Source organism: Cupriavidus sp. H18C1 (assembly GCF_049311595.1).
Classification (GTDB): domain Bacteria; phylum Pseudomonadota; class Gammaproteobacteria; order Burkholderiales; family Burkholderiaceae; genus Cupriavidus; species Cupriavidus cauae.
Window position 1 is genome coordinate 872,463 of the sequence record NZ_CP186008.1, and the last position, 226,626, is coordinate 1,099,088.

A 226,626-nucleotide genomic window follows, 5' to 3' on the forward strand; every position below is an offset into this window, starting at 1 on the left:
CGCCGTCCGCGATGGTGTCGGGCGTGCGGATCTCGACGATGCGTCCGGCGCGCAGGCTCTGCTGGCCGTCGTTGCCCGCTTCCGGCTCGACGCCGATGATCTTGCAGCCGGGATGCATCGCCCGCGCGGCCACCGCGCTGCCCGACAGCAGGCCGCCGCCGCCCAGCGGCACCAGCAGCACGTCGAGCGGCCCGGCCTGCTCGAACAATTCCTTGGCCGCGGTGCCCTGCCCGGCCATCACGTGCGGATGGTCGAACGGCGGAATCAGCGTCAGGCCCTGCTCGCGGGCCAGCCGCTGGCTGATCTCCTGGCGGTCTTCGGTATAGCGGTCGTACAGCACGACTTCGCCGCCATAGCCGCGCGTCGCGGCGATCTTGGCCGCCGGCGCGTCCTTGGGCATCACGATCACCGCGCGGGTGCCGAACAGCCGCGCCGACAGCGCGATCGCCTGCGCGTGGTTGCCCGACGAAAACGCCGCGACACCGGCGGCGCGCTGCTCGGGGGACAGCTGCGCGATCGCGTTGTAGCCGCCGCGAAACTTGAAGGCGCCCATGCGCTGCAGGTTCTCGCACTTGAAGAACAGCCGCGCGCCGGTCTGCGCGTCGGCGGTGGCCGAAGTCAGCACCGGCGTATGGTGCGCGACGCCGCTGATGCGGCGATGCGCCTCCACGACATCGGTGAACGAGATGGCCAATTGCGTCATGGGACAGCACTCCTTGCAGGGAAAGTCGTACGGGCTTCGAAGGAAAAGGGGGTCGGCTCGGCTTCAATGCGCGAGGCGCCGGCGGCGCCAGCCGGAAAGTATGCGCGCGATACGGGACCGCGAGAATACCCGGGCACGCTGGCGCAGCCGCACGGTGGTATCGCGCTGGGCGCGCAGCGCGAACCAGCCCGAGCGGGGCAGCGCGGTCACGCTGCCCGCCGGCAGGTGCCGTCGCGGCCAGTGCAGCGTCTCGGCCAGCAGCAGCGGCGGTTCGATCAGCTCCACGTCGCCAGCGGCGACATGCAGTTCGGCACCGGCTTTCGCATGGAAGCCGACCGATTGGCCGGCCCGCAGCGCCAGCGCGCGGTGCAGGTAGATGGGGTGTGGCAGAAGGGGAGAGGATGGACATGATGGCCTCGGCGGGTTCGGCTGCGTCTGCGTGCCACTGACACAGCGGGGAAAGACCGGCCGGTTTCGTCAGTGCCGCGATTCAGTGCCGCGGATCAGTGCCGCGGACCAGTGCCGCGGATCGATTCCGCGATTCCGTGCCGCGAATCGGTGCAGCAATCGATTGAACGCAGCGTACCGGCCGCCGTCGCGGCGCGGCAGGCACACCGCACCGGAACGGACAGCAGAACAGAGCCCCATCCTTCGCTCTGTTACGATACGGCCGAAACTTTTCTGTATCTGTTGCGCATCGGCCGGATGCGCCACCATGCCGCATGGACTCCGCCCCGCTGTACCGCCAACTCGCCGGCCACTATCGGCAGGCCATCGCCGCGGGCACGCTGCTGCCGGGCGAGCGGATGCCCTCGATACGGGCCCTGATGGAGCGCCACGGCGTCAGCCTGTCGACCGCGCTGCAGGCGTGCCGCGAGATGGAGGCGCAAGGGCTGCTCGAAGCGCGCCCGCGCTCCGGCTACTTCGTGCGGCCCCCGGCGCCGCAGGGCACGCCGATCGCCGAGCCATCGGCATCCCTGCCCGATCCCGCCCAATACGTCGGCATCCACGCCCGCATCTCGGCCATCATCGCGCGCGGCCGCCGGTATCCCGACGCGGTCAATCTGGCCGGCGCCTGCGCGCCGCCCGAGCTCTATCCGGTCGAAGCGCTGCGCCAGGCCACCGGCCGCGCGCTGCGCCGCCATCCCAGCCTGCTGGGCAGCGCGGTCGAGCCCGACGGGCATCCGGCACTGCGCGCCGCGCTGGCGCGCCAGGCGCTGCAGGCGCGCATGACGCTGGCCCCCGAGCAGATCGCCATCACGCACGGCTGCACCGAGGCGCTGAACCTGGCCTTGCGCGCGGTCGCCGGCCCGGGCGATGTCATCGCGGTCGAGTCGCCGACCTATTACGGGCTGCTGCAGATCCTCGAAAGCCTCGGCATGCGCGCGCTCGAGGTCCCGTGCAGTCCGCAGACCGGCCTGTCGCTGGAAGCGCTGGAACTGGCGGCGCAGACCTACGACAACATTCGGGCGGTCGTAGTGGTGCCGAACCTGCAGAATCCGCAGGGCAGCATCATGCCGGACGCGAACAAGGCCCGGCTGGTGCAATGGTGCGAGGCGCGCGGCATCGCGCTGATCGAGGACGACTGCTTCTCGACGCTGGCCGACGACGATGCGCCGCTGGCCGCCGCCAAGGCGTGGGACCGCAGCGGCAACGTGATCTACTGCGCGTCGCTGCACAAGAACCTGGCGCCCGGCATGCGGCTGGGCTGGATTTCCGCCGGCAAATGGCAGGCCCGCGTCGAGATGCTGAAGTTCAGCCAGTCGCGGCCGAACGAACTGCTGTCGCAGATCGCCGTGGCCGAGCTGATGGCATCCGGCGATGTCGACCGGCACCTGCGGCGGCTGCGCGCGCGGCTGCGCCACCAGCGGCATTGGGCGGCCGAGACGATCGCGGCCCTGTTTCCGACTGGCACGCGGCTGTCGGCGCCGCAGGGCGGCATGCATCTATGGGTGGAATTGCCGGACCGGCTGTCGTCGGAGGCGGTATTCGAGCAGGCGCTCGAGGCCGGCGTGCGGGTGATGCCGGGCGTGGTCTTTTCGAACTCCAGCCGCTTCGACCATTGCCTGCGGATCAATATCGGCGCGCCGCGTTCGACCGCGCTGGAACAGGCGTATCGGAAACTGGCTGGCGTGGTGGCGCGGGTGGTGGCGCGCGGGGTGGCGCGACCAGAGCCGCGCTAGCGGGAGGGGCGGAACGCGGTGCCGGGGCACCGCGTCCGTGCAGTCCATGCAGTCCTGCAGTCCGTGCTGCGATGGCTCGCAGGCTTCTGGCAGGCTTCCCGCAGGCTGCTTCTTGCGAGCTTTCCTGCGGCCTTTCTTGCAGGATTGTGCAGGCTTGAGACCTGCAACCCCGCCGGCTTACAGGAACACGATCAGCGCAACACCGGCGGCGATCAGGCCGAACTTGACCACGTAGTAGACCTGGCGGTTCCACGCCTTCAGGCGGCGGCGATACTGCCCGCCCAGCCAGACGATGCGGAACAGCTTGTTGATCATGCCGGTCTGGTCGTTCTCGTCGTTCGGCGAACTGGCCGCGCTCATCACCTTGCGGCCCAGCCAGCGGTTGACCTTGCCGGCCCAGCCATAGCGCATCGGCCGCTCGATGTCGCAGAACAGGATCAGCCGGTTCTGGTCGCTGCGGTTTTCGGCCCAGTGCAGATAGGTCTCGTCGAACACCACGCCCTGCCCGTCGCGCCAGCTGTGCCGCTCGCCGTCGACCTCGATGAAGCAGCGATCGTCGTTCGGCGTCGCCAGGCCGAGGTGGTAGCGCAGCGAACCGGCAAAGGGATCGCGGTGCGGATTGAGCTTGCCGCCCGGCGGCAGCTCGGCGAACATCGCGGCCTTGACGAACGGCAGCTCGCGCAGCAGCGCGACCGTGCGCGGGCACAGTTGCTCGGCCGACGGGTGATGCGCCTCGTACCACTTCAGGTAGAAGCGCTTCCAGCCGTATTTGAAGAAGGAATTGAAGCCGGCGTCGTCGTTCTTCTCGGCGGCCTTGATCTTGCGCATCGCCGCCAGCGCCAGCCCCTCGTCACGGATCTCGGGCCAGGCGGCGCGCAGCTTCTCCAGTTCCGGAAAGCGCTCCACCGGGATGTACGGCGTGCGCGGGACGCCCGAGAAGGCGTACATGAAGCAATTGACCGGCGCGACCAGCGCCGAATGATCCAGCAGTTGCCGCCAGATGCGCAGGCGCACCTTGCCGCGAAAATGCACATACAGAATCGCGCCGAGATAGGCCGCGACAATGATCCACTTGACCACCTCGAACTCTCCCTGAACTGCCTCGTGCCTGCCTGCCGCCGTGCGGGCGAAGGCACACGACGAGGAATGAAGGACCGTAGTTTTACCCAAACGGCAGGCCCGGCGCAGGAGAGGCGAAATCAGCGGTTGCCGCGGGACTGCCGGGCGATGCGCTCAATCAGCGCGCGGGCATCGTCGGGCGCGCCCTGCAGGGTCAGCAGGCGCGCGTTCAGCACCATGTTCTCGAGGACCAGCTTGGCGGTCGACGCCCACATCGTGGCCAGCACCGCGTCGACCGGCATGCCGGCCGCTTCCATCGCCTGCGATCGCTCGGCGACCAGGCGGCAGACCAGGGAGCGCAGCGCGCCGTCGTCGAACGGCAGATTGGCATAGTCGATCGGATCTTCCTTCTCGACCTCCACCATCAGTTGCATCAGCATGTCCTCGGTCATCGGCAGCTCCTTGCGGGGATGATGACGATCGCCCCCCTTCGGGGACCCGGCGGCGACGGCCGTGGGCGCGCCGCCCATGCGACCGAAGCTACGGCAAACGGCGCCGGGCTGTCAATTCCGGGGCGGGCGGACGGCGACGACAAAGCCGTTCGCATCGGGTCTCGCCCAGCGCGATGAATCGATCCCGGCCGGCGATAGAAAACGGCCCGACATTCGGCCTGAACGAAGCGCGGGCGGCACAGTCAGACACGTGGTTCTCATTCTCATTTCCAACGGAGACGCACAGACAATGACAAAGCGTTTGTTGTCCGCCATGCGGCAGTACGCATGGTTCCAGGGAGTCAAGCACCACGTCGTCCAGGGCGTCGAGGCGCTGGCCGAACTGCTGAAGTCCCCTTCCGTCGCCGCGCGCGCGGTGGCCGCGATCATCGCCGAGACCGAACATGGCGTGCAGGTGTGGGTGTCGTACTTCGGCAAGCCGCTCGACCCGCATACCAACTACGTGCTGTGGCCCACCCGCGCGCTGAAGGCCGCGCGCCGGCGCGTCGCGCTGCCGGGCTTTCCGGCCCGCGACCGACCCGAGGGCTGACGACGCTCAAGGACCTTCGGACTGGCCTTCGGACAGGCGCGCTGTAGGCCACGTCCCGACAGCAGCCTGCCGGGGGGCGCCACTAGAATGGACATCACACCGCCAACCCACAGCACGGAGGCCGAGATGGACATGCCCGAACCGGTACACGACGAAGCGCTGGTCAACCTTTACCTCGAGCGCATCTCGGCGCTGTCGGTCAGCGCGTTCGACGGCGCCGATGTCGGTGAGGAACTGCAGCAACTGATGACCGAGGCGGTCAGCGAATGCGACGCCAGCAAGACGGCGCCGGTCGGCAACAACCTGCAGGTGCTGGTCGCCCGGCTGCGCGAACGCGCCGAAGCCGCGGAGCGCGAAGATCAGCCGGCGATACGCGAAACCTTCGAACAGGCGCTGGCGCTGGCGGGCGGTTCCGCGGGGTAGGCACGGAGCACAGGCACCGTAAAACGCGAGCGGATCGAAAGCGGGGACAACCGGGATAACGGAAGACGGTACTGCGGAGAGAGGTACTGCCGGAGAGGATGCTGCGTGCCGCTGAGATGTCCGCACGGTACCTGGCTCAACGGCCAGGCATCGTGCGTTTTACCGTGGGTCACGGCGACATCTAGGGAATTTGGTTGCGGGGGCAGGATTTGAACCTGCGACCTTCGGGTTATGAGCCCGACGAGCTGCCAGACTGCTCCACCCCGCGTCTGGAAGAACAACATTATGCAGCAATCGCGTCGCCATTGCAAGCATTATTGGTGACGTCAATCCCGGGCGCCAGGCGTCAATCCATCACAACGTGACAGGATTAGCCGCCGCGCCCGCGCTACGGCCACGAGGCTCAGGACTCCGGCCCGAGGATACGATCCACGCGCGCATAGCCCGCGCTGAATGCCGCGACCTCCGCGGCATGGCGGGTCGCAAAGACCTGCTCGCCGCTGGAGATCATTTCGACATCGCCGGCATCGCTCGGGTCGCCGCCCTCCTGGCCGATGCGGACCTCATAGGCCCAGCCTGGGGGCCCGCCGCCCTCGCGCTCGGACACCAGCACATAGACGTCCATGCCGCGATAGTCCTCGACTCGCCAGTCGTCGTCATGCATCGCGCCTCCTGCATTGCTCGTGTACACACGATCAGGCTAGGTCCGCCCTGGCCGGCGCGCAATGCGAGGGAGACTGACGTGGCTGTCGGAGAATGGCCGAGCCGAAGCATCAACCCGGGCACCAGAGCGCCAGGACACCGAGACGAAGCGCCAACGCCGAGACGAAGCGCCAACGCCGAGACGAAGCGCCAACGCCGAGACGAAGCGCCAACGCCGAGACGAAGCGCCAACGCCGAGACGAAGCGCCAACGCCGAGACGAAGAACCAACGCCGAGACGAAGAACCAACGCCGAGACGAGGACGAACGCCGAGACGAAGAACCAACGCCGAAGCGAAGCGCCAAAACAGAAGCGCCAAAACAAAAACGGCTTGGAGAGAGAACTCTCCAAGCCGTTCGTACTGCATGTAGGTGGCGCGGCTGGCAGGATTCGAACCCACGACCCCTTGGTTCGTAGCCAAGTACTCTATCCAACTGAGCTACAGCCGCACGCGAGAAAGAGATTATATCGCGTTTTTTGTTTTTGGGAAGCCCCCTGCACCATCTTTTTCCGCGTCACCCTCGCCGGCCGCTGTTCCTATAATGTCTGCCCACCTGGAAGTGATCCGTACCATGAGCAAGGCTTTTGTCAAAGAACCGTCGGACGACGAGGACGACGACCTCCCGGAAGGCGCGACCCCGCTGCCGGCCGGCACCAAGAACTACATCACCGCGCAGGGCTACCAGCGGCTGCGCGACGAGCTGATGCACCTGATCGATGTCGAGCGCCCCGAGATCGTGCAGATCGTCTCGTGGGCCGCGTCGAACGGCGATCGTTCCGAGAACGGCGACTACCTCTACGGCAAGAAGCGCCTGCGCGAGATCGATCGCCGCATCCGCTTCCTGACGCGCCGGCTCGACAAGGCCGAGGTGGTCGACCCCTCGCTGCAGGGCGACAACGACCAGATCTTCTTCGGCGCGACGGTGACCTACGCCAACCAGTCCGGCGAGGAAAACACCATCACCATCGTCGGCATGGACGAGGTCGATCTGGACGCGCACCGGGTCAGCTGGATCTCGCCGATCGCCAAGGCGCTGATCAAGGCCCGCGAAGGCGATACCGTGCCGCTGCGCACGCCCAACGGTATCGAACAGATCGATATTCTGGAAGTCCGCTATCCGAAGCGCGGCGAGGCCTGAGGCCTGCCGCCTGGCGCCTCGCCGCTGCCGGCGGCGCGTCAGCCGTCGTTGCGGTCGCGGAAGATGCGGATGACGTCGGTGTTGCGGCGCAGGGCCCGCATCACGTTGGCCAGGTGCAGGCGGTCGTGGACCTGGATCACGAACTGCATGTAGGTCGCTTCCTGCCGCCCGTTGTCCTGGTGCTCCATCGCGACGTGCGCGACGTTGGCGTCCGCGGCGGTCAGGTCCGCGGCCACCCGCGCGACGATGCCCTTGACGTTGCGCACCAGCACCTTGATCGAGACATCGAAGGCGCGCGTGGTCTTGTTGGCCCACATGACCTCGATCCAGTGCTCGGGGTCCTTGCTGTGCAGCCGCTTGGCCACCTTGCAATCCTGCACATGGATCTGCAGCCCTTCGCCCTTGCCGAGATAGCCGACGATCGAATCGCCGGGAATCGGCCGGCAGCACGCCGAGAAGATCATCGACATGCCCTCGTCGCCGGTGATCGGCACCGCGGGTGCCTCCTCGCCGGCAAAGGTCTGCACCGCCGCCATCAGCGCGGTATCGAAGTCGCCCGACAACTCCTGCAGCAGGATCTCCATGCGCTTGGCGACCACCGCCGGCACGCGCCGGCCCAGCGCCAGGTCGGCGAAGATGTCGTCGCGCTGCTTGTTGCCGGTCCACTGGATCATCCGTTCCCACACCGGCTGCGGCACCGCCTTCAGGTCGATGCCGAGCTGGCGCGCGGCCTGCTCCAGCAGGCGCTCGCCGAGCTGGATCGCCTCGTCGAGCTTGGTGGTCTTCAGATAATGGCGGATCGCCGCGCGCGCCTTGCCGGTGCGCACGAACGACAGCCAGGCGGGATTGGGCTTGGAATACGGCGCGGTGATGACCTCGACGATATCGCCGCTCTTGAGCTCCGTGCGCAGCGGCAGCAGCTCGTTGTTGATCTTGACCGCGACGCACTGGTTGCCCAGGTCGCTGTGCACCGCGTAGGCGAAGTCCAGCGCCGTGGCCCCGCGCGGCAGCGCGCGGATATGACCCTTCGGCGTGAACACATAGACCGCGTCCGGGAACAGGTCGATCTTGACGTGTTCCAGGAACTCCTGCGAATCGCCGGTCTGGCTCTGGATATCCAGCAGCGACTGCAGCCACTGGTGCGCCTGCTGCTGGATGTCGTTGATCTGGTCGGCGTGGTGCTTGTACATCCAGTGCGCCGCGACGCCCGCCTCGGCGATCTGGTGCATCTCGCGCGTGCGGATCTGGAATTCGACCGGCGTGCCGAAGGGACCCACCAGCGTCGTATGCAGCGACTGGTAGCCGTTGATCTTCGGGATCGCGATGTAGTCCTTGAACTTGCCCGGCATCGGCTTGTACAGCCCATGCAGCGCGCCGAGCGCCATGTAGCAGTGCATCTGCGTCTCGACCACGACGCGGAAGCCGTACACGTCGAGCACCTGCGAGAACGACAGCTGCTTGTCGTGCATCTTGCGGTAGATGCTGTACAGCGTCTTCTCGCGCCCGGACAGTTCGGCGACGATGCCCGAATTGGCCAGCGCGCTCTGCGCGGCCTCGAGGATGCGCGAGACCACCTCGCGGCGATTGCCGCGCGCGGCCCTGACGGCCTTCTCCAGCGTGGCGTAGCGGAACGGCGAGCCGACCTTGAACGACAGTTCCTGCAGCTCCCGATAGGTGCTGTTCAGACCGAGCCGATGCGCGATCGGCGCATAGATCTCCATCGTCTCCAGCGCGATGCGCCGGCGCTTCTCCGGCGGCACGAAGTCCAGCGTCCGCATGTTGTGCGTGCGGTCCGCCAGCTTGACGAGGATCACGCGCACGTCGCGCGCCATCGCCAGCAGCATCTTGCGGAAGCTCTCCGCCTGCGCCTGCTCGCGGCTCTGGAATTCGAGCTTGTCCAGCTTGGTCAGGCCATCGACCAGTTCGGCGACCTTGGGACCGAACTTCTCGGCCAGCTCGCTCTTGGTGATGCCCTGGTCCTCGATCACGTCGTGCAGCAGCGCCGCCATGATCGATTGCGCATCGAGCTTCCACTCGGCGCACAGCTCGGCGACCGCCACCGGATGCGTGATGTACGGCTCGCCGCTCTGCCGGTACTGGCCCAGGTGGGCTTCGTCGGAAAACTGGAAGGCCTCTCGGACGAGGGCCTGGTCGGCCGGCTTCAGGTAATTGAGCTTCTCCATCAGGGCGGCGATGGAGATCACCTGCTGCCGCGGCGGCACCGCGGGCTGCGAGGTCGGACCGAAGAAATGCCGGTACGTCTGCGCGAGGACCGCGTCGATGAAGAGGCTGTCGGCGGCCGGTGCGGCCACCGCGACGCCGCTGTCGGCCTCGCGCGGCTGCGTGGCCGGGACGCTGGCGCCCCGGCTCTTGGCGGGCGCCATCGCCGGCGCTACGGCGCGCTCGCCCACCACGTCGTCGCCCAATGGATCGGGCAGGTTCGGCGCGCCGGTACGCGCCGCGGCGCGCGCCTCCCCCCGTGCTGCCCGGTTTGGGCGACGATCGCGAGGAAGAGCGCGGCGACGAGGGCATGATGGCGGCCTGTGGTTCAGACGTGGGCAACGAGTGCGATCAGGACAATCCGGTCGACCAAAGCGACGATCGGGCGGGATTCCAGGATAGCTCGCAATGCCGTTGAAAAACCGGGCCGCCGGACAATCAGGTCGGAACCTTCTTCAGCATTTCGATGCCGACCTGGCCCGACGCGATCTCGCGCAGTGCCACCACGGTCGGCTTGTCCTTGGCCTCGACCTTCGGCGTGTGCCCCTGCACCAGCTGGCGCGCGCGGTAGGTCGCCGCGAGCGCGAGCTCGAAGCGGTTCGGGATGTGTTTCAGACAATCTTCGACGGTAATACGCGCCATATCAAATCTACCTTGAGACAGAACCTATGCGATGGCCGCCATTTTACCGCAGGTGGCCCGCGGCCCCGCGGCCTCGCGTTTCAGTGGATGCCGAGTTCGATGAACAGATCGGCGTGCCGGGCCTTCTGCGACGAGAAACGCAGGCGCGTGGCACGCACCACGCAGCGCAGTTTTTCCAGCGCTTCGTCGAACACGTCGTTGATGATCACGTAGTCGGCTTCGGAGGCATGCGCCATCTCGCTGCCGGCCGCCAGCAGGCGCCGCACGATCACGTTGGGCTCGTCCTGCCCGCGCTTGCGCAGGCGCTCCTCGAGCGCGGTCAGCGAAGGCGGCAGGATGAAGACCTCGACCGCGTTGGAGAAGCGCTTGTGCACCTGCTGCGCGCCCTGCCAGTCGATCTCGAGCAGCACGTCGTGGCCGTGCGCCATCTGCTGTTCGATCCAGACGCGCGAGGTCGCGTAGTAGTTGCCGTGGACCTCGGCCCATTCGAGGAACTCGCCGCGATCGCGCGCCTCGCGGAAGGCCTCGATCGTGGTGAAGTGGTACTCGCGTCCATCCTGCTCGCCCGGACGCGGCGGCCGCGTGGTGTGCGAAATCGACAGGCGGATCGACGGGTCCTGCGCCAGCAGCGCGTTGACCAGCGTGGACTTGCCCGCGCCGGACGGGGCCACCACCATGAACAGGTTGCCGGGGTAGACGGTGTCGATCGCGGTATGCGCTTGCGCCACCGGTTGCGCGGACGCGTGCGCGGACGATTGCCCCGGCGCGCTGGACTGCGCGTTGGGCGAAGACTGGGACGAAGGATGGGACTGAGTCGGGTCGCTCATGTTGGTCATTCGAGATTTTGAATCTGTTCGCGCATCTGCTCGATCAGCAGCTTGAGCTCCATCGAGGCATCGGCGAGCTCCTTGGCCGCGGCCTTCGAGCCCAGCGTGTTGGCCTCGCGGTTCAGCTCCTGCATCATGAAGTCGAGCCGCTTGCCGACCTGGCCGCCCTTGTCGAGGATATGCCGGGTCTCGTTCAGGTGCGCCTCGAGCCGGGACAGCTCCTCGGCGATATCGATGCGGATGCCGTAGACAGTCGCCTCCTGGCGAATGCGCTCGCCGATCTCGTCGCGCGACATCGACGGCATGCCGTTCGGCGCGACCAGGTTGAAGGCCTCCTGCAGGCGCTCGGTCAGTTTTTCCTGATGCTGCGCGATCAGGTCCGGCACCGCGGGCGCCAGGCGCTGCACGATCGCCAGCATCGCGTCGATGCGGTCCACCAGCGTGGCCTTGAGCGCATCGCCCTCGCGGCGGCGCGCTTCCAGCAGCTGCGCCAGCGCGTCCTTGGCGGCGCCGAGCACCGCTTCGCGCAGCGCGTCCTGCGACAGCTCGGGCTCGATCAGCACGCCGGGCCAGCGCAGGATCTCGCCCATGCGCAGCGTGCCGGCCTGGTCGAAGGTCTGGGCGACCGTGGCCTCGAGCTCGCGCAGCTGCGCCAGCAGGCCGGTATTGAGCGCCAGCGCCGCGCCGCCCGCGTCGGTGCGCTGCAGGTTGATGCGGCACTCGAGCTTGCCGCGCGACAACTTGGCCATCAGCATCTCGCGCAGGGCCGGCTCGAAGGCGCGGCATTCTTCCGGCGCGCGGAACAGCAGATCGAGGAAGCGCGAATTGACGGTGCGGAATTCGACCGACACGGCGGCGGTCCTGCCGCTGGGCGCGCCATGCGCGTCGGTCAGCGGTGCCTGGCGCGTCGCCAGGCCATATCCGGTCATGCTATGGATCATGGATTCGTCTCTTGAAGGGGCTGGCGGCGAGGACCGCACGGCGCGGCGATCGCGGCCGGCCCGGCAGGTGGGCTGACCAACACTGTAATGAACACTGTATTGTAAAGAACTTTGCCCCGCGGGCCCTGCGGGGCCCTGCGGGGGCACGGCGGGGGGCACGGCGGGGGGCACGGCGGGGGGCGCGGCCGGGGCGATGACCGCGCGCGGCCGGGCTCATTCCTCGGTCCGCCGCGGGCCCCATCGCCGGCGCCCCGCCCCCCGGCGCGCGGGCGCTCCCCGCCAGCGCCCCTCGCCGCCCGGCGTTAAAATCGCGCCTGTTCCCGATTTCCCTTCCAAGAGAGCCTCCATGCGACCCAGTGGACGCGCGGCCGATGCGCTGCGCCCGATCACCCTGACCCGCCATTACACCCGGCACGCCGAAGGTGCGGTGCTGACCGCCTTCGGCGACACCAAGGTGCTGTGCACCGCCAGCGTGCTGGCCAAGGTGCCGCCCCACAAGAAGGGCAGCGGCGAAGGCTGGGTGACCGCCGAATACGGCATGCTGCCGCGCGCCACCCATACCCGCTCGGACCGCGAGGCCGCGCGCGGCAAGCAGTCGGGCCGCACGCAGGAAATCCAGCGCCTGATCGGCCGCGCGCTGCGCTCGGTGTTCGATCTGTCCAAGCTCGGCGAATACACGCTGCAGCTCGATTGCGACGTGCTGCAGGCCGATGGCGGCACCCGTACCGCCGCGATCACCGGTGCCTTCGTCGCCGCGCATGACGCCATCTCGGTGATGCTGCGCGACGGCCTGATCGCCGACAGCCCGATCCGTGACTTCGTCGCCGCGGTGTCGGTCGGCATGGTCGACGGCGTGCCGGTGCTCGACCTCGACTACGCCGAGGACAGCGCCTGCGACACCGACATGAATGTCGTGATGACAGGCAGCGGCGGCTTCGTCGAGGTCCAGGGCACCGCCGAGGGCGTGCCGTTCTCGCGCGCCCAGCTCGACGCGATGACGCAGCTGGCCGAGCGCGGCATCGCCCAGCTGGTCACGATGCAGCGCCAGGCGCTGGATCTGGCATGACGGCGGACATGAACGCGGACACGAACGCGAGCATGACGGCAGGCATCGCCTTGCGCGCGCCGCAACGCCTGGTGCTGGCCTCGAACAACGCCGGCAAGCTGCGCGAATTCGGCGCGCTGCTGGCGCCGCTGGGCTTCGACGTGGTGCCGCAGCGCGAGCTGGGCATCCCCGAGGCGGAGGAACCGCACGTGACCTTCGTCGAGAACGCGCTGGCCAAGGCGCGCCATGCGAGCCGCCTGTCGGGCCTGCCGGCGCTGGCCGACGACTCCGGCATCAGCGTCGACGCGCTGGGCGGCGCGCCCGGCGTCCATTCGGCGCGCTACGCGCAGCTGGCCGGCAAGGAGAAGAGCGACGCCGCCAACAACGCGCATCTGATAGCCGAACTGGCGGGCCAGGCCAATCGCCGCGCGCACTACTACTGCGTGCTGGTGCTGGTGCGCCATGCCGACGATCCGTGCCCGATCATCGCGGAAGGCCGCTGGGACGGCGAGGTCGTCGACACCCCGCGCGGCGACGGCGGCTTCGGCTACGACCCCTACTTCCTGCTGCCGGCGCTGGGCAAGACCGCCGCCGAGCTGTCGTCCGACGAGAAGAACCGCGTCAGCCATCGTGCGCTGGCACTGCAGGCGCTGTGCGAGCGGCTGCGCCGGGATGCAACCACCCCAACCGCCCCCACCGGCCCAACCGCCGCCCACGGCCAGCCATGATTCCGATCGTCCCCGTCCCGGCTTCCGGCGCCGCCGCGCCCGCCCCTGCTGCAGCGGGCGGCGACAGCGTCGGCCTGTGGCTCAAGCCCGGGCAGATTTCGCTGCCGGCCTCGCCGCCGCTGTCGCTGTACGTGCATGTGCCCTGGTGCGTGCGCAAATGCCCGTACTGCGACTTCAACTCGCATGCGGCCCCCGACGGCAGCGAGATTCCCGAGACTGCTTACCTGGACGCGCTGCGCGCGGACCTGGAGCAGTCGCTGCCGCTGGTATGGGGACGCCCGGTGCATACCGTCTTCATCGGCGGCGGCACGCCGAGCCTGCTGTCGGCCGCCGGCATGGACCGGCTGCTGTCGGACATCCGCGCGCTGCTGCCGCTGGACGCCGATGCCGAGATCACGATGGAGGCCAACCCCGGCACCTTCGAGGCCGAGCGCTTCGCCAGCTATCGCGCCAGCGGCATCAACCGGCTGTCGATCGGCATCCAGAGCTTCCACGACGAACACCTGCACGCGCTGGGCCGCATTCACGGCGGCGCCGAGGCCCGCGCCGCGATCGACATCGCGCTGCGCCACTTCGACAACGTCAATCTCGACCTGATGTATGCGCTGCCCCAACAGACGCTGGCGCAGTGCCGGCAGGACGTCGAGACGGCGCTGTCGTACCGCACCTCGCACCTGTCTCTGTACCACCTGACGCTGGAGCCGAACACGCTGTTCGCGCGCTTTCCGCCGGCGCTGCCCGACGACGACACCGCCTACGAGATGCAGGACTGGATCGAGGCGCGCACCGCCGAGGCCGGGTATCGCCATTACGAGACCTCGGCCTATGCGCAGCCGCATCGCGAGGCGCGCCACAACCTGAACTACTGGCGCTTCGGCGACTATCTCGGCATCGGCGCGGGCGCGCACGGCAAGCTGTCGTTCCCGCATCGCGTGCTGCGCCAGATGCGCTACAAGCATCCGGCCACCATATGGCGCAGGCGATGGCGGGCAACGCGGTGCAGGAAGCGCGCGACGTCGATGCCGCCGAGCTGCCGTTCGAGTTCATGCTGAACGCGCTGCGGCTGACCGACGGCGTGCCGGCGAGTCTGTTCCACGACCATACCGGCCTGCCGCTGCACGCGATCCGGCGCGAACTGGCGCTGGCGACCGACAAGGGACTGCTGGACCCGGACCCGACCGTGATCCGTCCGACCGAGCTGGGCCGGCGCTTCCTGAACGACCTGCAGGAGATCTTCCTGAAGTCGTGAGGCACAGCAGGACGAACCGCCGCCCCAAAGAAAAAGGCCGCAATTCAGACTTGCGGCCTTTTTCCCATCTCACGCTGCCATCGCAGCGACGGACATCGCGTCGGCGTCAGATCGGCGACGCCATGTCGTTGGCGACCTGCACGCGCTGGCCGACCTGCAGATTGTTGGCCTGGCGCTGCGTCACGGTGGCCATGCGGCCATCGTCCAGGCGCACGTGCACGCGATAGACGGTTTCCATGCCGCCGGTGGCGCGCTGTTCGATCTGGTTGCCGGCCACGCCGCCCGCCACCGCACCGCCGATGGTCGCGATGGTCTGGCCGCGGCCGCCACCGATCTGGTGGCCGAGCAGGCCGCCGGCGAGGCCGCCGATCACCGTGCCGAGCAGACCCGAGCTGGCACCGCGCGGCTGCTGGATCGGCTCGATCGCTTCGACGCGGCCGTAGAACACCGAGCCAGCCGGCGCCTGGTAGGCCCCCTGGCCGGTCTGGTAGCCGGCATTGGAGGCACCGTAGCCATAACCGCCACCGGGCGCCGCGCAGCCCGCGGTGCCGATTGCCGCGGCCAGCGCAGCGGTGCCCAACAAAGTCTTGCCATTCATTTAATGTTCTCCTGACTGGGACGAGAAGAGACGGGATGCGGCGCGGCGCCGCTCCCTCCTGCCCTAGGAGGTATACATCCAGACAAGGTTCCGCGATGTCGGACGGACGCCGACAGCCCGCGTTTCTTGTCTTCCCGCGGTGCAAGATGTGTAACGGGGCGTTTCCCTGCCTGGTTTTTCGGCCCGCTTCCCTCGCCGCTTCTCCTCCCCGCTTCTCCTCCCCGCTCCTCCTCCCCGCTCCTCCTGCCCGCTCCTCCTCCCCGCTCCTCCTGCCCGCTTCTCCTGCCCGTTTCCCGGGCCCAACCCGCCTTGCTATAATGCGCGGCCGGTCGCAAGGCCGGCCATCCATGGGACTGGAGACGTGGCCGAGTGGTTTAAGGCAGCAGTCTTGAAAACTGCCGATGGGGTGACCCATCCGTGAGTTCGAATCTCACCGTCTCCGCCATCCGCGGCACCAGATTCCCGACCCTTGGCTTCCGGCTCTTGGCTTCCGGCTCTTGGCTTCCGGCTCTTGGCTTCCGGCCTTGGCTCCCAGCCCTTATTCCGAGCGCTTGTCCCGGGCCCCTATCCCCGACCCGCATCCCCCCACGCCACGTCCCCACGGCCTCATCCCCACGACCATAAAAAAGCCCCGCACTGAGGCGGGGCAACGACATGTCGTGGAGAGAATCGCCGATCGTCGATCGTGAATCTCAATCGATGGTGATCTTGCCGGTCTCGATCACGTTCTTCCAGCGCTGCAGTTCCTGGTTCTCGAACTGCGCGAACTGCTCCGGCGTATTGGCGACGACCTCGAAGCCGGTCTCGGCCAGCTTGGCGCGCATCTTCGGATCGGTCAGCGAGCTGACCAGCGCACCGTGCAGGCGCGACTTGACGTTGGCCGGCAGTCCGCGCGGCGCGGCGACGGCCTGCCACGAATAGACCTCGACATCCTTGACGCCCGCTTCGGCCAGCGTCGGCACGTCCGGCAGCAGCGGCGAGCGCTTCTCCGAGGTAATCGCCAGCGCCTTCAGCTTGCCGGCCTTGATGTGCTGGATCACCGCGTTGATGTTCTGGAACGAGACCTCGACCTGGCCGGCCAGCAGATCCTGGATCGCCGGGCCGCCGCCCTTGTACGGCACGTGCAGGCCCGTGGTGCCCGTCTTCTGCCAGAACAGCGCCGCGGTCAGGTGGTCGGACGAACCGGCGCCCGACGAGGCGAAGCTGACCTTGCCCGGGTTCTTCTTCATATGGGCCACCAGGTCCTGCACGCTGCGCGCCGCGACCGACGGATTGGCGACCAGCACGTTGGGCGCGCGCACCGCGACCGTCAGCAGGTCGAAGTCCTTGGCCGGATCGTACGGCAGGTTCTTCTGCAGGAAGGGGTTGACCGCATAGACGCCGATCGACGCGATCATGATCGTGTAGCCGTCGGGCGGCGCGCGCTTGACCATCGCCGCGCCGATCGCGCCGGTCGCGCCCGGGCGGTTCTCGATCACGAAGGGCTGGCCCAGCTTTTCGTTCAGCGGCTGCGCCAGCATGCGGGCGATGGTATCGGTCGAGCCGCCCGGCGGGAACGGCACCACCACGGTCACCGGCTTCTGCGGCCAGTCCTGCGCGGCGGCGGTGCCGGTGGCCAGCAGGCCGCCGGCGAACGCGCCGGCCAGCACGCCCGCCGTCAGCATCAGCCGCGGCAGGCGGCGCACACAGGTTTGCACGGTCGCGGCGGCGCCGCGCAAGAAGTGGGTGTTGCTCATGTTGTCTCCTGAATCACTGCTCGTGGTCGAGCTGCGGTCGTTAGATGATGTCGTTTCGATGTCGTCGCTTCGATGTCGTCGCTTCGATGTCGTCGCTTCGATGTCGTCGCTTCGATGTCGTCGTTTCGATGTCGTCGCTTCGATGTCGTCGCTTCGATGTCGTCGCTTCGATGTCGTCGCTTCGATGATGGCGTTTCGGATGCCGGCGGCCATGCCGCCGAATCCCGCTACCGCACCATGCACGGCGCCTTGTTGTCGAATTTCCAGCCCGGGATCAGGAACTGCATCGCGACCGCGTCGTCGCGCGCGCCCAGTCCCATGTTGCGATAGGTCTGATGGGCCTTCTCCAGCTCGACCATGTCGATCTCGACGCCGAGACCGGGGCGCTTGGGCACCTGCACCATGCCGCCCTCGATCTTCAGCGGTTCGCGTGTCAGGCGCTGGCCGTCCTGCCAGATCCAGTGCGTGTCGATCGCGGTGACACGCCCCGGCGCGGCCGCGGCCACATGGGTGAACATCGCCAGCGAGATGTCGAAGTGGTTGTTCGAATGCGAGCCCCATGTGAGCCCCCACTCCGCGCACATCTGCGCGACGCGCACCGAGCCCTGCATGGTCCAGAAGTGCGGATCGGCCAGCGGAATGTCGACCGACTGCAGCCGCACCGCGTGGCCCATCTGCCGCCAGTCGGTGGCGATCATGTTGGTCGCGGTCGGCAGCCCGGTGGCGGTGCGGAATTCGGCCATGATCTCGCGGCCCGAATAGCCGTCCTCGGCACCGCACGGGTCCTCGGCGTAGGCGAGCACGCCATGCTTGTCGCGGCACAGCCGGACCGCCTCGGCCAGCGACCAGGCGCCGTTCGGATCGAGCGTGATGCGGGCCTTGGGGAAGCGCTCGGCCAGCGCGACGATCGCTTCCATCTCCTCGTCGCCGCGCAGCACGCCGCCCTTGAGCTTGAAGTCGTTGAAGCCATAACGCTGGTAGGCGGCCTCGGCCAGGCGCACCACCGCCTCGGGCGTCATCGCCTCCTCGTTGCGCAGCCGGAACCAGGCATCGTCGGCATCGGCCTCCTGGCGATACGGCAGCGTGGTGCGCGTGCGGTCGCCGATATAGAACAGATAGCCCAGCATCTCGACGGCATCGCGCTGCTGCCCTTCGCCGAGCAGCGCGGCGACCGGCACGTCCAGGTGCTTGCCCAGCAGGTCGAGCAGCGCCGCTTCCAGTGCGGTGACCGCATGGATCGTGATGCGCAGGTCGAACGTCTGCAGGCCGCGCCCGCCGGCATCGCGGCTGGCGAAGGCCTGGCGCACGCGGTTCAGCACCGCCTGGTAGGCGCCGATCGGCTGGCCGACCACCAGCGGGCGGGCGTCCTCCAGCGTCTGCCGGATGCCCTCGCCGCCCGGCACCTCGCCGACGCCGGTACGGCCGGCGCTGTCCTTGAGCAGCACGACATTGCGCGTGAAGAAGGGACCGTGGGCGCCCGACAGGTTCATCAGCATGCTGTCGTGGCCGGCGACCGGGATCACGGTCAGTTCGGTGACGACGGGCGTGGCGCCCGGCGCGGAGATCGATTGGTCTGTCATGAGGCGTCTCGGAATGCTGTCTCGGATGGCTTTGTCACCCGTCCCGTCACGCATCGGATGGCACACCGGATGGCCGAACGAGGCAGGATGGGGTAAAGTCGGTTATCAGTCGTCGTATAACTTACGACGCAGTATAATGAGCCGTTCCAGAACCGGTCAAGCACCGTACTTACCCTATGAAAGCCTCGACCTTGGCCCCCACTCCGCTTCGCCGCCGCGGCCGCACGCTGGCCGAAGAAGCGGTCGCCAGCCTGACCGACAGCATTCGCCAGGGCACGCTGCGCCCCGGCGACAAGCTTCCCACCGAATCGGAAATCATGGCCACGCTCGGCGTCAGCCGCACGGTGGTGCGCGAGGCGCTGTCGCGCCTGCAGGCGAGCGGCCTGGTCGAGACCCGCCACGGCATCGGCACCTTCGTGCTGACCCCGCCCCCGGCCGAATCGGCCTCCCCCTTCCGCATCGATCCGTCGGCCATGGTCACGGCGATGGACGTGCTGGCGATGCTGGAATTCCGCGTCAGCATCGAGGCCGAAGCCGCCGGCCTGGCGGCCGTGCGGCGCAGCGACGCCGATCTGGCCGAGATGCGGCGCGCGCTGGACGAACTGAAGCGCACCGCCGCTTCCGGGGGGCGATTCGGTCGCATCGGACTTCGCCTTCCACCTGGCCGTCGCGCGCGCCACCGGCAACCGCTACTTCAGCGAGATGCTGGGCCATCTGGGCGCCTCGGTGATTCCGCGCGGCCGGCTGCACGTGACGCCCGGCGACCGCGAGCAATATCTGGAACGGGTCAACTTCGAGCACGACAGCATCTATGACGCGATCGAGCGCCGCGACCCCGACGGCGCCAAGGCGGCGATGCGCATGCACCTGACCAACAGCCGCGAACGCCTGCGCAAGGCCTCGGCCGCGGCCGCCAGCACCCCAGCCTGATCCCGATACACGGCGCCGAGGGTTAACCCCCGGCGCCAGCCCCCTTGCGCCGTAGTTGTACGATGTCTTATGATGGCGGCCATCGAATGGCGCTTCCCTACCGCGGCGCCGTCACCGACCCACGTTGCGCATTCGGGCACGCCGCCCGGCCTTTTCATCGGAAACCACCATGTCCCTGAACCCCCAAGACCTCAAACAGATCATCAGCGCCGGCCTGCTGTCGTTCCCGGTGACCGATTTCGACGCCAATGGCGACTTCGCCGCGGCCTCCTACGCCAAGCGCCTCGAATGGCTGGCCCCGTACGGCGCCAGCGCGCTGTTCGCCGCGGGCGGCACCGGCGAGTTCTTCTCGCTGGCTCCCAACGAGTACAGCGACATCATCCGCACCGCGGTCGATACCTGCCGCGGCAAGGTGCCGATCATCGCCGGCGCCGGCGGCCCGACCCGCGTGGCGATCGCCTATGCGCAGGAGGCCGAGCGCCTGGGCGCCCACGGCGTGCTGCTGCTGCCCCACTACCTGACCGAGGCAAGCCCGGAAGGCATCGCCAACCACGTCGAGGCGGTCTGCCGCTCGGTGTCCTGCGGCGTGATCGTCTACAACCGCGCGGTGTGCCGCCTGAACGCGGTGCAGCTGGAACGGCTGGCCGAGCGCTGCCCGAACCTGATCGGCTACAAGGACGGCCTGGGCGACATCGAACTGATGGTGTCGATTCGTCGCCGGCTGGGCGAGCGCTTCGCCTACCTGGGCGGGCTGCCGACGGCCGAGGTCTACGCCGCCGCCTATCGCGCGCTGGGCGTGCCGGTCTACTCGTCGGCGGTGTTCAACTTCATCCCGAAGACCGCGATGGACTTCTATCGCGCCATCGCCGCCGAGGATCACGAGACCGTCGGCCGCCTGATCGATACCTTCTTCCTGCCCTACCTCGACATCCGCAACCGCAAGCAGGGCTACGCGGTCAGCATCATCAAGGCGGGCGCCCGCCTGGTCGGCCATGACGCCGGCCCGGTGCGCGCGCCGCTGACCGATCTGAGCGAAGAGGAATGCGCGATGCTGCAGCGCCTGATCGACAAGGTCGGCGGCCAGTAACGCTGTTCGAGCGCGCCCGCGGCCGGCCATGCCGGCACGGCGCGCGCCATCCAGCCCCCGGCGCAACGGCTGCCCAGGTGTTCAACCACGGCGGCCGCTGCGCCATCGACGTTTTCAGGAGAAGCCAATGAAGATCACCGGAGAGATGCTGATCGGCGCCAGCGCCGTGCGCGGCCAGGACGCCGTGCTGCAGGCGATCGACCCCGCCACCGGCGCGACGCTGGGCCCCGACTTCCATGGCGGCGGCGCGGCCGAGGTCGACCGTGCCTGCGTGCTGGCCGAACAGGCCTTCGACGCCTTCCGCAACACGCTGCCGGAACAGCGCGCCGCCTTTCTGGAGCGCATCGCCGACGGCATCGAGGCGCTCGGCGACACGCTGATCGAACGCGCCCATCGCGAGAGCGGCCTGCCGCTCGCGCGGCTGCAGGGCGAACGCGGCCGCACCGCCAATCAGCTGCGTCTGTTCGCCCACGTACTACGCGACGGCCGCTGGCAGCAGGCCACCTGGGACAGCGCGCTGCCCGAGCGCACGCCGCCGCGTCCCGACCTGCGCATGCAGAACATCGCGCTGGGCCCGGTGGCGGTGTTCGGCGCCAGCAACTTCCCGCTTGCGTTCTCGGTGGCCGGCGGCGATACCGCGTCGGCGCTGGCCGCGGGTTGCCCGGTCGTCGCCAAATCGCACCCCGCCCATCTGGGCACCTCCGAGCTGGTCGGCCGCGTGATTCAGCAGGCGGTGGCCGACGCCGGCCTGCCCGAAGGCGTGTTCTCGCTGGTGCTGGGCGCCGGCAACGAGATCGGCACCGCGCTGGTCGCGCATCCGGCGATCCAGGCGGTCGGCTTCACCGGCTCGCGCGGCGGCGGCCTGGCGCTGACGCGCGTGGCGCAGCAGCGGCCGCAGCCGATCCCGGTCTATGCCGAGATGAGCAGCATCAATCCGGTGTTCCTGATGCCCGAGGCGCTGGCCGCGCGCGGCGAACGCATCGCCGCCGAGCTGATCGATTCGCTGGTGATGGGGGTCGGCCAGTTCTGCACCAATCCCGGCCTGGTGATCGCGATCGACAGCCCGGCGCTGGCCACCTTCCGCGCGGCCGCGGTGCAGGCGCTGGGCGGCAAGCCCGCCGGCACGATGCTGACGCCGGGCATCCATCAGGCCTATCAGCAAGGCGTGGAGAAGCTCGGCGAGATCAACGGCCTGCAGCGCATCGGCACGGGCCTGGCCGGCAACGGCCCGAACCAGGCCTGCGCCGCGATGTTCGAGACCAGCGCCGCGCAGTTCATCGCCGACCATCGGATGCAGGCCGAGGTGTTCGGTCCGTCTTCGGTGCTGGTGACCTGCCGGGATATCGACGAGATGACCGCGCTGACGCGCAGCCTGGAAGGCCAGTTGACCGCGACCGTGCACGCCGACGCCGGCGACCACGCCGCCGCGCGGCAACTGCTGCCGGTGCTGGAGCGCAAGGCCGGACGGGTGCTGTTCAACGGCTACCCGACCGGCGTTGAAGTTTCGTACGCGATGGTGCATGGCGGCCCGTTCCCGGCCACCTCGGACGCGCGCACGACGTCGGTCGGCGCCGCGGCGATCGCGCGCTTCCTGCGTCCGGTCTGCTATCAGAACGTGCCCGGCGAACTGCTGCCGCCGGCGCTGCGCGACGACAATCCGCTGGGACTCTGGCGCCTGCGCGACGGCGAGCTGACGCGCGGTTGATGCACGGCTGATGCGCGCCTCAAGCGCGCGTCTCAAGCGCCGCCGACGCGCGTTTCCAGCGCGTCTCGACCGCATCAGAAGCGCGTCTCAATCGCGTCTGAAGCGGGTCCGAAACGAGCCTTGCCGCAGAGGGCACCACCGTGGCGCCCTCTGCCACGCAGGCCTGCCCACGGCTATCCCCTGGCCCGGCGCGCGGCTGTGCGAGCCACCCCACAGTCGCCGGCGAGAAGCCTACGTACAGTGACGTCGTCACCGTCACGCGTCTTCCGCCCACGACCGAGGATCGCCACCATGAACGCTCCGCCGCGCGCCGAACGCATCCCCTCCTGCCGCCGCCCATGTGGTGGTGGTCGGACCGGTGCGCAACTGCAGCGCGACCATCGCGGCGGAAGTGGCCCGCTTTCGCAGCGTGCTGTCCGGCTTCGCCTCGCTCAGCTTCCTGGTGGTCGAAAGCGATTCGACGGACGACTCGGTGCAGCAGCTGCGGCAGCTCGCCGCGCAGGTGCCCGGCTTTGCCTTCGAATCGATGGGCGTGCTGCGCGATCGCCATCCGATCCGATGCGACCGCATCGCGGTCTGCCGCAACGTCTATGTCGAGCGCCTGGCCAGCGACCCGCGCTATCGCCATATCGATTACGTGATGGGCGCCGACCTCGACAACGTCAATCACCAGCTGAGCGCCGAGGCGGTGCTCAGCTGCTGGCGCAGCGATGTCGACTGGAGCGGGATGACGGCCAACCAGCGGCTGGCCTACTACGATATCTGGGCGCTGCGGCATCCGGTCTGGGCGCCGGTGGATTGCTGGGCGGCGTATCGCGAGATGGCCGCGGTGGTCGGCCATCGCCAGGCGATCGAAATGTGCGTCGCGTCCAAGCAGGTCCGGGTGCCCGTCGATGCCGCGCCGATCGAGGTCGAGTCGGCGTTCGGCGGCTTCGCGGTCTACCGGCGCGAGGCCTTCGTGACCGGGCGCTATGTCGGCGTCGATGCCAACGGCGGGGAAGTCAACGAGCACATCGGCTTCCACGCCGATCTGCGCGCGCGGGGCCATCGCCTCTACATCAACCCGGCGATGATCAACGCCGATTTCACCGAGCACACCTATTACAAGACGCCGCTGGGGCATCTGCGCAAGGAACTGATGTGGCGGGTGCGCGAGACCGCCGATTCCCTGCATTGCCGCGAGCAGCTCGAAGCGGCTATCGACGCGGTCAAGAAGATGCTGGCCGGGTCGTCGATGGAACGCCCCGGCAAGCTGCGCTGACGCGCGGCGCCGTGCCGCGGGCGCTCAGGTCCCTGCCATTCGCCCTGCCCTTCGCCCTGCCCTTCACCCTGCCCTTCACCCTGCCCTTCACCGTGCCCTTCAAGCGGCCGCGCGCAGCGGCGCCCCGGCGCTGGCCGCGGAAGCCGAAGCCGGCGGGGCGATGGCCGTGCCGGGCGCGGCCATGCCGCTGCTGCGCGAGCGACCCGAGCTCAGGTAGCCCGCGATCGATTCCTGCGTGACCTCGCCCAGATAGACGCCCTCGGCATCGACCACCGGCAGCCAGCTGGTGTTGTGCTGGTACATGCGCGACAGCACGATGCGCAGGTGCTCGTCGAAGGCCGCGGTCGCGGCGAACGGACGCAGCACGTCGCCGCAGGCGTGCTTGCCCGCGGCCGGATTGCGCGCGTCGCGGCGCGCCACATAGCCCAGCGCGCGCTGGCCCCCCATCGAGCACCGGCAGGTAGCGCACGTCGGCGTCGTCCATCAGCGCCAGCGCCTGCGCCAGCGGCATCTCGGGCGTGGCGGTCGCGCCCATGGTGGCGGCATCGCCGGCGCGCACCAGCAGCAGCCGCTTGAGCGTGTTGTCGTGGCCGACGAAGGCCTGCACGAACTCATCGGCCGGATGCGCCAGCAGCGCGTCGGGATGATCGAACTGGACCAGCTTGCCGGCGCGGAACACCGCGACCTTGTCGGCCAGCTTGATCGCCTCGTCGATGTCGTGCGAGACCATGATCACGGTCTTGCCCAGCTGCCGCTGCATCTGCAGGAATTCGTTCTGGATGCTCTCGCGGTTGATCGGATCGACGGCGCCGAACGGCTCGTCCATCAGCAGCACCGGCGCGTCGGCGGCGAGCGCGCGGATCACGCCGATGCGCTGCTGCTGGCCGCCCGACAGCTCGCGCGGATAGCGCGACAGCATCCGGTTCGGATCGAGCTGCACCATCGCCATCAGCTCGCGCGCGCGTTCGCGGCAGCGCTGCTTGTCCCAGCCCAGCAGGCGCGGCACCACGGTGATGTTCTGCTCGATCGTCATGTTGGGGAACAGGCCGATCTGCTGGATCACGTAGCCGATCTTGCGGCGCAGCGCGACCTCGTCGATGCCGGCGGTGTCCTCGCCCTCGATCAGCACGCGGCCCGAGGTCGGCGGGATCAGCCGGTTGATCATCTTCAGCGTGGTCGTCTTGCCGCAGCCCGACGGGCCGAGGAACACGCAGATCTCGCCGCGCGGCACCGTCAGCGACACCGAGTCGACCGCGCGCACCAGCGCGCCGTCCTTCTGCGTGAACGATTTGCTCAGTTGGTCCAGTTCGATCATGTGCGGATTCCTTTGGGCGTCAGCACGCGCTGCAACCATTGCAGGCACGCGTCCGCCACGATGGCGAGCAGGCTGACCAGGACGGCGCCCACCGCGAGTTTGCTCATATTGCTCTGGCTGATCGCTTGCAGGATCAGCACGCCGAGGCCGCCGGCGCCGATCAGCGCGGCGATGGTCGCCACGCCGATGTTCATCACCACCGCGGTGCGCACACCGCCGAGGATCACCGGCACCGCCAGCGGCAGGTCGACCAGCCGCATGCGCTGCCAGGTGGTCATGCCGATGCCGCGCCCGGCCTCCTGGATGCCGCTGTCGATGCCGGCCAGCGCCACATAGGTGTTGCGCAGGATCGGCAGCAGCGAATACAGGAACACCGCGGTGACGGCCGGCAGGTAGCCGAGCGCGTGGCCGAAGCGCGCGAACACCGGGATCATCAGCCCGAACAGCGCGATCGACGGGATCGTCAGCACCACCGTGGCCAGCGTCATCATCGGCGTGGCCAGCCAGCGCCAGCGCGTGGCCAGGATGCCGAGCGGCACCCCGATCAGGATCGCCAGCCCAACCGCCGCGCCGACCAGCGCGAGATGCTCGCCGGTCATCTTCAGCAGCGTCGGCCAGCTGTGTTGCAGATAGGAAATCAGGTCCATGGATTGTTCGTGTTTGTCCGTGCTTTGTCCGTGGGCGTCCCGGCCGGGGCGTCAGATCAGCCCGTGCTGGCGCAGGAAGTCGGCCGCGACGGCATCGACCGGTTTCTGTTCGATGTCGACGCGGTAGTTCATCTCCGTCATCGACGCGTTGTCGAGCGCCGCGGCCAGCGCGTTCAGCAGCTCGGCCAGCTGCGGATGCGCGTCGAGCACCGCCTTGCGCACCACCGGCACCGCCTGGTAGGCCGGGAAAAAGCCCTTGTCGTCGCGCAGCAGCACCAGGTCGAAGCCCTTGACGCGGCCGTCGGTGGCGTACACCAGGCCGGTCTGGACCTGGTCGTTGCGCAGCGCGGTGTAGACCAGGCCCGGATCGAGCTGGATCACGTCGCGCCGCGTCCACGGCAGCCCGTAGGCGGCCTTCAGCGGCTCCAGGCCGTCGGGCCGCGCGGCGAACTCCATGTCGACCGCGAAGGCATGGCGCTTGTCCTCGCCGTCGGCGCGGATCTTGTCCGCGAGCTCGGACAGCGAGCTCACGCCGGCGGCTTCGGCGCGGTGGCGCGGCATCGCCAGCGCATAGGTGTTGTTGATCGTCGAAGGCTGCAGCCAGACCAGGCCCTTGGCCGCATCGAGCGACTTGACGCGGGCGTAGCTCTGCTCGGCGTCGAGCTTTTCCTCGACGCGGTTGAACACGATCAGCGCGGTACCGGTGTAGTCCCACACCACGTCGAGCTGGCCGCTCTCCATCGCCTGGCGCATCAGCGTGCTGCCCAGTCCGGCGGTCAGCTCGGTGGTCAGGCCCTTGGCGCGCAGGTACTGCGAGGTCATCGACGACAGGATCAGCTGCTCGGTGAAATTCTTGCCGCCCACGCGCACCGGATCGGCGGCCGCCGCGGGGGCGTTCGCCAGCAGCGCGGCGATGCTCAGCAGCGCGGCCAGCCACGTGCGCGGACGAAGCGATCGAATCAGCGTCATGGTGTTCTCCTTGAGGTTCCCCTTCATGCCGCCAGCCCTCGCCGGCGCAGGTAGAAGCGTCCGCCCGCGGCGAACAGCGCGTCGAGCGCCAGCGCCAGCAGCGCGGTGGCCGCGGCGCCCAGCAGCAGCAGCGACGGCTTGTTCAGGTAGATGCCGGGGAAGATCAGTTCGCCGAGGCTGTTGGCGCCGATCAGGAACGACAGCGGCACGGTGCCGACGTTGATCACCAGGCTGGTACGCACGCCGGCCAGGATCACCGGCATCGCGTTGGGCAGCTCGACGCGCAGCAGCCGCTGGCGCGGCGTCATGCCGATGCCCTTGGCCGCTTCGAGCAGCGCGGGCGGCAGGCCGCGCAGCCCCTCGCAGGTGTTGCGCACGATCGGCAGCAGCGAGGCCAGCCACAGCGCCAGCACCGCGGGCCGCTCGCCGATGCCGAGCACGGCCAGCGACAGCGCCAGCACCGCCAGCGACGGCACGGTATTGCCGATATTGAAGACCTGCATCAGCCGGTCGGCCCAGCGCCGCAGCGCCGGGCGCGACAGCAGGATGCCGGCGGGCACGCCGGTGGCGAGCGCCAGGGCCATCGACCACGCCACCAGGCGCAGGTGATCGGCCACGTCGTAGAGCAGGCGTTCGCGGTGCTCGGCGATCGTGTCGACGCCGACCCAGGCCAGCAGGCCCGCCAGTGCCAACACGATGAAACCGGCCCAGCCGAGTCCACGCCAGATTCGCAGAGACATCTTTCCTCCCGTAAGCCGGCCGGCGTCGTCGATCGGCGGATCGGCCGGTCGACGACGGACGGCGGCAAAAGCGCGGCGCGGCAAGGCGCGACGGCCGCGACGGCGGTCCATGAAGGGACGACGGCAACGGACCAGCGCAATGGCGGGACCCGATGGGGACATGCGCCATGGCGGCGGACCCGGCCGGGTCCAGGCTAGATTGGTGCTGTCCGCCATGACCGGCGGGATGCCGGCGGACGGACGGGGGGCGCCCATTGCCGCAAAGGGTGCGACGCGACGGGAGCCCGGTGACGGACCGCGGGGCCACCCGGAACGGGCGGGCGCCAGCGGCCCTGGCGCGGCGCTGCGGGTCGGCGCGACGGTCGGCGGATGGTCGGCAACAAGCCGGGCAACTCGCGGACGGTCGCGGATGGTCGGTTACGACCTCGCAGGCCAGTGGCAGCGCAAAATTGAAGGTTCCGACGCGCCGCCGGATCAATCGGCCGTGGTCACGAATCGGCCGCGGCGAGCGCGAAGCTCAAGCGGCTAATTTGCAACAACGGATGGCAAAGAGGTCGCTATTCTAACCAACTTCAGCGATCTTGTCACCCCGGTCGGTAACGGGCGGCTTTCGGGCGTCATTTTGGCGCATCCCGGGCCGCCGAAAACGGCCGTCACGGCCACCCTTCCCGATCCCTTCGCGTTCCATTCCCGTTCACAAACAAACATCGATCGTCCTGCACACGGAACGCTCTTTTGCCCTTCGCCCGGCTACCGCTTTTCCGCCAAACCCTTACATTGACTGGGTAACGCGGCGCGAGGCGCCGCTCGCCAAGACACAGGAGATCCGACATGGACGACATCCGCAACCCGAACGACGTCACCACCGTCCCGGCCACCGCCGAGGAATCGGTGCAGCGCACCCGCACCATCGACCGCGTGGTGCGCGGCATCGCCACCTCCGACGGCGCCGGCGTCAAGCTGACCCGCGTGCTGACGCAGAACCTGCAGCGCCGGCTGGACCCGTTCCTGATGCTCGACGCCTTCGGCACCGACCGGGCCGACGACTACATCGGCGGCTTTCCGGCCCACCCGCATCGCGGCTTCGAGACCATCACCTACATGCTGGCCGGCCGCATGCGCCATCGCGACAGCGCCGGCAACGAGGGCCTGCTGGAGAACGGCGGCGCGCAATGGATGGTGGCCGGTGCCGGCGTGGTGCATTCGGAGATGCCGGAGCAGCAGGACGGCCGCATGGAGGGCTTCCAGCTGTGGCTGAACCTGCCGGCCAGCGACAAGATGATGGCACCGTGGTACCGCGACCTGCCGGCCGCGGCGATCCCGACCGTCGCGCTGCCGGGCGGCGCGGTGGTGCGCGTGCTGGCCGGGGCTTCGCACGGCGTGCAGGGCGCGATGACGCGGCCCGTCACCGAACCGCTGTACCTGGACGTCGCGCTGCCGGCCGGGCAATCGTTCGCGCAGGCCCTGCCGGCCGGGCATAACGCCTTCGTCTATGTGTATCGGGGCGAGGTCAGCGTCGGCGAGGGCGATGCGCTGGCCGCGCTCGACGCGCAGCGGATGGGCGTGCTGGCCAACGAGGCCGATGCCGACGGCGTGATCGTCAAGGCCACGCAGGATGCGCACTTCCTGCTGATCGCCGGCAAGCCGCTGGGCGAGCCGATCGTGCAGTACGGGCCGTTCGTGATGAACAGCGAGGCGCAGATCCACCAGGCGCTGAGCGACTTCCGCGACGGCCGGTTCGAGGGGAAGGTGCAGAGCGCGGGGTAAGGCCGGCCCTCTCCCGCAAGCGGGAGAGGGGAGAAGCTCCACCGACCCCTGACATGCCGCGGTTTTGCTCCCCTCTCCCGCTTGCGGGAGAGGGGCCGGGGGAGAGGGCAGACTTACACCGGCCCTTACCCGTTCCCCTCCACCGCCGCCACGCCCTTGCCCTTGCGCAGCCGCGCGCGCAGGTCGCCGATCATCGGCCAGATCAGCACCAGGATGGCCAGCGTCATGATGGTGCCCACCAGCCCGTTGGACCAGAAGATGTCGAGCGAGCCCGACGAGACCAGCATCGTTTGCCGGAACGCGTCCTCGGCGCGGTCGCCGAGCACCAGCGCGAGCACCAGCGGCGCCAGCGGATAGTCGAGCTTCTTCAGCACATAGCCGATCACGCCGAAGCCCAGCATCAGCCAGACATCGAACAGCGCGTTGTTGACCGTATAGGCGCCGATCGCGCAGACCACCAGGATCAGCGGCGCGATGATCGAGAACGGGATGCGCAGGATCGCGGCGAACAGCGGCACCGTCGACAGCACCACCAGCAGCCCGACGATATTGCCCAGGTACATGCTGGCGATCAGCCCCCAGACGAACGGTCCCTGCTCCTGGAACAGCAGCGGCCCCGGCTGCAGGCCCCAGATCATCAGCCCGCCCAGCAGCACCGCGGCGGTCGCCGAGCCGGGAATGCCCAGCGCCAGCATCGGCAGCAGCGCGCTGGTGCCGGCCGCGTGCGCGGCGGTCTCGGGCGCGACCACGCCCTCGATATTGCCCTTGCCGAACGAGTCCGGATCGCGCGCCATCCGCTTGGCCACGCCATAGCCCATGAACGACGCCGCGGTGGCGCCGCCCGGCGTGATGCCGAGCCAGCAGCCGATCGCCGACGAGCGCAGCACCGTCATCCAGTAGCGCGGCAGCTCGGCCCAGGTGCGCAGCACCACCTTCAGGTCGATGCGCGCCTGCTTGCCGCGGAACGCCACGCCCTCCTCCATCGTCATCAGGATCTCGCTGATGCCGAACAGCCCGATCACCGCCACCAGGAAGTCGAAGCCGCGCAGCAGCTCCGTCGAGCCGAAGGTCATGCGCAGCGTGCCGGAGACCGTGTCCATGCCGACCGCCGCCAGCAGGAAGCCGACGCACATCGCGATCAGGATCTTGGGCTTGGACTCCTTGCCCATGCCGACGAAGCTGCAGAACGTCAGCAGATAGACCGCGAAATACTCGGGCGGCCCGAAGCGCAGCGCGAACTTCGCCACCAGCGGCGCCAGGCAGGTGATCAACAGCACGCCGGCCATCGCGCCCAGGCACGAACCGGTGAAGGCCGAGGTCAGCGCCCGTCCCGCTTCGCCGCGCTGCGCCAGCGGATAGCCGTCGAAGGTGGTCGCCACCGACCACGCCTCGCCCGGGATGTTGAACAGGATCGACGTGATCGCGCCGCCGAACAGCGCGCCCCAGTAGATGCAAGACAGCATGATGATGGCCGAGGTCGGATCCATCGAGAACGTCAGCGGCAGCAGGATCGCGACGCCGTTGGGGCCGCCCAGCCCGGGCAGCACGCCGACCACGATGCCGAGCAGGATGCCGACGAACATCAGGCCGATGTTCTGCCACGACAGCGCGACCGAGAAGCCGTGCATCAGCGCATTGAATTCCTCCATGGTGCCCTCCTAGAAGCCGAGCGCCGCTTCCAGCGGGCCCTTCGGCAGCGGCACCCGGAACTGGATCTCGAAGATCCAGAACAGCACCAGATTGATCCCCGCGCCCAGCAGCACCGCGCGCCACCATTCGGCCTTGCCCACCGCCATCATGAAGCCGGCGATGAAGATCGCCGACGCGACATAGATGCCGAGCCAGCCGATCAGCGCGACGTAGACCGACAGCGGCAGCAGGATCACGCAGACCTGCCGCAGTTGCTGCCAGCTGGCGAAGATCGCGTCGGCCGGCGTGCGCCAGGCCTGCCATGCCACGGCCAGGCTGCACACCAGCACGATCGCGCCGACGCGCAGCGGAAAGTAGCCGGCCTCCGGGCCGTCGGCGGCCCAGCCCGCGCCGATGCGGTGGTTGCTCCAGATCACCACCGCGGCGCCCGCCAGCAGCAGCGCGGCCACCACCAGCTCGACCGCGCGCAGCGACACGCCGCGCGCGTCGGCGTCCGCGTCCTGGTCGACGCCGGCGGCGGCCGCATGCTCTTGCTGTGTTTCCATCGAAAACTCTCCCAGTCGGTGCGCGCGGCGGCCCGCGTCGAGCCGGCCGCGCGTCGTTGGCGGTGCCGGATCAGCGCGCGGCCATGAAGCCGGCTTCCTTCAGGATGTCGCGGTGCGCGTTCTCGTCCCGGGCGAGGAAGTCCTCGAGCGGCTTGCCGGCGAGGAATTCGCTCTTGAGCGCATTGCGCTCCAGATACTCCTTCCACTCCGGCGTGGCGACGATTTTGCGCATCAGCTCGACGTAGTACTTCTGCTGATCGGGCGTGATGCCGCCGGGCATCATGAACACGCGCAGCATCTGGTACTGGACGTCCAGCCCCTGCTCCTTGCAGGTCGGCACGTCGCGCCAGCTCTGCGACTGGGTGACCTTGGTGGTGTAGCCCATCCGCTCGGGCGCGAACACGCACAGCGCGCGGTGCTCGCCGGCGCGCCACTGGCCGATCGATTCGGAGGGTTGTTGACGTTGGCGTCGATGTGCTTGCCCGACAGCTGCGTGGCCGCCTCGCCGCCGCCCTTGTACGGCACGTAGATGAACTTGGCACCGGTCTTCTTCTGGATCAGCGTGGTGATGATCTGGTCCTCGCGCTTGGAACTGGTGCCGCCCATCTTGACCTTGCCGGCGCCGGCCTTGGCGCCCTCGACGAATTCGGCGACGGTCTTGTACGGCGCCTCGGCGTTGGTCCACAGCACGAACTCGTCCTGCGCCACCATCGCGATCGGCGTCAGGTCGCGCCAGCTGAATGGCAGGTGGCTGACCATCGGCACCGTGTACAGCGCCGACGAGGTCACCAGCAGCTTGTGCGGATTGCCCTGCGACGCCTTGGTGTCCATCAGGCCCTCGGCACCGCTGGCGCCGGCCTTGTTGACCACGATCACCGGCTGGCTCATCAGCTTGTGCTTGGCGATGATGCTCTGGATCGAGCGCGCCATCTGGTCGGACGCGCCGCCGGCGCTGAACGGCACGACGATCTCGACCGGCTTGGTCGGCTCCCATGCCCATGCCGCGGCCGGCGCGCCGCCGATCGCGAGCGCGACGGCGCCGAACGCCAGCATCGAACGCTTGCCCTGCTTGCTGTGCTTGCTTTGCATTGCCTGTCTCCTCGTTGGAATGTCACATCGGTCCGCCGCGTGCCGGCCGTCCAGCGGCCTTGTCGCGGTCTGTGCGGCGGACGGGTCTGGCGCCGGCACGGCAACGGTGCCGGCCTGTCCTCCCTGTGCTGCTGCTCTCTCCCTGCTGTCCCGCTGCTGCTGTTCCGCTCCTTGCTGTGCCATCCGTCTGCACGATCGGTCTGCGCTATCTGTCCTTCCCCGCGCCCGCCGCTGCACCGTCCGTCCGCTGCGCCAGCGCGGCCGCCAGCACCCGCGCCACGTGCCACGCCTTGCGCGTGGGCGCCATCGGCGATCTGATGCCGGCAGCTGGTGCCGTCGGCGACCACGATCGCGTCGTCCGCGCGCGCCCGCACCGCCGGCAGCAGCGACAGCTCGGCCATCGCCATCGAGGCCTCGTAGTGCTCGGCCTCGTAGCCGAAGCTGCCCGCCATGCCGCAGCACGACGAATTGACCGGCGACACCTTCAGCTCGGGAATCCAGCCCAGCACGGTCTGCACCGGCGTGAAGGCGTCGAAGGCCTTCTGGTGGCAGTGCCCGTGCACCAGCGCCTCGCGCTGCGGCAGCGGCTGCAGTGCCAGTGCTTTCAGGCTCAGGCGCCCCGCCTGGCGCTCGCGCACCAGGAATTCCTCGAACAGGAAGGCGCTCGCCGCCAGGCGCGCCGCCTCGTCGCCATAGCCGTAGCCGAGGAATTCGTCGCGCAGCGACAGCAGGCACGAGGGCTCGAGCCCGACGATGGGCACGCCGCGCGCAACGAAGGGCTGCACCGCGTCGAGCAGGCGCCGCGCCTCTCGGCGCGCCTGCTCGACCAGCCCCGCCGCGAGAAACGTGCGGCCGCAGCAGAGCGGACGCTCGCCCGGCCGCATCAGCGGATGCACGGTGTAGCCGGCCGCTTCGAGCACGGCCTGCGCGGCGCGCGCGTTCTCGGGCTCCATGTGGTTGTTAAAGGTGTCGACGAACAGCACCACCTCCCGGTTTCCCCCCGGCGGCCGGGTCGTGCAACCGACCGTGCAACGGATCGTGCATCGAAGCGGCCAGGGAAGCGGTGTCCGTCGCAGCACCGGCGCCGGCAGTGGCCGGGGTGGCATCGCCGCGGCCGGCACGCGCAATCGTCGACAGAAACGAACGCTGCCAGCGCGGCAGGCTGCGCTGCGGCGCGAAGCCGAGCGCGCGCCTGGCCCACGCCGACAGCAGCGGAATCCGGTCGGCCAGTGTCATCAGCGCGGGCATCCGGCTCGCCAGCGGCGCATAGCGCGGCATGAAGGCCACCAGCCGATCGCGCAGCGTCAGCCCGTGGCGCTGCGCCCACGCGTGTCGCGCCTCGATCTTGAACCGCGCCATGTCGACGCCGGTCGGGCAGTCGCGCTTGCAGCCCTTGCACGACACGCACAGGTCGAGCACCGCCTTGACGTCCTCGCTGGCCAGTCCTTCCTCGCCGAGCTGGCCCGACACCGCGAGCCGCAGCGTGTTGGCGCGGCCGCGCGTGACATGCTGCTCGTCGCGCGTGACGCGGTAGCTCGGGCACATGGTGCCGGCGTCGAACTTGCGGCAGTGGCCGTTGTTGTTGCACATCTCGACCGCGGCGGCGAGCCCGCCGGTGCGGTCGTCGCCGCTGCCCGGCGGCGTTTCCTCGCCGCTCAGCGGATCGCGCCTGACGTTCCAGGCCGACCAGTCCAGCGCCGGCTGCAGCGGCAGCCGCTGGTAGCCCGGCGGAAAGCGGAACAGCTCGCGCGTGTCCATCTTCGGCGGCCGCACGATCTTGTCGGGGTTGAAGCGGTTGTCCGGATCGAACAGCGCCTTGATCTCGCCGAAGGCGGCATGGATGCGCGGGCCGTATTGCCAGGCCACCCACTCGCCGCGGCACAGGCCGTCGCCGTGCTCGCCCGAATAGGCGCCCTTGTACTCGCGCACCAGCGCCGCCGCCTCCTCGGCGATCGCGCGCATCTTCCCGGCGCCGTCGCGGCGCATGTCCAGGATCGGCCGCACGTGCAGCGTGCCGACGCTGGCGTGCGCATACCAGGTGCCCTCGGTGCCGTGGCGATGGAACACCTCGGTCAGCCGGCGCGTGTACTCGGCCAGGTGCGGCAGCGGCACCGCGCAGTCCTCGATGAAGGAGACCGGCTTGCCGTCCCCCCTTCATGCTCATCATGATGTTCAGGCCCGCCTTGCGCACTTCCCACAGCGCCTTCTGCGCGCCGGCGTCCGGCATCTTGACCACCGAGCCCGGCAGGCCGAGATCGCCCATCAGCTCGTCGAGCGCATCGAGGTCGGCGCGCAGGGCGGCGGCATCCTCGCCGGCGAACTCGACCAGCAGGATCGCCTGCGGCTCACCGCGCAGCGCCGACGCGATCACCGGGCGGAAGGCCGGGTTGGCCATCGACAGGTCGATCATCGTGCGGTCGACCAGCTCGACCGCGACCGGCGAGAGCCCGACGATATGCTGGGTCATTTCCATCGCCTGGTAGAAGGTCGGGAAATTGACCACGCCCAGCACCTTGTGCGTCGGCAGCGGCGCGAGCTTCAGCGTGATTTGCCGGCTGTAGGCCAGCGTGCCTTCGGAGCCGACCAGCAGGTGCGACAGGTTGGCGTGGCCGTCGTCGGTATAGGCGCGCGGATTCTGGCAGTCGAACAGATCGATGTTGTAGCCGGCGACGCGGCGCAGCACCTTGGGCATGCGCTCGGCGATCTCGTCGCGCTCGCGCGTGGCGATCGCGCGCAGCTGCTGCAGCATGGCCTGCACGCGCGGATCGGTGGGTGCCTGCGCCAGCGAACCGAAATGGCATTGCGCGCCGTCGGCCAGCACCGCGTCGATCGCCAGCACGTTGTGCACCATGTTGCCGTAGGCGAGCGAGCGCGAACCGCAGGAGTTGTTGCCCGCCATGCCGCCGATCGTGCATTGCGCGCCGGTGGAGACGTCGACCGGGAACCATAGCCCGTGCGGCTTGAGCCAGGCGTTCAGGTGATCGAGCACGATGCCGGGCTCGACCGTGACGGTGGCCGCGACCGGATCGAAGTCGATCACCTGGTTCAGCCACTTGCTGTTGTCGATCACCAGCGCTTCGCCGACGGTCTGGCCGCACTGGCTGGTGCCGGCGCCGCGCGCCAGCACCGGCGCATGCGCGTCGCGTGCGATCTCCAGCGCCAGCAGCAGGTCGCGCTGGTCGCGCGGCACCACCACGCCGACCGGCATGATCTGGTAGATCGACGCGTCGATGGCATAGCGGCCGCGGCTGGCGCGGTCGAACAGCACGTCGCCGCGCAGTTCGCGCTTGAGCCGCGCCGCCAGCGGCGAGCCGGGGCCGCCCTCCGAGCGGACGAAGTGCAGCGGCTTGACGAGCGGCGTGGCGGGCAACGACGACGCCAACGAAGGGGCCGACGTGGAGGCCAGACGCGTGGACGGATCCGTCATCGCAGCTCCATCCGCTCAGGCGGCGGCCTTCAGCGCCGGCGTGTCGGCATGCGAGGTCAGGTACTCCATCGCCGCGGCGACGCCGCTGCCCTGCAGCGGCACGCCCGACAGCTTCAGCCCCATCTCGCAGCCCGACAGCGTCGCCATCAGCGTCAGGTCGTTGCAGTCGCCGAGATGGCCGATGCGGAACATCTTGCCGCGCATCTTGCCCAGCGCCTGGCCCAGCGACATGTTGAAGCGTTCGTAGATGCGCTTGCGCACCGCGTCGGCGTCGACGCCCTCGGGCATCATCACGCCGGTCAGCACCGGGCTGTAGACGGCCGGATCGGCGCACTGGATCTCCAGGCCCCAGGCGCGCACCGCGCGGCGGGTCGCCTCGCCCAGGCGCTGGTGGCGCGCGAACACGTTGTCCAGCCCCTCCTCCAGGATCATGTCGAGCGCCTCGGACAGGCCATACAGCAGGTTGGTGTTCGGCGTGTACGGCCAGTAGCCGTTCTTGTTGGCCTCGATGATCTCGTCCCAGCGCCAGAAGCTGCGCGGCATGCGCGCTGCCTTGCTGGCGGCGATGGCCTTCGGCGACAGCGCGTTGAAGCTGATGCCCGGCGGCAGCATCAGGCCCTTCTGCGAGCCCGACACCGTCACGTCCACGCCCCACTCGTCGTGCCGATAGTCGGCCGAGGCCAGGCCCGAGATCGTATCGACCATCAGCAGCGCCGGATGGCCGGCCGCATCGATCGCGCGGCGCACCGCGGCGATGTCGGAGGTCACGCCGGTCGAGGTCTCGTTGTGGACCACGCAGACCGCGCGGATCCGATGGCCGCTGTCCTCGCGCAGCCGCGCCTCGATCATGTCGGGCTGCACGCCGCGCCGCCATCCCTCGATGCCGGGCAGGCCGAGGAATTCCGGCTGCAGGCCCAGCGACTCGGCCATCGACTTCCACAGCGTGGCGAAATGCCCCGTCTCGTACATCAGCACGGTATCGCCGGGGCTGGTCGTGTTCGACAGCGCGGCCTCCCAGGCGCCGGTGCCCGAGGCCGGATAGATGATCACCGGGTGCTCGGTTTTGAAGATCTTGCGGATGTCGGCCAGCACCTTGCGCCCGAGCGCCCCGAATTCCGGCCCGCGATGGTCGATGGTCGGATAGCTGATTGCACGCAGGATGCGATCCGGTACCGGGCTCGGTCCGGGAATCTGCAGGAAGTGGCGGCCGGCGGGGTGGAAATCGAGCGAAATCATGGGCGGGTGCCTCCTTGTTGAATTTTGAATTCAAAATACTCTAGCAGCCGGCCCCGGCGATCCCAAGCGGAAATTGCCCCGCAAGCGCGCTCGTTTACCCGGATTGCCGGCACCATGCGGGCTGCGGGACAGTTCCACGCGACTGTGCGCTAGAATGGCCGGGACATCACGGATAAGGACTTTGAATGCAAAATTCCGCCGAAGGGGAACCGCTGCCCGACAGCGGCGCGACCCCGTTGCTGCCCCGGCTGGAGCGCCAGCGCCTGCACGACACCGTGGTCGAGCACCTGCGCAAGTTCATCACCGAGGGCGTGCTCAAGCCCGGCATGAAGCTCAACGAGCGCGAGCTGTGCGAGACGCTGGGGATTTCGCGCACGCCGCTGCGCGAGGCGTTCAAGGTGCTGGCCGCCGAGAACCTGATCGAGATCTCGCCGAACCGCGGCGCCAGCGTGTCGCGCATGACCGAGGCCGAGATCTGGGAGACCTTCGAGCTGATGGCCGGGCTGGAAGCGTTTGCCGGCGAACTAGCCTGCGAGCGCATCACGCCGGCCGAGCTGGCGCAGATCAAGGCGCTGCATTACGCGATGCTGGCCTGCCGCGCGCAGAACGACCTGTCGGGCTACTACAGCCGCAACCAGGAGATCCACGACCGCATCAACGCGGCCGCGCGCAATGGCGTGCTGCGCCAGACCTACCTGTCTATCAACCGCCGGCTCAAGGCGCTGCGCTTCCGCTCCAACCAGCAGACCCAGAAATGGGACCGCGCGGTGCAGGACCACGAGGCCATGATCCAGGCGCTGGAAGCGCGCGACGGCAAGCGCCTCGCGGCGATCCTGCGCCAGCATCTGCTGGAGAAGCGCGAGGCGGTGATGCAGGGCTCGCTGGCGACCGCCTCGCCCGGCGAGGGCACGGACGCCCCGGCTTCGGCGGCCTGAGCGCGCCGTCCTGCCATTGGAGGCCCGCGCTCGCCGGGCCTGCCTTCACGCTGACCAGGCCTGCACTTGCCGGGCCTGCCTCGCCCGGCCCGTCCTCGCTCGCCGGACCTGCTGTCGCTCGCCGGGCCTGCGCTCGCGCGGCGGCACACGGGCGCTGCCTCGACCTTCCCCCTCACATCCCACCCGGCATGCGACTTGCAACCGTCCGCCAGCCGTTGCGGGGCCTGCATCGGCGGCCAGATCGGCCGTTCCGGGACCCGCGCACTTATATAATCCCGACCTGATAACAGGCATTACGCTTCCGTGATGACGCCGCCAGGCGCGCCGGCCATGCTGGCCGACGCCTTGCCGCTGTTCACTGCTGATCGCTGCCGCCGTGCCGTGGCGCCGCTCCGCTGCGGTTTGCCCGGTGCCGCGCAGTGCCGACGGACGAAGCCGCCCTTATAACCAGAGCCGCCTCAGTGACATCCAACTTCCCCACCAGGCTGACGCTTGCCCATATCGTCAAGCGCTATCCCGGCGTGACCGCCAACGACGACGTCTCGCTGACCGTCGCCCCCGGCGAAATCCATGCCGTGCTCGGCGAGAACGGCGCCGGCAAGTCGACCCTGATGAAGATCATCTTCGGCGCGGTCAAGCCCGATGCCGGCCAGATGCACTTCAACGGCGCGCCGGTCGTCATCGACAGCCCGCACGACGCCCGCGACCTGGGCATCGCGATGGTGTTCCAGCATTTCTCGCTGTTCGACACGCTGACCGTGACCGAGAACATCGCGCTCGGCCTGCCGGCCGCGCAGCGCGGCGGCACCTCGATGAAGGCGCTGGCCGCGCGCATCCGCGAGACGGCCGCGCGCTACGGCCTGCCGCTCGAGCCCGAGCGCCATGTGCATACGCTGTCGGTAGGCGAGCGCCAGCGCGTCGAGATCGTGCGCGCGCTGCTGGCGCGGCCGCAATTGCTGATCCTCGACGAGCCCACCTCGGTGCTGACGCCGCAGGCGGTGCAGACGCTGTTCGTCACGCTGCGCCAGCTCGCCGACGAAGGCACCAGCATTCTCTACATCAGCCACAAGCTCGACGAGATCCGCGCGCTGTGCCATCGCGCCACCGTGATGCGGATGGGCCGGGTCACCGGCGTCTGCGATCCGCGCCAGGAAAGCGCGGCCTCGCTGTCGCGCATGATGATCGGCGGCGAGCCGCCGCGCGAGGCGCGCGTGGCCACGCCGCGCGGCGCGCTGCGGCTGGCGGTGCGCGAGCTGTCGCTGCCGCGCGCGCACGCCTTCGCCACCGCGCTCGACGGCATCGCGCTGGACCTGCATGCCGGCGAGATCGTCGGCATCGCCGGCGTGTCGGGCAACGGCCAGCAGGAACTGCTGGCGGCGCTGTCCGGCGAGGACACGCGCGCCGCGCGCGACGCGATCGCGCTCGACGGCAAGCCGGTCGGCAGGCTCGATGCACGCGCCCGCCGGCGCGCGGGCCTGGCCTTCGTGCCCGAGGAGCGGCTCGGCCGCGGCGCGGTGCCCGGCATGAGCCTGGCCGACAATACGCTGCTGTCGCACCAGGACCCGCCCTATGTCCGGCGCGGCCTGGTTTCGCCGAAGGCGGCGGCCGGGCTCGCGGCCGCGATCATCCAGCGCTTTCGCGTCAAGGCCGGCGGCCCGGACGCGCTGGCGCGCAGCCTGTCGGGCGGCAACCTGCAGAAGTTCATCGTCGGCCGCGAGGTCGAGAGCGGCCCCGGCGTGCTGATCGTCGCGCAGCCGACCTGGGGCGTCGACGTCGGCGCCGCCGCGCAGATCCACAACGAGCTGCTGGCGCTGAAGGCGACCGGCTGCGCGATCCTGGTCGTCTCGGAAGAGCTCGACGAGCTGTTCGCGATCTGCGACCGGCTGCACGTGATCGCCAAGGGCCGGCTGTCGCCGTCGATTCCGGTGGAAGACGCCACGCGCGAACAGATCGGCCTGTGGATGAGCGGGCTGTGGCAAGGCGGACCGGGCGGCCAGGACGAAGGCCGGCAAGACGTCGCGGAGGCGCGCGTCCATGGCTAAATCGCTTGGCTTCGCCTTTCCCCTGTCGCTGGCCCCGCGCGGCCTGCCCTCGCGCCCGATGGCCTATGCCTCGCCGGTGATCGCACTGGCGCTGACGCTCGCCTTCGGCGCGCTGCTGTTCGTGCTGCTCGGCAAGGACCCGATGGCCGCGCTGAAGGTCTTCCTGGTCGATCCGGTCAAGGACAAGCGCGCGCTCGGCGAGGTGCTGCTGAAAACCGTGCCGTTGGTGCTGTGCGCGCTCGGGCTGTCCGTTTGCTACCGGGCCAACGTCTGGAACATCGGCGCCGAAGGGCAGCTGATCCTCGGCGGCATCTTCGCCGCGGCGACGGTGCTGTGGTTCGATGTGCCGGGCCAGCAGGCGAGCGCCACGACCGGCACGGCGGTGCTGGTGCTGGCCTCGCTCGCCGGCATCGCCGGCGGCATGCTGTGGGCCGGCATCACCGCGCTGCTGCGCGACCGCTTCAACGCCAACGAGATCCTGGTCTCGCTGATGCTGACCTATATCGCGCAGCAGCTGATCCTCTACGTGGTCAACGGCCCGCTGAAGGATCCGCAGGGCATGAATTTCCCGCAGTCCAAGGTGTTCTCGGCGGAGTTCCTGCTGCCCAACCTGATGTCGGGCTCGCGGCTGCATGCGGGCTTCGTGGTGATGCTGGTGCTGGTGGCCGTGATGACGGTGTTCCTGTTCCGCAGCTTCGCGGGCTACCGGCTGCAGGTCGGCGGCACCGCGCCGTCGGCCGCGCGCTACGCCGGCTTCTCGGCGCGCGCCTCGCTGTGGATGGCGCTGCTGATCTCGGGCGGCTTCGCCGGGCTGGCCGGCGCCTTCGAGGTGGTGGGACCGATCGGCCAGCTGCTGCCGTCGATCTCGCCGGGCTACGGCTTCACCGCGATCATCGTCGCCTTCGTCGGCCGGCTGCATCCGGTCGGCGCGGTGTTCGGCGGCATCGTGATGTCGCTGTTCTATATCGGCGGCGAGATGGCGCAATCGCGCCTGGGCCTGCCGTCGGCCATCGGCTGGGTGTTCCAGGGGATGCTGCTGTTCTTCCTGCTCGCCTGCGACAGCCTGATCGACCACCGCCTGCGCTGGCGCGCGGCGGCCGCCCGATAGTCCCCCGGCCCCACCGATATCCCCATGGAACAATTCGCTCCCCCTCATCGCCACCGCGATCAATGCCGGCACGCCGCTGCTGCTGGCCGCGCTCGGCCTCTTGATCAACGAACGCGCCGGCGTGCTGAACCTCGGCGCCGAAGGCATGATGCTGGTCGCCGCGGTGTTCGGCTTCATGGTCGGCTACCAGACCCAGTCACCGCTGCTCGGCTTCGTCGCCGGCGCGCTCGCCGGCATGGCGATGGCCACGCTGTTCGCCTGGCTGGCGCTGGTGCTGGCCACCAACCAGGTTGCCACGGGCCTGGCGCTGTCGATCTTCGGCACCGGCCTGTCGGCCTTCATGGGCCAGCGCTTCGTCGGCCATGCGATGCCCGCGCAGGGCAGCAAGGTCCCGGGCCTGGCCGACCTGCCCTTCGTCGGCCCGGCCTTCTTTCAGCATCACTGGATGGTCTATGTCAGCGTGCTGCTGTGCCTGGCGATCATGTGGTTCCTGTTCCGCACGCGCGCCGGCCTGACGCTGCGCGCGATCGGCGAATCGCCCGAGTCGGCGCACGCGCTGGGCTATCCGGTGCGCTGGATCCGTTTCGCCGCGCTGCTGTTCGGCGGCGGCTGCTGCGGGCTGGCGGGCGCCTACCTGTCGCTGGTCTATACGCCGATGTGGGTCGAGAACCTGGTCGCCGGACGCGGCTGGATCGCGCTGGCGCTGACCACCTTCGCCACCTGGCGGCCCGGCCGCGTGCTGGTCGGCGCCTGGCTGTTCGGCGGCGTGACGATCCTGCAGTTCTACCTGCAGGGCATCGGCGTCTCGGTGCCGTCGCAGATCCTGTCGATGCTGCCGTACGCGGCCACCATCGTCGTGCTGGCGCTGATCTCGCGCAATCCGGCGTGGATCCGCCTGAATATGCCGGCGTCGCTGGGACGGCCGTTCCGCCCGGGCAACGCCTGAACCGTTTCGATCGGCGGCGCGGCGAACAGGGGTCGCCGCGGGGCCGCGCCCGCCGTCTGCAAGCAGAGCCAACCCGCCTGGCATCCCGCATGCTTCCGCATATATCCCGCATGCATTCGCACATTCAACACAAGGAGAAATCGATGAACGTCACGCGCAGGAAGTCCCTCGCGACGCTGGCCGCCACCACGCTGCTGGCGGCCGTCACGCTGGCCGGCTGCGGCAAGAAGGAGGCCGAGCAGCCCGCGCCGGGCGCCGCCTCTGCCCCGGCCGCCGCGGGCCAGCCGGGCGAGCCGCTGAAGGTCGCCTTCGTCTATATCGGACCAGTCGGCGACGCCGGCTGGACCTATGCGCACGACCGCGGTCGCAAGGCGGTCGAGGAGAAGTTCGGCGACAAGGTCAAGACCACCTATGTCGAGAACGTGCCCGAGTCGGCCGCCGACGCCGAGCGCGTGTTCCGCGACCTGGCCAGCCAGGGCAACAAGCTGATCTTCGGCACGACCTTCGGCTACATGGAGTCGATGCTGAAGGTCGCCCGCGAATTCCCGGACGTCCGCTTCGAGCACGCGACCGGCTTCAAGACCGCCGAGAACCTGGCCCAGTACGACGTGCGCACCTACGAGGGCGCGTACCTCGCCGGCGTGGTCGCGGGCAAGATGAGCAAGACCGGCAAGATGGGCGTGGTCGCCTCGGTGCCGATCCCCGAGGTGATCCGCAACATCGACTCGTTCGCGCTCGGCGCGCGCAGCGTCAATCCGAACGCCACCGTCAAGGTGGTCTGGGTCAACAAGTGGTTCGATCCGGGCAAGGAGCGCGAGGCCGCGACCACGCTGATCGGCCAGGGCGTCGACATGCTGATGCAGAACACCGACTCGGCCGCCGTGGTGCAGACCGCGCAGGAAAAGGGCGTGCACGCGTTCGGCTGGGATAGCGACATGAGCAAGTTCGGTCCGAAGGCCCACCTGGCGGCGTCGGTGATCTCGTGGGGCGTCTACTACAACAAGGTGGTCGGCGACGTGCTCAGCGGCCAGTGGACCAATGGCACCACCTGGTGGGGGCCTGAAGGAAAACATGATCGACCTGACCGGCTTCAACGCCGACGTGCCCGAGGACGTCAAGGCGCTGGTCGCCGAGCGCCGCCGCGGCATCATCGAGGGCAGCTCGCCGATCTGGAAGGGTCCGATCAAGGACAACACCGGCAAGCAGCAGCTCGCCGAAGGCCAGGTCGCCGACGACAAGTTCCTGCACGGCATCAAGTTCTATGTCGAGGGTGTGGAGGGGCAGATTCCGGGTTGATGGCGATCGACAGCGCTCGCCGTCGTAGTTCTCTCTCGTAGCTCCCCCTCGTAGTTCTCCCTCGTAGTTTTCCCTAGTAGTCCTCCCCTCTCCCGCCGCGCGGGAGAGGGCAGCAAACCCCTCCCTACCCTTCACCACATATCCCCCGGGAACTTGAACCCGGCCCGATCGGCCCAAGCTATCCTGTTGTCGTGCCGCGCATTTCTAGCCGCGGGTGCACAGTGTGAAGGAGGCCTCTCATGTGGAAACGATTCTCGGCGCTTTGGACGCTCGCGCGGCGCGATGGGCGCCTGCTCTGGCATGCGCTGCGGCACCCGGACGCGCCCGGCTGGCTCAAGCCGGCGGTGATCGGCGTGGTGCTGTACGCGCTGTCGCCGATCGACCTGATCCCCGACGTGGTCGCCGGTCTGGGCATCGTCGATGACCTGGTGCTGATCCCGCTGGCGGTGCACCTGATCCTCAAGCGCCTGCCGCCGCACATCCTGCGGCAAGCGCAGATGCGGTCGGCAGCGACCACGGTCCGGCCGCGCTGAGCGCAGTAAGGGCAAACCAAACAGCAAACGAAAAGGGCGCCACTGGCGCCCTTCTCATTGCGGCTTGATGGGGTTGCAGCCCCATGGCAGCCCCATGGCAGCCCCATGGCAGCCCGATTGCGGGCCGACTGCGGCCCGATTGCAACCTGGCGCCGCCCGCCCCGTACTTACGGAATCAGCACGGTCGACCCGGTGGTCTTGCGCGCCTCCAGTTCGCGATGCGCCTGCGCGACCTCGGACAGCGGATAGCGCTGCCGCACCTCGATCCTGACCTTGCCGCTGCGCACGATGTCGAACAGCTCGGCCGCCATCGGCTCGAGCAGGTCGCGCTGCGTGACATACGTCATGATGGTCGGCCGCGTCAGCTTCAGCGAGCCCTTGGCCCCCAGCACCGAGATATCGACCGGCGGCACCGGACCCGAGGCATTGCCGAAGCTGACCATGGTGCCGCGCGGCGCCAGGCAGTCCAGCGAATCGTTGAAGGTGTCTTTGCCGATCGAGTCGTAGACCACCGCGACGCCCTTGCCGCCGGTGATCTCCTTGACGCGGGCCAGGAAGGACTCGCGCGTGTAGACGATGGTGTGGTCGCAGCCATGCGCCCGCGCCAGCGCGGCCTTGTCGTCGTTGCCGACCGTGCCGATCACGGTGGCGCCCAGCGCCTTGAGCCATTGCGACGCGATCAGGCCGATGCCGCCGGCCGCGGCGTGCAGCAGCACGGTGTCGCCCGGCTGCACGCGGTAGGTGTCGCGCACCAGGTATTGCACCGTCATGCCCTGCAGCATCATCGCCGCGGCCTGCTCGAACGAGATGTCGTCCGGCAGCTTGACCACGATGTCGGCCGGCATCACGCGCACCTGCGCATAGGCGCCGGTCGGACGGCCGGCATAGGCGACGCGATCGCCCACGCTCAAGTGCGTCACGCCCTGTCCGACCGCCTCGACCACGCCGGCGCCCTCCATGCCGATCCCCCCGGGCAGCGGCTGCTTGTACAGCCCGGTGCGGAAATAGACGTCGATGTAGTTCAGGCCGACCGCCTCCTGCCGGATGCGGATCTCGCCCGGGCCGGGCTCGCCGACCTCGACGTCGACCCACTGCATCACTTCAGGACCGCCGTTCTCGAAGATGCGGATGGCTTTGCTCATGGTTCGGTTCTCCTTGGGGATGATCGGATGGAAGCGCCACGGCGTCGCAGCGACGCCGTGCCCGGCTCAGCCGGCCGGCGCCTCGGCGCGGCGCCGCATTTCGGCGATCAGCATGTCGGCGGTCGCCACATTGGTCGCGCACGGCACGTCGTGCACGTCGCAGGCGCGCACCAGCGCGTTGATATCGGGCTCGTGCGGCTGCGGCGTCATCGGGTCGCGCAGGAAGATCACCGCGGCGACGCGACCCTCGGCCAGCTGCGCGCCGATCTGCAGGTCGCCGCCCCATGGGCCGGACAGCATGCGCGTGACCTGCAGTCCCACCTCGTCGATCAGCCGGCCGCCGGTGGTGCCGGTGGCCAGCAGCTCGCAGTGCACGAGGAAGTCGCGGTGGCGGCGGGCGAAGGTGACGATGTCGTCCTTCTTGCGGTCGTGCGCGATCAGCGCGATGCGCGGGGGAACCGCGGCGACAGGGGTGGTCGTCATGCGCGCGCTCAGAAGGTGCCGGGGTAGGCGCCACCGTCCAGCAGGATGTTCTGCGCGGTGATGTACGCGGCCTGCTTGCTGCACAGGAAGGCGCAGGTGGCGCCGAACTCGGCCGGATCGCCGAAGCGGCGCGACGGGTTCTGCGCGGCGCGGCGCTGGGCGACCTCGTCGACCGTCAGGTTGGCCTTCTTCGCCGCGCCTTCCATGGTCTTGTACAGGCGGTCGGTATTGAACGGCCCCGGCAGCAGGTTGTTGATGGTCACGCCATGCTGCGCGACCTCGCGCGCCACGCCGGCGACGAAGCCGGTCAGGCCCGAGCGCGCGCCGTTGGACAGGCCCAGCACGTCGATCGGCGCCTTGACCGCGCCGCTGGTGATATTGATGATGCGGCCCCACTTGCGCGCGATCATGCCGTCGACGGTGGCCTTGATCAGCTCGATCGGCGTCAGCATGTTGGCGTCGAGCGCGGCGATCCAGTCCTCGCGGTTCCAGTCGCGGAAGTTGCCCGGGGGCGGGCCGCCGGCGTTGTTGACCAGGATGTCGAGGTCGCCGAGCTTGGCCGCGGCCTCGAGCGCCTGCTGGCGGCCTTCCGGCGTGGTGATGTCGGTCGCCACCGCGATCACGCGGCGGCCGTGGCGCGCGCGCAGATCGGCGGCGGCCTTGTCCAGCGCCTCGGCGCCGCGCGCCACGATCACCACGTCGACGCCCTCGGCGGCCAGCGCATCGGCGCACGCAAAGCCCAGTCCCTTGCTGGCGCCGCACACCAGCGCATGCTTGCCCCGCAGTCCGAAATCCATGCTCCTTTCTCCTTGATTCGCTAGTTGTCCAAGCTTGTTCGAGCGCGCGCTCCCATGCAGCTCAGGCGCCCGCCATCACGTCGATTCAGCTGCGCGCGGCCTTGCCGCGCGACAGCAGATAGATGCCGCCCATCACCAGCGCGCTGCCGGCCAGCTGCACCACGGTGATCGGCTCGCCCAGCAGCCAGAAGCCGAGGAACAGCGTCGACACCGGGCCGATCATGCCGGCCTGCGAGGCCATCGGCGCGCCGATGCGCGCCACCGCCATCATCGTCAGCGACACCGGCAACACGGTGCAGAACACCGCGTTGATCACCGACAGCCACATCACCGGCGCCGGCTGCAGCAGTTCGGCCCAGGGGGCGTCCCAGCACCAGATATTGCACCACGCAGCAGGCGGTGGACACGCACATCGCATAGGCGACCAGCCGCAGCGAGCCGATGCGCGCCACCAGCTCGCCGCTGGCGATCAGATAGACCGCGTAGCTGAGCGCGCTGCCCAGCACCAGCGCGGCGCCGAGCCACACCTGGCTGCCGCTGACGTCGAGGTCGTGGGCCAGCACCAGCACGATGCCGGCATAGGCCAGCAGCAGCGAGATCCATTGCTGGCGGCTGATATGGCGCTTGAAGCCGAAGGCGGTGGCCAGCACGACGAAGGACGGCGTCAGGAACAGGATCAGCCGCTCCAGCCCGGCGGTGATGTATTGCAGGCCGAGGAAATCGAGAAAGCTCGACAGGTAGTAGCCGATGAAGCCGAGCATCAGCACGCGGCCGCGGTCGGCCCACGACAGCGGCGGCAGCCGCATCGACTGCCACCAGCCGATCGCCATGAACAGCGGCACCGCGAACAGCATGCGCAGCGTGATCACCATCACCGCGTCGACGTTGTAGCGGTACATCAGCTTGGCGACGATGGCCTTGCCGGAGAACAGCACCGCGCCGATGGCGGCGACGGCAAGCCCGGTGCGCTGCCGCGCGCCGGCGGAGGCGCCGGCGGGGCTGGCGAGGGATTTCTGGGATGCGGGCACGGGTATGGTGCAAACGGCCTGTCCGCGCGCGGTCGCCGACAGGCGGGCGCGGCAAGGCATGACGTCGGGAAATTTTGTTTGGCACTGCCGCCCGACAATGCCGCCGGACAGACGCGAGGATTGTATGTCAAAAGGCGCAAAGGCATCGGACGGGGCATCGTCGCCGCCGCGCAGGCGGGCCCCGGCGCTCGATGGTTCGACCGCAGCGATTGTGGCGTTGCCAGTCACTGTGTCCCCGCTTCCGCGCGGACCGCGGGGACGACCCGGAGTCCATCCATTACAATCCGGCACCACCGGGGCGATCCCCCGGATTCCGCCCTGCCCTCACCGCCAGCCGCTACCCGCCATGAAGCAAGATCCGCGTTTCCCCAATCTGTTCATCCTCGACCACCCGCTGATCCAGCACAAGCTGTCGCACATGCGCGACCGCGACACGTCGACGCGGACCTTTCGCGAGCTGCTGCGCGAAATCACGCTGCTGATGGGTTACGAGATCACGCGCAGCCTGCCGCTGACCACGCGCCATATCGACACGCCGCTGGTCAGCATGGACGCGCCGGTGATCGCCGGCAAGAAGCTGACCATCGTGCCGGTGCTGCGCGCCGGCGTCGGCATGAGCGACGGCCTGGTCGAGCTGATCCCGTCGGCGCGGATCGGCCATATCGGCGTCTATCGCGACGAGCATCATCGTCCGGTCGAATACCTGGTGCGGCTGCCCGACCTGGAGGACCGCAGCTTCATCCTGTGCGATCCGATGGTCGCCACCGGCTATTCGGCGGCGCATGCGGTCGATGTGCTCAAGCGCCGCGGCGTCAAGGACGAGGCAATCACCTTCGTCGCGCTGGTGGCGGCGCCCGAGGGCGTCGAGGTCTTCCAGAAGGCCCACCCGAACGTGAAGCTGTACGTGGCCTCGCTCGACAGCCATCTGGACGAGCACGCCTACATCGTGCCGGGCCTCGGGGATGCGGGCGACCGGCTGTTCGGCACCAAGAACTGAGGTCGATACCGGGGGCCCGCCGCAGCGCCTTAGCGGCGTTTGCGCCCCGACCCCAGCAGGCTGCCCAGCACGCCGCGGATCAGCTCGCGGCCGACCTGCGAGCCCACCGTGCGGGCGGCCGACTTGGCCATCGATTCGAGGATCGAATCGCCGCGGCCGCTCTTGCCGGTGCCGCGCGTCAGGCCGCCGAACAGATCGCCGGCCTCGTCGAGCCAGCCGCGCTCGCCGGCCTGCGGCTGCGCGGGCTGTCCACCGCCCTGCCCGCCGTTCTGCGCACCGCCCTGCTGCGCATCCGCGTCCTGCGCGGCCCTGCCCTTCAGGCGCTCGTAGGCCGATTCCCGGTCGACGGCTTTCTCATAGGTACCCGCCACCAGCGACGAGGCCAGCAGCTGCTTGCGCTCGGCCTCGTCGATCGGGCCGATGCGGCTGCCCGGCGCCAGCACCCAGGCGCGCTGGGTGATGCCGGGCGTGCCCTTGGCATCGAGCAGCGAGATCAGCGCCTCGCCCACCGCCAGCTCGCCGATCGCCTTCTCGACGTCCAGCTCGGGATTGGCGCGCATCGTGGTGGCGGCCACCTTGACCGCCTTCTGGTCGCGCGGCGTGAACGCGCGCAGCGCGTGCTGGACGCGGTTGCCCAGCTGCCCCAGCACGGTGTCGGGAATATCGATCGGGTTCTGCGTGACGAAGTACACGCCGACGCCCTTCGAACGGATCAGCCGCACCACCTGCTCGATCTTCTCCAGCAGCGCCTTGGGCGTGTCGTTGAACAGCAGGTGGGCCTCGTCGAAGAAGAACACCAGCTTGGGCTTGTCGAGGTCGCCCGCCTCGGGCAGCTTCTCGAACAGCTCGGACAGCAGCCACAGCAGGAAGGTCGCGTACAGCCGCGGCGCGTGCAGCAGCTTGTCGGCGGCCAGGATATTGACCATGCCCAGACCCTTGTCGGTCTGCATGAAGTCGTCCAGGTTCAGCATCGGCTCGCCGAAGAACACGTCGGCGCCCTGCGATTCGAGCGCGACCAGGCCGCGCTGAATCGCGCCGATCGAGGCGGCCGAGATATTGCCGTACTCGGTGGTGAACTGCGAGGCGTTGTCGCCGACGTGCTGCAGCATCGCGCGCAGGTCCTTGGCATCGAGCAGCAGCAGGCCGTTGGCATCGGCGATGCGGAACACCAGGTTCAGCACGCCCTGCTGGGTGTCGTTGAGCTCGAGCATGCGCGACAGCAGCAGCGGGCCCATGTCGGACACGGTGGCGCGCACCGGGTGGCCCTTCTCGCCGAACACGTCCCACAGCGTGGTCGGGCAGGCGCCCCAGACCGGCTCGGGCAGGCCGAGGTCGGCCAGCCGCTTGCCGAGCTTGTCGGACAGCTGGCCCGGCTGCGAGATGCCGGTCAGGTCGCCCTTGACGTCGGCCATGAAGACCGGCACGCCGAGCCGCGAGAAGCCCTGCGCCAGCGTTTGCAGCGTCACGGTCTTGCCGGTGCCGGTGGCGCCGGTGATCAGCCCGTGGCGATTGCCCATCTGCGGCAGCAGGGCCAGTTCATGCTGGGCGTTCTTGGCGATAACGATGGGGTCGGCCATGCTGGGGCTCCGGTGAATAAGGACGCAATGACGAGGCGATGATGAAACGATGGTGCGGGGATAGTGCGGCGATGGTGCGGCGCAATCCAGCCCGCCCGGCCCGGCGCGGCAAGGGCCGGGCCGGCGGTCTGGCGCGCAGGGCCGCGTGATAAAATCCCGGGCTGATTATATCCAGCAGTGATTGCCAGCAGTCGTGGCCTGCCGCTGATGATTCCATCACCGGCGCGTGCATCGCAACAGGCCGCGTGGGCGCTTCCAGCGCCCGCCGGCCCGGCCGCCCACCTTCGGCCATGCTGCCCTTGCCGCGCTGCACGCGCATCGCGTACCTGTTCCGCCTCGGAGAGAAACATGGCCGGTCATTCCAAATGGGCCAATATCAAGCATAAGAAAGCCGCAGCCGACGCCAAGCGCGGCAAGATCTGGACCCGCCTGATCAAGGAAATCACCGTTGCCGCCAAGCTCGGCGGCGCCGATGCCGATTCGAATCCGCGCCTGCGGCTGGCCGTGGACAAGGCCATGGACGCCAACATGCCCAAGGACAACATCCAGCGCGCGATCCAGCGCGGCGTGGGCGGTCTGGAAGGCGCCAGCTACGAGGAAATCCGCTACGAGGGCTACGGCCTGTCGGGCGCCGCGATCATCGTCGATTGCCTGACCGACAACCGCACCCGTACCGTGGCCGAAGTGCGCCACGCCTTCTCGAAGCACGGCGGCAACATGGGCACCGAGGGCTCGGTGGCCTTCATGTTCACGCACTGCGGCCAGTTCCTGTTCGCCCCGGGCACGCCCGAGGACAAGCTGATGGAGGCCGCGCTCGAGGCCGGTGCCGACGACGTCGTCACCCACGAGGACGGCTCGATCGAGGTCACCTGCCCGCCCAACGATTTCGGCACCGTCAAGACGGCGCTGGAAGCGGCCGGCTTCAAGGCCGAGGTCGCCGACGTCGTGATGAAGCCGCAGAACGAGGTCAGCTTCACCGGCGACGACGCCGTCAAGATGCAGAAGCTGCTCGACGCGCTGGAAAACCTCGACGACGTGCAGGAAGTCTTCACCAACGCAGTGATCGAGGACTGAGCCGGCGCTTCCGCCCCCTCCCCCTCTCCCCGGCGGCCGTCGCGACATCGATGCAGCGGCCGCCCTCCCCAAAGCTTTATCTTCTGGCAGTGGATCATGAAAGTATTGGTTGTCGGCTCGGGCGGACGTGAACACGCGCTGGCCTGGAAACTGGCCCAGTCGCCCAAGGTGCAGGTCGTCTACGTGGCCCCAGGCAACGGCGGCACGGCGCTGGACAAGCGGCTGCAGAACGTCCCGGTGACCGACCCGGCGGCGCTGGCGGACTTTGCCCGCCAGGAGAGCGTGCATTTCACCGTGGTCGGTCCCGAGGCGCCGCTGGCGGCCGGCATCGTCGACGTGTTCCGCGCGCAGGGCCTGCGCATCTTCGGCCCGAGCAAGGCGGCCGCGCAGCTGGAGTCGTCGAAGGACTTCGCCAAGGCCTTCATGCACCGGCACCAGATTCCGACCGCCGCCTACCAGACCTTCGCCGACGCTGCCGAGGCGCACGCCTATATCGACGCGCAGGGCGCGCCGATCGTGATCAAGGCCGACGGCCTGGCCGCGGGCAAGGGCGTGGTGGTCGCCGCCACGCTGGAAGAGGCGCACGCCGCGGTCGACATGATGCTGGCCGACAACAAGCTCGGCGATGCCGGCGCGCGCGTCGTCATCGAGGAATTCCTGGAAGGCGAGGAAGCGAGCTTCATCGTGATGGTCGACGGCGCCAACGTGCTGGCGCTGGCCACCAGCCAGGACCACAAGCGCCTGCTGGACGGCGACGCCGGCCCCAATACCGGCGGCATGGGCGCCTATTCGCCGGCGCCGGTGGTCACGCCCGCGCTGCATGCGCGCGTGCTGCGCGAGATCATCATGCCGACCGTGCGCGGCATGGAGAAGGACGGCATTCCGTACACCGGCTTCCTGTACGCCGGCCTGATGATCGACCGCGACGGCAATCCGAAGACGCTCGAATTCAACTGCCGCATGGGCGATCCCGAGACGCAGCCGATCATGGCGCGGCTCAAGACGGACCTGTTCGACGTGATGGAGCACGCGGTCAACGGCCGCCTCGACGCGGTCGAGCTCGACTGGGACCGCCGCACCGCGCTGGGCGTGGTGATGGCCGCGCACGGCTATCCGGATGCGCCGCGCAAGGGCGACCTGATCACCGGCATTCCGGCCGAGACCGACGACAGCGTGACCTTCCACGCCGGCACCACGCTGGCCGACGGCAAGCTGCTGACCACCGGCGGCCGCGTGCTGTGCGTGGTGGGCCTGGCCGATACCGTCAAGGCGGCGCAGCGCGCGGCCTATGCCGCGGCCCAGCAGATCCACTTCGACGGCATGCAGTACCGCTCGGATATCGGCTACCGCGCGATCAAGCGCTGAGGTCTTCTCCCCCTCTCCCCGGCCCTCTCCGCGGGGAGAGGGGGAATGCCCTCGCGGCACAAGCCACCCCGCGTGCCGGCCTCGCCGCACCATGACGGGGCAGCGGCTACAATCCTGACCATGCACATGATCGATTCCCAGGCAGTCCGCGCCTATCTGCTGGATCTGCAAGACCGCATCACGGATGCCGTCGCCGCCATCGACGGACAGCCGTTCGCCACCGATGCCTGGGAAAAGCCGCCCACCGAGCGCCTGCGCGGCAGCGGCCGCACCCGCATCCTCGAAGGCGGCGCGGTGATGGAGCGGGCCGGCGTCGGCTTCTCGCACGTGCGCGGCGACGCGCTGCCGCCCTCGGCCAGCGCCAGCCGGCCCGAACTGGCCGGGCGCGGCTTCGAGGCGATGGGGGTCTCGCTGGTGTTCCATCCGCGCAATCCCTACGTGCCCACGGTCCATATGAACGTGCGCTGCTTCCTGGCGGTCAAGGAAGGCGCCGAGCCCGTCTGGTGGTTCGGCGGCGGCATGGACCTGACGCCCTACTACGGCAATGCCGACGACTGCCGGCATTTCCACACCACCTGCAAGCGAGCGATCGATCCGTTCGGCGCCGAGCTGTATCCGCGCTTCAAGCGCTGGTGCGACGAGTATTTCTTCCTGAAGCATCGCGGCGAGGCGCGCGGCGTCGGCGGCGTGTTCTTCGACGACTTCTCCGCGCTCGGCTTCGACGACAGCTTCGCGATGATGCGCGCGGTCGGCGACGGCTTCCTCGACGCCTACCTGCCGATCCTGCAGGCGCGCAAGGACACCCCTTACGGCCCGCGCGAGCGCGACTTCCAGGCCTATCGCCGCGGCCGCTATGTCGAATTCAACCTGGTGTTCGACCGCGGCACGCTGTTCGGCCTGCAATCGGGCGGCCGCACCGAATCGATCCTGATGTCGATGCCGCCGCAGGCCGCCCGGCGCTACGACTGGCAGCCCGAGCCGGGCAGCGCCGAAGCGGCGCTGTACACCGACTTCCTGCCGGCGCGCGACTGGGTCTGAACCGCAACGATGAACACCATCGCCCCCGCCGCCAGCGCGCCGATCCGGCCTGCCCAGGCCGACGACCCGCATCCCGCCCGGCACGGCCGCCCCTGGCGCCTCGGCATCCTCGGCGGCACCTTTGATCCGCCCCATGTCGGCCACCTCGCGCTGGCGCGGCTGTGCATCGACCACCTGCAGCTGGACGAGCTGCTGTGGATCCCTACCGGCCAGTCGTGGCAGAAAGGCAACGACGTGACGCCGGCCGCGGACCGGCTGGCGATGACCGAGCTGGCCGCCGCGGCCCTCGCCGACGCGCCGGCGCGGGTCCACGCCAGCCGCATGGAGGTCGATCGCGCCGGCCCGAGCTACACCATCGACACGGTGCGCCAGCTGCGCGAGCAATACGGCCCCGAGGCCTCGCTGGCCTGGCTGATGGGCGCCGACCAATTGCTGCGCCTGCACACCTGGCATGGCTGGGAGGATCTGCTCGACTACGTCCATCTGTGCGTGGCGACCCGGCCCGGCTTCGCGCTGGACCGGCTCGACGGCCCGGTGCGCGACGCGCTGGCCCAACGCCGCGCCGACGCGCACCTGATACAATCCACGCCCTCCGGCCGGATGTGGATCGACCAGACGCTCGCCGTCGACCTCTCCTCCACCGCCCTGCGCCAGCGCCTCGCCGCCGGCCAGCGCGCGGATGACCAACTCCCCCCGGGCGTGGCACACTACATCGCCACCCACGGACTCTATCGCCAGGACTGAGCAGGACCGTGGAACCGGGCCGGCCGTTGGCAATGGCCCGGGACGCGGCCACGGCCACCGATCCCTCGCTGACAAAATACAAGGGCACCACCAAGGCACCATGGATATTCGCAAACTGCAACGCGCCATCGTCGATGGCCTCGAGGACGTCAAGGCACAGGACATCAAGGTGTTCGACACCACGCACCTGACCGAACTGTTCGACCGCGTGGTGATCGCCAGCGGCACCTCGAACCGGCAGACCAAGGCGCTGGCCGCCTCGGTACGCGACACCGTCAAGGAAGCCGGCGGCCACATCGTCGCGGTGGAAGGCATGGAGACCGGCGAATGGGTGCTGGTCGACTGCGGCGACGCGGTGGTGCATATCCTGCAGCCGCAGCTGCGCCAGTACTACAACCTGGAAGAGATCTGGGGCGACAAGCCGGTGCGGATGAAGCTGGGCAGCACCGCCAGGGGGCTGATCAAGGCCAGCGAGCCGATGGACGACGAGGACGACGAGGACGCAGGCCAGAAGGCGCCGCGCGCCCGCGCCACGCGCCGCGCCGTCGGCGAACGCCCGGCACTGGCCCGCCTGCCCGAAGGCATGAAGGAGCCGTCGCCGCCGATGGGCCACGAGGACACCGATCCGGACGCGATCGCCACGCAGCGCAAGCCGGTCGCCCGCCCCCGCACCACCAGCAGCAGCGGCGCCGCGCCGGCGCGCAAGGCCCCGGCCCGCACGGGTACCGGCAGCGGTACCGGCGCCGCCCGCAAGGCCGCGACCAAGACGGCCACCAAGACGGCCGCCAAGACCGGCACCAAGACCGCCACCAAGACGGCGGCCAGGACGGGAACCGGCACCGGCACCCGTACCGCGGCCAGGACCACCGCCACGCGCAGCGCCGCCGCCAAGACCGCGGCACCGCGCAAGCGCGCCACCCGCTCGGCCTGAGCCGGGCCCCATCCCGCAGCAGCGCGTCGCCGTGCAGTTGCTGATCGTCGCGGTCGGACACAAGATGCCGGCCTGGATCGAGGCGGGCTTCGCCGAGATACCAAGCGCATGCCGCCGGAGCTGCGCATCGTGCTGCGCGAGATCAAGCCCGAGGCGCGCACCGCCAGCAATAACGCGGCGACCGTGATGCAGCGCGAGGCCGCGCGCATCGAGGCCGCGCTGCCGCGCCAGTGCCGCATCGTCGCGCTGGACGAACGCGGCCGCGACCTGACCACGATGCAGCTGGCCGAGCAGCTGACCGGCTGGCAACGCGAGGGTGGCGACGTCGCCTTCCTGATCGGCGGCGCCGACGGGCTCGACCCCGCGCTGAAGGCGCGCGCGCAGACGCTGCTGCGGCTCTCCAGCCTGACCCTGCCGCACGGCATGGTGCGCGTGCTGCTGGCCGAGCAGCTGTACCGCGCCTGGACCGTCACGCAGAACCACCCTTACCATCGGGTCTGATCCCTGCTCGCCCGGTCTGAACCGTCGTCCCACCCTTGTCCCTGAGCGCGCCCGCCGCGCCCGTGCCACCGTGCTCCACGACGTCCTCTACCTCGCCTCCCAAAGCCCCCGCCGCCGCGAACTGCTGACCCAGCTCGGCGTGTCCTACCAGTTGCTGCTGCCCGACGACGACGAAGACGCCGAGGCGCTTGAAGCGGTGCTGCCCGGCGAGACGCCCGACGACTACGTGCAGCGCGTCTGCGCGCTGAAGGCAGAGGCCGCGCTGCGCCGGCGCGAGCACCGCGCGCTGCCCGACGCGCCGATCCTGACCTCCGACACCACGGTCTGCCTGGACGGCCGCATCCTCGGCAAGCCGGAGCATGCCGACGACGCCGCGGCGATGCTGGCGGCGCTGTCCGGCACCACGCATCGGGTACTGACCGCGGTGACCGTCGTCTCGACGCTCGGCGCGCACCATGCGCTGTCGATCTCCGAGGTCAGCTTCCGCGCGATGCGCGAGGACGAGATCGCGCGCTACGTGGCCAGCGGCGAACCGCTCGGCAAGGCCGGCGCGTATGGCATCCAGGGCCGCGCCGCCGAGTTCGTGCAGCGGATCGCGGGGAGCTATTCGGGTATCATGGGCCTGCCCCTGTTCGAGACGGCAGCACTGTTGCGACAGGCCGGCCTGCGCTTCTGAGGCGCAGCGCCGCAACACCGCAACGCCCGCCGGGCAAGCCGAACATGGCGCCGGTCACCCGCCGACCGCGCCGCCCGGCATCCAGGGGACCAACCTGCTCCGCCGCGACACGCATTTGGCGACGGAGCCAGCCAGCCGGCGACGGATCGCACACAACATGACCGAAGACATCCTCGTCAATATCACCCCGCAGGAAACGCGCGTGGCCATCGTGCAGCAGGCCGCGGTGCAGGAGCTTCATGTCGAACGCACGCTGACGCGCGGACTGGTCGGCAATATCTATCTGGGCAAGGTGGTGCGCGTGCTGCCCGGCATGCAATCGGCCTTCATCGACATCGGGCTGGAACGGGCCGCCTTCCTGCACGTCGCCGATATCTGGCACCGGCGCGAGCCGGACCGCAACGGCAGCACGCAGCTGGCGATCGAAAAGACGCTGTTCGAAGGCCAGGCGCTGATGGTGCAGGTGATCAAGGACCCGATCGGCACCAAGGGCGCGCGGCTGTCGACCCAGGTCAGCATCGCCGGCCGCACGCTGGTCTATCTGCCGCAGGACCCGCATATCGGCATCTCGCAGCGGATCGAGGGCGAAGTCGATCGCGAGGCGCTGCGCGCCCGCGTGCAGGGGCTGGTGCCCGAGGAAGAGCGCGGCGGCTTCATCGTGCGCACCATCGCCGAGGAGGCGACCGACGAGGAGCTGGGCAACGACATCGCCTACCTGCGCAAGATCTGGGGCGCGATCCGGCTCAATGCGACCACGCTGCCGGCGCCCAGCCTGCTGTACCAGGACCTGAGCCTCGCCCAGCGCGTGCTGCGCGATTTCGTCAACGACGCCACAGGCGTGATCCAGGTCGACTCGCGAGAGAACTACCAGAAGCTGGTCGAGTTCGCGCAGGAATACACCCCCGCGGTACTGCCGCGGCTGTCGCACTACACCGGCGAGCGGCCGATCTTCGACCTGTTCAATATCGACGCGGAAATCGAGCGCGCGCTGTCACGGCGCGTCGACCTGAAGTCCGGCGGGTATCTGATGATCGACCAGACCGAGGCGATGACGACGATCGACGTCAACACCGGCGGCTATGTCGGCGCGCGCAATTTCGACGACACGATCTTCAAGACCAATCTCGAGGCGGCGCACACGATCGCGCGCCAGCTGCGCCTGCGCAATCTCGGCGGCATCATCATCATCGACTTCATCGACATGGAGAACGCCGAGCACCGCGACGCGGTGCTGTCGGAACTGAAGCGCGCGCTGTCGCGCGACCGCACCCGCATCACCGTCAACGGCTTCTCGCAGCTGGGCCTGGTCGAGATGACGCGCAAGCGCACGCGTGAATCGCTGGCGCACGTGCTGTGCGAGCAGTGCCCCGTCTGCCAGGGCAAGGGCCAGGTCAAGACGCCGCGCACGGTGTGCTACGAGATCCTGCGCGAGATCATGCGCGAGTCGCGCCAGTTCAATCCGCGCGAGTTCCGCATCCTGGCCTCGCAGGAAGTGATCGACCTCTTCCTCGAAGAGGAGAGCCAGCATATGGCGATGCTCGGCGACTTCATCGGCAAGCCGATTTCGCTGCAGGTCGAATCGACCTTCCATCAGGAGCAGTACGACATCATCCTGATGTAGGCGTCGATGTAGGCGTTGATGTCGGCGCTGATGTCGGCGCTGACGTAGGCGTTGATGTCGGCGCTGATGTCGGCGCTGACGTAGGCGTTGATGTCGGCGCGGCCCGCCCGCGTTCCGCCCGGAACGCGCCCTCAGGGGTCAGACCGCATGCCATCCCCGCACCAATCTTCTATAACGATTAGAAGGATGGCGCGCGCCTGGCGCGGTGGCGGGAGCGGACGATGACACGCTGGAATGACGCAATGGCCCAAGGGCCGTCGGCGCGGCGGATCGCGCCATGGGCAGGCCCGCTGCTTGGCGGACTACCGGCAGGAAAACCGGCGCGACTGGCGGCGGGACCAGCGGCAAGACTGCCTGCGCGACTGACGGCGAGGCTACCGCTGGCACTACCGGCGGCACTGCTCGCGGGATTGCTGGCCTTGCCGGGCTGCGCGCCTGTGCAGGAACTGGCCAAACGCGCGCCCTCGTTGCCCCCGGCCGCGCCCGAACGGCAGGTCACGCCTGCCCCTCCCCCACCGATTCCCTCGCGCGTGATCGAGCTCGCCGGCTATTGCAGCCGCACCGAGGACGACGGCTTTCGGGAAGAGGCGCGCGTGCGCGTCGCCGCGAACGAGGTACAGGCGTTGAACTGGAAGCTGTGGGTGCCCCGGCGACGCGGCTCCTGCGCCTTCGATCTGAGCGAGTTCAGGCAGGTCCAGAAGGCCCCGCATATCGAGCTGGTGGCGCGCGACGACAGCGGCTGCAAGCTGATGGTCTGGCAGGACCCGCGGCGCGTCACGCTGGCCCATGCCAATTGCCAGAAGCGCTGCACGCCGGGAATCTACGAGGAAGCGTGGCCGGTGATGTTCGACCCGGCCAGCGGCATGTGCGCGCAGGTCAAGTAGACCGGCCACACAACGCGCCGCACGCTACACGGCACAGTCCGCACGCCACAAGCCACAAGCCACAAGCCACAAGCCAGAAGCCACAAGCCAGAAGCCACAAGCCACAAGCCAGAAGCCAGAAGCCAGAGGCCACGGCCCGACGATGCGCGGCGCGCCACGCGCCACGCGCCATACGGCTTCGGCGCCGGCTGGCGCTGGCGCCCGGCATTCAGCCGCGCTTGACCCAGACCACCAGGCCGCCCGCGATGCCGAGCGTGCGCCGGTCCGGACGATAGTCCATGGTGCCGGGGAACTGCTGCGCGTCGCGCTGGCCGATGCGCCAGGCGCAGCCGTCCAGCAGCGCGATCGCCTCGGCCTCCGGCTTGCCGACCAGCGCGTCGTCGGTCAGCTTGTCGGCGGCGCAGCCCTGCGGCGTGGCGGCGCCTCCCATCGGGGGCGGCGGCGGGCCGGGCGGCGGTTCGCTGGCGCAGGCGGTCAGCATGGCCGCGCCCGCAGCGGCGCCAGCCAGCCGGCCCGTGCGGGTCAGGCGAGGCAGCAGCGGGTAACGAAGCGCGGAACCAAGCGCGGAAAGAAACGAGGAAAGACGTGATCGGTCGACGATCCTTGGCATGCAATCTCCTTGCAGGTCGGGAGCGGACGGCATCCGCCGCCCGCGGGCGAAACGGCCGGTCCCGGCACCGGATTACGGCTTGGCCTTCGGCACGCGTCCCATCAGGAAGAACTCGTCGTTGGGACGCATGCCGATGGTGTTGGCCATCCGGTTGGACAGGCCGAAGAAGGCGGTGATGGCGGCGATGTCCCAGGCGTCCTCGTCGGAGAAGCCGTGCGGGCGCAGCGCCTCGAAATCGGCCTCGTCGATCTCGTGCGAGGCCTGGCAGACCTTCATCGCGAAATCGAGCATCGCGCGCTGGCGCGGCGGCAGGTCGGCCTTGCGGTAGTTGACCGCGACCTGGTCGGCCAGCAGCGGCTTCTTCTCGTAGATGCGCAGGATCGCGCCGTGCGCGACCACGCAATACAGGCACTGGTTGACGCCGGAGGTGGCGACCACGATCATCTCGCGCTCGCCCTTGGTCAGCCCGCCCTCCTTGTCCATCAGCGCGTCGTGATAGGCGAAGAAGGCGCGGAACTCGGCCGGCCGGTGCGCCAGCGCGAGGAAGACGTTGGGAACGAAGCCGGCCTTCTCCTGCACCGCCAGGATCCGCTCGCGGATATCGTCCGGGACCTGCTCCAGCGTCGGCACCGGATAGCGGCTGATCGGCTTGCTGTCGACACTGCCGCCGGACGTGCCGGATGCCGCGTTCGATGTGGCACGGCCTTGCTGCGATTCGCTCATCGTGGTCTCCTCGATTGATTCCGGCCTATCCGTCCGCCGGCATGGCCGTCGCGCGGCGCGCGAGGCATGCCACAGTATCGGCCAGCCACGGCGGCGCGCCAAGCGAGGCCGGCCGGCGCCGCCCCGCACCACAGCGCGCCCCTGTGCAGCGCACCGTGGAGCATCGCCCCATGCGGCCGGCTTACTGCGTCGCGAACTGGATGCGGTGCAGCCCGGCGTACAGACCGTTCGCGGCCAGCAGCTCGGCATGGGTGCCGTGCTCGGCGATGCGTCCCTGATCCAGCACCGCGATGCGGTCGGCGTTCTCGATGGTCGACAGCCGGTGCGCGATCACCAGCGTGGTACGGCCGACCATCAGCGATTCCAGCGCGGCCTGGACCTGGCGCTCCGACTCCGAATCCAGCGCCGAGGTGGCCTCGTCCAGGATCAGGATCGGCGCGTCCTTGTACAGCGCGCGCGCGATCGCCAGCCGCTGGCGCTGGCCGCCCGACAGCTTCATGCCGTTGTCGCCGATATTGGTCTGCAAACCCTCGGGCAGCGCCTTGACCACGTCGGTCAGATAGGCCGCCTCGAGCGCGCGCTCGACCCGCGCCATGTCGATCTGGTCGGCCGAGTGCACGCCATAGGCCACGTTGGCGGCGACGGTGTCGTTGAACAGCACCACGTCCTGGCTGACGAAGGCGATCTGGCGGCGCAGGTCCTTCAGCGCCAGCGCATCGAGCGGCTGGCCGTCGAGCAGGATGCGCCCTTCGGTTGGATCGAAGAAGCGCGGCACCAGGTTGACCAGCGTGGTCTTGCCGCTGCCGGACGGGCCGACCAGCGCCAGCACCTCGCCCGGGCTGACTTGCAGCGACACGTCCTGCAGCGCCGGACGGCCGGCGTCGCCGTAACGGAAGCCGACGCGCTCGAACACCAGCTCGCCGCGCGCGCGGTCCAGCGGCAGGCCGCCGTGCTGGGGCTCCACCGGCTCGTCGATCAGCCGGAAGATCATCTCGGCGGCGGTCATGCCGCGCGTCAGCGGCTGGTTGATGTCGGTCAGGTGCTTCAGCGGCGAGATCAGCAGCAGCATCGCCATCACGAAGCCGGTGAAGCCCCCGATGGTGGTCTGGTTGCCCTGCGCCTGCACCATCGCGATGGTGATGATCACCGACAGCGCCAGCGCGGCCAGGAACGCGGTGACCGGCTGGTTCAGGCCGCCCGCGACCGCCATCCGCATCGAATAGTTCTTCAGCCGCTCGGCCATCGCGCGAAAGCGCGCCAGCTCGTAGGTCTCGCCGCCGTGCAGCTTGACCACCTTGAAGCCCCCCGCGGCTTCCTCGACGACATAGGCGGCGTGGTTGGTCAGCGTCTGGTGCTCGCGGTTGAGCTTGCGCAGGCGCCGGTTGATCTTCGACATCAGGTAGCCGATCACCGGCAGGATCACCGCGACGATCAGCGTCAGCCGCCAGTTCGTGTAGAACAGGTAGATCAACAGCGCGACCACGGTCAGCGAGTCGCGCACCAGCGTGATGAACACGCTGGTCAGGATCTGCAGCACCTGGTTGACCTCGAAGATCACCGCGTTGATCAGCGACGCCGCGGTATTGCGATGGAAGAACATCGCCGGCACATGCAGCATGCGTTCGAACATCTGCAGCCGCATCTTCAGCAGCACGCGGTTGGAGATCAGGCTCAGCAGGTAGCCGGAGGCGAACTGCGCCAGGCCGCGGATCAGCGCGACGCCGGTCAGGATCGCCGGCACATGCCACAGCTTGCCGGCGTAGTCGCCGCCGAAGCCCTTGTCCAGCAGATCGTTGACGACCTTGGGGATCACCCCTTCGCTGGCGGCCACGACGGCCATCGCGACGATGGCGGCGATGAAGATGCGCAACTCCGGGCGCAGGTAGGACCAGAGTCGGGCGGGCATGGTTTGCACACCTGGCGTCGATGGGCGGGACAAGAACACTCCTTCGGAATAATCAGAGGCGCCGGTGAGCCCGGGCCGGAAACCGGAAGCGGGCACCGGCGGGTCGGCCCGGCGCAGAGGCCGGCAGGGGGCCGGGGTACAATGGCGCCGCGCTCGACCGGGGCGATACCGTGCCGATTGCGGTCGGATCGCGGCTGGGTCGCGTCATACAGCAGGCCATACGACCACGTCAATGAAACTCTCCGTCGTCATCATCACCCGCAACGAAGCCCACAATATCCAGGCCTGTCTGGAGAGCGTGAAGTGGTGTGACGAGGCGATTATAGTGGATTGCATGAGCGCGGACGCCACCCCGGCGATTGCCCGGGACATGGGCGCGCGCGTGATCCAGACCGAGGACTGGCCCGGCTTCGGTCCGCAGAAGAACCGCGCGGTCAACGCCGCCACCGGCGACTGGATCCCTGAGCATCGATGCGGACGAGCGCGTCAGCCCCGCGCTGCGCGACGAGATCCTCGCCGCGATCGCCAGCGACGGCGCCGACGGCTACGAGATGCCGCGGCTGTCGCAGTTCTGCGGCCGCTTCATCCGCCATGGCGGCTGGTATCCCGATTACGTGACGCGGCTGGTCCGCCGCGGCCACGGCCGCTTCAGCGATGCGCTGGTGCACGAGAGCCTGATCGTGCAGGGCCGGCTCGGCCGGCTGCGCGAACCACTGACGCACTACAGCTATCGCGACTACTCCGACGTGCTGCGCAAGATCGACAGCTATTCGTCGGCCGGCGCGCGCCAGGCCTTCAGCCGCGGCAAGCGCTCGTCGCCGCTGGCCGCCGCGGGCCACGGCCTGTGGGCCTTCCTGCGGACCTGGCTGCTCCGCCGCAGCATTCTCGACGGCGCCGAAGGCTTCGGCGTCGCGCTGATGAACGCGCAGGCGAGCTACTACAAATACCTGAAGCTGTGGTACCTGGGCCGGCAGCAGGCCGGCGGCCAATGAGCGGCCGGCGGCGACCCATGACCGTGGCTTTCCTCCCGTCCCGATATCCGTGTCCATGAAGATCGGCATCTCCTGCAACCGCTTCGGCAAGGGCGGCGGCTTCGAACGCTATGCGCTGGACCTGGCGCGCGGCCTGATCGCACGCGGCGAGCGCCCCGCGGTGTTCGCGCGCCGCTTCGACGGCGACATCCCCCGAGTACGGGCAGGTCGACCGGCATCTGGTGCGCGTGCGCTGGCTGCCCGGCAAGATGCGCGATACCGCGTTCTCCTGGGGCATGCGCGACGCGCACCGCCACTGCGATCTGCTGATCGGCTGCAACCGCGTGGTCGGCGCCGACCTGGCGATCTGCGGCGGCACCCATCGCGGCTACCTGCGCGCATCCGGACGCGCGCCGACCTTCTGGGACCGGCGCCAGATCGAACTGGAAGCGCGCCACTACGCCGCCGCGCGCCACGTGGTCGCCCATTCGCAATTGATGGCCGACGAACTGGCCGAGCTGTATGGCGTGCCCGCCGACCGGCTCGCCCTGCTCTATCCGCCGGTCGATACCGCGCGCTTCCAGCCGGTCGACGATGCCGCGCGAGCGGCATTGCGCCAGCGCCTCGGCTTCGGCGACACGCCGGTCTTCCTGTTTCCGTCGTCGGACCATTCGCGCAAGGGCCTCGACGTGCTGGCCCGCGCGCTCGCCGACAGCGGCCTCGACGCGACGCTGGCCGTCGCCGGCCGGCCGGTCGGCAGGACCCTGCCGGGCGTGCGCGAACTGGGCTATTGCGCCAACATGGCCGAGCTCTATGCCGCCGCCGATTTCACCGTGCTGGCGTCCAGCTACGAGCCCTTCGGGCTGGTCGGCATCGAGTCGGTGCTGTGCGGCACGCCGGTGCTGCTGGCGGACAATATCGCCTGCCTCGAGGTGATGGACGATGCGGTGGCGCGGCGCTTCCCGCGCACCGACGTGGCGGCGATCGCCGCCGCGATGCGCGAGGCCGTGGCCTGGTCGAAGGATGGCGGCGCGCGGATCGCCGAGCCGCGCCGGCATCTGCGCTACAACCCGGAACCGGCGGCGCATCTCGATGCGCTGCTGCGGCTCGGCGGGGCCTGACCGCGCGAGTTGCGTCCGCTCAGGACTACCGCTCAGTACGACCGCTCAGGACTACCGCTCAGCGCGGCCGCGGCGCGGCGGCGGCCGCCGCTTCCAGCTGCCGCGTGCGGTTTGCGATGATGCCCAGCAGCGTCGCCGAGGTCAGCCCGAAGAAGGCGGTGTTCATCACCAGCGTGAAGACGTCGATGGTCAGCCCGAACACCACCGTGCCCAACGTCAGCACCAGGCCCATCGCCGCCGCGGTGGCGATGTCGGGATCGGGCGAATGGCGATGGCGCCAGAAATAGACCGTCGAGCCGTAGTACAGCAGCAGCAGCACCGCCAGGCCCAGCAGTCCCATCTCCGCCAGCGTCGAGAACAGCTCGTTGTGCGCGTGCGGATGGATGATCGCCGGCGAGGCCTCGCCGCGGTCGGCCAGCACCTGCAGGCTCTCCTTCAGCGTGCCCTTGCCGACGCCCAGCGCCGGCTCGCGTTCGAACAGCGTCCAGGCCGCCTGCCATAGCTGCAGCCGCAGGCCGATCGAGGTATCGGCATCGCCGTGCGCCAGCCGCTCGAAGTCCGACGTCGCGGCGGCGATGCGGCTCTGCACCACCGGTGTATTGAGCGCGGCCATCGCCCCCAGCGTCAGCGACGCGGCGAACACCAGCATCAGCCGGCGCGGGCGCATGCGCGCCAGGTCGAAGCGGCACAGCAGGACCCACAGCATCACCGGAATGGCGATCCAGCCGCCGCGGCTCTCCGACGCATAGGAGGCGTAGCAGCCGGCGGCCAGGCCGAGCAGGCGGAAGACCTGCTCCCAGCGCGGGCGGCCGCGTTCGGCCAGCGGAATCGCGCCCATGAAGCCGAGCACCAGCGCGGTGTCGCCGAACGGAATCGGATTGGTGAACGGATTGCCGGCGCGGCCGGACATCACCCACTCGGCGGGCGAGAACAGGATCAGCACGGACCAGAAGCACGCGCCCAGCGCACCGATCACGCAGCCCCATTGAAACGGCCGCAGCCGCTCGGCCGGCACCGCGGCCAGCAGCAGGAAGATCGGCACGGACAGCAGCAGCCGCGACGGCGAATCGAAGGCGCGTGACGGCACCTCGCCGGTCAGCAGCGCCTGCAGGCCAATCGCCAGCGGGTAAGCCGTCATCGCCACGACGTACCACTTGTAGCGCAGCAGCAGTTCGCGGCTCTGGCGGCGATTCTCGGCCTGGCTCAGCCACAGCAGGCTGAAGGCCAGCACGACGAAGAAGCAGTAGCCGGTGCCGCCCTGCAGGGTCAGCATCAGCACAGGGGGACAGCGCCGCGGCAGTCGCCGCGACACCGATGGACAAACGATCAATGCTCATGGATGAAATACGGATCGGCGCCGGAACGGCGTTGGCGGGCACATTGGCCATGAGCCGGAAACAGGGGCAACCATGCAGGGCCACCATGGCGGCCCCGGGGCGCGCCACGCGGCGCATTATACCGTTGCCCCTGACGCTCCCCTCCCTGCGAGGGGGTGCCGGGGCGGCATGGTATCGTTCGGCCGTGCCCGCTGGGGCGGCATGCGTCCGGCAACGAGTATTCGCCAACGAATATTCGGCAACGCGTGATAGGCAACGACGGTTCGGCAACGACGGATCGGCAACAAGAGAGGAAGCGAGGATGAGCGGTACGGCGAATGGCGGCGATGTGCGGGAGGCGGCAGACACGGCGAATGCGCGGGACAGCGCGTGGCCGTCCGCGACCCTGCTGCTGATCACCTACAACCAGCAACGCTTCATCGCCGATGCGATCGCCGGCGCGCTCGCGCAGGACTACCCGGACCTGGAGATCATCGTCTCGGACGATGCCTCGACCGACGACACCTTCGCCGCCGCGCAGCGCGCCCTGCAGGGCTATGCCGGCCCGCACCGGGTCACGCTGCGGCGCAATCCGGTCAACCTTGGCATCAGCGGGCATCTGAGCCAGCTGGTCGAGCTGTCGCACGGCGAGCTGATCTTCGTCGCCGCCGGCGACGATATCTCGCTGCCGACGCGCTGCCGCGAGGTCGCGCAGGCCTGGCTGGCGCACGGCCGCAAACCGGACCTGATCGCCACCGACCTGATCGACATGGACTACGAAGGCGCCGACCACGGCACCATTGCGCACAGCGAGCTGGGCATCTATGACGGCGTGGCGCGCTGGATGGCCGAACCGCCGGTCGTCATCGGCGCCTCGCATACCTGGACGCGCCGGCAGTTCGAACGCTTCGGCCCGATCGCGCCCGGCATGATTTCGGAAGACCAGATCACCACGCTGCGCGCGGTGCTCGGCGGCGGCGCCATCACGCTGCGCCGGCCGCTGGTGCGCTATCGCCGCGGCGGCGTCTCCGGCAAGCGCAAATTGCGCACGCCGGCGGACTTCGTCAAGCGCATCCAGCTGACCAACCGCAGCTCGCTGGCCGAGACGCTGCAGTTCATCCAGGACGCCGAACTGGCCGGCGCGGGCGACGCGATGCGCCGCCACAAGGCCGGCAAGCTGGCGCGAGAGACCTTCACGCGCGACATCTTCGCCGCCACCAGCACCGGCGAGCGCCTGCGGCTGCTGCTCGGCGCGCGCGACGTGCGGCTGGGCCACCGGCTGCGAATGTTCCTCTATGCGGCCTGCCCGGGCGTGTATGCGCCGTTCTTCGCGCTGGGGAATATGGTGAAGGGGACGAAGGGCTGAGGGCCTGGGGGAGAGGCAAGCAGGCGCTTGCCAAACCAGCGGTCTGGTCGCACCGCCCTATGCCCTCTCCCCCCTACCCCCTCCCGCAAGCGGGAGAGGGAGCCGATAACGGGCGTTATCGCGAAAGCCAGGGCAGCGACAGCTCGGCGACTGAAGCCCTGCCGCCTCACTCGTACAACGTACTGACGCACTCCGGCGACAGCGCCGCCCGCAGCGCGGCCAGCGTGTCGTCCGACGGCACCACCTGCCACGCCTGCCCCAGCACCGCCTCGCAGACCGCCGAGGCGCTGGCGTACTGGATGCAGACCGGCAGCCCCGGGGTACCGGCGGACTGGGCCAGATGCGGGGTCAGCAGCTCGCGCAGCATCGCGGTCGACGAGTTGCCGTTCAGCGACAGCTTCAGCGCGCGCGCATTGCGGATCCGCGCGGTCGTCAGGTCCATCACGGTTTCGGCGGTGAAGCGCACCCCGCCGGTGAAGGTGTCGTGGCGGGCATTGCCCTGCGCGATCAGCAGCTCGTCCTCCCGGAACATGTGCCGGTTGGCGTCGAACAGCTCGTTGAACACCGTCATCTCGATCTGCCCGGTGCCGTCGTCGAGCAGCACGATCAGCATCTTGCCGCGCTGCGTCATCTGCGTGCGGATGCCGGTGATCACGCCGGCGACCATCTTGCCGCGCACGTCGCGGCCATAGCCGCCGCCGTTGCCCTGCACTTCCTTTTCCAGCGCCGCCAGCGTGCCCTTGACGAAGCGCCGCACCTCGTCGCGATAGGCGTCGAACAGGTGGCCGGAGAAGTAGTAGCCAAGCGCCTGCTTTTCTTCCTGCAGCATCCGCTTCGGCGTCCAGGCCGGCTCGTCGATCAGCTCGGGCCGGTACGCGTCGCCATCGTCGGCCATCAGGTCGAACAGCGACACCTGGTTGGCCGATTCGGCCTTCTGCTCCGCGGCCTCCATCGCGCGCGGCACCGAGGCCAGCAGCTGGGCGCGGTTCGGATGCAGCGTGTCGAAGGCCCCGGCGCGGATCAGCGCCTCGATCGTGCGGCGGTTGACCTGGCGGCGGTCGACGCGCTCGCAGAAGTCGAACAGGTCGGTGAACGGCCGTTCCTCGCGCGCGCGCAGGATGTCCTCGATCGCGCCCTGGCCGGAACCCTTGATGCCGCCCAGGCCGTAGCGGATCGTCTTCGCATCGGTCGGCGCAAAACGGTATTCGCTGGCGTTGACGTCCGGCGGCAGCACGCGCAGCCCGTTGGCGCGGCAATCCTCGTAGAGGATCTTGACCTTGTCGGTGTCGTCCATCGCCAGCGACATGTTGGCCGCCATGAATTCGGCCGGATGGTGCGCCTTCAGCCAGGCCGTGTAGTACGCCAGCAAGGCATAGGCGGCCGCGTGCGACTTGTTGAAGCCGTAGCCGGCGAACTTCTCCATCAGGTCGAAGATCTCGTCGGCCTTGTCGGCCGACAGCCCGTTCTTCGCGGCGCCCTCGCGGAACAGCTCGCGATGCTTGGCCATTTCCTCGGGCTTCTTCTTGCCCATCGCGCGGCGCAGCAGGTCGGCGCCACCGAGCGAGTAGCCGCCGATGATCTGCGCCATCTGCATCACCTGCTCCTGATAGACCATGATGCCGTAGGTCTCTTTCAGGACGGGTTCGACGCGCGGATCCGGATATTCCACCTTCTCGCGGCCGTGCTTGCGCGCGCAGAAGCTGGGAATCAGGTCCATCGGACCCGGGCGGTACAGCGACACCAGCGCGATGATGTCCTCGAAGCGGTCGGGCTTGGCGTCCTTGAGCATGCCCTGCATGCCGCGGCTTTCCAGCTGGAACACCGCCACCGTATTGGCGGACTTCAGGATGTCGAAGGCGGCCGGATCGTCGAGCGGGATCTGGCTGCAGTTCCAGTCGGCCTTGCCCGGATCGAGCCGGCGGATGTAGCGCTCGGCCCAGTCGAGGATGGTCAGCGTGGTCAGGCCCAGAAAGTCGAACTTGACCAGGCCCGCGGCCTCGACGTCGTCCTTGTCGTACTGGCTGACCACGCCGCTCATGCCGTCGTTCTGGCCGCCCTGCGTGTACAGCGGGCAGAAGTCGGTCAGCTTGCCCGGCGCGATCAGCACGCCGCCGGCGTGCATGCCGACGTTGCGGGTCATGCCTTCGACGCGCTGCGCCAGTTCGAGCAGCTGGCGCACTTCCTCTTCGTTGTTCTCGCGCTCGGTCAGCAGCGGCTCTTCCTTCTTGGCCTCCTCGATCGTCACCAGCTTGCCCGGCTTGAACGGGATCAGCTTGGCCACGCCGTCGACGAAGTTGTAGCCCAGGTCGAGCACGCGGCCGACATCGCGCACCGCGGCCTTGGCCGCCATGGTGCCGAAGGTCGCGATCTGCGACACCGCGTCCTTGCCGTACTTCTCCTTGACGTACTGGATCACGCGATCGCGGCCGTGCTGGCAGAAGTCGATATCGAAGTCGGGCATCGACACCCGCTCCGGATTCAGGGAAACGCTCGAACAGCAGCGCGTACTTGAGCGGATCGAGGTCGGTGATGCCGAGCGCGTAAGCGACCAGCGAGCCGGCACCCGAGCCGCGGCCCGGGCCGACCGGCACGCCGTTGTTCTTGGCCCAGTTGATGAAGTCCGCCACGATCAGGAAGTAGCCGGGGAACCCCATCTTGATGATGATGCCGGTCTCGAACTCCAGCCGCGCGTAGTACTCCGGGCGCTTCGCCTCGCGCGTCGCCTCGTCGGGGAACAGCACCTCGAGACGGCGCTCGAGGCCCTCCTTCGACATGTGCACCAGATAGTCGTCCAGCGACATGCCGTCCGGCGTCGGGAACAGCGGCAGGCGCGGCTTGCCGAGCTCGAGCGTCAGGTTGCAGCGGCGCGCGATCTGCACCGCGTTCTCGAGCGCGGACGGGATGTCGGCGAACAGCGCGCACATCTCGTCCTGCGTCTTGAAATACTGGTCGGTGGTGAAGCGGCGCGCGCGGCGCGGATTGGCCAGCAGCTCGCCCTCGGCGATACAGACGCGCGCCTCGTGCGCGGTATGGTCGTCGGGGGTCATGAACTGGACCGGATGCGTCGCGACCACCGGCAGCTGCAGCGCCGCGGCCAGCTGCACCGCGCGTTGCACATAGGCCTCGGTGCCGGGGTGGCCGGCGCGCTGCAGCTCGATGTAGTAGCGCTGCGGGAACACGGTGGCCCAGTGCCGGGCGACGCGCTGCGCGGCGGCGTCGTTGCCGTTGGCCAGCGCCTGGCCGACGTCGCCGCCCATCGCGCCGGACAGCGCGATCAGGCCGGTGGACAGCGGCAAGCCGTCCTCGCCCGGTTCCTCGAGCCAGGCGGGCTCGAGTTCGGCGCGGCCGCGGTACTGGTTCGACAGCCAGGCGCGCGACAGCAGCACGCACAGGTTCAGATAGCCGCGCCGGTCCTGCACCAGCAGCAGCATGCGTGAGGGCTTGTCGCGATCGTCGGCGTTGGTCAGCCAGACGTCGGCGCCGACGATCGGCTTGACGCCACCGCCGCGCGCCTCCTTGTAGAAGCGGATCAGGCCGAAGGCGTTGGCCAGGTCGGTCAGCGCAAGCGCGCCCATGCCATCGGCGGCGGCGGCCTTGACCGCATCCTCGAGGCGGACGATGCCGTCGACGATCGAGTATTCGGAATGGAGACGGAGGTGTACGAAGCGGGGCGAAGACATGGGCGCCATTGTACCGGCGCGAGCCGGCCGCCGGGCCGCCGGGGTGCGACGAAATCCGCTGCTGATCGCCCGGGGATGGCGGCGTGAGTCCCGACGCGAACGTGGCGCGGCGGTTCGGCGCGGCGGTTCGGCCCGGCGGTTCGGCGCGGTGGTCAGGTCGGTGCGGCGGTTGGATGCGGTAGCTGCGCGGTGGTTGGGTGCGGCGGTTAGGTGCGGCGGTCGGGCACGGCGGTTGGGCGCGACCCGCCCGGCTACCCGAACCGCTATAATTTCGCGTTTCCAATCAGGCAGTTAATGGGGCAAACGAGGGCGGCAAACGAGGCCGGCCCGCGATGGCGACGACGCCGCGCGACGCGCGGACCGATCCCCCGCACGCGCCCCATCCCGCCACGCCGTGCTCCGCAGTCCATGCAGATCGTCAATATTTCCGCCTACAAGTTCGTCACGCTGAACGACATCGAGACGCTGCGCGCCGCCCTGCGCGAGCGCTGCGAGGCAGCCGGGCTCAAGGGCACCATCCTGCTCGCCCCCGAGGGGATCAACCTGTTTCTGGCAGGCAGCCGCGAAGGCATCGACGATGTGGTCGGCTGGCTGCGCGCCGATCCGCGCTTTTCCGATCTGGAGCCGAAGGAGAGCCTGTCGGAAACCCAGCCGTTCAAGCGGATGCTGGTGCGGATCAAGCGCGAGATCATCACGATGAAGATGCCGCTGATCCGGCCCGAGGAAGGCCGCGCGCCGTCGGTGCGCCCTGCCGACCTGAAGCGCTGGCTCGACCAGGGCCATGACGACGAAGGCCGGCCGGTGGTGATGCTCGACACCCGCAACGCCTTCGAGGTTGCGGTCGGGACCTTCGAGCAGGCGGTCGACTACGGGCTGCAGAAGTTCAGCGATTTCCCGGCCGTGGTGGCCGAGCACAAGGACGAATTCACCGGCAAGACGGTGGTGTCGTTCTGCACCGGCGGCATCCGCTGCGAGAAGGGCGCGATCCATATGCAGCAGGCCGGCATCGAGCGCGTCTATCAGCTCGAGGGCGGCATCCTGAAGTACTTCGAGGAGGTCGGCGGCAGCCACTATCGCGGCGACTGCTTCGTCTTCGACTACCGCACCGCGCTCAATCCCGAGCTGGAACCGGCCGGGCCCAAGCAATGCTTTGCCTGCCGTGCGGTGGTCACGCCGGAGGAGCAGCAGAGCCCGCACTATGTGGTCGGCGTCAGCTGCCCGCACTGCCATCCGCAGCGCGCGGCGCAGGCCGCGTCCGTATCGAAGCCGGAAGGGGAAACGGCGCGGGCCTGATCGGAGCCTCGCCGTCGTCGGGAATGCGCCGGCGCGCTAGGCCGCCAGCAGGTGGTACAGATTGCGCAGCATGCCCGCGGTCGCGCCCCAGATGAAACGGTGCCCGCCGCCCTCGCGCGGATACGGCATCGCATAGAACATCCGCTCGCCGTCGACCCAGCGGAACAGCCGCCGCTGATGGTGCGACGGGTCCATCAGGAAGGCCAGCGGCACCTCGAACACATCGGCCACCTCGCGCGCATCGGGGCGCAGCGCGAAGCCGTCGCGCACCAGGCCCACCACCGGGCTGACATGAAAGCCGGTGCCGGTGATGTAGTCCGGCAGCGCGCCCAGCACCTCGACGTAATCCCGGTCCAGCCCGATCTCCTCCTCCGTTTCCCGCAGCGCGGTGGCGACCCGATTGCTGTCCTCGGGCTCCCAGCGGCCGCCCGGGAAACTGATCTGCCCCGCATGGGCGCTCAGGTTCGCGTTGCGCTGCGTCAGCAGCACGGTCAGGCCGTCGGCGCGCTCGACCAGCGGCACCAGCACCGCGGCGTCGCGCAGGCTCTGCTTGGGGTCGTAGGCGCGCGACTCGTCGGTCAGCTCGGGTTGCCAGGCCGGCGGGCTCAGGAAGCGATGGCGGATGAAGTCGGGCCGCAGGCGCGGCTCGGAAAGCGGAGGGTGCTGGCTGTCGACCGAGACGACCGGCAGCGATTCGGGATCGAAGGCGGGGCGCATAGCGGCACAAGTATGACAGACCTCGCCGCGGCGCATCGGGGGGCGGGGCCGGCGGCGGCATGCGCGGCATGGGGATCGCCCTGCAGGCCGCCATGCAGGCCACCATTCGGACCATCATGCAGCCAACCTGCCGCCACCATGCAAAAAGGGCACCCGAAGGTGCCCTCGAAGACGGGGCGCGAACCCCGTCCATCGCTCCGGCCGGCGTGCCGGCCAGGCGCTGCGTCTTACTCGGCAGCCGCGACCTTGGAGGCCTTGGTGACGAGCTTTTCCTTGATGCGAGCGGACTTGCCCGAACGCTGGCGCAGATAGTACAGCTTGGCGCGGCGCACATCGCCGCGGCGCTTGACTTCGATGCCGGCGATCAGCGGCGAGTACAGCTGGAACGTACGCTCCACGCCCTCACCCGACGAGATCTTGCGCACGATGAAGGACGAATTCAGGCCGCGGTTACGCTTGGCGATCACCACGCCTTCGTAGGCCTGCACGCGCTTGCGGTTGCCTTCGACCACGTTCACGCTGACGACAACGGTGTCGCCCGGCGCGAATGCGGGGATGGTCTTGTTCGCGGTCAGACGCGCGATCTCTTCCTTCTCGATCTGCTCGATGATGTTCATCGTTTCTTCTCCTGTGCCATCGTGACGGCGTTGCATGCCTCGCCTCCAGGCGCGGCCCCGACAGAGGATGGGGTTTCAACTGGCGGAGGCTTGCCCCCGCCCTTCCTTCGCCGTCCACTCCGACAGGAACTTCTCGTCGGCCTTGGTCAGCAAACCTTGACGGCGCGCGGACTCGATCAGGTCGGGCCGCTTGCGCGCCGTATTGACGAGCGCCTGATGGCGCCGCCATTTTTCGATCTCGGCATGATGGCCGCCGAGCAGTATCTCGGGGACCCGCATGCCTTCGTATTCCTCGGGCCGCGTGTAATGCGGACAATCGAGCAGCCCGTTGACGAAGCTGTCCTGCACCGCCGATTGCGCGTCGCCCAGCACGCCGGGCAGCAGACGCACCACCGCGTCGATCAGCGCCATCGCCGGCAGCTCGCCGCCCGACAGCACGAAATCGCCGAGGCTGATTTCCTCGTCGACGCGACGGTCGATCAGGCGCTGGTCGATCGCCTCGTAGCGGCCGCAGATCAGCACCAGGCCGGGGCGCTGCGCCAGCTCGACCACCTTGGCGTGCGTCAGCGGCGCGCCCTGAGGCGACATCAGCACCACGTGGGAGGCGCTGGCCCCCCTCGCCGGTACTTGTATCGGCACCGGTCCCGGCAGTGGCACCGGCCTGCGCCGCGACCGCGGCGTCGATGGCGTCCTCCAGCGGCTTGGCCAGCATCACCATGCCGGGTCCGCCCCCGTAGGGACGGTCGTCGATGGTGCGGTAGTTGTCCGTGGTGAAGTCCCGCGGATTCCAGCTGCGCAGCGTATAGCGCTGCTGCTTGGCGGCCCGGCTGGTGATGCCCCAGTCGGTCAGCGCGCGGAACATCTCCGGGAACAGCGTGATCACGTCGAACTGCATCCGTCTCACTCCTGTTCCGTTGCCTGCCATTGCCTTGCTGCTTTTTCTGCCCGGGCTAGTAGTCCAGCCCCCCAGTCCACCACGATGCGCCTCGCCTCGATATCGACGTGGCGCAGATAGGCGTCGACGAAGGGAATCAGACGCTCGCCGGGCTTGCCATCCGGCAGCGCGTAGGCGACCTGCAGGATCTGGTGGGCGCCGTTGTCGATCAGCCCGGCGACTTCGCCCAGGGCTTCGCCCTGCTCGTTGCTCACCGTGCAGCCGATCAGATCGACCCAGTAAAACTCGTTTTCTTCTGGCGCGGGGAAATCCTCGCGCCGGATCCAGACGCGACGCCCCTTGAGCGCCTCGGCCAGATTGCGGTCCGCTACACCGGACGCCTGCGCCACCACCGTGCCGCTATGCTCGCGCGACTGCGCGATCTTCAGGCACAGCGGCCCCGATTCGCGGGCCGCCGACTGGGCCACCGGCCGCGAAGCCGGAGCCTCGGGCTGCAGCAGCCACCAGCGCCGCGCATGCAGCAAGGCGCCGGCATCCTGCGCATGGGGCTGGACCTTGATCCAGCCGCGCACGCCATAGGCGGCGGCGACATAGCCGACCTCGATCAGGTCTTCGGGCAGGGCCTGCGCATACACCAGCGCGGCCGGGATGCGTGCCTCGCGTGGCGTGCCGGCCCCTGTTCCGGGCCCGGTGGCGCCAGGCGGCACGTTCAACGGCCGCCGTTGCGCGCCGCGCGCGGACGTGGTCACGGCAGACTACCGGTAACGGCAGCGAAAATCAGGCAGCGGCCTTGACGGCGTTCTGCTTGACCAGACGGGCAACGGTCGGCGACAGTTGGGCGCCAACGCCTTGCCAGTAGGTCAGGCGGTCTTGCGCCAGGCGCAGACCTTCTTCGCCCTGCGAAGCCAGCGGGTTGTAGAAGCCGATACGCTCGATGAAACGGCCGTCGCGGCGGTTGCGCGAGTCGGCGGCAACGATATTGAAGAACGGGCGCTTCTTGCTGCCGCCACGGGCCAGACGGATTACGACCATGGGTGAATTCCTCGAAAAACGGGGTGTTCGAACACGAAACGCAAGAGTATAGCCCAAATACTGAGGCCAAACAAACACTTAGGGTGGCCGACGGCGGTGCAGGCCAATTGACGGCCGCGTCACGCCTCGGCATCGTGGCAAAAACACCAATCGCAGGAGGGATCGTGCGCTACGTTAGTCACTTTTCCACCGTCCTGGCCGGGCTTGCCGCCCTGCTGTCCCAGGCGATCGCACCCGCCGCGCACGCGGAATCGCTCGAGCAGATCCAGCTGCCTCCCGGCTTTCGCATCGAGCGTCTGACCGACGCCGTGCCGGAGGCGCGGGGCATGACCTTTTCGCCGGGCGGCACACTGTACGTCGGCAGCCGCGGCGCAGGCAAGGTCTACGCGGTGCAGGCGCCGCTGAGCGGCAAGCCGGTGGTCCACACGATCGCCAGCGGCCTGACGCTGCCGATCGGCGTGGCCTGGCGCGACGGCGCGCTCTACACCTCGTCGGTCTCGCGGATCCTGCGCCTGGACGGCATCGAACAGCGCCTGTCCAATCCGCCCAAGCCGGTCGTCATCAACAACCAGCTGCCCAGCGAGACCCACCACGGCGGACGCTTCATCGCCTTCGGCCCCGACGGCTACCTGTACGTGCCGATCGGCGCGCCGTGCAATGTCTGCGCACGCGACGAGGGCCGCTACGCCAACGTGATGAAGATGAAGCCGGACGGCTCGGACCTGCAGGTCGTGGCCAAGGGCGTGCGCAACACCGTGGGCTTCGACTGGCATCCGACCACCCGCGAGCTGTGGTTCACCGACAACGGCCGCGACTGGCTCGGCGACGACCAGCCGCCGGACGAACTGAACCGGGCGCCGCGCGCCGGCATGCACTTCGGCTTTCCGTATTGCCACGCCGGCGACCTGCGCGATCCCGAATTCGGCAAGCAGCGTCCGTGCTCGGCCTTCGAGCCGCCGGTGGCACGGCTCGGCCCGCATGTGGCCGCGCTGGGCATGCGCTTCTACACCGGCACGCAGTTCCCCGCCGAATATCGCCACAACATCTTCATTGCCGAGCACGGCAGCTGGAACCGCAGCGAGCGGATCGGGTATCGCATCACGCGCGTGGTGCTCGACGACAGCGGCAAGGCGGTCAGGCAGGAGGTGTTCGCGCAGGGTTGGCTGCGGGACGGTCAACCGTGGGGCCGGCCCGCCGATGTCGAGGTCGCGCCCGACGGTTCGTTGCTGGTCAGCGACGATATGGCCGGCGCGATCTACCGCATCCGCTATGCACCCTAGCAGCGCGCGGCGGCCTTGGAACGCTGTCCCGGGCGGCGTTCGCGCAGGCGTCGCCAAAGATGAGAACGGACCGCATTCGCAGGCGAAACAATCCGTTACACCGGTAACGGGATTGGCATAGGCGCCTGCTGGCAGCGCTGCGTACCATGATCCCAATCTTCTCGATAACGACAGCAAGCGAAGGCTCTGGGATTCCGCATGCTTTTCCGCTCTCTCCTGCGCGACGCCGCGGCCGCCACCGTGCTGGTGGCGTCGGTGCTCGGCCTTGCGGCCCTGAGCCATGCTCAGGGCGGCTGGTCGCGGCAAGGCGCCGACATGCGGGATGGCTTCGGAGCGCGGCTGCTGCCGGCCGGCATGGAGCGCACCGTGATGCGTGCGGAGAGCCCTGACCATGTGCGGGCGCAAATCGAACGGATGGAAGCCCGCGCGCGTGCCGACAGCCGGCTGAACGGCCGCCCCAATCCGCCCAGCGAGCGCGGCGTCCCCGAACGTACCCAGACTTCCGACCGCAGCGCGCAGAACGGCAGCGCGGTGTCGGGCGACAGTCGTCCGGCCAATGTCGGACCCGGGTGGCAGGGCTCGGGTCGAGAAACCACCCGGTAGACCCGATACTTCTCCGCCTTATCGTTTGAAACGGCGACCGCGCCGCGATCGCGGTTGTCTTCGCGCGCTTGTCCCCGGCCCTTGTCCTCGCGCGCTTGCCCTTCCGCGCTTGCCCCTCCGCGCTTGTCCCTCCGCGCTTGTCCCTCCGCGCTTGTCCCTCCGCGCCTGTCCCTCCGCGCTTGTCCCTCCGCGCCTGTCCCTCCGCGCTTGTCCTCGCGCGTTTGCCGAGCCCCCCTCGCCCCGCGCCTTCACGGGGCGCGACCACGTTTGCCGCCGCGCATCTGCCCGCCTTCGCCGATCGCGATGGCCGCAAACGCCCGCGCCGGAACTTCACCCTCCCTCGCAAGGTCCAATAGCTTGTGGCGGCGGAAGCTGCGCCGCCACCTGGCTGCCGCCCGGCGCTGACCGGTGTTCAGCAGCGTGCCGTCGATCGCAGGCGGCGAACGCACACTGACATGCCCTCTCCTTCGGATCGTGTCGCGATGGGCGCGGCCTTCGTCCAACCAACCGACGAGGTTCGTATGCTATCCATGCTGACCGACCTGGCTCGACACGCGGGCCAGCTCACTCTGACCGTGCTATTCATGGGAATCCTGGCTGCCGTGCTGTACGGCGAAACCAATCTCGGTGTCCTGCTGGGCATCGTGTCGAACGCGCCGCGCTGACGGCAATCGGACGCTGCTGCAAGACAGGTCATCGCAGGTTTTGCACCAGCGCCCCCGGCCGGCGATCGAAGCCACGATCCGCCGGCCTTCAACCGGGTCATCGAAGCGGGCGGTGCGGCGTACAATGTGCGCTGCACTGCCCGCTTCCATCGTATGGTCGGGTCGCCGCCCCGGTCCTGATTTCGGGTCCTGATTTCGGGTCCTGATTCCGGGTCCTGATTTCGGGTCCTGATTTCGGGTCCTGATTTCGGGTCCTGATTCCGGTCCGATTCCGGTCCGATTCCGGTCCTGATTCCGGTCCTGATTCCGGTCCTGATTCCGGTCCCGATCCCGGTCCGCCGCCGGCAGGTTTTCCATCCCACGTCCACGCCCATGTCCGCCGCTCCGTCCTCCGCTTCGCCCGTCTCCCCCCGCCGCTGCCGCCAGCATGGACCGCGCACCGATGCGCAAGTCGAAGCTGCTGACCGTGGCGCTGGCCTTCCTGCTCGGCAGCCTGGGCGCCCACCGCTTCTATCTGGGCGGCCTGCGCGACCGCTATGGCTGGCTGCACCTCCTCGCCACGCTGGCCGGCGCGCTGGGCATCGCCTCGATGGTGCTGCACGTCGGCGCAGCCGCGCTGAACTGGACCTTCGCGGTGGCGGGCGGCGCGTCGGTGATCAGCGCGTTCCTGGCGGCGATCGTCTACGGGCTGCGGCCGGACGAGCGCTGGGACGCGCGCTTCAATCCGGACGGCGAGCCGACCCGCTCCGGCTGGCCGGTGGTGATCCTGGTGATCCTGTCGCTGCTGATCGGCACCGGTCTGTTGATGGCGGGGCTGGCCATCAGCTTCCAGACCTTCTTCGAGTCGCAGGTGGAAGCGGCACGCGAGTTGTCGCAATAGGCGGCTGAAAGCAGCCGACGGAATCCTCTGTCGCAATCAGCTGCCGAAATCAGCTGCCGAAATCAGACGCCGAAGTCAGCTGTCGCAATCAGCCCGCCGCCTTCGGGCGCCGAAGTCAGCTGCGGCGACAAATACGTCGGGCCGCCGCCGACACGGCGCTGACACGCCGCGGCTACGCTGCGGGTACGTTCACCCCGAGTGCGCCCTTCGATTTCCTGATCCACGTCAACCCCATTCCGGCGTTCGTCAACCATACTGAACCGGTTGTTTCCAACGTCGCGCGCCGCGGCGCTTCGCCGGCAGTGCGCGACCGGTCGGTCGAACTCCAGGAGTGGACATGAACGTTCCCAGCTATGAAGTGGGCCGGATGGCCGCCTTGACCGTCAGACTGATGCGCGCGTCCGGCCTGTCGCACGACGAGGCGGTGGCGGCGCTGGACCTGGCCTGCAGAATGATGGACGACGAGATGGCGCCGCGAACGACAACGACGGGCCCGGTGCGCCCGGGCGGTGTGCGGCCCCCTGCGGCGGCCAATCCGGTCCGGCCGCACCGGTAATGCGCTAGGCCGCCTCCAGCCAGCGGCGCACCGCGGGATGCACCGTCTCGCGCCAGGGTGCGCCGCTGAACAACCCATAGTGGTCGCAGCGCGCGATCGTCAGCCGTTCGCGGCATCGCGTCGGCAGGCCGCTGCACAGGCCCTGCGCCGCATGCGTCTGCCCCGGTCCCGATATATCGTCGCGGTCCCCCTCGACCGTCAGCAGCCGGGTGCGCCGCAGACAGTCGGGACGCACCATCTCGCCGCCGACCCGCCACATCCCCTTGGGCAGCAGCATCTGCTGGAACACCACGCGCAACGTGTCGAAGAAGAATTCCGCGGTCATGTCGAGCACGGCACCGTATTGCGCGACCGCGCGCTCGATCTCGCGCGCGGTATCGGCATCGGCCGCCTGGCGCCGGCACAGCCAGTCGAACATCAGCGTCGCGTGGCGATCCGGCTGCGCCGCGACCAGCGCCGGATATTGCAGGAAGCCCGGATAGATGCGCCGCCCCGCGCCGGCATAACCGCTTGGTACCACGTCGATCGCGGTCGCCTCGAGCCACGGCAGCGACAACGTGGCCGCGACGCGATCGAGCGTGGTCGGACCGAGCCGCGGATCGATCGGCCCGCCCATCAGCGTCAGCGTCGCCGGCTCGGCGCGATCGGCTTGCGCCACGCGCGAGACCGCGGCCAGCGCGGGCACCGTCGCCTGGCAGACCGCCAGCACATGCAGCCCGGCCGGATCGAGCAGCCGGATGAAGCGCTCCACCAGCAGCACGTAATCGTCGAGGCCGAAGCTGCCGGCTTCGCGCGGCACGTCGCGCGCATCGGCCCAGTCGGTGACGTAGACGTCCGCATGCGGCAGCAGCGCGGCCACGGTATCGCGCATCAGCACCGCGCGGTGTCCGGCCAGCGGCGCGCACAGCAACACGCGCGCGCGCGGCTTGCGGCGGGACCGCGGGGGACTCTGGAACGCCCGCAGCGTGCAGAACGGCGTCACCGACACGGCGCTGTCGCTGACCGGCATTCGCACCCCATCGACCTCGACGTCATCGAACTCGAAGCGCGCCGTGCCGAACGGTCCAAGCCAGGTCTGGAACCAGCGGTAGTAGTGCTCGAAGCGGCGGCGGTGCGAGGCCGCGGCCAGCGGATACGGCCCGGCGGCGAGCGCCTGCTGGGTCAGCTCGCCCCACATCACGACCGGATCGAAGGCTGCGCGGCCGCCCTGCTGCAACAGATGGATCATGGCTTCCCCAAGGCGACGCCAAGGCGGTCGGGAGCGCGAGTGCGCCAACCGCGGCGGCGTGCGCGGCGGATCGAACAGCCATTATGGACAGCGCGCCGGACTTGTACAAACCCGCAAGTTCAGAACAGCGAACCTTGCGCGTCGTCTTCCGGCTTGCGGGCACCACGCGCGCCGCGTCGCACGCCGGCCGGCGCCGCGGGCGGGACGAACTGCGACGTGTCCAGATCGAAGCGGTGATAGCGAAAGCCCAGGCGATCGGCCGCCTTGTGGAAGCGCTGGCGCATCAGGTCGGCCCAGACGCCGGTGCCGCGCATGCGCGTGGAGAAATCGGAATCGTAGTCCTTGCTGCCGCGCATCTCGCGCACGCGATTCATCACGCGCTCGGCGCGATCGGGGAAATGCGCCTCCAGCCATTGCTGGAACAGAGGCGCGACCTCCCACGGCAGCCGCAGCACGATGTAGTTGGCATAGACGGCGCCAGCCTCGCGCGCGGCCTCGAGCACGCGCTCCAGGTCCGGCTCGGTGATGAAGGGGATCACCGGCGCCACGCTGACCGCGACCGGAATGCCCGCCTCGGACAGCGTGCGGATCGTGCGCAGCCGCCGCGACGGCGTGGCGGCGCGCGGCTCCAGCGTGCGCGCGATCTCGGCATCGAGCGTGGTGATCGTGATCGCAGCCACGGCGAGGCGCCGGGCCGCCATCGGCGCCAGCAGATCGATATCACGCTCGATCAGCGACGACTTGGTGATCAGCGCCACCGGATGGCGGCATTCGTGCAGCACCTCGAGCACGCCGCGCGTGATGCGCTGGGTCCGTTCGATCGGCTGGTAGGCGTCGGTATTGACGCCCAGCGCGATCAGCTCGCATTGGTACGAAGGCCGCGACAGCGCCTCCCGCAGCCGCTCGGCGGCATTGGCCTTGGCGAACAGCTGCGTCTCGAAGTCCAGCCCCGGCGACAGGTCGAGATAGGCGTGCGTCGGGCGGGCGAAGCAGTAGATGCAGCCGTGCTCGCAGCCCCGGTAGGGGTTGAGTGAAACGCCGAACGGAATATCCGGCGAGGCATTGCGGCTGAGGATGGAGCGCGCCTGCTCCTGCGTAACGCGGGTGATCAGCTTCGGCGGCGCGGACTCCAAGGCGGCGCCTTCGCTGCGCTCCATGTCCCTGCCCTGCGTGTCCCTGCCCTGCGTGTCCCTGTCCTCTGCGCGCGCCGCATCGTCCTGTCCCGCGGTGTCCGGCGGGCCCCAGCCATCGTCGAAGGGCTCGCGGGTATCGCGCTCGAAGCGCCCCTGCAGATTGCTGACCGCGCCGCGGCCCTTCAGCGGCCGCGGCGGCGGCCGCAACGGCGCCGGCTCGCCGGGGATGTCATCCGCCGGCAACTCCGCTTCGCGCGGGCCGAGGTGGCGCCCCTTGCGCTCAATGTCCTTCATCTCATGCAGGCTGGCCCTTCTCGTCGACGGGGATGGCCAGCGTCTCCTTGATCTCTTCCATCACGACATAACTCTTGGACTGCGCGGCGCCCGGCAGTTGCAGCAGGATGTCGCCGAGCAGCCGGCGATACTCGCCGATCTCGCGGATGCGCGCCTTGATCAGATAATCGAAATCGCCCGACACCAGATGGCACTCCATCACCTCGGGAATGCGCAGCACCTCGCGCCGGAACTGCTCGAACATGTTGCCGGCCTTGTTGTTCAGCGTGATCTCGACGAAGACCAGCAGCGCGCTGCCCAGCAGGGCCGGATTCAGGCGGGCGTAGTAACCCATGATGACACCGTCGCGCTCCATCCGCTTGACCCGCTCGATGCAGGGCGTGATGGTCAGCCCGACCGCCTCGGCGAGGTCCTTCATCGAGATGCGGCCATCGGCCTGCAGCAGCGCCAGGATGCGGCGGTCGAGGCGATCCAGGCCGCGTACCGGTTGACGGGTCGTTCTCATGAATTTTTCCTTTTTCCGGGAAATTTTCGGTAATTATGACTGGATTGATTCCAATACCATAGCGGATATACCTTCATACAATCGACATCTTGGTTGGGGTCCCATCGCAATGCGCGTTCTCGTTCTTGGCAGTGGCGTGATCGGCGTCACCAGCGCCTGGTATCTGGCCAGGGCCGGCCATGAGGTCACCGTGATCGATCGCGAAGCGGCGCCGGCACTCGGCACCAGCTTCGCCAATGCCGGCCAGATCTCGCCCGGCTATGCGTCGCCGTGGGCCGCGCCCGGCGTGCCGCTGAAGGCCATCAAGTGGATGTTCCAGCAGCACGCGCCGCTGTCGATCCGGCCCGACGGCACGCTGTTCCAGCTGCAGTGGATGTGGCAGATGCTGATGAACTGCAGCGCCGACCGCTACGCCGTCAACAAGGAGCGCATGGTGCGGCTGGCCGAATACAGCCGCGACTGCATCCGCGCGCTGCGGGCCGAAACCGGCATCGCCTACGAGGGCCGCCAGCAGGGCACGCTGCAGGTCTTCCGCACCGACGAGCAGCTCGAAGGCGCCGCCAAGGACATCGCCGTACTCCAGGAAGCGGGCGTGCTCTACCAATTGCTGTCGCGCGAGGATCTCGCCGCGAGCGAACCGGCGCTGGCCGCGGTCAGCCAAAAGCTGACCGGCGGCCTGCGCCTGCCCAACGACGAAACCGGTGACTGCCAGCTGTTTTACCCAACGGCTGGCGGCCATGGCCGAGGGCCTGGGCGTGCAGTTCCTGTACAACCGGTCGATCGACAGCCTGATGACGCAGGGCACCGCCGTGACCGGCGCCATCGTCGGCGGCGAGCCGATCTTCGCCGACGCCGTGGTGGTCGCGCTGGGCAGCTGGTCCACGCCGTTCATCAAGGACTTCGTGCGGATTCCGGTCTATCCGTTGAAGGGGTTCTCGATCACCGTGCCGATGACCGACGCGGCGCGCAGCCCGGTATCGACGGTGCTCGACGAGACCTACAAGGTGGCGATCACCCGCTTCGACGACCGCATCCGGGTTGGCGGCATGGCGCAGATCGTCGGCTATGACCGTTCGCTGGATCCGGCCAAGCGGCGCACGCTGGAACACGTGGTGACGGACCTGTTCCCCGGCGCCGGCGACGTAGCGCGTGCCTCGTTCTGGACCGGCCTGCGCCCGATGACGCCGGACGGCACGCCGATCGTCGGCCCGACCCCGGTCAAGGGACTATGGCTCAATACCGGCCACGGCACGCTGGGCTGGACCATGGCGTGCGGCTCCGGCAAGCTGCTGGCGGATCTGGTGTCCGGCGCCTCGCCGGCGATCCGGGCCGACGATCTGTCGGTGGCGCGCTATCAGCGCGAGACGCAGCGGCATTCGCTGCCAAAGCCGGCCACCGCGTGACCGAAACAACGACGTGCCCGGCGCGGGCAATCCCGGCATACGCATGAATGGACGGCCCCCTCGGGGGCCGTCCTCATTTGCAGCCAGATACGGCAACTTGCCGGCATCGGACACAAGCATCCCTTTGGCGCCTGTCGGATAGTGGCGTGCCCCCTTTCCGAACCTGCCACGGTTTTCCGGCCGCAATACTGCCGGAAAACCGGTCATGGCAACTGCCCAAAGGTCATTCGATGCCAAACGAAGCGCCCGCTCGGCCAACCTCCAACAGCACGCCGCCTCACCGGACGGATTCCGTGCCCCCCCACCGCCGGGTCACACCACGGTCAACGATTGCAGGTCGGCGCCAATTCCACGGTCAATATCAGATGGATCCCCGACCACCTGATCGAACGGATCGGCCTGTTTCTCCCTGCACGCTCGCTATTGCACCTGTTCGCGTGTAACCACACACTGCAGCGGGTCCTCAAGCCCCTGGTGGCATGGCGGCATTGCGAGCACTTGATCGGGATGTCCAATACAAGGCCGCAAACGGCCGACGACTATCGCCACACCATCTCGGCCGCGCAACCGTGCAGGCCCAGGGACAGGCTCAATATCTTTCGGATGCTGGCGCGCACCTTGCCGTGCTGCGTTGGGGAGGACGAGCGACGCGAGGCCGCCAGCGCCCTGGCGGAGGCGGCGGCGCAAGCTGGCGGCGACTTTGGCGCCGCCCGCGTAACGACCGACATACTGCGCTGCCTGGGATATCGCCAGGCGCATCGCAGCACACCGTGGCTTGCCGACATGGAGGCCTCGCTGTCGGCCTACATGCAGGGCGAACCGGTAGAGAAACGCGCCCCGCTGATGGGGGGACTATCTGGTGGCGGTACGCCAGCTTCCGCCGCCGCAACGCGAACCCGGTTATTGGGAGCGTACCCTGGCGTATTTTCCCGCAAAGGATGCCGCGGCGACCTTGAAGGCGGTGACATCATGGCCGTTCCCGCCACGCGATAGCCACAAATGCAGCGTCGCGTTTCAATCCCTGCTTGGCATGGCACAACGGCTGGCCGCACCCGATGGCAGGCCGTCACCGTGGCAGGCCACCGCCTTGCTCGCGCTGCTCGACACCATTTCCGATCAGCGCTATCTGGGCGCGGACAGGCCCGGTGCCTGGGCGGCGATCCATGGGGCGGCCTTGAAGCTGCCTTCCGAAGCGAAATCCGGGATGCTGTGCGGGCTCGCCAGGCAGCTGTACGCTTGCAGCGCCGGGCGCGACAACCTCTGCCGCCATTGGGACCAGTTGCTCGATGCCGCGGACGATCTGCCGGCGCCGGCCTTGGCGAACGTGTTGAGCGAGCTGGTGCGCGCATTCGATTGCCCCGTGTGGAGCGAAGGAGGCGCAACCAGCGACGAAGAATCCGAAGAAGACGTATCGGACGGCGGCTACTTCGTCTATGGCGATCCGTTCATGCCGAGCAAGATGCAGTCGGGCGATGACGCTGCGCAACGACTGGTTTCCGAGCGTTGTACGCAGCTGCTCGATCGACTCGATACACTGCCGCCCTCGATGCGCGGCAATGTGCTGGCGGTGGTGGATTCGATGCTGACCAGTCGACAGGTTTATTGGTCAACTGTCCGGCATCGCGCTCTGAAAGAGCGGCTGATCGTGAGTCAAGCCGCCTTGCAGGAAACGACCGCTGGTCACGGAGGACCGGCCGCCAGCGTCAGAACTGCGCTTCCATCAGCGCATTGACCGGTCCCGCCCCCTGCACGATGGCATCGCGGATACCCCCGGCCTGCGACAGCACGTGTTCGGCGAAGAAATGCGCCGTGGCGATCTTGGCCTCGTGGAAGGCCGGATCTTCGGCACGGCGTGCATCGGCGGCCACCATCGCGCGTCCGAGTTGCCAGCCCGACAACACGATGCCGCACAGCTTCAGATACGGCACGCTGCCGGCAAACGCGGCATTGGGATCGGTCTTGCCATTGGCGACGATGAAGTCGATCGCCTGCTCCAGCGCGGCGCGGCCCTTGGCCAGTTGCGCCTGCATCGCGGCGAAGGGCGCGCCGCCATGCGCGGCCAGCGCGGCCTCGGTCTCGGCAATGCGCGCGCAGATGCCGCGCGCCACGGCGCCGCCATCGCGCACCGTCTTGCGGCCGACCAGGTCGTTGGCCTGGATCGCCGTGGTGCCCTCGTAGATCGGCAGGATGCGCGCATCGCGATAGTGCTGCGCGGCGCCGGTCTCCTCGATGAAGCCCATGCCGCCGTGGACCTGCACGCCCAGGCTGGTCACGTCGATCGACAGCTCGGTGCTCCAGCCCTTGATCACCGGCACCAGGAATTCGTAGAACGCCTGGTTCTCGCGGCGCACCGCCTCGTCCGGATGCTGGTGCGCGGTGTCGCAGGCGGCCGCGCCGACATAGGCCAGCGCGCGCGCGCCTTCCGTCAGTGCACGCATCGTCATCAGCATCCGCTTGACGTCGGGATGATGGATGATGGTGACCGCCTGCCGCGCCGAACCGTCGACCGGCCGGCTCTGCACGCGCTCGCGGGCATAGGCCACGGCCTGCTGATAGGCGCGCTCGGACACCGCGATGCCCTGCATGCCGACCGAGAAGCGGGCCGCATTCATCATGATGAACATGTACTCGAGGCCGCGGTTCTCCTCGCCCACCAGCGTGCCGATGGCGCCGCCGTGGTCGCCGAACTGCAGCACCGCGGTGGGGCTGGCCTTGATGCCCAGCTTGTGTTCGATCGAGACGCAATGCACGTCGTTGCGCGCGCCCAGCGAGCCGTCCTCGTTAACCAGGAACTTGGGCACGATGAACAGCGAGATGCCCTTGACCCCTTCCGGCGCATTCGGCGTCCTCGCCAGCACGAGATGGACGATGTTCTCCGCCATGTCGTGCTCGCCGTAGGTGATGAAGATCTTGGTGCCGAACAGCTTGTAGGTGCCGTCGCCCTGCGGCTCGGCGCGCGTGCGCACCGCGGCCAGGTCGGAGCCGGCCTGCGGCTCGGTCAGGTTCATCGTGCCGGTCCACTGGCCCGAGATCAGCTTGGGCAGGAAGACCTGCCGCTGCGCGTCGCTGCCGGCGGTCAGCAGCGCCTCGATGGCGCCGTCGGTCAGCAGCGGGCACAGCGCGAACGACAGATTGGCCGAGTTCAGCATCTCGTTGCAAGCGGTGGCGATCAGCTTGGGCAAGCCCTGGCCGCCGAATTCCTGCGGATGCAGCACGCCTTGCCAGCCGCCCTCGCCGAACTGGCGGAACGCGTCCTTGAAGCCGGGCGTGGTGGTGACCGCGCCGTCCTTCCAGCTGCTCGGCTCGATGTCGCCGGTGCGGTTCAGCGGCGCGATCACCTGCTCGGTGAACTTGGCCGCCTCGTCGAGCACCGCCTGCGCGGTGTCGGCCGTCGCTTCCTCGAAGCCCGGCAATTGGCTGATGGCATCCAGCCCGGCCAGTTCGTTGATCGCGAACAGCATGTCCTTGAGCGGGGCGCGGTAGGTCATCGAAGTCTCCGTTATCGCAATGGGTCGCGGCAGTTGGCTGAGCGCGACCGTTCGATGCAGCGTATAAAAAAGCCGCTCGCGGGCGGGCCCGGAACGGCTTGTCTTGGCTTTTCTTTTTCTTGTGTCGGCTGGCTCAATCCTGCCGCGGCACCGGGCGGCGCCGCGGCAGGGCTTGCGATCAGCCCAGGGCCGCCACCAGCTCCGGCACCACGGTGTTCAGATCGCCCACCAGGCCGTAGTCGGCGACCGAGAAGATCGGCGCCTCGGCGTCCTTGTTGATCGCGACGATCACCTTGGAGTCCTTCATGCCGGCCAGATGCTGGATCGCGCCCGAGATACCGACGGCGATATACAGCTGCGGCGCGACGATCTTGCCGGTCTGGCCGACCTGGTAGTCGTTCGGCACGAAGCCGGCGTCCACCGCGGCGCGCGAGGCGCCCAGCGCGGCGCCCAGCTTGTCGGCCAGCGGCGTCAGCACCTTGGTGTAGTTCTCGCCCGAGCCGACGCCCCGGCCGCCCGACACGATGATCTTGGCGGCGGTCAGTTCCGGACGATCGCTCTTGGTCACTTCACGCGACACGAATTGCGAGATGCCGGCATCGGCCACGGCAGGCACGGTGTCGACCGAGGCCGAGCCGCCGTCCGCGGCGGCGGGATCGAACGCGGTGCCGCGCACGGTGATCACCTTGATCTTGTCGGAGGACTTGACCGTGGCGATCGCGTTGCCGGCATAGATCGGGCGCTCGAAGGTGTCCGGGCCGTCGACCTTGGTGATGTCCGACAGCTGGGCCACGTCCAGCTTGGCGGCGACGCGCGGCAGCACGTTCTTGCCGTAGGCGGTGGCGGGGGCCAGGATGTGGCTGTAGTCGCTGGCGATCGCCAGCACCTGCTCGGCGACGTTCTCGGCCAGGCCTTCGCCGAAGTACGGCGCATCGGCCAGCAGCACCTTGGCGACGCCGGCGATCTTCGCGGCGGCTTCGGCGGCGGCCTGGGCGTTGGCGCCCGCGATCAGCACGTGGACGTCGCCGCCGCACTGGGCCGCGGCGGTCACGGTGTTCAGGGTCGCGCCCTTGATCGATTGATTGTCGTGTTCAGCAATGACGAGTGCAGTCATGTTCGTATCTCCTGGCGCGCTTAGATGACCTTGGCTTCGTTCTTGAGCTTCTGCACCAGCGTCGCGACGTCCGGCACCATCACACCCGCGCTGCGCTTGGGCGGCTCGACGACCTTCAGCGTCTGCAGACGCGGCGCCACGTCGACGCCCAGGTCTTCCGGCTTCACGGTTTCCAGCGGCTTCTTCTTGGCCTTCATGATGTTCGGCAGCGTGACGTAGCGCGGCTCGTTCAGGCGCAGGTCGGTGGTCACCACCGCCGGCAGCTTGACCGACAGCGTTTCGAGGCCGCCGTCGACTTCGCGGGTCACCGAGGCCTTGCCGTCTGCGATCACGACCTTCGAGGCGAAGGTCGCCTGCGGCAGGCCGGCCAGCGCGGCCACCATCTGGCCGGTCTGGTTGGAGTCGTCGTCGATGGCCTGCTTGCCCAGGATCACCAGCTGCGGCTGCTCCTTGTCGATCAGCGCCTTCAGCAGCTTGGCCACGGCCAGCGGCTGCAGGTCTTCGCTGCTCTCGACGAGGATGCCGCGGTCGGCGCCGATCGCCATCGCGGTGCGCAGCGTTTCCTGGCATTGCGCCACGCCGCAGGAGACCGCCACGACCTCGGTGGCCACGCCGGCTTCCTTCAAGCGGACCGCCTCTTCCACGGCGATCTCGTCGAACGGGTTCATGCTCATCTTCACGTTGGCCAGGTCGACGCCCGAGCCGTCGGACTTCACACGGACCTTGACGTTGTAGTCAACCACGCGCTTGACTGCGACGAGTACTTTCATGCGCTCACTCCACTGATTGTCAGAAATTTGGTTCGCTCGCCATTATAACCACCGGGTCGGCGGCGCCCGGAATTTTCGAACGACCGTACTATTTTATAGGCAAAGAATTGCCGGGCATAGCCCGGCAGGCGATTTCGGTCCATGACTTGGCCAATCACTGAGCCGCTTGTTGACCGGTATTGTGCCGCAGAAAGCCCGCTGCGGCACAGAGGCGACGGCCGGTTTCGAGGTTTTGTTCGATACCCGGCCGCAAGTGCCTGCCCCGGGGCTTACCAGGCCGTGATCACCGACTCCTTGAAGGTCGTGGTGACGTACTGCTTGATCTCCGGCGAGTGGTAGGCCTTGATCAGCTTGGCGACCCACGGCTTGTTCTTGTCGGCCTCGCGCACGGCGATCAGGTTGGCGTACGGACCCTTCGGACCTTCCATCGCGATCGCGTCCTTGGTCGGCGACAGGCCGGCCGATTCGGCGTAGTTGCCGTTGATCGCCGCGGCATCCAGGTCGTCCAGCGAGCGCGGCAGCTGCGCGGCGTCCAGCTCGACGATGCGGATCTTCTTCGGATTCGCGACGATGTCCAGCGGCGTGGCCTTCAGGCCGGCGTCCGCGCGCAGCTTGATCACGCCCTTGCTCTGCAGCAGCAGCAGGCCGCGGCCGCCGTTGGTCGGATCGTTGGGCACGCCGACGCGGGCGCCCTGCTTCAACTGGTCGAGCGACTTGATCTTCTTCGAGTAGACGCCCATCGGGAACGTGACGGTGTAGCCGACGTTGGCGAACTTGTAGCCGCGGTCCTTCATCTGCGCCTCGAGATACGGCAGATGCTGGTAGCTGTTGGCGTCGAGGTCGCCGGCGGCCAGCGCGGCGTTCGGCTGGATGTAGTCGCTGAACTCGACGACCTGGATATTGAGGCCGTCCTTGGCGGCGACCTTCTTGACCTGTTCCATGATCTGGGCGTGCGGACCACCGGTCACGCCGATCTTGATCGGCTTGTCCTGCGCCACCGCCGCGGTGGCGAGGCTGGCACCGAGCGCGGCGCCGATGATCCATTGCAGCAGGCTACGACGTTGCATGTCTGACTTCCTTTGATGCGTTCTGGGTTGAGTCTGCGGATCGAGTCCGAGATAAGGCGAAAAACGATGACGAAAACGAAACGATACCGCCCGGCGCCGGATGGCGCTCAGCGATGGCTGATCCGGCGGACCAGCCAGTCGCCGAAGCTCTGCACGGCCTGCACCAGCACGATCAGGATCAGCACCACCGCCACCATCACCTCGGTGATGTAGCGCTGGTAACCATAGCGGATGCCGAGGTCGCCCAGGCCGCCGCCGCCAATTGCGCCGGCCATCGCCGAATAGCCGACCAGGCTGACGAAGGTGATGGTCAGGCCGGCGACGATGCCGGGCATCGCCTCGGGCAGCAGCACCTTCCAGACGATCTGCCCGGTGCTGGCGCCCATCGATTGGGCCGCCTCCACCAGGCCCTTGTCGACCTCGCGCAGGGCGCTCTCGACCAGCCGCGCGATAAACGGAATCGCCGCTATCGTCAGCGGCACCACGGCCGCCGCGGTGCCGATCGACGAGCCGGCCAGGAAGCGGGTGAACGGAATCACCACCACCAGCAGGATGATGAACGGAATCGAGCGCACCGCGTTGACGACCACGCCGATCAGCCGGTTGAACAAGGGGTGCGACAGCGGGCCGCCCCGGTCCGTCAGATGCAGCACCACGCCGAGGGGCACGCCGAGCAGCGCGCCGATCAAGCCAGAGATGCCGACCATCACCAGGGTCTCGCCCAGCGAGGTCACAAACAGGTCGAACAGCTCAGACCACATGCTCGTACTCCTCCACCACCACGCCCTGCTCCTGCAGGAATGCCATTGCCGCCCGGACGTTGTCGGTCTCGCCGGTGGCCATGATGGCCAGCGAGCCGAAGGCCTGTCCCTGGATCTCGTCGATATGCCCGTGCAGGATGTTGAAGTCCAGCCCGTAGCGGCGGATCGCCTGCGCCAGCACCGGCTGGTCGACGCCCTCGCCGGTGAACGCGAGACGGTAGACATGGTCGCGCCCGTTGCCGAGCCGGCTCTCGACGCGCTTGAGCACGCTCGGCGGCAGCTCCTGCGCGATCACGTCGCCGATCATCGCGCGCGTGACCGCGTGCTGCGGCCGCAGGAAGACATCGATGACCTGCCCCTGCTCGACCACGCAGCCGGCATCGAGCACCGCGACGCGATCGCAGACCTGCTTGATGACCTCCATCTGGTGCGTGATCATCACGATGGTCAGGCCCAGATCGCGGTTGATCTGCTTGAGCAGATCGAGGATGGAACGCGTGGTTTCCGGATCGAGCGCCGAGGTGGCCTCGTCCGACAGCAGCACCTTGGGCTTGCTGGCCAGCGCGCGGGCAATGCCGACGCGCTGCTTCTGCCCGCCGCTGATCTGCGCCGGATAGCGGTCCTTCAGCGCCGACAGCCCGACCAGGTCCAGCAGCGGCAGCACCGTCGCCGCGATCTCGTCGCGGCTCTTGCCGGCGAGCTCCAGCGGCAGCGCCACGTTGTCATAGACGGTGCGCGAGGACAGCAGGTTGAAATGCTGGAAGATCATGCCGATGTCGCGGCGCGCCAGCCGCAGCGCGGACGAGTCCAGCGCGGTCAGTTCCTGTCCGGCGACGATCACGCGGCCGGCGGTCGGACGGTTCAGCAGATTGATGGCGCGCACCAGCGTACTTTTGCCGGCGCCGCTGCGGCCGATGATGCCGAAGATTTCGCCGGCCGCGATGGACAGGCTGACATCCCGCAAAGCGTGCACATCCCCGGTCGCACCGGGGAATCGCTGCGAGAGACCTTGCAGTTCGATCATGAGACAGAGCGAAAAGAAAACGGCAACAGCCGGGACGGGGTCTCCAGCGCTGCTGCCGCATTTATCGTTTTTGGATGTAACGGGCTATTTTAAGCGATCCGCTTCTTACCAGAAACGACTTTTTTGCCGATGTCTTTAGACGAAAAGGGAATAAGGCCCCGTTTTCGAGTGCCGAGATGTCAACTCTGGATCAACTCGAACGCCAGGACGGCGGCCGCTTGTCGATGAACGCCTGCACGCCCTCCAGTGCCGAGTCGTCCATCATGTTGCAGGCCATGGTCTGCCCGGCCAGCTGGTAGGCGGCCTCGACGCCCATTTCGAGCTGGCGGTAAAACAGTCCCTTGCCCGCGGCGATCGCCGCCGCCGGCTTGGCGCAGATGCTGGCCGCCAGCTTCGCCACCTCGCCGTCGAGGTCGGCGGCCGGCACCACCCGGTTGACCAGCCCACGCGCCTGCGCCTCGCGGGCGTCGATCATCTCGCCGGTCAGCAGCATTTCCATCGCGTGCTTGCGATGCAGGTTGCGCGACAGCGCCACGCCGGGCGTCGAGCAGAACAGACCCAGATTGACGCCCGACACCGCAAAGCGCGCGTCGTCGGCCGCCACCGCGAGGTCGCACATCGCCACCAGCTGGCAGCCGGCCGCGGTGGCGATGCCGTGCACGCGCGCGATCACCGGCTGCGGCATGCGCTGGATCGCCATCATCATGCGCGTACAGCGGTCGAACAGGCGGCGATAGTAGTCGTGCGAGGGCTGGGCGCGCATCTCGCGCAGGTCGTGCCCGGCACAGAAGGCGCGGCCCGCGCCGGCCAGCACCACGACCCGTACGGCGGAATCGGCGGCGATGCGGTTCAGCGCCTCGGTCACCGCATCGATCAGCCCCTCGGACAACGCGTTGAAGGCATCGGGACGTTGCAGCGTCAGGCGCAGCACGCCCGGGGCGTCTTCGCTTTGCACCAGCAGCGCACCGGCGGCTTGGGCTTGTTCCGATTCGGCCATGATCGTCTCCTGGTCTGCTGTTGTCCTGCTGCGGTCGCGCTTGCTGGAAGCCGACTTATCGAAACCGGCGTGTTCAAACCGGCTCGTTGAAAACCCGCCCATCGCTGGGCCGGCTCCCCCTAGCGCTCCAGCAGCACCTTCAGATGCGCCAGCACACTGCGTCCCAGCGCGCTGAGGTTGTAGCCGCCCTCGAGGCAGCTGACGATGCGCCCCTGCGCATGCTGCCGCGCCAGCGTCATCAGCTCCGCCGTGATCCACGCATAGTCCTGCTCGACCAGCCCCATCTGGCCCAGGTCGTCCTCGCGATGCGCGTCGAAGCCCGCCGAGATGAACAGCATCTGCGGGCGGAAGGCCTGCAGCCGCGGCATCCAGATCGTCTCGACCACCTCGCGCACCGCCATGCCGTTGGTATAGGCCGGCAGCGGAATATTGGCCATGTTGTTCGCCACGTGCTCGGTGCCGCTGTACGGGTAGAACGGATGCTGGAAGAAGCTGCACATCAGCACGCGCTCGTCGCCGCGGAACGCGGCCTCGGTGCCGTTGCCGTGATGCACGTCGAAGTCGATGATGGCCACGCGTTCGAGCCCGTGCGCGTCGAGCGCATGGCGGGCGGCGATGGCGACGTTGTTGTAGAAGCAGAAGCCCATCGCGCGATCGGGCTCGGCGTGGTGCCCGGGCGGCCGCACGCAGCAGAAGGCGTTCTCCAGCTCGCCGGCGATCACCGCGTCGGTGGCCGCCACCGCGGCGCCCGCGGCATGCGTGGCCGCGGCCAGCGTATGCGTGTTCATCGCGGTATCGGGATCGATCGCATGGTAGCCGCTGGCGGGGCTCGCTTCGTGCAGCCCGTCGACATAGCCGGGCAGATGCACGCGCTCGATCTGCTCGCGGCTGGCCGCGGGCGCCTCGCGGCGGTCCAGCAGGCCGTCGATGCCGTGCGAGATCAGATGGTCTTCGATGGCGGTCAGGCGTTCCGGGCACTCGGGATGGAACTGCCCCATCTCGTGCAGCAGGAATTCGGGATGCGTGTAGTAGCCGGTCGGCATGGGATTCGGCGCGTTTATCGAGGCGTTGTTGGGCGCGTGGCGGGCACTTCGTCGAGTGCGCCGCTGTCTCCATCCCCGTACGTTAGCACAGCGGATGGCCGGGCAATGCGGCGGCCGCCTTCGCCGCCGGCTCGTATCGTCCCGTGATGTTTTGCGCGGGATGCGTCCGCTATACTCGGTCCGACTTGCAAAGGACACCATGACCGAACACACGCGTACCCTGCGCCGCCCTCTGCTGGGCGCCGCGCTCTGCTCCGTGGCGCTTGGCCTGTGCGGCGCCACCCCTTCGCTGCTGGCGGCCGGCAAGCGCCGCGCCAGCTTCCAGGAAGAAGAAATCGATCCCGGCCGCTATCGCAACGGCAGCAACCCGCAGGCGGCCGCCTTCATCGACGAGATGGTCGCCAAGCATGGCTTCTCGCGCGCGACGCTGAACGACTGGTTTGGACAGGCCGTCTACTCGGCCACGGTGGCGCGGCTGATCATGCCGCCGGCCACGCCGGGCCGCAAAAGCTGGCGCGCCTACCGCTCGCGCTTCATCGAACCGATCCGCATCAATGCCGGCGTCCGCTTCTGGCAGCAGCATCGCGACACGCTGCGCCGCGCCGAAAGCGAGTTCGGCGTGCCGGCCTCGGTGATCGTCGGCATCATTGGCGTCGAGACGATCTACGGACGCGACATGGGCACCTTCCGCGTGCTCGACTCGCTGTCGACGCTGGCCTTCGACTATCCCGATACGCCCAACCGCGCCAGCCGCTCGGCGCTGTTCCGCGCGCAGCTGCAGGACTACCTGCTGTGGTGCCGCGAGACCCGTACCGATGTGTTCTCGGTGCTGGGCTCGTACGCCGGCGCGATCGGCATTCCGCAGTTCATGCCGACCAGCCTGCGCGAATACGCGACCGACTACGACCGCGATGGCCATATCGACCTGCGCAACAGCCCGGTCGACGCGATCGGCAGCGTCGGCCGCTTCCTGCAGCTGCACGGATGGGAGGCGGGCCGGCCGGTGGTGTGGCGGCTGGCGCAGGACGAGGGCAGCCGCGGCATCGCGGCGGCGGCGGCCGACGGCGAACCGTGGCCGACGCGCACGCTGAATCAGCTGACGCGCGCCGGGCTGCGGCTGGACGAGCCGATCGACGCGGCGCGCGAAGGCGAGACGGGGGTGCTGGTGGTGGACCTGCCGACGCCCGATGCGCCGACCGAGTACATGCTCGGGCTGCGCAATTTCTATGTGCTGACGCGCTACAACCGCAGCTTCTTCTACGCGCTGGCGGTCTATCAGCTGGGCGAGGCCGTCAAGGCCGCGATGGTGTAGGGACCGATCGGTCCGGCCGGCGCTGCTGTGGTTTCAGCGGGCAGCGCCGGCGTTCATCGCTGGGGTTCATGACGCAGGTTCGTTGACCCGCGTTCATTGCCCCGGATCATTGCCCGGGTTCATGCCCCGGGTTCATTGACCCAGATTCAGGCGGGAAAGACGCCGGTCGACAGATAGCGGTCGCCGCGATCGCAAACAACGAACACGATGGTCGCGTCGCGGACTTCTTCCGCGATCCGCAGCGCGACGCACAGCGCGCCGGCGGCCGAGATGCCGCAGAAGATGCCTTCCTCGCGCGCCATGCGGCGGGCCATGTGTTCGGCGTCGGCCTGGCTGACCGGCTCGGTGCGGTCGATGTAGCGCGCATCGTAGATCTTCGGCATATAGGCTTCCGGCCATTTGCGGATGCCCGGAATGCGCGAGCCTTCGGCCGGTTGCGCGCCGACGATCTGGATCGCCGGGTTCTGTTCCTTCAGATAGCGCGACACACCGGTAATGGTCCCGGTGGTGCCCATCGCCGAGACGAAATGCGTGACGCGGCCTTCGGTGTCGCGCCAGATTTCGGGACCGGTGGTTTCGTAGTGGGACTGCGGATTATCGGGATTGGCGAACTGGTCGAGGATGACGCCCTTGCCGTCGCGCTCCATCGAATCGGCCAGGTCGCGCGCGTATTCCATGCCGCCCTTGACCGGGGTCAGGATGATCTCGGCGCCGTAGGCCGCCATGCTCTGGCGGCGCTCCACGCTCAGATCCTCCGGCATGATCAGCACCATCTTGTAGCCGCGGATGGCGGCGGCCATCGCCAGCGCGATGCCGGTATTGCCGGACGTCGCTTCGATCAGCGTGTCGCCGGGCTTGATGCGGCCGCGCGCTTCGGCGCGCGCGATCATCGACAGCGCGGGCCGGTCCTTGACCGAGCCGGCGGGATTGTTGCCCTCGAGCTTGCCGAGAATCACATTGCCACGCTCGGCGTTGGCGGCTCCGGGAATGCGCTGCAATTGCACCAGCGGCGTATTGCCGATGGTGTCTTCGATCGTCTTGTAGGCCATGATGGGGCGAGTCCAAATGTCGGCGCCCATTGTAATGCAGTCGTCATGACCCTGCCGCCGGCGGGGCGGCGCGCACTGCAGGCACTGCAGGCACTGCAGGCACTGCGAGCACCGCGGGGCGCTGCGAGCACCGGGGGGGCGCTGCAGGCGCTGCCGGCGCTGCGGGCGCTGCGAGGCAGGATCGCCTGCCCCGCCGCCAGTCCATCAAACGCGCGTGCGGCCCTTGCCGAGCAGGTGGTACAGCAGGATCGCGCCGAAGGTGGCGGTGCCGATGCCGCCCAGCGTCATGCCGCCGAAGCGCAGCGTCAGGTCGCCGGCCGCGACCGTCAGCGTGGCGCCGACGGTGATCAGGTTGCGCGAATCGGAGAAATCGACGCGGTTCTCGACCCAGATCCGGCCCGCGGTGGCGGCGATCAGGCCGAACACCACGATGGTCAGGCCGCCGATCACCGGGCCCGGAATGGTCAGGATCAGCGCACCGAACTTGGGCGAGAAGCCCAGCAGGATCGCCACCAGCGCGGCCACCACGAAGATCAGCGTCGAGTAGATCCGCGTCACCGCCATCACGCCCATGTTCTCGGCGTAGGTCGTCACGCCGGTACCGCCGCCGGCGGCCGACAGCATCGTGGCGACGCCGTCGCCGATAAAGGCGCGGCCGATGTACGGGTCCAGGTTGCGGCCGGTCATCACGCCGATCGCCTTGATATGGCCCAGGTTCTCCGCCACCAGCACGATCGCCACCGGCGCGATCAGCAGCATCGCGTTCAGCTCGAACACCGGCGTGGTGAAGGCCGGCATGCCGAACCAGCTGGCGCTGGCGACGCCGGAGAAATCGATCGGCTTGCCCAGGCCGAACGCATTGGCGCACACCCAGTAGGCCAGATAGCCGATCAGCCCGCCGATCAGCACCGGCAGCCGGCCGATCATGCCGGGCGCGCGCACCGCGACCAGCCCGACGGCGACCACGGTCAGCAGGCCGATCCAGGTATCGAGCGCGGCCGCGCTGACCGCCTTGACCGCGACGGGTGCAAGGTTCAGGCCGATCGCCGCGACGATGGCACCGGTCACCACCGGCGGCATCAGCCGTTCGACCCAGCCATAGCCGGCGGCCTGCACCACCAGGCCGATCACGGTGTAGAGCAGGCCGGCGGCAATGATGCCGCCGAGCGCCAGCGGAATATTCGGATTCGGGCCGCTGCCGGCATAGCCGGTGGCCGCGATCACCACGGCGATGAAGGCGAAGCTGGAACCGAGATAGCTCGGCACGCGGCCGCGCACGCACAGGAAGAAGATCAGCGTGCCGATGCCCGAGAACAGGATCGCGATATTGGGATTGAAGCCCATCAGGATCGGCGCGATCGCGGTCGAGCCGAACATCGCCACCACGTGCTGGATGCCGGCCAGCACCGTCTGCCCGGTGGGCAGCCGTTCATCCGGCGCGATCACGCCCTCGGTCTTCAGTGTCCAGCGCGGCAGGAATCCTGCCTCGTCGCCATTCGCCATCGTTCAGCTCCCGTTCTGAGGTGGCCGCTGGCGCGCCGCGCCCGGCCGTTCTTGGTGATATGTCGGTGATGTGTTGTGGTCGGCAGGGCTTGCCACGGCGGCGCGGCGTGCGTCCCCGGTGGCTCCCGGGCCGCGCATCGCGCGCCGCCGCCCCCCTTCCCTCCCCATGGAGAGACGAAGGAGGCGCCCTGCCGCAGCGCCCGCATCATACTCCCTGGTCCGGGGCCTGCGAAGCGCCACGGGGTCCGACTGGCGGCGCCGCGACATTGCCGTGCGGCTCAGGCTTCAGGCATTAGCACGAGCCATACCAGCACAGGCCCGCGGCACAGGTCCGCAGCGCGGGTCGGCAGCACGGGCCGACCGCGACGCCAGGCTGCTCAATGCGCGGCCTTGCTAGCCTTGCCGGAAGCCTTGCCAGCCGGCGGGACCACCGCCGCCGTCGGCGCGGCAGCGGTCTGCTTGCCGCCCTTCGCCGCGGGCAGCGTCCCGCCCCGGCCGATGTTCAGCCCCCTCGCCCTGCAGACGCACCACCGACTTCGGGCCCAGGCCCTTGACCCGCTCGGCCAGATCGTTGGCGTCCTTGAACGCGCCCTGCTTGCCGCGCTCCTCGACGATCCGGCGCGCCATCGCCGGTCCGATTCCCTTGACCGTGGTCAGCGCCGCCTCGTCGGCACTGTTGACGTCGACAGCGGCCAGTGCGCTGCCGGCCAGCGCCATCGACATGCCCAGGCAGCACGCCAGCGCCAGCAAGGTTTGCTTGATCATGAACAGGCTCCTTCTCCGGTGACCGGAGTTCGGCTTCGTTGGCAATGCCCGGACGGGCATGCCGCCCCGCCGTCGCGACGGGGTAGGCCGAGAATAAAAGCCAGGGGGATGGGTGGCGCGCCGTGCAACAAATGTTGACGCGATTGGACCGGAAAGCGCCGCGCCGGTTTGCGGCGATACGACACCGCGCGACAGTCAGCAAGCGGCCGCCGGCCAGGATCGGGCGGCCGCGCGGGCTTCAGCCGCCGCGCTCGAGCAGCCAGCGGCAATAACGCGCCACGCCTTCCTCGACGGTATAGAACGGCGCGGTATAGCCCGCGCCGCGCAGGCGCGACACGTCGGACTGCGTGAAGCACTGGTACTTGCCGCGCAGCGCATCGGGGAACTTGATGTATTCGATCAAGCCTTCCTGCTCCATCTCGTCCAGCGTCAGCGGCGGCTTGCCTTCCGCGCCGCGCAGCGTGTTGACCACGGTGGTGGCGATGTCGTTGAACGGCTGCGCGCGTCCGGTGCCGAGATTGAAGATGCCGGACTTCTCGGGATGGTCCAGGAAGAACAGGTTGACCTTGACCACGTCCTCGACCGAGACGAAGTCGCGGCTGTGCCCGCCGGGGCCATAGCCGCCGTATTCGCCGAACAGCTTGACGGTGCCGTCCGCGCGGAACTGGTTGAAGTTGTGGAAGGCCACCGACGCCATGCGGCCCTTGTGGCCCTCGCGCGGACCGTAGACGTTGAAGTAGCGAAAGCCGACGATCTGCGAGTGCGCGTTCGGCAGCGTGCGCCGCACCAGCTGGTCGAACAGGAACTTCGAGTAGCCGTAGACGTTCAGCGGCTTCTCGTATTCGCGGTCTTCCTTGAAGGTCTGCGAGGCGCCGTAGGTGGCCGCCGACGAGGCATAGAGAAACTGCACGCCCTGCTCCAGGCACGCTTCCATCAGCGCCTTGGTGTAGCGGTAGTTGTTCTCCATCATGTAGCGGCCGTCGGTCTCCATCGTGTCCGAGCAGGCGCCCTCATGGAAGATCGCGCGGACCTTGCCGAATTCGCCGCGCGCGAAGCGGTCCAGGAAGTCGGTCTTGTCCAGGTAGTCGGCGATCTCGCAGTCGACCAGGTTGTGGAACTTGTCGGCACGGGTCAGGTTGTCGACCGCGATGACGTTGTTCTCGCCGCGCTCGTTCAGCCCCTTGACGAGGTTGCTGCCGACGAAACCGGCGGCGCCGGTGACGATGATGGTCATGGTGAATCCAGCAGTGATAGGGGGCGCGTCAGCCTTGCGCCGCGCCGAACAGTTCGGGATAGCTGACCACGGCCGTGCCCAGCTTGCCGACCACGATGCCGCCGGCGCGATTGGCATGCTGCACCGCTTCCTTCAGCGGAATGCCGGCGCCGAGCATGGTGGCCAGCGTCGCGATCACGGTATCGCCGGCGCCCGACACGTCGTAGACCTCGCGCGCCTGCGCGGACACGTGCAGCACTTCGGCCTCGGTGTACAGCGTCATGCCTTCCTCGGAACGCGTCAGCAGCAGCGCTTCGAGCTGCAGCGCGCGGCGCAGGTTCTGCGCGCGGATGGTCAGGTCGGCTTCGGTCTTCCAGGCGCCGACCACATGGCGCATCTCCGCGCGATTCGGCGTGATCAGCGTGGCGCCGCGATAGCGCGAATAGTCGTCGCCCTTGGGGTCGACCAGCACCATCTTGCCGGCGGCGCGGCCGCCTTCGACCATGCGCGAGACATGGGTCAGTCCGCCCTTGCCGTAGTCCGACAGCACCAGCACCTGGTAGTCGCCGATCAGCGCCTGGAAACGGTCCTGCACCGACAGCAGCACCTCGTGCGCCGGCGGGTTCTCGAAGTCGACGCGCAGCAGCTGCTGCTGGTGCGCGACCACGCGCAGCTTGATGGTGGTATTGACGCTGCGGTCGCGGTAGAGAAACGGCTGGACGTGTTCCGCGGTCAGCAGGTTCTCCAGCATGCTGCCGGGTTCGTCGTCGCCGACCACCCCCCAGCATGCCGACCGACGCGCCCAGCGCGGCGGCGTTGCGCGCCACGTTGGCGGCGCCGCCCAGGCGTTCCTCGCTGCGCTTGACCTGCACCACCGGGACCGGAGCCTCCGGCGAAATCCGTTCGACATCGCCGAACCAGTAGCGGTCCAGCATCATGTCGCCCACCACCAGGATGCGCGATTGCTGGATCTGTTCGCGAGAGATCGGGTTCCTGTTCATGAGCTTCCTTTTGGCCGGCGCGCCGCCTGGCGGCCGCACCGGCATGTTGCGTCAGGCCGCCGCCGCCGGCCGGCCGATCGCGTGATATTCGATACCGGCCTCCTGCATCGCGGCCGGCTCATACAGATTGCGCCCGTCGAACACGACCGGCGTCTTCAGCCGCCGCCGGATCTGTGCGAAGTCCGGGCTGCGGAACACCTTCCATTCGGTGACGATCGCCAGCGCGTCGGCGCCGTCGAGCGTTTCCATCTGCGCGTCGCAGAACGTCACGCGCTCGAAGCCGCCCTCGATCTCGGCCAGGTCCTGCGCCAGCGCGCGCCGCGCCTCCTGCATCGCGACCGGATCGTGCACCCGCAGCGACGCGCCGCGCGAGACCAGATCGCGCGCCAGCACTCGCGACGGCGCCTCGCGCATGTCGTCGGTATTCGGCTTGAACGCCAGGCCCCAGATCGCGAAGGTGCGGCCGCTCAGGTCCTCGCCGAAGCGCCGCACGACCTTGTCGCCGAGCACGCGCTTCTGCGCCTCGTTGACCGCCTCGACCGCCTCCAGCACGCGCATCGGCTTGCCGCTCGCGGCGGCCGTGCGCATCAGTGCCTGCACGTCCTTCGGGAAGCACGAGCCGCCGTAGCCGGCGCCGGCATAGAGGAAACTGTAGCCGATCCGCGGATCGGAGCCGATTCCCGGGCGTACCAGCTCGATATCGGCGCCGACCTCGTCGGCCAGGTTGGCCAGCTCGTTCATGAACGAGATCCGCGTCGCCAGCATCGAGTTGGCCGCGTACTTGGTGAACTCGGCCGAGCGCACGTCCATGTAGAAGGTGCGCTCGTGATTGCGGTTGAACGGCGCGTACAGCGCCCGCATGATCGCCTTGGCATGGCGGCCGGCGGCATCGTTGTTGCAGCCGAGCACGATGCGGTCGGGCCGCATGAAGTCCTCGACCGCGGCGCCTTCCTTCAGGAATTCGGGGTTGGAGACCACCGAGAACTGCAGGTCCTCGAGCCCGCGCGCGGCCAGCTCCTCGCGGATCGCGGCGGCCACGCGGTCGCCGGTGCCGACGGGCACGGTCGACTTGTCGACCACGATCTTGAAGCCGGTCATATGCCGGCCGATATTGCGCGCGGCCGCCAGCACATACTGCAGATCGGCCGAGCCGTCCTCGTCGGGCGGCGTGCCGACCGCGATGAACTGCACGTCGGCATGGTCGACCGCGGCGGCGATGTCGGTGGAGAACACCAGCCGTCCCGCCTCGCGGTTGCGCTGGATCAGGTCCTTCAGGCCGGGCTCGTAGATCGGCACGCCGCCGTCGTTGAGCAGCGCGATCTTTTCGTCATCGACGTCGAGGCAGAACACATCGTTGCCGAGCTCGGCGAGACAGGCACCGGTGACCAGGCCGACATAACCGCTGCCGATGATGGTGACTTTCATGAGGACGACTCCGTGAGACGGGGCGGATCAGGCTGGACGCGGACTCAGCCGAGCGCTTCGGTGCGCCGCGGCGCGTAGGATTCCCAGCGGTTGCAGCCGGGGCACTGCCAGTAGAACAGGCGGGCGCGGAAGCCGCACTCCCGGCAGGTGTAGCGCGCCAGATTGCGGGTGCGCAGCTGCAGCAGGTCGCGGATCGCGGCGTCCTCCTGCGCGGTGGCATCGGCCGCAGTGGCGTCGGTGGTGGTGGTGGCGGTGGCCGCGTCCGCGGCGGGCGCGCCATTGCCCTCGGCGACGTCCGCCGTCGCGGGCGCCGGTGCCGCGAGCGCGGCGCGCGCGTCGAAGTAGCGGGTCAGCGCCTGCAGCGACGGCTGGCGGCGCAGCTGCTCGCGCATCAGCGCGGCGGCGGCCGCGGGGCCGGCCAGTTCCAGTTCGGTGCGATAGGCGGTGTCGAGCAGTTCGGCGGCAAGACCCGTCTTCAGCAGGCCGCGCAGCCATTCGAGCGCCTTGCCCTGCTCGCCCAGGTCGCGATACGCCTTGACCACGCGATCGGCCACCAGCGGCAGATAGCTGGCGTCCTGGCGCTCGATGCCGAGCCAGTGGCCCAGCGCCGCGCCGAGATCGCCCGACGCCATGGCAACGTCGCCGAGCAGGATCGGCGCGCGCACGTTCTTCGGATTCTCGCGCAGCGCCTGCTCGAGCCAGCCGATCGCCTCGTCGGGTTGCTTGCGCTGCAGCGCGTCCTGCGCCAGCTCGCAGCAGAACTGCGCGATCTGCACGCTGTAGTCCTGCTGGGTCGCGCTCTGCAGTTCGCGCGCGGCGTCGATGGCCTTGCGCCACTCCTTCTCGACCTCGTACAGCTCCAGCAGCACGCGCTTGGCCGATGCCGCATAGGGACCCGACATCAGCGCACGCAGCGCGTCCTCGGCGCGGTCCAGCAGGCCGGCACGCAGATAGTCCTGGCCCAGTTCGTACAGCGCATGCTCGCGCTCGGTGTCGGGCAGATCGGGACGCGTGGCCAGGTTCTGGTGCACGCGGATCGCGCGCTCGGTCTCGCCGCGGCGGCGGAACAGCGCGCCCAGCGCGAAATGCAGCTCGGTGGTTTCCGGGTCGAGCCGCGCGACCTCGATGAAGGCATCGATGGCCTTGTCCGGCTGCTCGTTGAGCAGGAAGTTCAGGCCCTTGAAATACGAGCGCGGCAAGGCGCCCTGCTCGCTGATCGCCTGCCGCAGGTCGAGGCGGGCCGCCATCCAGCCGAGCCCGAATACGAGCGGAAGGGCGAGCAGCCACCAGGTTTCAAAATTCATTGCTTAGACTTTCGGGCCGATTACGTTGTAAGGCGCCACCGCCTTGGGGGTAGACGCGCCGGCGCCCTCGTCGAGCGGCGTGCGCGCATTGCCGACCGCGCGGCGCAGCCGGGCGATCTCCAGCCGCTGGCGCATCAGGCTGGGCGCCACCGAGATCAGCGCGGCCAGCGCGCCGAGCACGAAGGCGGCGAGCAGGATCAGGATCAGGGGCGCGCGCCAGACCGCATCGAAGAACAGCTGCAGCGACACATCGGCGGTATTGCGCAGGGCGAGCACGAACAGCAGCGCGAACAGGACGATACGGATAATCCAGGCGACAAGTTTCATGCGATTGACGAGGTGTCTGCGGCGGCGTGACGGCCAAATGGCGAAGAAGGCGAAGAAGCGTCCGTGCGGGCGCCGGCTGTCGGGTATCCCGAACGGCAAGCCGGCCGCGGGCGGCGGTTCCCCGGCATTGTAGCGGAATCGATTGGCGCACACGGCGCCATCGGGGCCGACGATGCGGGCAATTTCGGCGTCCTATCGCGGTACGGAAAGGTCACTCAGACCAGCCCGCCGGCACCCCAGTTCCATCCCTCGGCATGCGCCGGGCATAAAAAAAGCGCTCCTTGCGGAGCGCTTTTCGATTTCCTCGCCGCTTCGTTGCCGAAGCGGGCCGGAACTCAGGACTGCGCCAGATTCAGGCCGGAGCCTTCCTGCTGGGCGCCGGTCATCGCGGTGCCCTGTGTCAACGAACCGGTCAACGAACCGGCCAGCGAACCGCGTTCGCCGCCGAGCGGGACATGCCCGTTGGCGGCGGCGCCGCCATTGCCGTTCAACTCCAGCGCGGTGCCATCGACACCGTTGCCGCCGTTGCCATTGACACCGTGGTCGCCGTTACCGCTGCCGTTGCCGGCCGCCGGATTGCGGTCGACCCGCTCACGCAACTCCTTGCCTGCCTTGAAGTGCGGCACCCGTTTCTCGGGCACCAGCACCCGCTCGCCGGACTTGGGATTGCGCCCCACGCGCGGCGGCCGGCGATTCAGGCCGAAGCTGCCGAACCCGCGGATCTCGATGCGATGGCCATCGGCCAGCGCATCGGACATCGCGTCGAGGATCGTTTTCACCGAGATGTCCGCGTCCCGCAGCAGCAACTGCGGAAAGCGGGCAGCCAGCTTTTCGACGAGCTCGGACTTGGTCATGGCATCCGCGCGTGAGTTGGACGGTCGCGATGGACGCGATTACTGGTTGTCCTGGCCCAGCTTGGCCTTCAGCAGCGCGCCCAGGTTGGTCGTGCCAGCCGTGCCGGTGTCGGCCTGGAACTTCTGCATCGCTTCCTGCTGCTCCGCCGAGTCCTTGGCCTTGATCGACACGTTGATGTTGCGCGACTTGCGATCGATGTTGACGATCACCGCGGTCACCTGCTCGCCTTCCTTCAGCACGTTGCGGGCATCTTCGACACGGTCGGCCGAGATTTCCGAGGCGCGCAGATAGCCTTCGACGTCGTCGGCCAGCTGGACCACGGCACCCTTCGGGTCGACGGTCTTGATCGTCGCGGTGACGATCGAGCCCTTGTCATTGGCCGAGATGAAGTTGTTGAACGGATCGCCCGACAGCTGCTTGATGCCCAGCGAGATGCGTTCCTTGTCCACATCGATGCCCAGCACCACGGCCTCGACTTCGTCGCCCTTCTTGTACTTGCGCACGGCCTCTTCGCCCGACTCTTGCCAGGACAGGTCCGACAGGTGCACCAGGCCGTCGATGCCGCCCGGCAGACCGATGAACACGCCGAAGTCGGTGATCGACTTGATCTGGCCGGTCAGCTTGTCGCCCTTCTTGTGGTTGCGGCTGAAGTCGTCCCACGGATTGGCCTTGCACTGCTTCATGCCCAGGCTGATACGACGCTTGTCTTCGTCGATATCCAGCACCATGACTTCGACTTCGTCGCCCAGCTGGACAACCTTGGACGGAGCCACGTTCTTGTTGGTCCAGTCCATTTCCGACACGTGCACCAGGCCTTCGATGCCGGCTTCGATCTCGACGAACGCGCCGTAGTCGGTCAGGTTGGTCACCTTGCCGAACAGGCGGGTGCCTTGCGGGTAGCGGCGCGAGATGCCGACCCACGGATCTTCGCCCAGCTGCTTGACGCCCAGCGAGACGCGGTTCTTTTCCTGGTCGAACTTGAGGATCTTGGCGGTGATTTCCTGGCCAACCGACAGCACTTCGCTCGGATGGCGAACGCGGCGCCATGCCAGGTCGGTGATGTGCAGCAGGCCGTCGATGCCGCCCAGGTCGACGAACGCACCGTAGTCGGTGATGTTCTTGACGATGCCGTTGACGATGGCGCCCTCCTTCAGGGTTTCCATCAGCTTCTGGCGCTCTTCGCCCAGGGTCGCTTCCACCACGGCGCGGCGCGACAGCACCACGTTGTTGCGCTTGCGATCCAGCTTGATGACCTTGAATTCCAGGGTCTTGCCTTCGTACGGCGTGGTGTCCTTGATCGGACGGACATCGACCAGCGAACCCGGCAGGAACGCGCGGATGCCGTTGACCATCACGGTCAGGCCGCCCTTGACCTTGCCGGTCACGGTACCCGAGATGATTTCGCCGTCTTCCAGCGCCTTCTCGAGGTTCAGCCACGATGCCAGGCGCTTGGCCTTGTCGCGGGACAGGATGGTGTCGCCATAGCCGTTCTCGAGCGCGTCGATGGCCACGGAAACGTAGTCGCCGGCCTGCACTTCGAGTTCGCCCTGGTCGTTCAGGAACTCCTCCACCGGGACGAAGGCTTCAGACTTCAGGCCGGCGTTGACGACCACGAAATTGTGGTCGATGCGCACGACTTCGGCCGAAATCACCTCGCCAGCCTTCATATTGGAGCGGGCGACGGATTCCTCGAACAGTGCGGCAAAGGATTCGTTGTTTTGCAGGTCGGACATAAACGTAAGTTAGCAATCCGCAATACCGTGGCCGGCGCGACGATCACGCTCAGTCTGCCAGGGCAGCGGGGTCAGGTTGAACCATGCCGGCGGCCCGTTCCGCGCGCGGACGCGTTCGTTGTCGCGTTCGCGGCGGCCGGCTGCCGGCGCCAGATGGCGCGGCGCGGTCACCCGTGGGTCAGCGGACCCAGCTCGGCGTGCCACGCCAGCACCTGCGCCACCGCCTGATCCACCGTCATGTCGGAGGTATCGAGCAGCCGCGCATCTTCCGCGGGACGGAGCGGTGCGGCGGCACGGGAACGGTCCCGCGCGTCGCGTGCTTCCAAATCACGCAAAAAGGTTTTCGATACTAGCAGAAATTCCCTTATCAATCAATTGTTTATAGCGCCTGCGGGCGCGTGCCTCGACACTTGCGGTCAGGAACACCTTCAGGCGCGCGTCCGGGAAGATCACGGTGCCCATGTCGCGGCCATCGGCCACCAGGCCGGGCAGCTTGCGAAAGCCTCGCTGCAGTGCCGTCAACGCATCGCGGACCGGCTGATGGACCGCCAGCGCCGAGGCCCGGTTGCCGATCGCCTCGGCGCGGATGGCCAGGCTCACCTCCTCGCCCGACAGCCAGACCCTGTCCGGACCGAACTTGACATCGAGGCGGCCCGCCAGGTTTGCAAGGGCCGGCACGTCGGACGCGTCGATGCCGGCGCGTTCGCTGGCCAGCGCCACCAGACGGTACAGCGCCCCGCTGTCGAGCAGATGGAAGCCCAGAGCGTCGGCGACCTTGTGCGCCACGGTTCCCTTGCCGGAGGCCGTTGGCCCGTCGATGGTGACGACTTCAGCGATAGTCATTTCTTATCAAGACAAAAGCAACGATCAATTTCTCGATCTAATTGAGAACCATTATCATTCTTCCATCGGCAGGGAGCGTCGATCCGCAGCTCCCGCAGACCAACGAGGCAATCTACCATGGCAAAAACCCTGTCGTTCGGCATCATGCACCTTGGCATCGCGTTCAGCGTGACCTATGCGCTGACGGGCAGCATTGCCATCAGCGGTGCCGTCACCTTCATCGAACCGGCCGTCAACACGGTGGCCCACTACTTCTTCGACCGTTACTGGGAACAGCGCGAGCGGCGCAAGGCCGCGCAGGCGGACGCACCGGCCGAGGCCCGGCACGGCACCGGGATGGCGATGGCAGCGGCGCAATAAGGCCGCCACCGGCCTCGGCCGCGGCGGCCGCCACGGCAACCCTGGCTGGCTCCTCGATCAAGGCTCAGCGGACCACCTGGCCAAACACGTCGAAATAATCGGGAAACGTCTTCGCCACGCAGCGCGGATCGTTGATGCGGATCGGCAAGGGCCCGAAGGTCGCCAGCGAGAAACACATCGCCATCCGGTGGTCGTCATAGGTGTCGATGCCTTCGGCGGGCGTGCGCCACTGCGCCGGCGGCGCGATGCGCAGATAGTCCTGTCCGGCCTCGATGTCGGCGCCGAGCTTGCGCAGCTCGGCCGCCATCGCATCGATGCGATCGGTCTCCTTGACGCGCCAGCTGCCGATATTGGTCAGCGTGGTGGGACCGTCGGCGAACAGCGCCGCCACCGCCAGCGTCATCGCCGCGTCGGGAATATGGTTGCAGTCCAGCGTGATGCCCGTCAGCCGGCCGTCGTCGCGGTCCACGCCGCGCACCTCGATCCAGTTGGCGCCGGCCATCACGTTGGCACCCATCCGGTTCAGCGCATCGGCGAACTGCACGTCGCCCTGGATGCTGGCCAGCCCTACCCCTTCGACCCGCACCGGACCGCCGCCGATGGCGCCCGCGGCCAGGAAATACGAGGCCGACGACGCGTCGCCCTCGACGAAGATCTCGCCGGGGGAGCGATAGCGCGCCCGCGCCGGCAGCACGAAGCGCGACCAGCCGTCGCGCTGGACCTCGATGCCGAAGCGCGCCAGCAGGTTCAGCGTGATCTCGATATAGGGCTTCGAGATCAGCTCGCCCACCACCTCGATTTCGATGCGGCCGCCCGGGGCGTCGGCCAGCGGCAGCGCCATCAGCAGCGCGGTCAGGAACTGGCTCGACACATCGCCGCGCACGCGGATCGGCCCGTCGATACGGATCGCCGACGGCTGCAGATGCAGCGGCGGATAGCCCTCGTTGCCGAGGTAGTCGATGCGCGCGCCAACCTGGCGCAGGCCATCGACCAGATCGCCGATCGGCCGCTCGTGCATGCGCGGTACGCCGGACAGCCGATAGTCGCCGCCCTGCAGCGCCAGCGCCGCGGTCAGCGGACGGATCGCGGTGCCGGCATTGCCCATGAACAGCTCGGCCGCCTTGACCGGAAACTTGCCGCCGACGCCCGTGACGAGATGATCGTCGCCGTCCTTGCGCCATGCCACGCCCAGCGTCTTCAGCGCGCCGAGCATCACGCGCGTGTCGTCGGAATCGAGCAGGTCGCGCACCCGGGTCTCACCCTCGCTGAGCGCGGCCAGCAGCAGCACGCGGTTGGAGATGCTCTTCGAGCCGGGAAGACGGACCGTGCCGGCGGCACGGGTGAAGGGGCCAAGGGTCAGATGTTCCATGGTCGGGCTGCGGTCGGTAGGGCTTGCAAGGGGCGGCGGGCGATTGCCGGCTTGGCGGGGATCACGACTCGACATCGGCCGCGGCGGCGCGCTCGGCGCCCCACTGCAGCCGGGCCTGGCTGGCGCGCGCGAACACCCGTTCGAGCGCGTCGCCATTGCCGGCCTCGATCTGCGCCTTCAGATGCGCCAGCACCGACTGGTAGGTATTGAGCTCGCGCAGCAGCGCGTCGCGATTGGCCAGGCAGATGTCGCGCCACATCTCGGGCGACGACGCGGCGATCCGCGTGAAGTCGCGAAAGCCGCCGCCCGCGCACGCGAGCTTGAGCGCGGCGTCCTCGGCATTGGCGACCTGCGCGACCAGCGCATAGGACAGCAGATGCGGCAGGTGGCTGACGGCGGCGAATACCGCGTCGTGCTGCACGGCGGACATGATCTCGCAGACACCGCCGGCGGTCTCCCACATCGCGCGCACCGCCGCGACATCGGCACGGCTGTTCTCCTGCAGCGGGCACAGCACCACTTTCTTCCCGTCGTAGAGATCGTCGAGGGCGGCCTCGACGCCGTTGAGCTCGCGCCCCGCGATCGGATGGGCCGGCACGAACTGCGCGACCTTGTCGCCCAGCGCGGTCTTGGCCGCCATGATCACGTCGGACTTGGTGCTGCCCGCATCGGTGACGATGGTGCCCGGCTGCAGATGCGGCTCGAGCGCATGCAGCAGCGCGAAGGTCTGCGCCACCGGCGCGCACAGCACGATCATGCTGGCGCCCTGCGCGGCGTCTTCGAGCGAGGCGGCGCGGTCGATCACGCCAAGCGCCAGGCGCGTTCCAGCGAGGCGGGCGAACGGCCGACGCCGACCACTTCGCCGACGACACCGGCACGCTTCAGGGCTCTGGCCAGGGAACCGCCGATCAGGCCGACGCCGACGATCACGACACGGGAAAAATGCAGGGCACTCACGACAGTACGCCGGGATCGGCGGCGGAAAGGAGGAAAACCGGCATTGTAGCCGGTCGCTGCGCGGCGTCCTTACTGCAGCGCGCGTTCCAGCGCCGCGATAAAGGCCGCGTTCTCCTGCGGCAGCCCGATCGTCACGCGCAGCCACTGCGGCAGCCCGTAGCTGCCGACCGGCCGCACGATCACGCCTTGCTTGAGCAGCGCGAGGTTGACGCGCGCGCCGGCCTCGTTGTCGTCGCCGACGCGAACCAGCACGAAATTGCCGTACGAAGGCACATATTCGAGGCCGAGCCGATCGAAGGCCGCCACCAGCTGCGCCTTGCCCTCGCGATTGAGCGTCGCGCTCTTGCGCAGGAAGGCCTCGTCGCCGAGCGCCGCCACCGCGGCCGCCTGCGCCAGGCTGTTGACGTTGAACGGCTGGCGGATGCGGTTCAGCAGATCGGTCAGCGCAGGCTGCGCGACCGCATAGCCGACCCGCAGCCCGGCCAGGCCATAGGCCTTCGAGAACGTGCGTGAGACCATCAGGTTCGGATACCTGCGCACCCACTGCACCGACTCGTACTGGTCCTCGGGGTCCAGGTACTCGTTGTAGGCCTCGTCGAGCACCACCACCACGTCGGCCGGCACCTTGGCGAGGAACGCCTCGATCTGCGCCGCAGGCAGGAAGGTCCCGGTCGGATTGTTCGGGTTGGCGATGAAGATGAGGCGGGTATCGGGCGCGATCGCCGCCGCCATCGCGTCGAGATCGTGGCCATAGTCGCGCGCCGGCACCTCGATCGCACGGGCGCCGATTTCCTGCGTCGCCAGCGCGTAGACCGCGAACGAGTACTGCGCGTAGACGATCGATTCGCCCGGCTTGACCAGTGCATGCGCGGCCAGCTCGAGGATGTCGTTGCTGCCGTTGCCCAGCGTCAGCCAGTCTGCCGCCACGTCGTAGCGAGCCGACAGCGCGGCCTTCAGCTCGAAGCCGTTGGAATCCGGATAGCGGCCCAGCTCGGCCACCGCGGCCGCCATCGCGGCCTTGGCCGACTCCGGCATGCCGAGCGGGTTCTCGTTGGAGGCCAGCTTGACGATGCTGGCCTCATCCAGGCCGAATTCGCGCGCGACCTCGGCGATCGGCCGGCCCGCGACGTAAGGGGAAATCGCCCGCACATATTCCGGACCGAACTGCCTGCCCTGCTCTGCCATATCGACTCCTGATTGCCTTGCCTCGGCCCGCCGCGGGCCCGGTCTTCACCTTGTGTTGTCCGCCGTGCCGTGCCGGCCCGCCCTGCTACTTGCTGGACGGATACGAGCCCAGCACCTTGAAGTACGCCGCGTTGGCGCGCAACTGCTGCAGCGCGCGCTCGACCGCGGCATCGCGCTGGTGGCCCTCGATATCGACGTAGAAGTAGTACTCCCAGGCCCCGCTGCGCGCGGGCCGCGATTCGAAGCGGCACATCGACACGCCGTTGTCGGCCAGCGGCGCCAGCAGCTGGTAGACCGCGCCGGCCTTGTTCGGCACCGACAGGATCAGCGAGGTCTGGTCGCTGCCCGACGGCTCGGTCTCGTAGCGGCCGATCACCGCGAAGCGCGTGCGATTGTGCGGGTCGTCCTGGATATGCGAGCGGATGATGTGCAGGTGATAGCGATTGGCCGCGGTCTCTGCGGCGATCGCCGCCACGGTCGGGTCCTCGCTGGCCATGCGCGCCGCCTCGCCGTTGCTCGACACCGCCTGCCGCTCCAGATGCGGATAGTTGGCCGTCAGCCAGTGCTGGCACTGGGCCAGCGCCTGCGGGTGGGCGCGCACCACCGTCACGCCCTTCATGTCGGGCGACGACGCCATCAGGTTGTGATGGACCTTCAGCGCGATCTCGCCGCTGATCTTCAGCGAGGTCTGCAGGAACAGATCGAGCGTGCGCGACACCGCGCCCTCGGTCGAATTCTCGACCGGCACCACGCCGTACTCGACTGTGCCCGCCTCGACCGCGCGGAACACCTCGTCGATGCTCGGGCACGGCACGCCGGCGACCTCGTGGCCGAAGTGGGCGTACAGCGCCTGCTCGGAGAACGTGCCGGCCGGGCCCAGGAAGGCGACTTCCAGCGGCTTCTCCAGGCCGCGGCAGGCGGACATCACCTCGCGCCAGATCGCCGCGACGCTGTCGCTGCGCAGCGGCCCGGGGTTGTTGCCCTGGACCTTGCGAATGACCTGCAGCTCGCGCTCCGGCCGGAACACCGGCGCGCCGAACTTCTTCTTCACCTCGCCGACGTCCAGCGCCAGCTGCGCGCGGCGGTTCAGCATCGCCAGCAGCTCGCGGTCAACCGCGTCGATCTGCTCTCGCAGCGGCGCCAATTCCACGGACAGCGCGCGCTCCTGCTCCTCGGTCGGCATGGCCGGCTGCTGGCCCTGGGCAGCGGCCGCAGCGTTTTTATCTTGGTTCGTCATGATGGAAATCCCGATTCGCCATCGATCGGCAAGCCGCGCCCACGCAGGACCGTCTCGCCGCGGATGGCGCAATGGCCGCCGCTCAGGCGGCGCTGCGCTCGAACTCGCGCATATAGTCGATCAGCGCGGTGACACCTTCCAGCGGCATCGCGTTATACAGGCTAGCGCGCATGCCGCCCACCGACTTGTGGCCCTTGAGCTGGACCAGCCCGCTGGCGCGCGCGCCGGCCAGGAAGGCCTCGTTGCGCGATTCGTCGGCCAGGAAGAACGGCACGTTCATGCGCGAGCGGCAGCTCGGATCGATCTCGTTGCGATAGAAGGCACTCTGGTCGAGGAAATCGTAGAGCGCGCGCGCCTTGGCGATATTGCGCTGCTCGATGCCGTCCACGCCGCCCTGCCGCTTCAGCCATTTGAACACCAGCCCGGCGATATAGATCGCGTAGGTCGGCGGCGTGTTGTACATCGAATTGTTGTCGTTGACGATGCGCCAGTTGAACGCCGACGGGCACAGCGGATGCGCGTGGCCGAGCAGGTCTTCGCGCACGATCACGATGGTGACGCCGGCCGGACCGATATTCTTCTGGGCGCCGCCATAGACGACCTGCACGCGCGACCAGTCGATCGGCCGCGACAGGATATGGCTCGACGCGTCGGCCACCACCACGCGGCCGCGGTTCTGGCCGATATCCGGCACTTCCTGGAATTCGACGCCGACCACCGTCTCGTTGGTGCACAGATGCACGTAGGCGGCATCGTCGGACAGCTGCCAGCTCTTCGGATCGGGGATGCGCGCGAAACGCTGGTCCACGCTGCTGGCGGCGATATGGCTGGCGCCGTAGCGGCGGGTTTCCTGCTCGGTCTTGACCGACCAGGTGCCCGTCACGACGAAGTCGGCCTTTGGCCGTTCCGGGTTCAGGCGTCCGATCAGGTTCAGCGGAACGATGGCGTTCTCCCCGATCGCCCCGCCCTGCAGGAACAGGATGCGGAATTCCTTGGGGATCTTCAGCAGCTCGCGCAGATCGGCCAGCGCCTCGTTGTGGATCCCCCTCGAACTCCTTGCTGCGGTGGCTCATCTCCATCACCGAGATGCCGGTGCCGTGCCAGGAGAGCATTTCTTCGGCTGCCTGCTGCAGCACCTCGGCCGGCAGCGTCGCCGGGCCCGGGGAGAAGTTGTAGACACGTTCGGCCATGGCGCGCTGCATCATGGCGGCAAGGGCGGGATTCTGGGGATCGTTCATGAACGGAAAGAAAATGGCTGCTTGGGATAGCCCAAGCAGCCATTATTACCTAAAGACGCCTTTCGTTGGCGTCCCGGCGTCGCCGAGGCGGCGCACCGGACGCCGGCGCCCGGCTTACTTCGATGCCGCGGTGACTTCCTTCTCGGCGGCGTCGCGCATCGACTTGCCGACCTGGGGGCCGTACTTCTGCATCATCGAACCCCCAGATTTCCTGGGTCGCCTTGCCCTGGTTCGCCATGAACTTCTGGCCGGTCGGCGACTTCAGGAAGGTGGTCAGGTCGCGGATTTCCTGGGCGGTATAGTACTTGCCGAAGGCGTCGTAGTGCGCCTTGATGGCGTCGTTCTTGAACGCGTCGGTGCCGAACTGCTTGCCGGCGCCGTCGACCATGCGCTGCACCGCGCCGTTCTTCTTCAGCTTCTCGACCGCGGCCTGCTTCTGCGCGTCGCTCAGCGTCTTGTTCTCGACCAGCACCTGTTCGAGCACCAGCGGCGCTTCCTGCTTGGCGCCGGCCTGCCAGTTCTCGGCCTGGCCCTTGACGGCCTGGTCGGCCTGCATCACGGAGAGCAGTTCCTTGATCGCCGCGGTCTTGTCCGCGTCCTGCGCGCGCGCATGCTGCGCGACCATCAAGGCCGGAACAAAAGCAGCCAGCACAGCAATACGTCGAGTGGTGTTGAGCATTATGACTCCCTGATGAATTCGTCCGGTTTAGTCCGGTAGCGACTGGCCTAGTTCCAGCGGCCGCGCCATTGTTGCATCTGATTACGATTGAGCGCCATTGTCACCATTTGCGACATCATCGGCGCCGTTGCCGGCACCATTGTCGTCGCCGTTGGTGCCGGCATTGGTTTCGGCATTGTTTTCGGCACCGGCGCCCTCGCCTTCCGCGTCGATGTCGCCGCCGTCGCCGTTCTCGCCATTATCGGCATCGCTTTCGACGATGCGCTGCAGGCCCGAGAGCTTGGTGCCCTCGTCGACGTTGATCAGCGTGACGCCCTGGGTGGCGCGGCCCATCTCGCGGATTTCGGCCACGCGGGTGCGGATCAGCACGCCGCCGGTGGTGATCAGCATGATCTCGTGCTCCGGCGCGACCAGCGCGGCGGCGACCACGCGGCCGTTACGCTCGCTGGTCTGGATCGCGATCATGCCCTTGGTGCCGCGGCCATGTCGCGTGTACTCCGTGATCGGCGTGCGCTTGCCGTAGCCGTTCTCCGTCGCGGTCAGCACGCTGCCGACCGAGCCGGCATCCTCGGCATTCTCGGCCGGCGCGACCAGCATCGCGATCACGGTCTGGCCGTCGTCCAGGTTCATGCCGCGCACGCCGCGGGCCTGCCGGCCCATCGGACGCACGTCATTCTCGTCGAAGCGCACCGCCTTGCCGGCGTCCGAGAACAGCATCACGTCGTGCTGGCCGTCGGTGATCGCCGCGCCGATCAGGTAGTCGCCCTCGTCGAGGTCGACCGCGATGATGCCGGCCTTGCGCGGATTCGAGAATTCGGTCAGCGCGGTCTTCTTGACGGTGCCGCGGGCGGTCGCCATGAAGATGAAGTGCTCGGCGTCGAACTGGCGCACCGGCAGGATCACCGTGATCTTCTCGCCTTCCTGCAGCGGGAACATGTTGACGATCGGCCGGCCGCGCGAGGTGCGCGAGCCCTGCGGGACCTCATAGACCTTCAGCCAGTACAGCCGGCCGCGGTTCGAGAAGCACAGGATGTAGTCGTGCGTGTTGGCGACGAACAGCGTATCGATCCAGTCGTCGTCCTTGGTCGCCATCGCCTGCTTGCCGCGGCCGCCGCGCTTCTGCGCGCGGTATTCCGAGATCGGCTGGCTCTTCATATAGCCGCTGTGCGACAGCGTGACCACCATGTCCTGCGGGGTGATCAGGTCCTCGGTATCGAGTTCGGTCGCGTTCAGCTCGATCTGCGAACGGCGGTCGTCGCCGAATTCGGCGCGGATCGCGGTCAGTTCGTCGGTGATGATGGTGGTAATGCGCTCCGGACGGGCCAGGATGTCGAGCAGGTCGGTGATCGCGTCCATCACGTCGCGGTACTCCTGCACGATCTTGTCCTGCTCCAGGCCGGTCAGGCGCTGCAGGCGCATCTGCAGGATTTCCTGGGCCTGGGAGTCGGACAGGCGGTACAGGCCGTCGTCCTGCATGCCGAACACCGGCGGCAGGCCGTCCGGACGGTAGGCCGCGCGGCCGCCCGGGGTGTCGGTCTCGGCGCGCGCCAGCATCTCGCGCACCAGCTGCGAATCCCAGGATTTGGCCATCAGTTCCTGCTTGGCGATCGGCGGGGTCGGCGCGGCCTTGATGATCGCGATGAACTCGTCGATGTTGGCCAGCGCCACCGCCAGGCCCTCCAGCACATGGCCGCGCTCGCGGGCCTTGCGCAGTTCGAACACGGTGCGGCGGGTCACCACCTCGCGCCGGTGCGACAGGAAGCACTCCAGCATCTGGCGCAGGTTCAGCAGGCGCGGCTGGCCGTCGACCAGCGCCACCATGTTCATGCCGAAGGTGTCCTGCAGCTGGGTGTTCTTATATAGGTTGTTCAGGACAACCTCGGGCACCTCGTTGCGCTTGAGCTCGATCACCACGCGCATGCCGGACTTGTCCGATTCGTCGCGGATGTCCGAGATGCCTTCGATCTTCTTCTCGGTGACGAGCTCGGCGATGCGCTCCAGCAGCGTGCGCTTGTTCACCTGGTAGGGCAGCTCGTCGATGATGATCGCCTGGCGCTGGCCGCGGTCGATATCCTCGAAGTGGGTACGTGCTCGCATCACCACACGGCCGCGGCCGGTGCGGTAGCCTTCGCGCACGCCCTGGATGCCGTAGATGATGCCGGCGGTCGGGAAATCCGGTGCCGGGATCAGCTCGATCAGCTCGTCGACCGTCGCCTGCGGGTTGCGCAGCAGGTGCAGGCAGCCGTCGACCACTTCGTTCAGATTGTGCGGCGGGATATTGGTGGCCATGCCGACCGCAATACCCGACGAACCGTTGATCAGCAGATTCGGGATACGGGCCGGCAGGATTTGCGGCTCGTTTTCGGAGCCGTCGTAGTTCGGGACGAAATCGACGGTTTCCTTATCGATGTCCAGCAGCATTTCATGCGCTATCTTGGACAACCGGATTTCCGTATAACGCATGGCCGCGGCATTGTCGCCGTCGACCGAACCGAAATTGCCCTGGCCGTCGACCAGCATATAACGCAGCGAAAAATCCTGCGCCATGCGGACGATCGTGTCGTAGACCGCGGTATCGCCGTGCGGGTGATATTTACCAATCACATCGCCGACGATACGCGCCGACTTCTTATAAGGGCGGTTCCAGTCGTTGTTCAGCTCGTGCATCGCAAACAGCACTCGCCGATGGACGGGCTTCAGGCCGTCCCGTACATCGGGAAGCGCGCGCCCGACGATCACGCTCATCGCGTAATCCAGGTACGAGCGACGCATTTCCTCTTCGAGGGAGACCGGAAGGGTTTCTTTGGCGAATTGATCCATTGCGGCGTGGCTTATGCGGTTGAAACGCCCGCAAGCGGCGGTCGGCACCGGATGATCGGGTGCTGCCAGCGCGGCGGGTAACATGGCATTCTAACATGCGCCGCACCGGCTCCCCGCGCCCCTCCAACCGCCCTTCACGCTGCCCCCGCCGATCGGCAGCGCTGCCTCGGAACCCAAGCGGCACAAGGGTTTGCGGGCATCGCAAGGGCCATGTTGCACAAACACCACAGGCCCCGAAGCCATGGATTGAATCGCATATATTTACTTCTTAGGAAACGAGCCTTGTGGCACAATTCCCCAGCGAAGAGCCAGACATTGTTCGAAGTGGAGCATTCGTCACCTCGAGCGAGAAGGTTATACTCCGAAGAATGTATGACTTGTTTTCGTCCATTTGCTCGCAGTAACCCTGCGGTGATCTCATCCTGAGAGGAGAAATATGAAAAAATTTGCCAAGCTCGCGCTCGTTGCAGCTACCGCAGTAATGGCCGCATCCGCTCAAGCCCAGACCGCGTCGGTCCCCTACGAAAAGAAGGCCGTCAACGACAACTGGGGCAACGGTACGAGCGAGTACGTGTGGAAGAATGGCACGAACGAGCTCTGCTGGCGCGATAGCTCCTGGACCCCGGCCACGGCCAATGCTCAGTGCGATGGCGCGCTGGCTCCGGCTGCTGCCCCGGCTCCGGCTCCGGCTCCGGTCGCTCCCCCGGTTGTCTCGAGCGAGAAGGTCACCTTCGCCGCTGACACGCTGTTCGACTTCGACAAGGCTGTCCTGAAGCCGGAAGGCCGCGCCAAGCTGGACGACCTGGTGTCGAAGCTGTCGGGCATCACTCTGGAAGTGATCATCGCCGTCGGCCACACCGACTCGTTCGGTACCGATCGCTACAACGATCGCCTGTCGATCCGCCGCGCCGAAGCCGTCAAGGCCTATCTGGTGAGCAAGGGCGTGGAAGCCAACCGCGTCTACACCGAAGGCAAGGGCGAGCGTCAGCTGAAGGTCGATCCGAAGTCGTGCAAGGGCAACCGCACCGCTCAGATCGCCTGCCAGCAGCCGAACCGCCGCGTGGAAGTCGAAGTGGTCGGTACCCGCAGCGCTCGCTGATCGGTCCCGCTCCACGGCGAAAAAGCCCAGCGCAAGCTGGGCTTTTTTCGTCCTGCGTTTTCGTCCGGCCTCCGTCCCGTTCCTGCGGTCGCGCCGTCCGCCTGCCCTTCTGGCTCGGCACCCTGTCTCGCCTCACTCGGTCAGCAATTTCCTCCCGGCTCGCCTCAGGGAACGCATTTTGTTAGAGTTGCCCCAATTCCTAATGTCCCGCGCCGCCCGGCGCGCGCCAGATTCATGACGCCGACTTCCCCCGTGATTCACCCCACCGTCGAAACCCACCAGATCGCGCGCAACGCCGATGTGAAGGAGATCGACAAGTTCAGCGAAATGGCCCACCGCTGGTGGGATCCGAACAGCGAATTCAAGCCGCTGCACGAGATCAACCCGCTGCGGCTGGGCTGGATCGACAGCATCGCCGACCTGCGGGGCAAGCAGGTCGTGGATATCGGTTGCGGCGGGGGCATCCTGTCCGAGAGCATGGCCCGCGCCGGAGCGACCGTGCGTGGCATCGACCTGTCGACCAAGGCGCTGAAGGTCGCCGACCTGCACAGTCTGGAATCGGGCGTGGCCGTGACCTATGAGGAGATCGCGGCCGAAGCGCTCGCCGCGCGGATGCCGGCAAGCTTCGACGTGGTCACCTGCATGGAAATGCTCGAACACGTGCCCGACCCGGCCTCGATCGTCCGCGCCTGCGCCACGTTGGTCCGTCCCGGCGGCCACGTGTTCTTCTCGACCATCAACCGCAACCTGAAGGCGTATCTGCTGGCCGTGCTCGGCGCCGAATACGTGCTCAATATGCTGCCGCGCGGCACGCACGACTACGACAAGTTCATCAAGCCCGCCGAGCTGGCCCGCTTCGCCCGGCAGGCGGGCCTCGACCTGATCGAGCTGCGCGGCATGGTCTACCGGCCGCTGTCCCAGGTCTACGAGCTGAGCCGCGATACCGACGTCAACTACATGATGGCCTTGCGCCGCACCGCCTGAGCATGCCGACCTTCGACGCTGTTTTCTTCGACCTGGACGGCACACTGGCCGACACCGCCCCCGACCTGGCTGCCGCCGCGAACCGGCTGGTGGTCGAACATGGCCGCCCGCCGGTGGACTATGCGCTGCTGCGCCCGGTCGCGTCTCATGGCGCCCGCGGACTGATCGGTGCCGCCTTCGGCAAGACGCCCGAAGACCCCGATTTCCCGGCGCTGCGCGATGCCTTCCTGAACTACTACGAGGCCGATATCGCGGTGCAGACGCGCCTGTTCGACGGCATGGAAGAAGTGCTGTCTGCACTCGAATCCGCCGGCATCCGCTGGGGCATCGTCACCAACAAGATCGCCCGCTTTACCACGCCGCTGGTCAACGCCATCGGCCTGGCGCCGCGCGCAGCCGCGGTGGTCAGCGGCGACACCACGCCCTATCCGAAGCCCCATCCCGCCCCGCTGCTGCACGCCGCGCAGGTCAGCGGCGTGGATCCGAGCCGCTGCGCCTATGTCGGCGACGACCTGCGCGACATCCAGGCCGGCAAGGCGGCGGGGATGGCCACCATCACGGCGGCCTACGGCTACTGCGGCGAGGGCGAGCCGCCCGAGCGCTGGGGCGGCGACTACCTGGTGCGCCATCCCAGCGAGCTGATTCCGCTGCTCACGGCGGCCGTTCCCGCCCCCTAGGGAACCGACGCGCACGCCCGGCGTCGAAAGCGGGTACAATCCGTTTTCCTTACTGGGGCCGACCTGGTTTCGACGTGGGTTGCAAAGCAGTAGAGGGCATACCGAGGACCCGTCACCTCGTAAATCAATGGGAACGCAATAACTGCTAACGACGAACGTTACGCACTGGCAGCCTAAGGGCCGCCGTCCTCGCACTGGCTCGCTGACGGGCTAGGGTCGCAAGACCACGCGAGGTCATTTACGTCAGATAAGCCCTGCGGGTGTCACGACCTCAGGGACGAAAACCAAGTGACTCGCCGTCGTAGAGCGTGTTCGTCCGCGATGCGGCGGTTAAATCAAATGACAGAACTAAGTATGTAGAACTCTCTGTGGAGGATCTGCGGACGCGGGTTCGATTCCCGCCGGCTCCACCAGTATTCCGTCCGACGACATCCGCAAATCGATGTCCTGAAACCCGCGACAGCGTAAGCTTCGCGGGTTTTTGTTTTTCGGCTTTGCGGACCCAACCCATCCAGATCGGCGGAGCGATGGCATTATCGCGGCAATCATTCTTCACATTTCATCGAAGCAGAGCGAAACCGATGACCGCGATGACCGCCTTCCAACCCGTCCCCCTCCAATACGCCAGCCGCCTGATCAACCATGGCCCCACCGTGCTGGTCACCAGCAGCGACGGCAGCCGCCGCAACGTGATGGCCGCCGCCTGGTCGATGCCGGTCGAATTCACGCCGCCGCGCATTGCGATCGTGATCGACAAGCGGACCTTCACGCGCGAGCTGGTCGCGGCCAGCGGCAGCTTTGGCATCTGCATCCCCGGCGCGGCCGCCATCGATATGACCTACGCGGTGGGCAGCGCCACGGGCCGCGACGTCGACAAGTTCGCGCAGTTCGGCATCGCGGCCATCACCGGTCCCGAGCTTGGTCTGCCGCTGATCGAAGCGGGCTGCAGCGCGTGGATGGAGTGCCGGCTGATTCCGGAGGCGCATACCGAGGATGCCTACGACACCTGCTTCGGCGAGGTCGTGGCGGCGGCCGCGGATCCGCGCGTGTTCGCCAATGGCCGGTGGAAGTTCGATGCGGGCAACGAGGCCCTGCACACGATCCATCATCTGGGCGGCGGCAATTTCGTGCGTTCGTCCTCGACGATCGTCGCCAAGCCGATCGGCTGACCCAAACCCTGCGCCCAACCCAAGCTCGATCGTGATCGCCGCGAAGCCGATCGGCTGACCCAAAATTAGCCCCTGGCCTGAGCCGAACGCGACTTCGATCGTTCAGCGCCTGCTACCCGCCCGCAACGGCCGCAACGGCCGCAACGACCCCGACGCCGCCTGCCGCACCGCGCGCGTGACGGCGTCGAGCGCGGGCGAACGCAGCCGCCATCGGTGCCAGTACAAGGGCACGTCCAGATGGCGGCGCGGCGCGAATTCGGCGAGCGTCCCTTGCGCCAGCGGCTCGCGCACGAAGGGCTCGGGCATCATGCCCCAGCCCAGCCCACGCTGGGCGAACGCGACGAAGCCCGCGGTCGAGGGCACGTAGTGAATCGGCGGCATCGGCTGCTCGGCGTCGATGCCGATCAGCAGCGCGATAAAGCGGGCCTGCAGCGCGTCCTTGCGATTGAAGGCCAGCATCGGCGTGCGCGACAGGCTGGCGGCGTTGACGCCCTTGGCAAACGCCTGCGCGATCAGCTGCGGCGACGCGACGCCCAGATAGCGCATGATGCCGAGCGGTTCGACCGTGCAGCCCTGCACCGGCTCGGCGCTGGCGCTGACCGCCGCCATCACCACACCCTCGCGCAGCAGCGTCGCCGAATGGTCCTGGTCTTCGACGCGCAGATCGAAGACCATCGCGGGCTCGGCCGGCAAGGCGTCGAAGGTGGCGGGAAACCAGCTGTCGAGCGAATCGGCATTGACGGCGAGCGGCACGCGCAGCGGCATCCCGCCCCTGCCCCGCAAGCCATTGCCATCGGCGTCGCCCAGTTCGGCCAGCGTCTCCGCTTCGAGCAGCGCCAGTTGCTCGGTGTAGCGCGCCAGCGTGCGGCCGGCCGCGGTCGGCTGGCAGGGGCTGCCTCGTTGCAGCAGCACCTGGCCGAGCCGCTCCTCGAGCTGGCGCATGCGCTGGCTGATCGCCGATGGCGTGACATGCAGGCGCCGGGCCGCGGCCTCGAAACTCCCTTCCTGCAGCACGGCGGCGAAGGCGGCCAGTTGGCCGTTGTCGATCTTCATCGTTAGTGTTTCTAATTCAGGACAAGGAAGTTTAGTTTTTCTTTTGACGGCCGCAAAGCTACGCTTGGGCCCTTCCAACTTCGAACCTCCGACCCCATTCCCCCGATGAAGATCGACATGCCCCTGATGGCCGGCTTCCTCTCCAGCCTGGCGCTGATCATCCCGATCGGCGCGCAGAACGCCTTCGTGCTGCGGCTCGGCATCCGGCGCCAGCATCGCCTGCCGGTGGCCCTGCTGTGCGCCACCTCCGATGCGCTGCTGATCGGCGTCGGCATCGCCGGCCTCGGCGCGCTGCTGCACGCGCATCCCGGCTGGCTGACGCTGACGCGCTATGGCGGCGCGGCCTTCCTCGCGGTCTACGGCCTGATGGCGGCACGCCGCGCCTTGGATGCCGGCAAGGTCGAGCTGCAGGCCGCGGCCCCATTGCCGCTGGCGACCGCGCTGGCCACCTGTCTTGCCTTCACCTTCCTGAATCCGCACGTCTATCTCGATACCGTGGTGCTGCTCGGCGCGCTGGCGAGCCAGCATGGCAGCGACGGCCGCTGGATCTTCGGCATCGGCGCGGCGCTGGCCAGCCTGTCGTGGTTTCTCGCGCTCGCATATGGCGCCGGCCTGCTGGCGCCGCTGTTCCGGCGCCCCGTGGCATGGCGCTGTCTCGACGGCGCAATCGCCGCGGTGATGATCGGCCTGGCGTTGACGTTGGTGCTGGGCTAGCAAGCGATCGCAATGGCGGCCAGGGGGCAAGGGCGCTCCCCGGCTTCAATGCGGCCGAATTCTGCATTGCACAAATTTGTGCGATGTAACACGGAACTGACTTTCACCGCGGCTGGACGAAGAGTTGTTCCGCCGTACGGCACCGCGATCGCAATGCACTGATGCAGTGCACTACGACATCGACGCACCAGCAGCGCGCTGGCGCAGTGACGTGGTCCCGGCGGCCATCACCATGCCAACCGTCCGCCAGCAGGGAGTCACCATGGAAGTCGCCAAACGCCTGATGCTAGAGAACCGCGCCTGGGCCACCGAAGTGTTGTCACGCGATCCCGAACGCTTCAAGCGCCTGGCCGTGCGCCAGGCGCCGGACGTGCTGTGGATCGGCTGCTCCGACAGCCGCGTGCCCGCGGAGCTGATCACCAATGCCGAACCCGGCGATCTGTTCGTGCACCGGAACATCGCCAACCTGGTGTGCGAGGACGACCCCAATCTGATGAGCGTGCTGCAGTACGCGGTCGAGGTGCTGCGCGTGGGCAACGTCATCGTCTGCGGGCATCAGGGCTGCGGCGGCGTGCGTGCGTCGCTGGCGCGCGTGCCCGAGCTACCGCACGTCGATGCGCGGCTGGACAAGATCCGGCAGGTCTATCGCGCGCATTGCCGCGAGCTCGATCGCCTCGACAACGACGACGCGCGCACCGCGCGCCTGGTCGAACTGAACGCCATCGCGCAGGTGCGCAAGCTGGCCGAGATGCCGCTGGTGCGGAAGGTGTGGGACAGCGGCCGCGCGCTGCGCCTGCATGCGTGGATCTACTCGCTGGAAACGGGCCTGCTGGAAGAGCGCCTGTGCCTCGATGGCGCCGACGCCGACGCGTCGCCGGAACCGCTGGCGGCCTGACGCATTGGCGCGCTGACGCCGCCCCCAAGTACAGAGCACACAGGGTCTACGAAACGCTGCCGCAGCTCGCTGTTGCCGCGGCGGCATCGTCGTCCCACCGTCGTCCTCGAGAACGCCGGACCCGGCGGCCGACATCGAGCCGCTGGGCCCCGCGTTCGCGGCGGCGATGAGCCCCCCTTTCGTCCAACCCTCCATCGCATCGACCCCTATGAACACGGCGCCCCCTACCCCGACCGTCTCCATCCCGTCCTTGCGCGACGCCTATCTGCGCCACCTCGGCCGCGACATTCCCGCCGGCGTGGTGGTGTTTCTCGTTGCCCTGCCGCTGTGCCTGGGCATTGCGCTGGCCTCCGGCGCACCGTTGTTGTCCGGCCTGCTGGCCGGCGTGATCGGCGGCGTGGTCGTCGCCATGCTGAGCGGCTCGCAATTGAGCGTCAGCGGCCCCGCGGCCGGCCTGGTCGTGATCGTCGTCGGCGCGATCTCGACGCTCGGCGGCTTCTCCGCCTTCCTGGTCGCGGTGATGCTGGCCGGCATGCTGCAGATCGTCTTCGCGTGGCTGCGCGCCGGCGATATCGCGGCGCTGGTGCCGTCGGCCGTGATCAAGGGCATGCTGGCCGCGATCGGCCTGCTGCTGATCATCAAGCAACTGCCGGTCGCGCTCGGCCTGCCCTCGTCCGCGCCGCTGGACAGCCGGCTGGTCGACGAGGCCGGCCTGGCCGAGGCCGCCCAGCAGGCGCTCGGCATGGTGTCCGGCAGCAACCTGACGGTGGCGGCAGTGGCGCTGGCGATCCTGGTGCTGTGGGATACCGACTTCATCCGGCAACGCCGCGCGCTGCGAGCTTTGCCGGCACCGCTGCTCGCCGTGCTGTGGGGCGTGCTGTACCAGCGCTTCGCCATGCATGCAAGCCCCGATGCCGCGCTGGCGCCCGATCATCTGGTGCAGCTGCCGGCCATCGACGGTCCCGCTTCGCTGCTGGCCGAGCTGGCGCGCCCGGACTTCTCGGCGCTGGCCAATCCCGATCTGTATGTGGTCGCGCTGACGCTGGCGATCGTCGCAAGCCTGGAGACGCTGTTGAGCCTGGAGGCCGTCGACAAGCTCGACCCGATGCGCCGCGTGGCGCCGCCCAACCGGGAGCTCTACGCGCAGGGCGTCGGCAATATGGTCGCGGGCCTGCTCGGCGCGCTGCCGCTGACCGCGGTGATCGTGCGCAGCTCGGCCAATATCAGCGCGGGCGGACGCACCAAGGTGTCGGCGGTCGTGCATGGGGTGCTGCTGCTGGCCAGCGTGCTGTTCCTGTCCGACCTGCTGCGCTGGATTCCGCTGGCGGCCCTGTCGGCCATCCTGCTGCACGTGGGCTACAAGCTGGCCAAACCCGCGTTGTTCGTCGAGGCCTGGCGCAAGGGCCCGGCGCAGGCGCTGCCCTTCGTCGTCACGATCGCGGCCATCCTGGCCACCGACCTGCTGTTCGGCATCGCCATCGGCATGGCGGTGGGGATCGCGTTCACGCTGCGCCATCATGCGCAGAGCGCGATCTCGCTGACGCGCTACGAGGACTGCTATCTGCTCCGCCTGCACAAGGACGTGTCGTTCTTCCACAAGGCGCAGCTGCGGCGCCATCTGGCGAAGGTGGAAGCGGGCGGGAAGCTGATCATCGATGCGACCCGTTGCGAGCGCATCGACCACGATATCGAGGAGACGCTGACCGACTTCCAGCGCGCGGCGCGGGTAGCGGGCATCGATGTCACGCTGCGCACGCCGGGGCCGGCGGCGCGCATGCCGGCGGCATTGGCCGCCGCCGGGTCGTAGCGGCCGCCCGCATTGCGACGCGGGCGGCGAGCGGGCGGGCGGCCGGTCAATCAACCACCGGCAAATCAACCGGCAATCAACCGTCGATCAACCGGCCATCAACCCGCCCATCCAGCGGGCATCAATCGGCCTTGACCGGCTCGATCGACATCTCCTTGAGCTTGAGCTCGACCGCCTTGCCCTTGCGCGCGCGCTTGCCGACATAGGGCAGCAGGTTCGCGCCGGCCAGCTTCTGCGACGACGCCTTGCCGCCTCGGCCCTGCCCGGACACCATCAGTCCGGGCGCGCCCACCGCGGCGACCTGCTGCAGCGTTTCCTTGGGCTCCAGCTCCATCAGGATCACGCCGCGTCCGCCACCGGACAGCACCTTGATCTCGTCGAGCGCGATCAGCAGCAGGCGGCCGTTGCCGGACAGGCAGGCCGCGTGCGTCGCCTCGTCGGCGATCGGCGCGGGCGCCAGCGGGGCGTCGCCATCATCGAGCGTCAGGAAGGACTTGCCGCCCTTCTGCCGGCTGATCATGTCGCCGATCCTGCTCTGGAAGCCGTTGCCGCCGCGCGTCGCGATCAGCATGCGCTGCTCGGCCGTGCCGGCAAAGGTATGGGCGATCTGCGTGCCCGCCTGCAGTTCGACCAGCGTGGTCAGCGGCACGCCGTCGCCGCGGCCGCCGGGCAAGCCCGCGACCGGCACCGAGTAGACGCGGCCATTGGTCCCGAAGGCCAGCAGCACGTCGATCGTGCGGCATTCGAAGGTGCCGTACAGCGCGTCGCCGGCCTTGAAGGCGAACTGCTGCGGATCGTGGCCATGGCCCTGGCGCGTGCGCACCCAGCCCTTCTGCGAGACCACCACGGTGACCGGTTCGTCGATCACACGCACCTCGGCGGCGGCGCGGCGCTCCTCCTGGATCAGCGTGCGGCGCGGGTCCTTGTCGGCCGGGCTGTACTGCTTGGCGTCGGCCTCGATCTCCTTGATGATGCGACGGCGCATCATCGTCTCGGACTTCAGCAGCACGTCCAGATCGGCCTGCTCTTCGCGCAGGTCCTTCAGCTCCTGCTCGATGCGGATCGATTCGAGCCGCGCCAACTGGCGCAGCCGGATTTCGAGGATGTCCTCGGCCTGGCGCTCGGACAGGCCGAACGCCTGCATCAGCGCCGGCTTGGGCTCGTCGCCCTCGCGGATGATGCGGATCACCTCGTCGATATTGAGCAGCACCAGCATCCGGCCTTCGAGGATATGGATGCGGTCCTCGACCTTGGCCAGACGATGCCGGCTGCGGCGGGTCACCGTCTCGAAGCGGAAGGCGATCCATTCGCGCAGGATCTCGATCAGGCCCTTCTGCCGCGGACGGCCGTCGGTGCCGATCATCACCAGGTTGATCGGCGCGCCCGACTCCAGGCTGGTATGCGCGAGCAGCGTCTGCGCGAACTCCTGCTGGTCGATGTTCTTGCTCTTGGGCTCGAACACCAGCCGCACCGGCGCGTCCTTGCCGGACTCGTCGCGCACCGCGTCGAGCACGCCCAGCATGGTCTGCTTCAGTTGCAGCTGTTCCGGCGTCAGCGACTTCTTGCCGGCGCGCACCTTCGGATTGGTCAGCTCCTCGATTTCCTCGAGCACCTTCTGCGCCGAGGTGCCGGGCGGCAGCTCGTTGACCACCAGCTGCCACTGGCCGCGCGCCATGTCCTCGATGATCCAGCGCGCGCGCACCTTCAGGCTGCCGCGGCCGCCCTCGTAGATCTGCGCGATATCGGCCGGCGACGAGATGATCTGGCCGCCGCCGGGATAGTCGGGGCCCGGCATCAGCGCCAGCAGCTCGGCCAGCGTGATGTTCGGATTGCGGATCATCGCCACCGTGGCCGCCGCGACCTCGCGCAGGTTGTGCGGCGGGATTTCGGTGGCCATGCCGACCGCGATGCCGGACGCGCCGTTGAGCAGCACGAACGGCAGCCGCGCGGGCAGCAGCTTGGGCTCTTCCATCGAGCCGTCGTAGTTCGGCGCGAAGTCGACCGTGCCCTGGTCGATCTCGTCGAGCAGCAGCCGCGCGATCGGCGTCAGCCGCGCCTCGGTGTAGCGCATCGCCGCCGCGCCGTCGCCGTCGCGCGAGCCGAAGTTGCCCTGGCCGTCGATCAGCGGATAGCGCAGCGAGAAGTCCTGCGCCAGCCGCACCAGCGCGTCGTAGGCCGACTGGTCGCCGTGCGGGTGGAATTTACCCAGCACGTCGCCGACCACGCGCGCCGACTTGACCGGCTTGGCGTCGGCGCGCAGCCCCATCTCGTGCATCGCGAACAGGATGCGGCGCTGCACCGGCTTCTGGCCATCGGCCACTTCCGGCAGCGCGCGGCCCTTGACCACGCTGATCGCGTAGTCGAGATAGGCGCGTTCGGCGTAATGCGCGAGCGTCAGCGAATCGGCCGGCTCGTCGGGTTGAAACGTAATGTCTTGTTGTTCCATGGATGCTCAATACCTGCCGTCGGCGGCCGTCAGATGTCGGCCACGACTTCGTTGCCGCGTTCCTCGAGCCAGTTGCGCCGCTGCGCGGCCTCGCCCTTGCCCATCAGCATGTTCATCACGCCGACCGTCTTCGGCAGGTCGTATTCGCCCAGCGCCACCGGCAGCAGCCGGCGCGTGTCGGGGTTCATCGTGGTCTCCCACAGCTGCTCGGCGCTCATCTCGCCCAGGCCCTTGAAGCGCGAGATCTGCCACGCGCCTTCCTTGACGCCGTCCTTGATCAGCTTGTCCTGGATCGCCTCCAACTCGCCGTCGTCGAGCGCATACAGCTTCTGCGCGGGCTTCTTGCCGCGCGCCGGCGCGTCGACGCGATACAGCGGCGGGCGCGCGACATAGACGTTGCCCTGCTCGATCAGCTTGGGGAAATGGCGGAAGAACAGCGTCAGCAGCAGCACCTGGATATGCGCGCCGTCGACGTCGGCATCGGACAGGATGCAGATCTTGCCGTAGCGCAGGTTCGACAGGTCGGGCTCGTCGTCGGGGCCGTGCGGGTCCACGCCGATCGCCACCGCGATGTCGTGAACCTCGTTGTTGGCGAACAGGCGGTCGCGCTCGGTCTCCCAGGTGTTCAGCACCTTGCCGCGCAGCGGCAGGATGGCCTGGAATTCCTTGTCGCGACCCATCTTGGCCGAGCCGCCGGCGGAGTCGCCCTCGACCAGGAACAGCTCGTTGCGCGACACGTCGGTCGATTCGCAGTCGGTCAGCTTGCCCGGCAGCACGGCCACGCCGGAGCCCTTCTTCTTCTCGACCTTCTGCGCGGCGCGCGTGCGCGCCTGGGCCTGGCGAATCACCAGCTCGGCCAGCTTCTTGCCGTAGTCGACATGGTGGTTCAGCCACAGCTCCAGCGCCGGGCGGCTGAAGGTCGAGACCAGCCGCACCGCGTCGCGGCTGTTCAGCCGTTCCTTGATCTGGCCCTGGAACTGCGGGTCCAGCACCTTGGCCGACAGCACGAACGAGGCGCGCGCGAACACGTCCTCCGACATCAGCTTGACGCCCTTGGGCAGCAGCGCGTGCATCTCGATAAAGCTCTTGACGGCCTGGAACAGGCCCTCGCGCAGGCCGGACTCGTGCGTGCCGCCGGCCGGCGTGGGAATCAGGTTCACATAGGACTCGCGCACCGGCGCGCCTTCCTCGGTCCAGGCCACCACCCACGACGCGCCCTCACCCTCGGCGAAGCCTTCCTCGCCGGCATTGGCGTCGGGATCGGCGAAATGCTCGCCCTCGAACATCGGGATCACCAGCTCGGCGCCGCTGCCTTGCGCCAGCGCCTCGATCAGATAGCCCTTCAGGCCCTGGTCGTACTGCCAGGTCTGCACGGTCGGCTCCTGGCCGCTCTTCTCGATGACCAAGGTGACCTTGACCCCGGGCAGCAGCACCGCCTTGCTGCGCAGCAGCCGCTGCAGTTCGGCCAGCGGAATCGTCGCCGAATCGAAGTACTTGGCGTCGGGCCAGACCTGCACGCGCGTGCCGTTCTTCTTCTCGCCGCGCTCGATCTTGCGCGTGGTCAGCGGCGTGGTCACGTCGCCGCCGGAGAAGGTCAGCGTGGAGAAATTGCCGTCGCGCCAGACGGACACGTCCAGTCGCGTCGACAGCGCATTGGTCACCGACACGCCGACGCCGTGCAAGCCGCCCGAGAACGCGTAGGCGCCGCCCTTGCCCTTGTCGAACTTGCCGCCCGCATGCAGCCGCGTGAAGACGATCTCGACGACCGGCACCTTTTCCTCGGGGTGGATGCCGACCGGAATGCCGCGGCCGTCGTCCTCGACGCTGACGCTGCCGTCGCGATGCAGGGTGACGACGATCTCGCTGCCGAAGCCGCCCAGCGCCTCGTCGGAGGCGTTGTCGATGACCTCCTGCACGATATGCAGCGGGTTATCGGTGCGGGTGTACATGCCGGGTCGTTGCTTGACCGGCTCCAGTCCTTTCAGGACGCGGATGGAAGATTCGCTGTACTGACTGGGTTTGCTCGCCATGGAGTCGTTACGAAAGTGGGAATCGCGGCCGCCGGACATCCGCATCGGGAGGGCCGGCCAGGCCGGGCAGCCTGCATTGTAATGGAACGCCGGGGCCGCCAATCCCGTATCAAGCGGGGAATTCTGCCCCTTCCGGCGCGGCCGGCGTGCCTGCTTGCGGCCGCGGCGGACCGTTGCCGGCGCGGCCCCCGGGCCACCCCGCCGGCATAAAACCCTGGCCGGCCGGGTGAATTCGGCGGCGGCCGACGCGCGTTTTCGATGCGGAGTACACTCGCCAGCACGATTGCCCGGCAGGGCAAGACGACGGCGACGACCAAGACAACGACCACAACAACGACAACAGCAACACCCTCCGAACCGAGCCCGACAATGCCAAGAAAAGAACTCTCCCTGACCACCGTGCTGATTTGCGGCGGCCTGCTCGTCACGCTGTCGATGGGCATTCGCCACGGCTTCGGCCTGTTCAACCTGCCGATCACGCAGGCGCACGGCTGGAGCCGCGAAACCTTCGCCTTCGCGCTGGCGCTGCAGAACCTGATGTGGGGCGTGGCGCAGCCCTTCGCCGGCGCGCTGGCCGACAAGTTCGGCTCGGTCAGGGTGATGCTGGTCGGCGTGGCGCTCTACGTCGCCGGGCTGGTGGTGATGGCGCTGGCCTCCAGCGGCACGGCCTTCGCCTCGGGCGCCGGCATCATGATCGGCATCGCGCAGGCGGGCACCACCTACAGCGTGGTCTACGGCGTGATCGGCCGCGTCGCCAGCCCCGAGAAGCGGGTCTGGGCGATGGGCATCGCCGCCGCGGCCGGCTCGTTCGGCCAGTTCCTGATGATTCCCGTCGAGCAGGGCCTGATCTCGGCGATCGGCTGGCAGAACGCGCTGTTCGTGCTGGCGGTGATGGCCTGCATGATGCTGCCGCTTGTCGTCGCGCTGCGCGAGCCGCAGCAGGGCGGCGGCACCTCGGGCTTCCAGCAGACCATCGGCCAGGCGGTCAAGGAAGCGTTCGGCAACCGCAATTTCCAGCTGCTGACGCTGGGCTACTTCGTCTGCGGCTTCCAGGTGGTCTTCATCGGCGTGCACCTGGCGCCGTACCTGAAGGACCGCGGCTTCACCGACCCCAAGGTCGCCACGGTGGCGCTCGCGCTGATCGGGCTGTTCAATGTGTTCGGCACCTATACCGCCGGCGCGCTGGGCCAGCGCATGCCCAAGCGCTATCTGCTGTCGTTCATCTACCTGAGCCGCTCGATCGTGATCGCCGCCTATCTGCTGCTGCCGCTGTCGGCGTTCAGCACCTGGGTATTCGCCGCGATCATGGGCGCGCTGTGGCTGTCGACCGTGCCGCTGACCAACGGCATCATCGCGCAGGTGTTCGGCGTGCAGTACCTGTCGATGCTGTCGGGCGTGGTGTTCTTCTCGCACCAGATCGGCAGCTTCCTCGGGGCGTGGCTGGGCGGCTATCTGTACGACCGCACCGGCGCCTACGACATCGTCTGGGGCATCGCGATCGCGCTCGGCGTGGTGGCGGCCCTGGTCAATCTGCCGATCCGCGAGCAGGCGCTGGTGCGCCCGCGGGCGGCGGCCGCCTGATCATGACGACCCGCGCGCTGCGGATCATGGGCGCCGCCACGCTGGCGGCGGCGCTGGTGCTCGGCTTCATCGGCTATCTGCAGCCGGGGTTCATGGTCGATCTGACCAATATGGTGCTGGCGTGGTGCGGCTAGGTGATCGAGCCGCCGAAAGCCCCTCTCCCCGCCCCCCTCTCCCGCGCGCGGGAGAGGGGAGAAATCCACCAGCACTCGATAAGCCGATACTCCCCTCTCCCGCCTGCGGGAGAGGGGTTGGGGAGAGGGGCTTTCGGCCGATCCTGCCCTACTAGCCTTCCCCGCGGCTCTTCGCCTCCAGCACTTCCCAGCGCTCCAGCGCTTCCAGCAGCTCCATCTCGATCTCGTCGAAACGCGCCGCCAGTTGCGCGGCGCGCGGCGGATCGCTGGCGTACAGCGAGCCGTCCTCGAGCTGCCCGCCGATGGTCTTCTGCTCGGCCTCCAGCGCGGCGATGCGCTCCGGCAGCGCGTCCAGTTCCCGCTGCTCCTTGTACGACAGCTTGACGGTCCGATTGGCGCCGCGCGCGTCGCGGCCCGCGGCCTTGACCGCTTCCTCGGCGCCGGCGGGCTTGCCGGTATCGGCTCCCCTTGCCCGCATCGGCACCCTTGCGTTCGGCGCCCTTCTGGGCCTGCGCCGAAGCCTGCGGGCCCGCGCTGCGCTCCGATTGCCGCACCCAGTCCGAATAACCGCCGACGTATTCGCGCCAGCGGCCCTCGCCCTCCCATGCGATCGTCGAGGTCACCACGTTGTCGAGGAAGGCGCGGTCGTGCGACACCAGGAACACGGTGCCGGCGTAGTCCTGCAGCAGTTCTTCCAGCAGTTCCAGCGTTTCGATGTCGAGGTCGTTGGTCGGCTCGTCGAGCACCAGCACATTGGCCGGCCGCGCGAACAGCCGCGCCAGCAGCAGGCGGTTGCGCTCGCCGCCGGACAGCGACTTGACCGGCGAACGCGCGCGCTCCGGCGCGAACAGGAAATCGCCCAGATAGCTCATCACGTGCTTGCGCTGGCCGTTGACCTCGACCCAGTCGCTGCCCGGGCTGATGGTGTCGGCCAGCGACGTCTCCAGATCCAGCTGCGTACGCATCTGGTCGAAGTACGCGACCTGCAGGTTGCTGCCGTTCTTGACCACGCCGGCGTCGGGCGCCAGTTCGCCCAGGATCAGCCGCAGCAGCGTGGTCTTGCCCGCGCCGTTGGGGCCGATCAGGCCGACCTTGTCGCCGCGCATGATGGTGCCGGTGAAGTCGCGCACCACGGTGCGCTCGCCGAAGGACTTGGTCACGTCGATCAGCTCGGCGACGATCTTGCCGGAGCGCTCGGCCTGCGAGACCTCCAGCTTCACATTGCCCTGCACCTCGCGCCGCGCCGCGCGTTCCGCGCGCATCGTCACCAGCCGCTGGATGCGCGCGACGCTGCGCGTGCGGCGCGCCTCGACGCCCTTGCGGATCCAGACCTCTTCCTGCGCCAGTAGCTTGTCGAACTTGGCCTGCTCGACCTGCTCGGCGGCCAGCATCTCGGCCTTGCGCGTCTGGTAGGCGGCGAAATTGCCCGGGAAGGACACCAGCTTGCCGCGATCGAGCTCGACGATGCGCGTAGCCACGCGATCGAGAAAGGCCCGATCGTGGGTGATCAGCAGCACGCTGCCGCGAAAGCCCAGCAGCAGATCCTCGAGCCAGCGGATCGCTTCGACATCGAGGTGGTTGGTCGGCTCATCGAGCAGCAGGATGTCCGGCTCGGCCACCAGCGCCTGCGCCAGCGCCACGCGCTTGCGCGTGCCGCCGGACAGCGCGTCGACGCGTGCCACCGGATCGAGCCCCAGGCGCGCCAGCGTCGTCTCGACGCGCGTGCGCAGCTGCCAGGCATCGGCCGCGTCGAGCTCCGACTGCAGCCGATGCAGTTCGGCCAGCGTCGCCTCGTCGTGATGCTCGGCCAGCCGGTTGGCGGCATGTTCATAGGCGACCAGCAGATCGTGCGCGGCGCCCATGCCCTGCGCGACCGCATCGAACACCGTGATGTCCGCCGCGAACTCCGGTTCCTGCGGCACGTAGGCGGTGGTGATGCCCTGCTGGCGCGCGATCAGCCCGTCGTCGGGCGCGGCCAGGCCGGCCACGATCTTCAGCAGCGAGGACTTGCCCGAGCCGTTGCGGCCGATCAGGCCGACGCGTTCGCCGGCCTCCAGCGAAAAGTCGGCGTGGTCGAGCAGCGCCACGTGGCCAAAGGCAAGCTGGGCATCGGAAATGGAGAACAGGGCCATGACTGCGAAGGAAGAGCGAAGGAAGGAGGCGCAGGATGAAGGCTCGCGAGCGCCGAGGCGGGCACGAAGGACGCGGCGTCAGCGTGGCACGGCGCGCATACGGTCGGATCGGCGGCGAGCCGGCATTGTAGAGCATGGCGCCGCGACGGCGCGGGCCTCGCCGACGGACGGCCAGTGCGGACGGCCAGTGCGGACGGCCAGTGCGGACGTCCAGTGCGGACGACCAGTGCGGACGTCCAACGCGGGCGTCTAACGCGGACGACCAGCGCGGACGGCTAGCGCGGCATCGCCGGCAGCCGCAAGCGGGCCTGGGCGCCGCCCTCCGGCCGGTTGCCCAGCGTCAGCTCGCCACGGTGCAGCAGCGCCACCTCGCGGGCGAAGCACAGCCCCAGCCCGGTGCCCTTGTCGCGGCCGCCCGGCCGCGGCAGCGAGTAAAAGCGCTCGAACACCCGCGGCAGCGCGTAGTCGGGGATGCCGGGGCCGCTGTCGGCGACCGTCACGGCGAGCACGTCGCCGTGTTGGCCGTGTCCGCCATGGTCGCCGTGGCCGCCGCGTTCGCGGCGCAAACCCAGCGCGACGGTGCTGCCCGCCGGCGCGAAGTCGACCGCGTTCTCGACCAGATTGGCGAGCGCCTGCCGCAGCAGGAACGGATCCCCGAGGACTTCGGCGGACCCGGCGTCGGCCTCCACGTGCGGCGACAGCACGACGCCGCGCTGCCGCGCGCGCGGCTCCAGCTCGGCCGCCAGTTCCGCCAGCAGCGGCGCCAGCGCGACCGGCCGCGGTGCCTCCAGCTGCTGGCGCTGCTCGACCTCGGCCAGCGCCAGCAGCTTGGCGACCATCTCGGCCAGCCGCCGCGCCTGGCTGTCGATATTGCCGACGAAGCGGGCGCGGTCGGCCGCGGGCATGTCCTCGCGCAGCAGTTCCGCCGCGCCGCGGATTGCCGCCAGCGGGCTCTTCATCTCGTGCGTCAGCGTGTGGATGTAGTGCTCGACGTACTGCTTGTCCTCCAGCCGCAGGCGCATGGTCTCCATCGCCCTGCCGAGTTCGGCCAGCTCGCCGGCGCCGGACAGCGGCATCGCGGCGCGCTCGCCCGCGGCGACCGCGCGCGCATAGCGCCGCAGCCGGCGCAGTCCGTTCGCCAGCCACAGCGTGCAAGCCAAGCCGATCGCCGCCGCCACGCCCATCAGCAGCAGCCCGTGCAGCAGGATCCGATGCTGGCTGCGCGCGATCACCGGCGCCATCACCGCGTTGGGCTTGGCCACCGTCAGCACGCCCAGCAGGCGCTCGCCGTCGCGGATCGGCGCCGCGACGTACATCACCGTGCTGCCGTCGTCGTCGGGATCGCTGCGCGTGCTGCGCGCGCCGTACTTGCCGCGCAGCGTCAGGTAGACGTCGTTCCAGCGCGAATAGTCCTGGCCGACCGCGGTGCCGGCCGAATCGAAGCGCACGATGCCGTCGGTGTCGGTGACATAGACCCGGTAGCCGATTTCGCGCTTGCGCAGGCCCCACAGCTGCGCGTCCAGCGGCGCGTCGCGCAGGCCGGTCAGCTGGCGCGCAAAGGCGCCGTCGGCGATGCGGCCCTCGCGCATGTCGTCGACCGCCAGCGCGGCGAGCGCGTGCGCGGTATCGATCAGCGTGTCCTCCATCGCCTGCCGCACGCCCGGCTTGACCTCCTGCACGAACACGCGCAGCGTCAGCCAGGCCGCCAGCCCGACGATCAGGAAGAAACCCAGGAAGATGCGCAGGCCGATCCGCACGCGTGCCGGTCCCGCTCAGATCGCCAGCGAATAACCCATGCCGCGATGGGTGCGGATCGGGTCGTCGTCGCCGGCCGCGCGCAGCTTCGGCGCGCAGCGTCTTGATATGGGTGTCCACGGTGCGGTCGCTGGTGTCGAGCGCATCGTCCCAGACCAGATCCATCAGCTGCGCGCGCGAGTAGATACGGCCCGGATGGTCGGCCAGCAGCGCGAGCAGCCGGTATTCGTAGCGGGTCAGGTCGAGCCACTGGCCGCGGTAGGCCAGCCGGGCCCCGTCGCGATCGTGCACGAATGGCGGCGCGGACTGCTGCGCGGCCTCCTGGGCGGGTGTCGATGGCACGCCCTCGCTCCGGCCGCGCATGCGACGCAGGATCACGCGGACGCGCGCCGCCAGTTCGCGCGGCGAGAACGGCTTGACCACATAGTCGTCCGCGCCGATCTCCAGTCCGACCACGCGATCGATCTCCTCGTGGCGCGCCGTCAGGAAAATCACCGGCACATCGGAAAAGGTGCGCAACGTGCGGCAGACCTCGAAGCCGTTCAGGTCCGGCAGGCCCACGTCGAGGATCACCAGGTCGACCGGCTGCGCGCGCAGGCGGGCAATCGCTTCGCTGCCCAGCGCGCAATGCTCGACCAGCATGCCTTCGGTGCGCAGCGCATAGAGGATCGTATCGGCAATGGCGGACTCGTCGTCGACCACGAGGATCGACGGGACATGCGTGGCGTTGGCTTGCATGGAAGGGCTTGCAGGCGGCTGCGGCGGAAAATGGGAGGCAGGAAGCGGGTCCGTCATTCTAGTCGAGCGCGCCGAAAGGGGCCCCGACCCTGCCGCTGGCGCCGGCGATGGAAGTAGAGCCGCTGCGCGGCCCAGCGCAGCGGCGGGGGAATACAGCATCCACTCGAACAGGCGGTCGGACTGGCAGCGGTCGAACAGCCAGCGCAGCGCACGCTTGACGCGAAAACGCGGCGTGGCGCGCAGGACGGTGCGCTCGGGCGCCGGCCCGCCCTCGCGCAGATGCGCGGCGATCGCGGTGCCGATCGTCTCGCCATGCTCCCATGCCGAATGGATGCCGCCCGCGGTGACCGGCGACACCACGCCGGCCGCATCGCCCGCCAGCAGCACGCCGTCGCGGCCCAGCGGCAGCACCGGTCCGCCGCAGGGAATCAGGCCGGCGCGCGTCGAGGCCGGCACCGCGTCGTCGGGCACGTCCAGCAGATGCCGGACGCGGGCAAGAAAGCCCTCGATGTCGGGCGTACGCGGGCCGCGGCGGCGGCGCCGCAGCGCCAGGCCCATCTGCACGCCGGTGGGCGTCTGCGCGGCCCAGCCGAGATAGCCGGGCGCAAAACGCTTGCCGACGAAGCAGTGCAAGGCGCCCGGCTCGGGCAGGGTCAGGCCGTCGAATTCGTACTCGATGCCGTACAGGAACTCCCGGGGGCCGGGCAGGCCCAGCCACGCCGCCACGCGCGACTTGGCGCCGTCGGCGCCGACCAGGTAGCGGCTGCGGCCGATGCCCGGAATGCGCCAGCGGTCGCCATCGCGCATCGCCTGCACGAAGGGCGTGCCGAGGTGCACCGTCACGCCATGCCGCACCAGTTCGTCGGCCAGCCAGCGCATCAGCGCCGGCGTATCGGTGGTCAGGAAGTAGTAGCCGGTCGCGTCCAGCCGCAGGCTGCGCAGCGCCGGCGAATAGAGCCGGACCTGCTCGACGCGGCGGAAGCAGTGCGCCGGCGCGCGGCCCAGCCAGGTACGCTCGGCCGCCTCCTTGACGACGATGCCGGTGGTATGGAGCTTCGCGCCCGGATCGCGCTTGCGCTCGAGCACCGCCACGCGCAGGCCGGCGCGCGCGGCCGCCAGCGCGCAGGCGGCGCCGGCAAAACTGGCGCCGACGACGATCACGTCGTAGTCGGTCATGCCCGATGCGAGCGGAAAGACGGTGCGTGCGGAGTCCGAAGCGGAGGCGGAAGCCGGGCCGCGAGTGGAAGCAGGGTCGGAACCAACAGCGGGGTCGGAAGCGGAATTCGGGACGGACACTGCGGGACGGGATGGCATCATGCCGGGCTCCTGTTGCGTCGGTGACAGGCAGCGCAGTGTCGCGGGCGAATGTGAAGGCGGCGTGGGGTTGATGTGTGGCGGGGAAGCCACCGACGTTCCGCCGGTGCCGATCGCCGGCCCATAAAAAGAACAGCCCGCGACATAGGCGGGCTGAAGAGTCTCTCCTCGGTGCCCTGCTCCCAAGGCACGGCCTCACTGTATCGGGACGGCGGCAGGGGCTCCAGTCGGACAAATCCGTAAGGGAAAACGCCTGTAGGCCGGCGGCGGTCCGCCGCGACCTCCGCGGCGCCGCACCCCCGCCGCGTCGACGATGCCGCGCGCTCGTGCGAAGATGTCGCCCTCAACGCACTGCAGGCCCGATCGCCCCCGCATCTTCGCATTCCGGCTGCCGTGGCCGATCGCCGCAAATCACCGATCGCCGCGGCGCCGGCTCGTCCACCGCGCCATGCGGCCGGCCGCACAGACCAAACCGAATCGCCATGCCCTCCGCCACGCTCAAAGTCACCGATCTTTCCGTTTCGGCCTTCGTCGCCGGACTGGTCGCCATGCTGACCGGTTACACCAGCTCGCTGGTGCTGATGATCCAGGCCGGACAGGCCGCGCATCTGAGCGACGCGCAGATTGCCTCGTGGATCTGGGCGCTGTCGATCGGCATGGGCGTGACCACCATCGGGCTGTCGCTGCTCACGCGCGTGCCGATCGTCATCGCGTGGTCCACACCCGGCGCCGCGCTGCTGATCGCCAGCCTGCCCGGCGTGCCCTACGCCGAGGCGATCGGCGCCTTCCTGCTGGCCGCGCTGCTGATGACAGCCGCCGGCCTGACCGGCTGGTTCGACCGGCTGATGCGCGCGCTGCCGGCCAGCATCGCGGCGGCGCTGCTCGCCGGCATCCTGTTCCGCATCAGCATCGACGTGTTCGTGCAGGCGCAGCACCAGACGCTGCTGCTGTTGCCGATGTTCGCGGTCTATCTGCTGGGCAAGCGCTGGTGGCCCCGCTATGCGGTGCCGGGCGTGCTGGTGATCGGCGTGGCGCTCGCCGGCGTGCTGGGGCAACTGCATTTCGAGCAATTCCATTTCGCGGTCGCTGCGCCGGTGTGGACCACCCCCGCGTTCTCGCTGCAGGCCTTCGTCAGCATCGCGATTCCGCTGTTCATCGTCGCGCTGGCATCGCAGAACATTCCCGGCCTTGCGGTGCTGCGGGCCGACGGCTATCACGTCAAGGCGTCGCCGCTGATCACCGTGACGGGCCTGGCCTCCGCGGTGCTGGCACCGTTCGGCTCGCACGGCATCAACCTCGCCGCGATCACGGCGGCCATCTGCACCGGCAGCGAGGCGCACCCGGACCCGGCGCGGCGCTACACCGCGGCGGTAGTCTGCGGCATCGGCTACCTGGTCGCCGGCACGCTGGCCGCCAGCATCGCGGCGCTGTTCGCCGCCTTCCCGCAGGCGCTGGTGATCGCCGTCGCAGCGTTCGCGCTGCTCGGCTCGATCGCCAGCGGCCTGACCACGGCGATGCAGAACCCCGGCGAGCGCGAGGCGGCGCTGCTGACCTTCATGATTACGGCGTCGGGCATGACGCTCGTCGGCATCGGCTCGGCGTTCTGGGGCGTGGTGGGCGGGATCGTCGCGCTGTGGGTGCTGCGGCCGCGGGAAGGGCGTTGAGCGCCGGACGGCCGCTCCACGCAGGCAAATTCATCAAGGGAGAGGAAGCACGGCCGCCGTTGGGCTAATCGAACTCCAGGCCACCGTCGCGATGCAGCCGCCCGAGCCGCCTTAGCTGCGCAGGCAGAATGCCGTTCAGCGACAACGCGGCAACGCGTCGAGAGGGAAGAAGCCGCCTGATCGGTTTCGCCATCCGTCGACGCGCCCGCGGCGACGATCTCGCCTTCGAAGATCAGCCTCCCGATACGGAACGGTGAATCCGGGCCGCGAACTAGCGCTTGGTCACGTCGCCCGCGAACGACTGAATCTTGCGCGTCGGGCCCGACACGATCAGCAGATCGCCCGGCAACACGCGCGTGCTCGGCGTGGCGTGCTGGAAATCCTCGTTGGCGCGCTTGACGCCCACCACCGTGACGCCGGACTTCTCCCGCACGCCGGATTCCGCCAGCGTCTGGTTGAAGGTCGACGCCGGCGCATGGACCTTGGCGATGGCGAAGCCGTCGTCGAACTCGATGAAATCCATCATGCGGCCGGTGATCAGATGCGCGACGCGCTCGCCCATGTCCGCTTCCGGATAGACGACATGATGCGCGCCGATGCGCTGCGCGATCTGCCCGTGCTCGGCCGACATCGCCTTGACCCAGATGTCCTTGATGTCGAGTTCGGTCAGCGTCATGATCGTCATCAGGCTGGCCGCAAGGTCCGAGCCGATGCCGACGATGGCATGGGCGAAGTCGGCCACGCCGAGCTGGCGCATCACGTTGACGTTGGTGGAATCCGCCTGCACCGCATGCGTCAGGTAGTTGCCCCAGAGCTGCACGGGCTCCGCGTCCTTGTCGAGACCCATCACGTCGTGGCCCAGACGCATCAGCGACTGCGCGACCGAGCTGCCGAAGCGGCCCAGTCCGATCACGACCACGCTGTCTCCTCTCGAGAAGGAGAACTGCTCGGTAAATAATCTAGCCAACAATTGGGTGCTCCTCTGGATAGCGGAACGGCATGCGGCGCTCGCCCAATACCAGCGATGCCGCCAGCGTAATCGTGCCCACCCGGCCGGCATACATCAGCAGGATCAGCGTCAACTGGGCCGGCACCGGCAGATCGCCGGTGATCCCCGTCGACAGGCCGGTCGTTCCGAAGGCGGCGATGACCTCGAAGATGATCTGATCGGTCGGCACGTCGGTCGTGATCAGCAACACCAGTGTACCGAGGGTGACCATCGCGCTGCCGAGCACCAGCACCGTGACGGCCTGGCGCTGGGCCGAGGCGCCCAGTCTGCGGCCGTATGCCTCGCAGTCGCTTTGCCCGCGGATCTCGGCGATCACCAGCAGGACCAGGATGGCGATCGTGCCGACCTTGACGCCGCCGGCGGTACTGGCGCTGCCGCCGCCGATGAACATCAGGAAGTAGTGCAGCGCCCACGTTTCGGGCGTCAGCAAGCTGATGTCCAGGGTATTGAAGCCCGCGGTCCGTGCCGCCACCGATGCGAAGGCCGCTGACAGCAGCTTGTCGGCGGCTGACATCGGGCCCAGCGTATTCGGATTGGTCCATTCGAACAGCAGCACCCCGACGAAGCCCATCGCCAGCAGCACCGCCGTGCCGGCGAGGGTCAGCTTGGTATGCAGGGACCAATGATGCGGGCTGCGCGCCTTGCGCCGGACATCGTGCAGCACCGGGAATCCGATACCGCCGACCACGGTAGCCAGCATCACCGGCATCAGGATCAGCGCATCGGCGGCATAGCGCGTCAGGCTGTCCGCATGGATCGAAATGCCGGCATTGTTGAAGGCGGACACCGCATGGAACAGTCCGCTCCACACCGCATCGCCCCATGGCAGGTCATGGGCAAGGCGAAGCCGCAGCGTCAGCAGCGTCGCGACCAGCGCCTCGGACGCCAGCGTCACCGCCAGCACCAGCCGCGCGACGCTGGTCACGTCGCCCATGCCCAGCGAGCGCGTCTCGACCTGCGTGATCAGCTTCGTGCGCAGCCGCAGCGAACGGTTGACCATCAGGCCCAGCAGGGTCGCCGCGGTCATCATGCCGAAGCCGCCGATCTGGAACAGCACGAGAATCACAGCCTGGCCGAAGCCGGACCAGTAGGTGCCGGTGTCGACGACGACGAGGCCCGTCACGCAGACGGCGGATACCGCGGTGAACACGGCCGTCAGCCACGGCACGGGCTGCCCGTCCGCCTGGGAGATCGGCAGGAGCAGCAGCAGCGTGCCGAGCGCGATCGCCAGCAGGAAGGCCAGCGCGACGACGCGCGGCGGATGCGCGATGGATTTCATCGGTCGATCATCCGCGCATCGGCAGTGCCGGGCTCGGGCACGCAGCAGATCGCTTCTTGTTGTCGGTCCATGTCGTCGACTCCGGGAAGGCGCTCCACCACTGCATTGGAGGCTGTTTCCTCGCTACGGCAAGAGGCCGCCGATTCTACACGGGCCCCCCTCCGCATCGAACCTCCATGGTCGTGCTGCCGCGCCATGCGCGCAAGCACCTCGCTCGCCAGCGCCGGCGTTGCCACCGTTGCTACGGTCGCCACGGTCGCACGGTGGTCATGGTCGCCACCGTTGCCGCTGCCACCGTTGCCACCGTTGGCACCGTTGGCACCGTTGTCACCGTTGTCACCGTTGTCACCGTTGCCACCATTGCCACCATTGCCACCATTGCCACCATTGCCACCATTGCGCGCGTGGTTGTAAGCCGCATTGGCGCGGATGACAAGGCTCGTTAATCACCGTTGCAAAATCGAACAGAATGTCAGACGCCTCGCCGCTACAGTGAACCTTCCCATGCCTGTAGGCGTTTTATGGAGGTACACGAATGAAGCAACATCTGGCGAAATCCCTGTTGATGGCTGGCGCGATGATCGCGTCGTACCCGCTGCTGGCGCAGCAGTCCCAGCCGATGCAGTCGACTCAGCCGATGCCGGCCGCTCAGACGATGCAGCCGATGCAGTCCACCCAATCCTCGCCATACGCGCAATCCGCGCAATCCGCGCAACCCACCCAATCGATCCAGTCCGCGCCTTCCGCGCAGGCGATGCCGTCGGCTCAGCCGATGCAGGGCATGCCCGCGGCAACGTCGCCAGCGCAATCCGCCGCACCGGTTGCCGGCGACCCGTATGCGCAAGCTGCCGCCCCCGCCGCGCAGCCGGGCATGGCGCCGGCCGATCCCTCCCTGGTACGCAGCACTGACCCTGCCATCGATCCGGCCAGCATGAGCCTGGCACCGGACGCGCTGGGCACGCGCCTGGGCCAGCGCAGCCTCTTCCTCGACGGCGCCTGATCGCCGACGGCCGTTCGTAGTGCCGGACGCCGCTCGCCCATCGGAGCACAAGCGACGTCCGGCTTCCGGCTTCCGGCTTCCGGCGTCGCGGGCGCGGGCGCGGGCGCGGGCGCGAAGCGCCAAGCGCGAAGACGCGACGTGTAGGGGGGCCGCCAAGCGCGAAGACGCGACGTGTAGGGGGGCCGCCAAGCGCGGAGACACGACGCGTGGGGGCCGCCAGGCGTGGAAGTCGCGAAGCGCGGCTGATGCGAAATCGAATGGGGAGAGTGGTCCCGCCGACAGGAATCCTCTTCGTATATATATCAATGCCTTATCTCCGTATGGCGGGATTTTGGCGTGATTCCATGGCCCAGACGCGACACTTCGGCATCTAGGGTAGCCATACGCACCACGTCGTTGGCCAGCGCGTTATACTGTATATCTGTACAGTAATCGCTGCAGACCATGCCGGCTACCTACCCCACTGCATCTGTATTTCTTGAAGCCCATTTCTTTGCGGATGACGGCGAGGAACTGCGGCTGCCCTGTGTGGCAGTCACCGTCTGCAATGACCGCATCGTCGTGTGCGGCATCGCGACGCGCCACCTGAACGCCATCCGCTGGATCCCGGATGCCCTGTCCTTCCGGGCCTACGAACGCCACCACCGTTTTCCCGTTGGCCGGCCGGTAGTGCTCGACCAGGAGTCCGCCCGCTTTCCTCTCCTGTGAGGCGCCGCGGCGACATGATCCATGACCAATCGGTATTGCCCGGCCGACCTGCCCGCGCTAACGGCCGAAGAGCTGCGAGACATCTGGGAGCGGAATCGCGTGCCGGATGTCCGCGACCTGCTATGGGAAATCGCCCGCCTGCGTCAGCGCGTCAGCTCGGCGCACTACTTCATCGCGCTTGTTGAAGCCGGCCAGCCGGGGGCGCAGTTGATGGCGCACACCTACCTGGCCAACTTCGCCGCGGAGCCGTGCGTACTCGAGGACATCGAGGCGGACTACAGCAGCGGCCCGCCAGGCTCACGCAATGGCGCGGCGAAATTCCGACCGATGAAGAGCTCCAGCTGTTCGAGGCGATGCACCGGCAGGCGCGCGAGCGGATCAAGGAAAGGAAGCGCCGGCGGCGCCGTTGAGTGTCGGACGTGCCCCCTATACCGGTTTGCCAGCCAATCGCGTACAACGCTATGGAATCCATAAGGGGCAATCATGGCAGCAGGAGACATCCACGTTGTGCCGGCGGCCGGGGACGCCTGGACGGTTGAAATCGAAGGCGCAGGCCGCTCGAGTCTCCGGTACGAGTCGGAGGAAGACGCGATCACGGACGCGACCGTGACGGCCAAAGTGGCGAGGGTCGAGTTGATCATCCATGGCCGAGACGGCCAAATCCGGGAGCGCAAACGCTTCGGGGACGCCCGCAGTGACATCCGGGGCTAACGGGATTGAGGTCGGTAACCCAAACAGGTTACGATTACGTGGCCTAAGGTCCCAACCGATGGCACTGGGCCTGCCCCAACGGGCTCATTATGCGTCTGCCCCCAGCAGGCGCATTTTTTTGCCGTGCGCAACTACGGGGAGGCGTGTCTAGCACGTGGGTCGAACGGTAGATTGGCCGCTTATGGAGGCCTCCATGTGCGTCAACTACAAGCCCATCCAACGGAAGATCCTGCGCGATGTGTTCGGCGTCGAGCCGCCGCCGCAGGAATGGCCGGAGGAGACCTGGCCGAACTACCGGGCGCCGATCATCCGGGCCGATACCGGCCAGCACGCCGCGATAGTGGCCACCTTCTCCTTCCTGCCGGACGACCGGAACCCCGCAAACTGGAAACGAAGAACATCAAGTCAGAAACTGTCGGTGAGAAGAACAATTTCGGCCAGTACTGGAGGGCCAGCCAGCTCTGCCTGGTGCCGATGGAGAGCTTCTTCGAGCCGAACTATGAGGCGGACCGCGACAAGAGCACGCGGTATCGAATCTGGCTGAAGGACGAGCCGGCATTCGCGGTGGCCGGGCTGTGGCGGGACTGGCCGGACGGGCTGATCTCATTCGGGCTGTTCACGGTCGACGCGAGCCAGCACCCGATCATGAGCCGAATGCACCGGCCGGATAAAGAGAAGCGGTCGATCGTGATCGTGCCGCGAGAGAGATGGGACGACTGGCTGGAATGCCGCAATCCCGAGTTGGCGCGCACCTTCATGCGGCTGTATCCGGCCAATTCTATGGACGCCGCACCTGACCCCGTTCCGCCGCGACCGCGTAAGGCCGCGGTCGCTTGACATCCCCACTTACTGAGCAACACCATTCACTTCTTCGACAACAGCCATCCGAGCCAATATCACAAGATGACTAAAAAGCGCCCGGCCACATCGCCACAGCCCACAACACCGTTTGAAGATGACAAGCTTAGGCGCGCCGCATCGGCGGAATATCTAACGGAATACCTTCTGGGAAAGCACGCCACTCGAAAAGAGCGGAACGATAGCAATTCATTCATTCTGAATGTGAATGCACCTTGGGGCATAGGAAAGACCTATTTCCTCACCAATTGGGCCGAATCACTGCGGCAACGTGGCTATGTGGTTGTCGTCTTCGACGCCTGGCAAAACGACTATTGCGAACAGCCCCTCATAGGATTTATGTCGGAAGTTGAAGAACAACTAACATCCGCACTTGGAAGAACTACCAAAGCGAGGGCTCGCCTTACAAAGCTTTTGGACTCGGGAAAAAAAATCATTAGCGTAGCGCCCGCCATCATAGCCGCGACTGCGGTGAAGCAGCTTACCGGAATGACAACCGACAACATAGGCGACATGGCCACAGCGAGCGCGGGAGAAGTTGCCGAAAAGATCAGGGACAAATTGTACGAACAGAACAAGGAAACAAAGGCCGCCATAGCTTCTTTTAAATCGTCGCTATCTTCGATCGTAACTCACTTCGAAGAAGACAGTAAAAGCAAGTTACCGATATTCTTCTTTGTTGACGAGCTGGACCGTTGCAGGCCAGACTATGCAATCGAGCTACTTGAGACGGTAAAGCATCTCTTCGGCGTTAATGGTGTTTACTTCGTCATCGCCACTGACACCGAGCAGCTTTGCGCCTCGGTCAATGCGGTCTACGGAGAAAGGTTTTCTGCCGACAAGTACCTAAGACGGTTCTTCCACGCGGAATACACCTTTCCCACCTTGGATAATGAACTATATACCGACTATTTGCTATCCAGATTCGGATTACAGAATAGCGATCGTCTCGTTACTCCGTCATTGTCTCCAAAGCGCACCTTTAACATCTCCCCTCCAAACCAAAATTCTTCGTTCTTCTGCGCCATTTCCGATTTATTTGGTTTAACCCTTCGGGATCAGGAGCAAACAGCGGAGATCATCGATGCTGTTTTTTTTGACAACAGGAGACCGGAAATTTCACTTTCCCGCCCTTCTCACCTGGGCAGCGATAAAGCAAAGTAGAAGTGACATATTCAAAGATCTATACGACTCTTCGGCACGTGGCCTAAAGAAGCTTCAAGATAGTTTTAAAAAAGGACACACATTACGTCGGCCACAGCGACGGAAGAACCTCCCTTAAAAATTTGAGCGATATTGTCTGCCGCATAGTTGAATGGACTCATGAAACACAAGAGCGGCTCTACGAGAGATACAACCATATATCACATAGCGTCGATAATGCCATTTTAGGGCTAGCATTAAATCAGGGTACCTTTGGCGACTACCCCGAACTCGTATCGAATGCCTCGAGCATTACCCGAGGCGTGAAATCGGTTTAAGGAAAAGCCTCGGGTCCCTTCTTGGCTTGCTGTACTAGCGCGCCGTAGGCACGTTCGCATGCGCTCCCTGCGACGTGGGCACTGTCAGCAAATTCAGCCAAGATTCCCGCTCGGCGGTCACACCGGCCGAGCACGTCGGCAAGCACTCCGATGGGATCGCCGGCTGCCGAGCTTCCGCCGGTAGCGGCGGGGTCGCCGCCGTTGCGGCTGGCGGCGACCAAGTCGGCAACACGCTGGCGCAGCCGGCCAGCAACAGCATCAGCGGCACGAGCATCAGCGCGCGCCTTGTCGGCTTCCTTCTTTGCAGCATTCGAAATCTCCGCTTGTTCGAACACCCGGCGCTGCTCTTCGCGACGGACATCGCCGAGCGCGCCAACCTTCGCCGCTTCCTGGGCGAGCCGTTCCTCGATATAGCCACGGCGCAGCTGCTCCAGTTCACGGTCCTTGCGCCAGCCGTTGGCCGTCCAGCCTGCTGCGACGAGCGCGGCAGCTGCCGCCGCCAGCGCAATGCGGCGCCAGGGCAGCGCCGCCAACGTGGTGGCCAGCGCGATCATGGCTGCACCTCCAGCATCGTCTTTGCGCGAGCCCACAGCGCCCGCCGATCGGCCAGGCCGTTGGTGCCTCCGTTGATGGCGCGCGTCAGGCCGACGAAATCGCCGGCATCGGCAAACCGGTTCAGATTCCGGTGGTGCCAGTACCATGCCGCCGAGGCGGCGGCCGCCACCGGCTGCTCGAGCAGCTCGGGGCGCGCCAGCAGATCGAGTTCCAGGGCGAACCCGCACAGCAGGTAGTTCTTGCGGCCGGTGATCTGGATCAACCCCCCGCCCCATGAACCGCTTGCCGTCGCCAGGCTCGGTGTTGCCGAGGTCGGCGCGCCCCTCATAGCGGCGCTGCGCCGGCGTCGGCCCCCAGATCTCGCGCACATGGCGCAGCTGGTCCGACTCGTGCCCCACCTGCGCCAGGAACGCGGCCGCACGCTCCGGCGTATTGATCGTGAAAGCATCCATGGCGGCGACCAGCGGCAGCGCGAACACGTCGGCACGCGCGCCGGCGTAGGGCATGATGGCCCGCAGCTTGGCAGCGTCGATCATTGCCCCAGCCCCTTGCGCATGTCGGCGTAGATATCATCGATGCCCGCATCGGCACGCCGGTTGATGTAGTTGAACACCCAGCGCACGATCGCCCAGCCGGGCAGCCCGCAGGCGAACACCAGGCCGAACAGCGCAACCAGGCCGATGTAGTCGGCGGTCCAGCTCTGCAGCCCGAAGTGCTGCACCACGGCCGCACCGCCGCCAATGCTCGACACCAACGTCGAGATCAGCGCCGCCGCCCACTCGCCGCGGGTGCGCGGTCGCATCATCAGCATGACCACGAACGCGGCCAGACCGCTGGCGCCGGCCGCGACGCCCGCCGCCCCGCCAATGGCTTTGAAAGCCGCCGCCCCACCCGCTGCCGCCGCGGCACCGCCGCTAATCGGTTCCGACATCCCTTGACCCCGTCAATAAAAAAGCCCGCGCGCGGCGGGCAAAAGAAAGCCGCCCGAAGGCGGCATGTGTTGGTTCCGCGATCAGGCCGGCGGCGCCGGCCAGGTCACCGGGTTTTGCGTCAGATCCAGCCGGTTGAGAGCGACGCGGTACTGCTTCCAGGCCAGCAGCTGCGATTCCTCCTCGGCAGTGGCCATGCCCAGGTCGACGGCATCCTGCAGCGGGGCGATCCGGATGCCGGCCTCGCGCAGCAGCGCATCACGTGTCGTGGTGTTCGCCACCAGGATTTCCTCCGGTGTCGGGCCGGGCGGCGGGCCGAACACGGCGCCGTCGTAGGTCCAGCCCACTTCGGGCTTCGGACTGGCGCCGGTGATGTCCACCCATTTCAGATCCGGATGGAACATCTCGCCGATGTCGCCATCGGTGGCGAACAGCTCGGCCACCTCCCCCGCATAGATTCGTGCGTATTCCCGCATTACACATACTCCCTGACAATCAACAGTCCGGGCGCGCCGCTACCGCCGATGCGCACCGGCATGTTGGAAATGTTCGACGTGCCACCGCCGCCGGCGCCCGGCGTGGTGATGCTGTAGCCGTTGGTGCTGGCCGAGCGCGCCGCGCCGCCACCGAAATGGCTTCCACCGCCCTCGCCGTCGAAGGTCGACACCTCCGACACGCCCATATGCGTAAAGCCGCGCGTGCCAGCCGCGTTGATGTAGCCGCCGCTCGCCGCGGAGCTCTGCCCGCAGACCGCGTACAGCGGCGGTGCGCTCGGGCCGAGCGTCTGGCCACCCGCGCCGCCTGGCGCGCTCAGCAGCGAGCCGAACGACGTGGTGCCGCCGCTCGCGCCATTGGCGCCATTGCCGCCGGCACCGGCAGCACCGACCGTCACGGCGATGCCCGTGGCCGCGGCCTTGGTGTAACGGCCGCGACCGTAGGCCCCGCCGCCGCCGCCGGCGCCGATCGAGATCTGGCCGGTGCCCGTCGCGCGCGCGCCACCCCCTCCGCCACCGCCGCCCACCGCCTCGACATCGACAAACGCCGTGCTTGCCAGCGGATTGAAGACGCTTGCGCCGGCCGCCGTGAAGGCGCCTCCATTGACGGACACCTGCTGCTGACCGCCCACGATCGCATAGACCGAGATCCGCACCAGCCGGCCCTGACCCAGCACGGCGATGGCCTGTGCCAACTGGTTGAGCTCCGCCTCCTTGGGCTCCAGACCCGCGGTGCGGATGACATTGAGCACCTCCTCCGTGATCGCATTGCCCCAGGCACTGGGGATCAGCGAGCCGACCGTCCCTTCGGCGGCGTTCTCGTCCACGAACTTGCCGTTCACGAGCCCGACGTTGGGGACGCTTTTCGGGTAATCCATCTATCAATCTCCGTAATCGAATAACACCAAGGTGTGTGCCGGCGCGTGCCGGCGAAACACGCATTCCACGCCTTCGCCGGGGTTGGCGCCGAAGCGCTCGCCCCATACCGACACACCCCACCGGCGCCCGACTGCCAGGCGCTGGCCAAGGTGGACGGTCCATACGTACTGCTGCCCCCAGGTGCCGAAGCGCGCCACGCCGAAGCGGCTGCGGCCATAGCGCGGCGCCCGGTGCTCGGTGATCCGGGCATGGGGATAACCGAGCTCGCGCGCGAGCTCGAGGAAGTACGCGATCCGCTGGCCACCCACCGCCACATGCCGGCGCCGGACTGCCTTCTGCCGCTCCTCGAAACTCTGTGCCGGTCCCAGGCACGGATCGGGCAAGCCCATCACCCGCTCCCAATCGGGCACCAGTTCGCGCACCGTCAGCGGGTCCATCTCGTTGAGCAGGTCATTGGCCCGTGCGTCGATGCGGGCGAACTCGGGGGGCCAGGCCGGCCAGCACCCGGTGCACTGCCGGCGCCTGTTCCGGCTCCCAGGCCGGGCCGGGCGGCAGCAGCGCCGCCAGCATTTCCCGGTAGTCGCTGTCGGTCCTCACAGCCATGCCACGCTCCCGAAGGTCGGGATCTCGTTTGGCGCCAGCCCGACGTTCGCCGCCGGCGCGATCAGCTCGTGGTCGTTCTCCCCGGCCGCCTGGCTAATTGCCTCGGCCAGATGGGTGCGCAGCACGGTCACGCCGAGATCGCCCTCGCGCTTGATCAGATCGCGCAGGCTCTTCTCCACCGCCGCGCGTGTCGCGGAGGTGTCGGGCGAGAGACGGATCTGAAAGTGCAGCGGCTTGGCCTTGGGCGCCAGCACATAGAGCTCCGCCGTGACCGGGCGCTCGGCCTCGATGTGGTCCCGGACGGCATCGAGCGATGCCTGGCTGGGGGATGGGGTCGGGGTCGTCGTCGCGCATCACGAACACGCCGACCGTGCCGAGGCCCATATAGTGGCGCCGGCACCAGGCGCGCGTGATGCCCGCCACCTCAGTCGCCCAGGTCTCGTAGTCGTCCGCATTCCCGCCGTCCGGCACGATGCGGTAGGACCGGATCACGCGCTGGCGCAACGCCTCGATGCTTTCCTGTTCGGTGCCACCGGTGATGCCGGGCGCCAGCACCGTCGCATTCGGCGCGATGCCGAGCACCGGCGACACCAGCTCGAGCGCGGCACCGGCGGGCAGGTTGCCGGCCACGCCGGGCTCGACAGCGCTCACCGTCACGGTTGCCTGCGCGGCCGTCAGTGTCACCGGGGCCTTCACGACATAGCGTCGGCCGTCGGCATACTGCAGCACCACGGTCTGGTCGATCACGGCGCCGACCTGACCGACGACCGTGATGGGTCCGGTCGCCGCCACCGCTTCGCGCCGCGGCACCTTCAGGCGGAACTTGGCCAGGCGCACCAGCATGTCTTCCTCGCACTCGTCCGGCAGGATCTGCTTGGCGACGAAGGCAAGATAGCCGTGCAGTTCGTGCGCGGCGCCGGCGTGCACGCGGCCCAGCACGATCTGGTCGGAGCGGCGCAACACCCGCTCGGTGGCGCCCGCCAGATCCGCGTCGGTGCGCTCGATCAGTTTCGGAAGGGTCGGAGTATCAAACGGCATGGGCGATCTGCCAAAGGTCGTTGAAGTTGAATTGCGCGAGCGTGGCGCCGGCGTCGTCGTACAGCGTCACCAGCAGGTCCAAGCGCCCGCGCACGGTGTTGAAAGACTGCACCGCCACGCGCGCCACCAGGTCGTCCTCGACCATCCAGCGCAGCGCCTCGTGGGCGTAGTCGACGGCGAGGCGCAGCACCTCGGGCGTGATCGTGCGCCGGCGCAGCAGCCACAGCCGCGAGCCGATCCGATCGCCGGCGATGGCGGGGGAAGCTGTCGCCCCACCAGCCCATGCGCTGGTCGTCATCGAGCGGATCGTCGGGCTCGGCGCGCCGCCAAGTGAACAGGCTGATCACCACCGCGCGATAGAGCAGCGCCTCATCTGCGCTTAGGGTCGTCGTCATACCGGCTCGTCCGTGATGCCACCCGTCTCCGGATGGCGGTGGTGCACCACGCTCTTGCCGCCGGCGACCACGTCGTCGGACACGGCGACGGTGCCGGCCACGGTGATCGCGGCGTCGCCGCCGCCCGCGACGGCGAGCCCGTCCTGCGCGGTCAGCGGCCCCTGCGACACGACCGCGTCCGACGCGACGACCTGCGGCGTATTGAGCTCGACCCGCTCCGACGCGTTGACCCGGAAGATGCGCGTAGTCAGCTCGACGATGCGCCCGCGCCTCATGACCAGCTTGTCGCCCTCGTCGGTGTAGATGGCGACCTCGCCGGGCTTCAGGCCAAGATGGCGATACCGGCGATCGGTGACGCAGACCGTCACGGCGTGGCTGCGATCGCCGCTCGGGAACAGCACCAGCGCCTCGGCACCGTCGTGCGGGCAGCTGGTGTATCCGTACGGCTCGAAATGCTCCACGCCGTCCTTGACCTCCTGGGCGGTCAGGCGCAGCTGCAGCGTCTGCAGCTTGCGCTGCGCGTCGGCCAGCGCCACCACGCCGCGAGCGATCATGCCGACCACCCGCTGACTGATTGCGGACATCACTGTTTCTCCCAATCTTCGGGCAGCAGGTAGACGAAGTCGTCCTTGCCCTTGCCCTTCTTGATGCGGCGCTTCTTGCCCGGCTCGGGCGGCTCGGCCTCGTAGCCGTCCGGCGGCGCCACGGTCAGCGTGGTCAGCGTGCCGGCCACCTCCGACAGGCTGTATTCGATCTCGACGATCAGCATGTCGCGATCGAAGCCGACCAGCGGGTCGATCACGCGCACCACCTGGTTGTGGCGCCACAGCGCGCCATTGGACTGACGCCAGCCCTGCACCACGTAGGTCGCCTTGAGCGCCTTGCTGATGCGGTTCTCGCGCTCCCACGCCACGCGCCGCCGCGACAGCGCCGGCGTGGTCTGGCCGCTCTCGTGCAGCACCAGCACGCGTTTGCGCCCGATGCGCGTGTCGGCGACGCGCGCCTCGACCTCGCTGGCGGCGAGGCCGAACACCTGATCGTTGCCGGCGCGCTGGCCCTTGCTGACGTACTCGGAGAACACGTCGGCAAAGTCGAGCGGCACCTTGCCGCTGAGCACGTTCTTGCCGCGCTCGAGTGCATCGACGGCGCGCCCGGCGCTGCCGGGCCGCGCGATCACCAGGCGCCCACGCTCGTCGTCGGTCGAGAGCAGCTGCGACACGCGCAGCAGCCGGTCGATCGACTCAAAGGCGGTCTCGCCGGGCTGGATGGTGTGATCGGCCAGCGCCGTCCCGTCAGCCAGTTCGCTGGTCACCGTGACGCCGTAGGGCGACGCCAGCGCCTCCACGATCCGGCGCACCGGCTGATTGCGCCACTGGCCAGGCTGGTTGATGGCGCTGCAGTCGACCAGGTCGGCTGTCAGCGAGCGGCCGGCGATCGAGGTGGTGATGCGGTCGGCGTCCCAGCTGACCGGCGTGGCGAACACGTAGCCGGTCAGCACCAGCTCACTGCCGATGCGGATCTCGCCCCGGTCACCTTGCCGGATCTGGCGCGGCCGCTCGCCGCCGCCGGGAAAGCGCCAGGTGATGCCGACCTCGAAGTCGCGCGCCTGGCGCTCGATGCCGGCGCCGATGCGCACCTCCTTCCAGCCGGCAAAGTCCAGGCCGTTGACCGTCAGGGTCACTTCGCTGGCGCCGCTCATGACGCGGCCACCTGCAGCGGCGCCGCGGGCACGAAGCCAGGATGCGCGACGCGGTTGCGCGCGACCACCTCGGCCGCGCGGGTGGCGTCGCCATAGCGGCCATACGCCAGCACCAGCGAGGGCATCGGCTGCGCCGGCGTGACCGTGACCAGGCGCACGCCCTGCCGCGCCACCGCCAGCAGATGGCGTCCGGTCTGGATGCGCGCCTCGGTCAGCGCCTGGAAGTGCGACTGCGGCGCGGTCAGCGTCTGCGTCCACAGCGCCTCGGTCACGGTCTCCCGCAGTTCGAGCACGTCGTCGGCCACCGGCGTGTCGGGCAACGCGATCGGCTGCAGTACCTGCACCTCGACCGCCGGTACCGCGGCCGGCGCCGGCGCCGGGGTCACGATCGGGATCTCGCCGGCCTCGATCACCGTGTCGGCCAGGATCACGTCCTGCAGCAGCGTGACGGCGGCCAGCTGCAGCGCAGCGGCCTCCTGCCCCTGCGGCGCCGGGATCTCGGCCAGCCGGCGCACCGCCTCGGTCTTGCCGAGCAGACTGCCAATGCCCAGCGAGAAGCCGTCGAAGCTGTGCAGCGCGCCGCCGGCACTGGCGAACACGCCGCGGATGATGCCGATCAGGTCGCCGGGCGCATTGACCAGCAGGCCGGCCAGGTTCTGCACCGTGCCCAGGACGGAATAGATCGGCGCGGCATACTCCTGCACCACATCCAGAATCCCCTGCACGCCCTTGATCAACTGCCCGGCCGTGGTCTGCGCCAGGTTGATGTAGCTCAGCGCCGTGCTGTAACGCGACATCGCGCTGTCGAGCAGGTTGGCGCCGCTGGCCGCGGCCAGCTTGCCGGTGTTCGCCACCCCGGCCGGATAGGTCAGTTCGGGCGACTCGGTGAAGGTCAGCTCGAAGCGGACCATCCCGCCCTCGTCGTAGGCGTGGATCATTTCGCCCACGCCAGCCGTCACGCGCAGCGTGCCGAGCCAGGGATGCACCAGCTCGCCCGGCCCCTCCGTTTCCAGCGCCTTGAGCAGCGCGTCACGCTGCTCGAGGCAGTCCGGCCCGATCACGAACGCGGTGACCTTGTGCTCCCGTGTCACCCGCCCCATGTCCTCGACATAGGGGCGGTCCTTACCCGGGTATTCGTGCGTGACCGTCCGTCGGCCGACCGGCACCTTGTCGACCTCGACCTCGAACGGCACGCCGCGAAACGAGCCCGGGCGCAATGCATCGCGCCAGCTCACTGTGATACCTCCGTTGGAATTAGCTCGCCGCCAGCGAGCGATAGCCGACGCGCGGCGTGATCGTCAGCCCCGGCTGATTGGTGGTGCCGGGATCGACCCGCGTGCCCGGCGGCGCGCCCTCGAAGCGCACCACCATGTCGCCGCGCAGCTGCTGGGTCTGCGCGGATTGGGCCGACAGCGAGGCCGACCAGTCCCGCAGCCGCTGCGTGCCGGCGCGCAGGCCAGTGCCAACCGCCGCCGTGACACCGCGCGCAGGCTGGCCGCCGCCCCCGTCGTTGCCGTCGGCGCCGGCGGTGCCGCCGTCGGTCTGCCCCCCGCCGAAGAACGCTCCGACCTTCTGCCCAACCCACTGCGCGCCGCTCATCAGCGGCTCGATGTAGGGCCGCACGCGGTCCCACAGGCCGCGGAACCAGTCCACGATGGGCTCCCAGTTCGACACGATCCAGCCCAGCGGCGTGTAGCTCAGGATCAGCGCCTTGACGCCGTCCCATGCCACCGCCGTCAGCGCGCGCACCGTGTCCCACAGCGCGCCGAAGAACTCGGTGAGCGAGCCCCAGTTGTTGATGATCAGGCCGAGCGGCGTGAAATTTAGGGCGCCGCGAATCCAGCCCCAGGCCGTTTCGGCCGCGCCCTTGATGCCCCCCCACACCGATGCGAAGAACGGCGCCACGGCCGACCAGTTGGCGATCAGCAGGCCGGCCGCGCCGGCGATCACGCGGACGGCGATGCCGATCGGCGACAGGCCGGTCACCGCGTTGAAGACCCGCATGGCGGTCGTCACGCCGACCACCGCCAGCTTGAGCACGCCCAGGCCCACGGCCACGCCCAGCACGCCCTTGATCACCTCCGGATTGGCCGCGGCGAAGTCGGACATCCCGTCCACCAGCGGCCCGGCAAAGGCAAGGAAGTCATTGAGCGGCGGCAGCAGGATGTTGCCGACCGCGATGCCCACTGCCGCGGCGCGGTTGCGCATCAACTGCAAGGCGTTGGCGGTGGTGGCCGCCCTCGCCTCGTACTCCTTGCTCATGGAGCCGGCGTAGGCGGTCGCGTCGCCGACCTTGCGGAAGTTTTGCCGCAGCAGATCCATGTTGGTCAGCAGCGGCGCGATCGCGCCGATCGACTCCTTGCCGAACAGGCCGTCGAGCACCGCAGCCTGCTTGTCCTTGTCGACCTTGCTGATGGCGGTCAGCACCCTCATGACGGTGCCCTCCGCATCCTTCTGCATGGCGGTGGCCAGCTGCTTGGAGTCAAGTCGCAGCGCCTTGAAGGTGGCCTGCTGTTCCTTGGTCGCCGAGGTGCCGGCCGTCAGCGCCAGCATGAAGTTCTTCATGCCGGTGGCGGCGATCTCCTCGCCGACGCCCATGCCGGCCAGCGTGGCACCCATCGCCGCAATCTGGCCGGCGGCCAGCCCGGCAACCTCCCCGAGCGGACCAATGCGCGTGACGATTTCGGAGATCTGGCGCGCGTTGGCCGGCCCGGTGTTGCCCAGGTAGTTGATCTGGTCGGCCAGCGCCACCACCTGGTCCTGGCCGAGCTTGAAGGCGGTGCGCCACTTGGCCATCATGTCGCCGGCCTGATCGGCCGACTGGTCGAAGGCCACGCCCATCTTGACCGCGTCCTCGGTGAAGCGTGGCAGCTCATCGCGCGCGATGCCGGCCTGGCCGCCGGCCGCGGTGATCGCCGCGATGTCCTTGGCCGCCATCGGCAGGCGCTTGGACATACCGAGGATTTCGTCGCCCATTTCCTTGAACTGTGCCGGCGTCTCGAAATCGACCACCTTACGCACGTCCGCCATGGCCGACTCGAAGTCGATCGCCGCCCGGGTGGCCGCCACCACCGGCGCGGCCAGCGCTCCGCCCTGAATCACGTCGCGGAACGACAGGTCACCCAGGCCATCGGCCTTGAGGGCCTTGCGAAACCCCGCGACGTTCTTGCGGATGCCGGCCAGCGCCGGCGACAGCTTGTCGACGCCGGTGATCAGCGCCTTGAGCTGGAACTTGTCAGCCATGGATTACTCCGGGTCGGCACCACGCTCGAGCCGCACCAGCCGCTGGGCCTGGTCGAAATGCTCGACCACGATGCTCAGCGGCCGGGTCATTTCGACCTCCGGGTCGATGCGGTGAAAGCGCGCGACCTCGTAGACCGCGTCGATCAACTCGTCGCAGTCTACGAGGCCTTTTCAAGAAAAACCGGCGATCACCCAGCACAGTTTGTTGAAGTCGCCGATGTCGATCTGGTCGACCGACGACGGCGGGATGCCAGCGAGGCGCACGATGTAGGCATGCGCGGCGGTCGGGTTCAGCTGCACCGCATCGTCCGCGGCGACCCAGTACGGGATCGCCTTGACCGCGCGCGCGTCCTCCGGTGTCGGCTCCCGCAGCACCAGTTCGTGCAGGGTTTCCTTGTGCGCCTCGATCGGCTTGCTCAGGGGGGAAAGTGGTGCTCATTGCCACACGCCCTCCACGCCGTTGAACTCGAGCGCGACCTTGCCGTCGTCGCTGTTGTGGGCGGGCTCGCCGACCACGTAGGCGCCGGTCAGGATGTAGGTCTTGCCGTTCTTGAATTCGACCGTCACCGTCATGTTGATGGCGTCCTGCAGCTTCTTGATCGGGAAGTTGCGGGTGAATGCCACATCGCCCTTGACGTAGGGAACGAGGTCTTCTTCCTTGAACTTGCCCGGGCGCAGGCTTTCGCGCTTGTACTTGCTGATGGGCGCCTCGAAGGCGCCCATCGAATCGAACTGCTCGCCGTCCGCCTTGACATAGACGGTGCCGGCAATCTTTTGACCCATAGCGGTCTCCTGAAAGCGATGCGGCCCGCCAGAGGGCGGGCCGCGAGGGTTGCATCGGGTACGGCGTTAAGCCGCAGCCTCGGCCGGGTACTGCAGCCGGAACTGGTTGAGCAGCGCGAAGATGCGCAGCTGGTTGACGTAGTCGGGCGGGAACAGCACGTTGACCCGGTTGGCGTTGTCCTGGCTGCGCTCGACCACCAGGTATTGCGCGAACAGCTCGCTGTTCTCGACGATGCCCGCGCGCTCGAGCTCCATGTAGGCGGCGATCAGCTCGGCGCGGATGGTCTTGGGCGTGACGATCGCCTGGCCTTCACCGAACTGCGTGCCGTCGTCGGCCAGCTTGTGGCGTCCGAACTTCGACGTGATTCGCTGGCGCAGGAAACGAATGACATACGCGGTGGTATGCATCGTCTCGCTGTCCAGGTACGAGTCGTCCGGCTGGCCGTAGGCGTTGCGCTGATAGGTGGTGATCGCGCGCTCGATCCGCACGGTGCCATCCGCAGCCGTGGTGGTGGCGATGCCGGACGACAGCAGCGTTTGCCGCTCGTTGAGCATGAAACGCGCACCGGCCGGCGCGGCGTCGACGCCGACCAGCTCGCCGGTCTGCGTGGGCCGCGCCACGTCCGCCGAGATAAAGACCGCCTGGCGCGCGGTAAAGGCCGCAGCGTGCTCCCACACCGGCGTGGCCACGTCCAGCTCGAAGCCTTCCATGGTCATGTGCGGATCGTTGCGCAGGCGCCCCGCCGCCACCAGCTCGCCGACCGCGCCGCGGATCGCGGTATAGCAGTGCCCGTACAGCTGCGCCGACCACGCCCAGCGACCGCTGATGTCGTTCATCCAGAGCGCGAAGGCATCGAGGCTGGCGGTGTCGGTGAACGGATGGCAGACGAACTCGAACTCCTCGTCGCCCACCGCGGCCAGCACCACGTCCATGTCCGGGCTGCCGGCGCCGCCGGCCATCGCCGTGGTGGTCACAGTCAGGCCCGCCGGCGTCCGTTCGCCATTGACCAGGCCGGCGCGGTTCATCTGCAGCTTGATGTCGTTGCCGGTGGCGCCCTTCCATTTGCAGGTCACCGTGACCTCGCCGGCCAGCGCCGCCGCCTTGGCCGGCATGTTGAACGCGGCGTTGATGGCGGCGGCGAGCGCCGTGGCGGCCTCTTCAGCCGTCATGCCGCTGGTCACCGACACCCGCAGCCGGCGCCCGGCCACATAGGCCGACAGCACGCCGGCCTCGGTCGCCGTGCCGGCGATGGCGAACTTGCCGGCCGCCGCGGCACCTGCGGTGACCTTGAAGGGCAGACACCAGATCTGGCCCATCGGGTCGCCCAGGCGGAACTTGGCCAGCATCGCCGCCAGCATCGAGCCGTCGCCAGCAATCGCCACGGCGTCGGAGAGCCGGCTGGTCAGCACCAGCTTGCCGACCTCGCCGGTCGCGTCGTCGTTCACCTGCCCGATGATCAGCCGGCGCATCGCGGTCGAGCCGCCACCGGCCTGCGAGTTGTCGACCTCGGCGTAAAACAGCGGCACGCGCTGGTCGTTCGGGATCTGATTGAAGCTCACGGGCATTACTTCGCTCCCTTGTCAGCGACGGCAGCCTTGGCCGCCTTCGCGGTGTCGGCCGGCGCCGGCGGCTCGCCGACGATCACGTCGTTGTCCTGAATACGGCGCACCCAGTACGTCGAGCGCGCCACCAGCCGGCCCGCGGCGGGCAGATCGTCGCCTCGCTCGGGGTCCAGCACCACGCGGCCCGGGGCGGGCTTCACGTGGACCTGCTTGCGGTCAGTCGTCATGCGTTTCCTTGGTCAAGCTCCACGCGGAGCACGGTTTCAATCCGGCCGTCCGGACCGGGCTTACTGAGGTTCGGATCGGCCATCGGGTCGATCGCGTCGACCTCGACATCGAGGCCAGCCAACGGCGGCAGACCCGCCAGCTCGACCTCCTGGAAGGTCTCGGGCGTATCGCCGCCGCCGAGCGTCCACTCGGACTCGAAGCGGAAGCGGTACAGCACGCGATCGCGGTTGATCAGCAGCAGCTGGCCGCCGGCGTACTGGATCGGCTCGTAGCCAGGCATCGGCTCCCAGCCCACCAGCGCGCGCAGCAGCTCGGCGCGAATGTCATGCAGCGGGTCGGCGGCGGCTTGGCCGCGCTCGTCGGTAGTCCTGACTGCCACCACCACGTCAAAGGCGTCGACGATCGCCTGCCGGATGACGTTGTCGGACTGGTTCTCACCCGGGTCGTCGTCTGTCATGACCACCCAGGCCGATGGCATCGGCAGTTGCACGCTGTCGCGCATCACCTCGAACTCGAGGCCTCCGGCTACGTTCTTGCCGAAGGTCGGGCACCACGCGCGCAGCTGGCGGATAAGGGGCGAGATCTTCATGGGCGTAAAAAAAGCCCGCTTGCGCGGGCTGGGTTATTTGATCTCGAGGCTGTCGGCCAAGGCCTGCCGCAGCATCAACCTCACCTGGTCGGATCGGTCCTGCAGGGCATCGGCCATGTAGTTGGCCCGCGGCTTGATGCGCCAGGGCCCGGCCTGCTGGGCCTTGTGGTCCTTGCGTCGTTTAGCCCCACGCTTGACGCCGTAGTGCAGATACACGAAGTACGGCGCCGGCATCGCCGAGGTTTTCTTCGGCGCGACGCGCACGAGGAAACCGGAGCGGCTCAGCTTGAAGTCGATGCTGTCCCGCAGCGTGCCGGTACGCACCGCCGGATAGCCCTCCGCACCGCGCGCCAGCGCCACGTTCACCTTGGCTTGGCCCGCCACCAGCCGGCCCGCCTTGCGCATCGCAGCGCGCACCTTGCGCTTATTGAAGTCAATGGCCTTGTCGAAGCCCTCGAAGCCTTCGATGTGCATGTAGAACGCGTCGTCAGGCATCTCCCAACTCCTCCACCTCAAGGACAGTGAAACGCCCCGCGCCCTGCAGATCGGTCACGCGCTTGACTCGATAGACACGGTCGGCACAGACGACCTCATGCGCGGTGGAGATCCCGGCGATCGCGCGCAGGTACACCCGATGCGTGATAGCCGCGTCGATCTGCACGCTGCCGGCGTAGACCGCCGAGCCTACCGGCTCCAGCTTGGCCCAGCGTTGCACCTGGCCATCGAAGGCCGGCGCAACACCAAGGTCGTCGGTGGGCAGGTCGGTGCGACGACGCAGCGTCACCGAGCGATTCAGCTGTCCGATATGCGGGAAATTCATTCAGCACCTCGGCACGATGAAGGGGTCGAGCAGTCCATCGACAAAGTCGCGCGGCGGCTCCAGCTGCGTGCCAACGCCGGCCGCCGCCACAAGACTCTGACGGTTCTCGAGGTAGTACCCCAGCCGCTGCAGGATCCACATCTTGATGGCCGACGGCACGTCGTCGGCACCGCCGAAGCCGCACTTGACCTCGAGCTCGCCATCAGATGGCGCCAACACCTCCGCCGGCAGGTCGGCCGAATGCGGCACCACCGCCCCGCCCTGCCTGACTTCCTGCACCGGCATCAGCCCGTGCAGCGCGACTCGCTGGCCGGCGGTCACCGGAATGGCCCAGGTCTGCGTGAGCAGCCGGCGGCCGGTGGTGTGCTCGGCTTTCTCGCGGGCAGCCTGCAGGCACAGCGCGACAATCTCGTCGGGCTCTGCTTCGTCCACCCGCGCCCATTGCCGCGCCGCCTCGAGGCTGATCGGCTCGCCCTGCGGCGGTGTGATCAGCCGCATGGCTTATGCCTCCGGCGCGCCGGTCGCCGTCTCGTCCTTGCTGCCGCCGGCACCGGCATCGGTTTCGCTGGTGGCGGCGCCCTTCTTGCCGGCCTTGCCCGCGTTCACGTACTCGGCCTTCTTGGCGTCGACGTAGGACTTGGCCACCTCGTCGGGGAAGCCGGCGGTTTCGTTCGGCTGGTACGGCGACACCCGCGCCAGGAATTTGATGATCTTCATGCTCGATCCTTGATATGAGCGTCAGAATGCAGCGGCCGGACTCGCCCGGCCGCCATGCAGAGGTGGCCGGCTTACGGCTGCCACTTCACGTCGGTCAGCACCGCGACCGACGGGATGTGGCGCATACCGAAGTCGTGCTCGGTGATGGCACGCACCAGCGTTTCGTCGCGGCTGAAGGCCGACACCAGCTGGCCATTGGACATGTAGCTGCCTTCCTTCGAGATATCGATAATCAGGCCGGTGGCCTCGCCGATGATGGCGTCGTTGAAGTCGACCAGATAGATCTCCGAGGCGTCGCCGCCCACCCCGAGGTTGTCCGGGATGCTGGTGGTCACGGCATACGGCTTGTTGCGCAGCTGACCCGCGGCGATCTCCGGAAACACATGATTGCCGTTGCCATCGACCAGGTTCTGCAGGAACACCAGCGTACGCGGCGACATGATCCAGCCCGGCTTGAGCATCTTGACGTTGCCGTTGAGCAGCGCCAGTTCGAGCTTGCCCAGGTCGTTCTTGACGTTCTGCACAGTGATCGTGGCATTGGCCGGAATCAGCGCCCCGGCCGCCGCCTGGTAGCGCAAGCCGATCGGCGTATCTTCGGTGCCGTCGTCGCGGATGAAAGCCTGGTCCTCGCGCGTGCCGATGCCCTGCACGACGTCGTCGCGCACCAGGTCGTTCGCGTTCGGCGAGCTGAAGCGGATCAGGTCGTTGGAAACCGGCACGAGTGCCACCAGCTTCTTCTTGGACAGCTTCAGCGGCCCGAACGCCGGCTGGCTGGACGGAATGTCGGTGCCCTCGGTCACGTAGCTGGCGCTCGAGCCCGCGGTATGGCGCGACATCGTCAGCGTGCCGGCCGGCATCGGAATGGTCCGGGCGCCCATCTTGCGGACCACGCTGGCCGGTCGCAACAGCTCGATCACCTCGGGCACATAGCCGGGCGGCACGATGAAGCCGCCAGCCGAGCCGGTGCCAGTGTTCAGCGCCGCGGCGATGTCCGGCGCGCCGCAGTGCGTTTCCGCGAAGTGCGCCGCGGCGCGCGGGTCGCCGCCGGCCGACACCAGCGAGCGCACGATAATGCCGAGCGCCTCACCGGCCTGGCGGCCGGCCTGCTTGGGCTGCGCCGGCAGGGAGCCGCTCAGGGGCTTTGCGACGGCGGCGGCCATGCGCTCGGCGGCTTGAAGGCGGTCGATCTGCGCCGTCAGGGTGTCGAACTGCGCCTCGAGCTTGCCGAACTCGGCCACTTCCTCGGCGGACAGCGCGGCGCCGCCCTTCTCCTTGTCAGCCAAGGCGGCGATCGCTGCCTGCACGCCCGCACGCTCCTGCAGCAGGGTCATCAAGTCTTTCATGCTGGTTCCTTCTCGGATGTCGAAATGAAAAAGGCCGCCAGATCGGCGGCCTCAGATACCCCATGCGGGGAGGTTCAGACCATGCGCACGCGCATGGCGGTCGCGGCGCGCAGGTAGCGGCCGGTTGAAGCGGTCGGCGCGGGCTGGTAGCGCGCCACGATCTCGCGCAGCGCGTCGCGCGGCGCCATCACCTTGTCAGCCAGCGCCGCCGTCACGCCGGCCGCGCCCATGAAGGTGCCCGCCTCGGTGCCGCGCACGGCGTCGGTAGACACGCCGCGATTGCGGGCCACCGTCTCCACGAACAGACCGTAGATGCGGTCCACCTCCGCCTGGAGGCTGGCGCGCGCATCGTCGGACAGCGGCGCATCCGGATTGCCGTCGACCTTGCGGGCGCCGGCGTGGATGTAGGTCACCTTGACGCCGGCGCGCTCATTGAGGGCGCTGCGGTCCATGTGGGCGGCGACGACGCCGATGCTGCCCACGCCGCCGGTGCGCGAGACGATGATCTCCTCGGCCGCGCTGGCGATCGCGTAGGCGGCCGAGTAGGCGCGGTCGTCCACGATCGCGGTGATCGGCTTGACGCCGCGCGCGTGATAGATCTCGTCGGCGAAGTCAAAGGCCCCGTTGACCGAGCCGCCCGGCGAGTTGATGTTGAGCACGATGTGGCCCACGTCCGGATCGCTAACCATGCCGGCGAAGTTGGCCGACAGCTGCGCGTAGCTGGTCAGGCCGGACATCGCGTCCATGCTGGAGGCGCGATGCACAAGCGTGCCGCTCACGTCCAGCACACCGACGCCGCGGCCTGCGTCCGCCCACGCCTTGCCGCGGGAGGCCTCGACATCGGTGCCGTCCTTGACCGGGTCGTCGTTGTCGTGCCAGGCGCCAAGACCGTGAGCGCGGAGGCCCTCGATGGTCAGGCCCATGCGATCGCCCAGCACCGCCAGGATGATGTCGAGCTTGCCGGGGTCGATCATGTGCGCCTGGCCGAAGACCAGCGAGGCGAGAAGCGGATACTTCATGCGGCATTTCCTCCTTTGACCTGCCGCGGGACATCGACCGGCGCCATGTTCAGCGGCGCCCAGAACTGGTCGCCGCCGTCGTAGGCGTCGCGGTCCTCCATATCCCGGCATTCATTGGCGTTGAGAATCCGCGCCTCCACGCCCATCTTGTAGGCCTCGAAACGCGATTTGATGTCGCCACGCAGCAAAGCGTCGACGTTGAACTTGATGTAGATGCCCAGCTCTCGCTCCCGGCCGGAGAGCAGCGTCAGGTTCAGGCGCTGCTCCCAGCGCTTGATCCAGGGCGACAGCGTGTACTTGACGAACTCGAGCGACTGCTGCTCGATGTTGCTGAACGTGGCCCGCTCCAGATCGGCGAGCATGTGAGGCGGCACGCGAAACAACCGCGCAATCTCGCTGATGCTGAATCGCCGCGTCTCGATGAACTGAAGGTCGGCCATCGAGACCCGCAGGGTATGCAGCTTGGTGCCGCCGGAGATAACGGGCGGACCGCGGCGGCGATCCGACGTGAGCTCCACCCATTGCTTGCGGTAGGTGTCACGCTGGTCCTTGCCGGCCTTTTCGGCAACCTCGAGCACCACCGGCGGCACGAAGCCCTCGGCGAAGGCCTCCCCGCCGAGCTGCTCGGCCGCGAGCGCATTGCCGATGGTCTCGCGCGCCAGCGCAATCGGCGCCAGGCCGACCAGACCATCGAGCGAGAAGCCGCGCACGTGCAGCACCTGGCGCGCCGGGATGTTCTGCTCGCCGTCGATGTCGTAGACGAACAGATTGCGATCCCGGTCATAACGCACGATCACTTTGTCGGGATGCTGGGGATACAGCCCCTCGATCTCGCCCTTGCCATTACCCTCGATGAAGGCGTAAGCATTGCCGCGCAGGCACAGGTGCGCCTGCCCCATCTCGAAGAACTCGAACGCCGTATTGTTCGGGTTCGGTGAGTCGTGCAGCAAGCCGACCAGGTTGTGCTGTTGCACGCGGGTTCGGCGGCCGCCCTTGAACTGGAAGACGCTGATCGGCAGGCTGGCCATGGACTCGGCCAGGATTCGCGTTGCCGCGTACACCGCCGAGACGCGCAGCGCCGAATCCGGGCTCACGTACTGGCCGGCGCGAGTTTTGCCGCCGCCGAACAGCCGCACCAGCCACGGCTCAGCCGGCGCCGTGCCGCTGGTCGGCGATGCTTGCGTGCTCGCCACCAGCGGCGAGCGGAATGCCGCGGCCGCCGCGCCAAGTCGTTGAAACAGGCTCATATCAGATCCCATCGGGCGCCCCACCGTCACCGCCTACCGCGGCTCGGCTGAACGCCATGATCGTTGCCACCGCCGGATCGATCCGGCCGCGGCCCTTGGACTTCTTCTTGTCCGGGCGGAAATTGCCGTTGGTGTCGTACAGCAGCGAGACGTTCGAGACCGCCCAGCGCAACACCGCATTGCCACCGTGGCGCATGCGCTTGGCGTAGACGACCTCCTCGAACTTCTTGGCGCCCGGGTACATCCCGCCGGTGTTCTGCGGCACCGCGACCATCGGCACGTCGTGCTCCTGCAGCTCGTTGGCTAGCTGCGTTGCGTTCCAGATGTCGAATCCGACCTCGACCACGTCATACAGCCGGCATGCCTCCAGCACCTTGGCCTTGACCGGCCGGTAGTCGGTGACGCTGCCCTCGGTGGCGATCAGCGAACCTTCCTTGACCCAGCGCTTGTAGCTGGCGCGATCGTCAGCCTCCTGCGTGTCGACCTTCTCCTGCGGACACCAGGTCCAGACCAGCACGTACCACTCGCCGTCCGGCTCGTCATCAGGCGGCGGGAACACCAGCGCGAACGCGGTCAAGTCTTGCGTGGACGACAGGTCCAGCCCGCCGTAGCAGCGGCGCCCGCGCAGGATGGCCGGGTCGAAGCGTTTGGCGCCCTTGTCCCACACCGCCGGCTCGATCCATCCCTCTGCCGAGTTGACCCAGAGGTTCAGATCCTTGGTCATGAAGTTGGTGCGCGCACTGGGCAGCGCCGCCGCCTTGCGCGCCATGTCCCGCATGTAGTCCCAGCGCTTGGACATGCCCAGGCCGGGATTCGCCTTCGGCCAGACCGCTTCGTCGAACGGGTCGTCGCCGTCGTCCAGCGTGTAGACGTAGCCGAAGAACGCATCGTCGTCGCGCTCGCCCTTCAGCACCTCGATCAGGTAGCGGCGCATGTCGGTGCACACGCCGTCCAGGATGAAGCCCGCCGTGGTGATAGCCGACAGCAGCGGCTGCTCGCGCGCGCCTAGCGCGGACTCCATCACCTCCCACACATCGGCGGACTTCTGCGCGTGCAGCTCATCAAACAGGATGGCGTGCGGGTTCAAGCCATCGAGCGATTCGGCATTCGCCGGCAGCGGCTTGAACACCGAACTGTCGAAGGCGACCTTCTCCTGGTTGACGCCCTCGTGGATGGTGAAGGACCGCTTGACGCCACGCGATCGCCGCGACCAGCGCCGGATGTTGTCGAAGGCCGGCTTGAACACCGACATCGCCTGCTCGCGCGTCGTCGCCACCGCGTAGACTTCCGCGCCGACCTCCTGGTCCATCATGAACAGGTACGCGCCCTGCGGTCCTTTCCAGGTGCTCTTGCCGTTCTTGCGGGCGACCTCTTCATAGCCGCGCTTGAAGCGGCGCAGGCCTTCGTCGGTTTTCCAACCGTAAAGGACAGCGGTCCAGAACTTCTGCCACGGGTCGAGCAGGATCGGTTGGCCGGCCAGCGTGCCCTTGATATGGACGAAGAAGGTCTCGATGAAGCGGATCACGTGCCAGGCGGCATCGGGATCGAACCACAGGCCGCGCTTGTGACCGTCGGCCAGGTCGCGGTAGTGGCGCTCGACGGCCAGGTACACGTATTCGCCGACGACGATATCGCCGCGCAGCACCGGCAAGCCGTAGTGGATGTCCCACTCGCGCAGCTCGCCGGCCGCCGCCGTCAGACGGTCGACGTGCTTTTTTGTCCGGCGGGCCTTCGCGCGGCGTTGCGTTCGGCGGTTGCGTGCGCCAGCAGGTCCCCGAACAGATCGTCCTGCTGTCCCTCGTCGCCCAGCTTCGCCCGGGCCATCACCGAGGACGGCAGCGTCAGGCAGCTCTCGGGCAACCATGTGAGCAGCTCCTTTTTTCAGGCTCGCCGCCGCGTAGAACAGCTGGTGCGGCTGATCGAATCCCGTCTTGGTCTTGATGAAGTAAGTGCCGCCGTTCGACGCTTCGAAGTTCTGCAGCTCGAGCTCGGTGTTGACCCAGCGGATGAAGGTCTTGCACACGACGGCGATCGCGATGCCGGCAGTCAGGTGCGGCAAGCCCGAATCGCGCAGCGCGGCGCAGATGTAATCCCAGACCTTGCGCTCACGCGGGCTCAGCTGCGTGCCAGGCGGTGGCGCCGGCGAGCGCAGTTGCTTATCACCGGCACCGGAGGGCGGCGGCGGCATTTGTGCATCGCCACCGGGCAATTCGGTGTCATTCAGGCCCATAGAAGGCTCCATTTCATGCGAGCCACCCAAAACGGTCCCCGACCGTCTTTCAGGCTCCCTATGAGGCGGATTCTTTAACCCCCCCCTCCCAAAAATTGCTCCCCCGAAAATTCGAGCCTGGCGCGCGGTCCCGAGGCAGTTGAGGCCAGGGATTCGACCCCCTACCCCCCCTCAGGGGGAGGGGTCGGCTACCCCTCCCCCACCGCGCCGCCCGCCGGGCGGGCCAGCCGCACCGGGTTGGCGAAGCCGCCATCCTCGGTCGCGGTCTTGCGGTCGTGGCACGGCTTGCACAGCGCCTGCCAGTTGCGACGCGACCAGAACAGCTTCGCGTCGCCTTTGTGCGGCACGATGTGGTCGACCACCGTGGCCGCGATCACGTGCTCGTCGGCCAGGTGGATCACGCACAGCGGGTTCTCGCGCAGGAACTGCTCGCGGGCACGCCGCCACTTGCTGTCGTACCCGCGACTAGCGGCGCTACCGCGGCGGGCATCCTGCTCGCGGGCGTGTTCGGTACAGCGGCCGCGGTCGGCCGCGTAACGTCGGCAACCGGGATGGACGCATGGTTTGGGAGCTCGCGTTGGCATGGAATCGTCGGGCACGGGTGATCTGTGATAATCGAAACTCACATTCATCAACCAGCGCCAATATGGGGAAACGCATGGAACTGTCAGTGTCGACGTACGAAATGCCGGACGGCTCGCAGCAGGTCGAAATCACCGCCAATGGTCAGAAGCAGCGCTTCACGGCGGAGCAGCTCTCGCTGTACATCGAACTGCTGTCACTGGCCAGAGCCGACATGCTGCCGCCCGTGCCGATGGAGACGCCGGCCATCGCAGGCATGCAAAACGTCGCGGTCGATCCGCCGGTGCGCTGGGCATACGACGAGATGAACGACCACGCTGCATTGGTCATTCGCCACCCGGGGCACGGCTGGATTGGGTATTCCCTTCCGTTCCAGACCGTAGATGCCCTCCGGCATGGCCTTCAGCAGCTAGACGAGTTCCGAAGCGCCCAACGCCAGCGGCCGATGAATTAGCCTCGGCATCCGAGCCGCGGATCACGGGACCAGTCGAAGCGAGCGCCTGCCGAACCCAGCTCAACGGTCCGCCGCACACAATCTCGACACGGATTAGGCCACCCGGATCCGCGGTGCCCACGGCCATGCCACTATCGCCCGCTCTTGCGCCCGAGGGCGCGGCATCTGCTTCGCGCCGAAGTTGCTGTTCGTCTGCCACGTCCGCCGCGCGGAGCAGCATTCCGGCCACGTGGGCTCGGAAAGTCTCCTCGCCGTGATTGCTTTCGTTCCACGGATCCATCCGGAACGCTAAGAGATCACGGACGGACAGCGCGTCGTAACCCTTCGCCACGAACTTCGAAAGAACCAGGAGTTGCGACCGATTCATGTCTCACCACAGCAGGAAAGAAACTCAATGGAAAAAGCCCGACCGGCTTTCACCGAATCGGGCTTATCGCGTTGTCACGGGAGATTACGGCTACTGACCGGAGCTCGGAGATAATGGAGGCGCTGGCCATGCGCCGGCGACATCAAAAATCACAATCACTAAAAGGTCAGAGATGAAACACGCCAACGAACCAAGGCCCGTTATCCCCCCAGCCGCAACCTAGCAGGCGCGGGCCAGAACCGTACACAGAACGGCCGCCGCGGCCGACACGATAGGCGCTGCAACAGCACCGAATCGCACCCGGTCAAGCCAGGTGGCCACACGGTAGTTACGTTGGACCACCTGGTTGATCCGGGTCTGAATGTTCTCCAGTTCAACTTCCCGCAACTGGTCAACTGCAAAGTACGGCCGGAACAAGCACTGCGGTTCGCTTGTGGGCGGCCACATGACATCCGTCCTCAAGCAATACCAGATCAGGATTGCAGCGAGCACGATGAGCTGGAAGCCGAACGTTCCGACTGCCGCAACGAGCCAGAGCTCCGCCTGGGTGTCGAAAAGTTTGGTGAGGTATGCGACCGCACCACCGATGCCCGCAAGGAGCAACGTCAGGGTGGTATTCGATTCCTTCGTCAAATGTTCCGACGTTTGAATGTGAAACCGAATGTTCTCCTGCGCCTGCTTCTCGACCCAATCCAGCAGTTCCGTCATTCCCCGCCTCAAACGAAAAGCCCCGAGGCTTGAACCTTCGGGGCTGAGCCGACCGGCTTTCACCGAATCGGGCTTGTTTCACCGCACGCACTGATCGCACAGCGTAGCCGAAATCTATCGATCTTTTTTCAAGATTTCAATAGTAGGTGCAAGGGTGGGTCCTTAAGCCTCGGATTCCTAATGAGAAATTCGACTCCCTTGAAGATGAGACCTTGAACCCGATAGCCTTGCGCGCGGCTCATACCCACGTCCTCGGCCGCAAGATACACCGGCATCTGCTTGATGTAGATCAACCCGGCGAGGCGGAACCAATCCAGCGGCAGCTTTCGCAAGGCCTCATGTGTTTGCTCGCATTCGGGATCGGACACAGGGATGTACGCACGGACCGGCAGCGTACGAATCTCCTCCAAGGTTAGGCAGCTTGGTCCGTACCCATTCCGTTGGCCGCCGCGTGCTGCCCAAGCGCCCCACGAGTAGAGCCGCTCAACGACCCATGACGGCGGCTCTTTGCGCGCACCCTTTTCTCCGATCATCTATTGCACCTCCCTCCGACCATTGCGCGCATCTGCGCGATATTGCGCTCGGCCACCGTCGCGGTGGCCAGCTGCTGCTCTGCCTCGGGCACGCCAGGAATCGGCGGCAGGTGTTCATGCTGCGCGATCTGCCACAGGCGTGACCATCGAGCGGAGGCGCCGGGCCAAGTCGCCGCTCGGATGTCATCGAGGCCGAACCGAACGGCGGTCCAGAACACCGCGCGGTCGCGCCAGCCTTCGCCCCGGCCAGCGCCATCGGCGAGGCAGGCCTGGGCCTCGGCAAAGGACTGCTCCGCAGTCATGGGGCGACGCGTCATACGCCCCCTCCGCAGCAGCGTCCTTGCCAACCGCGACAGCCCGCCCGGCGGCAGCGGTCCTGCCTTACCGCCAATCTCGGCGCCGAACTGCTGCTCCCGCGCGGCCTGCGCGGCCAGCTGCTGCAGCGCGTGCTCGCGGTCCGCTGCCACCTGTTCCGCGTAGACGGTCTCCCACGCATCCCCCCTGCTCTTTGGCCGCGCGCACCAGCGAGTTGAAGTACGGCCAATCCCGGCCGACGATTCCGGCCTGCTTAGCGCCGTGCCATTCGTCCAAAACACGTTGCGCGAGGACCGGGCCTAGGTCGCGCGACGTTCGCGCAATGAAGGCCCGCTGGTGGTGCGGCAGACCCCTCGGCCACTTGAGGTGCTTCTCGAACTCGATGTCGGCTGCCACCTCCTCATCCGATCGCCGGGCCGAAGGCCCCTCTCCCACCGCGCTTAGCCGGCTCGTGGCGTTGCTCTGAGAGCTGCTGCGCATGCGTGCCGATCGGTGTTGCGTCGGGGTTGCCTTCCTCACGCGCCGCAAGGCGTGGGAGGGTCAATCTCGCCATCCCCATCGCGCCGCAGGCGTGAGGGGGGTAGGGGGAGAGGGGTTTAAGGTTTTACCGGTTACCTGATGTGTGTCGGCCTGCCGATTCTTCCTCCTTGTGGACAAATCCCGCGAAGCCTTGCGCGGCTTAGGCTTTACGGGTCGATCGACCTGTATCGACTCCGTATCGGCCTGTTTTTGATCGTGGGAATCCGTATCGGCGAGCGGACATGCGAAAACGAGATCGCCACGCCGGCCAACCTTCCGAAGCAGCCCGAGATGCTCAAGTCGAGCGAGCATTCGCTGGATCTTGCTCTTGTCATGGGCGAGGAATCTCACGCCCGACCGCCCTGCTCGCTCCGTCCACTCCTTCAGCGCTTGATACGACAGGCGGACGCGACGGCCTACGACGCCGGTCTTGTAGTCCATCCGTGGCCTGATGGCACCGACGTACAGCTGAAACAGGTCGGCACCCTCCCCGGAGAGCGCGTCCAGCTCTGCGTCATTGATGCGGTAGGAAGCCATTACGCGCGCCCCTGGCCCCCCTGCCGAATCGCCGTCGCCATCCAACTCGGCATGGACGCACCGCACGGCAATCTCGGCGCCGCCATCAAAGGAATGAATGAGCCCGACCTCTTCCAACACGGCCAGCATGCGGCGCATCTTCGGCCGGTCGTAGGTGACTCCACCCACCCCCGGGCGAGGTTCTCGCCTGGTCTTCATCTTGAGCGTGCTGTAGGCCATCTGGACCACACCAGTTTTTGCGTCCATCCCCGAACGCAGGCCGAGCACGTACAGATGAAAGAGCTCAGGCCCAAGGGGCTGCAGCGAGTAAAGCTCTCGGCCGCTCAGTTGAATTCCCGGGCCGTACTGCATTTCGCGCATTTCTTCGTCCGAATACTGTTCTTCCATTTCGCGTTATCCCGTAAAGAGTCATGGCCGCACGGTGGCGGCCTCACAGAGAATATCGAAGGTGGCCACGAATGCGGCCGGGTTGTCAGGGCCACACTCGGCCCGATACACGGTGGTAGCGCCGACCACATCGGCACGGTATGCCTCGCGTGAAGCGCTATCAGGCATCTGGTGCCAGCGCTCTGCGCAGACCGCGGCAAGCGCCGACATCTGGCGGGCGGCGGCGAAGGCGAAAAACACGTCGCTGAGGGGCCAGAAGGCCAGCAGGTGAACCGCGAAGGCTTTCAACGAGGCGAAGCCCTTCTCGCGCGCGATCCGCTCGACGTACGCCCAGGCGCAGCACAGCTGCTGCGGACGCGCGCAATCGAGGCCGATCGCCTCACGGGATGGGCGGCAGCAGTGCATGTCCCGGTCGAAACGAGCCGACGGCGGCTTCCCGCTATTCCCGGTCGAACGAACAGAGGTCATCCCACACGTCGCCCAGGTCGGCACTGCCGTCATAGGTGGCGATCCAATGCTGCTGCGCCTTGTCGACGCGCAACTGCGCGGCGTAGTTTGCGTGACTCACGCTGATGAGGCCGAACACCCGACCTCGCCCTCGCTTGAGCGCAAAGACGCCGAAGGGCTCGCCGCCCTTCAAGATGCGCTTCTTGACGCGCGCGAACAGGGAGTCGCGCTCGCGCTTGGTCAACGGCTTGCGGGGTCGCATAAGCGTTCCTGGCCGTCGATCTGATGTAACAGATGCGGCCGACAGCAAAGCGGTGCGAGTCATTCGATGGCACCCTCACGCTTGCCCGCGGCGATCTCGGCGGACATGGACAGCGCCATTGCCGCCTGCATGACCTCCAGCGCCTCCTTGCAGATGCGCTCGCATTCTTGGTCGGTGACCTTGCCGTCGGCAGCATCCTTCGTGACCTCGGCCACCAGTTCGGCAAATTCCTCGGACACGGTGGCCAGCTTGCTAAGGATGTCTCGCCCGGATACCGCTACCTGGGACATGTCGACAGCCACCAGGCCATGCCGGTAATTCAGCGCTTGAAGCGGCGCCTTGGCGCGCTCCACACCGGCCTCCTCACAGAGGTCCATGATGTGGTCGAACTCCTCGGCGGTCAGAAAATGTGATTGGATGCCCGGACGGAGTTTGTTGCGCAGCACCGAGGGCACCACATGCTTGCCCATACGCCGGCCGAGTGCCACAGCAAGGCCTTCAATGCCGCCGGGAAATCGGCGCGCGAGGTTGTACATCGACTCCAATGGGTCGATGTCGGAATATTGGTACGTCACGGTAAACCCCCCGGATTTCGACCGTGTTGCTGATGCAGCACAATCGGTAATCTATGACTTCAAAGGCGGCACTAAGGACCGCCAGCTCAGGGAGAAATCTGTGTTCCAACCCAAGCCAAAATTTCTTCGCCGTATGACTCCGATCGAGAGGCGGCGAAGTGCCCCTCGCTGGAAGGGTCGGTGCGTACCAGCAATCGGTGATAATCAAAGCTCACATTCATCAACCACCGCCAAAAGAGGTACGCATGACGCCCACAGTTACGATCACCCTCACCGATTCCCTAAAGAAGCGACTTGACGACGCTGGTCAGACCGTCGAATCCTTCAAAATAACCTCGGCATTCCTGCCCAGCGTGGGAGACGGCGTAATGCTCAGCGACACAATCCTTGGTCAGGTTGTGTCGAGGACTTGGTTACCGAAGCGGAATGAGCTGATTCTGTTCGTGGAGTAACCCGCATCGAGGAAGGGGCGGCCTCGAACTTCACTGCGACCTGCCGCCCTTCGCATTGCCATTGGTGGAGAGCTGATCGAATCAGCCACAGCACCAGTCGGGCGTAAAAGTTCTTCATGTCAGATTCCTGTGCTTGCTTCTGTTGACCCCCCACGGGAGGTTGGGCGTCATCCGTGGCTTTGATCGCATCGTCGTCGGCAGCAAGTTCTGGCCAGATCAAGTGCCAGTCGTCCGGCCTCAGTTGCTTCCGCGTCACCAATCCGCCAGTAACGCGTTCGATGGCGACGCATCGCTCAATCGCCACTGGACGGGCACCGCTGGCCCATTGCTGCACAGTCGGCGCCTTCACGCCGAGCAGTCGTGCGAGTGCCGCCTTGCCGCCCACGATCTGGCTGGCCCGCTGGATGGGGGATATGGTGAGTGTGCTCATGAGGCCCCATTATATGGCATTGCCTCATTTTGGCAAGGCATTGCCGAATCCCCCCTCCACGAAGGTCAAATTAGGCAATGCTTACTGGTGAAAAATTGGGCGCTGCCATCGAGCAGGCCAGAGAAAAGAAAGGCGTTTCTAAAAAAGCGCTGGCGGACGCCATGGGCGTGAAGCCCGCATCAGTACAGGACTGGGTCAGATACGGCCGTATTGCGAAAGAACGCATCAACGACCTGGTCGCCTACTTTGCAGATGTTGTCGGCCCGGAGCACTGGGGGGCTAGATTTCCACTCAGTCAAGCCCAACCAACGGGGCACATCGGACGGAAAAGAAGCCGCCCCGAGCTCTTCAGCGGCCGCCTACAATGTGACGCACTTGCCGGAAGCCCGAATTCCAGTCGGAGACTCACTAGCAAGACGCGTATATGTGGTGGGGCGTGCGAACGGCGGGCTCCCGGAGAGGATTTGGACTGACGGCGGTTACCTGGTGGGCGCAACAGAAGAATACGCAGTACAAGCGACGGACGATGCGTTTGCTTTCTTGACTCCGATAGTTGGCACATCCATGTCCCCGGTGTACAACCCGGGGGACTTCGCTTTCGTAGAGCCCAGTACCCCAGTAGAGGCGGGCGACGACGTTTTAGTACGCCTCACCACAGGGGAAACGATGCTCAAGCGTTTGCGCTCCTGCCACAATGGCATCCAACTCGAGTCTTACAACGAGTCAGGGACATTGTTCTTCGCGCCCGAAGAGGTTTCTTGGATGTATTACGTGGCGCATCCTGTAAGGCGAAAAAAAATTAAGACGCGCTTCTGATGTCGCCCCAACGGCACCACACCATGCCCGCCCATTGAGGCGGGCTTTTTGTTGTCGCGCGTTGGCAACAAGGCCCAAACGAAGGCGCCCCAAAGCCCTGCGAGTCGAACGTTAGGCAAAGCCTACCGCCATAATATGGCATTGCCTCTTGACCTATCATATGGCATTGCCTAATATTCCGTCGAGCGACGCACACCGCGTCACCGATGGAGGCAATGTGAAAAAGCAGAAGCAGATCAAAGGTTGGACGTTCTACCTGGCCTTGGTAGCCGCCGCCTTTTTGGTACACACCTGCGCAGTCGAATCCACCCTGCAGGGAGCGCCAGCCGGCGTCGCCGCACACTGGTCGCGGCAAGTGTAAAGGGGACGCATCAATGATCCCCCTTTCGCATCGTCATCGACGGCCACCGCATCCAGTTCGGCCTGTTCCGGTCCAGCTTCGACGCGATCGTCTACGCGCTCGACTGCGGCGCTCGTAGCGCATCGGCCAAGCGCGTCGCCGGAGCGGGGCACTGATATGGCCCGGCGTCGCGCGCGCTACACCTTCGCCGACCTGGTCGAGGGCTTCCGCCTGATGAACGGCTCCGGCATCGCGGAGGTGCGCCTCCTCGACTGGCGCGTCGCCAAGCAGGTCCGCGCATTCCTTGACGCCCGGCGCAAAGCCGGCGCGCGCCGCCGCCCCCGCCCCCCGCTTCGATCCCTCCATCCCCGACCACAAACGCCGTCAGGCAAACGACCTCGACTGAGGAGTCGCACATGTTGATTGGACTTACCGGACGCCCTGGTGCTGGCCAGGACGATGCAGCGGACTACCTTTCCAAGGTCCACGGCTTTGCCGTTGTCCGCCTCGATGCGCCATTGCGCCGCATGCTGCAAGCAGGGCTTGGCATCACGCCCGAACAGCTGTCAACGGCCCAGCAGCACGAAAAGCTGCCAGGCTTCGGCCGCTCGCCATTCGAGCTTTTGCATAGCCTTCGCTGGGCATGGGTGCGCACCGCCGTGCACGACGACACGCTGGCCGCGATGGCGCGGGACGCCATCAACGAGGCCGGCCCGCATCCGGTGGTGATCCCGGACATCTTCACGCCGGCAGAGGCCGCGCTCGTTCACGAGCTCGACGGCCGCATCGTGCGCCTGGTCAACCGTGCAGCCCCATGCCGCGGCCCTGAGCCGGTAGTGCCCGAGCGCGATTTCGACCAGACGATCGAGGTGCCGCCGCAACCCTTCGGCCTGTTCGATCAGCTCGACGCGCTGGCCGCGGAAGAGGCATGGATTGGGGCGCTGTCGCGAGCTGCCGCCACCCATACCAATGTCGCCGCGCAAGACAGCCGGACCAGCGCGCCAAGCAAGGGATGCAGCTGCGGCTGTTTGACGCAATCGCGCGACTGTTCCTCGATCCGTCCGAGGAATCCTTCATTGCTGCCTATCAGCTCGTGGCCACGGCCCGCCACGCGATGGCTATCCAGCGCGTGACGGACTTCGACGTGCACATCCGGTCGGCGCTGCTCGCGCTCGATGACATCGCCACCAGGTGGGAGCAGACCGGCGAAGTCGTGCTGTATCGCCTCGAGAAGAAAACGCTGCGCGCCGCCGCGCCGCAGATCGCTGCCGCGATTGACGCGGCCTCCCCTACCGCGCTCGCCACCGCCATGGATCGCGTCAAGGCCGAACTGGCTGCGCAGGGCATCGCCATGCCTTCCCACAATACGGAGACCCTCGCATGACCATCGAACACGCACCGCGCCTGGCCTACACCGACGACAGCCACATTGAATTGGCGCCCCGGCCGCACGTAGACGATATTGCCGTCGACACGCTGGCCGCACAGCAGAAGGCCAGGATGGCCGAGAAGCGCGCGCAGGGCTTCAACGGCTGGGACGACCCGCGCCGCTGCTCGCCGGAAAAGCTGTCGATTCTCATGGCGCAGTCCATGTGCAAGGGAAAGGTGGTCGACGTGGCGAACTTCGCCGCAATGCTGCTCGCGCGAAACGCGCCGGCCGCGCTGGTCGGAGAGCATGCGACCCGAGCATTTCTGCTAGGCGCCCGCGAGTGCCAGGCCGCCACGATCGAAGCTCTGCGAGGGCACCTTGACCGCGCGCGCAGTCTTTACCGTGCCGCGCAGGGAGAGATCTGTTCTTTGCTCCACAGCGATGCGCCGCCGAACAAGGCGAAGCTCGGTGAGCTGAACGACTACCTCGGCTTCGCGCTGAGCTCGATCGATCGGCTGGATGTGCCCGCTGCTCGCGGGGGGACAGCCCTGCCAGCACTGCGGCGGCAGCGGCCGCCAGGAGGACGTTTTCGAGCAGGCCGACAGCAACCCTGTCTATGCGCTCGGCGAAGAACTGGTCAAGGCACAGACCCCGGACGCCGACCCGCGTGCCGTTGATACGCTCATCGAGGCGCTGGACAGCACGCTACGCGAGCACGGCTTCGCGGTAGTGCCGGCGGAGGATGAGCAGTCGGGCGACGACGCGCGGCCGACGCAGGAGAACATCTCCGAAGCGATGGCCGAACATTGCGAGAGCAACGGCTATTCGGTAGCGCCCGAGGTGATTGAAAGCCTGGCGAAGCTCGTCGCACACATGGGCGAGCCGGCTGTTGACGCGCCCGCCGCGGCAGCGAACGACCAGGACGCCCTGCAACTCCGGCCTCTGAGAAGGGAATGGTCATGACAGCGTGCGCCGGTACTCTACGGTCGGTGTCCGTGCAAGCCTCTGAACGACGCCTTCTGGCATTCGTCCAACGCCTTTTTCAGCATCTCGTTAGCCTCGCCGACCACAAACGCAACGGAGCCAGCAAACTCCCGGCGCCTTTCCGCCAGCACGCGCTCGCGGTCTTGCTCGAATTCGCACAGAAGGTTCTGCGCGGCAGAGATCCGATCCAGCGCACCAGCAAAGTTGTGGGCGCAGTTGTTCGGCAGAGGTATCAGCCTCTCGATCTCGTCGAGCGACAGAGGCGTCAAGCGCTGAAGTCTGAAGGCCAACGCCCCGAAATCCCTCCAATCGCAATCGAACCGCCGGGCGGCGTCCAATTTCTCGTGGACGTGCAGCACTTGCGCGAAATACCACGCGGTTTTCATGGTGACAGAAGAAGCCGCGACTCTGGCTCGTTGCATCTCCTCGGACCGCTTTCGTATGCCGTCCCAGTGAGCGACGCCCACTGCGGCGGCCACTGCGGCCAAAGTGCCGACCGCGGCAATGATCTCCCAGAAGCTCTTGTCCGTCTTGGACTCCCAAGCGGTGGCTAGAGCGAACCCGCCCAAAGCGCCCCCCACCAGCGTTGCAACGACCTGCCACGTGGACTCACCGAATTTCATTCGACCCCCCATTTTTTGGCCGAATCCTAGCATGACGAAAGAACGCCCCATCCTCTTCTGCGGCGCCATGGTGCGCGCCATCCTCGACGGTCGGAAGACGCAGACGCGGCGCGTCGTGAAGCCGCAGCCCCCGCCTGCTGCGAAAGCGGTTGGCACCTATCACTATCCCAGCGACCGCGACGTCTTCTATGCCTGCGATGCCGGCAGTCTGATCGGTGGATGGGCGCAAGCCTGTCCGTACGGCCAGCCAGGCGATCGGCTGTGGGTCCGCGAGACGTGGCAGCACGAGAACTACCCGCTCGGCCCGTACGAGCCGGGCTGCACTGCCTTCTATCGTGCCGACTACCTCGACGATCCGCTCGGCCCTGATCTGGAGCGCTCCACCGATGGGATTCGCCGGCGGTGGAATCCGAGCATCCACATGCCGCGCGCGGCGTGCCGTCTGGTACTCGAAGTCACCGACGTGCGCGTCGAGCAGCTGAACGACTGCAGCGAGGCTGATGCGATTGCCGAAGGCATCAAACCACGGCTCAGCGCAGACGGCGAGTGGGCGCACTATGCCGACACGGGGCTAAGCACCGATGCGATTGGGAGCTATCGCAGCCTTTGGGAGCAGATCAACGGGCCACGCGCATGGGAAGCGAATCCCTGGGTGTGGGTGGTCGAATTCCGGAGAGCAGCATGAAGATCGACCACTGCTACCAAGGCGACTGCCGCGACGTGATGCGCGACCTCATCGCGACCGGCGTGCGCGTCCAGTGCATCGTCACCAGCCCCCCGTACTGGGGCCTGCGCGACTATGGCGTCGAGGGACAGCTCGGCCTGGAGCCGACGCTGCGCGAATTCCTGGACAACATGGTCGAGATCTTCGACCTTTGCCGCGAGCTGTTGGCCGACGACGGCATGCTGTGGCTGAACATGGGCGACAGCTACGCCGGCAGCCGCGCCGCCGCCGGGGACACGACGACCGGGAACCGCGGCAACACTGCATCGAAGGGCATGCCCAGCATGGTGGCCAGCCGCCGGCGCGACGATACGCCCATTCCGCGCAGCGACGTGAAGGTGGAGGGACTGAAGCCCAAGGACCTAGTCGGCCAACCGTGGCGCTTGGCCTTCGCGCTGCAGGATGCCGGCTGGTGGCTGCGGCAGGCCATCATCTGGCACAAGCCGAACCCGATGCCCGAGAGCGTGCGCGATCGGTGCACGAAGGCGCACGAGTACCTGTTCTTGCTGACCAAGAACGAGCGGTACTACTTCGACCAGGACGCAATCCGGACGCCGTACAGCGCTGAAACCAAGGCGCAGAGCTTCGGCACGATGGACTTTAAGCAGCGCGACACGTACAGGGCCGCCGGGAATGTCAGAGCAGCAAAGGGGCAGGCGGCATATGAGGCGGGCGACTCGCGTCACCGCACGAAGGCTGGCCTCCTGGCTTACGCCGAGAAGACGCGCGAGAACCCCGTGCCCATGAGCGGTGCAAACCGTCGCTCGGTGTGGACTGTACCGACGACGCCTTATCCGGGAGCACACTTCGCGACCTTCCCGGAGGCGCTGGTCGAGCCGTGCATCCTCGCCGGTAGCCGGCTAGGCGACATCGTGTTCGATCCGTTCATGGGTTCGGGCACGGTGGCCAGCGTCGCGCAGCGCCTCGGCCGTCGCTGGCTCGGCGCCGAACTCAATCCCGACTACATCGCCCTGCAGGCGGAGCGCACGCGCCAGCCTGCGCTTGAACTGACAGCAGCATGACAAACGCCGCAGCACACATCATCAAATTGACCCGCAAGCATTGGAATTTCGAAGACCATGGAAACTGCTGAACTGATCGACCAACTCGCCGATGCCCTCAAGGAACGCATGCAGCCGGCCGTACCTCTGTCTATCAGACTGTGGAATATTGAGATGATTGCCACGTACCTGAACCGCAATCCCGACGTGGTGCGCCAGCGCGTAGTCAGCCTGCCGAGCTTCCCGCCGGCGATCCGACTGCCGGCCGGTGAGACTGGCGTTGGCAAGCCAATGTGGAAGGCGTGCGAGGTCATCGAGTGGGTCGAGTCGCACAAGGGAAGCCGCGCCGCGCCGGCGCCGCTCGACTCAATCCAGCTTGGCAGCGAGATCCTCCGCCGTCGGCGCGTAGTACACGTTCTGCAGGATGCGGAGATCGCGGTGGCCGCTGATCTTCGCGAGCTCCATCACGTTGAACTTCTTGGCCAGGCGGGTCAGGCCTTCACGCCGCGAGTCGTGGAAGGTCAGACCCACCACCCCGGCCTTGTCCCTCGCCTTCCGGAACAGCGCGTCGAGCTGCGCGCTCGTCAGCCCGAACACCGTCCCTTCGAATTGATCTGCCAGTGGCTCGAGCTGCTCGATGATGCGCAGCGCGCGCGACGACAACGGTACCGACCTGGCCGTTCCGTTCTTCGTCTTCGGCAGATACACGTACCGCTTGTCGCGGAAGACGTGCTCGGGCCTGATGCCGACAATCTCGCCCGCGCGCATTGCGGTCTCTATCGCGAACAGGTAGGCGGCGCCGCAGCGCGCGGTGGCCGTGGTCGGCGTCTCGTTCTGGTCGTATCCTAGGGCGTGGCAGATGCGATCGATCTCATCCTGCGTCGGCCGACGCGAGCGCGGTTGCTCTTCCTTTGGTCGCGAAACGCCGCTGATGGGGCTCTCGTGAATCCACCCCCCATTCCCGCTTGGCCGTCATGAAGCAGGCCGAGAACAGGTTGAGGTCGCGCGCAACGGTGCTGCCGGCGACCTGCTTGAGCCGCTTGTCACGCCACGCCGCCCAGTCGGCGGCACGCACGTCGATCAGCTTCTTCTCAGCCAGCTTCGGCTCGTCCCGGATCAGCGCCTCGACCCGGTTGTGCTCCCAGCGCGCGGCGCGCGGCGACTTCTTCGGCGAGACCAGGGTGACATAGCGGCGCAGCAGGTCGGCGACTGTGTGGTCGGCGGTCACCTTGCCTGCCATGATTTTCGCCTCCTCGGCGGTCGCCCACGCCACGGCCTCGGCCTTCGTCTTGAAAGTGGCCGACGTGCGCACGCCCTTCCTCGCAACCTCTGCACGCCAGATGTTTCCGCGCTTCCGATAGCTCGCCATCCGTCCCCCCGGTTCAAAATTACGCCACGGGCGTAAATCTGGCGTAGCGGGTAGTTCCAGAACGCTCGGATAGGCCCGGTCACGCTCAGACGCAAATCGCCCGGCAGGCCAGATTCTACAAGGCTTGGCGCGGAAAAGTTCGGGGAGGTTCGGGGATACTAAAACGAGGGGTGGTCCCGCCGACAGGAATCGAACCTGTATCTAGCGCTTAGGAGGCGCTCGTTCTATCCATTGAACTACGGCGAGCGGATAGCCGGGCATCGCTGCGACGCCCTGGGAAGCGGTCACCGCTGAACCGGTGCAACCGCGCGCGCGGCCATCGGCCGAGGCAGGGGCGGAGTATAGCAAAGTCACTTGGCGGGGAGCGTCTCGCCGGCACCCGGAAATGTGCGATTTCGCGCCCGGAGCCGCGTCCCGGTTGCAATCTGGCGCGCAAACCCACGCCGCGGGTGCGATCTGCCGCGCGTCTCCGCGTCGCGGGTGCTATTGAGCGCGCGGAGCCGCCTCGCGCAGGCGCCAACCGCCGCGCGGAGCCCGCGTCGGCCTCCAACCCTCGCACAAATGAAAAGCCCGCCAATGTCCTGGCGGGCTGGCTGCGGACGGGCCGGGCAGTCTGGGTCGACGCTGGCGGCATCGCCACAAGCCACGGTGCAGGTCCTCTTCCTCATGGTTCCGCCGATGTCGCGGCCGCCCATCCGGACCACCCGGACAGTCGGAGGAAGAAGGCGCTGGCGTGCATTGCGGAGATGCCGATGGCGAACAGCGAGGCACTCGCTGAAGACGGCCATCGGGTGGGAGGGTGTCCGCATCCGTGCCGGCACTTCGTGTCGACACTGCGAGTATAGGGCGGGGGGTCCGGGGATGCAAGAGACGTGGACTCGCCCCGTGCCGGCGACCATAACGATGTTCGCCCGAAGGCGCTTGCGGACAATGTTTTCGCAGCGCAGCAATATTTTTCGTCTTCTGCTAGAATGCGCCCCGTGAGTTCGCAATGCGAGCCGTGCACACGCCGACCGGCCCCAGGGGCCAGAGGCGATGCCGCTTCCGCTCTCAAGCTCTGTCGCTCGGTTCTCCGGTCGTTTGTTTCAAGTCTTCGACCATCCCACCGCTTGCCAGAACGCCATCTCACTTGACGCCGCCTCGTCTCCGATCCTGTTGAACAGCCTCGTCGCTGTTTGCCTGCCAGGGACCCGGCTTCCGGTCTTGCACCGGTCGCCCCCTGCCTGCCGCCGTACTGCCAGCTGAGTCTGTCGTCACGGCCTTCCGATTGGCGCCGAAGCCTTTTTAAGACTTTGCACTGCGCCCACCCTCTTGCCGATGGCAGGGGTGCCATGCATCAAGACCCTTACGACATGACCCAGCACGAATTCCGTGCGGAGCAGCCTATTGCCTCCGCCAACGATATTTCCAATACCAACGCGTCGAGCCCGCTGGACCGCCTGCAAGCGATCCTCGAGCCGCAGGACGCTCCCGAAGTCGCCTCGGCGGCCGACGGTTTTGCCGCGCTCGGCCTCGATGCCGCGATCCTGCGCGCCCTGACCGAACTGAACTACACCGTTCCGACCCCGGTGCAGGCCCAGGCGATCCCGGCCTTCCTGGCCGGCCGCGACCTGCTGGTGTCGAGCCAGACCGGTTCGGGCAAGACCGCCGCCTTCATGCTGCCGGCGATCCAGCGCATTTCGGAGCGTCCGGCACCGAACCGCCCGCGCGCCGACGAGCCCATCAAGCGCATGAAGGGCAAGCGTCCCCGCCCGGCCCCGGCCCAGCCGTCGCTGCTGGTGCTGACGCCGACCCGCGAACTGGCGCTGCAGGTCACCGAAGCCGCCGCCAAGTACGGCCGCCATCTGCGCCGCATCATCTGCGCGAGCATCCTGGGCGGCATGCCCTATCCGAAGCAGCTGGCGATGCTGTCGAAGATGCCTGACATCCTGGTGGCAACGCCGGGCCGTCTGCTCGACCACATCGACGCCGGCCGCATCGACCTGTCGCAGCTCGACATGCTGGTGTTCGACGAAGCCGACCGCATGCTGGACATGGGCTTCTCCGACGACATCGACGCGATCGTCGCGGCGACGCCGGCCACCCGCCAGACGCTGATGTTCTCGGCGACGGTCGACGGCCGCATCGCGCAACTGGCCGCGCGCCAGCTGCGTGACCCGCAGCGCATCGAGATCGCGGCGGCCCGTGCCGACCAGAGCAACATCGAGCAGCGCCTGCACTTCACCGACGACATGTCGCACAAGGAGCGTCTGCTCGACCATCTGCTGCGCGACGCGTCGCTGAAGCAGGCCATCGTGTTCACCGCGACCAAGCGCGACGCCGATTCGCTGGCCGAGCGCCTGTCGGACACCGGCTTTGCCGCCGGCGCCCTGCACGGCGACATGACCCAGGGCGCGCGCAATCGCACGCTGACGGCACTGCGCCGCGGCAATCTGCGCGTGCTGGTCGCCACCGACGTGGCCGCGCGCGGCATCGACGTGCCCGATATCACCCACGTGGTGAACTTCGATCTGCCCAAGCAGGCCGAGGACTATGTGCACCGTATCGGCCGTACCGGCCGCGCGGGCCGCTCGGGCGTGGCGATCAACCTGGTCAATCACAACGATGCCTTCCAGTGGAAGCGGATCGAGCGCTTCACCAACAACCGCATCACCGCGTCGGTGATCGAGGGCCTGGAACCGCGCCGTACGCCCAAGCCGCGCGCCGGCTTCGGCGGCAAGCCGGGCGGTGCCCGTCCGGGTAACGGCGGCGGCTATCGCGGCGGCGAGCGCAAGTTCGGCGGCGGCGAGTCCCGCGGTTACGGCAACGGTGGCGGCTATCGCGGCGACCGCGAGCAGGCGCCGCGCAGCTTCGGCGGCGGCGAATCGCGCGGCTACGGCGGCAACACCGCCGGCACCGGCGGCAACGGCAATCGCCCGTTCGGCGAGCGCAGCTTCGGCGATCGTCAATATGGCGACCGTCCGTTCGGCGACCGCAAGCCGGCCGAGCGCAGCTTCGGCGATCGCGACGGCAATCGTGGCGGCAATCGCGACGGTGCCCGCAGCTTCGGCGACGGCAACCGCAGCGGCTACGGCAATCGCCATGGCAGCAACGGTGGCGGCTACGGCGGCCAGCGCCAGGGCCAAGGTCAGGGCCGCTCGCGCTTCTCGCGTTAAGCCGGTTCGGGGCTCGGCCCCGAGCTGAAATGAAAAGGACGTCTTCGGACGTCCTTTTTCTTTGGTGAAGCGCCAAACAAAAACCCGCGCCGGCGTCCTCACGCTGCGCGGGTCGTGTTGCGGCGGGCCGATGTGTTGGCCGCCTGTTGATTGCAATCAGTCGCTACCGGTCGCGATCGGTGGCTTTCGTTGGCGTCGGCGCCGTGGCGCGCTATTGCACGCTCATTGCCCGCTCATTGCCCCGTCACGACGCGGGCGATGGTGCCGTTGCGGGTCGAGACCAGCAGGAACTCATTGCCGATGCCAACCCACTGGTGCCCCTTCGGCGGGCGCTCCAGCTGAAACGACTTCCAGTCGTCGATCACGTACTGACGGTCCCGATAGGCGGTCGGCAGGCGATCGCCCTTCTTCCATTGACCCGGCGCATAGGCATACGGCGAAGCCGATGGTCCCGGGCCGCCGGGCGCCATGCCGGGCGGCATGCCGCGGGAGTCGCGCGCCGACGGACCGCCGCGCTCGCCCGGTTGGGCCGACGGTCCCGAAGGGTCGCCCATCTGCGCGCCACCGCGCGCACTACCCCGTTGCGAGCCGCCCATCTCCCAGCCGCCCGTCTGCGGGCCGCCCATCTGCGAGCCACCCCGCTGGGACCCGGGCTGGTCTCCCGCTCCTGCGCCGTATCCGCCGGCGCCGGCAGAGCCGCCACCGGAGCTGGATTGCGCCAGGCCGACCGATGAACCGAGCACGCCCGCGGCCACCAGCAAACCCATCAACATGTGGTTCCTCTTCATCGAGATCTCCTTGTTGGTTGGGACAGCGATGGCAAGTTACACCCGGGGGCGCGAGGCGGCAACGCAGCTTTGTATCTGGATATTTCGCTTGTGCGGCCTAAGAGACGCGCGGCCACAAGCCCGCGTCGGCGGCATCCAACACCGCTACAGGAAGCGGTCCAGCAGCTTGCGGCTTGCCTTGTCGAGCGAATCGAGACTGCGGATCAGATAGTGGATGCCGTGGCTGTCCGAGATCAGCAGCGTGGTGCCCGCCAGCCGGCGGATGTCCTCCTCGCCGCGCAGCACCAGCCGGGTCGGACCGCGATCGGTCTCGACCTGCCACGTGCTCGGCGTGGCGAAGGTCGACACGCTGACGATGCGGCGGATCTCGGGCATGAACTCGCGCCCGGCCAGCTCTTCCTCGACGATCGCACGCGCGGGCGCCGGCAGGTCTTCAAGACGATCGATCCAGGCCAGCTCGTGGCCATCGGCGCTGACCAGCGCGATGCCGTCGTCCGGCGCGGTGATCGGGAACGCGCGCACGGCGACGACGCCTTCATGCACGCCGCCCTCCGCGGTGGTCATCACGAGACGGCCGAACGGATTGCGCGACAGTTCGAACGGGAATGCGACCGCAGTCGTCGATTCGCTTGCTTGCATGATCGGACTTCCTTATTGCACGACGACGGCGCCGGCCGTGACATGGGGCGCGACGGTATTGACCTCGACCGGATCGTCCGGATCGGTATCGACGTTGCGCGCCTGCGCCTGATACAGCTTGTAGTACGCCCCCTCGCGCGCCATCAGCTCGTCGTGCGGCCCGACCTCGACGATGCGGCCGCGGTCCATCACCACCAGCCGGTCGGCCTTGCGCAGCGTCGACAAGCGGTGCGCGATCGCGATCGTGGTGCGGCCCTGCACCAGGTTGTCGAGCGCCTTCTGGATTTCCTTCTCGGTCGCGGTATCGACCGACGAGGTCGCCTCGTCGAGGATCAGGATGCGCGGATCGATCAGCAGCGCACGCGCGATCGAGATGCGTTGGCGCTCGCCGCCCGACAGCGCCTGCCCGCGCTCGCCGACCAGCGAGTCGTAGCCGTGCGGCAGCCGCAGGATGAACTCGTGCGCATGGGCGGCGCGCGCGGCGGCGATGATCTCGGCGCGCGTCGCATTGGGCCGCCCGTAGGCGATGTTCTCGGCGATGGTGCCGAAGAACAGGAACGGCTCCTGCAGCACCAGGCCGATATGGCGGCGATAGTCGGCCACCGCGAGCGAACGGATATCGACGCCGTCGACGCGGATCGCGCCCTCCGACACGTCGTAGAAGCGGCAGATCAGATTGACCAGCGTGCTCTTGCCCGAGCCGCTGTGGCCGACCAGGCCGATCATCTCGCCGGGACGGATCTGCAGATCGAGCCCGCGGATCACCGCGCGGCTGCCGTAGCGGAAGCCGATATCGCGCAGCTCGATGGCGCCGCGGACCTGCGGCAGCTGCGTGGGCCGCACCGGCTCCGGCACGCTCGATACGTGGTCGAGGATGTCGAAGATCCGCTTGGCGCCGGCCGCGGCCTTCTGCGTGACCGAGACGATCCGGCTCATCGAATCGAGCCGCGTGTAGAAGCGGCTGATATAGGTCAGGAAGGCGACCAGCACGCCCACCGTGATGGCATCGCGCGAGACCTGCCAGATGCCGAAGATCCAGACCACCAGCAGGCCCACTTCGGTCAGCAGCGTCACGGTCGGCGTAAAACAGCGACCACACCGCATTGACGCGGTCGTTGATCGCCAGGTTGTGCCGGTTCGCCTCGCGGAAACGCTCGACCTCGCGGCGCTCCTGCGCGAAGGCCTTGACCACGCGGATGCCCGGGATGGTGTCGGCCAGCACGTTGGTGATCTCGGACCAGTTGCGGTCGATCTTCTCGAAGCCATGGCGCAGCCGGTCGCGGACCTGGTGGATCATCCATGCGATGAACGGCAGCGGCACCAGCGTGACCAGCGCGAGCCGGGGTTGATCGAGATCAGGATGACCGCGGTCATCACGATCATCAGCACGTCAGTGAAGAAGTCGAGCAGATGCAGCGACAGGAAGACGCAGATGCGGTCGCTCTCGTTGCCGATGCGCGCCATCAGGTCGCCGGTGCGCTTGCCGCCGAAATACTCGAGCGACAGCTTCAGCAGGTGTTCATAGGTGGTCGTGCGCAGATCCGCGCCGATCCGCTCGGACACCCGCGCCAGCAGATAGGTGCGCGCCCAGCCCAGGCTCCAGGCGATCAGCGCCGCGCCCAGCAGGCCGCCCAGATAGAGCCGCACCAGGCCGTAGTCGATCGGCACGCCGTTCTGGTAGGGAATCAGCACCTTGTCCATCAGCGGCATGGTCAGGTACGGCGGCACCAGCGTGGCGCCGGTCGACAGCAGCGTCAGCACGAAGCCGGCGAACAACTGCATGCGGTACGGCCGCGCGAAGCGCCACAGCCGCAGCAGCGCCCAGGTCGACGGCGGCGTCTCCAGTTCGCGGCTGCATTGGGGGCATTCGTCCTCGCCCGGCGGCAGCGGCGCGCGGCAGGTCGGGCAGACGCCTTCCACTTCGATGGCCTCGCGCGCGGCGCCGGCGGCCAGACGATCGCGCTGGGCGTTGAACGTGTCGAGCAGGCGCAGCGCGGCGGGGATTGTTGCCGAGCGTGTAGTGCCAGGACGCCAGCCGGCCGCTGCGATCCTGCAGCTCCAGCGTGCCGACGCCGGCGTGGTCGCCATGGTGCAGCGTCAGTTCGGCGCCGATCGGCCATTGCCGCCAGCCGCCCTGCCCGTTCCCCGCGTCCTGCGCGTTGTCCCTGGCCAGCACGCGGCGACCGGTGACAACCACCACGCCTTCTGTAAAATGCAGCCGCCGGTCGAGATCGACCTCCAGCCAGGCCAGCACCGTTTCACCGGGCATGCCTGGGCGGGAGGCGAGTTCGGCCTCCAGCGAGACGCGCCAGGGGTCAGGCAGCGTGGGGGTCGAGGATACGGAGGTGGCAGCAAGGGTCATGGTCGGCACAGCGGGCGTCGTTTCGTCGGGCTGCGCGAGCATGGCGCAAGCGGTCGGCCGACGGTCGAAACGACATGTCTTGATACAAATAAAAATGGCGGGCGCTGCAAGAATGCCGATATGTCGCAGACAATTCGGCGCAAGTGCGGTGCAAGCGCGGCGCAAGTATACATAAGCCACATCCGCGCGGCGGCGTCTGTCGCGGCGCACAAACGCTTTTTCGTCGGGAAGTCAACCAGGTCTACGCTGTAACGTTATTGAAAGGTTAGACTTCCGCCCCACGGGCGCATCGCCCATGCCTCAAGCTAATTCAATGAAGAAAAAGGACATTGAGATATTCGATGTCATGTCGCTGCGCGGCCCCAATATGTGGACATATGGGCCAGTGCTGGAGGCGTGGGTCGATATCGGAGAACTGGAGGAATTCCCCTCCAACAAGATTCCCGGCTTCTACGAGCGCCTCTCGGCCTGGCTGCCTTCGCTGATCGAGCACCGGTGCAGCATCGGCGAACGGGGCGGCTTCCTGCAGCGGCTGAAGGAAGGCACCTGGCCCGCCCACATCATGGAGCACGTGACGCTGGAGCTGCTGAGCCTGGCCGGCATGCCCGGCGGCTTCGGCAAGGCGCGCGAGACCCCGCTGGTGGGCGTCTACAAGGTCATCGTGACGGCCTGGGACGAACGCGTGGCGCGCGCCGCGCTGTTCCTCGCGCGCGACCTGGTGATGGCCGCGATCGAGGACCGCCCCTTCGACGTCGATGCGGCGGTGGACGAACTGCGCAGTCTCATCGATCGCCACTGGCTGGGCCCGAGCACGGCCTGCATCGTCTACGCCGCCGACGACCGCCGTATCCCCGCGCTGCGCCTGTCCGACAGCAATCTGGTCCAGCTGGGCCATGGCGCACGCCAGCGCCGCATCTGGACCGCCGAGACCGACCGCACCAGCGCCATCGCCGAGAGCATTTCGCGCGACAAGGACCTGACCAAGTCGCTGCTCGAATCGTGCGGCGTGCCGGTGCCCGAAGGCCGGCTGGTGCAGAGCGCCGACGACGCCTGGGAGGCCGCCGAGGAGATCGGCGTGCCGGTGGTGGTCAAGCCCTACGACGGCAACCACGGCCGCGGCGTCTTCACCAACCTGATCAGCCGCGAGGAAGTGCAGACCGCCTATGCGGTGGCCATCGAGGAAGGCAGCGGCGTGATCGTCGAGCGCTTCGTGCCCGGCAACGAGCACCGCCTGCTGGTGGTCGGCGGTCGGCTGGTGGCGGCGGCGATGGGGGGGAATCGGCGAGCGTGGTGGGCGACGGCAAGTCGACCATCGACGAGCTGATCGAACTGCAGATCAACTGCGACCCGCGGCGCGGCAACACCGAGGATCATCCGCTGAACCGCGTGCGGCTCGATTCGGCCGCCCGCCTGGAACTGAAGCGCCAGGGCTTCACCGCCGAGTCGGTGCCGCCCGAGGGCCGCCATGTGCTGATCCAGCGCAACGGCAACGTGGCGTTCGACGTCACCGATCGCGTCCACCCGAGCGTCGCCGCGCATGCCGCGCTGGCGGCGCGCGTGGTGGGCCTCGACATCGCCGGCATCGACCTGGTGGCCGAGGACATCTCGCGCCCGCTCGCCGAACAAGGCGGCGCGATCGTCGAGGTCAATGCCGGCCCCGGCCTGCTGATGCACCTGAAGCCTGCCGCCGGCACGCCGCGTCCGGTGGGCCGCGCCATCGTCGATCATCTGTTCCCGCCCGCGGCCGACGGCGACGCCCCGGCCGACGACGGCCGCATTCCCGTGGTCGGCATCACCGGCACCAACGGCAAGACCGTGGTCGCCAAGCTGGTGGCGCGCCTGCTGCAGCTGTCCGGCCGCCATACGGGCCTGGCCTGCAGCGACGGCCTTTATCTGGACCGGCGGCTGGTCGAAGGCGGCGATCGCGCGAACTGGGAGGCCGCCACCCGCGTGCTGAAGAACCGCGCCGTCGAGGCCGCGGTGTTCGAGAACGACAGCGGCACGATGCTGTCCGAGGGCCTGGCCTACGATCGCTGCCTGGTGGGCGTGGTCACCAATATCGATACCCCCGACCACCTCGGCCACTACTACATCGAGGACGCGGAAAAGATGTACAGCGTGTTGCGCACGCAGGTCGACGTCGTGCTCAAGCACGGCGCCGCGGTGCTCAACGCGCGCGATCCGCTGGTGGTCGAGATGGCCGATCTGTGCGACGGCGACGTGATCTTCTTCGGCGCCAGCGCCGAGCTGCCGGCGATCGCCCAGCACCGTGCCGCCGGCAAGCGCGCGGTCTACGTGCGCGACGGCCGCATCGTGCTGGCCACCGGCAACAGCGAGATGCCGCTGGCCGACGTCGCGGCGATTCCGCTGACCTATGCGGGCCGCGTCGGCTTCCAGACCGAGAACGTGCTGGCGGCGGTTGCCGCGGCGTGGGCGCTGGGCATCTCGCACGAGCTGATCCGCGCCGGCGTGATGACCTTCGATGTCGGCCAGCTCGACGTGCCGGGCCGCTTCACGCTCTACGAGCGCAACGGCGCCACCGTGATCGTCGACGACGCGCACAACGCCCCCGCGCTGGAGGCACTGGCCAAGGCGCTGGACCGCTTCCCGTCCGAACGCCGGCTGGCCGTGTTCGGCGCCGGCGTCGACCGCCGCGATGCCGACCTGATCGAGCAGGGCAAGGCGCTCGGGGCCGCCTTCGATCGCGTGTTCCTGTGCGAAGACCGCAGCGTCACCCGCAAGCTGCCCGACAGCGAGGCGCGCGCTGCTGAAGAAGGGACTGTACGAAGGCCGCCGCGTCAACAAGATCATCGACCAGGGCAGCCGGCGCGAGGCCGTCGAGGCCGCGCTGTCGCAGTTGGTGGCGGGCGATCTGCTGGTGCTGCAGGCCGACGAGGCCGACATCGGCACCACGCTGGACCAGGTCCACCATTGGCTGGGCCAGCCGGCCCGGCGCGGTTGACCGGCCGGCATCGAGAACCAGAGGCCCAGGGCGCCGAGGTGCTGACACGCCGAAGCGCTGAAGGATAGAACGGCCGCCTGCCGCGGGGTCGCGCCCCGACCGGCCGGCGGCCGACCGATAGGAAACTGATTGATGGAAGTCTCACGCATCCGCGCGCTGCGCGGTCCGAACCTGTGGTGCCGCCACACCGCGATCGAAGCGATCGTCGCGTGTCCCGACGAAGCCGGCACGATCGAGGACCTGCCCGGTTTCGAGGAGCGCCTGCGCGCGCGCTTCCCCGACATCGGCCCGCTGCGTCCCGACGATGCGCACGGCGATGCGTCGCTGGCCCATGCGCTCGAATGCGCGACGCTGCGGCTGCAGGCGGCCGCCGGTTGCCCGGTGACCTTCAGCCGTACCTCGCCCACGGTCGAGCCCGGTACCTATCAGGTGGTGGTGCAGTACAGCGAGGAAGAGGTCGGACGCCTCGCGCTCGATCTCGCCCAGCAGCTGTGCCGCGCCGCGCGCGACGACACGCCGTTCGATCTGGACGGCGCGCTGGCCCGCCTGCGCGAGCTGGACGAGGACGTGCGCCTCGGACCGAGCACCGGCTCCATCGTCCATGCCGCGGTCGCGCGCGGCATCCCCCTATCGCCGCCTCACGCAGGGCAGCATGGTGCAGTTCGGCTGGGGCAGCCGCCAGCGGCGCATCCAGGCCGCGGAAACCGACATGACCAGCGCGGTCGCCGAATCGATCGCGCAGGACAAGGAGTTGACCAAGAGCCTGCTGCACGCGGCCGGCGTGCCGGTGCCGCTGGGCCGCTCGGTGTCCAGCGCCGAGGAAGCGTGGGAAGTCGCGCAGGAGATCGACGCGCCGGTGGTGGTCAAGCCGCGCGACGGCAACCAGGGCAAGGGCGTGGCCGTCCGCATCCGCACGCGCGAGGAAGTGATGGCGGCCTATGAGGTCGCGGCCGAGATCAGCAGCGACGTGATCGTCGAACGCTATATCCCGGGGCACGATTTCCGGCTGCTGGTGGTCGGCAACCAGCTGGTCGCCGCGGCCCGGCGCGATCCGCCGCAGGTCATCGGCGACGGCGTGCATACCGTGCGCCAGCTGGTCGACGAGGTCAATCGCGATCCGCGCCGCGGCGAGGGCCACGCGACCTCGCTGACCAAGATCCGCTTCGACGATATCGCACTGGCGACGCTCGCCAAGCAGGGCCTCACCGCGGAATCGGTGCCGCCCAAGGGCACGCGCGTGATCCTGCGCAACAACGCCAACCTGTCGACCGGCGGCACCGCCACCGATGTCACCGACGACGTGCATCCCGAGATGGCGGCGCGCGCGGTGGCCGCGGCGCAGATGGTCGGCCTCGATATCTGTGGCGTCGATGCGGTCTGCGAGACCGTGCTCAAGCCCTTCGAGGAACAGGCCGGCGGCATCGTCGAGGTCAATGCCGCGCCGGGCCTGCGCATGCATCTGCAGCCGTCCTACGGCAAGGGCCGCGCGGTCGGCGAGGCGATCGTCTCGACGATGTTCGCCGACGGCGACGACGGCCGCATTCCGGTGGTCGCGGTGTCGGGCACCAACGGCAAGACCACCACGGTCCGGCTGATCACCCACCTGCTGGCCGGCAGCGGCCTGCGCATGGGCATGACCGGCACCGACGGCGTCTACGTCAACGGCCAGCGCATCGACACCGGCGACTGCAGCGGCCCGCGCAGCGCGCGCAACGTGCTGCTGCACCCCGACGTCGACGCGGCCGTGTTCGAGACCGCGCGCGGCGGCCTGCTGCGCGAAGGGCTGGCGTTCGACCGCTGCGATGTCGCGGTGGTGACCAATGTCGGCGAAGGCGACCATCTCGGGCTGTCCTATATCAGCACGGTGGAAGACCTGGCGGTGCTCAAGAGCGTGATCGTGCAGAACGTCTCGCCGCAGGGCATGGCCGTGCTCAACGCCGCCGATCCGATGGTCGCGCGCATGGCCGACGCCTGCCCGGGCGCGGTCACCTTCTTCGCCCGCGATGCCGAGCACCCGGTGCTGGCCACGCATCGCGCGCAGGGCAAGCGCGTGGTGTTCACCGACGGCGGCGATCTGGTCGCGGCCGAGGGCGATACCCAGGTGCGCATCGCGCTGAAGGACATTCCGCTGACGCGCGGCGGCAGCATCGGCTTCCAGGTCGAGAACGCGATGTCGGCGACCGCCGCCGCGTGGGCGCTGGGCATCGACTGGTCGGTGATCCGCCGCGGCCTGGCAACCTTCGTCAGCGACGCCGCGAGCGCGCCGGGCCGCTTCAATCTGTTCGACTACCGCGGCGCCACGCTGATCGCCGACTACGGCCACAACCCGGACGCGATCCAGGCGCTGTGCAACGCGATCGAGACGATGCCCGCGCGCCGCCGCATGGTGGTGATCAGCGGCGCCGGCGACCGCCGCGACGAGGACATCCGCCGCCAGACGCAGATCCTCGGCGGCGCGTTCGACGACGTGGTGCTGTACCAGGACCAGTGCCAGCGCGGACGCGCCGACGGCGAGGTGCTGGCGCTGCTGCGCGAGGGGCTGGAAGGCGCGACGCGCGCCACGGCGGTCGAAGAGATCCGCGGCGAATTCCTTGCCATCGATACCGCGCTGAGTCGCCTGCAGCCGGGCGACCTGTGCCTGATCCTGGTCGATCAGGTCGAGGAAGCGCTGGACCACATCGCGAAGCGGATCGCGGAAGCGGGTTGAGGGGATTGGCGCTCTCCCCCGAGCGGGAGAGGGTTGGGGAGCGGGCAATTGCGCCGCGCCTCCCCTACCTGCCCCTCAATGCCGCCCCGGCAACGACAGCCTGCGCTCCAGCAGCCGCTGCACGAACGACAGCAGCGTGCTCAAGACCCAGTAGATCGCCGCCGCGGCCAGATAGAGCGGCAGCGGCTGGTAGGTCGCCGCGATCAGTTCCTGCGTGGTACGCAGCAGCTCGGTGACCGTGATCACCGACACCAGCGAGGTGTCCTTGATCAGGCTGATCAGGCTGTTCGACAGGCTCGGCACCGCAATGCGCAGCGCCTGCGGACCGACCACGTAGCGCAGCGTCTGCGCCGGCGTCAGCCCGAGGCTATAGGCCGCCAGCCATTGCCCGCGCGAGATGCCCAGGATCGCGCCGCGCATGCTCTCGGACAGATAGGCGCCGACATTCAGGCTCAGCGTCAGCACGCCCGCCGGGGTCGGTTCGAGCGCGATGCCGATGCCCGGCAGGCCGTAATACACCACGAAGATCTGCACCAGCAGCGGCGTGCCGCGCATCACGCTGACATAGACGCGCGCGATCGCCCTGAGCACGCGGTTGTGGCCGATCCCCATCAGCGCGACCACCAGTCCGATCACCAGCCCGAAGGCCATCGACGACAGCGCGAACTTGATGGTCAGCACCATGCCTTGCAGCAGCACGGGCAGCGAATCGATTACCAGTTGAAGGGATGGCATGGCAGGCGGGATCAGGGGCGCAAGAGGCCGCGCAAGAGCGCGCGCAAAGTCGGAATCATAAAGTGGCGCCCCAAAAAACAAAACGGCAGTGCGCTTGCACTGCCGTTCCGCCTTCGGCGAGCCGTCGGCTTACTTGACCGGCTTGGTCACGTCCGCGCCGAACCACTTGACCGACAGCTTGGTCAGCGTGCCGTCCTTGCGCAGATCGTCGAGCGCGCGGTCGATGGCCTGCGCGAACTTGGGGTTGTCCTTGCGGTACGGGATCGCGACCTCGGTATCGCCGCCCTGCACCACCGCGCCGGCGCGCAGCGGCAGATTCGAGGTCTTGATCAGGTAGTTGACCATCAGCCGGTCGTTCAGCGCGGCATCGACACGCTGCGCGGCCAGGTCGCGCAGATATTCGGGCGCGCCCGGATACGTCTTGACGTCGATGCCCGCCACCGACTTGGCCAGCTCGTTGTAGTTGCTGCCCAGGCTGACGCCCAGCCGCTTGCCCTTCAGGTCCTCCAGCGACTTGAATTCGCGCTTGTCGTCCTTGCGCTGGATCAGCTGCGCGGCCGAGTAGACGTAGGGCTTGGAGAAATCCAGCACCTGCTTGCGCTGCGGCGTCACGTTGACCTGGTTGACGATCACGTCGAACTTGCCCGCCTGCAGGCCGGCAATGATGCCGCTCCATTCGGTAGTGACGAACTCCGGCTTGACGCCCAGCTTGCCCGCCACCGCGCGCGCGACGTCGACATCGAAGCCTTCGAGCTGGTTGTTGGCGCCGCGATAGCCGAACGGCGGATAGGTGCCCTCCAGGCCGATCTTCAGCACGCCGGCCTGCTTGACGTTGTCGAGCAGATCGGCGGCATGGGCGCCGGCCATCGCCATGGCGAGCAGCGGCGCGGCGATCAGGGGGCGAATCCAGCCAGCGGTAAACCAGGTCATCGAGTTCTCCAATCGAAGTTGATGGACGGCATGATAGTGCATGCACCTGACGGCGCTTCGGTAGCGCCTCGGTAGCACTTGGGCACCCCATGCGTACCGGCACAGAGTAAGTCAACCGCTATCGAATCAAAAATAACAATTTATTATGGCTATATAACGGCCGATCCAGGCGGCGTTCCGTTCGCATTGACAGCCCGCATCGGCCTGCACCATCATCGAAGCGCCCCTCCGGCCTCAAGCCACCGGCCCCCGCCGCCATCGCCATGTTCGTCCTGATCCTGCTGTTGCTGATCCTGATCAGCGCCTTCTTCTCGATCTCCGAGATCGCCCTGACCGCCGCGCGCCTGCACCAAGCTGCAGACGCTGTCCGAGCGTGGCGACCGCCGCGCGACCAAGGTGATGCTGCTCAAGGAGGAGCCGGGCAACTTCTTCACCATCGTGCAGATCGGCGTCAATACCGTCGCCATCCTGGCCGGCGTGCTGGGCGAGAAGCATCTGTCGGACTTCGCCTTCGCGCTGCTGTCGCCCCACTTCACCGACACGGTCGCGCAGCGCATCGCCAATATCGGCTCCTTCCTGCTGGTCACGCTGCTGTTCATCCAGTTCGCCGACCTGATTCCGAAGCGGATCGCGATGAGCTTCCCGGAAACCTGCGCGCTGGCGGTGATCGGCCCGATGCTGTGGCTGCTGAAGGTGCTCAAGCCGCTGGTCTGGCTGTTCAACGCCGCCGCCGATGCCGCGCTGAAGCTGCTCGGGCTGCCGACCAAGGCCGTGGAGCAGATCACGTCGGAAGACATCGCGGCGATGGTCGATGCCGGCGCCGAGGCCGGCGTGCTGCTCAAGCACGAGATCCATCTGATCGAGAACGTGTTCGAGCTCGACTCCAAGAGCGTGACAGCGATCATGACGCCGCGCGACGAGGTGGTCTACCTCGCGCTGGACGAGAGCCCCGACAGCCTGCGGCGCAAGCTGGTCAAGTATCCGCACGCGCAATATCCGGTCTGCGACCACGACCTGGACGACGTGCAGGGCTTCGTCGAATCGCAGGACATCCTGCGCTCGATGCTGGCCGACGAGGCCGATTCCGCGATCGCCAACCTGGCGCGGCACTACGACAAGAACGTGCTGGTGATTCCGGACACGCTGACGCTGTCCGAGGCAATGACGCGCTTTCGCGAGATGCACCAGAGCTTCGCGGTGGTGATGAACGAATACGGGCTGGTGGTCGGCATCGTCACGCTCGACGATATCGTCGGCGCGCTGATGGGCGACATCCTGTATTCGTCGGAGGACGAGCAGATCGTGCGGCGCGACGAGGACTCGTGGCTGGTCGACGGCGTGACGCCGCTGGTCGACCTGAAGAAGGCGCTGGATCTCGACGCGCTGCCGGCGGAGGACTATGTCGACACCGCGGCCGGGCTGGTGATCTACACGCTGAAGCGCATCCCGAAGAAGTCGGAGTTCATCGAGACCGCGGGCTACCGCTTCGAGGTGCTCGACATCGACCACCACAAGATCGACCAACTGCTGGTGTCGCGGCTGCCGGCGGGGCGCGGGGGGTGGCATTGGTACTGGTACTGGTACTGGTACTGGCACCGGCACCGGCGCGGGCACGAGCACCGGCAGTGGCAGCGCCGCGCGCCCTACGCCGCTGCAGGAATCCCCGCAGCCTGCGGGACCGGCGGTCGCTCCGGCGACCGATCCCGCGGTGGATCCAGCCGCGCCGGACTCCGCTGCGTCTCCGGCCCCGGCGCCGGCACAACGGGCACGGCCTTAGCGGCATCGCGGTAGCGCTCCACGTTGTGGGGCAGGTGATAGACGGCGACCCACGCGCCCGCTGCCAGGGCCGCCGCCGCGGCGACACCGGCCAGCGGCGCCGGCGACAGCCGCGCCGGCACGTGCAGCGTCATGTAGGCGGTCGCCAGCATCACGATCCACGCCATGCCGAGCGCGTAGCCGGCCACCACGTCCGACAGCCAGTGCATGCCCAGATAGAGCCGCGACAGGCCGATGGCGACCACCACGGTCGCGGTCACCGCCAGCACCGGAATGCGCACGCGCCAGGGTTGCCGCACGCAGAGCAGGAAGGCCAGGAAGCCGTAGGTCACCATGCTGCTGGTCGCGTGTCCGCTCGGAAATGAAAACGACTCGACGCCGCCGTAGATGCTGGCCGGCCGGCCGCGCGCCAGCCCGTATTTGAGCACCAGCACGCAGGCGCGCGCGCCGATCAGCGCGATCGTCCAATAGACCGCGGCGGCCCACGCACGGCGCCACGCCAGCCAGCCGAACACCGCGATGCCGATCGCCACCGCGATGCGCGCGCCGCCGAACTCCGTGATGGCGGTCATTGCCACGTCGAGCCAGTCCTGCCGGCCCTGCTGCAGCCACGCGAACACCGCCTGGTCGACCCGCACCAGCGGCGTTTCCGCGGCCACCGCCAGCGCGAGCCAGATCAGCAGGCCGCCGCTGCCGAGCAGCACCGCGGCAGCGATCGCCACCAGCAGGATCTCGGCCACCTCGCGCTCCAGCAGCTTCAGCACGCGCGGCCAGCGGTCGCCCGCCCGCGCGTGCAGCGCATCGCGCGCGACATGCCGCAGCGAATCGAGCAGCCGCACCACCGGATGGATCAGCACCAGCGCGATGCGGACCAGGCAAAGGCCGAGCACGGCCAGCACGATGAACAGCACCAGGCCGCCGATCAGCAGGCCGGGCGTGGGCTGCTCGAAGCGCAGCCAGGCGGGCCAGTCCGCGATCAGCTCGTCCATCGTGGCCTCCGGCTCGTGCTCGATCTCGTGCTCGATCTGGTGCTCAATCTCGTCATCCGTTTCGTCGCCATTGAAGGCATGGGCAGGTTCCGTGTTTTCGTAATTCTCGCGGCAACGACCATGTCATCCGGGCCGGGTACAACACCGCGTCAATCCGCATGATAGAACGCGCGCCGTGCGAATCGCGCCCACGCCGCCGGGTCGTTCGCGCCCGCGCCGCAATCAGGCAGCGATCGCACTGAACTCACGCTTGAAAATTTTGCAGTGGCCGCGCCGGCACGAAGCCGTTAGGCTATGCAGCGAGCGCGACGAGGAGACAACCCCGATGCCCCGCGACGATACCCCGCCCCTGCAGCATCTGCATCCCAAGCTGCGCCAGGTCAGCAACGGCAGCGAGCCGGTCAACCAGCTGCGCGCGCAATACTCGCAATGCGTGGTGACCCGCAAGTCCGCGCTGCCCGAACCGGCCGAGCGCCGGCTGGCGATCGAGCAGCAGGAACGCGACCGCTTTGCCGCCGGCCTCAGCGACTACAGTTGCCTGACGGTGCATCGCGGCCGCGTGACGCGGCCCAAGCAGCAGGCCATGCCGGTGGCCGACGACGTCTTCATCAACGTGATCGTCGAAACCGAGCCGCGCGAGCCCGGCGCACCCGACGATACCGAACACGTGCTGCGCGCCATCGACCGCATGCTGGCCGAGGCCGGCCATCGTCGCCGGCCCGGACAGCAGCCCGCCACGCCGCTGCTGCATCGGCGCAATTTCATCGCGGCCACCGTGCCGATCTCCACGCTGCGCGCGCTGGCCGCGCTCGACGGCGTGCGCTACGTGCACCGCAGCGAGACGCTGTCGCTGCGGCTGCCGCGCCCTGATCGCGGCCCGGCCGCAGCGGCGGCGATCGCACCCACGCCGCGGCGCGTCACGGTCGATGGCCAGGCGCAGAGCGGCGCCGGCGTGCTGATCGGCATCATCGATGTGGGCGGCTTCGATTTCTCGCATCCGGACTTCCTCGATGCCGACGGCAATACGCGCTTCGTGTCGATCTGGGACCAGGGCGGCGATTTCCGGCCGCCGCCGCAGGCCTTCGGCTATGGCGCCGAGCTGACGCGCGAACGCCCGAACGCCGCGCTGCAGGCGGCGCGCAAGGGCGGACCGCCCGCCACCGAGCTGGAACGCCAATCGCAGCAGGAGCCCGGCTCGCATGCGACCCATGTGGCCAGCATCGCCGCGGGCAATCAGGGACTGTGTCCCGGCGCGCGGATCGCCGGCGTGCTGATCAGCGTCGAGCCGCCCGGCGACGACTATGCCGCGCGGCGCTGGACCTTCAGCGATGCCTCGCGCATCGTCCATGCAGTCGAATATCTGCTGGCGGTGGCCGAGCGGGAGGGCCTGCCGCTGTCGATCAATATCAGCCTGGGGACCAACGGCGGCTCGCACGACGGCGCCAACGGCACCTGCCGCTGGCTCGACGCGTTCCTGGCCACGCCGGGCCGCGCGATCTCGATCGCGGCCGGCAATGCGGGACAGGAGCGTCCCACCGACGAGGACCGCTTCGGCTGGATCATGGGCCGCATCCATACCAGCGGCAAGATCGCGGCCAAGGGCCTGACGGTCGAGCTCGAATGGATCGTGGTCGGCGATGGCATCGCCGACCTGTCCGAGAACGAACTCGAGATCTGGTACGGCGCGCAGGACCGCTTCACGGTCTCGGTGCAGCCGCCCGGCTCCACCGACTGGTACGAGGTCGCGCCGCGGCAATACATCGAGAACCGGCGGCTGCCCGACGGCACCGTGCTGTCGGTCTACAACGAACTCTACCATCCGTCCAACGGCGACAACTACATCGGCGTCTACCTGTCGCCCTTCCTCGATGCGCGCGCCTATACGCCGATCACCGCCGGCGTGTGGAAGGTGCGGCTGCACGGCGACGAGATCCGCGACGGCAGCTTTCACGCGTGGATCGAGCGCGACGATCCGATGGAGCTGCAGCGCCGGCGCGAGCTGGCGGCCTACCGCTTTCCATCGTTCTTCGCCGAGGCCACCAACGTCGATTCGCATTCGATCAATTCGCTGGCCTGCGCGCATTGGGTGATCGGCGTGGCGAACGCCGACGCCGAGCAGGCACGGGTCCATATCTCCAGCAGCCAGGGGCCGACGCGCGACGGGCGCAACAAACCGGATGTCTGCGCGCCGGGCACGGGCATCGTCGCCGCCAACGGCTTCGTCGAGGGCGGCGGCTGGGTCGCGATGACCGGCACCAGCATGGCGAGTCCCTATGTGTGCGGCGTGATCGGGCTGATGCTGGCCGCCAAGCCGACGCTGACGGCGGCCCAGTGCCAGGGCATCCTGCGGCGCACCGCGCGGCCGCTTCCCTCGCACGACTACGCCTGGCGCAACGACGCGGGCTACGGCCTGATCGACCCGGTCGCGGCGATCGAGGAGGCGCGCGCCTTCGACGAGCGCCGCGAGCGGCGGGACCCACCGGCGCGGAGGCGCGCATGAAGATCCGCTTGTTCCAGTCCTATCAGGGCGACTGCCTGCTGATCGAAGCGGCGTCGGGCCACAGGATGCTGTGCGATGGCGGCACCGGCGCGGCGATGCGCGATTTCGTCGCGCCGTCGCTGGAGCGGCTCGCGCGCGACGACGCCATGCTCGATCTGGTCTACGTCTCCCATATCGACGACGACCATCTGGGCGGCATTCTCGCGATGCTCGAGGCCGCGCTCGAGTGGAAGGTCTACGACTACCACGCCGAGCGCGGCGATCCGCCCGCCAAACCGGCGTCGCGCCGCGTGCCGCGCATCGGCGCGCTGTGGCACAACGCCTTCCACGACCAGATCGGCGCCAATGCGGGACCGATCCACTCCCTCCTCGCCGCCAGCGCGCGGGCGCTGCGGGCCAGCCATGTCGAGCCGCTGGAGGTGCTGGGGCGCCAGTACGCCCGCATTGCCAACTCGGTGCCGCAGGCGCTGCGGGTTTCCCGGCTGATCAAGGCGGACCTGCTCGATATTCCGTTGAATCCGCCATTGGGCGAGGTGGTAACGCCGGCGTCGGCGTCGGCGTCGGCGTCGGCGTCGGCGTCGGCCGGCAAGCTGATCATCGCGCGGCCGGATGCCGCCGCGGAGTCGCTCGGTTCGCTGCGCATCCGCGTGCTCGGCCCCACCGCCGCGGAACTGAAGCGGCTGCGCGAAGGCTGGAACCACTGGCTGCGCGATCCGGCCAACCGCCTGCGCGCCCAGGCCATCCGCGACCGCTATGCCAGCGGCTTGCTGGCGATGGCGGGCGGACGCGCCGACGATCCGTTCGACCTGCGCGAATGGGAGGGCACGCCGTCATACCAGGGCGTCACCACGCCGAATATCGCGTCGCTGATCCTGCTGGTCGAAGAGGATGGCCGTCGCGTGCTGCTGACCGGCGACGCGCATCCCGACATGATCCTCGCCGGGCTCAAGCAGGCCGAGCTGCTGCGCGACGGCGCGCTGCACGTCGACGTGCTGAAGGTCCAGCATCACGGCTCCGAGCACAATATGTCGCCGGCCTTCTGCCGCACGGTATCGGCCGACCATTACCTGTTCTGCGGCAACGGCGCGCATACCAATCCGGAACTGACGGTGCTCGATGCCTTGCTGGCCGCGCGCGTCGGTCCCGCCGAGCAGCGGGCACGCGCGCCGGAGGCCGAATCGCGGCCCTTCACGTTCTGGTTCAATACCACCGCCGCCGCGCAGACCCAGCAAAGCCATATCGCCCACATGGAGCAGATCCAGCGCTGGGCCGACGCCGCGCTGCGCAAGCACGGTCCGCGGCTGCGGGTGCGCTTCGTCGAGGGCGCCTACGCCAGCCTGACGTTGCGCTGAGGGGGGGATTCAGCAGGCCATGCCGGAGGCGATCCCGGCGGTTATTTGAGCGCGTGCTCGAAGGCGACCGCCGGCGCGGACAGGCGCCGGTCCAGCTGCCCCGCCAGCTCCCGCGCGGCCTCGGCAAAACGCTCGCGCAACTGCTCGGCCAGGCTCGGAATGCCGCGATGGCTGGCGCGCAGCATCTGGATCTCGAAGGCCATCGCCGGCTGGATTTCGTGCAGCGAGACCGCCTGCGGATCGCTGCCCAGCGCGGTGTACTGGTCGAGCAGCGCCACGCCCAGCCCGCTCTCGACCAGCTTGCGCGCCAGCGAATAGGTCTGGACTTCCAGCGTCGAATGCGGCTCGAGCGCATTGCGCGCCAGCAGCTGGCGCACCATCAGGCCGAGCGAGCTGTGGTCGTCGTAGCCGATGAAGGCGCGGTCCATCAGCCTGGCCATCGGCAGCGGCGTGCGCCGCGTCGCCCCGGACAGCGGCTGGCCGCGCGGCACCGCCAGCAGCATGCGGCCTTCGGCGACCGTGTGCGCGGCGATCGCCTCGTGCGGCGGCGGCGCGAAGGCGAAACCGATATCGATCTGGTTGCGCAGCAGGCCCTGCACGATCTCGTCGGTATGGTGGGTCAGCACCTGCACCTGGGTGTCGGGATGGCGCGCGCAGAAGCGCTGCAGCGCCGGCACCAGCAGCGGATCGGCCAGACTCGGCGTCGCCGCCACGCGCAGCCGGCCGGCGCCCTTGTGGCGCAGGCTCTCGGAAACCCGCCGCACGCGGTCGATCTCGCCATATAGCCGTTCGACATCGCCGTACAGCGCGGTGGCCTCGGGCGTCGGCCGCAGCCGGCCCTTGGCGCGGTCGAACAGCCGGAAGCCGAGCGAGGCCTCCGCGTGCTGCAGCACGCGCGTGACCACCGGCTGCGAGACGTGCAGCAGCCGCGCCGCCTCGCTGACGGTACCGGTCAGCATCACGGCGCGGAAGACCTCGATTTGTCGCAGGCGCATGGGAAATCCGGGGGATCGGGGCACGGTATAGCCGAAAGACATATTCTGGCACGTCTTCGCATTGGGCAGCCGCGCCGCCCTGCTCTACCCTTGCGGGATCGCAAACCGGTAGGGACGGATACGGCAATGAAGGTGGTGATCACCGGCGCCGGCGTGGTCGGCATGGCCACCGCCTGGCAACTGGCCAACGACGGCCATGAGGTCACGGTGCTGGAGCGGCGCGACGGTCCGGGGCTGGAGACCAGCTTCGCCAACGGCGGGCAACTCAGCTACAGCTATGTCGCGCCGCTGGCCGGTCCCGGCGTGCTGTCCAAGGTACCGGGCTGGCTGCTGCGCCGCGACGCACCGCTGCAGTGGCGGCCCCGGCTGGACCCGGCCCAATGGCGCTGGCTGGCCGCCTTCGTCGGCGCCTGCAATGCCTCGCGCAGCGACGCCACCACGCGCAAGCTGCTGCGGCTGGCCTTCCATTCGCGCGACCGCATGCGCGCCTTGCTGGACGAGCACCAGATTGACTTCGATTTTGCGCGGCGCGGCAAGCTGATCGTCCATCGCGACGCCGCCAGCTTCGATGCCGCGCGCCGGCTGCTGGACTTCCAGGCCGGTCTCGGCAGCGAGCAGTACGCGCTGGACCGCGACGCCTGCGTCGCGCTGGAGCCGGCGCTGGCCGGCATCCGCGACCAGATCGCCGGCGCCATCCATACGCCCAGCGAGGAGGTGGCCGATTGCCACCGCTTCTGCGTCGGGCTGGCCAATCTGCTGCGCCAGCATCCCAATGTGTCGCTGCGCTTCGGCACCGCGGTGCGCGCGATCGAACGCCAGGGCGACGCGGCCCGCGGCGTGCATACCGACAACGGCTTCGAGGCCGCCGACGCAGTGGTGCTGGCGGGCGGCATCGGCAGCGCGACGCTGCTGCGGCCGCTCGGGCTGCGCGCGCCGCTGTGGCCGCTGAAGGGATACAGCATCACGGTGCCCGTCGGCTCCGGCGCGCAGGCACCGCATATCAGCGTCACGGACTTCGCGCGCAAGATCGTCTATGCCCGCATCGGCAATACGCTGCGCGTGGCCGGCATGGCCGACCTGACGCGGCCCGATACCCGCATCGACGAACGCCGTGCGGCGACGCTGCTGGACGAGACGCGCTCGGTATTCGGCGGCATCGCCGGCGACCGTCCCTTGTCCGACCTGCAGCCCTGGGCCGGGCTGCGCCCCGCCACACCGAGCGGCCTGCCGCTGATCGGACAGTCGCGGCTGCGCAACCTGTGGCTCAATATCGGCCACGGCGGATTGGGGTTTACGCTGGCGATGGGCAGCGCGGGCCTGCTGGCGGATACGATGGCGGGGCGGCAGCCCGCGGTCGATCCCGCGGACTACAGCGCAACGCTGGCGTAGCGCCCGGCTGCGGCGCGTACGAACAGAAGAGCGGAACGAGGAGCCGCCGCTTGCACGGCCCTTGCTAGCAGCACAACCGATGTCGCGTTTCAACAAGAGCCGTTCCACAACCAAGGAGAGCCTGACCATGAAACTGCCTACCGCCACCCGCATCGCGCCACGACCGGCGCGCCGTTCGCTGCGACCCGCGCTGGCCGCGCTGCTGACCGCCGCGCTCGCTTACGGTGCGTTCGGCACCATCGGCGCCGCCCATGCCCAGCAGAACGACACGCTGGCCAAGATCAAGCAGAACGGCGTGATCACCCTGGGCCATCGCGAGTCGTCGATCCCGTTCTCCTATACCAATGGCCGCGAGGTCATGGGGTATTCGCACGAGATCATGATGGCGATCGTCGACAAGGTGAAGACGCAGCTGAACATGCCGAACCTGCAGGTGCGGATGATCCCGATCACCTCGCAGAACCGCATCTCGCTGATGCAGAACGGCACCATCGATCTGGAGTGCGGCTCGACCACCAACAACCTCGAGCGCCAGAAGCAGGTCGGCTTCACCAACAGCCTGTTCGTCTACGGCATCCGCATGCTGGTGCGCAAGGACGCCGGCGTGAAGGACTTCGACGATCTGAAGGGCCGCAACGTGGTGACCACCGCCGGCACTACCGGTGAACGCCTGCTGGTCAAGATGAACGGCGAGAAGGCGATGAACATGAACCTGACCGGCGCCAAGGACCACGGCCAGGCCTTCCTGATGCTCGAGTCCGGCCGCGCCGTCGCCTTCGTCATGGACGAGCCGCTGCTGTACGGCGAACTGACCAAGGCCAAGAATCCGGGCGAATGGACGGTCACCGGCACGCCGCTGCAGACCGAAAACTACGCCTGCATGCTGCGCAAGGACGATCCGCAGTTCAAGGCGCTCGCCGATGGCGTGATCGCCGACCTGATGAAGTCGGGCAAGGCCGAGCAGCTGTACAAGAAGTGGTTCCAGTCGCCGATCCCGCCGCGTGGCATCAACATGAACTACCCGCTGTCGGCGGAGATGAAGGACCTGTTCGCGAACCCGAACGACAAGGCGTTCCAGTAAGCCGTTTCGGTTCCCTGCAGCAAGAAGTCCGCATCGGCGCGCACTGCACCGATGCGGACTTTTCTCATTGTGGGCACGCCTCCAATCCGAAACGTAAAGTGCGTGCATTTTTCAGAAGCTTCGATGTGGCCCCATCGGCAAGCTGCGCAGGTCTCAACCCCCGCACTGCCGATCATGGTTCTGACTTACGACTCTTGCTACAAGCTGCTGTTCTCCGCGCCCCAATTGGTGCGCGAACTGATTACGGGATTCATTCCGGTCGACTGGCTGCACAGCCTTGACTACGACACGCTGGAGCGAAGGTGTCTTGTTGCTGCCCGAATTGGTCAACCTGATGGAAGTCAATATGAGCTTGTTGCAATCGTTGCATAACTACCGGCAAGCCGGCGTGCTCGAAGGCAAGCTGGAGGGCAAGCTGGAAGGCAAGCTGGAGGGCAAGCAGGAAGGTGAAGCGCATGTGCTGCGGAAAGTCCTGGTCCAGCGCTTCGGGCCGCTCCCGCCGGATATTGCGTCCGGAATCGCCGTCGCCAGCCCGGTGCAACTGGAAGCATGGGTCGACCGTCTCGGCGCCGCGCAGTGCCTCGATGACGTCTTTGAGGATCCGAACGGAGAATCGAGAGACGTCTGACGAGTGAGATGCCTCGTCAGGCGGCGTGGGCTCGGGCTGAGCGCTCGGGCAAAGCAAATCGCATCGCCCAAAAACAAAAACCCCCGAAGGCATGCCTTCGGGGGTTTTGCACTACTGGCGGAGAGGGTGGGATTCGAACCCACGGTACCGTTGCCGGTACGCCTGATTTCGAGTCAGGTACATTCGACCACTCTGCCACCTCTCCTGAACTGGTCGCGTTGCGGCGAAACCGAGATTATAGAGAAGTCAAAAACAGACTGCAAGAGGGTCGGCGCCTTTTTGCGCATGACTTCCTGCTCCCGGCTTCGCCGGCTTCAGGCCTCCGGCTCCAGCCGCGTCAGGCCGCCCAGATACGGCTGCAGCGCGGTCGGCACGGTGACCGAACCGTCCGCGTTCTGGTAGTTCTCGAGGATCGCCACCAGCGTGCGGCCGACCGCCAGGCCGGAGCCGTTCAGCGTGTGCACGAGCTCCGGCTTGCCCTGGCCGGCGCGGTAGCGTGCCTGCATGCGGCGCGCCTGGAAGTCGCCCATGTTCGAGCAGGAGCTGATCTCGCGATAGGTGTTCTGCGCGGGGATCCACACTTCCAGGTCGTAGGTCTTGGTGCTGCCGAAGCCCATGTCGCCGGTGCACAGCACGATGGTGCGGAACGGCAGGTCCAGCTTCTTCAGGATCGCCTCGGCATGGCCGGTCAGTTGCTCCAGCGCGTCGAACGATTCCTCGGGGCGCACGATATGGACCAGCTCGACCTTGTCGAACTGATGCTGACGGATCATGCCGCGCGTGTCCTTGCCGTAGGAGCCGGCCTCCGAGCGGAAGCACGGCGTATGGGCGACGAAGCGCAGCGGCAGCTCGTCGGCCGACGCGATGGCGTCGCGCATCAGATTGGTCAGCGGCACCTCGGCGGTCGGAATCAGGTAGTAGTTCTCGATCCGCTCGCCGCCGTCCGCGCCCTCGCCGCCCACCTGGCGCGGCACCTTGAACAGGTCGTCCTCGAACTTGGGCAGCTGGCCGGTGCCGCGCATCGACGCCGCATTGACGATGTACGGCACGTACATCTCGGTGTAGCCGTGCTCGAGCGTATGGGTATCGATCATCAGCTGCACCAGCGCGCGATGCATCCGGGCGATCCCGCCGCGCAGTACCGCGAAGCGCGAGCCGGTGATCTTGGCCGCGCTCTCGAAATCGAGGCCCAGACGCTCGCCCACGTCGACGTGGTCGCGCACCGCGAAGTCGAAGCTGCGCGGCGTGCCGACGCGGCGCACTTCGACGTTGTCGTTTTCGTCCTTGCCGACCGGCACGCTGTCGTGCGGCAGATTCGGCAGCGACAGCATCAACTGCTGCAGCTGGGCCTGGATGTCGTCGAGGCGCGCCGCGGATTCCTTCAGCGTGTCGCCGATGCCGCCGACCTCGGCCATCAGCGCCGACGCGTCCTCGCCCTTGCCCTTGGCCATGCCGATCTGCTTGGACAGCGCGTTGCGGCGGGCCTGCAGTTCCTCGGTGCGGGTCTGCAGTTGCTTGCGCTCGCTTTCGAGGGCCTGGAAGGCGCCCAGGTCGAGTTGGAATCCGCGCGTGGCGAGGCGTTGCGCCACGGCGTCGAGGTCTTTGCGGAGCAGCTGGATGTCGAGCATGTTTGCGGGAAAAGCGTGCGGTCGAAGCGATCGGAGCGATCGGGATGCGGCAGGCGTGCCGCCGAACCGCACATTTTACTGCACCGCGGCAGGACCCGGCCGCAGTACCGGCCTGCGGCCCGCGGCGCGCGGGCCATGACCGCGCTAGCCGTCGCCGTCGTCCGCCTTGCCGCCGCCCTTGCCCGCCGCCTGGCTCTTCTGGCGCCGGTGCCAGGCGTCGTCGAGCTCGCGCAGATGGCGCAGCTTGTCCGAGATCTTGCCCTCCAGGCCGCGCGGCGTCGGCTGGTACCAGCCCTGCGCCTTCAGGTCGTCGGGGAAATAGTGCTCGCCGGCGGCATACGCTTCGGGCTCGTCGTGCGCGTAGCGGTAGGCATGGCCGTAGCCCAGCTCCTTCATCAGCTTGGTCGGCGCGTTGCGCAGATGGACCGGCACCGCGCGCGACTTGTCCTTGGCGACGAAGGCGCGCGCGGCGTTGTAGGCGTTGTAGCCGGCGTTCGACTTGGGCGCGACCGCCAGATAGATCAGCGCCTGCGCCAGCGCCAGCTCACCCTCGGGCGAGCCCAGGCGCTCGTAGGTCTCGGCCGCGTCCAGCGTCATGCGGGCCGCGCGCGGATCGGCCAGGCCGATGTCCTCCCACGCCATCCGCACGATGCGGCGCGCCAGGTAGCGCGGATCGGCGCCGCCGTCTAGCATGCGGCAGAACCAGTACAGCGCGGCGTCGGGATCGGAGCCCCGCACCGACTTGTGCAGCGCGCTGATCTGGTCGTAGAACGCATCGCCGCCCTTGTCGAAGCGGCGCAGGTTCTCCGACAGCGCGCTGCCGAGCAGCGCCTTGTCGATCGTTTGCGCACCGGCGGTACGCGCGGCCCGCGCGACGATCTCGATATTGTTCAGCAGCTTGCGGCCATCGCCGTCGGCGGACGACACGATCAGCTGCAGCGCCTCGTCGTCCCATGCCACGCCGCCCAGCGCCTCGCTGGCGCGCAGGGCGAGCTGGCGCAACTCCGCGTCGTCCAGGCTCTTGAGCACATAGACCGCGGCCCGCGACAGCAACGCGCCATTGACTTCGAACGACGGGTTCTCGGTGGTCGCGCCGATGAAGGTGAACAGCCCGCTTTCCACATGCGGCAGGAAGGCGTCCTGCTGGCTCTTGTTGAAGCGGTGGACCTCGTCGACGAACACCAGCGTGCGGCGCCCGTGCGCGCGGTATTGCTCGGCGCGCTCGACCGCCTCGCGGATGTCCTTGACGCCCGACAGCACCGCCGACAGCGCGATGAACTCGGCATCGAAGGCATCGGCCATCAGGCGCGCCAGCGTGGTCTTGCCGACCCCGGGCGGGCCCCACAGGATCATCGAATGCGGCTCGCCCGATTCGAAGGCCACGCGCAGCGGCTTGCCCGGGCCAAGCAGATGCTGCTGGCCAATGACCTCGTCGATATTGCGCGGGCGCAGCCGTTCGGCCAGCGGTTGTCGGGAAGCGTCGGAGGGTTCGGAAAACAGCGAGTCCGGCACGGTGGTCAGGGCTTGGGTTTCAGGGCGGGCGGCGCGCGGGTTGCGGTACAGACGTCCGTGCAGATCGGTGCAGGTGTCGGTGCTCGTCACCAAGGCACGTCTCCGGGCACGTGTCCGGGCACGTCTCCGGGCATGACGCTGTGCGGGCCGCGCGGCCGGCCAAAGCGCCAGTGTAGTGCATCCGTACGCGACGCCGCCCGGCGGCGCCCAGGCCGGCGCCGCTAGCGCGGAAACGCCACCACGTCATCGACCTCGACGCGGATGCCGATCCAGTCGCCGACGCCGTGGTCGTGGTGCGACGGCGCCAGCGACAGCACCCTGCCGCCGCTGGCCAGGCGCAGCGTGTAGAGAATCTCGGCGCCGCGGAACGCCTTGTGCAGGATCTGCGCGCGCAGGGCGCTGGCATCGTCGTGCAGGATGTCGTCCGGGCGGATCAGCACATCGACCTCGGCCACCCCGGGTGCGACGGCCAGGCCGTCGCGGCTATGCAGGGTCCCGAGCTCGCAATCGACCTGCCCCGGCGCGGTCACGCGGGCGGGCATCAGCACGCCCTGCCCGATGAAATCGCCGACAAAGCGCGTGGCGGGCTTGTGATAGAGCTGGTGCGCCGTGCCCCACTGCTCGATCGCGCCGGCATGCATCACGCCGATCTCGTCGGCCATCGCGAACGCCTCGAGCTGGTCGTGCGTGACCAGGATCGCCGTCGCGCCCTGGGCCTTCAGGATCGCACGCACCTCCAGGCTCAGGCGCTCGCGCAGGTCCACGTCGAGATTGGAAAACGGCTCGTCGAGCAGCAGCAGTTCGGGACGCGGTGCCAGCGCGCGCGCCAGCGCCACGCGCTGCTGCTGGCCGCCGGACAACTCGTGCGGGAAGCGCGCGCCGGCGCCGGCCAGGCCGACCAGCTCCAGCACTTCGGCGACGCGCTCGCGCCTCGCCTGCCGGCTTTCCCGATGCAATCCAAAGGCGATGTTGTCTGCCACGCTCAGATGCGGAAACAGCGCGTAGTCCTGGAACACCATGCCGACGCGCCGGCGCTCCGGCGGCACCGCCACGCCCGGTGCGGAAACCAGTTGCCCGTCCAGCACGATCCGTCCGCCACGCAGCGGCTCGAAGCCTGCGATGGCGCGCAGCACGGTGGTCTTGCCGCATCCGCTGGGGCCGAGCAGGCAGCCGATGCTGCCGCGCGCCAGCGAGAACGACAGGTCCTCGATGACGATCTGGCTGTCGAAGCCGTGGCGGATGTGCTCGACCTCCAGCACGAGATCGGCCGGCAGGCTCGCCGCGGCGGCTCCGGCGGATCCCGCGGGCCCGGCAAGGCGTGGCGTCGGCCCGCGGCGACGTGGCGGACGCGGGAGTGGCCGGCGGAGTCGCTGCGGGCGTGACCGCGGCGGCGTCGGTATCGAGATCGAAGGCGGACATGCGAATCATTATAAGTATCAGCAACGCCAGACCGGCGGTTGATAGAATGCCCCAGCCGTGCCGCCTGCGGCACCCCTCCCAGCCGATCGCCCGCATGTCCCTGCTCCATCCCGCCCGATTGCCCGATAGCGACCATGCCGGTGCGGCACGGCGCGGACGGCGGCTGACCGCGATTCATCCGCTGTCCTTCGCGGCCGGCCTGGTGGCCCTGCTGATCGCGGTGCCCATCCTGGTGGTGGCGGCCAGCCTGCTGACGCCCAGCACCGAGACCTGGCATCACCTGGCCGACACGGTGCTGGGCGAATACATCGCCAACACGCTGTGGCTGCTGACCGGCGTCACCGTCGGCGTGCTGCTGCTGGGCGTGCCGACCGCGTGGCTGGTCTGCACCTATCGCTTCCCGGGCCGCGGCCTGATGGAATGGGCGCTGGTGCTGCCGCTGGCGATGCCCGCATACGTGATCGCCTACGCCTATACCGACGCGCTGCAGTTCGCCGGCCCGGTGCAGACCTGGCTGCGCGCGCTGACCGGCTGGGGTGCGCGCGACTACTGGTTTCCGGATGTGCGGACGCTGGGCGGCGCCATCGTGCTGTTCTCGCTGGTGCTCTATCCCTACGTCTACCTGACCGCGCGCGCCGCCTTCCTGCAGCAGACGCTGAACACGCTGGAGGCGGCCCGCCTACTCGGCCATGGCCCCTGGCGCAGCGTGCTGCGCGTGATGCTGCCGCTGGCGCGCCCCGGCATCGCGGCCGGCACCGCGCTGGCTTTGATGGAGACGCTGGCGGACTTCGGCACCGTCGCCTATTTCGCGATCCCGACCTTCTCGACGGGGATCTACCGCGCCTGGTTCTCGCTCGGCGACAAAAGCGCCGCCGCGCAGCTGTCGGCCTGCATGCTGGCCTTCGTGATCGCGATCCTGGTGGCCGAGCGCATCTCGCGCGGCCGCGCGCGCGTGCATGGCGGCCAGCGCCGGCTGCCGGCCTATCGGCTGACGGGCTGGCGTGGCCTGGCCGCGCTGGCGGCGTGCGCGCTGCCGGTGTTGCTGGGCTTCCTGGTGCCGGCGCTGATGCTGTTCGAGATGGCGTTCACCGACGGCGACGCGCAGTTCGGCCCGCGCTTTGTCGGGCTGGTGCGCAACAGCTTCGTGCTGGCCAGCGTCACCGCGCTCGCCGCGGTGCTGATCGCGCTGGCGATCGGCTATGCCGGGCGGCTCGGCCGCGGCTGGCCGATGCGGGCGCTGCTGCGGCTCTGCGGCATGGGCTATGCGCTGCCGGGCTCGGTGATCGCGGTGGGCGTGCTGGTGCCGGTCGCGCGGCTCGACAACGCGATCGCCGGCTGGGTCCAGCAGCTGACCGGCGTGTCGCCGGGACTGCTGCTGACCGGGGGCATCGCCGCGCTGGTCTACGCCTATCTGGTGCGCTTTCTCGGCGTCGCGCTGCAGACCGTCAATGCCGGGCTGGCCAAGATCACGCCCAGCATGGACACCGCGGCCCGCAGCCTCGGCCACGGGCCGGCGGCGACGCTGCGCCGCGTGCATCTGCCGATGCTGCGCGGCAGCCTGCTGACGGCGGCGCTGATCGTCTTCGTCGACGTGATGAAGGAATTGCCGGCGACCTTCGTGATGCGTCCCTTCAATTTCGACACGCTGGCCGTGCAGGCCTACAACCTGGCCGCCGACGAGCGGCTGGCCGAGGCCGCCACCGCCTCGCTGGTAATCGTGCTGGTCGGGCTGATTCCGGTGATCGTGCTGTCGCGCCAGATCCGCCGCAGCGCGCAGGGCTGAGCGACCGGAACGCAGTCCGTTGGGCGCGGTCCGTGGGTAGCGTACCTGCATGGGGTGCAGGTGGGCTGACCTCCTCTCGATGCCGAATTAAAGACCGCCGCCATTTCCGCCGATATCCCGTGAATGCCAAGCTGGGCCGCGCAGGCGGCCCGCTTTCCTCGAACACGAAGGGCGGGAGTCGTATGCAAATTCGTTACCGGATGCTGGTCTTCAAGATGTCGCGCCTGGCCAGCCAGAACAAGCTGACCGCGGTGCAGGAAATCGGCTTCGCCACCGAGCTCGCCGAACTGGTGGTCAAGGAAGGCATCGCCGAGCGCGTGGTGCAGGAACTGTTCGACGATGACCACCCGCAGCTGCGCCGCATCGCCGTCAATGCGATCCGCCGCACCGGCCGCTTCGACGTGCCGGGACTGCAGTCGGCGCTGCTGCGCAGGCTGTCCGATTCCGAGCCGTGGCTGCGCCACGATGCGGTCTGGGTCATGCAGGAAGCGTCGATGGACGGTGGCCTTGTCCGTGCAGGGCTGCGCCGGCTGGCCGGCACCGTGCAATTGCCGCAGGACGCGGTACGCGCCAAGTCGAATCCCGGCGATGCGCTGTTGCAGGCCCAGGTGCGCGCGCGGCAGGCGCTCGATGCGTTGCTGAAGAAGGATGCGCAGGCCGCGCTGGCGGCGCTGCGCGCCACGCTGGCGACGTTTGCCGCGCTGAATCAGGAGCCGTACGGCAGCGGTACGGTGGGCCAGATGAACCTGGCGCGGCGGGAACTGCAGCGCCGCATGGCCAGGCGAGCCCTGTCGAGCAGCACGCGGCTGACGTTCCGCCGCGTCGAGGGGCCGGACGGCAAGGCGGAGTTCGCGGAGACCGCCCGCACCACCGCTACCACCGCCACCACCGCCACGCCCAAGCTTGGCCACGCGAGCGACGACGCGGCCGGCGGCGATCCGTCGTGAAGACCGGCGCCGGCCGCGCCCTGCCGCCGGCGCTTACTTGAAGCCGACCTTGTCCGCCAGCTTCTGCGCGACCGGCTGATACTTGCCTAGCTCGGCCACATTGATCCGGTCGGCCTTGAAGCTGCCCAGCGCTTCCAGCGCCGGGTTGCCCACCTTGACGCTCGGCACCACCGGCCATTCGTTGTTGCCGTTGGCGAAGTAGGCCTGGGCCTCGTCGCTGGCGAGGTACTCGAGGAACTTGACCGCCGACTCCTTGTTCGGCGCATGCTTGAGCATGCCGCCGCCCGAGATGTTCATGTGCACGCCCTGGCTGTCCTGGTTCGGCCAGACCACGCCGAGCTTGTCGGCCACCGCCTTGTCCTCGGGCTTGGTCGACTTCAGCAGGCGCGCGATGTAGTAGGTGTTCGAGATCGCCAGATCGCATTCGCCGGCAGCCACGGCCTTGAGCTGGTCAGTGTCGCCGCCCTTGGGCGTGCGCGCCAGGTTGGCCACCACGCCCTGCGCCCAGCGCTCGGTCTTCGCTTCGCCGTCATGCGCGATCAGGCTGGAGATCAGCGACAGGTTGTAGACGTGGCCGCTGGAGCGCGTGCACAGCTTGCCCTTCCACTTCGGGTCGGCCAGGTCCTCGTAGGTCTTGATGTCGCCCGGCTTGACGGTGTCCTTGTTGTAGGCGATCACGCGGGCGCGCGCCGAGAAGCCGAACCATTCGCCGTTGGGATCGCGAAAGTTGGCGGGGATGCGCGATTCGAGCACCTTCGACTTGACCGGCGCGAACACGCCGGCCTGCTGGGCGCGCCACAGGCGGCCGATATCGACGGTGATGAAGACATCGGCGGGGCTGTTGGCGCCCTCGCTCTTGATCCGCTCGAGCAGCGGATCTTCCTGCCCCTCGATGCGATTGATCTTGATGCCGGTCTGTTTGGTGAAGTTGCTGTACAGCGCCTCGTCGGTCTGGTAGTGCCGGGCCGTGTAGAGGTTCAGCACCTTTTCCTGGGAGCCCTGCGCCATCGCGGCAAGGGGAATCGACGCGGCGCTGGCCGCCATGGTGAGAGCTGCCGCCGCGGGCAGCAGACGACGAAACACGTACATGGACTCCTCCGGGCTTTGCGGTTGCGCCGCTGGCCGAATGCCGGCGGGCGAGCGCAAACAATAATGATTCCCGTTTTCGGCGTCAATGTCGGTCCCCGCGTGGAACGGCCGCGACAGCGCCGTTCACGGGCGGGAATATCACCAGTCCGGAATGGTCCGCCCCCGTGTGGCCACGGCTCAGCCGCTGGCGCGCGACACCAGCGCGCCGATGGCATCGGCCGGCAGCGGCCCGTGGCAGCCACGTTCGCCGCCGCGCCGCTGTGTGACCAGCCAGACCCGGCCGGGTTGTCCGGTCGGACGCAGCAACCACGCGTCGCCGCGCGCCGCGCCCGGCAACTCCTCCAGCACCCCGCTGCGCTCGGATTGCAGCATGGTCGCGCAGTCGCGCGCCGAGGCGGCCGTGGCGGCGAGGAAATCCGGGTTGGTCAGCACCTCTGCCAGCGTGGTGTCGGGGGGCGCGCAGAAAGGCGTCGATATCGAACTGCCGGCTGGCGGCCGCGGGCTTGCCGCCGGCGCAGGCGCCCAGCGTCAGCAGCGCGGCCAGCGCCGGCACCAGCGCCGCGCGACGCAAGGTGGCGGGCCTCATTGGCGGATCACGTCGGCGCCCTTGGGGACGCTGAAGCGGAAGGTGTCGGCGGGCAGCGACGGATTCTTCTGCATCGCCGAGAAGGTCAGCAGCGTGGTGTTGCCGAAGGCGTCGCGCAGTTCCATCGCTTCGAGATTGCCGGCCTTGAAGCCGATGCCGATCCTCTCGAACTGGGTGTCCTTGGCCTTGGGCGTCAGCTCCAGCCATTCGATGCCGTCGCGGGTCGGGCCGTCCTTGACGACGAAGCTCTTCTCCAGGTCGTTGCTGCCGAACAGGATCGCCGCCGGGCTCGAGCCCAGCGCGGCGTCGAGCTTGCGCTCGGTGACCTGGTTCAGGTCCTTGTCGTAGATGTAGAGCGTCTGGCCGTCGGCCTGCAGCAGTTGCTCGTAGGGCTTGGTATAGCGCCACGCGAACTTGCCGGGGCGGGAGAAGACGAAGGTGCCGCTCGAGGTGCCGGTGACGCGCATCGCCTCGCCGGCGCCCTTGACCTGGCGCTGCGTGAATTCGCCGCGGGCGCTCTTGACGGTGGTGACGAAGGTCTTCAGCTGATCGGTGGCGGCGGCTTGCGCGGTGGCCGGGGCCAGCGCGGCCCATGCCAGGGTGGCGGCGGTGCCGACGGCGGCAAGGGCGGACGCCAGTACGCGATTAGGCATGCAATCGATCCTTGTGTTGGTGATTCGCGTTGGTTCGCGAAGATTCGCGTTGATTCGGGACGGCTCAGGGGCGCACGGCTCACGGGCGCGAAAGCGTCGCGTGCGCCGTGGCCTGTCCGCATGGTGTGTTGGTTAGAGCGAGGGACCGGCGGTGGATTCCGTCCGCGGCCGTCAGCAAGCGTGACACGCGTAACGGCATATTACTCGCCGGCCGGCGCGCTGCTGCTGCTACTCCTCGCGCGCGGCCCCGCCGCCGGGCGCCAGGATGTCGCGATTGCCGTTGCCGGACATCGCCGAGACCAGACCGGCCTTCTCCATGTCCTCGAGCAGCCGCGCGGCACGGTTGTAGCCGATGCGCAGATGGCGCTGCACCAGCGAGATCGACGCGCGGCGATTCTTCAGCACGACTTCGACCGCCTGGTCGTACAGCGGGTCGGCCTCGCCGCCACCGCCGATGCCGGCACCGCCGCCCATGCCATCGACACCGATCTCGCCGTCGACCAGGCCGCCCTCGAGAATGCCCTCGATGTAGTTCGGCTCGCCGGCTTCCTTCAGCTTGTCGACCACGCGGTGCACCTCGTCGTCCGAGACGAAGGCGCCGTGCACGCGCACCGGCAGGCCGGTGCCCGGCGCGAGATACAGCATGTCGCCCATGCCGAGCAGCGCCTCGGCGCCCTGCTGGTCCAGGATCGTGCGCGAGTCGATCTTGCTGCTGACCTGGAACGAAATCCGGGTCGGCACGTTGGCCTTGATCAGGCCGGTGATCACGTCGACCGAGGGGCGCTGCGTCGCCAGTACCAGATGGATGCCGGCCGCGCGCGCCTTCTGCGCGATCCGCGCGATCAACTCCTCGACCTTCTTGCCGACCACCATCATCAGGTCGGCCAACTCGTCGATCACGATCACGATCGTCGGCAGCTTCTCGAGCGGCTCGGGCGCATCCGGCGTCAGGCTGAACGGATTGGGAATCTTTTCCTCGCGCGCCGCGGCCTCGTCGATCTTCTTGTTGTAGCCGGCCAGATTGCGCACGCCCATCTTGCTCATCAGCTTGTAGCGGCGCTCCATTTCGCCGACCGCCCAGTTCAGCGCATTGCCGGCCTGGCGCATGTCGGTGACCACCGGACACAGCAGATGGGGGATGCCCTCGTAGATGCTCATCTCGAGCATCTTCGGGTCGATCAGGATCAGCCGGACGCTGTCGGCCTTGGCCTTGTACAGCAGCGACAGGATCATCGCGTTGATGCCGACCGACTTGCCCGAGCCCGTGGTACCGGCGACCAGGCAGTGCGGCATGCGCGCCAGGTCGGCGACCACCGGCTTGCCGGCGATGTCCTTGCCGAGCGCCAGCGTCAGCTGCGAGGCGCTCTCGTTGTAGACCTGCGAGCCGAGGATCTCGCCCAGGCGCACCGCCTGGCGCTTCGGATTCGGCAGCTCCAGGCCCATGTAGTTCTTGCCCGGGATGGTCTCGACCACGCGGATCGACACCAGCGACAGCGAGCGCGCCAGGTCCTTGGCCAGGTTGACGATCTGGCTGCCCTTGACGCCGGTGGCCGGCTCGATCTCGTAGCGGGTGATCACCGGGCCCGGATAGGCGGCCACGACCTTGACCTCGACGCCGAAGTCCTTGAGCTTCTTCTCGATCAGGCGGGAGGTGAATTCCAGCGTCTCGGCGCTGACGGTCTCCTGCGACACCGGCACCGGGTCCAGCAACGACAGCGGCGGCAGGTCGGCATCCTGCAGGTCGGCGAACAGCGGCTGCTGCTTCTCGCGCTCGACCCGCTCGTGCTTGGGCACCGCCTGCGGGCGCACGATCTGCACCGGCGCCGCCTCTTCGATGCGCACGCGCTGGACCTCGACGGTCTCGGTGCGCTCGACCTTGGCGGCCTCGCCGATGATGCGGTCCTGCTTGCTTTCGCGGCGCGCCTTGAAGCCGAGGAAGGCGGTCTCGACGAAGCCGCCGACCTTCTCGCAGACGGACAGCCACGAGAAATGGAAGAACAGCGACAGGCCGATCGCCAGCATCAGCAGCAGCAGCAACGTGGCGCCGGTGAAGCCCAGCGCGGTCTGCAGCCAGCCGCCCAGCAGGTCGCCCAGCACGCCGCCCGGCGCGCGCGGCAGCGCCTCGCGCAGCGGATACATGCGGACCGCTTCGAGGCCCATGCTGGCGGCCAGCGTCAGGCCGAAGCCGATCCAGCTGACCACCACGCCCTGGCGCGCCTCGCCGACCTGGTCGGGGAACTCGGCGGTCAGCATGCGCCAGCCGCGCCAGCAGCGGCGCACCAGCAGCACGCCGAGCCAGTAGGCGGAAAAGCCGAAGATGAAGAACAGCACGTCGGCCATCCAGGCGCCGACGCGGCCGCCCAGGTTATGGATCTGCGCCACCTGATTGGCGTGCGACCAGCCCGGATCGGCCTTGCTGTAGCTGGCCAGGATGCACAGGAAGGCCAGCGTCGCGGCCAGCAGCAGGAACCAGCGCACTTCTCCCAACAGCTTGCCGATGCGGGAAGGCAGGACGGAGGGATCGGTGCGGGTGGTCGTGGTGGTTCTGGCCATGCGTGGGTACGGATCGCGGCGCGGCACGGCGCCGTACGGAATTGCGGTGGCGGCATTTTACCTCCCCCGCAGGCTATCGCCGCCATTGGAATTTGCAACAATGCGCCAACGCCGGTCCACTTATAATGCGGGTTTTCGATTACCCATGCCGGCGCGCCGCGCACGCCGGCCACAGGAACGCATCATGGCCAAACACGCGAAAGTGCTGATTCTCGGTTCCGGTCCCGCCGGCTACACCGCCGCCGTCTACGCGGCGCGCGCCAACCTGGAACCGGTGCTGATCACCGGCCTGGCCCAGGGCGGCCAGCTGATGACGACCACCGACGTGGAGAACTGGCCCGCCGATCCGAACGGCGTGCAGGGCCCCGAGCTGATGCAGCGCTTTCTGGAGCATGCCGAGCGCTTCAACACGGAAATCGTGTTCGACCACATCCATACGGCCAAGCTGACCGAGCGTCCGATCCGCCTGATCGGCGACGCCGGCGAGTACACCTGCGACGCGCTGATCATCGCCACCGGCGCCTCGGCGCAGTACCTGGGCCTGCCTTCCGAAGAGAATTTCATGGGCCGCGGCGTGTCGGCCTGCGCGACCTGCGACGGCTTCTTCTACAAGAACCAGGAAGTGGCGGTGATCGGTGGTGGCAATACCGCGGTCGAGGAGGCCCTGTACCTGTCCCATATCGCCAGCAAGGTCACCGTGATCCATCGCCGGGACAAGTTCCGCGCCGAGCCGATCCTGGTCGACCGCCTGCTGGCGCGCGAGAAGGAAGGCCGCGTCGAGATCGTCTGGAACACCGTGCTGGACGAGGTGCTGGGCGACGAGTCGGGCGTGACCGGCGTGCGCATCCGCAATGTGCAGAGCGGCGCCACCGAGGACCGCAAGCTCGCGGGCGTGTTCGTCGCGATCGGCCACAAGCCGAACACCGACCTGTTCGTCGGCCAGCTCGAGATGAACAACGGCTATATCGTGACCAAGAGCGGCCTGTCGGGCGACGCCACGGCCACCAACATCCCGGGCGTGTTCGCCGCCGGCGACGTGCAGGACCACGTCTATCGCCAGGCCATCACCAGCGCCGGCACCGGCTGCATGGCCGCGCTCGACGCGCAGCGCTACGTCGAAGCGCTGAAGTAAGGTCGTTCCGGCTCGCCGCCAGGCGAGCCACCCGCGGCGCCGGATCGTGTTACCTTGCCGTTTTCACGGTCTTGCCCGCCGCCCCGCGGCGGTGCCGCTTTTCCCATCATGAAGCACGGTGCCAGCAAATCCGGCCGCCCTGCCGGTTCTTCCCCCATTCCCGCCCGTACCCGCCTTGGCCTTGACGATCTGGCACGCCTGCGCGACCAGATGAAGGCCGATGCCGAGCGCCGCGAGGCCGAGCGCCTCGCCGCCGAGGAAGCCGCGCGCCAGGCGGCCGCCGAGGCCAACGTGTTCCGCAACAGCATCGGCAATGTCCAGACATTGCGCGATCGCAACCGCGTGACGCCGCCGGCCAGGCGGCCAGAACCGGTGCCGGTGCAAAGCCAGCTCGACGACCAGGCGGTACTGGCGGCCTCGCTGTCGGATCAGTTCGATGTGGAAAACCTGCTGGAGACCGACGACACGCTGTCGTTCCGCCGCCCCGGCATCGGCCACGACGTGATTCGCAAGCTGCGGCGCGGCGAATGGGTGCCGCAGGACCGGATCGATCTGCATGGACTGCGCCGCGACGAGGCCCGCGAGGCGCTGGCCGAATTCCTGCGCCGCTGCGTGCGGCGCGGCGTGCGCTGCGTGCGCGTGATCCACGGCAAGGGCAACGGCTCGCCCGACAAGCAACCGGTGCTCAAGGGCAAGGTGCGCAGCTGGCTGGTGCAGAAGGAGGAAGTGCTGGCCTTCGTGGAGGCGCGTGGCGCCGAGGGCGGCTCGGGGGGCCTTGATGGTGCTGCTGCGCCAGCCGTATGCGTGATGGCCGACTGGCGCGCCTGATCGAACGCTGACCCGCTACCGTCTTCCGGACCTCTCTGCCGGACCTCTCTGCCGGACCTCTCTTCCCACCCTTCCCGCCAGCGGGAGAGGGAGAAGCCCATCGAGGCAGCGCGTCTTCCGGACTTACACCGCCGCTTCGTCCTGCTCGCCGGTCCGGATCCGGATTACGCGTTCGATCTCCGTGACGAAGATCTTGCCGTCTCCGATCTTGCCGGTATGGGCCGCCTTGACGATCGCGTCCAGCACGGTATCGAGCTGGCTCTCGGCCACGACCACCTCGATCTTGATCTTCGGCAGGAAGTCGACCACATACTCGGCGCCGCGATACAGCTCGGTGTGCCCCTTCTGCCGGCCGAAGCCCTTGACTTCGGTGACCGTCAGGCCGGTCACGCCCACGTCGGCCAGCGCCTCACGCACTTCGTCCAGCTTGAACGGTTTGATGATGGCGGTAATTTGCTTCATGTCGGCCCCCTTTCTGTCGTGATTGGTTGATGCAAGATTCTAGCCCGCGCGGCGCGATGGCGCGCCAAAGCGGGCTGGGGATCACCCCTTGTCGTGTCGATTGGCGTTCTTCGCGGCCGCCTTGCCGTTGCGGTTGCCGTTGCTGCCGTTGCTGCCGTTGCTGCTGTTGCCGACGCCGTTGCGCGCGGGCGCGCTGTCCGGAATGCTGTCCAGTTCGGCCAGCCACGCGGTCGATTCGCTGTCGCTGGGCGCGCGCCAGTCGCCGCGCGGCGACAGCGAACCGCCCGAGCCCACCTTCGGCGCGTTAGGTACGCACGAGCGCTTGAACTGGCTGGTGCGGAAGAAGCGGTCCAGGAAGATGCGCAGGTTGCGCTTGATGTCGGCCAGCTCGTACTGGTTGCGCGCGACATGGGCCTCCTCGGGCCACTGCCCCGCCTCGCGGTCGCCCCAGGCATGCAGCGCCAGGTAGGCCACCTTCGACGGCGTGAAGCCGAAGCGCAGCGTGTAGTACAGATTGAAATCCTGCAGCTCGTAGGGCCCGATCACGCTCTCGGTCTTCTGGCCGGGCTTGTCGTTCGAGTCGCCCGGCACCAGTTCGGGGCTGATATCGGTGCCCAGCACGTCGAGCAGCACCTCGGTGCCGCCCGCACCGATCTGGCCCGTTTCCGCGACCCAGCGCACCAGATGCGAGATCAGCGTCTTCGGCACGCTGGCATTGACGTTGTAATGCGACATGTGGTCGCCGACGCCATAGGTGCACCAGCCCAGCGCCAGCTCGCTGAGGTCGCCGGTGCCGATCACGATGCCGTTGTGGTGGTTGGCCAGCCGGAACAGGTGGTTGGTGCGCTCGCCGGCCTGCACGTTCTCGAAGGTCACGTCATAGACCGGCTTGCCGTCGGCGAACGGGTGGCCCAGGTCCTTGAGCATCGCCAGGCAGCTCGGCCGGATGTCGATCTCCCGCGCGGTGCAGCCGACCACTTCCATCAGCCGCCTGGCCTGCTGCAGCGTGCGGTCGCTGGTGGCAAAGCCAGGCATCGTGAAGCCAAGGATATTGGCGCGCGGCAGGCCCAGCCGGTCCATCGCCTTGGCGCAGACCAGCAGCGCATGCGTCGAATCGAGACCGCCGGACACGCCGATCACCACCTTCGAGATGCCGGTGGCCGACAGCCGCTGCACCAGCGCCTGCACCTGGATCTGGTAGACCTCGTTGCAACGCTCGTCGCGCCGCCTGCGGTCGGCCGGCACATAGGGGAAGCGCTCGACGCGGCGTTGCAGCGGCAGGTCGCGGTCCTCGTCGACGCCCAGCACGAAGCCGACCGTGCGGAACTTCGCCACCTCGCCGGCATGGCGGCGCACCGAGTCGCCGAACGTGGTCATGTGCATGCGCTCGCGCGAGAGCCGCTCCAGATCGACGTCGGCGAAGATCATGTGCGAGTCGTCGGCGAAGCGCTCCGATTCGGCCAGCAGTTCGCCGTTCTCGTAGACCAGCGCCTGGCCGTCCCAGGCCAGGTCGGTGGTCGATTCGCCCTTGCCGGCCGAGCTGTACAGATAGGCCGCCAGGCAGCGCGCCGATTGCTGCGACACCAGCTGGTGGCGGTAGCCGGACTTGCCGATCACGATATTCGATGCCGACAGATTGACCAGCACCGTGGCGCCGGCGAGCGCGGCGAACGACGACGGGGGGGATCGGTACCCAGACGTCCTCGCAGATCTCGACATGGAAACGCAGCAGCGGGATGTTCTCGATCTCGAACAGCAGCCCGGCGCCGAACGGCACGCTCTGCCCGAGCAGGTCGATCTGCTCGACCGTGGCGCAGTCGGCCGCGCTGAACTGGCGCGCCTCGTAGAACTCCCAGTAGTTCGGCAGAAAGCTCTTGGGTACCACGCCGCGCAGCTGCCCGCCGGCGACCACGACCGCGCAGTTGAACAGCAGATGCTGGACGCGCAGCGGCATGCCGACCACCAGCGCGCACGGCAGCGTACGCGAGGCCTCGACGATCTCGCCGAGCGCCCGCTCGCAGGCGTCGAGCAGGGTCTTCTGGTGGAACAGGTCGTCGCAGCTGTAGGCCGACAAACCCAGTTCGGGAAAGGCCACCAGCGCGGCGCCGCCGTCGGCCGCCTCGCGGGCCAGCGCGATGGTCTGCTGCGCGTTGAAGTCGGGATCGGCGACCTTGCAGCGCGGCACGCCGACCGCCACGCGCACGAAGCCATGGGAATACAGATTGAAGAATCGGCTCATCTCGAACACCCTTGTTGTGCGCAGGGCCGGCATGGCGCCGGACAGGCCGGACAGATGCAATTCGCGGCCACGGGCGATAATGCGACGTCGGCATCCGCCCCGCACCCACCCGCATCTACTTTCCAGCCGCCGGTCCCGCGGACCTCGGCAAGGCACACCGTGAAAGCAAGCAAGTCCATGCCATCCCACGCAGGCAGCGCCGCCATGCAGGCGGAGCGACCCGAGAATTATCGCACGCGTATCGTCGAGAACCTGGCCGACATCGCGCCGGCCGAGTGGGACGGCCTGCTGGCGCGGCAGCCCGGCCGCACCCCCTTCCTGCGCCATGCCTTCCTGCATGCGCTGCATGCGAGCGGCAGCGCCAGCGACGACACCGGCTGGAGCCCGCGCTATCTGACCTTGTGGCGGGACGCCGAGGACGTAGCCCATGGCGAGCGCCTGGCCGCCGCGATGCCGCTCTACGCGAAGGCGCACTCGTACGGCGAGTATGTGTTCGACTGGGCCTGGGCCGATGCCTATGCGCAGAACGGCCTGGAGTACTACCCGAAGTGGCTGTCGGCGATTCCCTTCACGCCGGTGCAGGGCACGCGCCTGCTGGCCGAGAACGCGGTCTCGCGCGAGCTGTTGCTGCAGGTCGCGCTGACGCTGGCCGAGCAGAGCCAGCTGTCCTCACTGCACGTGCTGTTCCCCGACGATGCCGAGGCCGCGCTGATGCAGCAAGCCGGCATGATGATGCGCCACGGCGTGCAGTTCCACTGGACCAATCCCGGCTACCCGGATTTCGAGGCGTTTCTCGCCACGCTGTCGCAGAAGAAGCGCAAGAACATCCGCGCCGAACGGCGCCGCGTCGCCGAGGCCGGCATCGCGTTCCGCCATCTGCGCGGCACGGAAATCGGTCCCGACGACTGGAGGCTGTTCCATCGCTGCTATCGGCAGACCTATCGCGAACACCGTTCGACGCCGTATCTGAATCTGGATTTCTTCGAGCGCATCGGCGCGGCGATGCCCGAGCATCTGCTGCTGGTGATCGCGCGGCGCGAGGGGCGCGACATCGCCGCGTCGCTGCTGGTCTATGACGACGATCCCGCGGTCAGCACGCTGTATGGACGCTATTGGGGCGCGCTCGAGCATCATCCCTGCCTGCATTTCGAGACCGCGTACTACCAGCCGCTGGCCTTCTGCATCGAACACGGGATCCGCACCTTCGAAGGCGGCGCGCAGGGCGAACACAAGATGGCGCGCGGCTTCCTGCCGGTCGCCACGCGCTCGGCCCACTGGCTCGCGCACCCGGCCTTCGCCGACGCGGTCGAGCGCTTCCTCGCGCGCGAGCGCGCGGGGATCGATGCGTATCTGGATGAATTGAACGACAGGACGCCGTATGCGAGGACGGCGGGGGGCCGGAGCTAGTGCCCGTCAGCGCGGGCGGAACGTAGCGCCACGGTGGAGGTGTTTTCCCCCCTCTGCTACAGGCAGCAGAGGGAAAGCCCGGCAGCGCGGTGCGCGCGCCGGGCCCGTCGGCGAACCCTCAAACCTTCGCCGCCACCCACTCGCCCACACCTGCCAGCGCCGCCGGCAGCTTCGCCGGGTCGGTGCCGCCGGCCTGGGCCATGTCCGGGCGGCCGCCGCCCTTGCCGCCGACCTGCTGGGCGACGAAGTTGACCAGCTCGCCGGCCTTGACCTTGCCGATCGCATCGGCGGTGACGCCGGCAATCAGACTGACCTTGCCGTCCTGCACCGCGCCGAGCACGATGGCCGCGCTCTTGAGCTTGTCCTTGAGCTTGTCCATCGTCTCGCGCAGCGTCTTGACGTCGGCGCCTTCCAGCTGGGCCGCCAGCACCTTCAGGCCCTTGACCTCGATCGCCTGGCTGGCCAGCTCGTCGCCCTGCGACGCGGCCAGCTTGCTCTTCAGGCGCTCCAGCTCCTTCTCCAGCGCGCGGACCTGGTCCTGCATCTGGCCGATGCGCGGCACCAGTTCGCTCGGCTGCGCCTTCAGCGCGGCCGCGGCCTCGTTCAGGCGCACGTCGAGCGACTGCAGATAATGCAGCGCGTTGTCGCCGGTGATCGCCTCGACGCGACGGATGCCGGCCGCGACGCCGCCTTCCACCACGATTTTGAACAGGCCGATATCGCCGGTGCGGGCCACGTGGGTGCCGCCGCACAGTTCCTTCGAGCTGCCGATCGACAGCACGCGCACCTCGTCAGCGTACTTCTCGCCGAACAGCGCCATCGCGCCGCTCTTGACGGCATCGTCGAACGGCATCAGCTCGGCGCCGGTGGCCTCGTTGCGCAGGATCTCGGCGTTGACGATCTCCTCGACCTCGCGGATCTGCGCCGCGGTCAGCGGCGCGTTGTGCGAGAAGTCGAAGCGGGTCTTGTCTGCGTCAACCAGCGAGCCCTTCTGCTGTACGTGGCTGCCCAGCACTTCGCGCAGCGCCTTGTGCATCAGGTGGGTGGCCGAGTGGTTGCGCATCGTGCGCGCGCGGCGCACCGCGTCGACCTCGGCCGTCACGGTGTCGCCGACCTTCAGCGCGGCGCCGGCGAGCGTGCCCTGATGGCCGAACACATCGGCCTGGACCTTGGTCGTATCGGCCACCGCGAACACCGCCGCGCCGGCCTTCAGCTCGCCCTGGTCGCCCGCCTGGCCGCCCGACTCGGCGTAGAACGGCGTGTGGTCGAGCACCACCACGCCGGTCTGGCCCGGCTGCATGACATCGACCGAGGCGCCGTCGACATACAGCGCGACCACCTTGGCATGGTCCAGCGCCAGCTTCTCGTAGCCGTGGAAGGTCGTCTTGGCGCCGGTGTATTCGAGGCCGGCGGCCATCTTGAACTTGCCGGCGGCGCGGGCCTGCTCGCGCTGGCGCGTCATCGCGGCGTCGAAGGCGGCCTCGTCGACCGACACCTGCTGCTCGCGGCAGACGTCCTGCGTCAGGTCCAGCGGGAAGCCGTAGGTGTCGTGCAGCTTGAACGCCAGTTCGCCGTCCAGCATGTTGCCGCCCTTGGCCTTCAGGTCGGCCAGCGCCGCATCAAGAATGCTCATGCCGTTCTCGATGGTTTCGAAGAAGCGCTCTTCCTCGGCCTTCAGCACCTCGACCACGCGCGGCTCTGCCTCGGCCAGCTCCGGATAGGCCTCGCCCATCTGCGCGACCAGGTCGGCCACCATCTTGTGGAAGAACGGCGTCTTGCGGCCCAGCTTGTAGCCGTGGCGGATCGCCCGGCGCACGATCCGGCGCAGCACGTAGCCGCGGCCCTCGTTGCCCGGAATCACGCCGTCGACGATCAGGAAGGAGCAGGCGCGGATATGGTCGGCGATGACCTTCAGCGAGTTGTTGGCCAGATCGTCGACGCCCGTCTCGCGCGCGGCGGCGCGGATCAGCGCCTGGAACAGGTCGATCTCGTAGTTGCTGTGCACGTGCTGCAGCACCGCGGCGATGCGCTCCAGGCCCATGCCGGTGTCGACGCAGGGCTTGGGCAGCAGCGTCATGTTGCCCTGCTCGTCCCGGTTGAACTGCATGAACACCAGGTTCCAGATCTCGATGTAGCGGTCGCCGTCCTCTTCGGCCGATCCCGGCGGGCCGCCCCACACGTCCGGACCGTGGTCGTAGAAGATTTCCGAGCACGGGCCGCAGGGGCCGGTGTCGGCCATCTGCCAGAAGTTGTCGGACGCATAGCGCGCGCCCTTGTTGTCGCCGATCCGCACGATGCGCTCGACCGGCACGCCGACTTCCCTGGCCCAGATGTCATAGGCCTCGTCGTCCTCGGCATAGACCGTGACCCACAGCTTCTCGGCCGGCAGGTTGTAGACCTTGGTCAGCAATTCCCACGCGTACTGGATCGCCTCGCGCTTGAAGTAGTCGCCGAACGAGAAGTTGCCCAGCATCTCGAAGAAGGTATGGTGGCGCGCGGTATAGCCGACGTTTTCCAGGTCGTTGTGCTTGCCGCCGGCGCGCACCGAACGCTGCGACGAGGTCGCGCGCGAGTAGGGCCGCTTGTCGGTGCCGAGGAAGACGTCCTTGAACTGCACCATGCCGGAGTTGGTGAACAACAGCGTCGGATCGTTGGCCGGCACGAGGCTCGACGAGCGGACCACGGTATGGCCCTTCGATTCGAAGAACTGCAGGAACTTGCTGCGGATGTCGGAGACTTTCATGTTTGGGGGCAAGGCGTCCCCGCATGGACATCGCAGGGCGCAGTCGGATTGGATTTGCAAACCGTTGATTATACGGGGGAACGCCGCCGCAACGGCAGGCTGGAGCGGCGGTCGCG

General features: G+C 67.9%; 187 protein-coding genes, 5 tRNA genes, 1 other RNA gene and 31 pseudogenes (1 of these 224 cut by a window edge). 88 read left to right on the plus strand and 136 right to left on the minus strand.

The genetic code is table 11. The features are described from left to right. Together OJJOAM_RS04090 and OJJOAM_RS04095 are read right to left on the minus strand one after the other, a co-directional pair. Window positions 1–703 carry the 5' portion of a threo-3-hydroxy-L-aspartate ammonia-lyase gene (locus OJJOAM_RS04090; RefSeq protein WP_422648943.1) on the minus strand. The gene continues 278 nt to the left of window position 1, outside the view, so the window shows 703 of its 981 coding nt (coding positions 1–703); the start codon lies at window positions 701–703; its stop codon lies off the left edge, out of view. Window positions 704–766: 63 nt separating this feature from the next. Further along, a complete protein-coding gene (locus tag OJJOAM_RS04095) occupies window positions 767–988 on the minus strand; it encodes a hypothetical protein (protein ID WP_422648944.1) in 222 nt (73 codons plus the stop codon). Window positions 989–1,425: 437 nt separating this feature from the next. Between OJJOAM_RS04095 and OJJOAM_RS04100 the strand changes: the two genes are divergently transcribed. Beyond that, window positions 1,426–2,886 carry a PLP-dependent aminotransferase family protein gene (locus OJJOAM_RS04100; protein WP_422648945.1) on the plus strand — a complete coding sequence of 487 codons (1,461 nt, stop codon included), beginning with the start codon at window positions 1,426–1,428 and terminating at the stop codon, window positions 2,884–2,886. 177 nt (window positions 2,887–3,063) lie between these two features. Here OJJOAM_RS04100 and lpxO read toward each other — a convergent pair whose 3' ends face one another. After that, the gene (gene lpxO, locus OJJOAM_RS04105; protein ID WP_149317965.1) at window positions 3,064–3,966 is read right to left on the minus strand and encodes a lipid A hydroxylase LpxO; all 903 of its coding nucleotides are present in this window, start codon (window positions 3,964–3,966) and stop codon (window positions 3,064–3,066) included. A gap of 119 nt (window positions 3,967–4,085) precedes the next feature. After that, the gene (locus tag OJJOAM_RS04110) at window positions 4,086–4,397 is read right to left on the minus strand and encodes a hypothetical protein (protein WP_149317964.1); all 312 of its coding nucleotides are present in this window, start codon (window positions 4,395–4,397) and stop codon (window positions 4,086–4,088) included. A gap of 289 nt (window positions 4,398–4,686) precedes the next feature. Here OJJOAM_RS04110 and OJJOAM_RS04115 point away from each other — a divergent pair, with 289 nt between their 5' ends. Next, on the plus strand, window positions 4,687–4,986 hold the full coding sequence (locus tag OJJOAM_RS04115; RefSeq protein ID WP_422648946.1) for a hypothetical protein: 300 nt from the start codon (window positions 4,687–4,689) through the stop codon (window positions 4,984–4,986). A 132-nt stretch (window positions 4,987–5,118) separates the two neighbouring features. After that, window positions 5,119–5,409, plus strand: coding sequence for a hypothetical protein (locus tag OJJOAM_RS04120; RefSeq protein WP_149317962.1), 291 nt, complete (start codon window positions 5,119–5,121; stop codon window positions 5,407–5,409). Window positions 5,410–5,600: 191 nt separating this feature from the next. Here OJJOAM_RS04120 and OJJOAM_RS04125 read toward each other — a convergent pair. From OJJOAM_RS04125 to OJJOAM_RS04135, 3 genes are all read right to left on the minus strand, one after another. Next, window positions 5,601–5,677 (minus strand) — tRNA-Met (locus tag OJJOAM_RS04125). A gap of 135 nt (window positions 5,678–5,812) precedes the next feature. Further along, window positions 5,813–6,073, minus strand: coding sequence for a hypothetical protein (locus OJJOAM_RS04130; RefSeq protein ID WP_422648947.1), 261 nt, complete (start codon window positions 6,071–6,073; stop codon window positions 5,813–5,815). 410 nt (window positions 6,074–6,483) lie between these two features. Further along, window positions 6,484–6,560, minus strand: a tRNA-Arg gene (locus OJJOAM_RS04135). Window positions 6,561–6,683: 123 nt separating this feature from the next. On the opposite strand from OJJOAM_RS04135, the gene greB reads away from it, so the two are divergent. Beyond that, window positions 6,684–7,250, plus strand: a complete 567-nt coding sequence (gene greB / locus OJJOAM_RS04140) for a transcription elongation factor GreB (protein ID WP_187829164.1) — start codon at window positions 6,684–6,686, stop codon at window positions 7,248–7,250. Between the two features lie 38 nt (window positions 7,251–7,288). On the opposite strand, the gene OJJOAM_RS04145 is transcribed toward greB, so the two are convergent. Then, on the minus strand, window positions 7,289–9,676 hold the full coding sequence (locus tag OJJOAM_RS04145) for a RelA/SpoT family protein (RefSeq protein ID WP_422648948.1): 2,388 nt from the start codon (window positions 9,674–9,676) through the stop codon (window positions 7,289–7,291). Between the two features lie 65 nt (window positions 9,677–9,741). Here OJJOAM_RS04145 and OJJOAM_RS04150 point away from each other — a divergent pair, with 65 nt between their 5' ends. After that, window positions 9,742–9,888 (plus strand): hypothetical protein, encoded by a 147-nt coding sequence (locus tag OJJOAM_RS04150; RefSeq protein ID WP_422648949.1) that lies wholly within the window; start codon window positions 9,742–9,744, stop codon window positions 9,886–9,888. Window positions 9,889–9,908: 20 nt separating this feature from the next. Here the strand turns inward: OJJOAM_RS04150 and rpoZ are convergent, their stop codons facing one another. From rpoZ to OJJOAM_RS04165, 3 genes are all read right to left on the minus strand, one after another. Then, window positions 9,909–10,112, minus strand: a complete 204-nt coding sequence (rpoZ, locus tag OJJOAM_RS04155; RefSeq protein WP_006578656.1) for a DNA-directed RNA polymerase subunit omega — start codon at window positions 10,110–10,112, stop codon at window positions 9,909–9,911. A gap of 80 nt (window positions 10,113–10,192) precedes the next feature. Continuing rightward, window positions 10,193–10,789: a guanylate kinase gene (gene gmk, locus OJJOAM_RS04160; protein ID WP_422649490.1), complete on the minus strand. Its 597-nt coding sequence runs from the start codon at window positions 10,787–10,789 to the stop codon at window positions 10,193–10,195. 155 nt (window positions 10,790–10,944) lie between these two features. Then, a complete protein-coding gene (locus OJJOAM_RS04165; protein ID WP_149317957.1) occupies window positions 10,945–11,880 on the minus strand; it encodes a YicC/YloC family endoribonuclease in 936 nt (311 codons plus the stop codon). Between the two features lie 346 nt (window positions 11,881–12,226). Here OJJOAM_RS04165 and rph point away from each other — a divergent pair, with 346 nt between their 5' ends. From rph to hemW, 3 genes and pseudogenes are all read left to right on the plus strand, one after another. After that, window positions 12,227–12,946, plus strand: a complete 720-nt coding sequence (rph, locus tag OJJOAM_RS04170) for a ribonuclease PH (RefSeq protein WP_422648950.1) — start codon at window positions 12,227–12,229, stop codon at window positions 12,944–12,946. An 8-nt stretch (window positions 12,947–12,954) separates the two neighbouring features. Further along, window positions 12,955–13,653: an RdgB/HAM1 family non-canonical purine NTP pyrophosphatase gene (rdgB, locus tag OJJOAM_RS04175; RefSeq protein WP_422648951.1), complete on the plus strand. Its 699-nt coding sequence runs from the start codon at window positions 12,955–12,957 to the stop codon at window positions 13,651–13,653. Beyond that, window positions 13,650–14,902: pseudogene (hemW, locus tag OJJOAM_RS04180) on the plus strand (radical SAM family heme chaperone HemW). The gene rdgB and the pseudogene hemW overlap by 4 nt, the downstream one beginning before the upstream one ends. A 106-nt stretch (window positions 14,903–15,008) precedes the next feature. Here hemW and OJJOAM_RS04185 read toward each other — a convergent pair. Continuing rightward, window positions 15,009–15,500, minus strand: coding sequence for a glycine zipper 2TM domain-containing protein (locus tag OJJOAM_RS04185; protein WP_422648952.1), 492 nt, complete (start codon window positions 15,498–15,500; stop codon window positions 15,009–15,011). Window positions 15,501–15,855: 355 nt separating this feature from the next. Here OJJOAM_RS04185 and OJJOAM_RS04190 point away from each other — a divergent pair. Beyond that, window positions 15,856–15,945 (plus strand) — tRNA-Ser (locus OJJOAM_RS04190). A 247-nt stretch (window positions 15,946–16,192) separates the two neighbouring features. Here OJJOAM_RS04190 and OJJOAM_RS04195 read toward each other — a convergent pair. Further along, window positions 16,193–17,164: a Bug family tripartite tricarboxylate transporter substrate binding protein gene (locus OJJOAM_RS04195; RefSeq protein WP_422649491.1), complete on the minus strand. Its 972-nt coding sequence runs from the start codon at window positions 17,162–17,164 to the stop codon at window positions 16,193–16,195. 299 nt (window positions 17,165–17,463) lie between these two features. Next, window positions 17,464–18,816: a glucarate dehydratase gene (gene gudD, locus OJJOAM_RS04200; protein ID WP_422648953.1), complete on the minus strand. Its 1,353-nt coding sequence runs from the start codon at window positions 18,814–18,816 to the stop codon at window positions 17,464–17,466. Window positions 18,817–18,992: 176 nt separating this feature from the next. Between gudD and OJJOAM_RS04205 the strand changes: the two are divergent. The 4 genes and pseudogenes from OJJOAM_RS04205 to OJJOAM_RS04220 all read left to right on the plus strand — a co-directional run bounded on the left by OJJOAM_RS04205 (window position 18,993) and on the right by OJJOAM_RS04220 (window position 23,799). Beyond that, window positions 18,993–19,746, plus strand: a pseudogene (locus OJJOAM_RS04205) (FadR/GntR family transcriptional regulator). Window positions 19,747–19,915: 169 nt separating this feature from the next. Continuing rightward, a complete protein-coding gene (gene kdgD, locus OJJOAM_RS04210) occupies window positions 19,916–20,833 on the plus strand; it encodes a 5-dehydro-4-deoxyglucarate dehydratase (protein ID WP_223129683.1) in 918 nt (305 codons plus the stop codon). A 127-nt stretch (window positions 20,834–20,960) separates the two neighbouring features. Continuing rightward, the gene (locus OJJOAM_RS04215) at window positions 20,961–22,538 is read left to right on the plus strand and encodes an aldehyde dehydrogenase (NADP(+)) (RefSeq protein ID WP_422648954.1); all 1,578 of its coding nucleotides are present in this window, start codon (window positions 20,961–20,963) and stop codon (window positions 22,536–22,538) included. Window positions 22,539–22,878: 340 nt separating this feature from the next. Beyond that, entirely contained in the window at window positions 22,879–23,799 is a 921-nt protein-coding gene (locus OJJOAM_RS04220) for a hypothetical protein (protein ID WP_422648955.1), read from the plus strand. A gap of 99 nt (window positions 23,800–23,898) precedes the next feature. Here OJJOAM_RS04220 and OJJOAM_RS04225 read toward each other — a convergent pair. The 4 genes and pseudogenes from OJJOAM_RS04225 to OJJOAM_RS04240 all read right to left on the minus strand — a co-directional run bounded on the left by OJJOAM_RS04225 (window position 23,899) and on the right by OJJOAM_RS04240 (window position 27,470). After that, window positions 23,899–25,114: pseudogene (locus OJJOAM_RS04225) on the minus strand (betaine/proline/choline family ABC transporter ATP-binding protein). Then, window positions 25,111–25,761, minus strand: a complete 651-nt coding sequence (locus OJJOAM_RS04230; protein ID WP_174781386.1) for an ABC transporter permease — start codon at window positions 25,759–25,761, stop codon at window positions 25,111–25,113. The pseudogene OJJOAM_RS04225 and the gene OJJOAM_RS04230 overlap by 4 nt, the downstream one beginning before the upstream one ends. A gap of 51 nt (window positions 25,762–25,812) precedes the next feature. Next, the gene (locus OJJOAM_RS04235; protein WP_422648956.1) at window positions 25,813–26,730 is read right to left on the minus strand and encodes a glycine betaine ABC transporter substrate-binding protein; all 918 of its coding nucleotides are present in this window, start codon (window positions 26,728–26,730) and stop codon (window positions 25,813–25,815) included. A 23-nt stretch (window positions 26,731–26,753) separates the two neighbouring features. Next, window positions 26,754–27,470, minus strand: a complete 717-nt coding sequence (locus tag OJJOAM_RS04240) for an ABC transporter permease (RefSeq protein WP_149317946.1) — start codon at window positions 27,468–27,470, stop codon at window positions 26,754–26,756. An 831-nt stretch (window positions 27,471–28,301) separates the two neighbouring features. On the opposite strand from OJJOAM_RS04240, the gene OJJOAM_RS04245 reads away from it, so the two are divergent. Continuing rightward, window positions 28,302–29,237: a pirin family protein gene (locus OJJOAM_RS04245; protein WP_422648957.1), complete on the plus strand. Its 936-nt coding sequence runs from the start codon at window positions 28,302–28,304 to the stop codon at window positions 29,235–29,237. Window positions 29,238–29,362: 125 nt separating this feature from the next. On the opposite strand, the gene OJJOAM_RS04250 is transcribed toward OJJOAM_RS04245, so the two are convergent. The 5 genes and pseudogenes from OJJOAM_RS04250 to OJJOAM_RS04270 form a co-directional block, all read right to left on the minus strand. Then, entirely contained in the window at window positions 29,363–30,886 is a 1,524-nt protein-coding gene (locus OJJOAM_RS04250) for a tripartite tricarboxylate transporter permease (RefSeq protein ID WP_422648958.1), read from the minus strand. 9 nt (window positions 30,887–30,895) lie between these two features. Then, window positions 30,896–31,432 (minus strand): tripartite tricarboxylate transporter TctB family protein, encoded by a 537-nt coding sequence (locus OJJOAM_RS04255; protein ID WP_422648959.1) that lies wholly within the window; start codon window positions 31,430–31,432, stop codon window positions 30,896–30,898. Between the two features lie 70 nt (window positions 31,433–31,502). After that, window positions 31,503–32,485 (minus strand): annotated as a pseudogene (locus OJJOAM_RS04260) (tripartite tricarboxylate transporter substrate binding protein). A gap of 241 nt (window positions 32,486–32,726) precedes the next feature. Next, window positions 32,727–35,948, minus strand: a pseudogene (locus tag OJJOAM_RS04265) (FAD-binding and (Fe-S)-binding domain-containing protein). A gap of 15 nt (window positions 35,949–35,963) precedes the next feature. Next, on the minus strand, window positions 35,964–37,184 hold the full coding sequence (locus tag OJJOAM_RS04270) for a pyridoxal-phosphate-dependent aminotransferase family protein (RefSeq protein ID WP_150084553.1): 1,221 nt from the start codon (window positions 37,182–37,184) through the stop codon (window positions 35,964–35,966). 185 nt (window positions 37,185–37,369) lie between these two features. Here OJJOAM_RS04270 and OJJOAM_RS04275 point away from each other — a divergent pair, with 185 nt between their 5' ends. From OJJOAM_RS04275 to OJJOAM_RS04300, 6 genes and pseudogenes are all read left to right on the plus strand, one after another. Then, the gene (locus OJJOAM_RS04275) at window positions 37,370–38,119 is read left to right on the plus strand and encodes a GntR family transcriptional regulator (protein ID WP_422648960.1); all 750 of its coding nucleotides are present in this window, start codon (window positions 37,370–37,372) and stop codon (window positions 38,117–38,119) included. 461 nt (window positions 38,120–38,580) lie between these two features. Continuing rightward, the gene (locus tag OJJOAM_RS04280) at window positions 38,581–40,161 is read left to right on the plus strand and encodes an ABC transporter ATP-binding protein (protein ID WP_422648961.1); all 1,581 of its coding nucleotides are present in this window, start codon (window positions 38,581–38,583) and stop codon (window positions 40,159–40,161) included. Next, the gene (locus OJJOAM_RS04285; RefSeq protein WP_422648962.1) at window positions 40,154–41,269 is read left to right on the plus strand and encodes an ABC transporter permease; all 1,116 of its coding nucleotides are present in this window, start codon (window positions 40,154–40,156) and stop codon (window positions 41,267–41,269) included. The genes OJJOAM_RS04280 and OJJOAM_RS04285 overlap by 8 nt, the downstream gene beginning before the upstream one ends. Window positions 41,270–41,285: 16 nt before the next feature. Then, window positions 41,286–42,215: an ABC transporter permease gene (locus OJJOAM_RS04290; protein ID WP_422649492.1), complete on the plus strand. Its 930-nt coding sequence runs from the start codon at window positions 41,286–41,288 to the stop codon at window positions 42,213–42,215. Between the two features lie 143 nt (window positions 42,216–42,358). Then, a pseudogene (locus OJJOAM_RS04295) lies at window positions 42,359–43,511 on the plus strand (BMP family ABC transporter substrate-binding protein). A gap of 239 nt (window positions 43,512–43,750) precedes the next feature. Continuing rightward, entirely contained in the window at window positions 43,751–44,044 is a 294-nt protein-coding gene (locus OJJOAM_RS04300) for a YkvA family protein (protein ID WP_149317935.1), read from the plus strand. 167 nt (window positions 44,045–44,211) lie between these two features. Here the strand turns inward: OJJOAM_RS04300 and OJJOAM_RS04305 are convergent, their stop codons facing one another. The 4 genes and pseudogenes from OJJOAM_RS04305 to OJJOAM_RS04320 form a co-directional block, all read right to left on the minus strand. Then, window positions 44,212–45,186, minus strand: coding sequence for a quinone oxidoreductase family protein (locus OJJOAM_RS04305; protein WP_422648963.1), 975 nt, complete (start codon window positions 45,184–45,186; stop codon window positions 44,212–44,214). Window positions 45,187–45,252: 66 nt separating this feature from the next. Beyond that, entirely contained in the window at window positions 45,253–45,669 is a 417-nt protein-coding gene (locus OJJOAM_RS04310) for a methylglyoxal synthase (RefSeq protein ID WP_422648964.1), read from the minus strand. An 8-nt stretch (window positions 45,670–45,677) separates the two neighbouring features. Further along, a complete protein-coding gene (locus OJJOAM_RS04315) occupies window positions 45,678–46,466 on the minus strand; it encodes an SDR family oxidoreductase (RefSeq protein WP_198751481.1) in 789 nt (262 codons plus the stop codon). 85 nt (window positions 46,467–46,551) lie between these two features. Then, window positions 46,552–47,494, minus strand: a pseudogene (locus tag OJJOAM_RS04320) (DMT family transporter). Between the two features lie 346 nt (window positions 47,495–47,840). Here OJJOAM_RS04320 and upp point away from each other — a divergent pair. Further along, on the plus strand, window positions 47,841–48,491 hold the full coding sequence (upp, locus tag OJJOAM_RS04325) for a uracil phosphoribosyltransferase (protein WP_006577223.1): 651 nt from the start codon (window positions 47,841–47,843) through the stop codon (window positions 48,489–48,491). Between the two features lie 29 nt (window positions 48,492–48,520). Here upp and OJJOAM_RS04330 read toward each other — a convergent pair whose 3' ends face one another. Continuing rightward, complete coding sequence (locus OJJOAM_RS04330) at window positions 48,521–50,068, minus strand: helicase HerA-like C-terminal domain-containing protein (RefSeq protein ID WP_422648965.1); 1,548 nt, start codon at window positions 50,066–50,068, stop codon at window positions 48,521–48,523. 348 nt (window positions 50,069–50,416) lie between these two features. Between OJJOAM_RS04330 and OJJOAM_RS04335 the strand changes: the two genes are divergently transcribed. The 9 genes and pseudogenes from OJJOAM_RS04335 (at window position 50,417) to OJJOAM_RS04375 (ending at window position 58,902) form a co-directional block, all read left to right on the plus strand. Beyond that, entirely contained in the window at window positions 50,417–51,142 is a 726-nt protein-coding gene (locus OJJOAM_RS04335; protein WP_149317928.1) for a YebC/PmpR family DNA-binding transcriptional regulator, read from the plus strand. 96 nt (window positions 51,143–51,238) lie between these two features. Then, complete coding sequence (gene purD, locus OJJOAM_RS04340) at window positions 51,239–52,507, plus strand: phosphoribosylamine--glycine ligase (protein ID WP_422648966.1); 1,269 nt, start codon at window positions 51,239–51,241, stop codon at window positions 52,505–52,507. Between the two features lie 126 nt (window positions 52,508–52,633). Continuing rightward, window positions 52,634–53,545, plus strand: a complete 912-nt coding sequence (gene hemF / locus OJJOAM_RS04345; protein WP_422648967.1) for an oxygen-dependent coproporphyrinogen oxidase — start codon at window positions 52,634–52,636, stop codon at window positions 53,543–53,545. Between the two features lie 9 nt (window positions 53,546–53,554). After that, window positions 53,555–54,289: a nicotinate-nucleotide adenylyltransferase gene (locus OJJOAM_RS04350; protein WP_422648968.1), complete on the plus strand. Its 735-nt coding sequence runs from the start codon at window positions 53,555–53,557 to the stop codon at window positions 54,287–54,289. Window positions 54,290–54,389: 100 nt separating this feature from the next. Further along, on the plus strand, window positions 54,390–55,220 hold the full coding sequence (rsfS, locus tag OJJOAM_RS04355; protein WP_422648969.1) for a ribosome silencing factor: 831 nt from the start codon (window positions 54,390–54,392) through the stop codon (window positions 55,218–55,220). Window positions 55,221–55,251: 31 nt separating this feature from the next. Further along, window positions 55,252–55,721, plus strand: a pseudogene (gene rlmH, locus OJJOAM_RS04360) (23S rRNA (pseudouridine(1915)-N(3))-methyltransferase RlmH). Between the two features lie 70 nt (window positions 55,722–55,791). Next, on the plus strand, window positions 55,792–56,397 hold the full coding sequence (locus OJJOAM_RS04365; RefSeq protein WP_422648970.1) for a Maf family protein: 606 nt from the start codon (window positions 55,792–55,794) through the stop codon (window positions 56,395–56,397). A gap of 157 nt (window positions 56,398–56,554) precedes the next feature. Next, window positions 56,555–58,018 (plus strand): ribonuclease G, encoded by a 1,464-nt coding sequence (gene rng / locus OJJOAM_RS04370; protein WP_149317922.1) that lies wholly within the window; start codon window positions 56,555–56,557, stop codon window positions 58,016–58,018. A 350-nt stretch (window positions 58,019–58,368) separates the two neighbouring features. Then, window positions 58,369–58,902, plus strand: a complete 534-nt coding sequence (locus OJJOAM_RS04375) for a hypothetical protein (protein WP_422649493.1) — start codon at window positions 58,369–58,371, stop codon at window positions 58,900–58,902. 208 nt (window positions 58,903–59,110) lie between these two features. Here OJJOAM_RS04375 and OJJOAM_RS04380 read toward each other — a convergent pair whose 3' ends face one another. The 3 genes from OJJOAM_RS04380 to msbA form a co-directional block, all read right to left on the minus strand. Continuing rightward, window positions 59,111–59,383, minus strand: coding sequence for a hypothetical protein (locus OJJOAM_RS04380; protein WP_265633437.1), 273 nt, complete (start codon window positions 59,381–59,383; stop codon window positions 59,111–59,113). Between the two features lie 201 nt (window positions 59,384–59,584). Continuing rightward, window positions 59,585–60,235 carry a peroxidase-related enzyme gene (locus tag OJJOAM_RS04385; protein ID WP_422648971.1) on the minus strand — a complete coding sequence of 217 codons (651 nt, stop codon included), beginning with the start codon at window positions 60,233–60,235 and terminating at the stop codon, window positions 59,585–59,587. Between the two features lie 181 nt (window positions 60,236–60,416). After that, window positions 60,417–62,141, minus strand: a complete 1,725-nt coding sequence (gene msbA / locus OJJOAM_RS04390) for a lipid A export permease/ATP-binding protein MsbA (protein ID WP_422648972.1) — start codon at window positions 62,139–62,141, stop codon at window positions 60,417–60,419. Between the two features lie 232 nt (window positions 62,142–62,373). Here msbA and OJJOAM_RS04395 point away from each other — a divergent pair. After that, window positions 62,374–63,133: pseudogene (locus tag OJJOAM_RS04395) on the plus strand (glycosyltransferase family 2 protein). Window positions 63,134–63,188: 55 nt separating this feature from the next. Next, window positions 63,189–64,233: pseudogene (locus OJJOAM_RS04400) on the plus strand (glycosyltransferase family 4 protein). Between the two features lie 58 nt (window positions 64,234–64,291). Here the strand turns inward: OJJOAM_RS04400 and OJJOAM_RS04405 are convergent. Then, window positions 64,292–65,506 (minus strand): O-antigen ligase family protein, encoded by a 1,215-nt coding sequence (locus tag OJJOAM_RS04405; RefSeq protein WP_422648973.1) that lies wholly within the window; start codon window positions 65,504–65,506, stop codon window positions 64,292–64,294. A gap of 365 nt (window positions 65,507–65,871) precedes the next feature. Between OJJOAM_RS04405 and OJJOAM_RS04410 the strand changes: the two genes are divergently transcribed. Beyond that, window positions 65,872–66,915 (plus strand): glycosyltransferase, encoded by a 1,044-nt coding sequence (locus OJJOAM_RS04410; RefSeq protein ID WP_422648974.1) that lies wholly within the window; start codon window positions 65,872–65,874, stop codon window positions 66,913–66,915. Window positions 66,916–67,081: 166 nt separating this feature from the next. On the opposite strand, the pseudogene dnaE reads toward OJJOAM_RS04410, so the two are convergent. Further along, window positions 67,082–70,595, minus strand: a pseudogene (dnaE, locus tag OJJOAM_RS04415) (DNA polymerase III subunit alpha). 408 nt (window positions 70,596–71,003) lie between these two features. Here dnaE and OJJOAM_RS04420 point away from each other — a divergent pair. Beyond that, window positions 71,004–71,888: a sulfurtransferase gene (locus OJJOAM_RS04420; RefSeq protein WP_422648975.1), complete on the plus strand. Its 885-nt coding sequence runs from the start codon at window positions 71,004–71,006 to the stop codon at window positions 71,886–71,888. A gap of 36 nt (window positions 71,889–71,924) precedes the next feature. On the opposite strand, the gene OJJOAM_RS04425 is transcribed toward OJJOAM_RS04420, so the two are convergent. The 5 genes and pseudogenes from OJJOAM_RS04425 to rpsP all read right to left on the minus strand — a co-directional run bounded on the left by OJJOAM_RS04425 (window position 71,925) and on the right by rpsP (window position 75,149). Then, on the minus strand, window positions 71,925–72,605 hold the full coding sequence (locus OJJOAM_RS04425; protein ID WP_422648976.1) for a CoA pyrophosphatase: 681 nt from the start codon (window positions 72,603–72,605) through the stop codon (window positions 71,925–71,927). Between the two features lie 227 nt (window positions 72,606–72,832). After that, window positions 72,833–73,222: a 50S ribosomal protein L19 gene (gene rplS, locus OJJOAM_RS04430; RefSeq protein ID WP_422648977.1), complete on the minus strand. Its 390-nt coding sequence runs from the start codon at window positions 73,220–73,222 to the stop codon at window positions 72,833–72,835. A gap of 75 nt (window positions 73,223–73,297) precedes the next feature. Beyond that, a pseudogene (trmD, locus tag OJJOAM_RS04435) lies at window positions 73,298–74,117 on the minus strand (tRNA (guanosine(37)-N1)-methyltransferase TrmD). 5 nt (window positions 74,118–74,122) lie between these two features. After that, a complete protein-coding gene (gene rimM, locus OJJOAM_RS04440) occupies window positions 74,123–74,866 on the minus strand; it encodes a ribosome maturation factor RimM (protein ID WP_422648978.1) in 744 nt (247 codons plus the stop codon). 28 nt (window positions 74,867–74,894) lie between these two features. After that, the gene (gene rpsP, locus OJJOAM_RS04445; protein ID WP_422648979.1) at window positions 74,895–75,149 is read right to left on the minus strand and encodes a 30S ribosomal protein S16; all 255 of its coding nucleotides are present in this window, start codon (window positions 75,147–75,149) and stop codon (window positions 74,895–74,897) included. Window positions 75,150–75,313: 164 nt separating this feature from the next. Between rpsP and OJJOAM_RS04450 the strand changes: the two genes are divergently transcribed. The 5 genes from OJJOAM_RS04450 to OJJOAM_RS04470 all read left to right on the plus strand — a co-directional run bounded on the left by OJJOAM_RS04450 (window position 75,314) and on the right by OJJOAM_RS04470 (window position 79,133). Further along, entirely contained in the window at window positions 75,314–76,429 is a 1,116-nt protein-coding gene (locus OJJOAM_RS04450) for a PQQ-dependent sugar dehydrogenase (RefSeq protein WP_422648980.1), read from the plus strand. A gap of 198 nt (window positions 76,430–76,627) precedes the next feature. Further along, window positions 76,628–77,032 carry a hypothetical protein gene (locus OJJOAM_RS04455; protein ID WP_422648981.1) on the plus strand — a complete coding sequence of 135 codons (405 nt, stop codon included), beginning with the start codon at window positions 76,628–76,630 and terminating at the stop codon, window positions 77,030–77,032. 530 nt (window positions 77,033–77,562) lie between these two features. Then, window positions 77,563–77,697, plus strand: a complete 135-nt coding sequence (locus OJJOAM_RS04460; protein WP_422648982.1) for a hypothetical protein — start codon at window positions 77,563–77,565, stop codon at window positions 77,695–77,697. 427 nt (window positions 77,698–78,124) lie between these two features. After that, window positions 78,125–78,577 (plus strand): TM2 domain-containing protein, encoded by a 453-nt coding sequence (locus tag OJJOAM_RS04465; RefSeq protein WP_422648983.1) that lies wholly within the window; start codon window positions 78,125–78,127, stop codon window positions 78,575–78,577. Window positions 78,578–78,914: 337 nt separating this feature from the next. Next, window positions 78,915–79,133 (plus strand): hypothetical protein, encoded by a 219-nt coding sequence (locus OJJOAM_RS04470; RefSeq protein WP_422648984.1) that lies wholly within the window; start codon window positions 78,915–78,917, stop codon window positions 79,131–79,133. 4 nt (window positions 79,134–79,137) lie between these two features. Here OJJOAM_RS04470 and phaZ read toward each other — a convergent pair whose 3' ends face one another. The 3 genes from phaZ to OJJOAM_RS04485 all read right to left on the minus strand — a co-directional run bounded on the left by phaZ (window position 79,138) and on the right by OJJOAM_RS04485 (window position 82,293). Beyond that, entirely contained in the window at window positions 79,138–80,361 is a 1,224-nt protein-coding gene (gene phaZ, locus OJJOAM_RS04475; RefSeq protein WP_422648985.1) for a polyhydroxyalkanoate depolymerase, read from the minus strand. A 119-nt stretch (window positions 80,362–80,480) separates the two neighbouring features. Then, entirely contained in the window at window positions 80,481–81,788 is a 1,308-nt protein-coding gene (locus OJJOAM_RS04480; RefSeq protein ID WP_422648986.1) for a PA0069 family radical SAM protein, read from the minus strand. Between the two features lies 1 nt (window position 81,789). Further along, a complete protein-coding gene (locus OJJOAM_RS04485; protein ID WP_422648987.1) occupies window positions 81,790–82,293 on the minus strand; it encodes an Lrp/AsnC ligand binding domain-containing protein in 504 nt (167 codons plus the stop codon). A gap of 109 nt (window positions 82,294–82,402) precedes the next feature. Between OJJOAM_RS04485 and OJJOAM_RS04490 the strand changes: the two are divergent. The 3 genes and pseudogenes from OJJOAM_RS04490 (at window position 82,403) to OJJOAM_RS04500 (ending at window position 85,428) form a co-directional block, all read left to right on the plus strand. Beyond that, a pseudogene (locus OJJOAM_RS04490) lies at window positions 82,403–83,696 on the plus strand (D-amino acid dehydrogenase). Between the two features lie 330 nt (window positions 83,697–84,026). Continuing rightward, complete coding sequence (locus OJJOAM_RS04495; RefSeq protein WP_422648988.1) at window positions 84,027–84,689, plus strand: hypothetical protein; 663 nt, start codon at window positions 84,027–84,029, stop codon at window positions 84,687–84,689. A gap of 37 nt (window positions 84,690–84,726) precedes the next feature. Continuing rightward, window positions 84,727–85,428 carry a hypothetical protein gene (locus OJJOAM_RS04500; RefSeq protein WP_422648989.1) on the plus strand — a complete coding sequence of 234 codons (702 nt, stop codon included), beginning with the start codon at window positions 84,727–84,729 and terminating at the stop codon, window positions 85,426–85,428. On the opposite strand, the gene OJJOAM_RS04505 is transcribed toward OJJOAM_RS04500, so the two are convergent. The 8 genes from OJJOAM_RS04505 to OJJOAM_RS04540 all read right to left on the minus strand — a co-directional run bounded on the left by OJJOAM_RS04505 (window position 85,400) and on the right by OJJOAM_RS04540 (window position 93,960). Continuing rightward, entirely contained in the window at window positions 85,400–87,184 is a 1,785-nt protein-coding gene (locus OJJOAM_RS04505) for an acyl-CoA dehydrogenase (RefSeq protein ID WP_422648990.1), read from the minus strand. The genes OJJOAM_RS04500 and OJJOAM_RS04505 overlap by 29 nt on opposite strands. Window positions 87,185–87,362: 178 nt before the next feature. Next, window positions 87,363–88,298 (minus strand): electron transfer flavoprotein subunit alpha/FixB family protein, encoded by a 936-nt coding sequence (locus tag OJJOAM_RS04510; protein ID WP_422648991.1) that lies wholly within the window; start codon window positions 88,296–88,298, stop codon window positions 87,363–87,365. A gap of 20 nt (window positions 88,299–88,318) precedes the next feature. After that, entirely contained in the window at window positions 88,319–89,068 is a 750-nt protein-coding gene (locus OJJOAM_RS04515) for an electron transfer flavoprotein subunit beta/FixA family protein (protein ID WP_053821326.1), read from the minus strand. A 269-nt stretch (window positions 89,069–89,337) separates the two neighbouring features. Then, window positions 89,338–90,135 (minus strand): MetQ/NlpA family ABC transporter substrate-binding protein, encoded by a 798-nt coding sequence (locus OJJOAM_RS04520; protein ID WP_422648992.1) that lies wholly within the window; start codon window positions 90,133–90,135, stop codon window positions 89,338–89,340. Between the two features lie 107 nt (window positions 90,136–90,242). Beyond that, window positions 90,243–90,896 (minus strand): methionine ABC transporter permease, encoded by a 654-nt coding sequence (locus tag OJJOAM_RS04525; protein WP_422648993.1) that lies wholly within the window; start codon window positions 90,894–90,896, stop codon window positions 90,243–90,245. Then, entirely contained in the window at window positions 90,886–91,920 is a 1,035-nt protein-coding gene (locus OJJOAM_RS04530) for a methionine ABC transporter ATP-binding protein (protein WP_422648994.1), read from the minus strand. Before OJJOAM_RS04530 ends, OJJOAM_RS04525 begins: the two co-directional genes overlap by 11 nt. A gap of 190 nt (window positions 91,921–92,110) precedes the next feature. After that, window positions 92,111–92,917, minus strand: a complete 807-nt coding sequence (locus OJJOAM_RS04535; protein WP_422648995.1) for an enoyl-CoA hydratase — start codon at window positions 92,915–92,917, stop codon at window positions 92,111–92,113. Between the two features lie 119 nt (window positions 92,918–93,036). Next, window positions 93,037–93,960: a histone deacetylase family protein gene (locus OJJOAM_RS04540; RefSeq protein ID WP_422648996.1), complete on the minus strand. Its 924-nt coding sequence runs from the start codon at window positions 93,958–93,960 to the stop codon at window positions 93,037–93,039. Window positions 93,961–94,159: 199 nt separating this feature from the next. Between OJJOAM_RS04540 and mltB the strand changes: the two genes are divergently transcribed. Then, the gene (gene mltB / locus OJJOAM_RS04545) at window positions 94,160–95,272 is read left to right on the plus strand and encodes a lytic murein transglycosylase B (RefSeq protein WP_422648997.1); all 1,113 of its coding nucleotides are present in this window, start codon (window positions 94,160–94,162) and stop codon (window positions 95,270–95,272) included. 146 nt (window positions 95,273–95,418) lie between these two features. Here mltB and cysM read toward each other — a convergent pair whose 3' ends face one another. The 5 genes and pseudogenes from cysM to rfaE1 form a co-directional block, all read right to left on the minus strand. Beyond that, window positions 95,419–96,321 carry a cysteine synthase CysM gene (gene cysM / locus OJJOAM_RS04550; protein ID WP_422648998.1) on the minus strand — a complete coding sequence of 301 codons (903 nt, stop codon included), beginning with the start codon at window positions 96,319–96,321 and terminating at the stop codon, window positions 95,419–95,421. 204 nt (window positions 96,322–96,525) lie between these two features. Then, window positions 96,526–97,824 carry a solute carrier family 23 protein gene (locus tag OJJOAM_RS04555; RefSeq protein ID WP_422648999.1) on the minus strand — a complete coding sequence of 433 codons (1,299 nt, stop codon included), beginning with the start codon at window positions 97,822–97,824 and terminating at the stop codon, window positions 96,526–96,528. A 393-nt stretch (window positions 97,825–98,217) separates the two neighbouring features. After that, on the minus strand, window positions 98,218–98,589 hold the full coding sequence (locus tag OJJOAM_RS04560) for a ComEA family DNA-binding protein (protein ID WP_422649000.1): 372 nt from the start codon (window positions 98,587–98,589) through the stop codon (window positions 98,218–98,220). A 238-nt stretch (window positions 98,590–98,827) separates the two neighbouring features. Continuing rightward, window positions 98,828–99,823: an ADP-glyceromanno-heptose 6-epimerase gene (rfaD, locus tag OJJOAM_RS04565; RefSeq protein WP_422649001.1), complete on the minus strand. Its 996-nt coding sequence runs from the start codon at window positions 99,821–99,823 to the stop codon at window positions 98,828–98,830. 28 nt (window positions 99,824–99,851) lie between these two features. Then, a pseudogene (gene rfaE1 / locus OJJOAM_RS04570) lies at window positions 99,852–100,803 on the minus strand (D-glycero-beta-D-manno-heptose-7-phosphate kinase). Here rfaE1 and OJJOAM_RS04575 point away from each other — a divergent pair. Further along, window positions 100,739–100,888 carry a hypothetical protein gene (locus OJJOAM_RS04575; protein ID WP_422649649.1) on the plus strand — a complete coding sequence of 50 codons (150 nt, stop codon included), beginning with the start codon at window positions 100,739–100,741 and terminating at the stop codon, window positions 100,886–100,888. The pseudogene rfaE1 and the gene OJJOAM_RS04575 overlap by 65 nt on opposite strands. Here the strand turns inward: OJJOAM_RS04575 and OJJOAM_RS04580 are convergent. The 6 genes and pseudogenes from OJJOAM_RS04580 to cmk form a co-directional block, all read right to left on the minus strand. Beyond that, the gene (locus OJJOAM_RS04580) at window positions 100,855–102,228 is read right to left on the minus strand and encodes a UDP-glucose dehydrogenase family protein (protein WP_422649002.1); all 1,374 of its coding nucleotides are present in this window, start codon (window positions 102,226–102,228) and stop codon (window positions 100,855–100,857) included. The genes OJJOAM_RS04575 and OJJOAM_RS04580 overlap by 34 nt on opposite strands. A gap of 44 nt (window positions 102,229–102,272) precedes the next feature. Next, window positions 102,273–103,532, minus strand: coding sequence for a lipopolysaccharide assembly protein LapB (gene lapB, locus OJJOAM_RS04585; protein ID WP_422649003.1), 1,260 nt, complete (start codon window positions 103,530–103,532; stop codon window positions 102,273–102,275). Between the two features lie 3 nt (window positions 103,533–103,535). After that, on the minus strand, window positions 103,536–103,859 hold the full coding sequence (locus OJJOAM_RS04590) for a LapA family protein (protein WP_422649004.1): 324 nt from the start codon (window positions 103,857–103,859) through the stop codon (window positions 103,536–103,538). Between the two features lie 335 nt (window positions 103,860–104,194). Further along, window positions 104,195–104,713 carry an integration host factor subunit beta gene (locus OJJOAM_RS04595; protein ID WP_422649005.1) on the minus strand — a complete coding sequence of 173 codons (519 nt, stop codon included), beginning with the start codon at window positions 104,711–104,713 and terminating at the stop codon, window positions 104,195–104,197. A 39-nt stretch (window positions 104,714–104,752) separates the two neighbouring features. Beyond that, the gene (gene rpsA, locus OJJOAM_RS04600) at window positions 104,753–106,447 is read right to left on the minus strand and encodes a 30S ribosomal protein S1 (protein ID WP_174107434.1); all 1,695 of its coding nucleotides are present in this window, start codon (window positions 106,445–106,447) and stop codon (window positions 104,753–104,755) included. A 167-nt stretch (window positions 106,448–106,614) separates the two neighbouring features. Then, window positions 106,615–107,290, minus strand: a pseudogene (gene cmk / locus OJJOAM_RS04605) ((d)CMP kinase). A 117-nt stretch (window positions 107,291–107,407) separates the two neighbouring features. On the opposite strand from cmk, the gene OJJOAM_RS04610 reads away from it, so the two are divergent. Then, window positions 107,408–107,650, plus strand: a complete 243-nt coding sequence (locus tag OJJOAM_RS04610) for a DUF2061 domain-containing protein (RefSeq protein WP_422649006.1) — start codon at window positions 107,408–107,410, stop codon at window positions 107,648–107,650. 64 nt (window positions 107,651–107,714) lie between these two features. Here the strand turns inward: OJJOAM_RS04610 and aroA are convergent, their stop codons facing one another. The 7 genes and pseudogenes from aroA to gyrA all read right to left on the minus strand — a co-directional run bounded on the left by aroA (window position 107,715) and on the right by gyrA (window position 117,135). Continuing rightward, a complete protein-coding gene (gene aroA, locus OJJOAM_RS04615; protein ID WP_422649007.1) occupies window positions 107,715–109,019 on the minus strand; it encodes a 3-phosphoshikimate 1-carboxyvinyltransferase in 1,305 nt (434 codons plus the stop codon). Between the two features lie 61 nt (window positions 109,020–109,080). Next, window positions 109,081–109,976, minus strand: a pseudogene (locus OJJOAM_RS04620) (prephenate dehydrogenase). A gap of 69 nt (window positions 109,977–110,045) precedes the next feature. Further along, complete coding sequence (gene hisC / locus OJJOAM_RS04625) at window positions 110,046–111,161, minus strand: histidinol-phosphate transaminase (protein ID WP_422649008.1); 1,116 nt, start codon at window positions 111,159–111,161, stop codon at window positions 110,046–110,048. 85 nt (window positions 111,162–111,246) lie between these two features. After that, complete coding sequence (gene pheA, locus OJJOAM_RS04630; protein ID WP_422649009.1) at window positions 111,247–112,398, minus strand: prephenate dehydratase; 1,152 nt, start codon at window positions 112,396–112,398, stop codon at window positions 111,247–111,249. 82 nt (window positions 112,399–112,480) lie between these two features. Next, window positions 112,481–113,636: pseudogene (gene serC, locus OJJOAM_RS04635) on the minus strand (3-phosphoserine/phosphohydroxythreonine transaminase). A 114-nt stretch (window positions 113,637–113,750) separates the two neighbouring features. Continuing rightward, window positions 113,751–114,315, minus strand: a pseudogene (locus tag OJJOAM_RS04640) (DUF2059 domain-containing protein). An 81-nt stretch (window positions 114,316–114,396) separates the two neighbouring features. Then, window positions 114,397–117,135, minus strand: coding sequence for a DNA gyrase subunit A (gene gyrA, locus OJJOAM_RS04645; protein ID WP_422649010.1), 2,739 nt, complete (start codon window positions 117,133–117,135; stop codon window positions 114,397–114,399). Between the two features lie 436 nt (window positions 117,136–117,571). On the opposite strand from gyrA, the gene ompA reads away from it, so the two are divergent. From ompA to OJJOAM_RS04670, 5 genes are all read left to right on the plus strand, one after another. Next, a complete protein-coding gene (gene ompA / locus OJJOAM_RS04650) occupies window positions 117,572–118,234 on the plus strand; it encodes an outer membrane protein OmpA (RefSeq protein ID WP_023265125.1) in 663 nt (220 codons plus the stop codon). 234 nt (window positions 118,235–118,468) lie between these two features. After that, complete coding sequence (ubiG, locus tag OJJOAM_RS04655; RefSeq protein WP_422649011.1) at window positions 118,469–119,218, plus strand: bifunctional 2-polyprenyl-6-hydroxyphenol methylase/3-demethylubiquinol 3-O-methyltransferase UbiG; 750 nt, start codon at window positions 118,469–118,471, stop codon at window positions 119,216–119,218. A 2-nt stretch (window positions 119,219–119,220) separates the two neighbouring features. After that, the gene (gene gph / locus OJJOAM_RS04660) at window positions 119,221–119,895 is read left to right on the plus strand and encodes a phosphoglycolate phosphatase (protein ID WP_422649012.1); all 675 of its coding nucleotides are present in this window, start codon (window positions 119,221–119,223) and stop codon (window positions 119,893–119,895) included. Window positions 119,896–119,949: 54 nt separating this feature from the next. After that, window positions 119,950–120,308: a transfer-messenger RNA gene (ssrA, locus tag OJJOAM_RS04665) on the plus strand. A gap of 177 nt (window positions 120,309–120,485) precedes the next feature. Continuing rightward, window positions 120,486–121,064 (plus strand): flavin reductase family protein, encoded by a 579-nt coding sequence (locus tag OJJOAM_RS04670; protein WP_422649494.1) that lies wholly within the window; start codon window positions 120,486–120,488, stop codon window positions 121,062–121,064. Window positions 121,065–121,166: 102 nt separating this feature from the next. On the opposite strand, the gene OJJOAM_RS04675 is transcribed toward OJJOAM_RS04670, so the two are convergent. After that, the gene (locus tag OJJOAM_RS04675; RefSeq protein WP_422649013.1) at window positions 121,167–122,117 is read right to left on the minus strand and encodes a LysR family transcriptional regulator ArgP; all 951 of its coding nucleotides are present in this window, start codon (window positions 122,115–122,117) and stop codon (window positions 121,167–121,169) included. A 105-nt stretch (window positions 122,118–122,222) separates the two neighbouring features. On the opposite strand from OJJOAM_RS04675, the gene OJJOAM_RS04680 reads away from it, so the two are divergent. The 3 genes from OJJOAM_RS04680 (at window position 122,223) to OJJOAM_RS04690 (ending at window position 125,533) form a co-directional block, all read left to right on the plus strand. Beyond that, on the plus strand, window positions 122,223–122,831 hold the full coding sequence (locus OJJOAM_RS04680) for a LysE/ArgO family amino acid transporter (protein ID WP_422649014.1): 609 nt from the start codon (window positions 122,223–122,225) through the stop codon (window positions 122,829–122,831). A gap of 262 nt (window positions 122,832–123,093) precedes the next feature. Then, on the plus strand, window positions 123,094–123,726 hold the full coding sequence (locus OJJOAM_RS04685) for a carbonic anhydrase (RefSeq protein WP_422649015.1): 633 nt from the start codon (window positions 123,094–123,096) through the stop codon (window positions 123,724–123,726). A 208-nt stretch (window positions 123,727–123,934) separates the two neighbouring features. Beyond that, window positions 123,935–125,533 carry a SulP family inorganic anion transporter gene (locus tag OJJOAM_RS04690; protein ID WP_422649016.1) on the plus strand — a complete coding sequence of 533 codons (1,599 nt, stop codon included), beginning with the start codon at window positions 123,935–123,937 and terminating at the stop codon, window positions 125,531–125,533. Window positions 125,534–125,654: 121 nt separating this feature from the next. Here the strand turns inward: OJJOAM_RS04690 and parC are convergent, their stop codons facing one another. Further along, window positions 125,655–127,979, minus strand: coding sequence for a DNA topoisomerase IV subunit A (parC, locus tag OJJOAM_RS04695; RefSeq protein ID WP_422649017.1), 2,325 nt, complete (start codon window positions 127,977–127,979; stop codon window positions 125,655–125,657). A gap of 29 nt (window positions 127,980–128,008) precedes the next feature. Beyond that, a complete protein-coding gene (locus OJJOAM_RS04700) occupies window positions 128,009–130,009 on the minus strand; it encodes a DNA topoisomerase IV subunit B (protein ID WP_422649018.1) in 2,001 nt (666 codons plus the stop codon). Window positions 130,010–130,378: 369 nt separating this feature from the next. Here OJJOAM_RS04700 and OJJOAM_RS04705 point away from each other — a divergent pair, with 369 nt between their 5' ends. Both OJJOAM_RS04705 and OJJOAM_RS04710 read left to right on the plus strand, forming a co-directional pair. After that, window positions 130,379–131,590 carry an MFS transporter gene (locus tag OJJOAM_RS04705; RefSeq protein WP_149317871.1) on the plus strand — a complete coding sequence of 404 codons (1,212 nt, stop codon included), beginning with the start codon at window positions 130,379–130,381 and terminating at the stop codon, window positions 131,588–131,590. 2 nt (window positions 131,591–131,592) lie between these two features. Continuing rightward, window positions 131,593–131,724, plus strand: a complete 132-nt coding sequence (locus tag OJJOAM_RS04710) for a hypothetical protein (protein WP_302480484.1) — start codon at window positions 131,593–131,595, stop codon at window positions 131,722–131,724. A gap of 151 nt (window positions 131,725–131,875) precedes the next feature. Here the strand turns inward: OJJOAM_RS04710 and OJJOAM_RS04715 are convergent. The 4 genes and pseudogenes from OJJOAM_RS04715 to OJJOAM_RS04730 form a co-directional block, all read right to left on the minus strand. Next, window positions 131,876–133,856 (minus strand): annotated as a pseudogene (locus OJJOAM_RS04715) (ATP-binding cassette domain-containing protein). 275 nt (window positions 133,857–134,131) lie between these two features. Then, window positions 134,132–135,613 (minus strand): two-component system sensor histidine kinase CreC, encoded by a 1,482-nt coding sequence (creC, locus tag OJJOAM_RS04720; RefSeq protein WP_422649019.1) that lies wholly within the window; start codon window positions 135,611–135,613, stop codon window positions 134,132–134,134. Between the two features lie 15 nt (window positions 135,614–135,628). After that, window positions 135,629–136,349 (minus strand): annotated as a pseudogene (creB, locus tag OJJOAM_RS04725) (two-component system response regulator CreB). Between the two features lie 327 nt (window positions 136,350–136,676). Next, window positions 136,677–137,666: pseudogene (locus OJJOAM_RS04730) on the minus strand (NAD(P)/FAD-dependent oxidoreductase); the annotation flags it as partial. A gap of 479 nt (window positions 137,667–138,145) precedes the next feature. Between OJJOAM_RS04730 and OJJOAM_RS04735 the strand changes: the two are divergent. Then, window positions 138,146–139,327, plus strand: coding sequence for a benzoate/H(+) symporter BenE family transporter (locus OJJOAM_RS04735; protein WP_422649020.1), 1,182 nt, complete (start codon window positions 138,146–138,148; stop codon window positions 139,325–139,327). Window positions 139,328–139,598: 271 nt separating this feature from the next. Here the strand turns inward: OJJOAM_RS04735 and OJJOAM_RS04740 are convergent, their stop codons facing one another. After that, window positions 139,599–140,246, minus strand: coding sequence for a potassium channel family protein (locus tag OJJOAM_RS04740; RefSeq protein WP_422649021.1), 648 nt, complete (start codon window positions 140,244–140,246; stop codon window positions 139,599–139,601). Between the two features lie 40 nt (window positions 140,247–140,286). Beyond that, window positions 140,287–141,615 (minus strand): TrkH family potassium uptake protein, encoded by a 1,329-nt coding sequence (locus OJJOAM_RS04745; protein ID WP_422649022.1) that lies wholly within the window; start codon window positions 141,613–141,615, stop codon window positions 140,287–140,289. A gap of 176 nt (window positions 141,616–141,791) precedes the next feature. Here OJJOAM_RS04745 and OJJOAM_RS04750 point away from each other — a divergent pair, with 176 nt between their 5' ends. The 7 genes from OJJOAM_RS04750 (at window position 141,792) to OJJOAM_RS04780 (ending at window position 146,056) form a co-directional block, all read left to right on the plus strand. Next, a complete protein-coding gene (locus tag OJJOAM_RS04750; protein WP_422649023.1) occupies window positions 141,792–142,061 on the plus strand; it encodes a hypothetical protein in 270 nt (89 codons plus the stop codon). A gap of 89 nt (window positions 142,062–142,150) precedes the next feature. Continuing rightward, window positions 142,151–142,615: a hypothetical protein gene (locus OJJOAM_RS04755; protein WP_422649024.1), complete on the plus strand. Its 465-nt coding sequence runs from the start codon at window positions 142,151–142,153 to the stop codon at window positions 142,613–142,615. Between the two features lie 444 nt (window positions 142,616–143,059). Continuing rightward, a complete protein-coding gene (locus OJJOAM_RS04760; protein ID WP_422649025.1) occupies window positions 143,060–143,323 on the plus strand; it encodes a hypothetical protein in 264 nt (87 codons plus the stop codon). A gap of 21 nt (window positions 143,324–143,344) precedes the next feature. Continuing rightward, the gene (locus OJJOAM_RS04765) at window positions 143,345–143,797 is read left to right on the plus strand and encodes a hypothetical protein (RefSeq protein WP_422649026.1); all 453 of its coding nucleotides are present in this window, start codon (window positions 143,345–143,347) and stop codon (window positions 143,795–143,797) included. 9 nt (window positions 143,798–143,806) lie between these two features. Next, window positions 143,807–144,034 carry a DUF2188 domain-containing protein gene (locus OJJOAM_RS04770; RefSeq protein WP_422649027.1) on the plus strand — a complete coding sequence of 76 codons (228 nt, stop codon included), beginning with the start codon at window positions 143,807–143,809 and terminating at the stop codon, window positions 144,032–144,034. Window positions 144,035–144,301: 267 nt separating this feature from the next. Next, entirely contained in the window at window positions 144,302–144,871 is a 570-nt protein-coding gene (locus tag OJJOAM_RS04775; protein ID WP_422649028.1) for an SOS response-associated peptidase family protein, read from the plus strand. Between the two features lie 66 nt (window positions 144,872–144,937). Then, the gene (locus OJJOAM_RS04780) at window positions 144,938–146,056 is read left to right on the plus strand and encodes a KAP family P-loop NTPase fold protein (protein ID WP_422649029.1); all 1,119 of its coding nucleotides are present in this window, start codon (window positions 144,938–144,940) and stop codon (window positions 146,054–146,056) included. 313 nt (window positions 146,057–146,369) lie between these two features. Here the strand turns inward: OJJOAM_RS04780 and OJJOAM_RS04785 are convergent, their stop codons facing one another. The 30 genes and pseudogenes from OJJOAM_RS04785 to OJJOAM_RS04930 all read right to left on the minus strand — a co-directional run bounded on the left by OJJOAM_RS04785 (window position 146,370) and on the right by OJJOAM_RS04930 (window position 167,379). Beyond that, window positions 146,370–146,927: a DUF2514 family protein gene (locus OJJOAM_RS04785; protein ID WP_422649030.1), complete on the minus strand. Its 558-nt coding sequence runs from the start codon at window positions 146,925–146,927 to the stop codon at window positions 146,370–146,372. Further along, window positions 146,924–147,464 (minus strand): annotated as a pseudogene (locus OJJOAM_RS04790) (glycoside hydrolase family 19 protein). The gene OJJOAM_RS04785 and the pseudogene OJJOAM_RS04790 overlap by 4 nt, the downstream one beginning before the upstream one ends. Further along, complete coding sequence (locus OJJOAM_RS04795; protein WP_422649031.1) at window positions 147,461–147,739, minus strand: hypothetical protein; 279 nt, start codon at window positions 147,737–147,739, stop codon at window positions 147,461–147,463. Before OJJOAM_RS04795 ends, OJJOAM_RS04790 begins: the two are co-directional and overlap by 4 nt. 201 nt (window positions 147,740–147,940) lie before the next feature. Then, on the minus strand, window positions 147,941–148,300 hold the full coding sequence (locus OJJOAM_RS04800) for a tail fiber assembly protein (RefSeq protein WP_422649032.1): 360 nt from the start codon (window positions 148,298–148,300) through the stop codon (window positions 147,941–147,943). Between the two features lie 32 nt (window positions 148,301–148,332). Then, window positions 148,333–149,229 (minus strand): hypothetical protein, encoded by an 897-nt coding sequence (locus tag OJJOAM_RS04805; protein ID WP_422649033.1) that lies wholly within the window; start codon window positions 149,227–149,229, stop codon window positions 148,333–148,335. Window positions 149,230–149,232: 3 nt separating this feature from the next. Beyond that, a complete protein-coding gene (locus OJJOAM_RS04810) occupies window positions 149,233–149,700 on the minus strand; it encodes a YmfQ family protein (RefSeq protein ID WP_422649495.1) in 468 nt (155 codons plus the stop codon). Beyond that, window positions 149,681–149,833, minus strand: a complete 153-nt coding sequence (locus tag OJJOAM_RS04815) for a hypothetical protein (RefSeq protein ID WP_422649034.1) — start codon at window positions 149,831–149,833, stop codon at window positions 149,681–149,683. Before OJJOAM_RS04815 ends, OJJOAM_RS04810 begins: the two co-directional genes overlap by 20 nt. Continuing rightward, window positions 149,824–149,964: a hypothetical protein gene (locus tag OJJOAM_RS04820; protein WP_422649035.1), complete on the minus strand. Its 141-nt coding sequence runs from the start codon at window positions 149,962–149,964 to the stop codon at window positions 149,824–149,826. Before OJJOAM_RS04820 ends, OJJOAM_RS04815 begins: the two co-directional genes overlap by 10 nt. A 30-nt stretch (window positions 149,965–149,994) precedes the next feature. Continuing rightward, a pseudogene (locus tag OJJOAM_RS04825) lies at window positions 149,995–150,123 on the minus strand (baseplate J/gp47 family protein); the annotation flags it as partial. 91 nt (window positions 150,124–150,214) lie between these two features. Further along, window positions 150,215–150,871, minus strand: a pseudogene (locus tag OJJOAM_RS04830) (baseplate J/gp47 family protein); the annotation flags it as partial. Next, window positions 150,861–151,266: pseudogene (locus tag OJJOAM_RS04835) on the minus strand (phage GP46 family protein). The pseudogenes OJJOAM_RS04835 and OJJOAM_RS04830, both read right to left, overlap by 11 nt. Beyond that, entirely contained in the window at window positions 151,263–151,850 is a 588-nt protein-coding gene (locus OJJOAM_RS04840) for a phage baseplate assembly protein V (RefSeq protein WP_422649036.1), read from the minus strand. The pseudogene OJJOAM_RS04835 and the gene OJJOAM_RS04840 overlap by 4 nt, the downstream one beginning before the upstream one ends. Beyond that, window positions 151,850–152,965 carry a phage baseplate assembly protein gene (locus tag OJJOAM_RS04845; RefSeq protein WP_422649037.1) on the minus strand — a complete coding sequence of 372 codons (1,116 nt, stop codon included), beginning with the start codon at window positions 152,963–152,965 and terminating at the stop codon, window positions 151,850–151,852. Before OJJOAM_RS04845 ends, OJJOAM_RS04840 begins: the two co-directional genes overlap by 1 nt. Continuing rightward, entirely contained in the window at window positions 152,962–154,200 is a 1,239-nt protein-coding gene (locus OJJOAM_RS04850) for a DNA circularization protein (RefSeq protein ID WP_422649038.1), read from the minus strand. Before OJJOAM_RS04850 ends, OJJOAM_RS04845 begins: the two co-directional genes overlap by 4 nt. A 19-nt stretch (window positions 154,201–154,219) precedes the next feature. Continuing rightward, window positions 154,220–156,208 carry a phage tail tape measure protein gene (locus OJJOAM_RS04855; protein ID WP_422649039.1) on the minus strand — a complete coding sequence of 663 codons (1,989 nt, stop codon included), beginning with the start codon at window positions 156,206–156,208 and terminating at the stop codon, window positions 154,220–154,222. 3 nt (window positions 156,209–156,211) lie between these two features. Then, window positions 156,212–156,355, minus strand: a complete 144-nt coding sequence (locus tag OJJOAM_RS04860) for a hypothetical protein (RefSeq protein ID WP_422649040.1) — start codon at window positions 156,353–156,355, stop codon at window positions 156,212–156,214. A gap of 24 nt (window positions 156,356–156,379) precedes the next feature. Next, entirely contained in the window at window positions 156,380–156,583 is a 204-nt protein-coding gene (locus OJJOAM_RS04865; RefSeq protein WP_422649041.1) for a phage tail assembly protein, read from the minus strand. 60 nt (window positions 156,584–156,643) lie between these two features. After that, window positions 156,644–156,991, minus strand: a complete 348-nt coding sequence (locus tag OJJOAM_RS04870) for a phage tail tube protein (RefSeq protein WP_422649042.1) — start codon at window positions 156,989–156,991, stop codon at window positions 156,644–156,646. Between the two features lie 66 nt (window positions 156,992–157,057). Further along, window positions 157,058–158,557, minus strand: coding sequence for a phage tail sheath subtilisin-like domain-containing protein (locus OJJOAM_RS04875; RefSeq protein WP_422649043.1), 1,500 nt, complete (start codon window positions 158,555–158,557; stop codon window positions 157,058–157,060). Next, the gene (locus OJJOAM_RS04880; RefSeq protein WP_422649044.1) at window positions 158,557–158,781 is read right to left on the minus strand and encodes a DUF2635 domain-containing protein; all 225 of its coding nucleotides are present in this window, start codon (window positions 158,779–158,781) and stop codon (window positions 158,557–158,559) included. The genes OJJOAM_RS04875 and OJJOAM_RS04880 overlap by 1 nt, the downstream gene beginning before the upstream one ends. Then, window positions 158,778–159,371 carry a phage tail terminator protein gene (locus OJJOAM_RS04885; protein WP_422649045.1) on the minus strand — a complete coding sequence of 198 codons (594 nt, stop codon included), beginning with the start codon at window positions 159,369–159,371 and terminating at the stop codon, window positions 158,778–158,780. Before OJJOAM_RS04885 ends, OJJOAM_RS04880 begins: the two co-directional genes overlap by 4 nt. 33 nt (window positions 159,372–159,404) lie before the next feature. Then, window positions 159,405–159,866: an HK97 gp10 family phage protein gene (locus OJJOAM_RS04890; protein ID WP_422649046.1), complete on the minus strand. Its 462-nt coding sequence runs from the start codon at window positions 159,864–159,866 to the stop codon at window positions 159,405–159,407. Continuing rightward, a complete protein-coding gene (locus OJJOAM_RS04895) occupies window positions 159,859–160,191 on the minus strand; it encodes a head-tail adaptor protein (RefSeq protein ID WP_422649047.1) in 333 nt (110 codons plus the stop codon). The genes OJJOAM_RS04890 and OJJOAM_RS04895 overlap by 8 nt, the downstream gene beginning before the upstream one ends. Continuing rightward, a complete protein-coding gene (locus OJJOAM_RS04900) occupies window positions 160,192–160,689 on the minus strand; it encodes a head-tail connector protein (protein WP_422649048.1) in 498 nt (165 codons plus the stop codon). Between the two features lie 3 nt (window positions 160,690–160,692). After that, window positions 160,693–160,908 carry a hypothetical protein gene (locus OJJOAM_RS04905; protein WP_422649049.1) on the minus strand — a complete coding sequence of 72 codons (216 nt, stop codon included), beginning with the start codon at window positions 160,906–160,908 and terminating at the stop codon, window positions 160,693–160,695. 71 nt (window positions 160,909–160,979) lie between these two features. Further along, window positions 160,980–162,251 (minus strand): phage major capsid protein, encoded by a 1,272-nt coding sequence (locus tag OJJOAM_RS04910; RefSeq protein WP_422649050.1) that lies wholly within the window; start codon window positions 162,249–162,251, stop codon window positions 160,980–160,982. Between the two features lie 74 nt (window positions 162,252–162,325). Beyond that, a complete protein-coding gene (locus OJJOAM_RS04915) occupies window positions 162,326–163,270 on the minus strand; it encodes a S49 family peptidase (protein ID WP_422649051.1) in 945 nt (314 codons plus the stop codon). Then, on the minus strand, window positions 163,267–164,517 hold the full coding sequence (locus tag OJJOAM_RS04920) for a phage portal protein (RefSeq protein WP_422649052.1): 1,251 nt from the start codon (window positions 164,515–164,517) through the stop codon (window positions 163,267–163,269). Before OJJOAM_RS04920 ends, OJJOAM_RS04915 begins: the two co-directional genes overlap by 4 nt. Window position 164,518: 1 nt before the next feature. Then, entirely contained in the window at window positions 164,519–166,747 is a 2,229-nt protein-coding gene (locus tag OJJOAM_RS04925; RefSeq protein WP_422649053.1) for a terminase TerL endonuclease subunit, read from the minus strand. Between the two features lie 188 nt (window positions 166,748–166,935). After that, window positions 166,936–167,379, minus strand: coding sequence for an HNH endonuclease (locus OJJOAM_RS04930; RefSeq protein WP_422649054.1), 444 nt, complete (start codon window positions 167,377–167,379; stop codon window positions 166,936–166,938). 26 nt (window positions 167,380–167,405) lie between these two features. On the opposite strand from OJJOAM_RS04930, the gene OJJOAM_RS04935 reads away from it, so the two are divergent. Further along, window positions 167,406–167,783, plus strand: a complete 378-nt coding sequence (locus OJJOAM_RS04935; RefSeq protein ID WP_422649055.1) for a hypothetical protein — start codon at window positions 167,406–167,408, stop codon at window positions 167,781–167,783. A 586-nt stretch (window positions 167,784–168,369) separates the two neighbouring features. On the opposite strand, the gene OJJOAM_RS04940 is transcribed toward OJJOAM_RS04935, so the two are convergent. From OJJOAM_RS04940 to OJJOAM_RS04975, 8 genes are all read right to left on the minus strand, one after another. Then, entirely contained in the window at window positions 168,370–168,858 is a 489-nt protein-coding gene (locus OJJOAM_RS04940; RefSeq protein ID WP_422649056.1) for a hypothetical protein, read from the minus strand. A 128-nt stretch (window positions 168,859–168,986) separates the two neighbouring features. Continuing rightward, on the minus strand, window positions 168,987–169,226 hold the full coding sequence (locus tag OJJOAM_RS04945; protein ID WP_422649057.1) for a hypothetical protein: 240 nt from the start codon (window positions 169,224–169,226) through the stop codon (window positions 168,987–168,989). Between the two features lie 161 nt (window positions 169,227–169,387). Beyond that, window positions 169,388–169,858, minus strand: coding sequence for a hypothetical protein (locus tag OJJOAM_RS04950; RefSeq protein WP_422649058.1), 471 nt, complete (start codon window positions 169,856–169,858; stop codon window positions 169,388–169,390). A gap of 388 nt (window positions 169,859–170,246) precedes the next feature. After that, window positions 170,247–171,149, minus strand: a complete 903-nt coding sequence (locus tag OJJOAM_RS04955) for a hypothetical protein (RefSeq protein WP_422649059.1) — start codon at window positions 171,147–171,149, stop codon at window positions 170,247–170,249. A gap of 21 nt (window positions 171,150–171,170) precedes the next feature. Next, complete coding sequence (locus OJJOAM_RS04960) at window positions 171,171–171,554, minus strand: hypothetical protein (protein ID WP_422649060.1); 384 nt, start codon at window positions 171,552–171,554, stop codon at window positions 171,171–171,173. Between the two features lie 34 nt (window positions 171,555–171,588). After that, entirely contained in the window at window positions 171,589–171,840 is a 252-nt protein-coding gene (locus tag OJJOAM_RS04965; protein WP_422649061.1) for a hypothetical protein, read from the minus strand. Between the two features lie 77 nt (window positions 171,841–171,917). Beyond that, window positions 171,918–172,433 carry a phage regulatory CII family protein gene (locus OJJOAM_RS04970; protein ID WP_422649062.1) on the minus strand — a complete coding sequence of 172 codons (516 nt, stop codon included), beginning with the start codon at window positions 172,431–172,433 and terminating at the stop codon, window positions 171,918–171,920. Between the two features lie 372 nt (window positions 172,434–172,805). Continuing rightward, window positions 172,806–173,315, minus strand: a complete 510-nt coding sequence (locus tag OJJOAM_RS04975; protein WP_422649063.1) for a transcriptional regulator — start codon at window positions 173,313–173,315, stop codon at window positions 172,806–172,808. Between the two features lie 77 nt (window positions 173,316–173,392). On the opposite strand from OJJOAM_RS04975, the gene OJJOAM_RS04980 reads away from it, so the two are divergent. From OJJOAM_RS04980 to OJJOAM_RS05010, 7 genes are all read left to right on the plus strand, one after another. Further along, window positions 173,393–173,788 carry a helix-turn-helix domain-containing protein gene (locus OJJOAM_RS04980; protein WP_422649064.1) on the plus strand — a complete coding sequence of 132 codons (396 nt, stop codon included), beginning with the start codon at window positions 173,393–173,395 and terminating at the stop codon, window positions 173,786–173,788. 91 nt (window positions 173,789–173,879) lie between these two features. Next, complete coding sequence (locus tag OJJOAM_RS04985; RefSeq protein WP_422649496.1) at window positions 173,880–174,131, plus strand: S24 family peptidase; 252 nt, start codon at window positions 173,880–173,882, stop codon at window positions 174,129–174,131. A 148-nt stretch (window positions 174,132–174,279) separates the two neighbouring features. Next, window positions 174,280–174,492 (plus strand): hypothetical protein, encoded by a 213-nt coding sequence (locus tag OJJOAM_RS04990; protein WP_422649065.1) that lies wholly within the window; start codon window positions 174,280–174,282, stop codon window positions 174,490–174,492. 497 nt (window positions 174,493–174,989) lie between these two features. Continuing rightward, window positions 174,990–175,604: a hypothetical protein gene (locus OJJOAM_RS04995; RefSeq protein ID WP_422649066.1), complete on the plus strand. Its 615-nt coding sequence runs from the start codon at window positions 174,990–174,992 to the stop codon at window positions 175,602–175,604. Further along, the gene (locus tag OJJOAM_RS05000) at window positions 175,586–175,855 is read left to right on the plus strand and encodes a hypothetical protein (RefSeq protein WP_422649067.1); all 270 of its coding nucleotides are present in this window, start codon (window positions 175,586–175,588) and stop codon (window positions 175,853–175,855) included. Before OJJOAM_RS04995 ends, OJJOAM_RS05000 begins: the two co-directional genes overlap by 19 nt. Further along, entirely contained in the window at window positions 175,852–176,517 is a 666-nt protein-coding gene (locus OJJOAM_RS05005; RefSeq protein WP_422649068.1) for a hypothetical protein, read from the plus strand. The genes OJJOAM_RS05000 and OJJOAM_RS05005 overlap by 4 nt, the downstream gene beginning before the upstream one ends. A gap of 52 nt (window positions 176,518–176,569) precedes the next feature. Further along, window positions 176,570–176,803: a hypothetical protein gene (locus tag OJJOAM_RS05010; RefSeq protein ID WP_422649069.1), complete on the plus strand. Its 234-nt coding sequence runs from the start codon at window positions 176,570–176,572 to the stop codon at window positions 176,801–176,803. 17 nt (window positions 176,804–176,820) lie between these two features. Here OJJOAM_RS05010 and OJJOAM_RS05015 read toward each other — a convergent pair whose 3' ends face one another. Next, the gene (locus OJJOAM_RS05015) at window positions 176,821–177,447 is read right to left on the minus strand and encodes a hypothetical protein (protein ID WP_422649070.1); all 627 of its coding nucleotides are present in this window, start codon (window positions 177,445–177,447) and stop codon (window positions 176,821–176,823) included. Between the two features lie 31 nt (window positions 177,448–177,478). Here OJJOAM_RS05015 and OJJOAM_RS05020 point away from each other — a divergent pair, with 31 nt between their 5' ends. Both OJJOAM_RS05020 and OJJOAM_RS05025 read left to right on the plus strand, forming a co-directional pair. Next, window positions 177,479–178,132, plus strand: a complete 654-nt coding sequence (locus OJJOAM_RS05020) for a hypothetical protein (RefSeq protein WP_422649071.1) — start codon at window positions 177,479–177,481, stop codon at window positions 178,130–178,132. Next, window positions 178,129–179,193, plus strand: coding sequence for a DNA-methyltransferase (locus tag OJJOAM_RS05025; protein ID WP_422649072.1), 1,065 nt, complete (start codon window positions 178,129–178,131; stop codon window positions 179,191–179,193). The genes OJJOAM_RS05020 and OJJOAM_RS05025 overlap by 4 nt, the downstream gene beginning before the upstream one ends. 345 nt (window positions 179,194–179,538) lie before the next feature. Here the strand turns inward: OJJOAM_RS05025 and OJJOAM_RS05030 are convergent, their stop codons facing one another. The 3 genes from OJJOAM_RS05030 to OJJOAM_RS05040 form a co-directional block, all read right to left on the minus strand. After that, complete coding sequence (locus tag OJJOAM_RS05030) at window positions 179,539–180,120, minus strand: site-specific integrase (RefSeq protein WP_422649497.1); 582 nt, start codon at window positions 180,118–180,120, stop codon at window positions 179,539–179,541. Then, window positions 180,044–180,484 carry a hypothetical protein gene (locus tag OJJOAM_RS05035; RefSeq protein WP_422649073.1) on the minus strand — a complete coding sequence of 147 codons (441 nt, stop codon included), beginning with the start codon at window positions 180,482–180,484 and terminating at the stop codon, window positions 180,044–180,046. Before OJJOAM_RS05035 ends, OJJOAM_RS05030 begins: the two co-directional genes overlap by 77 nt. A 228-nt stretch (window positions 180,485–180,712) precedes the next feature. Then, window positions 180,713–180,787 (minus strand) — tRNA-Arg (locus tag OJJOAM_RS05040). A 1,106-nt stretch (window positions 180,788–181,893) separates the two neighbouring features. On the opposite strand from OJJOAM_RS05040, the gene OJJOAM_RS05045 reads away from it, so the two are divergent. Continuing rightward, a complete protein-coding gene (locus OJJOAM_RS05045) occupies window positions 181,894–183,696 on the plus strand; it encodes a DEAD/DEAH box helicase (protein ID WP_422649074.1) in 1,803 nt (600 codons plus the stop codon). Window positions 183,697–183,929: 233 nt separating this feature from the next. On the opposite strand, the gene OJJOAM_RS05050 is transcribed toward OJJOAM_RS05045, so the two are convergent. The 3 genes and pseudogenes from OJJOAM_RS05050 to OJJOAM_RS05060 all read right to left on the minus strand — a co-directional run bounded on the left by OJJOAM_RS05050 (window position 183,930) and on the right by OJJOAM_RS05060 (window position 187,485). Further along, window positions 183,930–184,484, minus strand: coding sequence for an RcnB family protein (locus tag OJJOAM_RS05050; protein WP_422649075.1), 555 nt, complete (start codon window positions 184,482–184,484; stop codon window positions 183,930–183,932). A 144-nt stretch (window positions 184,485–184,628) separates the two neighbouring features. After that, on the minus strand, window positions 184,629–185,123 hold the full coding sequence (locus tag OJJOAM_RS05055; protein WP_422649076.1) for a DUF1854 domain-containing protein: 495 nt from the start codon (window positions 185,121–185,123) through the stop codon (window positions 184,629–184,631). 12 nt (window positions 185,124–185,135) lie between these two features. After that, window positions 185,136–187,485: pseudogene (locus OJJOAM_RS05060) on the minus strand (ABC transporter ATP-binding protein). 313 nt (window positions 187,486–187,798) lie between these two features. Here OJJOAM_RS05060 and cphA (OJJOAM_RS05065) point away from each other — a divergent pair. Both cphA (OJJOAM_RS05065) and cphA (OJJOAM_RS05070) read left to right on the plus strand, forming a co-directional pair. Beyond that, window positions 187,799–190,447, plus strand: a pseudogene (cphA, locus tag OJJOAM_RS05065) (cyanophycin synthetase). Window positions 190,448–190,579: 132 nt separating this feature from the next. After that, a pseudogene (cphA, locus tag OJJOAM_RS05070) lies at window positions 190,580–193,154 on the plus strand (cyanophycin synthetase). Between the two features lie 75 nt (window positions 193,155–193,229). On the opposite strand, the gene OJJOAM_RS05075 reads toward cphA (OJJOAM_RS05070), so the two are convergent. Both OJJOAM_RS05075 and OJJOAM_RS05080 read right to left on the minus strand, forming a co-directional pair. Then, a complete protein-coding gene (locus tag OJJOAM_RS05075) occupies window positions 193,230–193,889 on the minus strand; it encodes an amino acid ABC transporter permease (protein WP_149317858.1) in 660 nt (219 codons plus the stop codon). A 129-nt stretch (window positions 193,890–194,018) separates the two neighbouring features. After that, complete coding sequence (locus OJJOAM_RS05080) at window positions 194,019–194,762, minus strand: transporter substrate-binding domain-containing protein (RefSeq protein ID WP_422649498.1); 744 nt, start codon at window positions 194,760–194,762, stop codon at window positions 194,019–194,021. Window positions 194,763–195,082: 320 nt separating this feature from the next. Here OJJOAM_RS05080 and OJJOAM_RS05085 point away from each other — a divergent pair. Next, window positions 195,083–196,364, plus strand: a pseudogene (locus tag OJJOAM_RS05085) (hemolysin family protein); the annotation flags it as partial. Between the two features lie 98 nt (window positions 196,365–196,462). Here the strand turns inward: OJJOAM_RS05085 and OJJOAM_RS05090 are convergent. Then, window positions 196,463–197,584, minus strand: a complete 1,122-nt coding sequence (locus OJJOAM_RS05090) for a phosphatase PAP2 family protein (protein ID WP_422649077.1) — start codon at window positions 197,582–197,584, stop codon at window positions 196,463–196,465. A 15-nt stretch (window positions 197,585–197,599) separates the two neighbouring features. On the opposite strand from OJJOAM_RS05090, the gene OJJOAM_RS05095 reads away from it, so the two are divergent. The 3 genes from OJJOAM_RS05095 to OJJOAM_RS05105 all read left to right on the plus strand — a co-directional run bounded on the left by OJJOAM_RS05095 (window position 197,600) and on the right by OJJOAM_RS05105 (window position 201,436). After that, a complete protein-coding gene (locus OJJOAM_RS05095; RefSeq protein ID WP_422649078.1) occupies window positions 197,600–197,746 on the plus strand; it encodes a hypothetical protein in 147 nt (48 codons plus the stop codon). 163 nt (window positions 197,747–197,909) lie between these two features. Further along, window positions 197,910–200,084 carry a S8 family serine peptidase gene (locus tag OJJOAM_RS05100; RefSeq protein ID WP_422649079.1) on the plus strand — a complete coding sequence of 725 codons (2,175 nt, stop codon included), beginning with the start codon at window positions 197,910–197,912 and terminating at the stop codon, window positions 200,082–200,084. Further along, a complete protein-coding gene (locus OJJOAM_RS05105; protein WP_422649080.1) occupies window positions 200,081–201,436 on the plus strand; it encodes an MBL fold metallo-hydrolase in 1,356 nt (451 codons plus the stop codon). Before OJJOAM_RS05100 ends, OJJOAM_RS05105 begins: the two co-directional genes overlap by 4 nt. A gap of 41 nt (window positions 201,437–201,477) precedes the next feature. Here OJJOAM_RS05105 and OJJOAM_RS05110 read toward each other — a convergent pair whose 3' ends face one another. Beyond that, window positions 201,478–202,431, minus strand: coding sequence for a LysR family transcriptional regulator (locus OJJOAM_RS05110; protein WP_422649081.1), 954 nt, complete (start codon window positions 202,429–202,431; stop codon window positions 201,478–201,480). Window positions 202,432–202,557: 126 nt separating this feature from the next. On the opposite strand from OJJOAM_RS05110, the gene OJJOAM_RS05115 reads away from it, so the two are divergent. The 3 genes from OJJOAM_RS05115 to OJJOAM_RS05125 all read left to right on the plus strand — a co-directional run bounded on the left by OJJOAM_RS05115 (window position 202,558) and on the right by OJJOAM_RS05125 (window position 205,529). Then, window positions 202,558–203,820: a D-amino acid dehydrogenase gene (locus OJJOAM_RS05115; protein WP_422649082.1), complete on the plus strand. Its 1,263-nt coding sequence runs from the start codon at window positions 202,558–202,560 to the stop codon at window positions 203,818–203,820. Between the two features lie 127 nt (window positions 203,821–203,947). Then, the gene (locus tag OJJOAM_RS05120; protein WP_422649083.1) at window positions 203,948–204,901 is read left to right on the plus strand and encodes a glutamate/aspartate ABC transporter substrate-binding protein; all 954 of its coding nucleotides are present in this window, start codon (window positions 203,948–203,950) and stop codon (window positions 204,899–204,901) included. Window positions 204,902–205,178: 277 nt separating this feature from the next. Next, window positions 205,179–205,529 carry a hypothetical protein gene (locus OJJOAM_RS05125; protein ID WP_422649084.1) on the plus strand — a complete coding sequence of 117 codons (351 nt, stop codon included), beginning with the start codon at window positions 205,179–205,181 and terminating at the stop codon, window positions 205,527–205,529. 115 nt (window positions 205,530–205,644) lie between these two features. Here OJJOAM_RS05125 and OJJOAM_RS05130 read toward each other — a convergent pair. From OJJOAM_RS05130 to OJJOAM_RS05145, 4 genes are all read right to left on the minus strand, one after another. Next, window positions 205,645–205,734: transfer RNA gene (locus OJJOAM_RS05130), tRNA-Ser, on the minus strand. Window positions 205,735–205,843: 109 nt separating this feature from the next. Further along, window positions 205,844–207,157 (minus strand): serine--tRNA ligase, encoded by a 1,314-nt coding sequence (gene serS / locus OJJOAM_RS05135; RefSeq protein WP_422649085.1) that lies wholly within the window; start codon window positions 207,155–207,157, stop codon window positions 205,844–205,846. Window positions 207,158–207,301: 144 nt separating this feature from the next. Then, complete coding sequence (locus OJJOAM_RS05140; RefSeq protein ID WP_226108615.1) at window positions 207,302–208,669, minus strand: replication-associated recombination protein A; 1,368 nt, start codon at window positions 208,667–208,669, stop codon at window positions 207,302–207,304. Window positions 208,670–208,890: 221 nt separating this feature from the next. Then, window positions 208,891–209,928, minus strand: a complete 1,038-nt coding sequence (locus OJJOAM_RS05145) for an ABC transporter ATP-binding protein (protein ID WP_422649086.1) — start codon at window positions 209,926–209,928, stop codon at window positions 208,891–208,893. A 254-nt stretch (window positions 209,929–210,182) separates the two neighbouring features. On the opposite strand from OJJOAM_RS05145, the gene OJJOAM_RS05150 reads away from it, so the two are divergent. Together OJJOAM_RS05150 and OJJOAM_RS05155 are read left to right on the plus strand one after the other, a co-directional pair. Next, the gene (locus tag OJJOAM_RS05150) at window positions 210,183–211,871 is read left to right on the plus strand and encodes an ABC transporter permease (RefSeq protein WP_422649087.1); all 1,689 of its coding nucleotides are present in this window, start codon (window positions 210,183–210,185) and stop codon (window positions 211,869–211,871) included. Between the two features lie 182 nt (window positions 211,872–212,053). After that, on the plus strand, window positions 212,054–212,818 hold the full coding sequence (locus OJJOAM_RS05155) for a hypothetical protein (protein WP_422649088.1): 765 nt from the start codon (window positions 212,054–212,056) through the stop codon (window positions 212,816–212,818). A 33-nt stretch (window positions 212,819–212,851) separates the two neighbouring features. Here the strand turns inward: OJJOAM_RS05155 and OJJOAM_RS05160 are convergent, their stop codons facing one another. From OJJOAM_RS05160 to OJJOAM_RS05175, 4 genes are all read right to left on the minus strand, one after another. Continuing rightward, entirely contained in the window at window positions 212,852–213,907 is a 1,056-nt protein-coding gene (locus tag OJJOAM_RS05160; protein ID WP_422649089.1) for a Fe(3+) ABC transporter substrate-binding protein, read from the minus strand. 177 nt (window positions 213,908–214,084) lie between these two features. Continuing rightward, entirely contained in the window at window positions 214,085–214,339 is a 255-nt protein-coding gene (locus tag OJJOAM_RS05165) for a hypothetical protein (RefSeq protein ID WP_422649090.1), read from the minus strand. 150 nt (window positions 214,340–214,489) lie between these two features. Further along, on the minus strand, window positions 214,490–215,146 hold the full coding sequence (gene lolA, locus OJJOAM_RS05170) for an outer membrane lipoprotein chaperone LolA (protein ID WP_422649091.1): 657 nt from the start codon (window positions 215,144–215,146) through the stop codon (window positions 214,490–214,492). A gap of 228 nt (window positions 215,147–215,374) precedes the next feature. Next, complete coding sequence (locus OJJOAM_RS05175; RefSeq protein ID WP_422649092.1) at window positions 215,375–217,699, minus strand: DNA translocase FtsK; 2,325 nt, start codon at window positions 217,697–217,699, stop codon at window positions 215,375–215,377. Window positions 217,700–217,883: 184 nt separating this feature from the next. Between OJJOAM_RS05175 and trxB the strand changes: the two genes are divergently transcribed. Next, complete coding sequence (gene trxB / locus OJJOAM_RS05180; RefSeq protein ID WP_149317842.1) at window positions 217,884–218,831, plus strand: thioredoxin-disulfide reductase; 948 nt, start codon at window positions 217,884–217,886, stop codon at window positions 218,829–218,831. Between the two features lie 108 nt (window positions 218,832–218,939). Beyond that, window positions 218,940–219,639: pseudogene (locus OJJOAM_RS05185) on the plus strand (Smr/MutS family protein). A gap of 143 nt (window positions 219,640–219,782) precedes the next feature. On the opposite strand, the gene glnK reads toward OJJOAM_RS05185, so the two are convergent. Both glnK and OJJOAM_RS05195 read right to left on the minus strand, forming a co-directional pair. Next, a complete protein-coding gene (glnK, locus tag OJJOAM_RS05190) occupies window positions 219,783–220,121 on the minus strand; it encodes a P-II family nitrogen regulator (RefSeq protein ID WP_006578394.1) in 339 nt (112 codons plus the stop codon). Between the two features lie 81 nt (window positions 220,122–220,202). Then, a pseudogene (locus OJJOAM_RS05195) lies at window positions 220,203–222,360 on the minus strand (NAD(+) synthase). 204 nt (window positions 222,361–222,564) lie between these two features. Between OJJOAM_RS05195 and OJJOAM_RS05200 the strand changes: the two are divergent. Then, entirely contained in the window at window positions 222,565–223,767 is a 1,203-nt protein-coding gene (locus tag OJJOAM_RS05200; RefSeq protein WP_422649499.1) for a GNAT family N-acetyltransferase, read from the plus strand. Window positions 223,768–223,885: 118 nt separating this feature from the next. On the opposite strand, the gene alaS is transcribed toward OJJOAM_RS05200, so the two are convergent. After that, the gene (gene alaS / locus OJJOAM_RS05205) at window positions 223,886–226,510 is read right to left on the minus strand and encodes an alanine--tRNA ligase (RefSeq protein ID WP_422649093.1); all 2,625 of its coding nucleotides are present in this window, start codon (window positions 226,508–226,510) and stop codon (window positions 223,886–223,888) included. Window positions 226,511–226,626: the final 116 nt, after the last annotated feature.

Excerpts from the sequence above, each read along its gene's own strand:
- OJJOAM_RS04710 (WP_302480484.1), top strand. The coding sequence starts at position 131,593 with ATGACGACCCGCGCGCTGCGGATCATGGGCGCCGCCACGCTGGCGGCG.
- OJJOAM_RS05090 (WP_422649077.1), bottom strand. The coding sequence starts at position 197,584 with ATGGACGAGCTGATCGCGGACTGGCCCGCCTGGCTGCGCTTCGAGCAG.
- OJJOAM_RS04470 (WP_422648984.1), top strand. The coding sequence starts at position 78,915 with ATGAACGTTCCCAGCTATGAAGTGGGCCGGATGGCCGCCTTGACCGTC.
- OJJOAM_RS04940 (WP_422649056.1), bottom strand. The coding sequence starts at position 168,858 with ATGACGGAACTGCTGGATTGGGTCGAGAAGCAGGCGCAGGAGAACATT.
- OJJOAM_RS04910 (WP_422649050.1), bottom strand. The coding sequence starts at position 162,251 with ATGAAAGACTTGATGACCCTGCTGCAGGAGCGTGCGGGCGTGCAGGCA.
- OJJOAM_RS04775 (WP_422649028.1), top strand. The coding sequence starts at position 144,302 with ATGGCCGGAGGAGACCTGGCCGAACTACCGGGCGCCGATCATCCGGGC.
- OJJOAM_RS05055 (WP_422649076.1), bottom strand. The coding sequence starts at position 185,123 with ATGCAAGCAAGCGAATCGACGACTGCGGTCGCATTCCCGTTCGAACTG.
- OJJOAM_RS05025 (WP_422649072.1), top strand. The coding sequence starts at position 178,129 with ATGAAGATCGACCACTGCTACCAAGGCGACTGCCGCGACGTGATGCGC.
- OJJOAM_RS04785 (WP_422649030.1), bottom strand. The coding sequence starts at position 146,927 with ATGATCGCGCTGGCCACCACGTTGGCGGCGCTGCCCTGGCGCCGCATT.
- OJJOAM_RS04985 (WP_422649496.1), top strand. The coding sequence starts at position 173,880 with ATGTCCCCGGTGTACAACCCGGGGGACTTCGCTTTCGTAGAGCCCAGT.
- OJJOAM_RS04935 (WP_422649055.1), top strand. The coding sequence starts at position 167,406 with ATGGAACTGTCAGTGTCGACGTACGAAATGCCGGACGGCTCGCAGCAG.
- mltB (WP_422648997.1), top strand. The coding sequence starts at position 94,160 with ATGACCGAACACACGCGTACCCTGCGCCGCCCTCTGCTGGGCGCCGCG.
- rpoZ (WP_006578656.1), bottom strand. The coding sequence starts at position 10,112 with ATGGCGCGTATTACCGTCGAAGATTGTCTGAAACACATCCCGAACCGC.
- gudD (WP_422648953.1), bottom strand. The coding sequence starts at position 18,816 with ATGACAGACCAATCGATCTCCGCGCCGGGCGCCACGCCCGTCGTCACC.
- OJJOAM_RS04845 (WP_422649037.1), bottom strand. The coding sequence starts at position 152,965 with ATGAGCGGCGCCAGCGAAGTGACCCTGACGGTCAACGGCCTGGACTTT.
- OJJOAM_RS04185 (WP_422648952.1), bottom strand. The coding sequence starts at position 15,500 with ATGAATGGCAAGACTTTGTTGGGCACCGCTGCGCTGGCCGCGGCAATC.
- OJJOAM_RS04555 (WP_422648999.1), bottom strand. The coding sequence starts at position 97,824 with ATGGCGAATGGCGACGAGGCAGGATTCCTGCCGCGCTGGACACTGAAG.
- OJJOAM_RS04195 (WP_422649491.1), bottom strand. The coding sequence starts at position 17,164 with ATGCTGACGGCGGGCGTGCTGGCCGGCGCGTTCGCCGGCGGCCTGCTG.
- OJJOAM_RS04270 (WP_150084553.1), bottom strand. The coding sequence starts at position 37,184 with ATGATTTCGCTCGATTTCCACCCCGCCGGCCGCCACTTCCTGCAGATT.
- OJJOAM_RS05020 (WP_422649071.1), top strand. The coding sequence starts at position 177,479 with ATGACGAAAGAACGCCCCATCCTCTTCTGCGGCGCCATGGTGCGCGCC.
- pheA (WP_422649009.1), bottom strand. The coding sequence starts at position 112,398 with ATGACGAACCAAGATAAAAACGCTGCGGCCGCTGCCCAGGGCCAGCAG.
- OJJOAM_RS04530 (WP_422648994.1), bottom strand. The coding sequence starts at position 91,920 with ATGATCGAACTGCAAGGTCTCTCGCAGCGATTCCCCGGTGCGACCGGG.
- OJJOAM_RS04680 (WP_422649014.1), top strand. The coding sequence starts at position 122,223 with ATGAAGATCGACATGCCCCTGATGGCCGGCTTCCTCTCCAGCCTGGCG.
- OJJOAM_RS04110 (WP_149317964.1), bottom strand. The coding sequence starts at position 4,397 with ATGACCGAGGACATGCTGATGCAACTGATGGTGGAGGTCGAGAAGGAA.
- OJJOAM_RS04905 (WP_422649049.1), bottom strand. The coding sequence starts at position 160,908 with ATGAAGATCATCAAATTCCTGGCGCGGGTGTCGCCGTACCAGCCGAAC.
- OJJOAM_RS04700 (WP_422649018.1), bottom strand. The coding sequence starts at position 130,009 with ATGGCGAGCAAACCCAGTCAGTACAGCGAATCTTCCATCCGCGTCCTG.
- OJJOAM_RS04745 (WP_422649022.1), bottom strand. The coding sequence starts at position 141,615 with ATGAAATCCATCGCGCATCCGCCGCGCGTCGTCGCGCTGGCCTTCCTG.
- OJJOAM_RS05160 (WP_422649089.1), bottom strand. The coding sequence starts at position 213,907 with ATGTACGTGTTTCGTCGTCTGCTGCCCGCGGCGGCAGCTCTCACCATG.
- OJJOAM_RS04595 (WP_422649005.1), bottom strand. The coding sequence starts at position 104,713 with ATGACCAAGTCCGAGCTCGTCGAAAAGCTGGCTGCCCGCTTTCCGCAG.
- OJJOAM_RS04335 (WP_149317928.1), top strand. The coding sequence starts at position 50,417 with ATGGCCGGTCATTCCAAATGGGCCAATATCAAGCATAAGAAAGCCGCA.
- OJJOAM_RS04420 (WP_422648975.1), top strand. The coding sequence starts at position 71,004 with ATGCAGATCGTCAATATTTCCGCCTACAAGTTCGTCACGCTGAACGAC.
- alaS (WP_422649093.1), bottom strand. The coding sequence starts at position 226,510 with ATGAAAGTCTCCGACATCCGCAGCAAGTTCCTGCAGTTCTTCGAATCG.
- OJJOAM_RS04505 (WP_422648990.1), bottom strand. The coding sequence starts at position 87,184 with ATGACCTACCGCGCCCCGCTCAAGGACATGCTGTTCGCGATCAACGAA.
- OJJOAM_RS05050 (WP_422649075.1), bottom strand. The coding sequence starts at position 184,484 with ATGAAGAGGAACCACATGTTGATGGGTTTGCTGGTGGCCGCGGGCGTG.
- OJJOAM_RS04750 (WP_422649023.1), top strand. The coding sequence starts at position 141,792 with ATGGTCGTGCTGCCGCGCCATGCGCGCAAGCACCTCGCTCGCCAGCGC.
- OJJOAM_RS04770 (WP_422649027.1), top strand. The coding sequence starts at position 143,807 with ATGGCAGCAGGAGACATCCACGTTGTGCCGGCGGCCGGGGACGCCTGG.
- OJJOAM_RS04455 (WP_422648981.1), top strand. The coding sequence starts at position 76,628 with ATGCTTTTCCGCTCTCTCCTGCGCGACGCCGCGGCCGCCACCGTGCTG.
- OJJOAM_RS04560 (WP_422649000.1), bottom strand. The coding sequence starts at position 98,589 with ATGATCAAGCAAACCTTGCTGGCGCTGGCGTGCTGCCTGGGCATGTCG.
- purD (WP_422648966.1), top strand. The coding sequence starts at position 51,239 with ATGAAAGTATTGGTTGTCGGCTCGGGCGGACGTGAACACGCGCTGGCC.
- rpsP (WP_422648979.1), bottom strand. The coding sequence starts at position 75,149 with ATGGTCGTAATCCGTCTGGCCCGTGGCGGCAGCAAGAAGCGCCCGTTC.
- OJJOAM_RS04795 (WP_422649031.1), bottom strand. The coding sequence starts at position 147,739 with ATGCTGATGATGCGACCGCGCACCCGCGGCGAGTGGGCGGCGGCGCTG.
- OJJOAM_RS04515 (WP_053821326.1), bottom strand. The coding sequence starts at position 89,068 with ATGAAAGTACTCGTCGCAGTCAAGCGCGTGGTTGACTACAACGTCAAG.
- OJJOAM_RS04815 (WP_422649034.1), bottom strand. The coding sequence starts at position 149,833 with ATGGCTGTGAGGACCGACAGCGACTACCGGGAAATGCTGGCGGCGCTG.
- rfaD (WP_422649001.1), bottom strand. The coding sequence starts at position 99,823 with ATGACCATCATCGTCACCGGCGCCGCCGGTTTCGTCGGCAGCAACCTC.
- kdgD (WP_223129683.1), top strand. The coding sequence starts at position 19,916 with ATGTCCCTGAACCCCCAAGACCTCAAACAGATCATCAGCGCCGGCCTG.
- parC (WP_422649017.1), bottom strand. The coding sequence starts at position 127,979 with ATGGAACAACAAGACATTACGTTTCAACCCGACGAGCCGGCCGATTCG.
- OJJOAM_RS04755 (WP_422649024.1), top strand. The coding sequence starts at position 142,151 with ATGAAGCAACATCTGGCGAAATCCCTGTTGATGGCTGGCGCGATGATC.
- OJJOAM_RS05110 (WP_422649081.1), bottom strand. The coding sequence starts at position 202,431 with ATGCGCCTGCGACAAATCGAGGTCTTCCGCGCCGTGATGCTGACCGGT.
- OJJOAM_RS04130 (WP_422648947.1), bottom strand. The coding sequence starts at position 6,073 with ATGCATGACGACGACTGGCGAGTCGAGGACTATCGCGGCATGGACGTC.
- OJJOAM_RS04590 (WP_422649004.1), bottom strand. The coding sequence starts at position 103,859 with ATGAAACTTGTCGCCTGGATTATCCGTATCGTCCTGTTCGCGCTGCTG.
- OJJOAM_RS04915 (WP_422649051.1), bottom strand. The coding sequence starts at position 163,270 with ATGAAGTATCCGCTTCTCGCCTCGCTGGTCTTCGGCCAGGCGCACATG.
- lapB (WP_422649003.1), bottom strand. The coding sequence starts at position 103,532 with ATGAATTTTGAAACCTGGTGGCTGCTCGCCCTTCCGCTCGTATTCGGG.
- OJJOAM_RS05155 (WP_422649088.1), top strand. The coding sequence starts at position 212,054 with ATGCAAATTCGTTACCGGATGCTGGTCTTCAAGATGTCGCGCCTGGCC.
- cysM (WP_422648998.1), bottom strand. The coding sequence starts at position 96,321 with ATGGCCTACAAGACGATCGAAGACACCATCGGCAATACGCCGCTGGTG.
- OJJOAM_RS05100 (WP_422649079.1), top strand. The coding sequence starts at position 197,910 with ATGCCCCGCGACGATACCCCGCCCCTGCAGCATCTGCATCCCAAGCTG.
- OJJOAM_RS05075 (WP_149317858.1), bottom strand. The coding sequence starts at position 193,889 with ATGCCATCCCTTCAACTGGTAATCGATTCGCTGCCCGTGCTGCTGCAA.
- OJJOAM_RS04670 (WP_422649494.1), top strand. The coding sequence starts at position 120,486 with ATGACCGCCTTCCAACCCGTCCCCCTCCAATACGCCAGCCGCCTGATC.
- rng (WP_149317922.1), top strand. The coding sequence starts at position 56,555 with ATGACCGAAGACATCCTCGTCAATATCACCCCGCAGGAAACGCGCGTG.
- OJJOAM_RS05200 (WP_422649499.1), top strand. The coding sequence starts at position 222,565 with ATGCAGGCGGAGCGACCCGAGAATTATCGCACGCGTATCGTCGAGAAC.
- OJJOAM_RS04115 (WP_422648946.1), top strand. The coding sequence starts at position 4,687 with ATGACAAAGCGTTTGTTGTCCGCCATGCGGCAGTACGCATGGTTCCAG.
- OJJOAM_RS04460 (WP_422648982.1), top strand. The coding sequence starts at position 77,563 with ATGCTGACCGACCTGGCTCGACACGCGGGCCAGCTCACTCTGACCGTG.
- ubiG (WP_422649011.1), top strand. The coding sequence starts at position 118,469 with ATGACGCCGACTTCCCCCGTGATTCACCCCACCGTCGAAACCCACCAG.
- OJJOAM_RS04165 (WP_149317957.1), bottom strand. The coding sequence starts at position 11,880 with ATGATCCATAGCATGACCGGATATGGCCTGGCGACGCGCCAGGCACCG.
- hisC (WP_422649008.1), bottom strand. The coding sequence starts at position 111,161 with ATGGCAGAGCAGGGCAGGCAGTTCGGTCCGGAATATGTGCGGGCGATT.
- OJJOAM_RS04735 (WP_422649020.1), top strand. The coding sequence starts at position 138,146 with ATGCCCTCCGCCACGCTCAAAGTCACCGATCTTTCCGTTTCGGCCTTC.
- OJJOAM_RS04310 (WP_422648964.1), bottom strand. The coding sequence starts at position 45,669 with ATGACGACCACCCCTGTCGCCGCGGTTCCCCCGCGCATCGCGCTGATC.
- aroA (WP_422649007.1), bottom strand. The coding sequence starts at position 109,019 with ATGGAACATCTGACCCTTGGCCCCTTCACCCGTGCCGCCGGCACGGTC.
- OJJOAM_RS04385 (WP_422648971.1), bottom strand. The coding sequence starts at position 60,235 with ATGAGCGAATCGCAGCAAGGCCGTGCCACATCGAACGCGGCATCCGGC.
- OJJOAM_RS04610 (WP_422649006.1), top strand. The coding sequence starts at position 107,408 with ATGGCAAAAACCCTGTCGTTCGGCATCATGCACCTTGGCATCGCGTTC.
- OJJOAM_RS04275 (WP_422648960.1), top strand. The coding sequence starts at position 37,370 with ATGCAAAATTCCGCCGAAGGGGAACCGCTGCCCGACAGCGGCGCGACC.
- gmk (WP_422649490.1), bottom strand. The coding sequence starts at position 10,789 with ATGGTGGTGGCCCCGTCCGGCGCGGGCAAGTCCACGCTGGTCAACGCG.
- OJJOAM_RS04870 (WP_422649042.1), bottom strand. The coding sequence starts at position 156,991 with ATGGGTCAAAAGATTGCCGGCACCGTCTATGTCAAGGCGGACGGCGAG.
- OJJOAM_RS04480 (WP_422648986.1), bottom strand. The coding sequence starts at position 81,788 with ATGAAGGACATTGAGCGCAAGGGGCGCCACCTCGGCCCGCGCGAAGCG.
- OJJOAM_RS04980 (WP_422649064.1), top strand. The coding sequence starts at position 173,393 with ATGCTTACTGGTGAAAAATTGGGCGCTGCCATCGAGCAGGCCAGAGAA.
- OJJOAM_RS04685 (WP_422649015.1), top strand. The coding sequence starts at position 123,094 with ATGGAAGTCGCCAAACGCCTGATGCTAGAGAACCGCGCCTGGGCCACC.
- rpsA (WP_174107434.1), bottom strand. The coding sequence starts at position 106,447 with ATGTCCGACCTGCAAAACAACGAATCCTTTGCCGCACTGTTCGAGGAA.
- OJJOAM_RS05015 (WP_422649070.1), bottom strand. The coding sequence starts at position 177,447 with ATGAAATTCGGTGAGTCCACGTGGCAGGTCGTTGCAACGCTGGTGGGG.
- hemF (WP_422648967.1), top strand. The coding sequence starts at position 52,634 with ATGATCGATTCCCAGGCAGTCCGCGCCTATCTGCTGGATCTGCAAGAC.
- OJJOAM_RS04215 (WP_422648954.1), top strand. The coding sequence starts at position 20,961 with ATGAAGATCACCGGAGAGATGCTGATCGGCGCCAGCGCCGTGCGCGGC.
- glnK (WP_006578394.1), bottom strand. The coding sequence starts at position 220,121 with ATGAAGCAAATTACCGCCATCATCAAACCGTTCAAGCTGGACGAAGTG.
- OJJOAM_RS04890 (WP_422649046.1), bottom strand. The coding sequence starts at position 159,866 with ATGCCTGACGACGCGTTCTACATGCACATCGAAGGCTTCGAGGGCTTC.
- phaZ (WP_422648985.1), bottom strand. The coding sequence starts at position 80,361 with ATGATCCATCTGTTGCAGCAGGGCGGCCGCGCAGCCTTCGATCCGGTC.
- OJJOAM_RS04920 (WP_422649052.1), bottom strand. The coding sequence starts at position 164,517 with ATGAGCCTGTTTCAACGACTTGGCGCGGCGGCCGCGGCATTCCGCTCG.
- OJJOAM_RS05080 (WP_422649498.1), bottom strand. The coding sequence starts at position 194,762 with ATGGCGATGGCCGGCGCCCATGCCGCCGATCTGCTCGACAACGTCAAG.
- OJJOAM_RS04520 (WP_422648992.1), bottom strand. The coding sequence starts at position 90,135 with ATGCAACGTCGTAGCCTGCTGCAATGGATCATCGGCGCCGCGCTCGGT.
- rdgB (WP_422648951.1), top strand. The coding sequence starts at position 12,955 with ATGAACGCGGACACGAACGCGAGCATGACGGCAGGCATCGCCTTGCGC.
- OJJOAM_RS05150 (WP_422649087.1), top strand. The coding sequence starts at position 210,183 with ATGTCCCTGCTCCATCCCGCCCGATTGCCCGATAGCGACCATGCCGGT.
- OJJOAM_RS05115 (WP_422649082.1), top strand. The coding sequence starts at position 202,558 with ATGAAGGTGGTGATCACCGGCGCCGGCGTGGTCGGCATGGCCACCGCC.
- OJJOAM_RS04230 (WP_174781386.1), bottom strand. The coding sequence starts at position 25,761 with ATGGACCTGATTTCCTATCTGCAACACAGCTGGCCGACGCTGCTGAAG.
- OJJOAM_RS04875 (WP_422649043.1), bottom strand. The coding sequence starts at position 158,557 with ATGCCCGTGAGCTTCAATCAGATCCCGAACGACCAGCGCGTGCCGCTG.
- OJJOAM_RS04930 (WP_422649054.1), bottom strand. The coding sequence starts at position 167,379 with ATGAATGTGAGTTTCGATTATCACAGATCACCCGTGCCCGACGATTCC.
- OJJOAM_RS04900 (WP_422649048.1), bottom strand. The coding sequence starts at position 160,689 with ATGCGGCTGATCACACCGCCGCAGGGCGAGCCGATCAGCCTCGAGGCG.
- OJJOAM_RS04690 (WP_422649016.1), top strand. The coding sequence starts at position 123,935 with ATGAACACGGCGCCCCCTACCCCGACCGTCTCCATCCCGTCCTTGCGC.
- OJJOAM_RS05005 (WP_422649068.1), top strand. The coding sequence starts at position 175,852 with ATGACCATCGAACACGCACCGCGCCTGGCCTACACCGACGACAGCCAC.
- rplS (WP_422648977.1), bottom strand. The coding sequence starts at position 73,222 with ATGAACATCATCGAGCAGATCGAGAAGGAAGAGATCGCGCGTCTGACC.
- OJJOAM_RS04805 (WP_422649033.1), bottom strand. The coding sequence starts at position 149,229 with ATGGATTACCCGAAAAGCGTCCCCAACGTCGGGCTCGTGAACGGCAAG.
- OJJOAM_RS04955 (WP_422649059.1), bottom strand. The coding sequence starts at position 171,149 with ATGGAAGAACAGTATTCGGACGAAGAAATGCGCGAAATGCAGTACGGC.
- OJJOAM_RS04405 (WP_422648973.1), bottom strand. The coding sequence starts at position 65,506 with ATGCTGACCCTGCAGGGCGGCACCGGCTACTGCTTCTTCGTCGTGCTG.
- OJJOAM_RS04245 (WP_422648957.1), top strand. The coding sequence starts at position 28,302 with ATGGACGACATCCGCAACCCGAACGACGTCACCACCGTCCCGGCCACC.
- rsfS (WP_422648969.1), top strand. The coding sequence starts at position 54,390 with ATGGATATTCGCAAACTGCAACGCGCCATCGTCGATGGCCTCGAGGAC.
- OJJOAM_RS04300 (WP_149317935.1), top strand. The coding sequence starts at position 43,751 with ATGTGGAAACGATTCTCGGCGCTTTGGACGCTCGCGCGGCGCGATGGG.
- OJJOAM_RS04100 (WP_422648945.1), top strand. The coding sequence starts at position 1,426 with ATGGACTCCGCCCCGCTGTACCGCCAACTCGCCGGCCACTATCGGCAG.
- OJJOAM_RS04525 (WP_422648993.1), bottom strand. The coding sequence starts at position 90,896 with ATGTGGTCTGAGCTGTTCGACCTGTTTGTGACCTCGCTGGGCGAGACC.
- OJJOAM_RS04780 (WP_422649029.1), top strand. The coding sequence starts at position 144,938 with ATGACTAAAAAGCGCCCGGCCACATCGCCACAGCCCACAACACCGTTT.
- OJJOAM_RS05105 (WP_422649080.1), top strand. The coding sequence starts at position 200,081 with ATGAAGATCCGCTTGTTCCAGTCCTATCAGGGCGACTGCCTGCTGATC.
- OJJOAM_RS04885 (WP_422649045.1), bottom strand. The coding sequence starts at position 159,371 with ATGAAGATCTCGCCCCTTATCCGCCAGCTGCGCGCGTGGTGCCCGACC.
- OJJOAM_RS04485 (WP_422648987.1), bottom strand. The coding sequence starts at position 82,293 with ATGAGAACGACCCGTCAACCGGTACGCGGCCTGGATCGCCTCGACCGC.
- OJJOAM_RS04465 (WP_422648983.1), top strand. The coding sequence starts at position 78,125 with ATGGACCGCGCACCGATGCGCAAGTCGAAGCTGCTGACCGTGGCGCTG.
- lolA (WP_422649091.1), bottom strand. The coding sequence starts at position 215,146 with ATGCCTAATCGCGTACTGGCGTCCGCCCTTGCCGCCGTCGGCACCGCC.
- OJJOAM_RS04760 (WP_422649025.1), top strand. The coding sequence starts at position 143,060 with ATGCCGGCTACCTACCCCACTGCATCTGTATTTCTTGAAGCCCATTTC.
- serS (WP_422649085.1), bottom strand. The coding sequence starts at position 207,157 with ATGCTCGACATCCAGCTGCTCCGCAAAGACCTCGACGCCGTGGCGCAA.
- msbA (WP_422648972.1), bottom strand. The coding sequence starts at position 62,141 with ATGCCCGCCCGACTCTGGTCCTACCTGCGCCCGGAGTTGCGCATCTTC.
- OJJOAM_RS04240 (WP_149317946.1), bottom strand. The coding sequence starts at position 27,470 with ATGTCTCTGCGAATCTGGCGTGGACTCGGCTGGGCCGGTTTCATCGTG.
- ompA (WP_023265125.1), top strand. The coding sequence starts at position 117,572 with ATGAAAAAATTTGCCAAGCTCGCGCTCGTTGCAGCTACCGCAGTAATG.
- OJJOAM_RS04350 (WP_422648968.1), top strand. The coding sequence starts at position 53,555 with ATGAACACCATCGCCCCCGCCGCCAGCGCGCCGATCCGGCCTGCCCAG.
- gph (WP_422649012.1), top strand. The coding sequence starts at position 119,221 with ATGCCGACCTTCGACGCTGTTTTCTTCGACCTGGACGGCACACTGGCC.
- OJJOAM_RS04675 (WP_422649013.1), bottom strand. The coding sequence starts at position 122,117 with ATGAAGATCGACAACGGCCAACTGGCCGCCTTCGCCGCCGTGCTGCAG.
- upp (WP_006577223.1), top strand. The coding sequence starts at position 47,841 with ATGAAGCAAGATCCGCGTTTCCCCAATCTGTTCATCCTCGACCACCCG.
- OJJOAM_RS04535 (WP_422648995.1), bottom strand. The coding sequence starts at position 92,917 with ATGGCCGAATCGGAACAAGCCCAAGCCGCCGGTGCGCTGCTGGTGCAA.
- OJJOAM_RS04575 (WP_422649649.1), top strand. The coding sequence starts at position 100,739 with ATGTCGCCCACCACCAGGATGCGCGATTGCTGGATCTGTTCGCGAGAG.
- greB (WP_187829164.1), top strand. The coding sequence starts at position 6,684 with ATGAGCAAGGCTTTTGTCAAAGAACCGTCGGACGACGAGGACGACGAC.
- OJJOAM_RS04250 (WP_422648958.1), bottom strand. The coding sequence starts at position 30,886 with ATGGAGGAATTCAATGCGCTGATGCACGGCTTCTCGGTCGCGCTGTCG.
- OJJOAM_RS04580 (WP_422649002.1), bottom strand. The coding sequence starts at position 102,228 with ATGAAAGTCACCATCATCGGCAGCGGTTATGTCGGCCTGGTCACCGGT.
- OJJOAM_RS04305 (WP_422648963.1), bottom strand. The coding sequence starts at position 45,186 with ATGAGCAAAGCCATCCGCATCTTCGAGAACGGCGGTCCTGAAGTGATG.
- OJJOAM_RS04330 (WP_422648965.1), bottom strand. The coding sequence starts at position 50,068 with ATGGCCGACCCCATCGTTATCGCCAAGAACGCCCAGCATGAACTGGCC.
- OJJOAM_RS04315 (WP_198751481.1), bottom strand. The coding sequence starts at position 46,466 with ATGGATTTCGGACTGCGGGGCAAGCATGCGCTGGTGTGCGGCGCCAGC.
- gyrA (WP_422649010.1), bottom strand. The coding sequence starts at position 117,135 with ATGGATCAATTCGCCAAAGAAACCCTTCCGGTCTCCCTCGAAGAGGAA.
- OJJOAM_RS04510 (WP_422648991.1), bottom strand. The coding sequence starts at position 88,298 with ATGACTGCACTCGTCATTGCTGAACACGACAATCAATCGATCAAGGGC.
- OJJOAM_RS05175 (WP_422649092.1), bottom strand. The coding sequence starts at position 217,699 with ATGGCCAGAACCACCACGACCACCCGCACCGATCCCTCCGTCCTGCCT.
- OJJOAM_RS04120 (WP_149317962.1), top strand. The coding sequence starts at position 5,119 with ATGCCCGAACCGGTACACGACGAAGCGCTGGTCAACCTTTACCTCGAG.
- OJJOAM_RS04705 (WP_149317871.1), top strand. The coding sequence starts at position 130,379 with ATGCCAAGAAAAGAACTCTCCCTGACCACCGTGCTGATTTGCGGCGGC.
- OJJOAM_RS04410 (WP_422648974.1), top strand. The coding sequence starts at position 65,872 with ATGAGCGGTACGGCGAATGGCGGCGATGTGCGGGAGGCGGCAGACACG.
- OJJOAM_RS04425 (WP_422648976.1), bottom strand. The coding sequence starts at position 72,605 with ATGCGCCCCGCCTTCGATCCCGAATCGCTGCCGGTCGTCTCGGTCGAC.
- OJJOAM_RS05045 (WP_422649074.1), top strand. The coding sequence starts at position 181,894 with ATGACCCAGCACGAATTCCGTGCGGAGCAGCCTATTGCCTCCGCCAAC.
- trxB (WP_149317842.1), top strand. The coding sequence starts at position 217,884 with ATGGCCAAACACGCGAAAGTGCTGATTCTCGGTTCCGGTCCCGCCGGC.
- OJJOAM_RS04540 (WP_422648996.1), bottom strand. The coding sequence starts at position 93,960 with ATGCCGACCGGCTACTACACGCATCCCGAATTCCTGCTGCACGAGATG.
- rph (WP_422648950.1), top strand. The coding sequence starts at position 12,227 with ATGCGACCCAGTGGACGCGCGGCCGATGCGCTGCGCCCGATCACCCTG.
- OJJOAM_RS04975 (WP_422649063.1), bottom strand. The coding sequence starts at position 173,315 with ATGAGCACACTCACCATATCCCCCATCCAGCGGGCCAGCCAGATCGTG.
- OJJOAM_RS04880 (WP_422649044.1), bottom strand. The coding sequence starts at position 158,781 with ATGACGACTGACCGCAAGCAGGTCCACGTGAAGCCCGCCCCGGGCCGC.
- OJJOAM_RS04925 (WP_422649053.1), bottom strand. The coding sequence starts at position 166,747 with ATGGGCCTGAATGACACCGAATTGCCCGGTGGCGATGCACAAATGCCG.
- OJJOAM_RS04960 (WP_422649060.1), bottom strand. The coding sequence starts at position 171,554 with ATGCACTGCTGCCGCCCATCCCGTGAGGCGATCGGCCTCGATTGCGCG.
- OJJOAM_RS04380 (WP_265633437.1), bottom strand. The coding sequence starts at position 59,383 with ATGCTGACCGCCTGCGCCAGCGAACCGCCGCCCGGCCCGCCGCCGCCC.
- OJJOAM_RS05120 (WP_422649083.1), top strand. The coding sequence starts at position 203,948 with ATGAAACTGCCTACCGCCACCCGCATCGCGCCACGACCGGCGCGCCGT.
- OJJOAM_RS04255 (WP_422648959.1), bottom strand. The coding sequence starts at position 31,432 with ATGGAAACACAGCAAGAGCATGCGGCCGCCGCCGGCGTCGACCAGGAC.
- OJJOAM_RS05000 (WP_422649067.1), top strand. The coding sequence starts at position 175,586 with ATGGCTATCCAGCGCGTGACGGACTTCGACGTGCACATCCGGTCGGCG.
- OJJOAM_RS04855 (WP_422649039.1), bottom strand. The coding sequence starts at position 156,208 with ATGGCTGACAAGTTCCAGCTCAAGGCGCTGATCACCGGCGTCGACAAG.
- OJJOAM_RS04500 (WP_422648989.1), top strand. The coding sequence starts at position 84,727 with ATGGCACAACGGCTGGCCGCACCCGATGGCAGGCCGTCACCGTGGCAG.
- OJJOAM_RS04895 (WP_422649047.1), bottom strand. The coding sequence starts at position 160,191 with ATGAATTTCCCGCATATCGGACAGCTGAATCGCTCGGTGACGCTGCGT.
- OJJOAM_RS04840 (WP_422649036.1), bottom strand. The coding sequence starts at position 151,850 with ATGTCCGCAATCAGTCAGCGGGTGGTCGGCATGATCGCTCGCGGCGTG.
- OJJOAM_RS04235 (WP_422648956.1), bottom strand. The coding sequence starts at position 26,730 with ATGACGCTGATTCGATCGCTTCGTCCGCGCACGTGGCTGGCCGCGCTG.
- OJJOAM_RS04765 (WP_422649026.1), top strand. The coding sequence starts at position 143,345 with ATGACCAATCGGTATTGCCCGGCCGACCTGCCCGCGCTAACGGCCGAA.
- OJJOAM_RS04285 (WP_422648962.1), top strand. The coding sequence starts at position 40,154 with ATGGCTAAATCGCTTGGCTTCGCCTTTCCCCTGTCGCTGGCCCCGCGC.